The sequence below is a fragment of the Paenarthrobacter sp. MSM-2-10-13 genome (genome assembly GCF_011605365.1).
GTDB lineage: Bacteria > Actinomycetota > Actinomycetes > Actinomycetales > Micrococcaceae > Arthrobacter.
In genome coordinates this window covers 172412-403097 of sequence record NZ_JAAOXO010000001.1, presented here as the reverse complement: position 1 = coordinate 403097, position 230686 = coordinate 172412, and the positions used below count along the sequence as shown (strand labels likewise).

221 protein-coding genes, 3 tRNA genes and 1 riboswitch (2 of these 225 cut by a window edge) are annotated in these 230686 nt (G+C 61.7%); of the genes, 75 read left to right on the top strand and 149 right to left on the bottom strand.

The features are described from left to right. Positions 1-1170 carry the 5' portion of an ABC transporter substrate-binding protein gene (locus tag HAV21_RS01940; protein WP_166840115.1) on the bottom strand. The gene continues 459 nt to the left of window position 1, outside the view, so the window shows 1170 of its 1629 coding nt (coding positions 1-1170); it begins with the start codon at positions 1168-1170; the stop codon falls past the left edge of the window. A gap of 168 nt (positions 1171-1338) precedes the next feature. Further along, a complete protein-coding gene (gene mnmA / locus HAV21_RS01935; RefSeq protein ID WP_243753114.1) occupies positions 1339-2460 on the bottom strand; it encodes a tRNA 2-thiouridine(34) synthase MnmA in 1122 nt (373 codons plus the stop codon). A gap of 178 nt (positions 2461-2638) precedes the next feature. Between mnmA and HAV21_RS01930 the strand changes: the two genes are divergently transcribed. After that, positions 2639-3880: an FAD-dependent oxidoreductase gene (locus HAV21_RS01930; RefSeq protein WP_142938539.1), complete on the top strand. Its 1242-nt coding sequence runs from the start codon at positions 2639-2641 to the stop codon at positions 3878-3880. A gap of 3 nt (positions 3881-3883) precedes the next feature. Here HAV21_RS01930 and HAV21_RS01925 read toward each other — a convergent pair whose 3' ends face one another. The 4 genes from HAV21_RS01925 to HAV21_RS01910 form a co-directional block, all read right to left on the bottom strand. Continuing rightward, a complete protein-coding gene (locus HAV21_RS01925; protein ID WP_166840111.1) occupies positions 3884-5116 on the bottom strand; it encodes a cysteine desulfurase family protein in 1233 nt (410 codons plus the stop codon). Between the two features lie 26 nt (positions 5117-5142). Further along, a complete protein-coding gene (locus tag HAV21_RS01920; RefSeq protein ID WP_166840110.1) occupies positions 5143-5826 on the bottom strand; it encodes a helix-turn-helix domain-containing protein in 684 nt (227 codons plus the stop codon). A gap of 63 nt (positions 5827-5889) precedes the next feature. Continuing rightward, positions 5890-6561, bottom strand: coding sequence for a hypothetical protein (locus HAV21_RS01915; RefSeq protein WP_223940551.1), 672 nt, complete (start codon positions 6559-6561; stop codon positions 5890-5892). A gap of 147 nt (positions 6562-6708) precedes the next feature. After that, positions 6709-7635, bottom strand: coding sequence for a YegS/Rv2252/BmrU family lipid kinase (locus HAV21_RS01910; RefSeq protein ID WP_223940552.1), 927 nt, complete (start codon positions 7633-7635; stop codon positions 6709-6711). A 123-nt stretch (positions 7636-7758) separates the two neighbouring features. Between HAV21_RS01910 and HAV21_RS01905 the strand changes: the two genes are divergently transcribed. The 4 genes from HAV21_RS01905 (at position 7759) to HAV21_RS01890 (ending at position 10859) form a co-directional block, all read left to right on the top strand. Continuing rightward, positions 7759-8703 (top strand): J domain-containing protein, encoded by a 945-nt coding sequence (locus tag HAV21_RS01905; RefSeq protein WP_166840108.1) that lies wholly within the window; start codon positions 7759-7761, stop codon positions 8701-8703. A 59-nt stretch (positions 8704-8762) separates the two neighbouring features. Continuing rightward, entirely contained in the window at positions 8763-9230 is a 468-nt protein-coding gene (locus HAV21_RS01900; RefSeq protein WP_166840106.1) for a tRNA (cytidine(34)-2'-O)-methyltransferase, read from the top strand. Positions 9231-9307: 77 nt separating this feature from the next. Further along, positions 9308-10024 (top strand): ECF RNA polymerase sigma factor SigK, encoded by a 717-nt coding sequence (gene sigK / locus HAV21_RS01895; protein ID WP_142938534.1) that lies wholly within the window; start codon positions 9308-9310, stop codon positions 10022-10024. Position 10025: 1 nt separating this feature from the next. Then, positions 10026-10859 (top strand): anti-sigma factor, encoded by an 834-nt coding sequence (locus tag HAV21_RS01890; RefSeq protein ID WP_166840104.1) that lies wholly within the window; start codon positions 10026-10028, stop codon positions 10857-10859. 81 nt (positions 10860-10940) lie between these two features. Here the strand turns inward: HAV21_RS01890 and HAV21_RS01885 are convergent, their stop codons facing one another. The 6 genes from HAV21_RS01885 to HAV21_RS01860 form a co-directional block, all read right to left on the bottom strand. Then, positions 10941-12344 carry a gluconate:H+ symporter gene (locus HAV21_RS01885; RefSeq protein WP_142938532.1) on the bottom strand — a complete coding sequence of 468 codons (1404 nt, stop codon included), beginning with the start codon at positions 12342-12344 and terminating at the stop codon, positions 10941-10943. Beyond that, complete coding sequence (locus HAV21_RS01880; RefSeq protein ID WP_142938531.1) at positions 12341-12886, bottom strand: gluconokinase; 546 nt, start codon at positions 12884-12886, stop codon at positions 12341-12343. Before HAV21_RS01880 ends, HAV21_RS01885 begins: the two co-directional genes overlap by 4 nt. A 74-nt stretch (positions 12887-12960) precedes the next feature. Next, the gene (locus tag HAV21_RS01875; RefSeq protein ID WP_166840102.1) at positions 12961-13740 is read right to left on the bottom strand and encodes a PIG-L deacetylase family protein; all 780 of its coding nucleotides are present in this window, start codon (positions 13738-13740) and stop codon (positions 12961-12963) included. Positions 13741-13745: 5 nt separating this feature from the next. Next, entirely contained in the window at positions 13746-14699 is a 954-nt protein-coding gene (locus tag HAV21_RS01870) for an electron transfer flavoprotein subunit alpha/FixB family protein (protein WP_166840100.1), read from the bottom strand. Positions 14700-14713: 14 nt separating this feature from the next. Further along, complete coding sequence (locus HAV21_RS01865) at positions 14714-15517, bottom strand: electron transfer flavoprotein subunit beta/FixA family protein (RefSeq protein ID WP_142938528.1); 804 nt, start codon at positions 15515-15517, stop codon at positions 14714-14716. 277 nt (positions 15518-15794) lie between these two features. Then, the gene (locus HAV21_RS01860; RefSeq protein WP_166840098.1) at positions 15795-17417 is read right to left on the bottom strand and encodes a trypsin-like peptidase domain-containing protein; all 1623 of its coding nucleotides are present in this window, start codon (positions 17415-17417) and stop codon (positions 15795-15797) included. Between the two features lie 321 nt (positions 17418-17738). On the opposite strand from HAV21_RS01860, the gene HAV21_RS01855 reads away from it, so the two are divergent. Continuing rightward, positions 17739-19790, top strand: coding sequence for a TPM domain-containing protein (locus HAV21_RS01855; RefSeq protein ID WP_187697141.1), 2052 nt, complete (start codon positions 17739-17741; stop codon positions 19788-19790). Positions 19791-19889: 99 nt separating this feature from the next. Continuing rightward, on the top strand, positions 19890-20678 hold the full coding sequence (locus HAV21_RS01850; RefSeq protein ID WP_142938525.1) for a PspA/IM30 family protein: 789 nt from the start codon (positions 19890-19892) through the stop codon (positions 20676-20678). A 101-nt stretch (positions 20679-20779) separates the two neighbouring features. On the opposite strand, the gene HAV21_RS01845 is transcribed toward HAV21_RS01850, so the two are convergent. The 5 genes from HAV21_RS01845 to HAV21_RS01825 all read right to left on the bottom strand — a co-directional run bounded on the left by HAV21_RS01845 (position 20780) and on the right by HAV21_RS01825 (position 26531). Next, positions 20780-21595 carry a GntR family transcriptional regulator gene (locus tag HAV21_RS01845; protein ID WP_223940558.1) on the bottom strand — a complete coding sequence of 272 codons (816 nt, stop codon included), beginning with the start codon at positions 21593-21595 and terminating at the stop codon, positions 20780-20782. A gap of 107 nt (positions 21596-21702) precedes the next feature. Next, a tRNA-Met gene (locus HAV21_RS01840) sits at positions 21703-21776 on the bottom strand. A gap of 289 nt (positions 21777-22065) precedes the next feature. Continuing rightward, positions 22066-22139: transfer RNA gene (locus tag HAV21_RS01835), tRNA-Met, on the bottom strand. Positions 22140-22272: 133 nt separating this feature from the next. Then, positions 22273-25269, bottom strand: a complete 2997-nt coding sequence (locus HAV21_RS01830; RefSeq protein WP_142938524.1) for a UPF0182 family protein — start codon at positions 25267-25269, stop codon at positions 22273-22275. A 125-nt stretch (positions 25270-25394) separates the two neighbouring features. Beyond that, the gene (locus HAV21_RS01825; protein ID WP_142938523.1) at positions 25395-26531 is read right to left on the bottom strand and encodes a S16 family serine protease; all 1137 of its coding nucleotides are present in this window, start codon (positions 26529-26531) and stop codon (positions 25395-25397) included. A gap of 210 nt (positions 26532-26741) precedes the next feature. On the opposite strand from HAV21_RS01825, the gene HAV21_RS01820 reads away from it, so the two are divergent. Continuing rightward, complete coding sequence (locus HAV21_RS01820) at positions 26742-28199, top strand: zinc-dependent metalloprotease (protein ID WP_166840096.1); 1458 nt, start codon at positions 26742-26744, stop codon at positions 28197-28199. A 99-nt stretch (positions 28200-28298) separates the two neighbouring features. On the opposite strand, the gene HAV21_RS01815 is transcribed toward HAV21_RS01820, so the two are convergent. The 3 genes from HAV21_RS01815 to nudC are packed head-to-tail and all read right to left on the bottom strand — an operon-like array spanning position 28299 to position 32043. Then, positions 28299-28925, bottom strand: a complete 627-nt coding sequence (locus HAV21_RS01815) for a M48 family metallopeptidase (protein ID WP_166840094.1) — start codon at positions 28923-28925, stop codon at positions 28299-28301. Then, entirely contained in the window at positions 28925-31057 is a 2133-nt protein-coding gene (locus tag HAV21_RS01810; RefSeq protein ID WP_166840092.1) for an ATP-dependent DNA helicase UvrD2, read from the bottom strand. The genes HAV21_RS01815 and HAV21_RS01810 overlap by 1 nt, the downstream gene beginning before the upstream one ends. Continuing rightward, entirely contained in the window at positions 31054-32043 is a 990-nt protein-coding gene (gene nudC / locus HAV21_RS01805; protein WP_142938519.1) for an NAD(+) diphosphatase, read from the bottom strand. Before nudC ends, HAV21_RS01810 begins: the two co-directional genes overlap by 4 nt. Before the next feature lie 193 nt (positions 32044-32236). Between nudC and HAV21_RS01800 the strand changes: the two genes are divergently transcribed. Further along, entirely contained in the window at positions 32237-33382 is a 1146-nt protein-coding gene (locus HAV21_RS01800) for a macrolide 2'-phosphotransferase (protein ID WP_223940559.1), read from the top strand. 18 nt (positions 33383-33400) lie between these two features. Here HAV21_RS01800 and HAV21_RS01795 read toward each other — a convergent pair whose 3' ends face one another. The 3 genes from HAV21_RS01795 to HAV21_RS01785 are packed head-to-tail and all read right to left on the bottom strand — an operon-like array spanning position 33401 to position 40655. Further along, a complete protein-coding gene (locus HAV21_RS01795; RefSeq protein ID WP_166840090.1) occupies positions 33401-36904 on the bottom strand; it encodes an ATP-dependent DNA helicase in 3504 nt (1167 codons plus the stop codon). Then, entirely contained in the window at positions 36901-40242 is a 3342-nt protein-coding gene (locus HAV21_RS01790) for an ATP-dependent DNA helicase (RefSeq protein WP_166840088.1), read from the bottom strand. The genes HAV21_RS01795 and HAV21_RS01790 overlap by 4 nt, the downstream gene beginning before the upstream one ends. Then, positions 40239-40655: an MGMT family protein gene (locus tag HAV21_RS01785; protein WP_142938515.1), complete on the bottom strand. Its 417-nt coding sequence runs from the start codon at positions 40653-40655 to the stop codon at positions 40239-40241. Before HAV21_RS01785 ends, HAV21_RS01790 begins: the two co-directional genes overlap by 4 nt. Before the next feature lie 66 nt (positions 40656-40721). Between HAV21_RS01785 and HAV21_RS01780 the strand changes: the two genes are divergently transcribed. The 4 genes from HAV21_RS01780 to HAV21_RS01770 all read left to right on the top strand — a co-directional run bounded on the left by HAV21_RS01780 (position 40722) and on the right by HAV21_RS01770 (position 44249). Then, positions 40722-41432, top strand: coding sequence for a 3'-5' exonuclease (locus tag HAV21_RS01780; protein ID WP_166840086.1), 711 nt, complete (start codon positions 40722-40724; stop codon positions 41430-41432). 355 nt (positions 41433-41787) lie between these two features. Further along, positions 41788-42738, top strand: a complete 951-nt coding sequence (locus tag HAV21_RS22005) for an ABC transporter substrate-binding protein (protein ID WP_202979310.1) — start codon at positions 41788-41790, stop codon at positions 42736-42738. Positions 42739-42750: 12 nt separating this feature from the next. Then, a complete protein-coding gene (locus HAV21_RS22000) occupies positions 42751-43515 on the top strand; it encodes an amino acid ABC transporter permease (protein ID WP_202979309.1) in 765 nt (254 codons plus the stop codon). Then, entirely contained in the window at positions 43512-44249 is a 738-nt protein-coding gene (locus HAV21_RS01770) for an amino acid ABC transporter ATP-binding protein (protein ID WP_024817418.1), read from the top strand. The genes HAV21_RS22000 and HAV21_RS01770 overlap by 4 nt, the downstream gene beginning before the upstream one ends. 95 nt (positions 44250-44344) lie before the next feature. Here the strand turns inward: HAV21_RS01770 and HAV21_RS01765 are convergent, their stop codons facing one another. The 10 genes from HAV21_RS01765 to hemE all read right to left on the bottom strand — a co-directional run bounded on the left by HAV21_RS01765 (position 44345) and on the right by hemE (position 55682). Further along, positions 44345-45619 (bottom strand): glycoside hydrolase family 3 N-terminal domain-containing protein, encoded by a 1275-nt coding sequence (locus HAV21_RS01765; protein WP_166840084.1) that lies wholly within the window; start codon positions 45617-45619, stop codon positions 44345-44347. 112 nt (positions 45620-45731) lie between these two features. Continuing rightward, complete coding sequence (gene hemL / locus HAV21_RS01760; RefSeq protein WP_166840082.1) at positions 45732-47051, bottom strand: glutamate-1-semialdehyde 2,1-aminomutase; 1320 nt, start codon at positions 47049-47051, stop codon at positions 45732-45734. Positions 47052-47094: 43 nt separating this feature from the next. Further along, positions 47095-48228: an LLM class flavin-dependent oxidoreductase gene (locus HAV21_RS01755; RefSeq protein WP_208095769.1), complete on the bottom strand. Its 1134-nt coding sequence runs from the start codon at positions 48226-48228 to the stop codon at positions 47095-47097. Continuing rightward, positions 48228-49208 (bottom strand): porphobilinogen synthase, encoded by a 981-nt coding sequence (gene hemB / locus HAV21_RS01750; RefSeq protein WP_166840080.1) that lies wholly within the window; start codon positions 49206-49208, stop codon positions 48228-48230. Before hemB ends, HAV21_RS01755 begins: the two co-directional genes overlap by 1 nt. Then, positions 49205-50083, bottom strand: coding sequence for a uroporphyrinogen-III synthase (locus HAV21_RS01745; protein WP_142938510.1), 879 nt, complete (start codon positions 50081-50083; stop codon positions 49205-49207). Before HAV21_RS01745 ends, hemB begins: the two co-directional genes overlap by 4 nt. Further along, complete coding sequence (gene hemC, locus HAV21_RS01740; protein WP_166840078.1) at positions 50070-51068, bottom strand: hydroxymethylbilane synthase; 999 nt, start codon at positions 51066-51068, stop codon at positions 50070-50072. Before hemC ends, HAV21_RS01745 begins: the two co-directional genes overlap by 14 nt. Continuing rightward, positions 51065-52288 carry a ferrochelatase gene (locus tag HAV21_RS01735; RefSeq protein WP_166840076.1) on the bottom strand — a complete coding sequence of 408 codons (1224 nt, stop codon included), beginning with the start codon at positions 52286-52288 and terminating at the stop codon, positions 51065-51067. The genes hemC and HAV21_RS01735 overlap by 4 nt, the downstream gene beginning before the upstream one ends. Further along, positions 52285-52986 (bottom strand): hydrogen peroxide-dependent heme synthase, encoded by a 702-nt coding sequence (hemQ, locus tag HAV21_RS01730; RefSeq protein ID WP_142938507.1) that lies wholly within the window; start codon positions 52984-52986, stop codon positions 52285-52287. The genes HAV21_RS01735 and hemQ overlap by 4 nt, the downstream gene beginning before the upstream one ends. A gap of 87 nt (positions 52987-53073) precedes the next feature. After that, positions 53074-54561 (bottom strand): protoporphyrinogen oxidase, encoded by a 1488-nt coding sequence (hemG, locus tag HAV21_RS01725; RefSeq protein ID WP_166840074.1) that lies wholly within the window; start codon positions 54559-54561, stop codon positions 53074-53076. A 5-nt stretch (positions 54562-54566) separates the two neighbouring features. Then, positions 54567-55682: a uroporphyrinogen decarboxylase gene (gene hemE, locus HAV21_RS01720; protein ID WP_166840072.1), complete on the bottom strand. Its 1116-nt coding sequence runs from the start codon at positions 55680-55682 to the stop codon at positions 54567-54569. 158 nt (positions 55683-55840) lie between these two features. On the opposite strand from hemE, the gene HAV21_RS01715 reads away from it, so the two are divergent. Continuing rightward, positions 55841-57160: a glutamyl-tRNA reductase gene (locus HAV21_RS01715; protein WP_166840070.1), complete on the top strand. Its 1320-nt coding sequence runs from the start codon at positions 55841-55843 to the stop codon at positions 57158-57160. A gap of 14 nt (positions 57161-57174) precedes the next feature. Here the strand turns inward: HAV21_RS01715 and HAV21_RS01710 are convergent, their stop codons facing one another. Together HAV21_RS01710 and moeB are read right to left on the bottom strand one after the other, a co-directional pair. Further along, positions 57175-58164, bottom strand: coding sequence for an SDR family NAD(P)-dependent oxidoreductase (locus tag HAV21_RS01710; protein ID WP_166840068.1), 990 nt, complete (start codon positions 58162-58164; stop codon positions 57175-57177). Positions 58165-58202: 38 nt separating this feature from the next. Further along, complete coding sequence (moeB, locus tag HAV21_RS01705; protein WP_142938502.1) at positions 58203-59405, bottom strand: molybdopterin-synthase adenylyltransferase MoeB; 1203 nt, start codon at positions 59403-59405, stop codon at positions 58203-58205. A gap of 6 nt (positions 59406-59411) precedes the next feature. Here moeB and HAV21_RS01700 point away from each other — a divergent pair, with 6 nt between their 5' ends. Genes HAV21_RS01700 through HAV21_RS01690 form a run of 3 tightly spaced genes read left to right on the top strand, consistent with a single transcriptional unit; the run spans position 59412 to position 60761 of the window. After that, a complete protein-coding gene (locus tag HAV21_RS01700; protein ID WP_166840884.1) occupies positions 59412-60146 on the top strand; it encodes a TetR/AcrR family transcriptional regulator in 735 nt (244 codons plus the stop codon). A gap of 50 nt (positions 60147-60196) precedes the next feature. Further along, entirely contained in the window at positions 60197-60421 is a 225-nt protein-coding gene (locus tag HAV21_RS01695) for a DUF3107 domain-containing protein (RefSeq protein ID WP_142938500.1), read from the top strand. 37 nt (positions 60422-60458) lie between these two features. Then, positions 60459-60761, top strand: a complete 303-nt coding sequence (locus tag HAV21_RS01690; RefSeq protein WP_011775413.1) for a hypothetical protein — start codon at positions 60459-60461, stop codon at positions 60759-60761. A gap of 154 nt (positions 60762-60915) precedes the next feature. On the opposite strand, the gene HAV21_RS01685 is transcribed toward HAV21_RS01690, so the two are convergent. From HAV21_RS01685 to thiO, 3 genes are all read right to left on the bottom strand, one after another. Next, positions 60916-61716: a thiazole synthase gene (locus HAV21_RS01685; protein WP_166840067.1), complete on the bottom strand. Its 801-nt coding sequence runs from the start codon at positions 61714-61716 to the stop codon at positions 60916-60918. Between the two features lie 3 nt (positions 61717-61719). Further along, positions 61720-61956: a sulfur carrier protein ThiS gene (thiS, locus tag HAV21_RS01680; protein ID WP_011775416.1), complete on the bottom strand. Its 237-nt coding sequence runs from the start codon at positions 61954-61956 to the stop codon at positions 61720-61722. After that, positions 61953-63221: a glycine oxidase ThiO gene (thiO, locus tag HAV21_RS01675; RefSeq protein ID WP_142938498.1), complete on the bottom strand. Its 1269-nt coding sequence runs from the start codon at positions 63219-63221 to the stop codon at positions 61953-61955. The genes thiS and thiO overlap by 4 nt, the downstream gene beginning before the upstream one ends. Beyond that, positions 63214-63332, bottom strand: a riboswitch (TPP riboswitch). Its footprint overlaps the gene before it by 8 nt. A 27-nt stretch (positions 63333-63359) precedes the next feature. Here thiO and thiE point away from each other — a divergent pair. Next, on the top strand, positions 63360-64037 hold the full coding sequence (gene thiE, locus HAV21_RS01670) for a thiamine phosphate synthase (RefSeq protein WP_166840065.1): 678 nt from the start codon (positions 63360-63362) through the stop codon (positions 64035-64037). A 22-nt stretch (positions 64038-64059) separates the two neighbouring features. Here thiE and HAV21_RS01665 read toward each other — a convergent pair whose 3' ends face one another. Further along, positions 64060-64728 (bottom strand): ferritin-like fold-containing protein, encoded by a 669-nt coding sequence (locus HAV21_RS01665; RefSeq protein ID WP_166840064.1) that lies wholly within the window; start codon positions 64726-64728, stop codon positions 64060-64062. Positions 64729-64884: 156 nt separating this feature from the next. Between HAV21_RS01665 and HAV21_RS01660 the strand changes: the two genes are divergently transcribed. From HAV21_RS01660 to HAV21_RS01645, 4 genes are all read left to right on the top strand, one after another. After that, complete coding sequence (locus HAV21_RS01660) at positions 64885-65844, top strand: TM2 domain-containing protein (RefSeq protein WP_166840062.1); 960 nt, start codon at positions 64885-64887, stop codon at positions 65842-65844. Between the two features lie 115 nt (positions 65845-65959). Further along, on the top strand, positions 65960-67444 hold the full coding sequence (locus HAV21_RS01655) for an RNB domain-containing ribonuclease (protein WP_142938494.1): 1485 nt from the start codon (positions 65960-65962) through the stop codon (positions 67442-67444). A 277-nt stretch (positions 67445-67721) separates the two neighbouring features. Then, the gene (locus HAV21_RS01650) at positions 67722-69434 is read left to right on the top strand and encodes a DEAD/DEAH box helicase (RefSeq protein ID WP_142938493.1); all 1713 of its coding nucleotides are present in this window, start codon (positions 67722-67724) and stop codon (positions 69432-69434) included. Between the two features lie 8 nt (positions 69435-69442). After that, positions 69443-70357: a site-specific DNA-methyltransferase gene (locus tag HAV21_RS01645; RefSeq protein ID WP_166840061.1), complete on the top strand. Its 915-nt coding sequence runs from the start codon at positions 69443-69445 to the stop codon at positions 70355-70357. Here HAV21_RS01645 and HAV21_RS01640 read toward each other — a convergent pair. Next, the gene (locus HAV21_RS01640) at positions 70330-70938 is read right to left on the bottom strand and encodes a MarC family protein (RefSeq protein ID WP_142938491.1); all 609 of its coding nucleotides are present in this window, start codon (positions 70936-70938) and stop codon (positions 70330-70332) included. The two genes, HAV21_RS01645 and HAV21_RS01640, sit on opposite strands and share 28 nt — an antisense overlap. 31 nt (positions 70939-70969) lie before the next feature. Further along, positions 70970-71815: a PHP domain-containing protein gene (locus tag HAV21_RS01635; RefSeq protein ID WP_166840060.1), complete on the bottom strand. Its 846-nt coding sequence runs from the start codon at positions 71813-71815 to the stop codon at positions 70970-70972. Between the two features lie 80 nt (positions 71816-71895). On the opposite strand from HAV21_RS01635, the gene HAV21_RS01630 reads away from it, so the two are divergent. Then, positions 71896-73470: an aminopeptidase P family protein gene (locus tag HAV21_RS01630; RefSeq protein WP_142938489.1), complete on the top strand. Its 1575-nt coding sequence runs from the start codon at positions 71896-71898 to the stop codon at positions 73468-73470. Between the two features lie 125 nt (positions 73471-73595). On the opposite strand, the gene HAV21_RS01625 is transcribed toward HAV21_RS01630, so the two are convergent. Beyond that, positions 73596-74432, bottom strand: a complete 837-nt coding sequence (locus HAV21_RS01625) for a general stress protein (protein WP_208095763.1) — start codon at positions 74430-74432, stop codon at positions 73596-73598. Positions 74433-74508: 76 nt separating this feature from the next. Here HAV21_RS01625 and HAV21_RS01620 point away from each other — a divergent pair, with 76 nt between their 5' ends. The 3 genes from HAV21_RS01620 to HAV21_RS01610 are packed head-to-tail and all read left to right on the top strand — an operon-like array spanning position 74509 to position 77636. Further along, complete coding sequence (locus tag HAV21_RS01620) at positions 74509-75792, top strand: CBS domain-containing protein (protein WP_142938488.1); 1284 nt, start codon at positions 74509-74511, stop codon at positions 75790-75792. Then, positions 75773-76504, top strand: a complete 732-nt coding sequence (locus HAV21_RS01615) for a DUF1003 domain-containing protein (protein WP_142938487.1) — start codon at positions 75773-75775, stop codon at positions 76502-76504. Before HAV21_RS01620 ends, HAV21_RS01615 begins: the two co-directional genes overlap by 20 nt. Positions 76505-76508: 4 nt before the next feature. Beyond that, positions 76509-77636 (top strand): Mrp/NBP35 family ATP-binding protein, encoded by a 1128-nt coding sequence (locus tag HAV21_RS01610; protein WP_166840058.1) that lies wholly within the window; start codon positions 76509-76511, stop codon positions 77634-77636. A 51-nt stretch (positions 77637-77687) separates the two neighbouring features. Here the strand turns inward: HAV21_RS01610 and HAV21_RS01605 are convergent, their stop codons facing one another. The 3 genes from HAV21_RS01605 to sigE form a co-directional block, all read right to left on the bottom strand. Beyond that, positions 77688-78068 carry a Sec-independent protein translocase TatB gene (locus HAV21_RS01605; protein WP_166840057.1) on the bottom strand — a complete coding sequence of 127 codons (381 nt, stop codon included), beginning with the start codon at positions 78066-78068 and terminating at the stop codon, positions 77688-77690. A gap of 10 nt (positions 78069-78078) precedes the next feature. After that, entirely contained in the window at positions 78079-78921 is an 843-nt protein-coding gene (locus tag HAV21_RS01600) for a hypothetical protein (protein WP_243753081.1), read from the bottom strand. A gap of 112 nt (positions 78922-79033) precedes the next feature. Further along, a complete protein-coding gene (sigE, locus tag HAV21_RS01595; RefSeq protein ID WP_142938484.1) occupies positions 79034-79657 on the bottom strand; it encodes an RNA polymerase sigma factor SigE in 624 nt (207 codons plus the stop codon). A 236-nt stretch (positions 79658-79893) separates the two neighbouring features. Here sigE and HAV21_RS01590 point away from each other — a divergent pair, with 236 nt between their 5' ends. Beyond that, positions 79894-80526, top strand: coding sequence for an O-methyltransferase (locus HAV21_RS01590; protein WP_142938483.1), 633 nt, complete (start codon positions 79894-79896; stop codon positions 80524-80526). 86 nt (positions 80527-80612) lie between these two features. On the opposite strand, the gene HAV21_RS01585 is transcribed toward HAV21_RS01590, so the two are convergent. The 4 genes from HAV21_RS01585 to HAV21_RS01570 all read right to left on the bottom strand — a co-directional run bounded on the left by HAV21_RS01585 (position 80613) and on the right by HAV21_RS01570 (position 83506). Next, complete coding sequence (locus tag HAV21_RS01585; RefSeq protein ID WP_009357720.1) at positions 80613-80780, bottom strand: DUF3117 domain-containing protein; 168 nt, start codon at positions 80778-80780, stop codon at positions 80613-80615. A 226-nt stretch (positions 80781-81006) separates the two neighbouring features. Next, positions 81007-82206 (bottom strand): hypothetical protein, encoded by a 1200-nt coding sequence (locus HAV21_RS01580; protein ID WP_208095760.1) that lies wholly within the window; start codon positions 82204-82206, stop codon positions 81007-81009. A gap of 101 nt (positions 82207-82307) precedes the next feature. Further along, positions 82308-82640: a DivIVA domain-containing protein gene (locus tag HAV21_RS01575; RefSeq protein WP_166840055.1), complete on the bottom strand. Its 333-nt coding sequence runs from the start codon at positions 82638-82640 to the stop codon at positions 82308-82310. 26 nt (positions 82641-82666) lie between these two features. Next, positions 82667-83506: a TIGR00730 family Rossman fold protein gene (locus HAV21_RS01570; RefSeq protein WP_187697133.1), complete on the bottom strand. Its 840-nt coding sequence runs from the start codon at positions 83504-83506 to the stop codon at positions 82667-82669. 163 nt (positions 83507-83669) lie between these two features. Here HAV21_RS01570 and HAV21_RS01565 point away from each other — a divergent pair, with 163 nt between their 5' ends. The 4 genes from HAV21_RS01565 (at position 83670) to HAV21_RS01550 (ending at position 86949) form a co-directional block, all read left to right on the top strand. Continuing rightward, positions 83670-84425 (top strand): amino acid ABC transporter ATP-binding protein, encoded by a 756-nt coding sequence (locus HAV21_RS01565; protein ID WP_062072913.1) that lies wholly within the window; start codon positions 83670-83672, stop codon positions 84423-84425. Positions 84426-84481: 56 nt separating this feature from the next. Further along, positions 84482-85360: a glutamate ABC transporter substrate-binding protein gene (locus tag HAV21_RS01560; protein WP_142938481.1), complete on the top strand. Its 879-nt coding sequence runs from the start codon at positions 84482-84484 to the stop codon at positions 85358-85360. Between the two features lie 93 nt (positions 85361-85453). After that, entirely contained in the window at positions 85454-86104 is a 651-nt protein-coding gene (locus HAV21_RS01555; RefSeq protein ID WP_011775440.1) for an amino acid ABC transporter permease, read from the top strand. After that, entirely contained in the window at positions 86101-86949 is an 849-nt protein-coding gene (locus HAV21_RS01550) for an amino acid ABC transporter permease (protein ID WP_142938480.1), read from the top strand. The genes HAV21_RS01555 and HAV21_RS01550 overlap by 4 nt, the downstream gene beginning before the upstream one ends. A 78-nt stretch (positions 86950-87027) precedes the next feature. Here HAV21_RS01550 and dapE read toward each other — a convergent pair whose 3' ends face one another. Next, positions 87028-88152 carry a succinyl-diaminopimelate desuccinylase gene (dapE, locus tag HAV21_RS01545; RefSeq protein ID WP_166840054.1) on the bottom strand — a complete coding sequence of 375 codons (1125 nt, stop codon included), beginning with the start codon at positions 88150-88152 and terminating at the stop codon, positions 87028-87030. A gap of 85 nt (positions 88153-88237) precedes the next feature. Between dapE and dapD the strand changes: the two genes are divergently transcribed. Together dapD and HAV21_RS01535 are read left to right on the top strand one after the other, a co-directional pair. After that, complete coding sequence (gene dapD / locus HAV21_RS01540; protein ID WP_166840052.1) at positions 88238-89263, top strand: 2,3,4,5-tetrahydropyridine-2,6-dicarboxylate N-succinyltransferase; 1026 nt, start codon at positions 88238-88240, stop codon at positions 89261-89263. A 13-nt stretch (positions 89264-89276) separates the two neighbouring features. Then, complete coding sequence (locus tag HAV21_RS01535; protein ID WP_166840051.1) at positions 89277-90119, top strand: hypothetical protein; 843 nt, start codon at positions 89277-89279, stop codon at positions 90117-90119. Between the two features lie 63 nt (positions 90120-90182). Here the strand turns inward: HAV21_RS01535 and HAV21_RS01530 are convergent, their stop codons facing one another. Both HAV21_RS01530 and HAV21_RS01525 read right to left on the bottom strand, forming a co-directional pair. Further along, a complete protein-coding gene (locus HAV21_RS01530) occupies positions 90183-90794 on the bottom strand; it encodes a hypothetical protein (RefSeq protein ID WP_166840050.1) in 612 nt (203 codons plus the stop codon). A gap of 110 nt (positions 90795-90904) precedes the next feature. Then, the gene (locus HAV21_RS01525) at positions 90905-91531 is read right to left on the bottom strand and encodes a TetR family transcriptional regulator C-terminal domain-containing protein (protein WP_166840048.1); all 627 of its coding nucleotides are present in this window, start codon (positions 91529-91531) and stop codon (positions 90905-90907) included. 80 nt (positions 91532-91611) lie between these two features. Between HAV21_RS01525 and galE the strand changes: the two genes are divergently transcribed. Then, positions 91612-92652, top strand: a complete 1041-nt coding sequence (gene galE, locus HAV21_RS01520) for a UDP-glucose 4-epimerase GalE (RefSeq protein WP_166840046.1) — start codon at positions 91612-91614, stop codon at positions 92650-92652. A gap of 84 nt (positions 92653-92736) precedes the next feature. On the opposite strand, the gene HAV21_RS01515 is transcribed toward galE, so the two are convergent. The 5 genes from HAV21_RS01515 to typA form a co-directional block, all read right to left on the bottom strand. Continuing rightward, entirely contained in the window at positions 92737-94020 is a 1284-nt protein-coding gene (locus tag HAV21_RS01515; RefSeq protein ID WP_024817462.1) for a citrate synthase, read from the bottom strand. A 232-nt stretch (positions 94021-94252) separates the two neighbouring features. Beyond that, on the bottom strand, positions 94253-95401 hold the full coding sequence (gene dapC, locus HAV21_RS01510; protein ID WP_166840045.1) for a succinyldiaminopimelate transaminase: 1149 nt from the start codon (positions 95399-95401) through the stop codon (positions 94253-94255). A gap of 14 nt (positions 95402-95415) precedes the next feature. Then, the gene (gene fdxA, locus HAV21_RS01505) at positions 95416-95742 is read right to left on the bottom strand and encodes a ferredoxin (RefSeq protein ID WP_166840877.1); all 327 of its coding nucleotides are present in this window, start codon (positions 95740-95742) and stop codon (positions 95416-95418) included. 319 nt (positions 95743-96061) lie between these two features. Then, positions 96062-96493 carry a hypothetical protein gene (locus HAV21_RS01500; RefSeq protein WP_166840044.1) on the bottom strand — a complete coding sequence of 144 codons (432 nt, stop codon included), beginning with the start codon at positions 96491-96493 and terminating at the stop codon, positions 96062-96064. Positions 96494-96526: 33 nt separating this feature from the next. Continuing rightward, positions 96527-98443: a translational GTPase TypA gene (typA, locus tag HAV21_RS01495; protein WP_166840042.1), complete on the bottom strand. Its 1917-nt coding sequence runs from the start codon at positions 98441-98443 to the stop codon at positions 96527-96529. A 284-nt stretch (positions 98444-98727) separates the two neighbouring features. Between typA and HAV21_RS01490 the strand changes: the two genes are divergently transcribed. Then, positions 98728-99570, top strand: a complete 843-nt coding sequence (locus tag HAV21_RS01490) for an SGNH/GDSL hydrolase family protein (RefSeq protein ID WP_243753079.1) — start codon at positions 98728-98730, stop codon at positions 99568-99570. A gap of 173 nt (positions 99571-99743) precedes the next feature. Here the strand turns inward: HAV21_RS01490 and HAV21_RS01485 are convergent, their stop codons facing one another. The 8 genes from HAV21_RS01485 to ychF all read right to left on the bottom strand — a co-directional run bounded on the left by HAV21_RS01485 (position 99744) and on the right by ychF (position 108043). Then, positions 99744-101459 (bottom strand): ABC transporter ATP-binding protein, encoded by a 1716-nt coding sequence (locus HAV21_RS01485; protein ID WP_223940589.1) that lies wholly within the window; start codon positions 101457-101459, stop codon positions 99744-99746. Positions 101460-101470: 11 nt separating this feature from the next. Beyond that, complete coding sequence (locus HAV21_RS01480; protein WP_062072945.1) at positions 101471-102454, bottom strand: ABC transporter permease; 984 nt, start codon at positions 102452-102454, stop codon at positions 101471-101473. Continuing rightward, positions 102444-103373, bottom strand: coding sequence for an ABC transporter permease (locus HAV21_RS01475; RefSeq protein ID WP_142938468.1), 930 nt, complete (start codon positions 103371-103373; stop codon positions 102444-102446). The genes HAV21_RS01480 and HAV21_RS01475 overlap by 11 nt, the downstream gene beginning before the upstream one ends. A 209-nt stretch (positions 103374-103582) precedes the next feature. Then, positions 103583-105220 carry an ABC transporter substrate-binding protein gene (locus HAV21_RS01470; RefSeq protein WP_142938467.1) on the bottom strand — a complete coding sequence of 546 codons (1638 nt, stop codon included), beginning with the start codon at positions 105218-105220 and terminating at the stop codon, positions 103583-103585. Positions 105221-105532: 312 nt separating this feature from the next. Further along, positions 105533-105865, bottom strand: a complete 333-nt coding sequence (locus HAV21_RS01465; RefSeq protein WP_166840040.1) for a HepT-like ribonuclease domain-containing protein — start codon at positions 105863-105865, stop codon at positions 105533-105535. Then, positions 105862-106305, bottom strand: a complete 444-nt coding sequence (locus HAV21_RS01460) for an XRE family transcriptional regulator (protein ID WP_142938465.1) — start codon at positions 106303-106305, stop codon at positions 105862-105864. Before HAV21_RS01460 ends, HAV21_RS01465 begins: the two co-directional genes overlap by 4 nt. Before the next feature lie 37 nt (positions 106306-106342). Beyond that, positions 106343-106855, bottom strand: a complete 513-nt coding sequence (locus tag HAV21_RS01455; RefSeq protein WP_142938464.1) for a DUF1877 family protein — start codon at positions 106853-106855, stop codon at positions 106343-106345. Between the two features lie 102 nt (positions 106856-106957). Next, the gene (gene ychF, locus HAV21_RS01450) at positions 106958-108043 is read right to left on the bottom strand and encodes a redox-regulated ATPase YchF (protein ID WP_026546223.1); all 1086 of its coding nucleotides are present in this window, start codon (positions 108041-108043) and stop codon (positions 106958-106960) included. 111 nt (positions 108044-108154) lie between these two features. Between ychF and HAV21_RS01445 the strand changes: the two genes are divergently transcribed. After that, positions 108155-109429 (top strand): DNA recombination protein RmuC, encoded by a 1275-nt coding sequence (locus tag HAV21_RS01445; RefSeq protein WP_166840039.1) that lies wholly within the window; start codon positions 108155-108157, stop codon positions 109427-109429. Positions 109430-109518: 89 nt separating this feature from the next. Here HAV21_RS01445 and HAV21_RS01440 read toward each other — a convergent pair whose 3' ends face one another. Beyond that, positions 109519-110604 (bottom strand): 4-hydroxy-3-methylbut-2-enyl diphosphate reductase, encoded by a 1086-nt coding sequence (locus HAV21_RS01440; protein WP_142938462.1) that lies wholly within the window; start codon positions 110602-110604, stop codon positions 109519-109521. Positions 110605-110628: 24 nt separating this feature from the next. Further along, positions 110629-111492 (bottom strand): hypothetical protein, encoded by an 864-nt coding sequence (locus HAV21_RS01435; protein ID WP_166840038.1) that lies wholly within the window; start codon positions 111490-111492, stop codon positions 110629-110631. 182 nt (positions 111493-111674) lie between these two features. On the opposite strand from HAV21_RS01435, the gene xseA reads away from it, so the two are divergent. After that, positions 111675-112952 carry an exodeoxyribonuclease VII large subunit gene (xseA, locus tag HAV21_RS01430; protein ID WP_166840036.1) on the top strand — a complete coding sequence of 426 codons (1278 nt, stop codon included), beginning with the start codon at positions 111675-111677 and terminating at the stop codon, positions 112950-112952. Between the two features lie 73 nt (positions 112953-113025). Next, positions 113026-113292 carry an exodeoxyribonuclease VII small subunit gene (locus HAV21_RS01425; protein WP_166840035.1) on the top strand — a complete coding sequence of 89 codons (267 nt, stop codon included), beginning with the start codon at positions 113026-113028 and terminating at the stop codon, positions 113290-113292. Here the strand turns inward: HAV21_RS01425 and HAV21_RS01420 are convergent. From HAV21_RS01420 to HAV21_RS01380, 9 genes are all read right to left on the bottom strand, one after another. Continuing rightward, positions 113289-114143, bottom strand: a complete 855-nt coding sequence (locus HAV21_RS01420; protein WP_166840034.1) for a polyphosphate kinase 2 family protein — start codon at positions 114141-114143, stop codon at positions 113289-113291. The two genes, HAV21_RS01425 and HAV21_RS01420, sit on opposite strands and share 4 nt — an antisense overlap. A gap of 53 nt (positions 114144-114196) precedes the next feature. Beyond that, positions 114197-115417 (bottom strand): pyridoxal phosphate-dependent aminotransferase, encoded by a 1221-nt coding sequence (locus HAV21_RS01415; RefSeq protein WP_142938457.1) that lies wholly within the window; start codon positions 115415-115417, stop codon positions 114197-114199. Positions 115418-115537: 120 nt separating this feature from the next. Next, positions 115538-116494, bottom strand: a complete 957-nt coding sequence (locus HAV21_RS01410; RefSeq protein ID WP_142938456.1) for an ABC transporter substrate-binding protein — start codon at positions 116492-116494, stop codon at positions 115538-115540. Continuing rightward, complete coding sequence (locus HAV21_RS01405) at positions 116491-117234, bottom strand: ABC transporter permease subunit (RefSeq protein ID WP_166840032.1); 744 nt, start codon at positions 117232-117234, stop codon at positions 116491-116493. The genes HAV21_RS01410 and HAV21_RS01405 overlap by 4 nt, the downstream gene beginning before the upstream one ends. After that, on the bottom strand, positions 117231-117971 hold the full coding sequence (locus HAV21_RS01400; RefSeq protein ID WP_166840031.1) for an ABC transporter permease: 741 nt from the start codon (positions 117969-117971) through the stop codon (positions 117231-117233). Before HAV21_RS01400 ends, HAV21_RS01405 begins: the two co-directional genes overlap by 4 nt. Further along, a complete protein-coding gene (locus HAV21_RS01395; RefSeq protein ID WP_166840029.1) occupies positions 117971-119065 on the bottom strand; it encodes an ATP-binding cassette domain-containing protein in 1095 nt (364 codons plus the stop codon). Before HAV21_RS01395 ends, HAV21_RS01400 begins: the two co-directional genes overlap by 1 nt. A 154-nt stretch (positions 119066-119219) precedes the next feature. Beyond that, a complete protein-coding gene (gene rsgA / locus HAV21_RS01390; RefSeq protein WP_166840027.1) occupies positions 119220-120407 on the bottom strand; it encodes a ribosome small subunit-dependent GTPase A in 1188 nt (395 codons plus the stop codon). 210 nt (positions 120408-120617) lie between these two features. After that, complete coding sequence (locus tag HAV21_RS01385; protein ID WP_166840025.1) at positions 120618-121070, bottom strand: NUDIX domain-containing protein; 453 nt, start codon at positions 121068-121070, stop codon at positions 120618-120620. 29 nt (positions 121071-121099) lie between these two features. After that, positions 121100-122896, bottom strand: coding sequence for a beta-galactosidase family protein (locus HAV21_RS01380; protein ID WP_166840023.1), 1797 nt, complete (start codon positions 122894-122896; stop codon positions 121100-121102). A 50-nt stretch (positions 122897-122946) separates the two neighbouring features. Here HAV21_RS01380 and HAV21_RS01375 point away from each other — a divergent pair, with 50 nt between their 5' ends. Then, entirely contained in the window at positions 122947-123978 is a 1032-nt protein-coding gene (locus HAV21_RS01375; protein ID WP_142938449.1) for a pirin family protein, read from the top strand. Between the two features lie 63 nt (positions 123979-124041). Here HAV21_RS01375 and HAV21_RS01370 read toward each other — a convergent pair whose 3' ends face one another. Then, complete coding sequence (locus HAV21_RS01370; protein WP_166840021.1) at positions 124042-124977, bottom strand: BadF/BadG/BcrA/BcrD ATPase family protein; 936 nt, start codon at positions 124975-124977, stop codon at positions 124042-124044. A 41-nt stretch (positions 124978-125018) separates the two neighbouring features. On the opposite strand from HAV21_RS01370, the gene HAV21_RS01365 reads away from it, so the two are divergent. After that, on the top strand, positions 125019-126050 hold the full coding sequence (locus tag HAV21_RS01365; RefSeq protein ID WP_208095754.1) for a nitronate monooxygenase: 1032 nt from the start codon (positions 125019-125021) through the stop codon (positions 126048-126050). On the opposite strand, the gene HAV21_RS01360 is transcribed toward HAV21_RS01365, so the two are convergent. Continuing rightward, positions 126025-126999, bottom strand: a complete 975-nt coding sequence (locus HAV21_RS01360) for a LysR family transcriptional regulator (RefSeq protein WP_166840017.1) — start codon at positions 126997-126999, stop codon at positions 126025-126027. The genes HAV21_RS01365 and HAV21_RS01360 overlap by 26 nt on opposite strands. Positions 127000-127096: 97 nt before the next feature. Here HAV21_RS01360 and HAV21_RS01355 point away from each other — a divergent pair, with 97 nt between their 5' ends. The 3 genes from HAV21_RS01355 to HAV21_RS01345 are packed head-to-tail and all read left to right on the top strand — an operon-like array spanning position 127097 to position 129560. Next, positions 127097-128326, top strand: a complete 1230-nt coding sequence (locus HAV21_RS01355; protein WP_166840015.1) for an MFS transporter — start codon at positions 127097-127099, stop codon at positions 128324-128326. Positions 128327-128357: 31 nt separating this feature from the next. Then, positions 128358-128999: a TMEM175 family protein gene (locus HAV21_RS01350; RefSeq protein WP_166840013.1), complete on the top strand. Its 642-nt coding sequence runs from the start codon at positions 128358-128360 to the stop codon at positions 128997-128999. 54 nt (positions 129000-129053) lie between these two features. Then, on the top strand, positions 129054-129560 hold the full coding sequence (locus HAV21_RS01345) for an Lrp/AsnC family transcriptional regulator (protein ID WP_166840010.1): 507 nt from the start codon (positions 129054-129056) through the stop codon (positions 129558-129560). 3 nt (positions 129561-129563) lie between these two features. Here the strand turns inward: HAV21_RS01345 and HAV21_RS01340 are convergent, their stop codons facing one another. Next, entirely contained in the window at positions 129564-130835 is a 1272-nt protein-coding gene (locus HAV21_RS01340) for an MFS transporter (protein WP_166840008.1), read from the bottom strand. A gap of 173 nt (positions 130836-131008) precedes the next feature. Here HAV21_RS01340 and HAV21_RS01335 point away from each other — a divergent pair, with 173 nt between their 5' ends. From HAV21_RS01335 to zapE, 4 genes are all read left to right on the top strand, one after another. Further along, the gene (locus HAV21_RS01335) at positions 131009-131524 is read left to right on the top strand and encodes an Lrp/AsnC family transcriptional regulator (RefSeq protein WP_243753078.1); all 516 of its coding nucleotides are present in this window, start codon (positions 131009-131011) and stop codon (positions 131522-131524) included. A gap of 18 nt (positions 131525-131542) precedes the next feature. Further along, positions 131543-131968, top strand: coding sequence for a DUF1761 domain-containing protein (locus tag HAV21_RS01330; protein WP_166840006.1), 426 nt, complete (start codon positions 131543-131545; stop codon positions 131966-131968). Between the two features lie 10 nt (positions 131969-131978). Beyond that, the gene (gene corA / locus HAV21_RS01325) at positions 131979-132974 is read left to right on the top strand and encodes a magnesium/cobalt transporter CorA (RefSeq protein ID WP_142938440.1); all 996 of its coding nucleotides are present in this window, start codon (positions 131979-131981) and stop codon (positions 132972-132974) included. Between the two features lie 201 nt (positions 132975-133175). Next, positions 133176-133871, top strand: a complete 696-nt coding sequence (gene zapE / locus HAV21_RS01320; RefSeq protein WP_243753077.1) for an AFG1/ZapE family ATPase — start codon at positions 133176-133178, stop codon at positions 133869-133871. Positions 133872-133913: 42 nt separating this feature from the next. Here the strand turns inward: zapE and HAV21_RS01315 are convergent, their stop codons facing one another. The 7 genes from HAV21_RS01315 to arr form a co-directional block, all read right to left on the bottom strand. Further along, positions 133914-134444: a ferritin gene (locus tag HAV21_RS01315; RefSeq protein ID WP_142938439.1), complete on the bottom strand. Its 531-nt coding sequence runs from the start codon at positions 134442-134444 to the stop codon at positions 133914-133916. Between the two features lie 54 nt (positions 134445-134498). Next, entirely contained in the window at positions 134499-134870 is a 372-nt protein-coding gene (gene crcB, locus HAV21_RS01310) for a fluoride efflux transporter CrcB (protein WP_166840004.1), read from the bottom strand. After that, positions 134867-135310 (bottom strand): CrcB family protein, encoded by a 444-nt coding sequence (locus HAV21_RS01305; protein WP_166840002.1) that lies wholly within the window; start codon positions 135308-135310, stop codon positions 134867-134869. Before HAV21_RS01305 ends, crcB begins: the two co-directional genes overlap by 4 nt. Beyond that, positions 135297-135818 carry a universal stress protein gene (locus HAV21_RS01300; RefSeq protein WP_142938436.1) on the bottom strand — a complete coding sequence of 174 codons (522 nt, stop codon included), beginning with the start codon at positions 135816-135818 and terminating at the stop codon, positions 135297-135299. The genes HAV21_RS01305 and HAV21_RS01300 overlap by 14 nt, the downstream gene beginning before the upstream one ends. A 28-nt stretch (positions 135819-135846) precedes the next feature. Further along, the gene (locus HAV21_RS01295; RefSeq protein ID WP_250821118.1) at positions 135847-137550 is read right to left on the bottom strand and encodes an AarF/UbiB family protein; all 1704 of its coding nucleotides are present in this window, start codon (positions 137548-137550) and stop codon (positions 135847-135849) included. Between the two features lie 5 nt (positions 137551-137555). Further along, entirely contained in the window at positions 137556-138092 is a 537-nt protein-coding gene (locus HAV21_RS01290) for a PadR family transcriptional regulator (protein ID WP_142938434.1), read from the bottom strand. Positions 138093-138207: 115 nt separating this feature from the next. Beyond that, entirely contained in the window at positions 138208-138618 is a 411-nt protein-coding gene (gene arr / locus HAV21_RS01285) for an NAD(+)--rifampin ADP-ribosyltransferase (RefSeq protein ID WP_142938650.1), read from the bottom strand. 221 nt (positions 138619-138839) lie between these two features. Here arr and HAV21_RS01280 point away from each other — a divergent pair, with 221 nt between their 5' ends. From HAV21_RS01280 to HAV21_RS01270, 3 genes are all read left to right on the top strand, one after another. Beyond that, positions 138840-139448 carry a TasA family protein gene (locus HAV21_RS01280; RefSeq protein WP_142936802.1) on the top strand — a complete coding sequence of 203 codons (609 nt, stop codon included), beginning with the start codon at positions 138840-138842 and terminating at the stop codon, positions 139446-139448. 171 nt (positions 139449-139619) lie between these two features. After that, complete coding sequence (locus HAV21_RS01275; RefSeq protein ID WP_166840001.1) at positions 139620-140330, top strand: signal peptidase I; 711 nt, start codon at positions 139620-139622, stop codon at positions 140328-140330. After that, a complete protein-coding gene (locus HAV21_RS01270) occupies positions 140314-140724 on the top strand; it encodes an Hpt domain-containing protein (protein WP_165450178.1) in 411 nt (136 codons plus the stop codon). Before HAV21_RS01275 ends, HAV21_RS01270 begins: the two co-directional genes overlap by 17 nt. 23 nt (positions 140725-140747) lie before the next feature. On the opposite strand, the gene HAV21_RS01265 is transcribed toward HAV21_RS01270, so the two are convergent. From HAV21_RS01265 to galU, 4 genes are all read right to left on the bottom strand, one after another. Then, positions 140748-140820 (bottom strand) — tRNA-Ala (locus HAV21_RS01265). A 115-nt stretch (positions 140821-140935) separates the two neighbouring features. After that, a complete protein-coding gene (locus HAV21_RS01260) occupies positions 140936-141826 on the bottom strand; it encodes a hypothetical protein (RefSeq protein ID WP_166840873.1) in 891 nt (296 codons plus the stop codon). A 145-nt stretch (positions 141827-141971) separates the two neighbouring features. Beyond that, complete coding sequence (locus HAV21_RS01255; RefSeq protein ID WP_166840871.1) at positions 141972-142583, bottom strand: GNAT family protein; 612 nt, start codon at positions 142581-142583, stop codon at positions 141972-141974. A gap of 7 nt (positions 142584-142590) precedes the next feature. After that, a complete protein-coding gene (galU, locus tag HAV21_RS01250) occupies positions 142591-143496 on the bottom strand; it encodes a UTP--glucose-1-phosphate uridylyltransferase GalU (RefSeq protein WP_142938432.1) in 906 nt (301 codons plus the stop codon). 129 nt (positions 143497-143625) lie between these two features. Between galU and HAV21_RS01245 the strand changes: the two genes are divergently transcribed. From HAV21_RS01245 to cpaB (HAV21_RS01235), 3 genes are all read left to right on the top strand, one after another. Next, positions 143626-144240: a 5-formyltetrahydrofolate cyclo-ligase gene (locus HAV21_RS01245; RefSeq protein ID WP_142938431.1), complete on the top strand. Its 615-nt coding sequence runs from the start codon at positions 143626-143628 to the stop codon at positions 144238-144240. Between the two features lie 154 nt (positions 144241-144394). Then, positions 144395-144658: an FmdB family zinc ribbon protein gene (locus HAV21_RS01240; RefSeq protein WP_166839999.1), complete on the top strand. Its 264-nt coding sequence runs from the start codon at positions 144395-144397 to the stop codon at positions 144656-144658. Between the two features lie 64 nt (positions 144659-144722). Then, positions 144723-145532: a Flp pilus assembly protein CpaB gene (gene cpaB / locus HAV21_RS01235; protein WP_166839997.1), complete on the top strand. Its 810-nt coding sequence runs from the start codon at positions 144723-144725 to the stop codon at positions 145530-145532. A 26-nt stretch (positions 145533-145558) separates the two neighbouring features. Here the strand turns inward: cpaB (HAV21_RS01235) and HAV21_RS01230 are convergent, their stop codons facing one another. The 7 genes from HAV21_RS01230 to HAV21_RS01200 all read right to left on the bottom strand — a co-directional run bounded on the left by HAV21_RS01230 (position 145559) and on the right by HAV21_RS01200 (position 156488). After that, positions 145559-149713: a DUF4011 domain-containing protein gene (locus HAV21_RS01230; protein WP_166839995.1), complete on the bottom strand. Its 4155-nt coding sequence runs from the start codon at positions 149711-149713 to the stop codon at positions 145559-145561. 163 nt (positions 149714-149876) lie between these two features. Continuing rightward, entirely contained in the window at positions 149877-151466 is a 1590-nt protein-coding gene (gene guaA, locus HAV21_RS01225) for a glutamine-hydrolyzing GMP synthase (RefSeq protein ID WP_017200327.1), read from the bottom strand. Between the two features lie 106 nt (positions 151467-151572). Continuing rightward, positions 151573-152073: a DUF3817 domain-containing protein gene (locus tag HAV21_RS01220; protein ID WP_166839992.1), complete on the bottom strand. Its 501-nt coding sequence runs from the start codon at positions 152071-152073 to the stop codon at positions 151573-151575. Then, positions 152070-152939 carry an SURF1 family protein gene (locus HAV21_RS01215; RefSeq protein WP_166839990.1) on the bottom strand — a complete coding sequence of 290 codons (870 nt, stop codon included), beginning with the start codon at positions 152937-152939 and terminating at the stop codon, positions 152070-152072. The genes HAV21_RS01220 and HAV21_RS01215 overlap by 4 nt, the downstream gene beginning before the upstream one ends. A gap of 42 nt (positions 152940-152981) precedes the next feature. After that, positions 152982-153470 (bottom strand): PTS sugar transporter subunit IIA, encoded by a 489-nt coding sequence (locus HAV21_RS01210; protein ID WP_142938424.1) that lies wholly within the window; start codon positions 153468-153470, stop codon positions 152982-152984. Between the two features lie 47 nt (positions 153471-153517). After that, positions 153518-155272 (bottom strand): glycerol-3-phosphate dehydrogenase/oxidase, encoded by a 1755-nt coding sequence (locus HAV21_RS01205; protein ID WP_166839988.1) that lies wholly within the window; start codon positions 155270-155272, stop codon positions 153518-153520. A gap of 82 nt (positions 155273-155354) precedes the next feature. Next, positions 155355-156488, bottom strand: a complete 1134-nt coding sequence (locus tag HAV21_RS01200) for a GuaB3 family IMP dehydrogenase-related protein (protein ID WP_024817526.1) — start codon at positions 156486-156488, stop codon at positions 155355-155357. 181 nt (positions 156489-156669) lie between these two features. Here HAV21_RS01200 and HAV21_RS01195 point away from each other — a divergent pair, with 181 nt between their 5' ends. From HAV21_RS01195 to HAV21_RS01185, 3 genes are read left to right on the top strand one after another with little or no spacing between them, the layout of a single operon-like run. Then, positions 156670-157569 carry a hypothetical protein gene (locus tag HAV21_RS01195; RefSeq protein ID WP_166839986.1) on the top strand — a complete coding sequence of 300 codons (900 nt, stop codon included), beginning with the start codon at positions 156670-156672 and terminating at the stop codon, positions 157567-157569. Positions 157570-157618: 49 nt separating this feature from the next. Next, a complete protein-coding gene (locus HAV21_RS01190) occupies positions 157619-158248 on the top strand; it encodes a hypothetical protein (protein WP_142938421.1) in 630 nt (209 codons plus the stop codon). Between the two features lie 5 nt (positions 158249-158253). Beyond that, positions 158254-158904 carry a hypothetical protein gene (locus HAV21_RS01185; protein WP_166839984.1) on the top strand — a complete coding sequence of 217 codons (651 nt, stop codon included), beginning with the start codon at positions 158254-158256 and terminating at the stop codon, positions 158902-158904. A 3-nt stretch (positions 158905-158907) separates the two neighbouring features. On the opposite strand, the gene HAV21_RS01180 is transcribed toward HAV21_RS01185, so the two are convergent. The 9 genes from HAV21_RS01180 to HAV21_RS01140 all read right to left on the bottom strand — a co-directional run bounded on the left by HAV21_RS01180 (position 158908) and on the right by HAV21_RS01140 (position 172610). Further along, positions 158908-160800 carry an ABC transporter ATP-binding protein gene (locus HAV21_RS01180; RefSeq protein WP_166839981.1) on the bottom strand — a complete coding sequence of 631 codons (1893 nt, stop codon included), beginning with the start codon at positions 160798-160800 and terminating at the stop codon, positions 158908-158910. A 104-nt stretch (positions 160801-160904) separates the two neighbouring features. Then, complete coding sequence (gene guaB / locus HAV21_RS01175; RefSeq protein ID WP_142938418.1) at positions 160905-162416, bottom strand: IMP dehydrogenase; 1512 nt, start codon at positions 162414-162416, stop codon at positions 160905-160907. A 242-nt stretch (positions 162417-162658) separates the two neighbouring features. Continuing rightward, a complete protein-coding gene (locus HAV21_RS01170; RefSeq protein WP_166839979.1) occupies positions 162659-164743 on the bottom strand; it encodes an acyltransferase family protein in 2085 nt (694 codons plus the stop codon). Continuing rightward, complete coding sequence (locus HAV21_RS01165; RefSeq protein ID WP_166839977.1) at positions 164740-166803, bottom strand: acyltransferase family protein; 2064 nt, start codon at positions 166801-166803, stop codon at positions 164740-164742. Before HAV21_RS01165 ends, HAV21_RS01170 begins: the two co-directional genes overlap by 4 nt. A 216-nt stretch (positions 166804-167019) precedes the next feature. Then, entirely contained in the window at positions 167020-168117 is a 1098-nt protein-coding gene (locus tag HAV21_RS01160) for an NAD(P)-binding domain-containing protein (protein ID WP_166839975.1), read from the bottom strand. Positions 168118-168267: 150 nt separating this feature from the next. Then, the gene (locus tag HAV21_RS01155; protein WP_166839973.1) at positions 168268-169902 is read right to left on the bottom strand and encodes a response regulator transcription factor; all 1635 of its coding nucleotides are present in this window, start codon (positions 169900-169902) and stop codon (positions 168268-168270) included. Positions 169903-170064: 162 nt separating this feature from the next. Next, the gene (groL, locus tag HAV21_RS01150; RefSeq protein WP_062073085.1) at positions 170065-171678 is read right to left on the bottom strand and encodes a chaperonin GroEL; all 1614 of its coding nucleotides are present in this window, start codon (positions 171676-171678) and stop codon (positions 170065-170067) included. A gap of 84 nt (positions 171679-171762) precedes the next feature. Continuing rightward, complete coding sequence (gene groES / locus HAV21_RS01145) at positions 171763-172059, bottom strand: co-chaperone GroES (RefSeq protein WP_011775524.1); 297 nt, start codon at positions 172057-172059, stop codon at positions 171763-171765. A gap of 191 nt (positions 172060-172250) precedes the next feature. Further along, positions 172251-172610 (bottom strand): hypothetical protein, encoded by a 360-nt coding sequence (locus tag HAV21_RS01140; RefSeq protein ID WP_166839971.1) that lies wholly within the window; start codon positions 172608-172610, stop codon positions 172251-172253. Between the two features lie 67 nt (positions 172611-172677). Between HAV21_RS01140 and HAV21_RS01135 the strand changes: the two genes are divergently transcribed. Continuing rightward, positions 172678-173907 (top strand): class I SAM-dependent methyltransferase, encoded by a 1230-nt coding sequence (locus HAV21_RS01135; RefSeq protein ID WP_166839969.1) that lies wholly within the window; start codon positions 172678-172680, stop codon positions 173905-173907. A 21-nt stretch (positions 173908-173928) separates the two neighbouring features. Here HAV21_RS01135 and HAV21_RS01130 read toward each other — a convergent pair whose 3' ends face one another. From HAV21_RS01130 to HAV21_RS01120, 3 genes are read right to left on the bottom strand one after another with little or no spacing between them, the layout of a single operon-like run. Further along, the gene (locus HAV21_RS01130; RefSeq protein ID WP_166839967.1) at positions 173929-174741 is read right to left on the bottom strand and encodes a shikimate 5-dehydrogenase; all 813 of its coding nucleotides are present in this window, start codon (positions 174739-174741) and stop codon (positions 173929-173931) included. Between the two features lie 38 nt (positions 174742-174779). After that, positions 174780-174902 (bottom strand): type B 50S ribosomal protein L36, encoded by a 123-nt coding sequence (ykgO, locus tag HAV21_RS01125; RefSeq protein ID WP_011775528.1) that lies wholly within the window; start codon positions 174900-174902, stop codon positions 174780-174782. A gap of 29 nt (positions 174903-174931) precedes the next feature. Next, entirely contained in the window at positions 174932-176077 is a 1146-nt protein-coding gene (locus HAV21_RS01120) for a GTP-binding protein (protein WP_166839965.1), read from the bottom strand. 167 nt (positions 176078-176244) lie between these two features. On the opposite strand from HAV21_RS01120, the gene HAV21_RS01115 reads away from it, so the two are divergent. Then, complete coding sequence (locus tag HAV21_RS01115) at positions 176245-177396, top strand: glutamate--cysteine ligase (RefSeq protein WP_142938409.1); 1152 nt, start codon at positions 176245-176247, stop codon at positions 177394-177396. A 25-nt stretch (positions 177397-177421) separates the two neighbouring features. On the opposite strand, the gene tsaD is transcribed toward HAV21_RS01115, so the two are convergent. Genes tsaD through HAV21_RS01085 form a run of 6 tightly spaced genes read right to left on the bottom strand, consistent with a single transcriptional unit; the run spans position 177422 to position 182771 of the window. After that, on the bottom strand, positions 177422-178570 hold the full coding sequence (tsaD, locus tag HAV21_RS01110; RefSeq protein WP_166839963.1) for a tRNA (adenosine(37)-N6)-threonylcarbamoyltransferase complex transferase subunit TsaD: 1149 nt from the start codon (positions 178568-178570) through the stop codon (positions 177422-177424). Then, positions 178567-179022, bottom strand: a complete 456-nt coding sequence (gene rimI / locus HAV21_RS01105; RefSeq protein ID WP_166840869.1) for a ribosomal protein S18-alanine N-acetyltransferase — start codon at positions 179020-179022, stop codon at positions 178567-178569. The genes tsaD and rimI overlap by 4 nt, the downstream gene beginning before the upstream one ends. Positions 179023-179075: 53 nt before the next feature. Beyond that, positions 179076-179747 carry a tRNA (adenosine(37)-N6)-threonylcarbamoyltransferase complex dimerization subunit type 1 TsaB gene (gene tsaB / locus HAV21_RS01100; RefSeq protein WP_166839961.1) on the bottom strand — a complete coding sequence of 224 codons (672 nt, stop codon included), beginning with the start codon at positions 179745-179747 and terminating at the stop codon, positions 179076-179078. After that, entirely contained in the window at positions 179747-180325 is a 579-nt protein-coding gene (gene tsaE / locus HAV21_RS01095; protein ID WP_166839959.1) for a tRNA (adenosine(37)-N6)-threonylcarbamoyltransferase complex ATPase subunit type 1 TsaE, read from the bottom strand. The genes tsaB and tsaE overlap by 1 nt, the downstream gene beginning before the upstream one ends. After that, the gene (gene alr / locus HAV21_RS01090; RefSeq protein WP_166839956.1) at positions 180322-181575 is read right to left on the bottom strand and encodes an alanine racemase; all 1254 of its coding nucleotides are present in this window, start codon (positions 181573-181575) and stop codon (positions 180322-180324) included. The genes tsaE and alr overlap by 4 nt, the downstream gene beginning before the upstream one ends. Positions 181576-181631: 56 nt before the next feature. Beyond that, complete coding sequence (locus tag HAV21_RS01085; protein WP_166839955.1) at positions 181632-182771, bottom strand: carbohydrate kinase family protein; 1140 nt, start codon at positions 182769-182771, stop codon at positions 181632-181634. A gap of 19 nt (positions 182772-182790) precedes the next feature. Between HAV21_RS01085 and HAV21_RS01080 the strand changes: the two genes are divergently transcribed. Then, positions 182791-184161, top strand: a complete 1371-nt coding sequence (locus HAV21_RS01080; RefSeq protein ID WP_166839953.1) for a 6-phospho-beta-glucosidase — start codon at positions 182791-182793, stop codon at positions 184159-184161. Here HAV21_RS01080 and HAV21_RS01075 read toward each other — a convergent pair. Then, a complete protein-coding gene (locus tag HAV21_RS01075; RefSeq protein ID WP_166840867.1) occupies positions 184158-184676 on the bottom strand; it encodes a GNAT family N-acetyltransferase in 519 nt (172 codons plus the stop codon). The two genes, HAV21_RS01080 and HAV21_RS01075, sit on opposite strands and share 4 nt — an antisense overlap. Before the next feature lie 111 nt (positions 184677-184787). On the opposite strand from HAV21_RS01075, the gene mshA reads away from it, so the two are divergent. Both mshA and HAV21_RS01065 read left to right on the top strand, forming a co-directional pair. Next, entirely contained in the window at positions 184788-186032 is a 1245-nt protein-coding gene (gene mshA / locus HAV21_RS01070; RefSeq protein ID WP_142938400.1) for a D-inositol-3-phosphate glycosyltransferase, read from the top strand. Between the two features lie 98 nt (positions 186033-186130). Then, on the top strand, positions 186131-187819 hold the full coding sequence (locus HAV21_RS01065) for a formate--tetrahydrofolate ligase (RefSeq protein WP_166839952.1): 1689 nt from the start codon (positions 186131-186133) through the stop codon (positions 187817-187819). A 211-nt stretch (positions 187820-188030) separates the two neighbouring features. Here HAV21_RS01065 and HAV21_RS01060 read toward each other — a convergent pair whose 3' ends face one another. The 8 genes from HAV21_RS01060 to glmS form a co-directional block, all read right to left on the bottom strand. Then, positions 188031-189116 carry an inositol-3-phosphate synthase gene (locus HAV21_RS01060; RefSeq protein WP_090817844.1) on the bottom strand — a complete coding sequence of 362 codons (1086 nt, stop codon included), beginning with the start codon at positions 189114-189116 and terminating at the stop codon, positions 188031-188033. Between the two features lie 169 nt (positions 189117-189285). Continuing rightward, entirely contained in the window at positions 189286-190323 is a 1038-nt protein-coding gene (gene mgrA, locus HAV21_RS01055; protein WP_166839951.1) for an L-glyceraldehyde 3-phosphate reductase, read from the bottom strand. Positions 190324-190402: 79 nt separating this feature from the next. After that, positions 190403-192175: a malto-oligosyltrehalose trehalohydrolase gene (treZ, locus tag HAV21_RS01050; RefSeq protein WP_166840865.1), complete on the bottom strand. Its 1773-nt coding sequence runs from the start codon at positions 192173-192175 to the stop codon at positions 190403-190405. Positions 192176-192265: 90 nt separating this feature from the next. Next, on the bottom strand, positions 192266-194578 hold the full coding sequence (gene treY / locus HAV21_RS01045) for a malto-oligosyltrehalose synthase (protein WP_166839950.1): 2313 nt from the start codon (positions 194576-194578) through the stop codon (positions 192266-192268). After that, complete coding sequence (glgX, locus tag HAV21_RS01040) at positions 194575-196857, bottom strand: glycogen debranching protein GlgX (protein WP_166839948.1); 2283 nt, start codon at positions 196855-196857, stop codon at positions 194575-194577. The genes treY and glgX overlap by 4 nt, the downstream gene beginning before the upstream one ends. A gap of 69 nt (positions 196858-196926) precedes the next feature. Continuing rightward, positions 196927-198504 carry an NAD(P)H-hydrate dehydratase gene (locus HAV21_RS01035; protein WP_208095735.1) on the bottom strand — a complete coding sequence of 526 codons (1578 nt, stop codon included), beginning with the start codon at positions 198502-198504 and terminating at the stop codon, positions 196927-196929. 16 nt (positions 198505-198520) lie between these two features. Beyond that, positions 198521-198868 (bottom strand): holo-ACP synthase, encoded by a 348-nt coding sequence (locus HAV21_RS01030; RefSeq protein WP_011775548.1) that lies wholly within the window; start codon positions 198866-198868, stop codon positions 198521-198523. 4 nt (positions 198869-198872) lie between these two features. After that, positions 198873-200756: a glutamine--fructose-6-phosphate transaminase (isomerizing) gene (gene glmS / locus HAV21_RS01025; RefSeq protein WP_142938395.1), complete on the bottom strand. Its 1884-nt coding sequence runs from the start codon at positions 200754-200756 to the stop codon at positions 198873-198875. 139 nt (positions 200757-200895) lie between these two features. Here glmS and coaA point away from each other — a divergent pair, with 139 nt between their 5' ends. After that, complete coding sequence (gene coaA / locus HAV21_RS01020) at positions 200896-201867, top strand: type I pantothenate kinase (RefSeq protein ID WP_142938394.1); 972 nt, start codon at positions 200896-200898, stop codon at positions 201865-201867. A gap of 1 nt (position 201868) precedes the next feature. Continuing rightward, positions 201869-202738 carry a D-alanyl-D-alanine carboxypeptidase family protein gene (locus HAV21_RS01015; protein ID WP_166839947.1) on the top strand — a complete coding sequence of 290 codons (870 nt, stop codon included), beginning with the start codon at positions 201869-201871 and terminating at the stop codon, positions 202736-202738. Between the two features lie 91 nt (positions 202739-202829). Here the strand turns inward: HAV21_RS01015 and glmM are convergent, their stop codons facing one another. From glmM to rplM, 3 genes are all read right to left on the bottom strand, one after another. Further along, positions 202830-204194, bottom strand: a complete 1365-nt coding sequence (gene glmM / locus HAV21_RS01010; RefSeq protein ID WP_166839945.1) for a phosphoglucosamine mutase — start codon at positions 204192-204194, stop codon at positions 202830-202832. Positions 204195-204347: 153 nt separating this feature from the next. Next, positions 204348-204857, bottom strand: a complete 510-nt coding sequence (gene rpsI / locus HAV21_RS01005) for a 30S ribosomal protein S9 (protein ID WP_024817562.1) — start codon at positions 204855-204857, stop codon at positions 204348-204350. 39 nt (positions 204858-204896) lie between these two features. Then, the gene (gene rplM / locus HAV21_RS01000; RefSeq protein ID WP_024817563.1) at positions 204897-205340 is read right to left on the bottom strand and encodes a 50S ribosomal protein L13; all 444 of its coding nucleotides are present in this window, start codon (positions 205338-205340) and stop codon (positions 204897-204899) included. A gap of 289 nt (positions 205341-205629) precedes the next feature. Between rplM and HAV21_RS00995 the strand changes: the two genes are divergently transcribed. From HAV21_RS00995 to HAV21_RS00955, 9 genes are all read left to right on the top strand, one after another. Continuing rightward, positions 205630-206274, top strand: coding sequence for a prepilin peptidase (locus tag HAV21_RS00995; protein ID WP_166839944.1), 645 nt, complete (start codon positions 205630-205632; stop codon positions 206272-206274). 324 nt (positions 206275-206598) lie between these two features. Beyond that, complete coding sequence (locus HAV21_RS00990) at positions 206599-206796, top strand: Flp family type IVb pilin (protein ID WP_166839943.1); 198 nt, start codon at positions 206599-206601, stop codon at positions 206794-206796. A 96-nt stretch (positions 206797-206892) separates the two neighbouring features. Continuing rightward, entirely contained in the window at positions 206893-207342 is a 450-nt protein-coding gene (locus HAV21_RS00985) for a TadE family protein (RefSeq protein WP_166839941.1), read from the top strand. After that, positions 207330-208394, top strand: a complete 1065-nt coding sequence (locus HAV21_RS00980) for a TadE/TadG family type IV pilus assembly protein (protein ID WP_166839940.1) — start codon at positions 207330-207332, stop codon at positions 208392-208394. The genes HAV21_RS00985 and HAV21_RS00980 overlap by 13 nt, the downstream gene beginning before the upstream one ends. Before the next feature lie 44 nt (positions 208395-208438). After that, on the top strand, positions 208439-209185 hold the full coding sequence (gene cpaB, locus HAV21_RS00975; RefSeq protein WP_250820132.1) for a Flp pilus assembly protein CpaB: 747 nt from the start codon (positions 208439-208441) through the stop codon (positions 209183-209185). Continuing rightward, a complete protein-coding gene (locus HAV21_RS00970) occupies positions 209182-210378 on the top strand; it encodes an AAA family ATPase (protein ID WP_142938387.1) in 1197 nt (398 codons plus the stop codon). The genes cpaB (HAV21_RS00975) and HAV21_RS00970 overlap by 4 nt, the downstream gene beginning before the upstream one ends. Beyond that, positions 210375-211817, top strand: a complete 1443-nt coding sequence (locus tag HAV21_RS00965; RefSeq protein ID WP_166839939.1) for a CpaF family protein — start codon at positions 210375-210377, stop codon at positions 211815-211817. Before HAV21_RS00970 ends, HAV21_RS00965 begins: the two co-directional genes overlap by 4 nt. Next, positions 211814-212761, top strand: a complete 948-nt coding sequence (locus HAV21_RS00960) for a type II secretion system F family protein (protein WP_142938385.1) — start codon at positions 211814-211816, stop codon at positions 212759-212761. The genes HAV21_RS00965 and HAV21_RS00960 overlap by 4 nt, the downstream gene beginning before the upstream one ends. A 9-nt stretch (positions 212762-212770) precedes the next feature. Further along, the gene (locus tag HAV21_RS00955) at positions 212771-213661 is read left to right on the top strand and encodes a type II secretion system F family protein (RefSeq protein ID WP_166839937.1); all 891 of its coding nucleotides are present in this window, start codon (positions 212771-212773) and stop codon (positions 213659-213661) included. A 140-nt stretch (positions 213662-213801) separates the two neighbouring features. Here HAV21_RS00955 and truA read toward each other — a convergent pair whose 3' ends face one another. From truA to HAV21_RS00915, 8 genes are all read right to left on the bottom strand, one after another. Then, the gene (gene truA, locus HAV21_RS00950; RefSeq protein ID WP_243753076.1) at positions 213802-214692 is read right to left on the bottom strand and encodes a tRNA pseudouridine(38-40) synthase TruA; all 891 of its coding nucleotides are present in this window, start codon (positions 214690-214692) and stop codon (positions 213802-213804) included. Between the two features lie 32 nt (positions 214693-214724). Further along, entirely contained in the window at positions 214725-215285 is a 561-nt protein-coding gene (rplQ, locus tag HAV21_RS00945; RefSeq protein WP_142938383.1) for a 50S ribosomal protein L17, read from the bottom strand. A gap of 66 nt (positions 215286-215351) precedes the next feature. Then, complete coding sequence (locus tag HAV21_RS00940) at positions 215352-216362, bottom strand: DNA-directed RNA polymerase subunit alpha (protein ID WP_011775567.1); 1011 nt, start codon at positions 216360-216362, stop codon at positions 215352-215354. 149 nt (positions 216363-216511) lie between these two features. Further along, on the bottom strand, positions 216512-216913 hold the full coding sequence (gene rpsK, locus HAV21_RS00935; RefSeq protein WP_014922380.1) for a 30S ribosomal protein S11: 402 nt from the start codon (positions 216911-216913) through the stop codon (positions 216512-216514). 51 nt (positions 216914-216964) lie between these two features. Then, positions 216965-217342 carry a 30S ribosomal protein S13 gene (gene rpsM / locus HAV21_RS00930; RefSeq protein WP_011775569.1) on the bottom strand — a complete coding sequence of 126 codons (378 nt, stop codon included), beginning with the start codon at positions 217340-217342 and terminating at the stop codon, positions 216965-216967. 196 nt (positions 217343-217538) lie between these two features. Continuing rightward, a complete protein-coding gene (gene rpmJ, locus HAV21_RS00925; RefSeq protein WP_011775570.1) occupies positions 217539-217652 on the bottom strand; it encodes a 50S ribosomal protein L36 in 114 nt (37 codons plus the stop codon). 72 nt (positions 217653-217724) lie between these two features. Continuing rightward, entirely contained in the window at positions 217725-217946 is a 222-nt protein-coding gene (gene infA, locus HAV21_RS00920; protein WP_011775571.1) for a translation initiation factor IF-1, read from the bottom strand. A 195-nt stretch (positions 217947-218141) separates the two neighbouring features. Next, entirely contained in the window at positions 218142-219122 is a 981-nt protein-coding gene (locus HAV21_RS00915; RefSeq protein WP_208095729.1) for a P1 family peptidase, read from the bottom strand. Positions 219123-219364: 242 nt separating this feature from the next. Here HAV21_RS00915 and HAV21_RS00910 point away from each other — a divergent pair, with 242 nt between their 5' ends. The 3 genes from HAV21_RS00910 to HAV21_RS00900 are packed head-to-tail and all read left to right on the top strand — an operon-like array spanning position 219365 to position 222667. Next, complete coding sequence (locus HAV21_RS00910; RefSeq protein ID WP_208095726.1) at positions 219365-220351, top strand: sugar ABC transporter permease; 987 nt, start codon at positions 219365-219367, stop codon at positions 220349-220351. Continuing rightward, on the top strand, positions 220348-221268 hold the full coding sequence (locus HAV21_RS00905; RefSeq protein WP_142938381.1) for a carbohydrate ABC transporter permease: 921 nt from the start codon (positions 220348-220350) through the stop codon (positions 221266-221268). Before HAV21_RS00910 ends, HAV21_RS00905 begins: the two co-directional genes overlap by 4 nt. A gap of 52 nt (positions 221269-221320) precedes the next feature. Then, positions 221321-222667 (top strand): ABC transporter substrate-binding protein, encoded by a 1347-nt coding sequence (locus HAV21_RS00900; protein ID WP_166839933.1) that lies wholly within the window; start codon positions 221321-221323, stop codon positions 222665-222667. A 62-nt stretch (positions 222668-222729) separates the two neighbouring features. Here the strand turns inward: HAV21_RS00900 and map are convergent, their stop codons facing one another. From map to rpmC, 14 genes are all read right to left on the bottom strand, one after another. Then, a complete protein-coding gene (gene map, locus HAV21_RS00895; protein WP_166839931.1) occupies positions 222730-223557 on the bottom strand; it encodes a type I methionyl aminopeptidase in 828 nt (275 codons plus the stop codon). Between the two features lie 183 nt (positions 223558-223740). After that, positions 223741-224310, bottom strand: coding sequence for an adenylate kinase (locus HAV21_RS00890; protein WP_187697147.1), 570 nt, complete (start codon positions 224308-224310; stop codon positions 223741-223743). Positions 224311-224315: 5 nt separating this feature from the next. After that, the gene (secY, locus tag HAV21_RS00885) at positions 224316-225626 is read right to left on the bottom strand and encodes a preprotein translocase subunit SecY (RefSeq protein WP_142938377.1); all 1311 of its coding nucleotides are present in this window, start codon (positions 225624-225626) and stop codon (positions 224316-224318) included. A 185-nt stretch (positions 225627-225811) separates the two neighbouring features. Next, a complete protein-coding gene (rplO, locus tag HAV21_RS00880; protein ID WP_142938376.1) occupies positions 225812-226294 on the bottom strand; it encodes a 50S ribosomal protein L15 in 483 nt (160 codons plus the stop codon). Beyond that, positions 226294-226500, bottom strand: a complete 207-nt coding sequence (gene rpmD, locus HAV21_RS00875; protein WP_011775580.1) for a 50S ribosomal protein L30 — start codon at positions 226498-226500, stop codon at positions 226294-226296. The genes rplO and rpmD overlap by 1 nt, the downstream gene beginning before the upstream one ends. A gap of 2 nt (positions 226501-226502) precedes the next feature. Next, positions 226503-227174, bottom strand: coding sequence for a 30S ribosomal protein S5 (gene rpsE, locus HAV21_RS00870; protein ID WP_011775581.1), 672 nt, complete (start codon positions 227172-227174; stop codon positions 226503-226505). A 29-nt stretch (positions 227175-227203) separates the two neighbouring features. Next, entirely contained in the window at positions 227204-227587 is a 384-nt protein-coding gene (gene rplR / locus HAV21_RS00865; RefSeq protein ID WP_024817584.1) for a 50S ribosomal protein L18, read from the bottom strand. A 3-nt stretch (positions 227588-227590) separates the two neighbouring features. Next, positions 227591-228127, bottom strand: coding sequence for a 50S ribosomal protein L6 (gene rplF, locus HAV21_RS00860; RefSeq protein ID WP_062073167.1), 537 nt, complete (start codon positions 228125-228127; stop codon positions 227591-227593). Positions 228128-228145: 18 nt separating this feature from the next. Next, positions 228146-228544 (bottom strand): 30S ribosomal protein S8, encoded by a 399-nt coding sequence (rpsH, locus tag HAV21_RS00855; RefSeq protein WP_142938374.1) that lies wholly within the window; start codon positions 228542-228544, stop codon positions 228146-228148. Positions 228545-228622: 78 nt separating this feature from the next. After that, positions 228623-229198, bottom strand: a complete 576-nt coding sequence (rplE, locus tag HAV21_RS00850; RefSeq protein WP_142938373.1) for a 50S ribosomal protein L5 — start codon at positions 229196-229198, stop codon at positions 228623-228625. After that, on the bottom strand, positions 229198-229557 hold the full coding sequence (gene rplX, locus HAV21_RS00845) for a 50S ribosomal protein L24 (protein WP_142938372.1): 360 nt from the start codon (positions 229555-229557) through the stop codon (positions 229198-229200). The genes rplE and rplX overlap by 1 nt, the downstream gene beginning before the upstream one ends. 3 nt (positions 229558-229560) lie before the next feature. After that, the gene (rplN, locus tag HAV21_RS00840; RefSeq protein ID WP_003803789.1) at positions 229561-229929 is read right to left on the bottom strand and encodes a 50S ribosomal protein L14; all 369 of its coding nucleotides are present in this window, start codon (positions 229927-229929) and stop codon (positions 229561-229563) included. A gap of 352 nt (positions 229930-230281) precedes the next feature. Continuing rightward, positions 230282-230578 (bottom strand): 30S ribosomal protein S17, encoded by a 297-nt coding sequence (gene rpsQ / locus HAV21_RS00835; RefSeq protein WP_142938371.1) that lies wholly within the window; start codon positions 230576-230578, stop codon positions 230282-230284. Further along, positions 230575-230686, bottom strand: the 3' end of a protein-coding gene (rpmC, locus tag HAV21_RS22420) for a 50S ribosomal protein L29 (RefSeq protein WP_014922387.1). Its footprint extends 209 nt past the window's final position; the window shows 112 of its 321 coding nt (coding positions 210-321); its start codon lies off the right edge, out of view — the gene reads right to left on this strand; its stop codon occupies positions 230575-230577. Before rpmC ends, rpsQ begins: the two co-directional genes overlap by 4 nt.

Genomic DNA, 230686 nt, shown 5'->3' with positions numbered 1-230686 from the left:
GTTGTACTGCAGGTTCAGGGCAACGGGTTCGTTGATGCCGGCGTCCGTCAGGACTTTCTTGGCCTTATCCAGGCTTGGCTTTCCGTCATCGCCATAGGCGTCCTTGAAGGATTCGTTGGCGCCGAGGAATCCGCTGGGGACGTTGGAGTACAGCGGCAGGTAGGTGCCCTTGTACACCTGGTCTGCAATTGCCTGCCGGTCCACCAGGTTGGCGATCGCCTGGCGTACGGCCAGGGCCTTGGCGGGGTCCGCCCCGGTCGCTTTGGTTCCGTACGGCATAGTGTCGAAGTTGAACGTGATGTAGCGGATTTCGCCGCCCGGGCCAGTGAGGACCTTGACCTTGGAGTCCTTGCGGAGATCGTCGATGTCAGTCGCGCTGAGGCTGCGGAAGGCAACGTCAATGGCGCCCTGTTGGATTTCCAGCTTCAGGTTGGTGGGGCTGGCGTAGTACTTGATGGTGGCAGCGTCGTTGGCCGGCTTGCCAAGAACACCGTTGTAGTCCGCGAACGATTTGAAGCTGACCAATTCGTTTTTCTTGTAGCTGTCAATCGTGTACTGGCCGTAGAACGCGTTCGCCTTGATGATCTCGTCGTCGGAAAGGATCTTGTCGGCCGGGAAGACTTCATCGTCCACGATCGGCGCGGCCGGGCTGCTGAGGATCTGGCTGAATGTCTGGTCGTTGGCGTTCTTCAATTTGAACACCACCGTGGTGGCGTCTGGCGTGCTCACGCTGTCGATATTGGTCAGGAGCGAGGCTGGTCCGGCGGGGTCATTGATGGCCACCTGCCGATCGAAGGAGTGCTTTACGTCCTTGGAATCCAGAGTGTGCCCGTTGGCCCATTTGAGCCCGGACTTGAGCTTCACGGTGTATTCCGACGGCGCCGTGAAAGACGACGATTCGGCGAGGTCCGGAACGGGTTCCGCGCCGCCGGGCTTGGAATTGAGCAGGAATGAGTAGACCTGGTTCATCACCATAAATGAACCGTTGTCATAGGATCCTGCGGGGTCCAAAGACGTGACTTTGTCAGTGGTGCCGTAGGCGATGGGGCCTGCGGCGGCCGGAGCGGAAGATGAGCCGCCGCCGGAGGGTCCCGTGCATGCCGTCAGGGCGAGCGCGGAGATGCCCGCCAGCGCGATAGCGCCGTGCAGGGCCTTCTTGTTCAGTGCCATCTGGTGAACCTTCTGTTCGATGGATTCGGCGCGCCGCCGTCAGATATTTGTGACGGCGCGCACTCTTGATTCCACGATTCAACCAGACTTCGCAGGCCGCGAACCCCTCATTTTGTGATTTGAGACACAAAATTTACTTTCCAGTAGCTTTTGCTCTGAACGCCCGGACTATAGGACTTCCCGCTGAAGGGAACGGGCGGCATCTATGGTTGCCTGTCCCAGGACACGACTACCCTGATAAAGAACGACGGTCTGCCCCGGGGCAACGCCGCGCAACGGATCCGTCAACGTAACAACCAGCTGGGCGCGCTCAACGCCTGAATCATCAGCGACGGCTTCCACCCGGGCTCTCGCCGGAACGGGATCGCCATGAGCCCTCACTTGGGCATGGCAATCGAACTCGGCGCCGCTTGCTACCTCGGAAATGGGCAACCCGGCCCACGAAACCTTGATGCCGCGAATCTCGTCGATCGCCAGCAGGGCTTCCGGCCCCACAACCACCTTGTTTTCCTTGGGACGGATCTCCAGGACGAACCGAGGCTTGCCATCTGCCGCGGGCGTACCCAGCTTCAGGCCTCGTCGCTGCCCCACCGTGAAGGCGTTGGCACCTGGATGTTCACCAACCTTGGCACCGGTTTCGTCAACGATGTCCCCGGTGGTCATGTCAATTTTCTCGGCCAGCCAGCCGCGGGTGTCGCCGTCGGAGATAAAGCAGATGTCGTGGCTGTCGGGCTTGTTGGCCACGGACAAGCCCCGGCGTTCTGCCTCGGCACGTACCTCGGCCTTGGAGGGAGTGTCCGCCAGCGGGAACATGGAGTGCTTCAGTTGCTCGTGGGTCAGGACGCCCAGAACATAGCTCTGGTCCTTGGCCCAATCGGCGGCGCGGTGGAGTTCCCGGTTACCGTCAGCGTCTTCGATGACCTTGGCGTAATGTCCGGTGCACACAGCATCGAAGCCAAGGGCGATGGCCTTCTCCAGAAGTGCTGCGAACTTGATCCGCTCGTTGCACCGCATACACGGGTTCGGTGTCCTGCCAGCGGCGTACTCGTCAATGAAGTCCTGGACAACGTCTTCCTTGAAGCGCTCCGAGAAGTCCCACACGTAGTAGGGAATTCCAAGGACATCGCAAGCACGCCAGGCATCGCGGGAATCCTCGATGGTGCAACAACCCCGGCTTCCTGTGCGCAGGGTGCCGGGCATCCGCGACAACGCAAGGTGGACCCCGACGACGTCGTGTCCGGCCTCGACTGCCCGGGCTGCGGCCACAGCGGAGTCAACTCCGCCGCTCATTGCTGCAAGTACTCGCATGCTGGCTTTCTGTCTGTGGGAGTTGGAGCAACTGATCCGGCTGGGAACAGCCGGCGTGCCCATCTATTCTAGCCTGCCGTGCCACGCCTACCCTAAAACCCTTGACTGACCCCACCCGTGCTTCTAAAGTCAAAATAATTGGTTTTAGAATCGAGCTGACATGGCACACGAACACATAGTTATCGTCGGCGGCGGGCTTGCCGGCGCCACCGCAGCCAAAACCCTCCGCGCCGAAGGCTATGAAGGGCCCGTAACCTTGGTGGCCGCAGAGAACCGACCACCTTATATACGCCCTCCCCTTTCCAAGGAATTCCTCCTTGGCAAAGCTGAGGCAGATGCTGCTCTGGTGGTGCCGGATAAATGGTACGGGGAAAACGGCGTCGAGCTTCTTCTCGAAAGCCTCGCCAGCCGGATCGACCCCCGGGGGCACGCTGTGGCACTGGCCGACGGCCGAAGCCTTCACTACTCCAAGCTGCTCCTCGCCACGGGCGCCCGGCCTCGAACCATTCCGCTTCCAGGTGCGGACCTTGACGGGGTAATGACCTTCCGAACCTTCGATGACAGTGTGCAGCTTCAGAACCTCCTTAAGGACGGAGGCAAGAAGGTGGTCATGATCGGCTCCGGGTGGATCGGCATGGAACTGGCGGCAGCAGCCCGCACATATGGCAACGACGTCACACTGCTGGGGCTGGAAGACATACCGCTGAGTGCCGCCATCGGACCTGAACTTGGTGGATTCTTTCATCGGCTCCACGAAGATCAGGGCGTGACGTTCCGCCTTCCGGCAAGCGCTGCCGGAATTGAAGGACAGGACGGCAGGGCGACGGCGGTCCGCACCAATACCGGCGAAACGCTGCCCGCCGATGTGGTGATCGTTGCCGTCGGCGTGGTACCTGACACCGCACTCGGCGAAGCCGCAGGGCTTGCCATCCGCAATGGAATACTGGTGGATACCGGGCTGAGGTCCAGTGCACCGGATGTGCTGGCTGCAGGAGATGTAGCCAACGCACTCCACCCATTTACCGCCGAGCACCATCGCAGCGAACATTGGGCCAACGCGCTCAACGGCGGCAAGGTGGCTGCAAAGTCCATGATGGGCCGGGATGCCCAACTGGACGTGGTGCCGTACTTCTATACGGACCAGTTCACCGTCAGCATGGAGTACTCGGGGTTTCCCTCCTTGACCTCCGGAATCACACCGATGATCCGCGGCTCGCTTGATGACGGCAGCTTCATCGCTTTTTGGTTGAGGGAGGGGGTGGTAGTTGCCGGAATGAGCGTCAACCAGCGCCGGGTTCAGAAGCCCATCAAGGCCTTGATTTCAACCCGCACCCCTGTGAACGTCAACAAACTGACGGATCTCGGGGTGCCACTGGACGAACTGCTGCCCGATGAGCCGTAAGAGCTAGAAAGGTTCCGACGAGGCCTGCCGAGCCACCGTCGCTGCTGTTTGAATGCTGGATTCATGACCGGCCATTCCGGCCTGCCGGGCCCTTAAGCACGCCTCGGGCAGGGCTTTCAAGAGCGCGTCCACATCCGCATCGGTGGAACTGTGCCCCAGCGTAAAGCGCTGGGCGCCGCGTGCAGTATCTTCATCCAGGCCCATTGCCAGGAGGACGTGCGAAGGCCGTGGCACCCCTGCCGTGCACGCCGAACCCGTGGAGGATTCAACGCCTGCCAGGTCCAGGAGAAAGAGCAATGAGTCGCCTTCACAACCAGGGAAGGTGAAGTGGGCGTTCCCCGGCAGCCGCCCGTCCCCGGGAGCACCCCTCAGCACCGCGCCCGGCACGGAATCGTGTACTCCGTTGATAAGGCGGTCGCGCAACAAACTGAGACGTTCTTTTTCAACGGGCAGGTTTGCAGTGACAGCCTCCGCGGCTGCGGCAAAAGCGGCGATTGCGGGAGTGTCCAGTGTTCCCGAGCGCACATCGCGTTCCTGCCCGCCGCCGTGCTGCACCGGCGTCAGCTTCACGGCCCTTCCCAGGAAAAGTGCGCCGACCCCCACCGGACCACCAAGCTTGTGCCCCGAAACGGACATTGCAGAGAGTCCCGAGCCACGAAAGTCCACGGGAATCGATCCGAAAGCCTGGACGGCATCGGAGTGAACCGGGACTCCATGCGGTTTTGCCAGCTCCACAATCTCCGTCACCGGCTGGATGGTACCTACTTCATTGTTGGCCCACATCACTGTGACCAAGGCAATTGATTCGGGATCGCGTTCGATTTCCTGCCGGACGACCTCCAGCCGAACAGCGCCGTCGCTGTCTACCGGAATCCACACAACGTCAGCACCTTGATGCCTTACAAGCCATTCGACGGTATCCATGACCGCATGGTGCTCGACGGCGGAGCAAAGGATGCGTGTACGGCGCGGATTCTCGTCCCGCCTGGCCCAGAACAGACCCTTCACCGCCAGGTTGTCCGCTTCCGTCCCGCCTGAGGTGAAAATGACCTCGGATGGGTGTGCCCCGGCAGCCGCCGCCAGCGCCTCCCTGGCATCCTCCACCGCTCGCCTCGCGCGGCGGCCCGCACCGTGAAGCGACGAAGGATTACCGGTCCGCGCCAGCTCGCGCGTCATCACAGCGAGCGCTTCGGCCGACAGGGGCGTGGTTGCGGCGTGGTCAAGGTATACAGGCACCTTGTAATTCTACCGATGCCTGGCGTTCAGGATTCCTTACCAAGGGCATTGATGCGCGCACAGCAGTGTCCCGGACCATGGTCCGGATCCGGCACGATGATGCCGGCAATGAGTCCGGAGGCCGCAGCAGCACCGCTGAGGAACGCGCCGTTCATTGCGCACACCACTTCCGTGTGGTCCCGCGACAAGCGATGGAACGGACAGTTGAGCAGGCGGTATCCCCCGGCAGCGTCCGGCGAGGGGTCGTATCCGAGTTCCGAGAGTGCACCCAGGAAATGGCCAGGGCGTCCAACCTCGCGCCCTGCAGCTGCAGCGACATCGCGCATCGCTTCCAGCGCCGGCACACCGTCGGCCTGAGAGCGCGTGATCGCCGCGGCCATGAGGTGACCGGCGAGGTCGTAGTGCCGCTCAGGAACAGAGACGCCCACCTCGTCCATGACGGGCCTGTAGAGCTTTGATGGCCGCCCCGACCCAGGCCCTGTCTTCTCAGGGGATTTCCTGAACTCAACCCGCAAGAGCCCTTCGCGGACCAAACGGTCCAAATGGAAGGAAGCCGAACTGCGGGGCAGCTCGAGTGCCAAGGCCGCCCCATCCCGGCTGACGGCCTCCCCTGCACTCAGAACGTACTCATATAGCCTGCGGCGGTTTTCATCGCCCAAGGCAGCAACAGCAGTGATTTTCCGGATCCACGGGAGTTCGGACGTGCCCATACACCAAAGATATATCTAAAAATAAGAATCGTTGCTTTAGCGGAATAGCCAAGAAAGGCAGGGTCAGGACGGCGGTACCACAACGAGCTGGGCCACAGTTTCCGCACGGGCGGCGCTCAACGTTGCGTCGTCCGGGCACGACAGGGAAACATAGACGGAGGACGCGGGGGCGCTGAACAACCTGGCCAGGACCAAGGCAGGCTTACCGCCGGATGCGGCCGAAGACTCCAGGCTCAGGAACTCCACGCTACGCTGTGGTTTATCGGATCCTTCTCCCCAACGCAAAGTCGCCGGCTTCAGGCCGTCCAGCGCACCAACGTTGAGGTAGGTGAACAATTCCTTGGTTGAGGCGACGTCGTCAGCGGCCACCACCAGCGGGCCCTGATTCACGCTCACGCGGACTGCGAGGGTGCAACCGTCAGCCTTCTTGTATCTGCTTTCGCCCTGCAGGCCGGAGTGCACCACCGACCAACCGGGAACCTCCTCCAACCGTGTGGAAACTGTCACGGGCTCCCCCGCAGCCAACGTGCTCCCTGCCGCAAGCGGCAAGTCCTTCGCAGCCACCGCGGCCGCGTCGTGTCCTGGAGTGATGGTGGGCGTCGCCAGCGTGGAGACCGACGGCGACGACTTAGGCGCAGTAGGGTCAGGGACGTTGACGCTGCAGCCTGCCAGCAGGACACCGGCGGTTCCGAGGGCAGCCAAGCCGGCCAGTCGTCGTCGAACGTTGCTCGCCACTATGTCTCCTTGCCGTGCGCTCTGGAATATGGTGTGGGGACCGCGCCGATCGACCCGCCTGCCACCGCGATCGAGTCTAGCTGCCCGTCGCAGCGAGGCTGCGTCAGTACGGAAGCGCGCTTGAGGACTCACTCATAGACGGACGCACTAGGCGAGAACCCGCAAACCAGCAGGAACCACCTCCACCTCCACCGGCAATGGGCCGATTCGTTCCCCGTCCGCATATGCCACCACCCCGTCAGCCTCCAAGCGCACTTTCCGGACGCGCATGATCTCCACGGCAGGATGGTTGGTGTGCTTTCCGGCGAAAACCTTGGGAAACACGCCCAGGAAACGGAGCCTGGACAGGGGCTTGACCACAAACATGTCCAACCACCCGTCATCGGGCACCGCCTCAGGGGTGATCTTCATGCCCCCGCCAATGAACTGTCCGTTGGCCACTGAAATGAGCAGGGCAGGCTGGCTCCACAACACGCCATCGGCAGTCACGGTGTAGGTGATCCGGCGAAAAGAGCCCAGCTCCCGGAGCATAGCAAGGTTGTAGCGGCTCCTGCCGCGTGGCCAGCTCCACGAATTGGCGCGCTCGTTGACGGCTGCATCGAATCCGGCGGACAGGACGCCTGCGAAGTAGGTGGTCTCACCACCAGCGGTGACCCTTCCGGCGTCGATCCTCCGTCCGCCGGTCTCCAACGCAAGCAGTAGCCGACGGCACGCGGCCGCGGTGTCGTTCAACGGTAAAGCCAACAGCCGCGCCACATCATTGCCTGTCCCGGCGGGAACGATGCCGAGAGGGAAGTCCAGCCCCACGAGCGCGTTGACGCCAAGGTGGACCATGCCATCGCCGCCCACCACTACCAACGCCTCCACCCCGGTTTCCAGCGTCCGGTCCACCGATCTGCGCAAAGCGTCATAGTTCTCCGCTTCAAGTACGACGACGTCCCATCCGGCGGCGCGGATGTACTCTGCGGCTTGGTGCCCGGCACTGCGCCGACGACCAAAAGATGCCTCAGGATTAATGGCAACAGCGATCTTCATCGGCGCGATGGATGGGTTCTTCGCTGCCGGAGGATTCACAGCCTGAATTATGCCAGCGGGAACCACACGCCACGTTACCGACGTTCACAGAGTGGCTGGATAAACTTGCCAGTACCGCACCTCTCCAGAGGCGCGACCACCATCATAGAGAAGGGCCCGTGCTTGGCCGAGGGCAGCAGTTCGCACTATCAGGTTCTCCGCATTTCCGTCACCGCTACGGACAAGGAGATCAAAGTGGCCTACCGCAAGGCTGCCCGGAAAGCCCACCCCGATCACGGCGGAGAAGCGGAGATGTTCCGGCGGGTGACCCTCGCATACGAAACTCTCATAGATCCCCAACGCAGGGCCGACTACGACCGAAGGTACGGCCGCGGTGCCTCCGATGTGAGCCAGCCTCGGGCGGGCGACTACACAGGCGCTGCGGCACCGGGGCCCTTCGCGACTGCAAACCACAAACGACCCCAGGCCCAGCGCAACACTGCCGGCGATCCTGCAGTCTATGTTCCCCCCTTTGATGATCCCAACGAGGTTCCGCTCATCCCAGCGGCGGAAGCGGCCCAACAGGTTCACGGCCTCCCCCGCAAACGAGGCATCTTTGGCGCCGAAGCCCGCATCCAACGCGAAATGCGCACGGTCCAGCTCATCAGCCGGCAAGTCCTGCCCGCCATACCCGCAGCCAGGCTCATCAATGGGTTGCGCTCGCCGTCGGACAACAACCACATCGACCACGCCGTCCTGTCCGGCTACAGATTGGCACTGATAGGTTCCATGCTGCTGCCCAAAGGGGCATACGCCTGGGACGGCCATTCGCTGCGCCATGGTGGTCGTTCGGTGGCTCCTCCACAGCTCGGCCATATCGTCCGGCATATGCAGGACCTCTTTCCGGAGCTCAATGTCACCGGATGGGTGGTCCTTCACAGTCCTGACGGAAATCTTCACGAACCTGTCATTGACCAATATGGCAAGGGACAATCGAGCAACACAGCTGTGGAGGTAGCCAACGCGGCGGGGCTGGTAAGGGGGCTGAAGCAGTTCCTCAGCTCCGGGCCGGCGCCGAACACCGTAGTCGTGCCGGTCCTGGCCAGGCTGATTCGCGGAATGCACTAGTCACAGCGGTGCCGTCTCTGGACGCGGCCCTAGCCGCACGGGCTGACTAAGATGGGACGGTGTTCCGCATCCTCTTCCATACTCCAGAAATCCCGGGCAATACGGGCAACGCCATCCGTTTGGCCGCCATTACGGGGGCCGAGCTTCACTTGGTGGAGCCACTCGGCTTTGATTTTTCCGACGCCAAGTTGCGTCGTGCCGGTCTCGATTACCACGATATGGCCGTAGTTACTGTCCACAAAGACATCGACGCCGCCTGGGCTGCCCTCACCCCGGAACGGGTTTTCGCTTACACCTCCGACGGCGAGACCTCCTATACGGACATCAGCTACCGCGAAGGTGACGTCCTGATGTTCGGGCCCGAATCCGTGGGCTTGCCGGACTGGCTCAAGCAGGATCCACACGTAACCGCTCGTGTCCGCCTTCCCATGAAGCCTTCTCTGCGTTCGCTCAACCTGGCCAACGCTGCTTCAATCGCCGTGTTTGAAGCCTGGCGGCAGAACGGATTTGCCGGCGCCAAGATGTAGCCCATCCAACGGCGTCCCGGCACCGAATACCTTGTGCAGGACAATTCCTGCCTTGGACATTCGTTGAGGGAGCCTACGTGAGCGCGTTGCAGACCAGGGTGATGACGGCAAGTCAGAGCACCGCCGCGCCGCCGACGCGACCCCATGATGCTGCCGCTTTCAAACGGGACGACATATGCTGGACCGTGATGGACATCCCCAACAATCCCGGCCCCCCGGTCTTCGAAGCTACAGGCTCTTCGACTGATCTGAATTCGCAGCTTGCCCTCTTGCTCGAACTCGTGGCAGCAGGCGACCAGCAGGCATTCGCCGAGCTCTATCGCCTCACCTCCAGGCGTGTCTTCGGCATGGCCAGGCGCGTCCTGATAGACCCTGACCTCAGCGAGGACGCAACCCAGGAGGTTTATCTCCAGGTCTGGCAGGGAGCTGCAAAGTTTGACCGCGCTGCAGGGACACCGCTGGCCTGGCTCATGACTATCGCACATCGGCGCGCCATTGACCGTGTCCGCGCCGTGCAAGCGGCAACTGACCGGGAAGCCAAGTACGGCGCAGCGAGCCAGGACCCGGACCGGGACCTGGTAACCGAGGAAGCCGACACCAACTTGGAAGCTGAAGCTGTCAGCCGATGCCTCGGTACCCTGACGGACACGCAGCGAGAATCCGTCAGGCTCGCGTACTACGGCGGGCTGACGTATCGGGAAGTCGCCGAGCATCTCGGTGCCGCAGTCCCCACCATCAAGTCCCGCATCCGTGATGGACTACTGCGCCTGAAGACGTGCCTGGGGGTGGGTTGAAATGAGTGAAAACACCAGTGGAGGCTTTATCCGCAGAATGTTTGCCAACGACATCGCTACAGACCTCGCCGAGGGCCGTGTCCTCGAACTCGCCGAACTCTACGCCCTGGACGCCGTGAGTGACGACGAACGGGCCATGATTGACCATTACATCAAGGACGCCCCCGAACGTCCTGAATTCCTGGAGCGGGTACGCGAAACCCGCGAGACCCTTGCCGTGAGTTTTGCCCCGGAGGAAGAACCGCCTGCAGGTCTCTTCGACGATATCCTGGAGCGCATCACCAAGGATGCCGCCGCCCAGCCCGTCGCAGAGCCGGTGGCTCCCTCAGTGGAAAGCCCCGCCGTCGATGACCTCGCTGCCGCCAGGATGAGGCGCGAAGAACGCACGCGCGTTGGTGGCGCACGCCGGTGGATCGTGGGCGCCGCCGCCGCAGCGGTCATCGCACTCGGTGGCATTGGGGTGGGCGCCTACGTCTCTGCACAAAATGACCCGGTGAACCAAGTACTCCAGGCCCAGGACGTCCAGAAGAAGTCTGCACCGGTTCCCGGCGGTGGTACCGCCACCATTTCCGCATCGTCGGCCAAGGATTCCTTTGTGGTGCTCATGGATGGCGTTTCGCCCGCACCGGAGGGCAAGGTCTACCAGTTGTGGACTCTCCCCAAGGACGGCTCTGCTCCTGTACCGCAGGGCACCATGGATGCTGAGACACTCTCCAAACCGGCGATAGTGAAGGGCTTGTCCTCAGCGTCGTCCGTGGCCATCACGGTGGAACCCACGGGCGGCTCCAGCGCCCCCACCACGGATCCGGTGCTGGTGGTCGGGCTCAGCGCCTGACTCTTGACGTTCCAACGCCCGACGGCGGCCGCCCCACCCAGGGGACGGCCGCCGTCGGGCATTTAGCAGTTGCTTCCGCAGCTACAACACGAGCGATAAAAGCATGACGAAGCCGAAGGCCACCACGGAGATCAACGTCTCCATGACAGACCATGTCTTGAAGGTCTGCCCCACGGTAAGTCCGAACAACTCCTTGACCAACCAGAATCCAGCGTCGTTGACGTGGGACAGGAACAAGGAACCCGCACCTATGGCAAGTGCCAACAAAGCCGCGTGCGTGGGGCTCAGGCTGCTGGCAAGGGGTGCCACGATGCCGGCGGCCGTAACAGTGGCCACCGTTGCCGAGCCCGTGGCCAGTCGGAGCGCCACAGCCACGATGAAGCCCAGCACCAGAACTGACATGTTGGTGCCCTCGGCCCACTTCTTGACGGAGTCACCTACCCCGGCACCGATCAGGGTCTGCTTGAAACCGCCGCCCGCGCCAACAATGAGGAGGATCCCCGCAATGGGTCCAAGGCTTTCACCCAGCTTGGCTGTGATCTTGCTGCCGGTGAACCCAACAGCGTATCCGAACGTCACCATGGCCAGAAGCACAGCCAACGTCATGGCCACCAAGGGCTGACCCACGAAGTCGAAGAAGGTCCGGAGGGCTGGTGCCGTCTCCGGGTCCGGCCAGATAATTCCACCCACGGCCTTCAACAGCATGAGGACCACAGGGAAAATGATGGTCAGCAAAGTCACCAGGAACGAGGGCTGGCGTTTGACCGCGCTGAGGTCCACTGCATGCTGCGTGTCGATCCCGCCGGCCACGGCGGGCGCGTCGACGGGTACCCAGCGGGCAGCAAGCCTGGAGAACAGCGGGCCGCAGATAATCACCGTGGGAATGGCCACAAGAATGCCAAGTGCCAACGTTGTGCCAAGTTCGGCTTTGACTGCGCTGATCGCAATCAATGGCCCCGGGTGCGGCGGCACCAGCCCGTGAAGCACGGACAGGCCGGCCAGCGCCGGGATCGCGATGCGCATCAGCTTCATCTTGGAGCGCTGCGTTACCAGGACGATCACCGGAAGGAGCAGGACGAGCCCAATTTCGAAGAACATGGGCAGGCCGATGATCACGGCCACCAAGGTCATCATCCAGACGAGCTTGTTCCCGCTGGCCTTGGCCAACAGGGTATCCACCACCCGGTTTGCGCCACCGGAATCGGCCAGCAATTTACCAAGCATTGCCCCGAGCGCAATGAGTAAGCCGACTTCCTTAAGGACACCCCCCACACCGTCCTCGAAGTTGGAGATGACCTTGCCAAGCTCGACGCCGGACGCCAGGCCCACAAAGGCCGAGCCCAGAACCAGCGCCAGGAACGGGTGAAGTTTGAGCTTTGCGATCAGCACCACAATCAGTGCAATGCCCAGTGCAGCCACCACAAGGAGTTGCGTGTCGTGGGCCGTCCATTCCTGTATCTGCGTCGCTGTATCGAGGACTTTCACGAGGCGGTCGCTTCGGTACCGGCACCTACAGGCCGGAGACCGAGCCGTTCAATAACTTCGTCGGCTTCCTCTGCGGGGGACGCGGAAACACACAAGGAAATGTAGTTCTCGTCCCGGGTGGGTTCCTCAAGTGCGTCGAACTGCGATTCCAAGAGCGACGGCGGCATGAAGTGGCCATGCCTGGAGGCCAGGCGGTCGGAGATCTTGTCCTTGCTCCCCTGCAGGAAGACGAAAACAACGTTGTCGCCGCGGAGCACGTCGCGGTACTTCTTTTTGAGTGCCGAGCACGTAATGATTGCCGGTGTTCCGGCATCCGCGCGCTCACGGATCCAGTCCGAGATGATGCTCAGCCAGGGCCACCGGTCCTCATCGCTCAGAGCCAGCCCCGACTGCATCTTGGCCACGTTGGCCTCCGGGTGCAGGTCGTCGCCTTCGGCAAGATCCCATCCAAGCTTCCCGGCGAGAACGCCGGCCACCGTCGACTTGCCGGAACCGGAGACTCCCATAATCACCAGTACGGGTTGTTGCGCAGTCTTCGCCATCAAAGTCTGCCTTCCTCGAATAAATATGATTTAACCGAGATCAAGCATATGACACGGGTTACACCACAGCAACGTCAGAAGCCGGCGATCGTAGTGGAACCGTTGACTGGGACAACGTGGAAATACTCTGCGCTGGCTCCTTCGGGCAGCCCGGCCCGCTCGCCATTGCCGAGCATCATGGACCTCACCACACGCTCCATGCCCTCGATATCGGGGTGCTGGCTCGCATGAATCCTGATGGCGTCAAGCTTGGCGTCGACATGATCCGAAACATCCACAGAGTGGTTCTCCCTGGCCTCCGGGCTGGAGATGAACCACAGCCACGGTAGCTTGTAGGCCTTTAGTCCGGCCGCATCCAGTTCCGGGTAAGCGAACGGATTCTCCACTGCCGGATAGACTGCCCGGGTCACGGCTTCCCCCGCTGCAAGGTGGTCCGGGTGGCTCTTCTGGAGCCGGTCCCAGTTCCTTTCGGGGTGCATGGTCAACACGATGTCCGGCCGGACTTCCCGGATCAGCTTCACCACCTGCTTGATGACGTCATGTGTCGGCTCCAGATACCCGTCCCGTTCGTGAAGATAGTGGATATCCGTAACGCCCACCAGAGCAGCAGCACGCTTCTGCTCCTCAGCCCGCAGTTCGATGATCCGTTCGCGGTCCACGGGATCGAAGCCTCCGGCATCGCCGTCGGTCATGATGCAATAGCTGACCTCGACGCCGGCAGCCGTCCAGGCCGCGATGGTCCCGGCCGCGCCAAAATCGATATCGTCGGGATGGGCAGTAAAACAAAGCACCCGCTCAACGCGCTCCGTGGAGGCATCGAACGGGCTCTTTGCTGACGTGATGTCAGTGGTCAAAGGGATCAGCCTTTCCGCTTCTTGATCTCTGCGGTGGCCTGCGGAAGGACCTTGAAGAGGTCACCGATGATGCCGTAATCGGCAATCTCAAACACCGGCGATTCCGCGTCCTTGTTGATGGCCACAATGACCTTGGAAGTCTGCATTCCAGCTTTCTGCTGGATTGCACCTGAAATACCGGCTGAAATGTACAGCTGCGGAGACACCGTGACACCGGTCTGGCCAACCTGCGCATCATGGCCAATCCATCCCGCATCAGTAGCGGCGCGGGAAGCACCTACAGCAGCGCCAAGGGCGTCGGCAAGCTCTTCGAGCGGGCCGAAGTCACCATCTACGCCACGGCCGCCGGCAACCACGATCCTCGCTTCGCTCAGATCAGGCCGCCCGCTGACGGGCTTCTCGGTGCGGGCTGCGATGCGTGCGGAGTTCGCCAAGCCATGAGCGGGAACCTCAACAGTGGCAGTTGCCGGTGCAGCGGCGGCACCGGCAGGAACAGGTTCCACGTTGTTGGCCTTGACCGAAAGGACGGTCACAGGAGTAGTAGCTTTCGCCGTGGTGTTGTAAGAGCCCGCCAAGACGGACTTGTGCGCAGTGCCGTCAGCGTCAACACCCACGACGTCGGTAATGACGCCGGCACTGAGCTTAATGCCCAGCCTGCCCGCAATCTCCTTGCCCTCAGGCGAGTTGTCCACGAGGACTGCTGTGGCGCCGGATGCTGCTACAGCAGCGGCAAGGTAGGCGGCCTTCGGGCCCACCAAGTAGTTGTCGAGGTCGTCCACCGACGGCTGGTAAACCGTCGTGGCACCGTAGGCACCCAAACTGGCGGCGACGTCGTCGTTCAACTCCCCGGTGAACGCGACGGCGGTCTCCCCCAGCGAGCGGGCGATGGTCAGGAGCTCCAGGCTGCTCTTCTTGAGAGCTGATCCCGGGTTGTCAATGAAAACAAGTGCATTTGCCATAGTTCGAGTCCCCTTTAGAGCAGCTTCTGTGCGGCTAGGAAGTCCACCAGCTTGATGCCGGCGTCGCCGTCGTCGGTAATGATGGTTCCTGCTGTCCGCGGCGGGCGGGCCTCTGCGGACTCCACCACTGTCCAGGAGCCAGCCGAGCCCACCTGTGAAGCGTCCACGCCAATGTCAGCAAGTGACAGGGAGGCGATCTTCTTCTTCTTGGCCGCCAGGATGCCCTTGAAGTTGGGGTAACGGGGCTCGTTGATCTGGTCCGTGACGGAAACAACGGCCGGGAGCTCCGCCTCAACGGTTTCCGAGAAGGCGCCGGCGTCACGGCGGGCGCTGACCCGGCCACCCGTAACCTCAAGGCTGGAAGCGAACGTGACCTGCGGGAACTGCAAGCGCTCGGCAAGTTGGGCCGGGATGAGCGAAGTCTCGCCATCGGTGGAAGCCATGCCCGTCAGGACCAGGTCCACCGGGCGGCCATCGGCCGAGATGTGGCGAATAGCAGCGGCAAGCGCCAGCGAAGTGGCAGCCGCATCCGAACCAGCCAAAGCGTCGTCGCTGAGGTGCACGCCGGAATACGCGCCAATCTGTAGGGACTTCTTCACAGCATTGACCGCACCGGACGGGCCCATGCTCAAAGCAATGACCTCATTCCCGGCCTTCGGTCCGCCGCGTTCCTCCGCCAATTGGAGCGCTGCCTCGAGGGCGTACTCGTCCAATTCAGACAAGATGCTCTCATCACGGTCGGTCGTGTTGCCAGGTCCGGTGATGTGCCGGTCAAACTGGGCGTCCGGGACGTGCTTGACCAGAACGACAATCTTCAATGTCTCTTCCACTGTCTTCGAAGCAGCCTTCCATGCTTGTGGACGGCCAAACGCAGCAGCGTGGCCGTGAATAACCCAGCGCGTGGGCTCGTCCTAGCTAAGCATATTGCCCGCAGAAAACCACTCCCAGCGTTAAGCCCTGTTTCAGCTACGCGCGATGCTCTTGTGCTGCAGCGTGCGGTGCCGGGACACCCACAAACGGCGGGCGGCACCGCCAAGGTGCCGTCCGCCGTCGTGGGTTGCTCCTGCCTCCCGCTGGGCCGCCTACTGCTGAGCGCTACTGCTGAGCGGCGTCGAGGGTGACCTCAACCTCTTGTGTCTGTCCCCCGCGCTGAATGGTTACCTTGACCTTGGCACCGGCAGGTTGCTCCCGAACCGCCGCAGTCAGCTGGTTGGGATCGCTCACGGCGTAGTCGCCGAACTTGGTCACCACATCGCCAACCTTGAGTCCTGCCTTCGCAGCAGCAGAACCCGAGGTCACCGACGCAACCTCAGCACCCACCGAGAAGCCTGAATCGCTGCCCGAGGACGACTTCGAACGAACTGACACACCGAACTGCCCGTGGCTGGCTTTACCGGTTTCGATGATCTCCTGCGCCACGCGCTTGGCGTGGTTGATGGGAACACTGAAACCGACGCCGATGTTACCGCTGGACGATTCGGACGTTCCACTGCCCGCCGAAGCGATGGCCACGTTGACGCCGATTACTTCACCCTTGCTGTTCACGAGCGCGCCCCCGGAGTTGCCGGGGTTGATGGCAGCATCAGTCTGGATGACGTTGATGGCAATCGAGCCCTCGTTGGCTGTGCTCTGGCTCTGGCCACCATTTGGCGGCGCGAACTGGAAGCCTTCGTCTCCGCCCTGGCTCTCATCCGGCGTGCCTTCCGGCACAGCAGAGGACGCCACGCTGATGGTTCGGTTGAGCGTGGACACGATGCCATCGGTCACCGTGCCGGTAAGACCCAACGGTGAACCGATGGCGACGGCGGTGTCCCCCACATTGATCTTGGAAGAGTCACCAAGCGTTGCCGGGACGAGGCCAGAGGCATCGCTTACCTTGATGACTGCAAGGTCGGACAAAGGGTCAGTGCCAACCACAGTGGCCTTGAGGACCTTGCCATCGCTGGTGCGGACCTCAATTGCGGCGTTTGCGGTGGCGCCATCGAGCGTGACGACGTGGGTGTTGGTGAGGATGTGGCCCTGGTCATCCAAAATGATGCCGGAACCAGTACCGCCCTCATTTCCGCTGGTCGCCTTGATGGTCACCACGCTGGGCGAAGCCTTGGCGGCCGCAGCGGTAATGACGTTGACGTCATCTTTGTTATTCACGATAACGGTGCTGGATTGTCCGCCGGTTGAAGCAGCCGGGGCGGGGTTATCCCACAGAGCGTTACTGCCCGCCACCACGCCGCCACCGATCAGACCCGCTGCCAGCATGCTAGCTACAAGGGTGCCGACGCCGAAAGCCGGCTTGCGCTTGGTGCTGACGGAAGAGTGCCCTGGGGTGTGCTGCATCCCTGGACTGTTGTGCCCCTGCTGTTCCTGGAAACCTTGCTGGTTGTGGAACTGGGAAGCGGCATTGTGTCCCGGATTCGAGCCCCCGTAGAACGGCTGGTGCTGCGGGTAGCTTGGGCGATGAGACGGGTCATGCTGCTGGTAAGACTGATTGTGCGGCTGCGGAGCGCCGTAGTACTGCGGCTGCTGCGGAGCGGCGGGAGGCTGGAAGGCAGGCAGCGGAGTAGTGGGCTGCGCCGGGTTTTCGGTCCCCGCCTCCTGCCGGGAAGTCCACGCGGGCTGCTGCGGAGTGGTGCCGGCATCGCCCTGCTCCCCCGTGCTGTCCCGCGGCTCCGACGGCTCGCGGTTCTCTGGTGCAGTGCCCTGCGCTGGGTTCTCCGTCATGGGTCTTCCTTTCATCCTCGTCTTCAACCACTATGTACCCAATAACTGGAACAAAAGCGGACGTTCGCTGGGAGCTTGCTGAAAGGAAGTCGTCGCTGGTAGCCGCCCCCTCAAGAAGACCCTCAACGGCTCACCAATCCAGCTCTCTCCTATATTTCGCTGGTGGCATATTCAACCCTGTGGACGGGTTCGGGGGTGCACCATAGAATCAAGAGGAATTGCCACAGCGACCTGCGGCTTTACACCATGCGTGGGGGCGCTGAGCATTCTGTGACGATTGGTACGCCTTGTTCCAGTCGCAGACGTGCTGAAGGGTTGCACATGCGGTCAATAGTTAAACGCGTACTCGCCGTAATCGGCCTGGCTGGAATGTTGGCCCTACCGGCCACTTCCGCTTGGGCTGCAGATCCGGTGACCATTCCGTCCGGCCAGAACATTGTGGATGACGCCAATCTTCTGGGTAGCCGTAAGGGCGAAGTTCAGGAAGCGATCCAAAAGACGCTCAAGGACCACAAATACAACTTGTATGTGGTCACTGTGGACTCCTTCACGAATCCCTCCGAACCCCCCGCCTGGGCGGAGGCCGTAGCCAAGAACAAGGGCATGGGTAAGGCAGACGCGATCCTGGCAATTGCCGCTTCCGGCCAGTACACCTTCGTACTGAATTCCGGAAGTTCCATCCGCTCCAAGCAGTCCGCCATTACGCAAAATGCCGTGACAGCCAATCTGGCAGGCGGCAAGAAAGACTTCGCACAGGCGGCCATCGACACAGCGGCTGCCATCGGGGACGCTGCCGGCGGCGGTAGCGGTACCGTTCCGAGCGGAAACGCAGGTGTCGGTGTCCTTGTCGGCGTAGGCGTCGTAGCGGCCGGCGGTGCAGGCACGTATCTGTACCTCCGTAACCGACGCAAGAAGGGCAGCACCAAGGCGGTCAGCGCCAGCTATGGACCACAAGGTGAACAGCTTGACCCCTTGGCGGGCCTGACCATTCCGGAACTGCGCCAGAAGAGCGGCTCACTGTTGATCGAGGCGGACGACGCCATCAAGTCCAGCGAGCAGGAACTGGGCTTCGCCCAGGCTCAGTATGGTGATTCCGCAATTGGTAACTTCACCAAAGCCCTGGAAGAAGCGAAGGGTCACATGACGGAGTCGTTCAAGCTGCAGCAGCAGCTGGATGACCACATTCCTGACACTGAAGAGCAGCAGCGTAGTTGGCTCGGCGAGATCATTCGCCGCTCAGAAGCCGCATTGGCTTCGCTGCGAGATCAGAAGGCTGACTTCGACTCTCTGCGCGAGCTTGAAAAGAACGCTCCTCAAGCCTTGGCAGCGGTAACGGCCGGAGCCAGGGAAGCCGACGCCAAGATCGCCAGCGCGGAACAGTCGCTTGAAGGTTTGCGCGCCAAATATGCCGAATCTGCTTTGACCCAGGTCTCCGACAACATCTTGCAGGCCAAGGAGCGGCTCGCGTTCGTACAGAACGCTGCAACTGCTGCCCAGGAGAAGCTGGCAAGCGGCGAAAACAGCCTCGCTGCTGTTGCGGTACGCGCCGCAGAAGAGAGCCTGCACCAAACCAACGTGTTGATCGATGCCATCTCCAAGACGGCCGGCAGCCTGGATGAGGCCCGGGCTTCCCTGGAAGGCGCTGTGGCAGAAACCAGCCAGGACCTCGCACAGGCGCGGGCAATGATCCAGTCCGGTGCACACCCTGAACTGGCCGGTCCAGTGGCCGGGGTGGAAGCGGCCTTGGCACAGGTAAAAACCGAAATTCAGGGCGGAAAGATCGACCCCATCGCGACGCTTAGCCGTTTGGAGTCTGCTCATCAGGCGCTCGATCAGTCCTTGTCCGGCGTCCGCGATCAGCAGGAGCAAGCCCGCCGGGCCCAGGCCTCGCTTCAGCAAACCATCATGGCGGCGCAGGCACAGATCAGCGCTACGTCCGACTACATCACTGCACGTCGCGGGGGCGTGGGCACAGAGGCCCGGACAAGGTTGGCCGAGGCCCAGCGCAACCTTGACTATGCACTCTCCATCTCACGCAATGATCCAGTCACCGCACTTACCTACGCCCAGCAGGCACACTCGCTCGCGGCGCAGGCTGCACAACTCGCCCAGTCCGACGTCGATCAGTTCGGTTACGCCGATCAGGGCTACGGCCGCGGTGGGATGTTCGGCGGAGGCGGCGGAGGCGGCGGCCTTGGCGGTGCCATCCTTGGCGGTATCCTCATCAACTCCATCCTGAACGGCGGCGGAGGCGGCTGGGGAGGCGGCAACGACGGCGGAGGCGGCGGCGGATTCTTCGGCGGCGACTCCGGCGGCGGAGGCGACTTCGGCGGCGGCGGCGACTTTGGCGGCGGAGACTCCGGCAGCTTCTAGCCAGACAAACTAGGCGGGGTCAACGCCCCGTATAGAAGCGTTACAACAACTGATCACTGATTTCCAGTGGCACCACTGAGCAGGACGAAAGGCAACACCATGGTTAAGCAGTCCATTTTCGGTCGGATCTCACAGCTCGCCAAGGCGAACATCAACGCCTTGCTGGACCAGGCTGAGGACCCGCAGAAGATGCTGGACCAGATGGTCCGCGACTACACGAACAACATTGCCGAGGCCGAATCAGCCGTGGCCCAGACCATCGGCAATCTCCGGATGCTGCAGGCGGACTACAACGAAGACGTCAAGAACGCACAGGACTGGGGCAATAAGGCTCTAGCAGCGTCCCGCAAGGCCGACGAGTACCGTGCCGCCGGTGATCCCGTAGACGCACAGAAGTTTGACAACCTTGCCAAGGTGGCAATCCAGCGCCAGATGACTGCCGAGTCCGAGGCAAAGGCAGCTGAGCCGAGCATCGCCTCCCAGACCGAAGTAGTGGACAAGCTCAAAACCGGGCTTGACCAGATGAAGAACAAGCTGAACCAGCTCACCGCAAAGCGCAACGAACTCGTGGCACGCTCTAAGACCGCCGCCGCACAATCCCAGGTGCACGACGCACTCAAGAGCATCGACATCATGGATCCCACCAGCGAGGTAGGTCGCTTCGAAGAGAAGATCCGTCGCGAAGAGGCCAAGGTCCTGGGCCAGCAGGAACTCGCCAGCTCCAGCCTTGACGCCCAGTTCAACCAGCTCGAAGACCTCGGAGAGCAGACTGAGATCGAAGCCCGCCTTGCGGCCCTGAAATCGGGCGGTGCCAAGCCCGCCATTGGCGCAGGCGCCCCCGCATCAACCGGAGCAACTGTGGACGAAGCCGACTTCGACAAACTCTAAGAAGAAGTTGGGCTCCAGCTACCGATCGGTCAAGCTGCCCAGAGACTGAAACCAGAACCGGGCCGGATCCTGAAGTGGATCCGGCCCGGTTTTTTCATGCACTACATCTGGTCCGTCAAGGGACCTAGCGTGTCTTGGCCGGGGCTGACGTCGGTTGCCACCTCGGCGCGGATTTCGAATCCCTTGGGATGAAAGTAGGTCACCGTACACTCGAGGACCTCCCCATGCGCGCCCAACGTCGTTCGTTCCAAGCGCGGGACCATAGGGAACCCACGGACGTTCAAAGCGTCTGCCAAATGCTCAGGCGGGGCATGCATGGTAACGGTAATTTCAGCCCGGTGGAGGGGCTTCAACGTTCTGTCCTGAATGACCTGATAAATGGAGTTCCGTTCGGCGTCCGCCAAGCTGATATGGCGCCCGATGTGGGAGGGAATGAAAATCTCCGCAATGGCATAAGGCCACCCAGCGCTTGAGTAGGAACGCCGGATCACCAAAACCAGATTGTCGTCAGACACCAGCTTGGCTGGCACTGATTGGTCCTTCTCCATCCACTTATACTCGATGAGTCCCTTGACCGTCTTCATGCCGGCCGCCGTGAACGTCTCCATGAACGGCGCCAGGCGGTTCAGCATCTTGACGGGACGCTGGGCCATCACGAACGTTCCCTTGCCCTGCCTTCGAACCAACAAACCCTTCACAACCAGGGTTTCCAGCGCTTTCCGGACCGTGGTCCGGCTAATGCCGTAGGCGTCCATCAGAGTCTCTTCCGTGGGGATCCGTGATCCTGGCTCCAGCCGGCTGACGTGATCCGTCAAAACGTCAGCCACCTGCTGATACACGGCCACCGGGCCATCCCTCTGAAGAACTTCCCGCTGAAGGCCAAATCCATAGTCGTCGTTGACCATTGAGCGTCCCATCTATTTCATACCTCAGCGAATCCGGTTTGATGCTAGCACTCGCATCCCGACGAACAGTTAAACAAAAGATCCGGATCAGTAATAACTGATCCGGATCTTTTCTCCAGTTGCGGGGACAGGATTTGAACCTGTGACCTCTGGGTTATGAGCCCAGCGAGCTACCGAACTGCTCCACCCCGCGTCGCAAGAACAACTCTACCGCACCCCTCAAGGTGCTTCTGACCATATGGCCCCTAAGGTGCCGCAGATCACTCCCCCGCACCCTAAAGCCCCACACAATAGCTGCCGCAGCACCCCGGCCAGAGGGATGTGAGAGGGGATCCAGCCCAACCCGTCGGGATGTGAGAGAGGATCCAGCCCAACCCGTCGGGATGTGAGAGAGCGATGGGCCTGAGGGGGCGCCCATCGCGGGGGTGAGGGCACAACAAAAGGTCCGGATCAGTAATTACTGATCCGGACCTTTTCTCCAGTTGCGGGGACAGGATTTGAACCTGTGACCTCTGGGTTATGAGCCCAGCGAGCTACCGAACTGCTCCACCCCGCGTCGCAAGAACAACATTACCGGCCGGTGAATGAGAGACCAAATCCTGGCGACGTGATCTGCATCTCCCCCTACGCGAAAGGCCGGCACCCGCCCCCGAAGGGAACAGGCACCGGCCTTTCAGCTGCCTACAGGACTAGCTGCTCGGCGTAGGTGCGGGCGTCGCGCTGGGAGTAGCCCCCGGCGTCGCCGTTGGAGCTGGAGTGGCGTCCAAACGGGCCTGAGCGTCAATCGCCTTCTTTAGCGCGTCAGACAATTTGGTCTGCTGAGCACCGTAGCCGGCGAAGTCTCCCTTAGCCAATGCTGCCTGGCCGTCCTGGATGGCCTTGTTGGCCTCGTCCAGGGCCGCCTTGAGTTCTGCCTTGGCATCGGTGGGACCAGCCGGCGGCGTCGTAGTGCCGGGCGGCGCTGTCGGTGTCTGGCCATTGTTGGCGACATCCCCGGCAGAAGCGCCGGAGTCTCCGCCAAACAACTGGTTCAGTGCTTCGTCAAGGGTGGGCGCGAAGCCGATCTTGTCACCGAAGGCAACCAGCACACGCTGCAATGTGGGGTAGGACGTCTCGCCGGTGGACTTCAGGTAGACGGGTTGTACGTAGAGCAAACCGCCACCCACGGGAAGGGTCAACAGGTTGCCGTTAAGTACATCCGATGCACCCTGCCGCAGGAGGTTCAACGCCTGGGACACCGTGGGATCGGAGTTGAACTTGTTCTGGGCCTGGCCGGGACCGGGCACCTGGGTGTCGGTTGGCAACTCGAGGAGCCTTAGCTTTCCGTAGCTATCGGCTTTGACTCCCTTCTCGTTTCCGGCATCAGAGTCAGCTGCAAGGAATCCATACAAGATGTTCCTCGCACTGCCGTTGACAGTCTGCGGAATGAACGATGACGTCAGCTGGAAGGCCGGCTTCTCCTGGTCAGGCATCTGCAGGGACATGTAGAACGGCGGCTGCTTGACGGCCTCGGAAACGGTGGGATCGTTCGGCACGCTCCAAGCATCGTTGTTCTGATAGAAGCTGTCCGGATCCGTCACGTGGTAGCGGCCCAGAAGTTCACGCTGAACCTTGAAGAGATCTTCGGGGTAGCGAACGTGGCTCATGAGGTCGCCGGACATTTCCGAGTACGGCTTAATGACTGTGGGAAAGACCTTCTGCCAAGCCTTCAGGATGGGGTCCTGATCATCCCACGCATAGAGGTTCACCGAACCGTCGTACGCATCCACGGTGGCCTTGACCGAGTTCCGGATGTAGTTCACCGAGCTGTTCGGCAAGGCTACTGTGCGCCCTGCGCTGGTTTGGGAATCGGCCGTGGCGTTCTGCAATTGTTGGGGCTGTGAGTACGGGAAGTACTGACTGGTGGTGTAACCATCCACAATCCACTTGACGCGGCCGTCCACCACCGCCGGGTAGGCGTTGCCGTCCACGGTCAGGTACGGGGCGAGCTTCTCAACGCGTTCGCGCGGATTGCGTTCGTAGAGGATCTGGGATTCCGCGTTCACGCCGTCCGAGAGCAGGAGGTCGGAAGATTGGAACTTGATGGAGTAGAGAATCCTGTTCAGCCAGTTGCCTACGTTCGGTCCACCGTTACCGCTGAAGGTGTACTGGGTCTCCCCGCCGCCTTCGCGGCCCGCCGGCCGGTCCTGCTCGCGGTTGGGGGCACCATCCGGCGCTCCCACAATGGAGTATTCAGGTGAGTTCTCACCGAAGTAGATGCGGGGCTCGTAAGAAGTATCGTTACCGAGAACGCCAGTGGACGGAATCCCCGACTGCAGGAACTCCGGCTTGCCATCGGCGGTGAACTTGTTGCCCTTGGCTGCCACCACACCGTAGCCGTGGGTGTAGACGATGTGCCTGTTGACCCACGTCTGCTGGTTGGCGCTGAGGCCGTCCGGGTTCAGTTCACGAACCGCAATAACGGTGTCCTGGACCTTACCGTCAACCATGTATCGGTCGACATTCAGGGTCTGCGGGAACTGGTAGTACGGACGATACTGCTCCAGCTGAGCGAATGCGGAGGAAATCAGGTTCGGGTCAAGGAGACGGATGTTGGCAGTGGTTTGGGCATCCGCGGCCAAGGCACCGGTGGTGGCGGTGGTAGTGGCGTTATAGGCGGAGACATCGATCTTGTCCAGACCATAAGCAGCGCGCGTCATCTTGATATTTCGATCAATGAACTCCTTTTCCAAGGTGTTCTCCGACGGACGTACCTGGAACTGCTGGATAACCCACGGGTAAACGCCACCGGCCAGTATGGCCGTGATAACCAACATCGCAGTACCGATGACTGGCAGGCGCCAGCGACCAATGATTGCAGCAATGATGAACAGGATGGCAACGAGGCCCGCGGCCACGGCAAGGATCGCCTTGGTAGGTACAACAGCATTAACATCCGTGTAGAGGGCCCCGGCCCAGCGGCCTGAGTTGCTCTGGACAGTCGTGTACCTGTCAAGCCAGAAGTTGATACCAAGCAGGACAAGGAAGAGAGCGCCCGTGACGGCGATGTGAATCTGCGCTGCACGGCTGGTGAAGATACCGCGTTCCATGAGGCGGATGCTGCCGTAAAGGTAATGGGTCAGGATGCCTGCGATGCCGGCGACAACCGCGATGCTGATCAGGAATCCTGTGACAAAACCAAGGAACGGCAGCGTCATCAGGTAGAAGCTGATGTCCATGTTGAACAACGGGTCGTTCTGACCGAAAGGTTCCTGGTTGAAGAACAACAGTGCCTTCTGCCATTGGCTAGCGGCCGCACTGCCGGCAAAGAGCCCGAACAGGATAGGGAGGCCGATCATGACAACCCGGCGAACAGGCTCGAGCTGCGCCTGGTAGCGGTTGAGGTTGTCCCGGGCCTCAGCATCCGGAGCATAGACGGGCCTGGAACGGTAGGCGATCCTGATGGCAAAGAAAACAGCGGCAAACATCATGGCGAAGCCAATGATGAATGTGATGATCCTGGCGAGGTTTTCGCGGAGATAAACTTCGAAGAAGCCAAGCTGCTGGTACCAGAGGACGTCAGTCCACACATTGGCGAAGAAAATGAACCCGACGACGGCCACGGCCACGACAATGAGCGTCGGCGTCAGGGCACCTCGTCTCAGCGGTGATCTTCCGGGCGGGTTGGAGCTGGCGGGACGGGACAAACTCTGTACCTCATTGGTGTCAGTGAACAGTCGGTGTGCGCGTGCTGACAATCTCTACCGCTGGGAGGTGGCAGAGGCCGTCATCTATGCCACGAGTGGCAGTGGAGCTAAGTTCCACCGTCAGTCTAGTTGTTTGTGCAGGTGGGGAGGCTCCCCGTGTCCTGGCCGGCTCCGAGGCGCTCCACGGCGGAGGTGGCGTCTGCAAGGGTTTCCACTTTTACAACCTGAAGCCCGTCCGGTACGTGGCCTACGACGTCGGCACAATTGGAAGCCGGAGCGAGGAACATGGTTGCGCCTTTTTGGCGGGCACCGATCATCTTCTGGGCAATGCCACCGATAGGTCCCACCGCACCATCGGCTGTGATGGTTCCCGTGCCAGCGACGTGTTTGCCGCCCGTGAGATCCCCCGGCGTGAGGTTGTCCACTATTCCCAGAGCAAACATCAAACCTGCGCTGGGTCCGCCGACGTTGTCCAGGGAAATGCTGACATCGAACGGGAAGGTGAAGTCGCTGGCGAGCAGCACACCCAGAACGTAACGGTCAGCCTGGTTCCTGGTAGGAGTTATGGTTTCCGAAACTGCCATACCCTTCCGGTCCAGGCCCACAACGACCGGCGATCCTGCACCTGCGGCCAGTTCTGCTTGGACCACGCTCATGGACGTAATCGCTTTGCCATTGATGGAAACAAGCCGATCACCTTCCTGGATCTTTCCAGCTGACGGCGAAGGATCAGACAGTCCCGCGACGTTGAGCCGTTGCTCAAACGGGATTTCGAGTTCACGCAATGCTGCGGCCACTGCGTTCTCCTGCGATGTTTCCATCGCAATTTCGCCTTGCTGCACCGTCTGTTCGGCCGTGGTGCCCTTGGGATAGATGAGTTCCTCCGGATATATGGCTTTGGAGGGATCCACCCAGGCCCGGAAGACGTCGAAGATGGTTGCCGGGGTTTTCGGACCACCCGTCATGACAACAGTGGTCAGGTCAAGGTTGCCATTCGCCGGAAAGGACTCGCGACCGGAAATACTGATCACAGGTTTGTCGCCGTCCTTGCCCAGAGTATTGAAAGTGGGACCGGCTGACTCAATGACATACGGGACAGGCAACGCTGCCGCACCGATGCCAAGCCCCAGCGCGACAAGCCCGGAGATCACCATGATCATGTACCGGCCATCCCGGGGAGGCGACGTAGGCACGGAGGTGGAATCGGCGTCGGGCGTCTGACGCGGGTCCAATGAGCCCTCGGGGCTGGGCGAAGTAAGCATTGAGGCCTCTCTATGCCGGCATTGCGTGACCGGATCCATGGTTCCTGCCGCCAAAGGCAGCGGCGGCACATACCAAACATCAACACTACGCGGTCTGACGTTGCAGGGCTGCTTTGCCTACAGCGAACGGGACCTCCTCCGGGCAGACAGCCTTCCGGCCGCGCGGTACGGTGAAAGAGATCACCAGCCAGTTCGACGATCGGCGGCACCATGACTTCCAACCCCAATAATCCGTCCAACGACGACGAAACCCCCAAGGATCCGCTGGCAGAAATGCTCCAGAACCTGATGGGTGGCCAGGGCATGGGAAACATCGATCCCGCTGAGCTGGCTAAGGCCGCTGGCTTGCCCAACGATCCCCACCTCCTACAGCAGATGTTCGCCCAGGTCCAGGCAATGATGAGCTCCACCTCCGATGGCCCCGTGAACTGGCAACTCGCCCACGAAAATGCACGCCGCGTGGCCGCCGCCGGTAGCGATCCCTCGGTCAACGCCCAACAGGCCAGAGAGATTGACGAAGCCCTCAGGCTTGCAGAGCTTTGGCTGGACCCCGTTACTGATCTCTCGGCAACCGGCCTGATCGGGCGGGCCTGGTCAAGGGCCGAATGGGTTGAAGCGACCCTGGGCACATGGAAGCGCCTGACAGAGCCGGTGGCCAACAGCATCGCCAACGCCCTTTCCAGTGCACTCACTCAACAAATGCCCGAAGAGATGAAGTCCATGATGGGCGGGGCCTCATCCATGCTGCAGAACATGGGCGGAGCCATTTTCGGCATGCAACTGGGACAAGCCATCGGCGCACTTTCAGCGGAAGTTGTCAGTTCCACTGACATTGGAGTCCCCTTGGCAGACCTCGAAATGGCCCTGTTGCCTGCCAACGTCGCAAAATTCGGGGAAGGACTGAGCCTTCCGGAGAACGACGTCCGACTTTTCCTTGCCGTACGCGAGGCCGCCCACGCACGCTTGTTCGTCCAGGTTCCTTGGTTGCGAGGTCACTTGCTTGGAGCCATCGAGGCCTACGCCCGCGGTATTCACATAGATATGTCCCGCATCGAAGACCTCGCCCGGGACCTTGACCCGAGCAACCCCGAAGGAATTCAGGAAGCTCTGTCCCAGGGAGTCTTCACACCTGAACGCACGCCGGTCCAAACGGCAGCACTGGAGAAGCTGGAAACAGCGCTTGCCCTGGTGGAAGGCTGGGTGGACGAGCTCACAGCGGAAGCCACTGACAAGGTACTGCCGTCCGCTACTGCACTGCGCGAAACGGTGCGGCGCCGCCGCGCCACCGGCGGACCGGCCGAGCACGCGTTCTCGTCCCTCGTCGGTTTGGAACTTCGGCCCCGCAGGCTCCGTGAAGCGGCAACGCTGTGGGCGACCTTGAAGGAAGAGCGAGGCATCGCCGGCCGTGACGCGATCTGGCACCACCCGGATCTCCTGCCCACCGGCGAGGACCTCGACGACCCGAAGGGGTTCTCCGAACGTAGGCGCCTTGCCGAGGCAAGTGACAGCGAAGTTGATGACGCCCTGCAGAAGCTTTTGAGCGGCGGCTACGAAACCTCCGACGCCGATCAAGCTGAAGCTTCAGACTCAAAGGGCACTTCCACGGAGACCGGGTCCGGGCAAGAGTCGGAATCGGATGACTCCGACCCCGAGGCACCCACCAAGTAGGCTCCACTCTTAGAAATAAAAAGTGCAACGGCCGCCATATCCATGGCGGCCGCTGCTCGGTTAAGGCACCGTCATCGGGTAAATTCCGTCACACAGCGCTTAGTCAGTCACGTCCCCAGCTGGTTCGTCGGAGTTTTCAGAGCCTGGCTCTTCCGGGAGTCCCCGGGATGTAGCAAAGGCAACGCCTTCCAGGAAGGCCTTTGCCCGATGAGTCTCAGGGTATGCCTCGACTAGTCTCCAAAACTCGGCGTTGTGGCCCGCCACCAGCAAGTGCGCGAGCTCATGGACCAGGACGTAGTCGATGACCCATTGCGGCATTCGCTGGAGCTTGTTCGACAACCTGATAGTGCCGTCCGCAGGAGTAGCCGAACCCCAACGGGAGTTCTGATTGGAGACCCAGCGAACCGACGTAGGAACCGCACGCCCGCCGAGGTACGTCCGAGAAAGGTGCTCCGCATGATTGGCGAGGGCTTGATCAGTGGCGGGACGGCGCCTGCCAGCACCTTTTTGCCGTTCTCCCTGTTTCTTCAGCTTGGCTAGCATTCGCTGGACCCACTCATGTTCCTGGGACTTGGTGAAGCTGGCTGGGATTGCGATCACGGCGTTGCCGTCTTCCCAAAAGGCAGCAACAGTTCGACGGCGTCTGGCTGATCGACGCACGACCACCGGAGCGCCGTCGTCCGTGGTGCGCGAAACACCGGCACCGGGGGCGGGTGGACGCGTCATCAGAGTTCCGAACTCTCAGCAAGTACGGCCAGAACAGCTTCGCCGTAGCGTTCAAGCTTGGATGGGCCAATTCCAGCCAGGCCAGCCAGTTCCTCCAACGATGAAGGCTTGGCCTCCGCGATGGCCGTGAGTGTGGCGTCCGTGAAAACAACATATGCCGGAACGTCGGCCGTCTGGGCTTCGTCCCTGCGCCACTGCCTCAGCGCATCGAACGTTTGTTCCTCATATGTGGGCGGGCACTGGTTACATCGACCCACCTTGCGTTCGGCTCCACTTGCCAGCATGCTTCCGCATACCTTGCATGACGCCGGTGCGGCAGCTTTCCGTCGGGTGGGACCTGTTTTGCTGCGCGCGTTTGCGGAAGCCACGGAATTGGGGCGAAGTCCGTCGAGGAAACGGGACGGCTTGCGGTTGGCCCGACCGCCCGGTGTTCGGGCCGTGGACCATGAGAGATTCAGGTGCTCTCGCGCCCGGGTTATGCCGACATAGAGCAACCTTCGCTCTTCGTCCACATCCTCGGGGGCGTCGGCAAAGGAAATAGGCATGAGGCCTTCGCTGAGGCCCACCAGGAACACTGCATCCCATTCCAGGCCCTTGGCGGCGTGAAGGGAAGCCAGAGTTACACCTTGAACGGTCGGGGCGTGTTGCGCGACCGATCGCTCCTGGAGTTCGTTCACGAACTCACCCAGGGTGAAGGACTCTCCGCGGCTAACAGCTAGCTCATCAGCCAATGCGACCAAAGCTGCCAGGGATTCCCACCTTTCGCGCAGTGCTCCCCCGTTGTGTGGAGCGGCCTCTGTATACCCGAGTGACGCGACGATGTCACGAACGATTTGGCCTAGTGCTTCCTGGGGCCCTTCTGCCACGGCACGGGTTGCCGCCCGCAACTGGAGGATCGCATCACGGACTTCCTTCCGCGCAAAGAACCGTTCCCCTCCCCGGAGCTGGTAGCCGATACCAGCCGAGGCAAGTGCTTGCTCGTACGCTTCGGACTGGCCGTTGGTGCGGAACAGAATGGCAATCTCGCTGGCCTTGACCCCGGTGCTGAGCAGTTCCTGGATTCTGCCTGCGACTACCGCGGCCTCTGCCTCGTCATCCGGGCACTCCATGAAGCGTGGCTCCGGACCGGACGGCCGTTGGGCGACGAGCTTGAGGGGCGAGGCCCACGCGGCATCGGCAACGGGTCCGCCGCTACGGCGGGATCCCAGGAGATCGTTGGCCAACTTCACCACTTGCGGGGTCGAGCGATAATCGCGAATGAGCTTCACGACCGTTGCCTCGGGGAACTGCGATTTGAAACCCAGAAGGTGCTTGGGGGAAGCTCCGGTAAAGGAATAGATGGTCTGGCTGGCATCGCCCACCACACACAACTCGTTCCGACCACCGAGCCACAAATCCAGGAGCCGCTGTTGCAGCGGCGAAACGTCCTGGTACTCGTCCACTACGAAGTGGCGGTATTGTTCCCGGACTGTTGCCGCCACTTTGGGGTCCTCCTGAAGGATCCCCACGGTGATGAGCAGGACGTCTTCGAAGTCGATGACGTTTCGATCGGTTTTGATGTCCTCATAAGCTTGGAAAACCCTGGAGACCGCGGTGAGATCGAAGCCTCCCGGAGTTCCACGTCCTTGGGCATTCTCCAGATAGTTGGCCGGGGTAAGCATGGACACTTTGGCCCACTCGATCTCGGCCGCCAGATCCCTGATGGATGCCCGATCAGTGCTCAGGCGCAGCCTGCGGGAAGCTTCGGCAATCATGTTGGCTTTGTGGTCCAGCAGGCTGGGCAAAGTGCCACCGATTGCCTGCGGCCAAAAGAACTGCAACTGCCTCAGCGCGGCGGCGTGGAAGGTGCGGGCTTGCACGTTTGCAACGCCGAGATCGCGGAGCCTGCTGCGCATCTCGGCCGCGGCCCTGGCAGTAAATGTGACGGCCAAAAGCCTCTGCGGACTGTACACACCGGAGTGAACCCCGTAGGCAATTCGATGGGTAATGGCGCGAGTTTTACCCGTGCCTGCTCCTGCCAGGACGCACATGGGTCCCGTCAGCGTACTGGCTACTTCGCGCTGCTCGTCGTCCAAGCCGCCGAGGATGCGATCCTCAAGTGAGACACCGCCGTCAAAGATTCCTTCAGTCACGGCTGGAGGTCTTCGATGACGCCGCCATACCAATGCTCAATCAGTGAACGTGCTATGGACAAGCGCGTTGAGATGGTGATTTCACCGCTCAGCACGGCCTCCTGCAATTCCTCGCGGCTGAACCACCGGGCACGGGTGACCTCGACGCCATCGGGCCGCGCCACGGTGTCGTCCGTCGTGGCCGTGAACCCCAACATAAGGGAGGCAGGGAAAGGCCAGGACTGAGAACCGAGGTACTGGCAGGCGGTCACACGGACGCCGACTTCTTCCCCTATCTCTCTCACGACGGCTTGCTCAAGCGACTCGCCGGGCTCAACGAATCCAGCGAGCGTTGAGTAATTCCTGGCGTCAAGGGGCCCGCCTCCACCGAGAAGGAGCCGGCCATCGGGGCCCACCACCGTGACAATGATGGCCGGATCAGTCCGCGGATAGTGCTCTGAGTTGTCCTTGGGACACCGCCGAACCCAGCCGCCTGCCTCGATTTCCGTGGGCGTCCCGCACTGCGGGCAATGCGTGTGGGTTGCATGCCAGTTGGAGATTGCACTGGCCTCAATGAACAGAGCGGTGTCGTTCGCGTCCAGACGCGCCGCGACATCCCGGAAGCCTGCCCATTCCGTACCCAGCGGGACCGTAACGGTTCCCGGCGCTGGCGGTTCCGCAACAGTGAACAGCACAACCGACGTGCCTTCGGGCAATGAGGACGACGTCAAGGTGGTGCCCAGGTAGATGGCAGAAACAGCACCGCCGCCCGAGGCGGTGAGAGCGTTATAGAGCGGCGCGGCGTCCCCGAACCAGAGACCGTCACCAGACACCAAAGCTTTGCGCTGCGAAATGACCATGGCCTTCGCCGAGCCGGAGGCAACAAGCTCCTCAACCATTCCCGGTTTCATACGGATGCCCGAGCCGCGATCCACCATGGCGGGGCGGATGGGAAGGACAGTCTCCATCAGGTGATTGGCAAGCGCCGGCGACTCCGTATAACTCATGTATCTACCGTACTGACTCACACCGACAAAAAACATTTGGAAGGCCCCCCGCTGTGGACACCTGTCTGTGATGTTGCCCGATGGGGTGTCAATACCGGGATTTGCTTCGTATTTCCTGCGCATTTCCTGCGGATCTGAAGACTCGCCGCACCACATCATGGCCACAGGCCGCACTCAATCTACCGTGGAGAACGTGAGAAGAACACCGCTCGAACTGGCCGCCATAGCAACCGCGGCGGTGCCCGGCCTGGCGCCGACGGCCGCAGCATACTCCCCCGACGATGACGCTGACTTCGACTCAGCGTTGCTGCTCGATGCGGAGGGTAAACGCTGGCGGGTTCGTTCACCGCGCCATCCGGAGGCAAGCACGCGGCTTGAAACCGAGTTCATGGTGCTGCGCGCCTTCGCGCCGGCAATCCGTGCCGAACTTCCCTTTCACGTGCCCACCATTGCCGGCACAGTCCGGCAAGGTGCCCTGACGACGTTCGTTTACACGCACTTGCAAGGCTCAATGCTCTCGATCGAAGAACTTTCAGCCGGCAGCCCCGCCCTGGCACGGGAAGTGGGCACAGCTCTGGCGGCTATTCACGACCTTCCATTGACTTTGGTCATCAACGCGGATCTTCCCAGCTACTCGGCAAATGAGTTCCGGCAACGAAAACTCAATGAGCTGGACCAGGCAGCAACCACCGGCAAGATACCGGCCACACTGTTGCGTCGGTGGGAGCATGCCCTTGAAGACGTCGCCCTTTGGCGATTCAATCCCTCAGTAGTCCATGGGGACCTTCACGAGGACAACCTCATGGTGCAGGACGACACCGTGACAGCGCTGACGGGGTGGACAGACCTGCGGATCGGTGATCCCGCGGATGATTTCGCCTGGCTGGTGGCGTCCAACGAAGCATCATTTGTTGAGGCGGTCCTGAACGACTACACCCAGGCCCGACGGGACGTCCCTGACGCCCACCTTCTCCGCCGGGCGGCGCTGCTGGCCGAGTTTGCCCTCGCCCAGTATTTAGTCAAGGCCATGGCGGCTGGGCACCAGAGCATGACGGCCGAGGCAGAATCCATGCTGCAGACACTCGCCGACGACATTGATGAGCAGATGCGCCGCGATGAAGAAGCTGCGCTAGCCGCTGAGAATGAAGCCGCCATGCTGAGGGCTTCAGATTCCCCGGCGGGCGTTCCCGCTGTCAGTGTCGCGGCGATTCCGGATGCAGGCGAGTCGGAAAGCTCCCAGAACGGAGACAGCGGCACTACCCCAAAGTATGACGAGACCTCGACTGCCGCGATCAGCGTGGTCAGCGTAACGCCGCTTCGCGCGGCCGAACGTTCCTGAATTCCGGGCTTCGGTCATTCAGCTGCCGCTCTTCAACGCCCTCGCGACTATCAGCTCCAACTCCTCGGCACTGCCAAGATCGTGTGGGCGTACGACGGCGTCATCCGCAACGTAGTAGAAGGCAGCGCTGACGTCCTCCAGGGGAACGTCCTTGAGTCGAGCCCATGCGAGCCGGTAAACAGCCAGCTGCACCGCGCGGGTTGCCAGTTGTATACCTGCCGGGCGTCGTCCGGTCTTCCAGTCAATGAGCTGCCAACGGCCGTCGGCATCACGGAACACGGCATCGATGCGCCCGCGTACTACGACGTCGCCAATCCGGGTTTCCACAGGTACTTCGACGAAAGCGGGAGCCCTTTGGGCCCACTCGGACTTCTTGAACGCCGCCACCATGTCATCCAGCCCGTAGGCCTGATCAATATGGGAGTCCGAACCCGGCGCTTCATCAAGGTCCAACATGCCCGTTGTCCCGAAGTACTCCTCCACCCAGGCATGAAAGGCCGTACCTTTGCGGGCCGAAATGCCCGGTTCACGGGGCACCGGCCTGCGAAGCTGGTGCAAGACGGCCGCCGGGTCAGCCCCCAAATCTACGAAAAGTGAAGCGGAGATATGGCTGGGCAAGTGGACATCCTGAACGGTTTTCAGCTGGCGCTGGCGATCCAGCAGGAGTTCTGCCTCCTGTGCCCACTTCCCGGCCGCACCGGTTAGGTCGCCTGAAGGATCCTTGCCGGGTTCCTCCATGTATCGACGAACCATGGCCGCAGCCTGATCCATGGCCAGCCTTCTGCCTGGGGTAAGCCTCAGGCGGGCACCGGTCCGTGGGTCCGAAGGCCCCTCCAAGGGGTCATAGGGAAATTGGGCTACCTCGAGCACTGCGGTCAAGGGGCTTTCCTCGGGCAAGGCCTCCTCGGCTACCGATTGGGGATGGACCACAGCACTGCCCTGCGAATGAGTGACACTGGCGCCCTCTGCCGTTGCAGCCATTCCGGCAAGCGGTGCGAGTTCGGAAAGGAAGGAGGACATTCCGGCCATTCCCGATCGAGAGCCGTTCCAAGCAGCACTGGAGGCCCACAAGACAAATTTGGCACGGGTGTAGGCAACATACGCGAGCCTCCTCTCCTCTGCCTCGCCGTGATGCTGGACCTCGGATTTGAAGTCCTTCTCGGCGTCCAACCATCCTTTTTGGTCAGGCTGCTCCAGGTCCCATTGGGGAAGGTCAGCACGATCGCCCCGCAATGGCCACGGCAAGGCCGCGGCGCCGGTGCTCCACCTCGAATCCCTGCTGCTGGGAAAAGAACCAGCATTGAGTCCAGGGACAAAAACCACGTCCCATTCCAGGCCCTTGGAGGCATGGACAGTCAACAATTGCACCGCCTCCCGGTTGGTCTCAGCGGGGGCCACATCCAAGCCGCCTTCCTCTGAGGCCGCGGCTTCAAGCCACGACAAGAACGCCAGCAGATCAATACGCTGTGAAGTCTGCAGGAACCCTGCTGCTGCATCCTGGAATGCATCCAGGTTGCGGCGTGCTTGGTGAATACTGATTCCTGGTTTGGCGGCAACCTCAATGTCCAGCAGCATGGCACGTTCCACCTCTCCAAGGAGTGTGGTGAGGTCGTCTCCGATGTAGCTCCTGAGCGAGCGGAGCTCCGAGGCAAGGCTGGTCAGTCGATCCAGGGCGGCAGGGCTCAGGCTCCGCCCATGCCCTGAAGTCCAGTCCGGCCGGGGGAGGAAATCAAGGGCCTCCACGAGGCTTGCGGCATCGGTGATATCGCTTTCAACCACGACTGCTGCGGGTTCTTCGTTGTCTTCGAAAGTGTCATGGCGGGCTTCCGGGGTCGACCGGCGACGGGCCAGGAAGCGGGACCAGTCGCTGAACGCCATCAAATCTGCCGGACCAATCCGCCATCGTGCCCCGGCCAACAACCTCATCAGAGCATCGGAACGTCCCGGATCGGCGAGGACCCGCAACGTCGCCACCAGGTCCACGATCTCCGGTGTGTCCAGCAAGCCGCCAAGTCCAACGATCTCGTAGGGAATGCCCTGGAGTTCGAACTCCCGGCGGAGGCACTCCATCTGCGCCCGCCGGCGACACAGGACCGCCATGGTGGGCTTGACGGGGGTGCCGTCCTTCTCCTCCTCGAAAACAGTTCTTTGATAGCGACGGACATCGCGGGCTATGACGGCGGCCTCGTCCTCATCCGTGCCGAAGCGACCGATCACTACACTCCCATCCACCGCTGCAGGGCTGGGTACCAAAGCGGGGACTGAGACATTACCGGCTTTCTTCCTGTCCCCTGCCGGACCCTCCGATGCTGCCGCCCTGTTCAAGGGCGCTGCGATGGTGTTGGCGGCTTCGAGGATGTTTCTGCCGTTCCGCCAGGCAGTGGTCAGATAAGAGGTGGGTGCAATGGAGAAGGAACCATCGCTTCCGGAGGGGTCCAAGCGCTGCACGGGAAACTCCTGCACAAAGTGGAAGAGCTGCCCTGCAGAAGCGCCGCGGAACCCATAGATCGACTGGTTGGGGTCTCCCACCGCGGTAACTGCGTGACCCTGGCCGAAAAGGCGTGAAAAGAGGACAAGCTGTGCGTGGGAGGTGTCCTGGAACTCGTCCAGGAGCACCACCTTGTAGCGGGCACGTTCAGTGGTTGCAGCGAGCGGAATGTCACTGGCGATACGCGCTGCCAGCGCCACGAGGTCGCCGAAATCGAGGACCCCGCGTTGACGTTTGGCCTCCTGATAGCGAACCACCATGTCGGCAACGCTGGCTCGGGTCCGGAGCATAGCCGCGAGGTCTCCCGCGGCCTGGCTGGGATTCTTCTTGGCCCCGGCCACATAAGGAAGCTGCTCAAAGGTCTCAACGCGTTCCAGAACCCACTCGCGCACCTCCCCGGGGTCCTGAAGGTGCTCCGCGCACTCTCCGGCCAGCTGGATGACTGCATTTACGAGGGTGGACTTTGCGGCGGTGAAGTGTTCGTAGTCGCCGTCGTACGCCTCCACCACTTCGCTGGCCAATTGCCAGGACTGTGCACCGCCAAGCAAGACGACGTCCCGTTCGATGCCCAACCGCAGGCCGTAGTCCGACACAATGCCGCTTGCGTAGGAATGGTAAGTGGACACTTTGGGTTCGAGCTCGTCAGCACCGACGAGCCCCTCCGGGAAGCCAATGCTGCCGTCGTCCTCCGCCGCGATCCGCTGGAGTGTGGCCAGCTTGGACCGAATCCGGCTCGCCAGCTCGCCAGCAGCTTTCCGGGTGAACGTTACCCCCAGAACCTCTTCCGGACGCACCCAGCCGTTGGCCACCAGCCACACCACACGGTCGGCCATGGTGGCCGTCTTGCCGGAACCTGCTCCAGCGATCACCAGGCGGGGTGAGAGGGGCGAGGCAATAATCGCCGCTTGCTCGGGTGTCGGGTGGTTCTTCTCGCCAAGGATACCGGCCAGTTCGGAAGGCGAAAATCTGGGCGCGGGGACTGCCTCTACACCCAGGGGGCTGGAGGCGAAGCCGTCCAGGAGCTCGGTTGTCATTCGGTGACCTGCTTTCCTCGGGCGCACAACGGGCAAATGTCGGGCAGACGGCATCCATGGCCGCCATGCCCTGACTTGCCGGGGTCGTGCCGTGCATCGAACGTTGACCCTGCCATGAGCGTGGCCGCCTCGTTGACCAGGCTCTCTGCCCAGTTCTCTGCCGGATCCAATGGATCCTGCTGCTGCACTCCGGGGCTCTTTGTTTTGGTCCCAAGCTGGGCCAACACGGCGCCACCGGGAGCGAAGCCTGTTCCTGCCCCGGTATCAGTGAGCCCCTGTCCCGTTGCAGCGTCCTGGAAAGCACCTTTGAGGACCGCAGCCTGGTAGGCACCTAGCTGCGGGTGCCGGGCAACCTCGGCCTTGCCGGGTTGCCGTTTGCCGGTCTTGAGGTCCACAATCACAAGCCTGCCCTCCGAATCTATTTCGAGGCGATCCACCTGGCCGCGTAATACCGCATGACGTACGGCCACCTCTTCAAGAGCTTCAGGACCACTGACGCCAACGGCATCAACCGTGACATCAGGAAGCTGAACTTCAAAGTCGTGCTCTACTGCCAGCAAGCTTCGTCCGTCGTTGCGCATGATGAGCACATACTGGGCCAACTTCCGGACCATGAGTTCCGCCCGCTGGAAATCAAGTTTCCCCTCCCAGTTATCCTTCATGCCCAAGCTTGGCCAACGGCGGACGAGTTCGGCGACGTACTCGGCTCCCGAGGCCTCGGGAAGCTCCTGCGCAATGGCGTGGACCAACGTGCCCAGACTGCGTGCGAAGTCGGTGGCCGCTTCCCCGCCGGCTGCTTGGACAAACCAGTCCAACGGGGATTTGTGGACAGCTTCCACTTTGGACGGCGAGACGGAGACCGTACTGCCAGCCGGCACGACGGCTGCCTGGGAACTCAGTGGCGCCAAACCCCACCACGTGTCCGGGTGCGCCCCCGGAACCGGCGGGTCCGTAGTGGCGAGCCTGGCCAATATCCGTGCCGCCTCGTGCGCGGAACGGGATTCCCCGGGTGCTTCGTCTTCTGCCTGGGCATGCTGCCTCAGTTCCGCAACGAGTGCCCTTAAGGTCATGGGACGGTCAACAGCTGTATAACCGCGTTTGTACTCACCGGATGCGAGCGGGGCCACGTAGTCCAGGAAGGCAGAAGGCTGTTCGTCCTCGGAAGACACTGCAGTGCAAATCAACACTTCACGGGCTCGCGACACGGCTGTTGAGAAGCTCCTGAGTTCGTCGTAGCGGATATCCCGGAGCCTGCTGAGGGGTCCACGCCGGAGGGCGTAGTCCACTCCATGCTCCACGGCATCGGCGTAGACGGTGCTGCCCAGCAGCTCTCCACGGAGGCGCGTGTTGGGCCACACTCCTTCCTGGAGGCCTGCAACGATTACCACCGGCCATTCCCGGCCCGCCGCACTCGCCGGAGTCATGATCTCCACGCATGCCTCCAGCTGTGCCCGTGCGGCAAGGGTGTCCATGGGCAGTTCCTGGTTCAGCAGGTAGTCGAGGAATTGCTCTGGACCGGAACCGGGCAGCTGGTCGACAAAGCGCTCGGCTGTGTGGAACAGAGCCATCATGGCGTCGAGGTCCCGATCTGCGCGCGCCCCCGCGTTGCCCCCTTCAAGTGCCATCTCCGACCAACGCGATGACAACCCCGTTGCGTGCCATAAGGCCCACAGAACAGATTCCGCGTTGGCGCCCGGCTCGGCGGCAGCAGTGGTACCGGCCGCGATCATACGGGCGAGCCTGCGGGCAGAGCTGCCTTCAATTCCCAGCGATGCCAGTGCCCCCGGTTGGAGCAAGGCTTCGACCAACAGAGCGTCGCTGGAGCGGCCGCCGCCTCCTAAAAGCTCCTCGCGGCGTAGGGATTGCCGCAGCCTCCGCAATTCGATGGCAGTGGCGCCTCCGATCCGCGATGTCAGGAGGGATACTGCAGTTTCCGGTGTGAGTTTTGCCGGGTCCAGAACAACGGCAAAAGCCTCCAGCAGCGGGCGGACAGCGACTTCGTCACGGACAGCTGAGTCCGCGACGGGAACGCGCACCGGGATTCCTTGGCCGCTCAGATACCGCTGCAACTGAGAGATCTGTCCGCCGTTCCGCACGATCACTGCGATGTCGCTGAACTCCCGCGATTCCCGCAGTTGCGCTTCAAGGATGCGCTGCGCGACGTACCGGAGCTCGTGGACTGCGGACGGCAGCACGTGCCCTTCTACGCGACCATCGCCGACGGTCGCCTCACGTGGGCTTTCCGGATGTTGAGGTTGTTCCATCTGTCTGGCCAGCTGACCACCGGAACGCTGCGAGATGCGGGCCGCTACCCGCATCCACGCCTCGGCTACTTCCGGCGTATGCCGGTGGGTCGCCGATAAGGGTCGTTCCAGGACGGATTGCTGGGTGCCGCCCAGCAGCGATGGCAACTCTGAAACCAAGTCCGGGCGTGCGCCGCGGAAACCTTGCACTACCGTGTCCGGTGAGTAGGTGACCACCACATCCTTGCCTTCTCCAATGTCGGCAAGGAGTTCGAATACTGCCGGATTTGATTCCTGGGCGTCGTCCACGAGGATGAGTTGGAGGCGTTGCCTCTCGGCGGCGAGGAACTCCGGCGAGTCTTGGAAAATTTGCCGTGCCGTGGTGATGATCCCGGCGGGGTCAAACGCCTCCGGCATGCGGAGGTCCAGGACGTCCCGGTACTCGCTGTACAGCTGGGCCGCCGCCATCCAATCAGGGCGTCCGCACTCGTAGGCAAGCCCCACCAAGTCCTCCGCGGTGCGCCCCGATTCGATGATGCGGTCGAATAGCTGCCTGATCTCGTGACGGAAACCGCGGGTAGGAAGTGCTGCTGCGAGGTCCTCCGGCCAAGGCAGATGGAAGCCGGGACGGGAGTGGCCTTCCAGCAGTTCCTTGATGATGAGGTCCTGTTCAGGGCCTGACAGAAGCTTCGGTGGCCGCGACAGCGGCAGGATGCCTTCAGCCTTTGCCCGCCGGATGACGTCGAAAGCGTACGACGCCCAGGTGCGTGCCGGCGTCGTACTGAGGCTGCGGTCCAGGCGCCCTGTGAAGGTGTCGCGCAAGGCAGCGGCGGCGTGGCGCCCGGGAGCGAGAACGAGAATCTGTTCCGGGTCCAGGCCGTCTTCACGAACACGGCGGACTGCCGATTCCACCAGCACCGTTGACTTGCCCGTCCCAGGCCCGCCGGGCACCAGGACGGGGCCGCTCCCCTGCGGGAGGGAAACGACTGCACGTTGATCCGGGGACAAAACGGGTGCCGCGTAGTGGGTCTCACGCGGCGGGAGCAGGCGGAGGGCTGCCGGTGCTTGGCGGGTTTTGGCAGGAGTGGCGGTCACACAGTCATTTCATCATCGGGCACCGACAATTTATGGAGTTGACGCTCCAACTGGTCAGAGATCACATCAAGTTGATCGAAGTCGCCATCCGAAGGCGCCCAGCGTGCTGCTGTCAGGTCGACCCTCCAACGGCCTTCCCCCGTCCTCAGGAATGCCTCGTACGCGCCATGAAGCGGGGTCGATTCCTGCAGGTAATGTTTCAACGCGTCAACCTCGTGACCGGGAGGCGCCTCCCCGCTGGCCCTGAGCACGCGCCACCAGGCCACAGAGCTACCGTAATGGCTCATGACTGCGCCCACCTGCCGCGGTCCGCCAGCACCCAGGAGCTCCGCGACGTCACCATAGGAGACCGCCGAGCCTGACGGAACAAGGTCTACAACGGCCAGAACCGCCGTCACATACTCCATCCGCATGTGTTCAGCGTAACGGCAGGAGTGTCGTGCCCAAAGAGTGTCGGACCCAGCCGGTAGCTTGAAGGCATGAGTTCCTGGAATACCCTCTCCCGTGCCGCATTCGACCTCGAGACCACCGGGAAAAACTCGCGGTCAGCGCGGATCGTCACCGCTTCCATCACAGTAGTGGATGCTCACGGGGAGCTCATCGCAGAGCACGAGTGGTTGGCAGATCCAGGGGTGGAGATCCCGCTCGAAGCAAGTGAGGTGCACGGAATATCCACGGAGAAGGCCCGCGCCGAAGGCCGCCCGGCAGCAGAAGTCACACGCGAAGTCGCCGGGGTGCTCCAAGGACTGTTCGACGACGGCACTCCCGTCATTGCTTTCAACGCCAGTTACGATTTCACCGTGTTGGCGGCAGAGTCTGCCCGCTACGGTGTTCCCCAACTGAGCCGTTTCCCCGTGCTGGATCCTTATGTCATGAACAAGCAAGTGGACCGCTACCGCAAGGGAAAGCGCACCCTCACCGCTTTGTGCGAGGAATACGGCGTGGACCTGACAAACGCCCATACCTCCGCGGCGGATGCGCTGGCTACGCTCCGCGTTTTGGATGCCATGGCCGGCAAGTTTCCCAAGCTGCAGATGCCGGCGTCCACACTGCATCAGCTGCAAGTAGACTGGGCGGCGTCCCAGGCTGCTGATTTCCAGCAATACTTGCGGCGGAGCAAGCCCACCGCCGTGATCGAGGGTGAGTGGCCGGTGCTGCCGCCTGAGGACGCCAGCCGGGGCGGCTTCTAAAACAGGAAGCACGGCAGGTAGAACAGGAAGCACGCCAGGCATTACTTTTTGCGACGCATGTCACAGCGAATTCGGGAACCTAAAAGGTGGGACTGGCCGCGCGGAGATTCCAGACGAGGCCTCGAACCCGGAATAGTCCAGAGTCCATCGGGCACCTGATGGGAACTTTGTTCGGTTAATTCGATTGCTGGCATTCACTTCTTCGATTCACCGCGGGCTAGTGGGCTGGTGACATAATTAAGTTTGGCGGGTTGAAGTCTGCTAGGGCAGCCAACCTTTGTTCTGCTGCTTTTCTGCTGCCGCATTCCCCGCCCACCGCGAAACGTCTCCGTTACCCGATGAAAGTGATTTCTTCATGAAATTCAAAGCCCCTAAGTGGCTGTCTGTTGCCCCCGTGGCCGCAGCCCTGGTGATTTCCCTGGCAGCATGCGGTGGAGGAACCTCCGAGCCCAGCGGCTCCCCCACCGATGCGCTGGCTGGCAGCGACCAGAAATCGCTCGATACCTTCACCACCGCCGATGTGACGCCTCTGGACAAGATCGACAAGACCAAGCTGGGCCTGATCACCGACGGCACCCTGCGCGTAGGCACCCTCTCAGACGCCCCGCCGAACATCTTCATCGATCCTTCCGGTAAGTTCACCGGCTACGACAATGAGCTCCTGCGGGCCATCGGCGACAAGCTGGGCCTCAAGGTGGAGTTTGCATCCACCGACTTCTCGGCGCTCCTGTCCCAGGTGGGCAACAAGCAGTTCGACGTCGGATCCTCCTCCATCTCCACCACGGACGCCCGCCGCAAGACGGTCGGCTTCACCAACGGCTACGACTTCGGCTACATGGCTATCGTGACCAAGAACGACTCCAAGGTCACCGGCTTCGCCGACGTCAAGGAAGGCCTGCGCATCGGCGTCGTCCAGGGCACCGTCCAGGACGACTACATGACGAACACGCTCAAGATTGAGCCAGTCCGTTTCCCTGACTACAACACGGTCTACGGCAACGTGAAAAACGGCCAGATCGACGCGTGGGTTGCTCCTTCCCAGCAGGCCGAAGGCCAGGTCAAGGAAGGCGATAACACCAAGATCGCCGAGAAGGTTGTCAACACCCAAAACTTCACTGCATACGCCGTGAACAAGGACAACCAACCGCTGATCGACGCTTTGAACTCCGGCTTGGATGCTGTCATTGCCGACGGCACCTGGGCCAAGCTCACGGCCGAGTGGTACAAGGACCGTCCGACTGCTGCCGAGCAGACCCCCCAGGGCTGGAAGCCGGGCAGCAAGGCCGTCCAGCTCCCCGCCAAGTAACCAGGGCGTTCCATGGATATCCTCAATCAACTAGCCGAGACCTTCTTTGACTGGGAGGCAATGGGCGAAGTCATCCCCAAGATGTTCGCCGTCGGCCTTCCAAATACCATCGTCCTGGCTGTCGTCTCGGGCATCATCGGGACTGCTCTCGGGATGCTGCTCGCCCTGATGGGGATTTCCCGGAACGCAGCGGCACGGTGGATAGCCCGCATCTACACGGACATCCTCCGCGGGCTTCCACCGGTGCTGACCATCCTGGTGATCGGGTTCGGTTTCGGCCCCATCATTCGCGAACTCACGGGTTCAACCAGCCCGTACCCCATGGCCATCGCGGCACTGTCCTTGATGTCGGGCGCTTACATCGGTGAGATCTTCCGTTCAGGCATCCAGAGCGTGGACAAGGGACAACTCGAAGCGACCCGAGCCCTCGGGTTCAGCTACGGCTCGTCCATGCGCCTAGTGGTGGTGCCTCAGGGCATCCGCCGCGTTCTGCCCGCCCTGGTGAACCAGTTCATCGCACTGATCAAGGAATCCTCGCTGGTGTTCATGCTCGGTCTTCTGGCCACGGAGCGTGAAATCTTCCAGATCGGCAAGGACGCAGCCGCCAACAGCGGCAACCTGTCCCCCTACGTGGCCGCTGCCATCTTCTATCTGGCGCTGACCATTCCACTCACGCACTTTGTGAACTGGATAGACGCCCGCATGCGCTCCGGCCGGCCGGAGAAGAAGGAACCGGACGAGGCAGCAGCCGTGGTAGGAAAGGGAGCCCAGGCATGAGCGAATTTGCATCAGGCACACTGACAGCCAAGAACATCCATTTGTCCTTTGGCAGCAACCACGTACTGCGCGGCATTGACCTGCATGTTGAGAAGGGCACCACGGCCTCGGTGATCGGCCCGTCCGGCTCGGGCAAGTCCACGCTCCTGCGCGTCATGAACCGGCTGATCGAACCGGACCAAGGCGACATCCTCCTGGACGGACGTTCGGTCCTCAAGGACAATCCGGACGAATTGCGCCGCCGTATTGGCATGGTGTTCCAGCAGTTCAACCTGTTCCCCCACAAGACTGTGGCAGAGAACATCTCCCTAGCCCTGCGTAAGCTCCGTGGCATGTCCAAGGAGCAGGCACGCGACGAAGCCCTGGCCCAATTGGACCTGGTGGGTTTGAAGCACAAGGCTGACTCGCGTCCGGCAAACCTCTCCGGTGGCCAGCAGCAGCGCGTAGCCATAGCGCGCGCCTTGGCCATGAAGCCCGAGGTGATGTTCTTCGACGAAGCCACTTCCGCACTGGACCCGGAACTCGTCAAGGGCGTCCTTGCCCTCATGACCGACCTGGCCCAAGGAGGCATGACCATGGTGGTGGTGACCCACGAAATGGGCTTCTCCCGTAATGTCTCCGACGTGGTGACCTTCATGGACGCCGGCGTTGTGGTTGAATCCGGTCCTCCGGAGCAGCTGTTCACCAACCCGCAAACGGAACGCCTTCAGGGCTTCCTTTCGGACGTCCTCTAAGGACCTCTTCACAACAGGACACGCACCACGTACAAAGAACCCCGCTTTCACATGGAAGGCGGGGTTCTTTGTTCCTGATCCCTGACGTGGAGCCGCTATTGACCGGCCTTGACTTGCAACACAGTAAGCGCGGCGGCGTCCACCTTGGCCCGGAAGGCCGGATCTGACGTGGCCTTTTGCACTACAGCTTGGTGCATCGCCGGAATGCTGGTGGGATCGGCACACACCAACATGGTTCCGCCTGCGCCGAAAAAGTTCAGGGCCCGATCAGCATCTGACCAGGCTTCCAATTGCGCAGCACTGCAGAGGTCGTCAGAAAGGACAATCCCTGTGAAACCTGCGTCAGCACGCAGCATGGCGTCCATGATCGTCGCTGAGAACGGTGCGATGTTTGCGGGGTCGATCTTGTCGTAGTAGGCGTTGGAGACCATGACCCACTTGGTACCCGATGCGATGGCGGTGTGGAACGGCTCCAGCGCGGGATCGTCCCTTGTGGTGGTGGTGTCACGGACATTTTTGCTGACGTCCGTATTGGGAACCACCCTGCCCAGGCCCGGGAAGTGTTTGACCACCGGAGCAACCCCGGCGTCTTTCATGCCGTCGGCAAAAGCGTTGCCCAGCAGCGAGACGTTGCCGGGGTCATAGCCGTACTCCCGCTGGAAATGGCCGATGGGGGCATTTGAGGGTGCAAATTCCGGGCTGGTCACTGTATCCAGGACCGGTGCGAGGTTCACGTTGACCCCTACTCTGCGAAGTTCCTTTCCCCACGTGGCGGCATCCGCCCGGAGCTTGGCCGCCCCGGAAGATGCTTGGACCAGGGCAGTAGGAATCGTGGAGAAGCCCGGGCCGGAGAGCACCTGAACGTATCCGCCTTCTTGGTCGGTAGCAACAAAAAGAGGCAGCCCGCCCGTTGTGGCAGCAGAGACAGTGCCCGTCAAGGCAGACACCACGGCAGCCGTCGGAGCAGTTCCGGCCTTGCTGCGCCCGCTGAGATAAACGTTTCCGGCATGGTACTTGGTCAGTGCTTCCATGGTTCCGGGTTCGGCGCCGGTGGCTTTAGAGGCCACCATGAACAGTTGTCCCACGCGCTGCTCAAGGCTGAGCGCGGCGAGTTGTTTCTCTACAGATGACGGGGTGCTAGGCGCCGCGGAGGGAGGCGGGGAAGTAACAGCAGACGGCGTGGTTGACGCCGGCGGGGATGAGGGTGCCGGTGTGGTTGTCGGCGAGGAAGGAGAAACAGACGGCGTCCCCTCCGCCGTGGCTTGGCCGGAGTTGGATGGGCCACTGGAACAACCCGAGGCCGTCGCCAGGAGTACACCGGCGGTGGCGATGCTGACACTAATCGATGCAATGGACGGGAACTTGCGCATGGTAAACCGTGAATTCGTTGGGGGTGGGTTTCCACCTACGAGCCTACCCCGGGACAAACAACGATGCCCCGGCCACATGCTTCGAGCATCTGGCCGGGGCATCACTAAAAAACTAAGCCGTAGCGCCCGCTGCAGCCTTTGTCGCCGCCGGAAGGGCGTCGATAATCCGGTTCATCGCTGCGTCGTCGTGAGCGGCGGAAAGGAACCAGGCTTCGAAGACCGACGGCGGAAGGTAGACGCCTGAGTCCAGCATGGAGTGGAAGAACGGGGCATAGCGGAAGCTTTCCTGCCGCTGCGCGTCGTCGTAGTTGTGTACGCCATGGGCGGAGGTCCCAAACGCCACGGAGAACAGATTGCCCGCCCGCTGGATCGAGTGGTCCACCCCTCCTGCATCAAGGGCAGAGGAAAGCGCTGCGGAGAGTTCCAGCGAGCGGCCATCAACGTGGGCGTAGACCTCAGGAGTTGCGTGGGTCAGAGTTGCCACTCCTGCAGCCATGGCCACGGGGTTTCCGGACAGGGTTCCGGCCTGGTACACGGGACCGACGGGAGCAAGGTAGTCCATCACGTCGGCACGGCCGCCGAGTGCCGCCGTCGGCATTCCACCACCAATGACCTTACCGAAGGTGAGCAGGTCCGGAGCCCAGCCTTCCTGGCGGCCGGTCAAGCCCCAGTAGCCGGCGTACCCGGTACGGAAGCCGGTGAGGACTTCGTCCACGATCAGGAGCGCACCGTGCTCCTTGGTGATGCGGGACAAGCCTGCGTTGAAGCCCTCACCCGGAGTGACGACGCCCATGTTGGCCGGTGCCGCTTCGGTGATGACGGCAGCAATGTTATTGCCGTGCGCAGCGAAGGCAGCCTCGACGGCGGCGAGATCGTTATACGGCAGAACCAGGGTTTCAGCGGCAGTGGCCTCCGTAACGCCGGCAGAGCCGGGCAAAGCCAACGTTGCCACGCCGGATCCTGCCGCTGCCAACAGCCCGTCCAAGTGGCCGTGGTAGCACCCGGCAAACTTGATGATCAAGTTGCGGCCGGTGAAACCGCGGGCCAAACGAACGGCCGTCATGGTGGCTTCGGTTCCAGTGGATACCATCCGCAGGCGTTCAACAGCGGACACCCGGTCCTTGACAATTTCAGCGAGGTTGGCTTCGTCCGGTGTGGAAGCTCCGAAAGAAAGGCCACGATCCACAGCTGCGTGAACGGCATCAAGCACGGCGGGGTGGGCGTGTCCCAACAACGCAGGCCCCCAGGAGCAGACGAGGTCCACGTATTCCTTGCCGTCCGCGTCCGTCAGGTAGGCGCCCTTGGCCGAGACCATGAACTTCGGGGTACCGCCCACTGAACCGAAGGCCCGCACCGGCGAATTCACGCCGCCGGGCATCAGGGACCGGGCACGGTCGTAAAGTTGATCGGACACGGGGGTATTTGAGGTCATGGTTCCTATTCTTTCAGTGATTTCAGCTTGGCCGGGCGCAGTCTTATGCGGCGTCGGCCAGCAGCTCGGTGACCCGCGGGGCCACCTCGGTGCCGTAGAGCTCAATGCAGCGCATCATTGACTGATGCGGCAACGTTCCATTGCTGTATTTGAGGTCGAATCGGTCCACACCGAGATTCCTCTTGAGAAGAGCGATTTTCTGCGCCACGGTTTCCGGGGAACCAACATAGAGGGCACCCTCAGGGCCGCACATGGCGTCGAACTCGCCACGGTTCCCTGGCCCCCACCCACGCTCGGCACCGATCCTGTTGCGCTGCTCCAGCCAATGCGGGAACAGCTCCTCGCGGGCGGCCTCGTCCGTGTCCGCGATGAATCCTGGTGAGTGCGTGGCAATCTGGCGCATGGGATGGCCGTACTTTGCCATCGCCTCACGGTACAGGTTGACCAGCGGTGCGAAGCGTCGGGGCTCTCCCCCAATAATGGCGAAAATGATGGGGTAGCCGTATTCGGCGCAGCGCAGCACGGACTCCGGTGTGCCACCCACACCAATCCAGGCCGGCAGGAGGTGATGCTGGAGTTGGGGGTATACCTGCAACCCATTGACGTTGGGCCGCGTGCGCCCCGCCCAATGAACGGGTTTCTGGGCGCGTACTTTGTCGAACAGCTCCAGTTTTTCTTCGAAGAGGACTTCGTAGTCTGCCAAGTCCAAGCCAAACAGCGGGAATGACTCCACGAACGAACCCCTGCCGAGCATGACCTCGGCCCTGCCATTGGACAAGGCATCAACCGTGGCGAAACGTTGGAAGACGCGGATGGGATCATCTGAGCTGAGCACGGTAACAGCGGACCCCAAGCGGATCCGTGATGTCACGGCGGCCGCCGCAGCAAGGAAGACCTCAGGCACGGACACAGCGAAATCGCGGCGGTGGTGCTCCCCCACGCCAAAGGCATGGATTCCGACGGCGTCAGCCAGTTTCGCTTCCTGCAGCAGCTCCCGCAGGACAAGCGCATGCTCCTTGGGGTTTCCGTCAGCATCCACACCGGCGTCGCCGAAGGTGTTCAGGCCGAGCAGGATCTGGTTGGCCGCCACTGGCGCAGCGGGATCGGAAGGCACGGCGGTCCGGGACGGTGCCGTGGGATCCAGGTGAACAGCGGATTCTGCAGGGAGAGAAGACATCAGGACTCCTTCAACCAGCCTGCCAGTTCGGAGGCCCAGTAGGTCAATACGGTATCGGCTCCAGCACGCTTGATGCCGAGGACAGATTCAGTAATGGCGCCCCGCCTGTCGATCCAGCCGTTGGCGGCGGCCGCTTCGATCATGGCGTATTCGCCTGAGATTTGGTAGGCCGAAACAGGCACCGGACTCATTGCAGCCACATCAGCGAGAATGTCCAGGTAGCTCATGGCGGGCTTGACCATCACCATGTCGGCGCCTTCTTCGAGGTCGAGTTCCACCTCCAGGATGGCTTCCCGGCGGTTGGCTGCGTCCATCTGGTAAGTACGGCGATCACCCTTGAGTTGGGAATCCACGGCCTCACGGAACGGGCCGTAGAACGCTGAGGCGTATTTAGCTGCGTAGGCAAGGATTGCTGTGTTTTTGTGTCCGGATTCCTCCAGTGCTTGACGGATGACCGCGATCTGGCCGTCCATCATTCCCGAGGGCCCCAGCACGTGGGCGCCCGCGTCGGCCTGGGCAACTGCCATCTGACCGTAGATCTCCAGCGTGGCGTCGTTATCCACGTAGCCCTCGGAATCGAGGACGCCGCAGTGGCCGTGGTCGGTGAACTCGTCGAGGCAAACATCGCCCATGATCACCAGGTCATCGCCCACCTCGGCTTTGACGTCGCGGATGGCCTTGTTCAAGACGCCATCCGGGTCCAGTGCAGCGGTGCCTTGCGCATCGCGTTCGGCGGGCACACCGAACAGCATGATGCCTCCTACGCCCAACTCCACGGCTTCGGCTGCGGCCCGTTTGAGGGACTCTGTGGTGTGTTGGACGACTCCCGGCATGGAACTGATGGGACTCGGCTCGGTGAGGCCTTCCCGGATGAACGCCGGGAGGATCAGGTCCGCGGGCGCCAGGCGGTTTTCGGCGGTGAGCCTGCGCATGGCGGGAGTGGTGCGCAAGCGGCGGGGACGATGGTTCGGAAAGCTCATGACGATTTCCCTTCGTTGGCGAAAACAGATTCCAAGGCGGCCACAATGCCGTCCGGGGTTGGTTCTTTGGCGGTGGCTGCCACGGTGAGGCCTATCCGGGAGGCCTCTGCCGCCGTCGGCCGTCCAATGGCGATCAGCCGGCACCTGCCCAAGGGCATCAATGTTGCAGCGATACGGCGCGTCGCGCTGGGAGAAGCAGCCACCACAGCGTCCACGGTTCCGGCATCCAGTGCTGCCCGCGCGTCTTCCGGAACAAGTGTTGCCGGATCGTCAGTGAAGGACGTCCCGACGCCGGACGGGAGTACCGCTGTCAGGCGGAGTTCGGCACGGGCAGGGTAGTCAACCGTGCGGTAGGCGACCACGGACGTCACGTCCGCACCGCTTGCCGCCAGGCCGTCGCGCAGGCTGGCCGCCGCAATATCGGCTTGGGGCAGGAACACGCGTACGCGGGACGCTTCCCACACAGCAAGGAGGCCGTCCGCCGATTGGACATCCTCAGGCGCCAGAGCAACGGCGAGGCCTACGGATTCGAGAACCTGATGGGACGAAGAGCCAATGGTGGCCACCTTTGTTCCCGATGGAACAAGATCCGCGAGTGCCATCCCGCGCTGGGCAGCCTTCTCCATGAGAACCCGGACGGTGGTGATACTGCTGATCACCAGCCAGTCAAAGTCGCCGGCCGCCAACTTGTCCAAGGCCGCATCAAGGGAAGCCTGGTCCCCTGCCCTCTCAAAATCGATGAGCGGAAGCACCAAGGGCTCGGCCCCCAACTCACTCAGCAGCGCCGCCAAAGGGCGTGCACGGTCGGCGCTCCTGGTGATCAGGACACGCCGGCCGGTCAGCCCATTTACTTCATACGGCTCAGGACGCGGCAAGGTCCGCGATCTCCGCGGCGCCGGCAGCGAGCAAGAGCTCAGCCACTTCGATGCCGAGCAACGTGGCTCCGACTTCCGTTAGACCGTCCGTGGCTTTCTTTTCGCGGACTGTCTTGGTGCCGTCCACGGCGCAGACCACTGCTTCAAGGTGCAGCATGCTGCCCTTCCGGAAGGCGTAAGCCCCCACGGGAGCAGCACAACCGGCTTCGAGCCGGGCCAGAACGGCACGCTCGGCCGTAACGGCGAGGCGGGTGTCGTCGTCGTTCAAAGCGGCAAGGGCCTGGGCCAGCACCGAGTTTGATCCCTCGGTGGAACCGCCCAGTGGCGGAGCGTCATCCGTCCGGCATTCGATGGCCAACGCTCCCTGCCCGGGGGCCGGCAGCATGACGTCGGATTCGAAGAATTCGCTGACGGTGTCCAACCGATCCATGCGTTCCAAGCCCGCTGCGGCCAACACCACAGCGTCAAGATCGCAGGTCTTGCCGGGGACAACAACATCGGTCACATTTCCCGGCAAACCAGGGACACGGCCGAGGCGGGTATCCACGTTCCCACGGATGTCGAGCACCTCAATGTCCGGACGTGCAGCCCGGAGTTGCGCGGCCCGCCGTGGTGAGCCTGTACCGACTTTGGCGCCGCCCGGCAGTTCGGCGAGCGTCATGCCATCGCGGGCACAGAGTACGTCGCGGACATCCACCCGTTTGGGTGTTGCCGCGATGCTCAGGCCAAGTGCGGCGCCCGTGGGCAGGTCCTTGAGGGAGTGCACGGCAACGTCACAGGTCTCAGCGAGAAGTGCGTCCCGAAGGGCCGCGACGAACACGCCTGTGCCGCCCATCTGGGCAAGGGACCCGGTTTTGACGTCGCCCTCGGTCTTGATGTGCACGAGTTCCACAGGGAAGCCGCCAACGGCAGCCAACCGGTCCGCAGTTTGCTGCGTCTGCGTCAGGGCGAGCTTGCTCGCCCTGGTGCCGATGCGTACGGTCACTTGGCAGCCTCCGGAGCGGGGTACGCGTCGTGCCCGATGCCCACTGTGGTACCAACTTCTGAAATGACGGGCTTCGCTCCGCGGAAGTTTTCGCAGCAGTTGGGACGGCAGACGTCGTACCAAGCACCCAGGTCCGTCACGTGGGGGCGCTCGGCGATGTTGTTCTCCACCGTGCGTTCGCAGATCAGGTCTACCAGGCCGGACACGAAAGCTGCGTGCGTACCCGGGGTGGGGACACGGGTTGCTTCGATGCCGAGGTCCTTGCAGGTTTCCAGAGCCTCGGTGTCCAGGTCCCAGGCAACTTCCATGTGATCGCTGACGAAGCCTAGGGGAACAATGACGACGCCGCGGACCCCTTCAGGGGCGATTTCCTCGAGATGGTCGTTGATGTCCGGCTCAAGCCACGGGATGTGCGGGGCGCCGGAACGGGACTGGTACACCAGGTCCCAGGCAACATTGGGTGCCACAACATCCATGATGGCCTTGGCGTTGGCCAAGTGCTGGGCAGCATAAGCCGAGCCTTCCGCGAATTCGCGGGGCTCGTCCTCGGACCTTCCAGCGGCCTCGGCATCCCGGGTGGGGATCGAGTGCGTAGCAAACAGGACGCGGATCTTTGAGTCCGGGTCAGTCTCGCCGGCTGCGACGAGCTTGCCGCGGATCTCCTCCAAGCCCGCAGATGTACCCTCCAGGAAGGGCTGGACTACGCCGGGGTGGTCGAAGTACTGGCGGATCTTGTCCACCTGGAGCTTGCCATCCAACCCGGTTTCCGTCAGGGCAACGCCGATGTCCTCGCGGTACTGGCGGCAGCTTGAGTAACAGGAGTAGATGCTAGTGGTAAGCATCAGGAGCCTGCGGTGTCCGGCGTCGTAAGCGTCCTGCAGGACGGGCGCAATGTAGGGATCCCAGTTGCGGTTGCCCCACAGCACGGGAAGGTCAATGCCGCGCTGTGCCAATTCGGCCTCGATGGCAGCCTTCAGTTCACGGTTCTGCTGGTTGATGGGGCTAATGCCGCCAAAAGCGCGGTAGTGGTGGGAGACCTCTTCGAGACGTTCATCCGGAATGCCGCGACCGCGGGTGACATTGCGGAGGAAGGGAATGACGTCGTCCTGGCCTTCGGGCCCGCCGAAGGACGCGAGCAGCACGGCGTCGTAATTTTTGGGTTCCTGGCGGCCGCGCTCGGTGACTTCGTTGACGGCCGTGGAAACGACTGGAGTGCTCATGCAAGGACCTCGGCAATCTCGGCAGCGGACACGCGGCGGCCGGTGTAGAACGGGATTTCTTCACGGACGTGGTTGCGGGCCTCGCTGTCCCGCAGATGGCGCATCAGGTCCACAAGGTCCACCAGTTCCGGTGCCTCGAGTCCGAGGATCCATTCCCAGTCACCCAACGCGAACGAGGAGACGGTGTTGGAGATGACCTGCGGGAATTCCCTGCCCAGCAGACCGTGTTCGCGGAGCATGGCGCCGCGTTCCTCGGCCGGGAGGATATACCACTCGTAAGAGCGGACGAAGGGGTACACGCACAGCCAGGTGCTGGGCTCCACGCCACGAGCGTAGGCCGGAATGTGGCTCTTGGAGAACTCCGCTTCGCGGTGCACGCCCATGGCGGACCATACGATCTCGGTGCCGGCAAAGAGTTTGCTGCGCCGGATGGAGCGGACCGCGGACTGCAGGTCTTCGGGCTTGGCCCCATGGAGCCACACCATGATGTCGGCGTCGGAGCGCATAGCGGAGACGTCGTAGCTGCCGCGAACGGTGACTCCGCCTTCGGCAAGCTTCTCTACCAGGGCCTCGTACTCCTGGGCTGCGTCGCCGCTGCGCAGGACATCGGCCGAGCGCTTGAAGACAGTCCAGAGCGTGAAGAACTGCTCTTCGGTATCAGCAGTTTTAGTGACAGATTCGGCAGAAGTGTGGCTCATGGTTCAAGTTTGCCCCGTGCCAGCCGCTAAGTCGAAACGGATTAGTTCTACAAGGCGTAGAAGTGACGCAAATCACCATTCTGGTGATCAGCCTGCATGCACCCGGGCCACTTGCGCACGAGTGTCGGCCACTACTGCAGCAAGGCCGTTCCCGGCCAACCAGCCGCCCACCACGGTAAGGCGGTTGGCAGACGCGCACGCCTGACGAACCTCCGCCACGCGCTGTTTATGACCGACGGCGGCGAACGGCAGGGCGCCAGCCCAGCGCACCACATCCCAATCCACGATGTCCGCCTTGGATACCGGAACCGTCAGCAGCGCGGAAGCATCTGCCACGGCGGCGGTAAGGAGCGACTCATCGTCCATGACAACGTCCGCGCCGCCGCCTGCCACTTCACGCCGACCATAGGACAGGCGCAGGACGTGGGTGCCCGGACCGGCTTCGTCAGCCAACCAATCCCACTTCGCCGTTGCATGGGTGAGGGCCTTGGCCTTGATCCCCGGGGTTTCGGGTGCAACCAGGATTCCGGTCCCCCTGGGCCTGCCATCAAGTTGCGGCAGGTCCACCACCAAGGTCACCAGGCTTACCAGGGGTCCTGGAGCCGGACGGAGGCCGGACAGCACAGGCAAGGACTTCTCCAGCAACCTGACGGCGGCCGGGCCGTCAAGCGCAACCACCAGGCGGCCGGCGTCGTAGGTGGAACTTTCAGCGGTGACCCGCCAACCCTCTTCAGTTTTCACAACGTCCTCGGCACGCCGACCGGCGAGCAACTGAACCCCCCGCTCCTGCAGGTCAGCGACGAGGGCGTCCACCAGAGTGTTCATTCCACCCTTCAGGCCGGCCACGGCGGAACCCGCTTTTGCCGTTCCGGACGACGCCCCGGAGGATGAAGACGGGGCGTCCTTGGCCCCTTTGCGTTGAGCTGCGACAGCAGCAGCAAGTGAGCCATGAGAGCGGATTCCGGCGCGCAGGCCCGGGGCCACCATATCCACGTCCAAAAGGGCAGGGTCAGCGGAATGAACGCCGCCTACCACCGGCGAAACAAGCCGCTCCAGAACCCTTTTGCCCATACGGGTACCAACCAGAGCGGCAACACTGGTGACCTCCGCGGACGTACCGACAGATGCCGGGAGCCAGCGGTCAAACGAGGCTCTGATGGCTCCGAGGAGACCCAGGGATCGTCGAACCTCAGGGTCCCAGGGATTCGCGGGAATACCGAGTACTCCGGTTTTGGGAAGCTCCTGCGGGCCGTCCGGAAGCTGCACCCAGGCACCTCCGGGATGGGGAGCAACTATATGGTCCGCCAGGCCCAACTCACGCGCGAGGTCGGCGACGGCCGTGGACCGTGTGGCAAACGACTCCGCCCCGCTGTCCAGACGCAGCCCGGCAACAACATGGCTTCCCACGCAGCCTCCCCATGCGGTGGTCGCCTCGAGGACAGTAACCGCTGACCCGGCCGCGGCAAGCTCCCGCGCAGCGATCAGGCCTGAGATGCCGCCGCCAACTACCACGGCAGTTGGCCGTGCAGCTGCTGGTATCGGCTCCGACGTGGACGTCGCATGCCCCGCGCGCATAGCGCCTACTCCGCAGGGATGGAGTGGATGAGCTCCACAACGCGCGTCAGAACGGTGGGGTCTGTTTCGGGAGGAACTCCATGACCAAGGTTCAGCACATGGCCCGGGGCGTGGGAACCAGCAGCGATGACCTCCCGGACGTGGGCTTCAAGGACCTCCCACGGGGCGGACAGAAGAGCGGGGTCGATGTTGCCTTGAAGCGGCACAGTTCCACCCAGGCGTCGGTTGGCTTCGTCCAAGGGCAGCCTGTAGTCCACACCTATGACGTCTACGCCGACGTCGCGCATGGCAACCAGAAGCTCGGAAGTGCCGGTTCCAAAGTGGATCAACGGCGCCCCGAGTCCACGGACGTGGTCCAGCGCCCGGGTGGATGCCGGCGCCACGTACTTGGTGTAGTCAGCCAGGCCAAGGGATCCGGCCCAGGAATCGAAGAGCTGCGCCGCCGAAGCGCCTGCCTCAAGTTGGGCCTGAAGGAACATTCCGGAGGTATCGGCAGCCCAGTTGGCCAGCGCCGCCCACGTCTCGGGATCGGCGTGCATCATGGTTCGGGGCCCGAGGTGATCACGGGAGGGCTTCCCTTCAACCATGTAGGCGGCCAGGGTGAATGGCGCACCGGCGAAGCCGATCAGCGGGGTCTTTCCGAGTTCGGCAACCGTCAGGCGGACGGCTTCGCGGATCGGCTCGAGGGCTTCCCACGTCAGGGTGGGAAGGGCGGCCACATCAGCTGCCGTTCGCACCGGCTTGTCCAACACGGGTCCTACGCCGGGGACGATGTCCACTCCCACGCCGGCGAGCTTCAACGGAATAACGATGTCCGAGAAGAAGATGGCGGCGTCAACGTCGTGGCGGCGAACCGGCTGCAGGGTGATCTCGGCGGCCAGTTCAGGCCGCAGGCAAGAGTCCAGCATGGCAACGCCTTGGCGGACCTTCAGATACTCAGGCAGGGAACGACCCGCCTGGCGCATGAACCATACAGGCCTGCGGGACGGCGTGCCACCGCGGTAGGCAGTGATCAACGGCGAGTCCGAGGTACGGCCGTCGTTGAGCGGGTGGTTGGCGCCGAGGGTTCCCGCCGGGGCGTTGGAAGCCGTACTGTTGGATGCTGCCGCGCTAGAAGTCATGCCTTCGATTGTGCCGAAAATCCGGGGCAAAAGATAACGACAAGCTGTCACGTCGCGCCCGGCCCGGGCCGTTGTGTCGGGGATCACTGGCCTTCGTGGGGATCACCACGGTGCTGCATTGTTCTACCGGGCTACGAAAAAGCTATGATTGGGGTGCTGTGGTTCTTTTCTCATTGGTGGCTACACACGCCGACATCGACCTCGAAACTGTCGCTCAGTTGAGCAACGGTTCCTCTGAGCTTGCCTCGGCAGCCCTGACAGACTCCTCCCTGGTTTCCGGAGCCGTTGTCCTGGCCACGTGCAACCGCTACGAAATTTACGGAGAAACAGCCAACGGAGCTGACCTTGAGGCGGCTCGTTCGGCCCTTGTCTCCCAGATCAGCGAACTCAGCGGCCTCAACGAGCAACTCGTCTCACGCTCCTTCGCCACAAACACCGGTCCGGACGTCACACGGCACCTGTTCGCTGTGAGCGCCGGCCTGGATTCAGCCGTGGTAGGTGAGCGCGAGATCGCAGGCCAGGTTCGCCGGGCGCTGATCACAGCACAGCAGGAAGGCACCGCCAGCTCCGGCCTTGTGCGCTTGTTCCAGGCGGCCTCCAAAACGGCCAAGGATGTCGGCGCGCAGACAGCCCTCGGCTCGCGCGGGCTCTCGATCGTTTCCGTCGCATTGGACCTTGCCACCGACCTCGCCGAAAACGACGATTGGTCCCGCAAAAAGGTTGTGGTCTTCGGAACCGGGGCCTACGCCGGCGCAACCATGTCGCTTCTGCGGGAGCGCGGCTGCACAGACGTCTCCGTTTACTCTTCTTCCGGCCGCGCCGAAGGCTTTGTAGCCACCCGCGGCGGAACAGCGCTCGACGCCGACACTCTTCCCGCTGCTGTTGCCGCAGCTGACGTCATGATTGGCTGCAGCGGCTCTGACAACAGAGTGGAGGCCGCCGATCTTGCCCGCGTCCGGGCCCACTCGGGCAAACCCTTGATCGCTATCGACCTCGCCCTCACCCACGACTTCGACCCCGCAGTGGGCGAACTCGATGGCGTTGAGCTCCTGACGCTTGAATCCGTACGGCTGGCTGCGCCTCAGGAGCAGGCAGAGTCACTTTCCCAGGCCAGCGCAATAGTCAACGGCGCCGCCACCACTTTCGAGTCCGAACGCGAAGCCCGCTCCGTGGACACTGCCATTGTGGCGCTGCGCCGCCACACCATGAACGTCCTTGACGCGGAAATGGAAAAAGTCCGGGCACGGCATGGTTGCACCGCCGCCGCCGAAGAGGTTGAGTTCGCCCTTCGCCGGATGGTCAAGCAGCTCCTGCACATTCCCACGGTCAGGGCACGCGAACTGGCAGCCAACGGCCAACAGGAAGAGTATGTTGCCGCTCTGGAAGCCCTCTACGGCATCGAAGTGGAGAAGCCCCAAGCCGCCCCGGCCGCGGAGTGCCCGGTGGATCACGGGCAACTCCGCTCCGAAAGCGCCTGAGGCCACCTCGCCACTTACGCGAAAGCGTTGATACCTGTCAGCTCGGCGGACAGGTCCCACAGTTTCCCTGCTTCTGCTTTGTCGATAGCGTGCGCGTCCACACCTTGGTAGCGGGCGAGGGGTGAATCTTTGTCGGTGGGATTGGCGATGTCGCAGTCCTCGCAGTAAACCCCGCCTTTGCCTGCCAAAGCCGGTGACGTCGCCGCCCAAACCGAGGTTGCTGCGCCCTGTTCCGGCGTCTTGAATCCTTCCCGGAGATTTCCCTCGCCGTCCATCCAGCCTGCGGCCACCATCTCTTCCTTGGGCAAATGCCGTTGCAGCTCAGTCATGATGCCCCCTGGATGCACCGCGAAAGACCGCACGCCGAATTCCCGTCCCCGCCGGTCAAGTTCCACGGCAAAAAGTGAATTGGCCGTCTTGGCCTGACCATAGGCCCGCCATTTGTCGTAGCCGGTAGCGAAATTGATGTCCTCGAACCGGATCGGGGACAGCTTGTGGCCGGTGGAGGATAAGGAAACTACGCGGGCGTTGCCGGATGCCGACAGGGCAGGCCAGAGAGCGTTGACCAGAGTGAAGTGCCCCAGGTGGTTGGTGGCGAACTGGGCTTCCCAGCCCGGTCCCACGCGTTCTTCCGGGCTTGCCATGATGGCCGCGTTGTTGATGAGGATGTCCAACGAACCGTGCCCGGCCATGTATCGCTGGGCGAATGCTTTAACGCTGTCCTGGTCTGCCAGGTCCATCTCTTCCACCGTGACCGTGTCACCGAGACCGGCGCCAGCCAGCACCTCCTTCGCGTGTTGGGTCCTGCGAGCCGGGACTGTGACTTCCGCGCCGGCTGAAACCAGCGCCCGAACTGTCTCCAGGCCGAGCCCGGAGTATCCGCCGGTAACGATAGCCGCCTTTCCGGCGAGGTCGATTCCATCGATGACCTCCCGGGCGGTGGAACCGTGCCCAAAACCGGAACCAAGAGGGTGTTGCAGGGTCTCTGCCAGATCTTCGCTCATGGTTGAGCTTTACAGACAAAGGCCTGAACGGGCAACGATCAGTAAATGGGCTTCTCCGGTTCCACATCGCGCACCCAGGCGAGAATACCGCCGTCGAGATGGCTGACGCGCGTGTAGCCGGCCTTTTGCGCCGCTTCAAGGACAGCAGCCGATCGAGTCCCGGCCTTGCAGTGGAACACGATGTCCCTGTCCTGCGGCAGCTCCACCCACGCTTCGCCGGAGAGTATGCGGCCCTGCGGAATCAGGATAGAGCCGTCGATGCTCACGATGCTGTGCTCGCCCGACTCGCGGACATCCACGAGTTCGAAGTCCCGCTCCCCCAACTCCCGTTCGGCAAGCATTGCGGCCAGGTCTTTGGCGGAAACAGTGTGCTCCTGGTCCGTGGCCGCCGGCGGCGTTACTCCACAGAAGGCCTCGTAGTCGGTCAATTCCGTAATGGGTTCGGCTTCCGGATCCTTTGAGACCTTGATCTCGCGCCAGTTTCCGCCCAAAGCATCAAAAAGTGCCACCCGGCCCAGCAATGAACGCCCGACGCCGGTAATCAGCTTCACGGCCTCGGTGACCATGAGCGATCCAACCGCTGCGCAGAGCATGCCGAACACGCCACCCTCGCCACAGGACGGCACCGAGCCGGCGGGAGGCGCTTCCGGGTAGAGATCCCTGTACGTGGGCCCGTGGTCGGCCCAGAAGACGCTCACCTGGCCGTCAAAGCGGAAGATGGATCCCCAGACATAGGGCTTGCCGAGGATGGCAGCGGCGTCGTTCACCAGATACCGCGTTGCAAAGTTGTCAGCGCCGTCCAGGATGAGGTCATACTGCGCAAACAGATCCAGCGCATTGGAAGCGTCAAGGCGGACATTGTGCAGGACAACGTTGACCAAGGGGTTGAGTTCTGCGATGGCGTCACGTGCGGATTCGACCTTGGGCGTACCCACGTCCTTCACACCATGGATGACCTGCCGCTGCAGGTTGCTAAGGTCCACCGCGTCATCGTCCAGTATGCCCAGGGTGCCCACTCCGGCGGCGGCCAGGTACAGCAGTGCGGGGGAACCAAGGCCACCGGCGCCTATGACCAGGACTTTGGCGTTCTTGAGCCTGCGTTGGCCCAGGGCGCCAATTTCAGGAATGATGAGATGCCGGGAATACCGCTCCACCTCGGCCGGCGTAAGTTCGGCGGCCGGTTCAACGAGGGGCGGGAGGACAGCGGGCGCAGTAGCGTGGGCAGCAACAATTGAGGCCATACCCCAATCTATGCCTGCAGATGCCGCCCGGTCATATTACCCCCCGGTAGAGTAGTCATAACTGCGAAGGAAAGGCGGCAGACTGTGGCTGACGGCACACGGGCAAACGATGGGGCACCGGCCAGGCAGGAACGGGCAGGTACAACGCGTTCACCAAGGTTGCCGCGGGACGAGCGCCGCGCACAGTTGCTGAACGCGGCGCTGGAAGTATTCGTTGCCAACGGCTTCCACGGGGCAGCCATGGACGAAATCGCGGAGGCCGCCCACGTGAGCAAACCAGTGCTCTATCAGCACTTCCCCTCCAAGCGCGAGCTTTACATGGCGCTCCTGGACAGCCACCTTGCAACACTGACGCAACTGATGCTCAACGCCTTGAACTCCACCACGGATAACAAGGAACGCGTCAAGGCCGTCATGCGCGCTTACTACAGGTTCATTGCCGACGACGACCAAGCCCATCGCCTGGTGTTCGAATCGGACCTGATCAATGATGCCGATGTCAGTTCGCGTTTGGAGACTTTCAACAAAACGTTCGCGGACGCCGTGGCCCGTGTTATTGCCGAGGACACCAAGCTGCCCCCTCTGGAAGCGCAGCTTCTTGGCCGTGGTTTGGCCGGAATGGCTCAGGTCAGCGCCAGATATTGGCTCGAAACGGACGGAAACCTGGACCTCGATGTGGCCAGCGATCTGATCTATCGTTTAGCTTGGCGCGGAATCAGTCGATTCCCCAAAGAGTCCTAGGCTACAAATAGAGGACTGACTTAACACTTGATTGGCTTGGAGGCCTTGCTGTGGAAGTAAAGATCGGCATTCAGAACGTTGGCCGTGAGATCGTGCTCGAATCCTCCCTGGATGCCGACGCCGTCGCCAAGATTGTGGCTGAGGCCGTGACCAAAGGCTCCGAGCTTCGCCTCACTGATGACAAGGGCCGACAGGTCATTGTTCCCGGCAACGTGCTGGGCTACGTGGAAATCGGCGCCGAGGAAACCCGGCGCGTCGGCTTCGGCGCTCTCTAGGGTCTTCCTACGTCTCGTCGTCCGCTAAGGAGTTTTCATGCTTTCTCTCGTCGTGGTGGTTCTGGCCACCATTGCCACTGGTTTCATTGTGTGGGCCAACGACAAGCGGCACGGCAAGTACGGGATCGCGCTGCCGGCCGGTGTCTCAGCAGCTGTGGGCACCCTGAGTTGGATCGCGTTCATCAGCGCCGGATTGGGCTACCAGCCTGGCGCAACGTGGATTCCGTGGGTCCTACCTATTGTGCTCGGCACTGCCGCGGCGGTTGCCGTGGTGCTCTTTCTCGGCCGGACCAGGACCCAGCACGATACTGCGGCCCTCACCAAGGCGCTGCGGCTTTAGAACCTTAAACAGTAGTGACCGTCACCCACTGGTGGCGGTCACTACTGTTTAAGCCCCGGCACGACTTAAGCCCCCGCACGACGCCGCGTGTGCGCCGAGGTTGTCGTTCTGAAATGCGTCGCCGAGCCCGGCTGCCACATTCCGAGGGTGCGGATCAGAGGAACTCTGCCCGGCCTTCCATCGCCGAGGACGCGAGCGCGTGCTCCCGCCGGGGAATCCGGCCTGCCTGCAGCGCCAGCCTACCGGCGATGACAGCGTGCTTGAAGGCCTCCCCCATCTGCACCGGGTTCTGGGCCCGGGTTACAGCGGTGGCCAGCAGGACGGCGTCACAGCCCAGCTCCATGGCCAACGCGGCATCGGAGGCGGTTCCGATTCCCGCGTCGAGGACCACGGGTACGGAGGCCCGGGACACGATGAGTTCAATGTTGTGTGGGTTCAGGATGCCGAGGCCGGTTCCAATGGGTGATCCCAAGGGCATGACGGCGGTGGCACCCAGGTTCTCGAGCCTGAGCGCGAGCACGGGATCGTCATTTGTGTAGGCGAAAACCTTGAAGCCCCGGTTCACCAGTTGTTCCGTTGCATCCACCAGTTCCACGGCGTCGGGCAGGAGCGTGTGTTCGTCGGCGATGACTTCCAACTTCACCCAATCTGTCTCCAGCGCTTCGCGGGCCAGTTCAGCGGTCATCACGGCGTCCTTGGCAGTAAAGCAGCCCGCAGTGTTGGGAAGTACCCGGATGTTGTGGTCCACCAGGAGCTGGAACAGCGATCCCGTTTCGGCGGGTGAGTAGCGCCGCATGGCTACGGTGGTGAGCTCGGTCCCCGAAGCCAGGAGCGCTGATCCCAGGCCATCAAGGCTCGGCGCGCCTCCGGTGCCCATGATGAGTCGGGAACCGAATTCCACGCCGTCGATCGCCAGCACATCAGTGGTTCGACCGTCAATGTTTGCTGTTGTCATGGTTCAGCCTCCTTGGACTGCTGTTACGAGTTCGAGTTCGTCTCCGTCGGCCAGCGCCGTCACGGCCCATTGGCTGCGGGGCACCACCTCGGAGTTACGTGCGACCGCGACTCCCAGCTTGCCGCCGTCGGCCGCTTGACCGCGAGGGTCCAAGGCGCGGCCCGTGATCGCTGTGACCAGAGTGCTGACGGATGCGTCATCGGAGACTGCGTGATCGGTTCCGTTGAGTTTGATGTTCATGCTGTTTCCTTGGTGGGAGCGTGTGCTGCTGGTGTGAGTACTTGGGGAACTGAAGCGTTGCCCGCGAAGCGATCAGGCAGGAACGGAGCCCATCGAGGGTCCTTGGATCCGTTGATGAGTTCGCCCACGATCCTGGCGGCTACGGGAGTCAGGAGTACACCGTGGCGGAAGAATCCTGTAGCGATCACCAAGCCGTCAATGTCGCCGTGGGGACCGCTGACCCGTCCAAGCAGGGGGGCGTTGTCCGGAGTGCCGGGGCGGGCGCGGGCAGTTGCTTCAAGGAGTTCCAGTTCCGCCACTGCGGGGACCAGAGTTTGGGCATCCCTCAGCAGTTGATAGACGCCGCCGGCCGAGACTGCGTTGGAAGTCGCTGACAACCGGTCTTCGCGTTGCGTCGCTCCGATCACCACGGTTCCGTCGTCCCGGGGAACGATGTAAACCGGAACGCCTCGAACCATCCCCCGAACAGTGGACGTCACCAAGGGCCGGAGCTTTTCGGGGACGCGAAGCCGGAGGATGTCGCCATAGACCGGCCGCACTGGAAGGGTCAGTCCCTCAGGGAGCCCCGACACGTGGGATGCCCCCAGCCCGTTGGCCACCACAGTCTCCGCGGCAAGGACCACGACTCCGGATTCGAGTTCCACTCCGGTGACCCGCCCGCCATCTCGCAGCACACCGCGCGCCGGGGAAAGAACGGCGAATCCGTCATCGGCCCCGGGCACCCAGGAGGCGTCGTCAGGCGAATGGTTAGCCAATCCAGCCAGGATGCAGGCGGCGAGCTTTCGCGGATCCACTTGGTGGTCGGCGGGAATGTCGAAAGCGCAGGAAATCTGCGGGCTAAGGAGCGGCTCGCGGTTCCTCGCGTCCCGCAGGGCAAGAGGTTCGACTCCCAAGCCAGCTGCGAGCTGTACGTTCCTGAGGTCTGCGAGCGCCCTGCGGTCGGCTGCGTCGGCACCCACGGCGAGGGTGGGCGTCGTGCGGTATCCGCTGCCCGCTCCCCCCAAGTGCAGTCTGTCCACGAAGGAGGGCCACAGCCGGGAAGACTCAATCATCAATTCCAGGAGGTCTTCCTCCTGGTAATGCAGTTCGCTGACGGGTGCAAGCATTCCGGCGGCGGCGAACGTTGCGCCCGAGGCCGGGGCGGGGTCGATCAGCACCACTGAACGGCCCAGCCGCCTGGCTTCGTGGGCGATGCCCAGGCCTATGATGCCGCCGCCAATGACGGCCACGTCTGCCTGGATGGGGGTATGGCGGGGATCTGCCATTGGTTTCCTTCCCTACGCCGGTACTAGCCGGATCAGGTCAAGCGGTCGGCGCTGAAGCCCTCTCAGCCGGACAGTCATATGACGAATGTCGCGGCTCCCGCAGTACGTGCCCAGTTTAGAGGAACTACTCTGGTTTCCATGACCCAGCCTGACGCCCTCGCCTCTGCCCGCCTCTATTTGTGCACTGATGCCCGTCAACGGCAGGGCGATTTTGAAGACTTTGTGGACGCCGCTTTCGCCGGTGGTGTGGACATCATCCAGCTCCGCGACAAGACGCTGGAAGCTGCCGAGGAGCTTGAAATGTTGGCCGTTTTGCGGAGCGTCGCACAACGGCACGGACGGCTGTGGGCTGTCAACGACCGGGCCGATGTTGCCAGTATTTCCGGGGCTCCCGTGTTCCACATCGGTCAGAAGGACCTGCCTCTGACGGCCGCCCGCACACTCCTGCCGAATGTCACCGGCATCGGTCTTTCCACCCACACACCGGAACAAATCGACGCGGCAATTGCTACCGCCCAAGGTCCCTTGGGACTGGACTACTTCTGTGTGGGTCCGGTCTGGGCAACGCCCACCAAACCCGGGCGCGCGGCTGTGGGTCCGGGCTTGGTCACATATGCCGCAGAGGCACAGAAACGTGCAGGCGACGTGAAGACACTTCCATGGTTCGCCATTGGCGGCATCGACCACAGCAACGTTGAACAGGTGGTCGCCGCGGGGGCCAGCCGCATCGTCGTCGTGCGCGCCATCACGGAGGCAACAGACCCGACGGCGGCAGCGAAGTCGCTGCTGCAGGCGTTGGACACCGTTGAGCCCTAGCCGGTCCTGAGCTGGCCGGCGTCTACGCTGTCAGGCCAAGGCCCGTCATCCGGCGGGAATGCTTCCCGGCGAGTTCCGTCGTCAGCCGTTTCACCTCAGCACGCGAGTCCCCTCCGCTTCTCAGCGTTGGGCCCAGCCGCGGGTGCTCCATGCCGACGCGTTGCGCCTGCGTCAAGGCCTCTCCCACCAGGCGGCGGCCCCACAGTGCAAGGCGCGATGCCAGGCGTGGGTCATCACTCAGGGCCCTCCTCAGCAGAACCCGAAGGACTTCAGTGGCTTGATCGGGGGAAGCCACCCGTTCAACAAAATGCTGCGTTTGTGGGTCAAGGAACATCGCGACAGCCCTGTAGAAGTCCGACGACACAGTGTCGATCACATAGGCCTTCATGACGGATTCGAACCAGTCTCCCGGTTTGGTGCGCTCGTGGAAATGGTCGAAGGAACGCTGGAACGGCAGCATCGCATGTTCGGGGTCGACCCCCATCTCCACCAATCGATCGCTGAGGAGCGCGAAGTTGCCGTAGGCACCCACAGCGATCTTCGCCAGCACTGACCTGTCATGAAGGGTGGGAGCATAACGGGAGTCCAGCGAGAGCCGTCCGAAAGCAGACAGCTCGCCATAGGCCATGGCTCCAAGCAACTCCGCTGAGAGTTCCCTGGCAGAGGCTGCGGCGTCCGGGGATATGCCCATGAACCCAGCCTATCCCTGGCCGGGCATGAGATTCCCGGGGTTTGCGTTCTGCTTCCGGCATCGTTCCTACTAGGCTGGCTCGACGTGAGTTGACTGCCATGTGCCCTGCATACCGCCCGTCCTCCTCCTCGCACCCACTTCACTGAAGGAATTTCCATGAGTCACCCGAGTTACCCGCCCACGCCCCAAAACGATGCCGGATCAGGAGTTCCGCAGGTCCCGGCCGCGCCTTATGCTTACGGCGGCCAGTTCCAAGGTGGAGCACAGCCTGGCTACCAACCCGGACCGGCTTCAGGCCCTTATGGAACTACGGGCGGGGCGGTTCCGGCCAAGTCCTTCATGACCACCTGGATTTTGGCGCTGCTTCTGGGTGGCTTGGGTGTGGACCGCTTCTATCTGGGCAAGATTGGTACCGGAATCGCGAAGCTGCTCACTGCCGGCGGCTTCGGCATCTGGTCCGTTGTGGACCTCATCATCACCTTGACAGGAAACGCCCGGGACAAAGAGGGCAGGCCGCTGGCAGGCTACCTGGAGAACAAGAAGAAGGCGTGGATCATCACCATCGTCGTCTGGTTCGCTGGTGTGATCGTGGGAATTGTGTCCACTGTGCTGTCTTTCACCCTCTTCGCCGCTGCAGTCCAGCAGGGACGAACCACACCTGCTGCACCGCTCCCTTCCGCCAGTCAAGGGCCCCTGGTGCCCTCGCCTGGCACTGCCAACGAGGCGAACTCCTTCACCGTGGATGTTGATGACAGCACCAAGGTAAAGGTGGGCGTGGTCGATTCTCTTTACACCAACGAAATCCCCTCGATGTCGTACATGAAACCCGCCAACGGGGGGTTCCTCGTGGTGGAGGTGTCCTGGGAGACACTGACGGGGACAAGCTTCGCTTCCTCAACGAACTTCCAGGCCTTCGACGCTGACGGAAAAGAAGGTGAGTTGCTGTTCCTCACTGAGGACCTGGGCAGCCTGCCGATGGGGAGCGTCGCCACGGGGGAGGTCAAACAGGGAGTGATCGCGTTCGACATCAAGAACGGCCCCACCAAGATCGTGGTCACTGATGTCTATGGCGATGAGGCCGCAACCTTCACGCTGACACCTCCGGCCGGTCAATAACCCACCCGGACAGGCTTACGCGCTCAAAGAAGGAACCCGCCGTCCCTCATGGACGGCGGGTTCCTTCGCTAGCGCGTCCAAGACTATCGGCCCATTTCGGGCTAACCTGATTTTCGTGTCACATCATCGGATAGCACCCAACGTCGACGACTCATCGGACCAGCTCGCCGCGGCCCTTGCCGCTCTCAGGACAGAGCTGGAACTCCCCGGTGAATACCCTGCAGACGCTGTGGAAGAAGCACAGCAGGCCGTAGACGCCCTCGAGCTTCCGGAACAGGACCTGCGGGACATAGCGTTTGTGACTATCGATCCGGCGACATCCACCGACCTGGACCAGGCCCTGTTCATCGACCGCACCGGTAACGGTTACACGGTCCTCTACGCAATCGCCGATGTTCCGTCTTTCGTGGCTCCGGGTGGGGCGTTGGACGCAGAAACGCGTCAACGCGGACAAACCTTCTACGCTCCTGACGGGCGGATCCCGTTGCATCCGGAAGTTATCAGCGAGAACGCCGGCAGCCTGCTTGCCAACCAGGATTGCAGTGCTTTCGTGTGGCGTTTTGACTTGGATGCCAAAGCCGAAGTTCAGACGGTCACCGTTGCCCGGGCTGCCGTGCGCAGCAGGGCCAAACTGAGCTACAAGGGCGCTCAACAGCAACTCGACGACGGTACGGCCCCACCCGTTCTGCAGCTCCTCAAAGAAGTAGGGCTCAAACGCGTTGAGCTGGAGCGGCAACGTGGGGGCGCAAGCCTGAACATGCCGGAACAGGAAATAGTTCAAGCCACCGACGGCGGCGGGTACAGGATCGTCGCTGCGCCGTCGCTGCCGGTTGAGGACTGGAACGCGCAGATATCCCTCATGACCGGTATGGCCGCAGCTCAGATGATGCTTGATGGCAAAGTGGGGATACTGCGCACCATGCCGGCACCTGACGATCGATCCCTGCTCCATTTCAAGCGCCAGACTTCTGCACTCGGAAAGCCCTGGGACGGCCAAGTATCCTATGGCGAATATTTGCGGACCTTGGACGCATCCGATCCCAAACAGTTGGCCATCCTGCACTCTGCCGGCATGTTGTTCAGGGGCGCCGGTTACACACCCTTTGACGGTGAGGTGCCCGCGGAGGTCATCCAAGCAGCCATCGGGGCTCCGTATGCGCACACCACCGCACCCCTGCGGCGGCTCATCGATCGCTTTGTCTTGGTGATCTGCGAAGCACTCAGCAACAACCACGACATCCCGCAATGGGCCCGGGAAGCACTCCCCTCGCTGCCGGAGATCATGGCCTCCTCAGACCAATTGGCCGGACGCCTTGAGCGCGCCGCACTGGACACCGTGGAAGCAGCCTTGGTGGCCAATCACATCGGCCAGGAATTCGACGCCGTCGTCATTTCCGGATCCAAACCCTCCAACGGATCCAGCTCAAAGAACGGCAACGGCAGCAGCAACGGCAACGGGCCCTTCGGCGTCATACAGATAGCAGACCCCGCGGTTACCGCCCGGTGTGACGGAGAAATGGAGTCCGGAACCACAGTCCGGGTGCGGTTGCTCAAGGCCGACATTGCCAGCCGGGAAATCAGGTTCGAGCTGCTGCCCTGACCGGCGTTCATGCGGCGATCCGGGCTTTCCGGCCCTCAGAGGATAGACTGGGCGTGTAGTAATGGATGCCCGGTCGTTGATTCAGTTAATTTTTGAACTCAACAAGCCCGCCCCTACGCGATCTTGAGATGTACCAACTGGTCACCAGTGCCAGTACTTAGATAGCCCGCGATCGGCTTCCACTGGATTTGCTTGCGCGCCCGTTCGTGCTCCGGTACGGCTCTACCGCCCCGTTGAGCATGCAGCGCCAATGCCTAAATGAATAAGGAAACTCCCTGTGAGTGAATTGCATACCCACGAAGTCCTGACGGACTCCACCGGAACCGAATCCATCGAACCCGAGGAAACGATCATCTCGGATGAGACGCCCCACGAGATCGAAGAGAAGTCGTTCGCTGATTTCAACGTCCGCGCCGACATCGTTGAGTCTTTGGCCGACGCCGGAATCACACACCCGTTCCCGATCCAGGCCATGACCCTGCCGGTCGCCTTGAGCGGCCACGACATCATCGGCCAAGCCAAAACCGGTACCGGAAAAACGCTGGGCTTCGGCATCCCCGCCCTCCAGCGCGTCGCCGGGAGGGATGATGCAGGATACGCCAAGCTCGCTGTCCCGGGCGCACCGCAGGCCCTGGTCATCGTCCCCACGCGTGAGCTTGCCGTGCAGGTAGCCAACGACCTCCAGGCCGCGTCACGCAAGCGCAACGCCCGCATCGCCACCATCTACGGCGGCCGTGCCTACGAACCCCAGATTGATGCCCTGCAGAAGGGCGTGGAAATCGTTGTCGGCACCCCCGGCCGGTTGATCGACCTTTACAAGCAAAAGCACCTCAGCCTCAAGAACGTCAAAATGGTCATCCTTGACGAGGCCGACGAAATGCTGGACCTTGGCTTCCTCCCGGACGTGGAAACCCTGATTGCCGGCACCCCCGCAGTCCGCCAGACCCTCCTCTTCTCGGCAACCATGCCCGGCCCCGTCATCGCGATGGCTCGCCGTTACATGACGCAGCCCACCCATATCCGGGCAGCCGACCCCAATGATGAAGGCCTGACCAAGCGCGACATCCGCCAGCTCATCTACCGCGCGCACAGCATGGACAAGACCGAGGTTGTGGCCCGCATCCTGCAGGCCCGCGGACGTGGCCGAACCATCATCTTCACCAAGACCAAGCGCACCGCCGCAAAGGTTGCCGAGGAACTCGTGGACCGCGGCTTCGCGGCTGCAGCCATTCACGGCGACCTCGGCCAAGGCGCCCGTGAACAGGCCCTCCGCGCGTTCCGCAACAACAAGGTTGACGTCCTGGTGGCCACCGACGTCGCAGCCCGCGGCATCGACGTCGATGACGTTACCCACGTCATCAACTACCAGTGCGTGGAGGACGAAAAGATCTACCTGCACCGCGTTGGACGTACGGGCCGCGCCGGCAACAAGGGCACCGCCGTCACGTTTGTTGACTGGGACGACATGCCTCGCTGGGGCCTGATCAACAAAGCCCTCGGACTTAGTGTTCCCGAGCCCGTTGAAACCTACTCCTCATCGCCGCACCTGTACACGGATCTGGACATTCCCGAGGGCACCAAGGGTCGTCTGCCGCGCAACAAGCGCGTCCTCGCCGGCGTTGACGCCGAAGTCCTCGAGGACCTCGGCGAAACCGGCAAGAAGAATGCACGCTCCGGCGGCTCAGGCCGCGATGGCGGACGTGACGGCAAGCGCGACGGCGGTCGTGATGGCGGTCGTGGACGCTCCGGTAGGTCCGGCGACGCCGAGTCCAGCGGATCCAAGGGCGAGGGTGGCCGCAACCGTACGCGCCGCCGTCGTACCTCTGATGGTGAGACAGCCCCCGCTGCCGGTGCATCGGAAACCCGCACTGCCACCGCAGACAACGCAGAAAAGCCGGCCCGCACGCGCCGGACCCGCACGCGCCGCCGCAACGGCGAAGTGGTTTCCGGTGAGACCGCAGCTGCCCAGTCCGGTAGCACCGAGGCCTAAAAACCTCAATGACTGAATCTGTTTGGGCGCCGGACGGCGGCAACTTGGTGGTGCACGCGGACAACGCGGAATTCCTCCCTACGCTGCCGGACGGCGCCTTCACACTCATCTACGTGGACCCGCCCTTCAACACGGGCCGGGTCCAACGCCGCCAGGAAACCCGCATGGTCCGCAACGCGGACGGCGACGGCGACCGCGTCGGCTTCAAAGGCCGCTCTTACGACACCATCAAGGGCGCCCTGCACAGCTACGACGACGCCTTCAGCGACTACTGGTCCTTCCTGGAGCCCAAGCTCGTGGAGGCTTGGCGGCTGCTGGCCGACGACGGCACCCTGTATCTGCATTTGGATTACCGGGAAGTCCACTACGCCAAGGTGATGCTGGACTCCATCTTCGGCCGGGAATGCTTCCTTAACGAGATCATCTGGGCCTACGATTACGGCGCCCGCGCCAAGAACCGCTGGCCCACCAAGCACGACAACATTCTGGTGTACGTCAAGAACCCCACCAAGTATCACTTCGACAACGCCGAAGTGGACCGGGAACCGTACATGGCACCTGGCCTGGTCACCCCCGCCAAACGTGAGCTCGGCAAGCTGCCCACGGATGTCTGGTGGCACACCATCGTCTCGCCTACCGGCCGCGAGAAGACCGGTTACCCCACCCAAAAGCCCGAGGGCCTGGTACGCAGGATTGTCTCCGCATCAAGCCGTGAGGGCGATTGGTGCCTCGATTTCTTCGCTGGTTCAGGGACCCTCGGAGCTGTGGCAGCCAAGTTGGGCCGCAACTTTGTGTGCGTCGACCAGAACGAGCAAGCCATCGACGTCATGCGGAAAAGGCTGGGCAACAAGGCAGACTTCCGCCACATTGGGGCCCTGCCGGACACGGGCCTGGATCAGGCAGCACCCTTCACGAAGGCCTGAACGGCGTCCGCGATCATCTGCACGGCAATGGCTGAGAGCAGCAGGCCGGCGATCCGCGTCACCAGCTCCACACCGTTTTCACCGAGGACCCGCTGAACGACGCCCGCGAAGCGCATCGCCAGGTACAACGAGCCAAGCACCACAGCGATGCCCAGACCCACCGCCAGATACTCCGCGAGCTGGCTGGACTGCTGCACGAACACCATGACGGCAACAATCGCGCCCGGCCCGGCCATGAGCGGTGTGCCCAGCGGCACGAACGCCACGTTCTTGTACTTGGCGGCGTTTTCCTCGCCGCTGGTGGAGCCTGTGAGCAGCTGCAGCGCGATCAGCACCAGGAGCAGGCCACCGGCACCCTGCAACGCCGCCAGCGAGATGTGCATGTAGTTGAGAATCGACTGGCCGAAGATCGCGAACACCACGATCACACCTGTGGCCACCAAGAGGGCTTGGAACGCGGAACGATTCCGGTCCTTGGCGGACATTTGGGCCGTCAAGGACATGAATATCGGGACTGTACCCGGCGGATCCATGATCACGAACAACGTGATGATCACGGAGGCCAGCAGCTGCAGGTCCATCAGCGGACTCCTCTCACAGAATGCCCGGGCATCACCGGATGACCGTGCTGCCCGTTGCCAGCTCCTCGATCCTGGACAAGACCTCGGGCGGGGTGGTGTTCTCGCCCAAGAGATTGGGTTTTCCTGCCCCGTGATAGTCGGAAGATCCTGTCATGAGCAAGCCGTGTTCGACCGCCAGGCCACGGAGGAAAGCGCGGCCCTCCTCCGGGTTGTCCCGGTGTTCAACCTCAAGTCCCAACATTCCGGCATCAATCATGTCCCGGTAAGTGCGCTCCCCCACGATCCGTCCTCTCGATGAAGCCACCGGATGGGCGAAGACGGGCACGCCGCCAGCCGCGCGGACAAGCTCGACGGCGAAAGCCGGGTTGGGCGCATAGTGCTGCACGAAATACCGCGAGTGGGAGGTGAGGATGGAAGTGAACGCTTCCGTTCGATCCGCCACCACGCCGGCGGCCACCAAAGCATCGGCAATGTGGGGGCGGCCCACCGTGGCACCGGGTGCAACATGGTGGATCACGTCGTCCCAGGTCAATGGATAATCCTCGGACAGCAAAGTGACCATATGCTCGGCACGGGTGAGCCGGGCATCCTTGGACTTGGTAATTTCCTCCAGCAGGCCGGCATGGGCGGGGTCGTGGAGGTAACTGAGCAAGTGGACGCTGATTCCCTGCTCCGTACGGCAGGAGATCTCCATCCCGGGTACGAATGCAATGCCATGCTCCCGTGCGGCGGCAGCGGCAGGCTCCCAGCCATCTGTGGAATCGTGGTCTGTCAGGGCCACGGCATCCAGACCGGCCGAGACGGCGGAAATGATCACCCCGGCCGGTGTCTCGGTTCCATCGGAAACATTCGAGTGCGCATGCAGGTCTATCCTCACTTTCCCAGCCTATGGGATGCGGGCCCGCTTGGCGGGTTGCGCCGTTGGCCTCCTCACCTAACTGGTGGGACGATGTAACGGTGAACGATGCCGAAAACACCCAGAACTCGTCCTCCCAGCCACTGCAGGAGCGTGTCAACAACCGCTCGCAAAGGCCCACGTCAGATGCCTTCAAGGCATTCATGGCCAGCAATTGGGCGCCCGCCCCGCAGGTGACCCCTGCGCGTGACGCCGTTGCAGACCACGCCGCACGCCGGCGTCGTACTATTTCCGAACAGTTCAAAGGCGAACGTCTAGTCATCCCGGCCGGTCCGCTGAAGGTCCGATCCAACGACTGCGACTACCGCTTCCGCCCCCACTCCGGGTTCGCCCACCTCACGGGGCTGGGGCTGGACCACGAGCCCGACGCCGTACTGATCCTCGAGCCCGTAGCCGAAGGAAAGGGCGACGACGGCGGTCACCACACTGCCACGCTCTACTTCCGCCCGTTGGCCGGCCGGGATACCGAACAGTTCTACGCTGACTCGCGCGCCGGCGAGTTCTGGATAGGTGCGCGCCCCACACTGGCCGAATTCGAAGCCCGTCTCGGCCTTCCCACGGCCCACATCTCCGAGCTCGAAATGGCGATCACCAAGAATGTTGGCGCCCCGGAAATCGGCGGCATCTCCATTCGGCTGGTCCGCAAAACAGACGAGAACATTGACGCCCTAGTGGACACCGCCCGGTACAACACGGCCAAGGACCCCGAGAACCTTGACCTCGGCGAACTGGACGCCTTGGATGAGAAGCTCAGCGAAGCACTGTCCGAACTGCGCCTGATCAAGGACGACTGGGAAATCGAGCAGATGAAGATTGCCGTGGCTGCAACGGTGGAAGGCTTCGCTGACGTAGTCCGCGCACTCCCCCGCGCGTTGACCCATCAGCGCGGCGAGCGGGTAGTCGAAGGCGCCTTCTTTGCCCGAGCCCGCGAGGAAGGCAATGAACTCGGCTACGACACCATTGCAGCGTCAGGCAACAACGCCACGGTGCTGCACTGGAACCGCAACTCCGGTACCGTCAACGCCGGCGAACTCCTGCTCCTGGACGCCGGAGTGGAGGCCGACTCCCTCTACACAGCTGACATCACCCGCACGCTTCCGGCCACCGGCACCTTCACCGACGTCCAGCGGAAGGTGTATGAAGCTGTACTCGACGCCGCAGACGCCGGCTTCGCGGCCGCACAACCGGGCGTGAAGTTCCGGGACATCCACACGGCGGCAACTACGGTCCTGGCCGAACGCCTGGCTGAATGGGGCCTGCTGCCCGTCTCCGTCGAGGAAGCAATCTCCCCCGAGGGCCAACAGCATCGTCGCTGGATGCCTCACGGCACCAGCCACCACCTGGGACTCGACGTCCACGACTGTGCGCAGGCAAAACGTGAGCTCTACCTTGATGGCATCCTCACCGAGGGCATGGTCTTCACGATCGAACCTGGCCTGTACTTCAAGAACGAAGACCTCGCCATCCCCGAGGAGTACCGCGGGATCGGCGTCCGCATCGAGGACGACATCCTCATGACCTCCGACGGACCCGTCAACCTCAGCGCCGCGCTGCCGCGCAAGGCCGACGACGTCGAGTCCTGGATGGCAGGCATCTACCAGGAAGCCCAGGGCTAACCAGGCCTCTGGAATAACCCAGGGACTCAACAGAACAAAAGGGAAGGCCACCGGGGATCCGGTGGCCTTCCCTTCTGTACTGACGAAAATCTGTACTGAGGAAAATTGTTGTCCTGCGGAGGCGTCTACTGCTTGGAAGAATCCTCGGAGCTGGACTGCTGTGAATCTTCCTGCGGCGCGTTTTGTTCATGATTCCGTGCAGGAGCCTGTCCGTCGCTTACCCGAACACCGTATTGCGGACGTCCGTCCGGGAGGTCGGGGTACCGGACAGCTGCCGGCGCGGGGGCTGGCGCCGGCTGGTTCGCCGGGGCTGCGTTCTGTCCCTCCGGGGCACTTGAGCCACTTCGCTCAGGGGCGCGCTGGCCATAGGGATCATTCCACGTGGTGGGCCGCTCAGGCGCCTGACCGGGCTGCTGGAAGGGTGCGCTTGGCTGGTTGTAGCCGCTGGCCTGCGGCGTAGCAGCCTGGGACGGGTTCATCGGCAGCTGATGGAGCAGTCGGCGGGCCTCCTGGGCTGCCTCCACTGCGACAATGACGTCGTAATTAGTGGCCACCACCTGGCTGGTGGAGGTGAAGTCACGCTTTCCGCGTTGCGTGGCATAAGTGACGATGCCGAACAGCATGAAGAAAGCGGCACCCATCAGAACTGAGGTGATGATAGAGAACGGACCCCCGGCGGGAGTGAAGAAGGACAGCATGACGCCGACGAACAGGCCGAACCACATGCCGCTGAGGGCACCGGACAGTGCCACCCTCGGGTAACTCAGGCGGCCGGTCACCCGCTCCACCATTTTGAGGTCATTGCCCACGATCGACACCAGCTGAACAGGGAACTGCTGATCCGCCAAGTAGTCCACCGCCTTCTGGGCGTCCAAATACGAGGTGTACGAGCCTACGGTGTCCCCTTGGGGGACGCTGCGGGACTCCTCAACGGCTTTGGGACCACCAAAAATGTTTGACATAGCCCCATTGTGTCTCATGGACATGTGTAGCGGCTGGAATTCAGCTAAAAGAGAGCAGACTCGGTAGCCTGTAAATATGAGCACACATCCCTCACGCGTCTTTGTCGCGCGCTTGCTCGGCTTGGACGTCTTCGACCCCCTGGGCGATCGTCTTGGCCGGTTGCGCGACGTCGTGGTGCTCTCCCGCGGCACCCGTGGCGCTCCCCATGTGGTGGGCATCGTGGTTGAAGTTCCGGGCAAGAAGCGGGTCTTCGTTCCCATGACGCGGATTACGTCCATCGACCAGACGCAAATTATCTGCACCGGACTGGTGAACTTGCGGCGCTTCGAGCAGCGCGGTGCCGAAACTCTGGTGGTGGCTGAGATGTTCGACCGCCGCGTGACGCTGGCCGATGGCAGTGGAGACGCAACGATCGAGGACATCGCCATGGACCAGCACAGGTCCAAGGACTGGTTTGTCAGCAAGCTGTTCGTCCGTCGTGGACACTCCCTGTCGCCCTTCGGCAGACTCCGCCGCAACGAGACACTGATCATCGACTGGGCCGACGCCCAGACCGGCGGCCACAACGAGCCACAGGCCGCAACGCAGTTCGTTGCCACTCACGAAGACCTTAAACCTGCCGACTTTGCTGAAGCCCTGCAGGAAATGAGCGACAAGAGGCGTTTTGAAGTAGCCAGCGAGCTTCAGGATGAGCGCCTCGCCGATGTCCTCCAGGAACTCCCGGAAGATGACCAGGTGGAGATCCTCTCCGCACTTGATGTGGAACGTGCCGCCGACGTCCTCGAAGAGATGGATCCTGACGACGCCGCCGACCTCCTGGCCGAGCTTCCGTCCGCCCAGGCGGAAGAGCTGCTTCAACTCATGGAACCCCAGGAAGCCGAGGACGTCCGCCGCCTCCTCGAGTACGACGAAGACACCGCCGGTGGCCTCATGACTCCTGTCCCGGTCATCCTGCCTCCGGAAGCCACGGTGGCCGAAGCCCTTGCCCACGTCCGGCGTGAAGAACTCTCGCCCGCGCTGGCGTCATCCATCTTCATTGCCCGTCCGCCCCTGGAAACCCCCACCGGACGTTTCCTGGGCGTGGTGCATATACAGCAGCTCCTGCGTTTCCCTCCGCCGGAACCGCTGGGCAACCTCGTCGATAAAAACCTTGAGCCGCTCTCGGACCAAGCCCACATCTCCGAAGTGGCCCGGACCTTGGCGACGTACAACCTGAATTCACTTCCAGTCGTGGACGACGACGGCCGCCTTGTGGGGGCGGTGACTGTTGATGACGTGCTGGATCACCTGTTGCCGGATGACTGGCGCGCCCACGAGGACGACGCCCCTATAAGGAAACTTGGAGGCCGCATTGGCTGATAACAACGCCACCCGATCCACCAAGTCCACGGGACGCTCAAGCAGCAGCCTCGACACGCCCCTGAGCGGACGTCAACGCATCCTGCCCAAGTTCTCGCCGAACCCGGACGCTTTTGGAAACGCTACGGAGGGTTTCGCCCGGTTCATGGGCACGCCTACGTTCCTGGTTTACATGACGGTGTTCTGTGTGTTCTGGCTTGCGTGGAACTCCTTCGCTCCCACGGACTGGCAGTTCGACCGCATGGAGCTGGGCTTCACCCTGCTGACGCTGATGCTTTCGCTGCAGGCCTCCTACGCCGCGCCGCTCCTGCTGCTGGCCCAAAACCGGCAGGACGACCGCGACCGCGTCTCGCTCCAGCAGGACCGCCAGCGGGCCGAACGCAATCTCTCCGACACCGAGTACCTGACACGGGAATTGGCCTCGCTCCGCATTGCCTTGCGTGAAGTGGCCACCCGTGACTATGTCCGGACCGAACTCCGAAGCCTGCTTGAAGACATCATTGATGCCCAAGAGGAACTTCGCGAGGGCGATGCCGCCGCTGACGGCACTGAATCACCCGGCGAGAGGGTCAAGGAGAAGCTGAAGGACAAGCGGGACAAATCGCGCGGGCCCCGCACCCAGCAGATTCCCCGAGTCCGCGCCCCTCGGGCCGCAGGTCCGCAGCATTCAACCACCAAACCATCGCCTGAAAACCCTGAAAGCCGAGCCTGACCATATGAGCATCGCATCGGTCGAGGCACTGAATGCTGCCTTGGCAACCGTCATTGATCCCGAGCTACGGCGCCCCATTACCGAACTTGGCATGGTGGAATCGGTATCGGCCAATGATGACGGCACCGTGCATGTGGCTGTTCTGCTGACCATCGCCGGGTGCCCCCTGCGGGAAACAATTACCAAGGACGCTACAGACGCCCTCCTCCACGTGGAAGGCGTCACCGGTGTAGACGTGGAGCTGAAGGTCATGACCCAGGCCCAGCGGGAAGCCCTCAAGGAACAGCTCCGCGGACCAGCCGGACAACGCGGCATACCCTTCACTAAACCCGGTTCCCTGACCAAGGTGTACGCCGTGGCCAGCGGAAAAGGCGGTGTAGGCAAATCCTCTGTCACTGTTAATCTGGCCTGCGCACTGGCCGCCCAAGGCCTCCGTGTGGGCATCGTGGACGCCGACGTGCACGGCTTTTCCGTGCCCGGGCTGATGGGGATCACCCAAAAACCCACGCAGGTGGACGACATGATCCTTCCGCCTGTGGCCTACGGCGTCAAGGTCATTTCCATTGGCATGTTCGTTGACGGCAACCAGCCAGTGGCATGGCGCGGCCCCATGCTGCACAGGGCCCTTGAACAATTCCTGACCGATGTCTACTTCGGCGACCTCGATGCCCTCTTCCTGGATCTGCCTCCCGGCACGGGGGACATCGCCATCTCCGTGGCGCAGCTTTTACCCAACGCAGAGATTCTGGTAGTGACCACCCCGCAGGCAGCTGCCGCTGATGTGGCCGAACGAGCCGGCACCATCGCCACCCAGACCGGACAGAAGGTGGCCGGCATTATCGAGAACATGTCCTACCTGGAAATGCCCGACGGCGCACGCATGGAGTTGTTCGGAAGTGGAGGCGGTGCAATCCTCGCTGAGCGTTTGAGCACTGCTGTGGGAACCGACGTGCCACTCCTCGGTCAGATTCCGCTGGATATCCGGTTACGGGAGGGCGGCGACGCCGGGAAACCCGTTGTTTTGGCGGCACCTGAGACGGCTGCCGCGAAAGCGCTGGAGGGTATTGCTGCCTCTTTGGCCACGCGGCCCCGCGGGCTGTCCGGCATGCCGTTGGGGATCCAGCCCCGCTAAGTCACGAGGCCTGGGCCGACGGACCTCGGCAGAGCTTGCTTCTAGTTCGGCTCAGGTCGCTTCGGAATCGAAGGGGGCGGCTTCGCCCTCGGCCAGCCGCTCAATGACCCGCACCGGGGTCTTGGGTTTAACGTCTACGGCAGCGGCAGCAGCGGGCGCTCCGGCACTGACAGGTTTGTCGTCATCAAGAAGAGCATCCTTGATGATGCGCCGGGGATCATACTGGCGGGGATCGTATTTCTTCCAGTCGACTTCATCGATGTCGATGCCGACTTCCTCTTTGATCTGCTCGCGGGCGCCGGATGCCATCCGACGCACTTCCTTAACCAGGTTGGCCAGCTTTTGAGTGTATTCGGGCAAACGGCTGGGACCGATGACGAGTACGCCGATAATCAGAAGAAGTATGAACTCCGGGCCATTGATTCCAAGCACGTAACGAAGATTACCTTGTCTCTGGTGCCGCTCCTAAACCGGCAGGACGGAGTAGGGTTTGCACGCCTCGCAGCACCCTTTTGTACCACGGCTCCTGTTCTTCCGGTGCAGGAGCCATGGACATGGACTCCCCCGCGCGGACGATTTCAGGGACAGCATCGTCCGCAGTGTCCGCCGGAAGGTCGGAGGCGTAACTGATAACGGCTGCAGGCATGGTGTAGACAGCTTTCCATGGGGTTCCCTGCGTGAGTGAGAGTTGCGCGGATGTAGATTGCCCCGGTTCTCGGTTCGCAGGCAAGTGTTCCTCCACGATGGTGGCAAAGTGACCGTTGTTTTCCAGCCGGATCTCTACAGCAGGGTTGCCATTGTGCTTGGTTGCTTGGGCGGATACAACGTGGAAGCCCATTGCTGACAGCTCAGGGCACGCCCAACCTTCTGCCCGAAGTGAATCCAACTGGTCAGGGCTCAAACTGACGGTGCTCCCGGCTCGGAACGCAGGTCCCACCATGGCATCGCCGGGGCTGCCCGTCCAGGCACCGGCAAACCCGCTGGCGCTGCTTGTTCCCGCGAGGACTTGCGGCTCGGCATCGCCGGCGATCACGTAGGCAGACACAGCCAGTGCACCCGCACTGACCATCAGGGTGCCCGCAGCAATGCCTGCCATACGAAGGCCCGGGAAACGACGGTACGAATTTCGCAGCGGCGGGAAGTGCGGCGTTGAGCCAGCCGGTCCAGGATCGTTCGCCAGGCGTTCCGTGTGCTGGATCAGTCGCGCGGCAAGGTCCTGGCTGGCTTCAGGTACGGCCGCGCCACGAAGGCGCTCAATGTACTGCCGTTCGCGGCGGAGGGCCATGCGGCATTCAGCGCAGTGCTGCAGGTGTTCCGTGCTGCGAGTATGGCGCAGCGAAGCCAAGGTGCGCCGGGGCGGGGCTCCCGGACGAAGGGGACGTCGAGGCATCGACAACCTAAAGAATGCTGGCGATGCGGGGCATCTTCAACCGCGGCTTGCGCGCCTCTGCCGGGCGGGGATCGCGGTGGGCCAGTTTCTCCCGGAGCATGGTCCGCCCGCGGTGGATTCGGGACCTGACAGTTCCCAGTTTCACACCGAGCGCCTCGGCGACTTCATCATAGGAAAGACCTTCAAGATCACACAGCACCACGGCGGCGCGGAAGTCCGGCGGGAGTTCTTCCAAAGCGCGCTGGACGTCGAGGTCAAGGTTATTGTGCTCGAAGCTCTGCTCAGGTCCGGGTTCACGGCCCGGCAAACGGGATTCGGCATCTTCGGCGAGCGCATCGAAGCGGATCCTGCTCCTGCGCCGTGCCCCGTCCAGGAACAGATTGGTGGTGATGCGGTGCAACCAGCCATCCAAGGTTCCGGGTTTGAAGTTTTCCAGGGAACGGAACACCCTGACAAAAACTTCCTGGGTGAGGTCTTCGGCGTCGTACTTGTTGCCGGTCAGGCGATAGGCGAGGCGATATACCTTGGCGGAGTGGTTTGACACCACTTCCTCCCAGCTGGGCATGACCCAGTCAGTAACGGCCTCCAGGCTTTCCGCTGTTTGGACTGGCGCAGCATGCGATGCCGGCATCGTCCACTCCCCTCAAACTGTGGTTCACCGAACTTTCGGTGCCGCCCACCTCATGGATGACCGGAGCATTATCATCCCAAGTTTGTCTGGGAATTTCCTGACTGGACGGCGATTTCTCCGCAAGGCTGAAAACGGCCATGGACACAGCCCCAGGGAGCATCCCTTCAGCGGGTTTACCCGTGCGGACACAGTAGTCTTGGTACAAACACCCCTTCCCGCGGAAAGCGAACCCCTTCATGAGTGCCGACAAGTCAAGCAGCTGGTCCTACGCAGAAGATCTGCCGGCTGAGGATGACGTGTTGTTGCGCGCCCGTGAGCGGTCCTTTGAGCTGGGTGTTACCCCCATCAGCCCCGGTGTGGGTGCGGTGCTGACAGTGCTTGCCGCGGCGTCCAAAGCGCAGACAGTGGTGGAAGTTGGCTCCGGGGCAGGAGTGTCCGGGGTTTGCCTGCTGCGTGGCCTCAGCCCCCATGCCGTGCTGACCACCATCGATGTGGACGTCGAGCATTTGAAGGCCGCCAGGGAAGCATTCCTTGAGTCCGGTAGCCCTGCCAACCGTACCCGCACCATTTCAGGCCGCGCGGCGGATGTGTTGCCACGACTGACCGACTCCGCGTACGACCTCGTGTTCATCGATGCCGACAAGCCCAACTTCCCCAAATACGTGGAACAGGCAATCCGCCTCCTGAAATCAGGCGGCACCCTGGTGATCAACGATGCTTTGGACAAGGACCGCGTCGCCAACCCGGCAGCGCGTGAGGCAACCACGGTGGTTCTGCGTCAGATTGTGAAGGCCATCCGCGACGACGACCGGTTGGCGTCGGCGATGCTGCCGACGGGCGACGGCCTTCTGGTGGCCGTCAAGAAGTAGGGTGCCTGCCAGCATCAGGGAAAGCAGGTTAAACAAAAGCAGGGCCCCGGTTTTCCGGGCCCTGCTTTGTAAATCTATCCAAATGCCTATTCAGTAACGCCTACGAGGCATTCCTTGAGGTTGGCCGCTTCCGCAGCGTTGAGTTCGACAACGAGTCGTCCTCCGCCTTCGAGCGGCACACGCATGATCAAGCTGCGTCCCTCTTTGGTAACTTCCATAGGGCCGTCGCCGGTACGTGGTTTCATAGCCGCCATTAGGAAAATCCCCTCCATTTGTCCCAAGTCACGCCAACCCGGCCGGGCTGGTTCCGCGTCGCAATTGCAGCCGGCGGCACCGCTTGGGAGGCCGCCTTGGCCGGGCACTTTTCGGTGCTTTGTCCTTGCTCTTGGTCCATTATCCCGTAATTACCTGTCCGTAGCGAATCAAACGCGCATTTGTCCGGACTTTGTACATACTCCGCCGGCGCGGCAAACGTCCACGTCAGGGCGGATAGTCCCCGCCGCCGGGGAGCGGAGCCCACGCCCACAGCCACACCACCCAGACGATCTGGAGGAGGACGAACATCACCACGACCGTCCCCCGGTACGCTTTGGATTTGGAGAGCAACGCCACCGCCAAGGCCAGCGGAAAAAGCGGCAGCAGCATTCTGAAGGTACTGGTCTGGGGGTGAAGGAAGACCAGGAGGTAGCCCATGTAACAAGCGCACCAAAGCCGCAACACGGTTCCCAACGCCCTGACCGGCCTGGATATCATGACCAGCACGAAAAGCGCCGTGAAGACGAACGGGGCCATCACGCCCAACACAGGACCGAACAGCATCCGACCCGTGTCGAACCACGGCTTGAAAGGCACAAGATCGTGCCCCCGCCACGCTGTTTCCGTGCGTGTGTAGGCAGTGAGTTCACCGGTGGTTGCCCAGGCAATGGCTGGCCACGCGAGAGCTCCAATGCCCGCCGCAAGCACCATCGCCCCCAGCGAGAGCAAGCTGCGCACCGACGTCGCGTCGTCACCGCCTGACGCGGGGGCTGACAGCGTCCCCGAAGGCCTGAAGCGCTGCCACAGACGCCAGAGCAACAGCAATCCCACCATGGCGGCAAACGGGACTCCCGTGGGCCTGGAAAGACACATGAGAAGCACTACCGGAATTGCCGCCAGATATCGGCCGCGGACCACCAGCAACAACGAGCCGGACAACAGCAGCAGGTTTAAGGACTCGGCATACGGGACCTGAAGGATTGGGGACACCGGAAAAGTGGAAACGAAGACGACGCCCCACAGCGCCGCGCGCTTACCTGCGAACTCGCGGAAGAGCTTGTAAATCACCAAAGCGGCGCCCACACCCGCCACCATGGCGATGATGGTGAGCGCCGGGAGGGTTCCTATCCCGGTGGCTGCCGCGAGACCCCGGGCCAGGAAGGGAAAGAGTGCATAGAACGCCCATGCGTTTTGCTGAACGACGCCGTTCGCGTCCACGGGCAGGACCGAGGGATAGCCCTTATCAGCCGCTTCCTGATACCAGCGTCCATCCCAGATAGTGATGAAGTTCCAGTAATCCGGAGCGGGCGGGAACCACGGGTTGGTTCCTTGGTGAATGGCTGCCGCCATGAAGATGCAGGCACTGACCAGCCGGGCCACCACAAATATCAAGGTAACCTGCAGCCACCAAGGCCATCCGGCCATTCCGGCGACGGCAGCTGATAGACCCAAGGACAGCCGGTCCGCGGGTCCCCGCGCCCCTTGCGTCTTTGAGCCAGGGGGCTGCGAGGCTGGAGTCCGCGAGCTCACTGCCGGGTCCGGCCGGTTTCGCCGTCCTCGCCACGACGCTGAACCAGCGCGCCCAACCGTTGGATCTCGCGATCCTTGGCCTGCAACTGGTCCCTGAGCTCGTCGAGGACCTGGTCCACCTGATCCATCCGATAGCCACGGAGGCCAAGCGCAAAACGGAGGGAATCGACGTCGACGGGCTTGGCGTCCTCCGGCAGCAGGACAGCGGGCAGGTTGGGAACGGGTTGCTCCAGTCCCGATCCAAGAGAGCGCCCCTTGACGATTCCGGCACCGAGATACAACGCAGCGCCGACGAGGACTATCGCGAGAAACACCAGGAAAAAGCTCACAGGTCCATCGTGCCAGAAACGAAGGTCTACTCCGGGCGCTGGTCTCCGTTGGGAGTCGGAGGCAACGGCGCGCCATGTAGGACGCGGTGCACGGCGTCGGCGGGGTCATCCACCAACTGGATCAGGTCAAGGTCCTTCTCCGAAACCATGCCCTCTGCCACCAAGGTCTCCCGGATCCACTCGATCATGGGACCCCAGAACCGCACTCCCAGAAGAACAATGGGGAAGGAAGTGACCTTACGTGTTTGCACCAGCACCATGGCTTCGAACAATTCATCGAGAGTCCCTAGTCCTCCGGGAAGCACCACGAAGCCTTGCGCGTACTTGACGAACATGGTTTTGCGGGCGAAGAAGTAGCGGAAATTGATGCCCAAATCCACCCATTGGTTGAGCCCCTGCTCGAAGGGAAGTTCGATGCCCAGGCCAACGGAAACGCCATTGCCCTCCACAGCGCCCTTATTGGCAGCTTCCATGGATCCCGGGCCACCGCCGGTAATCACGGCCACGCCGGCTTCAGCAAGCTTGCGGCCCACATCCACGGCCATCTCGTAGTACTCGGATCCGGGTTTGGTCCGCGCGGAGCCAAACACACTAACGGCAGGACCCAGATCAGCCAAGGCTCCGAAGCCCTCTACGAACTCACTCTGGATTCGCAGGACACGCCACGGATCGGTGTGGATGAACTGCCCGGCACCGCTGGTATCCAGCAAATGCTGGTCCGACATTCCCGTGTCAGCCTGTTTGCGCCGAAGCTCAAGGGAGCCTTTGTGCTTGGCGGGGGCGACCTCCGAAGGGAGGGGCACATGGGTGCCCGTGACGCGGCCGTTGGCATCCGGACGGGGAACGTGGTGCTGGCTCATGCTCATTGCCCAAGGCTAGCGCGGATGACGGCGCGCTCCGTGGCAGCGACCCGCATCTTGCATTGCAGTCTGGTATATCGCTGTGGGGCAGGTTTCTGTTCAGTCACGATCTTCAGGAAGTTGCCGTGACCGTGGTCATATTTGCTTCTTTGTTCGCTAGATTCGTCGTATGACTACTCAAGCGTCCGGCGATGCCCTCGTCTCCCTGAACGGCGTCAATAAGCACTACGGTCAATTGCATGTCCTCAAAGACATCAACCTTCAGGTTAAGAAGGGTGAAGTGGTGGTGGTTATCGGACCATCCGGATCCGGTAAATCCACTCTCTGCCGTGCGATCAACCGCTTGGAAACAATCGACGACGGCGACATCGCCATCGACGGGAAGAAGCTTCCCGAAGAAGGCAAGGACCTCGCGCACCTGCGTGCCGACGTCGGCATGGTCTTCCAGTCCTTCAACCTGTTCGCCCACAAGACGATTCTTGAGAACGTCACGCTGGGTCCCATCAAGGTGAAGAAAGTGGCCAAGGGTACGGCCGACAAGGAAGCCATGGCCCTCCTGGAACGCGTAGGCGTTGGCCACCAAGCCCCGAAGCTTCCCGCCCAGCTCTCAGGCGGCCAGCAGCAACGTGTGGCCATTGCCCGCGCTCTTGCCATGAAGCCTAAGGTCATGCTGTTCGACGAACCTACGTCGGCACTGGACCCCGAGATGATCAACGAAGTGTTGGACGTCATGATCCAGCTGGCCAAGGAAGGCATGACCATGATCGTGGTCACCCACGAGATGGGCTTCGCCCGCAAGGCTGCCGACCGCGTGGTGTTCATGGCTGACGGCCAGATCGTCGAGGACGCCACCCCCGAGGAATTCTTCACCAACCCGAAGAGCACCCGCGCAAAGGACTTCTTGTCCAAGCTCTTGACCCACTAGCTCCTTACCGCCAGCACCCCCGGCCGTAAGGCGGCCACCCATATGAAAGGAACACCATGAAGTCTCTTATTACCCGGAGGAAGTCACTCCTGGTGGCCGCATCGGCTGCGCTTGCTCTCTCGCTGAGCGCTTGCGGCGGCGGCAGCACCACAACTACTCCCCCGGTTGCTTCGGCAAGCTTCGAAGCCGGCACCACCATGGAGAAGCTCAACAAGGCCGGGACCATAAAGATCGGAACCAAATTCGATCAGCCGTTGTTCGGCCAGAAGGGCCTTGATGGCAAGCCTGTCGGTTTCGACGTTGAAATGGGCAAGGCAATCGCCGCAAAACTGGGCATCGCCGCGGACAAGATCGAGTGGGTAGAGACGGTCTCCCAAAACCGCGAGTCGTTCATCGAGCAGGGTCGCGTGGACCTCGTTATCGCCACGTACACCATCAACGATGCCCGTAAGGAAAAGGTCTCCTTCGCCGGACCGTACTACGAAGCTGGCCAGGCTCTGCTGGTGAATAAGGACGACAACTCCATCACCAAGCCTGAAGATGTTGCCGGCAAGAAGGTCTGCTCCGTTACGGGTTCCACCCCGGCCAAGACCATCGCCGAGAAGTACAACGCAGAGGTAGTCCCCGCGGCCACCTACACCGCTTGCCTGGAACCGCTGCGCAACAAGCAGGTCGTCGCGGTCACCACTGACAACGTGATCCTTGCCGGCTATGTGGACAAGGAACCGGATGCTTTCAAGCTCGCCTCGGATGAAACCTTCACCAAGGAGCCTTACGGCATCGGTCTGAAGAAGGATGACACTGTCTTCCGCAACTGGATCAACGATCAGCTTGAGGGCTTCGCCAAGGACGATACCTACAAGAAGGCTTGGGAAGCCACAGCAGGCAAGGTCATCAAGACCGCACCTGAACTTCCTACGATCAACCGCTACTAGTCGGGACCCGTCAACTGCCGCCGCCCCCTCCGGGCGGCGGCAGTTGACGAATCCAGGACCCTGTTCCCTGATTAGCTGCAGCCAAAGGAAGCCATGGACGCCGTCATAGCAAGCCTCCCCGAATACTGGGACGGATTTCTCCGAACCCTGTATCTCTCCGTAATTTCAGGAATCATTGCCCTCATTGTCGGCACACTCCTGGCGGCCATGAGGGTTTCCCCCGTGGCAGCACTTCGCGGTTTCAGCATGTTCTATGTTGAAGTGGCGCGTAACACCCCGTTGACCATCATTTTCTTTTTCGCCGCCATTGTTTTGCCCCGATTGGGCGTCAAGTTCGAACAATTCGAAGTTGCTGCCATCATCGCGTTGAGCAGCTACACGGCCGCCTTCATCGCCGAAGCGGTCCGTTCCGGTGTCAACAGCGTGCCTGTGGGCCAGGCAGAAGCTGCCCGCAGCGTCGGCATGACCTTCACCCAGGTCCTCGGCTTCATCGTCCTCCCCCAAGCCGTGCGGACCGTCATACCCCCGTTGATCAACATCCTGATTGCCTTGGTCAAAAACTCCTCGGTGGCCGGCGCATTCTTCGTCCTGGAGCTTTTCGGTTACGGCCGGCAGCTCTCCAACGACTACGGCAACCAGGTCCTCTGGATCCTCCTCGGGGTGGCGTTCTTCTACCTCTTGATCACAGTTCCCTTGGGACTCCTGGCGCACTTTGTTGAACGAAAGGTGGCGATTGCCCGATGACATCGGTCCTTTACGACGTCCCCGGGCCCAAGGCCCGCCTCTATTCGCTCATCGGCTCTGCCGCCGGCGTTCTGATCATTCTTGGCATCCTGGCTATCGCTGTCATAACGCTGGCGCAGCAGGGTATCTTCGATGCCGACCGCTGGGAGATTTTCTACGGCCCCATGGCGCCGGACGTCTGGAACCTGATCGGCCAGGGCATCGTTTCCACCCTGACCGCTGCTGCCGTTGCAGCCGTGATCGCGTTCCCCCTGGGTATCGCGCTCTGCCTCCTGCGCATCTCCCTGATTCCCTGGGTCCGTATACCAACGCAGGTAGTGCTGGAGTTCCTCCGCGGCATGCCTGTGGTGCTCATGATGTTGTTCGTCCTGCTGGTTTTCGCCACGGGACAGTTCCAAGCCGTTGTTGTTGGCCTGGTTCTCTACAACGCCGCTATCTTCGCTGAAATTCTCCGTGCCGGCATCCAGTCCCTCCCCAAGGGACAACGCGAGGCTGGTTTGGCCATTGGCCTCCGCAGCTTCCAGTCACGGATGTCCATCGAATTCCCGCAGGCTGTGCGCCGCATGCTTCCCTCATTGGTTGCCCAGTTGGTCGTTCTGCTCAAGGACACCTCGCTGGGCTACATCGTCGGTTACGAGGAACTGCTCCGGAAGATCCAGATCATGGCCGACTTCCTGGGCCCGGACTTCCTGTTCCCGGCGTTCTTTGTGGGCGCGGCCATCTACATCCTGATCAACCTGACAGTGTCGCGGATTGCCATCTGGATTGAACGCCGCGGTTCCAAAAAAACCGCTGGCGGCACGGCCAAGGCGACCGCAGCCGGAGCGGTTCCCACCGCCAAGTAGTTCTCTGGCAAGCAAACGGCGGGTCCGGTTCCAATGGAACCGGACCCGCCGTTTTTGATTTCTTGAACGTGCTCGGGACTACGGCGCCAGCCACGTCCTCAGTGCACGGAGGCACTCACGGATGGCATCGGCGTCGACGTGCTCGTTGTCCTTGTGCGCCAGCAAAGGATCGCCGGGGCCGAAGTTCACCGCCGGGATGCCCAGTTCACTGAAACGCGCGACGTCGGTCCATCCGTATTTGGGTTTGGGCTCGGCACCCACTGCGGCGACGAAGGACGCGGCGGCGGGGTGACTAAGTCCGGGCCTCGCGCCGGCAGCAGCGTCTGTACGGACGACGTCGAATCCTTCCAGAAGCTCCCTGACGGTGGCCTCTGCCTGGTCCGGATTCTTGTCCGGAGCGAAACGGTAGTTGATCTCCACCACGCAGCGGTCCGGGATGACGTTCCCTGCCGTGCCCCCGTTGATTTTCACGGCGTTCAGGCTTTCGCGGTAATCCAGGCCGTCCACGTTGATGGTCTGTGGCTCGTAAGCGGCGAGCCGCGCCAGGATGGGTGCCGCGGCGTGGATCGCGTTGACGCCCATCCAGGCACGCGCAGAGTGGGCTGTTTCGCCGATAGTGGTGGCCTCGAAACGGCTGGTTCCGTTGCAACCACCTTCCACCGTGCCGTGGGTTGGCTCCAACAAGATTGCGAAGTCACCCTTCAGCAGATCTCCGTGGTTCCGAACCAACCTGCCGAGTCCGCTCTTGACCGCTTCCACCTCTTCATGGTCATAAAAGACGAAGGTGACGTCCTTGTCCGGCTGCCTACCGTCGTCGAAGAGTGTTGCCGCAAGCGCCAGCTGCACCGCCACGCCGCCCTTCATATCCGTGGTGCCGCGGCCATACAGCACGCCTTCACCAGGAACGCCGGACTCCCAGGTGGCCGGAACTGTACCCAAGGAGCCCTCAACCGTGGGCAGGGGCACGGTGTCCAGGTGTCCGGCCAGGATGACACGCTCCGAGCGGCCGAGTTCGGTCCGTGCAATGATGGCGTCGCCGTCCCGGATCACGGTATAGGCAGGAATGGCGCGCAAAGCTGCTTCGACGGCGTCGGCGAGTTCGGTCTCGTTGCCGGAAACGCTGTTGAAGTCGATGATCGCAGCCGTCAGCAAGGCAACGTCCTGGCGCAGGTCAAGGAGGGCGGGGGCAGGGTTCAAAGTCACGCGTCCAGCCTAATGCCCGCAAATGCGACTTCTGTGGTGTGAGACAGGTTTTAACCGACCTCCGCCTGCTGGATAGACTTGGCGCATGACTGAAACTGCTTCCTCTGCTGTGCCCGCAACCGCGCCCGCCAACCCCCGATCGGCTTATGGCTTCGGCCTCGCCACCATCGCCACCTCGGCTTCCGGGGAAGCAACCGTGCTGGACGTTTGGTACCCGGCACCCGCACTTGGCGTTGCGGCCGAAACCCTCCGTGACGTTGAGAATGCCGACCCCGCGCTCACTGCACTGGCCAACGACGGCAAGGATGCCGATCGCGGGACGGAGCAGAAAGTGGTCTTCGCGCAGATCGACCTCGACGCCGCCCCGGCAGACACTGCCGATGCTTACCTGCGTTTGCACCTCCTCTCCCACCGCCTGGTCAAACCGAACAGCATCAATCTGGACGGCGTCTTCGGCAAGCTGCCCAACGTGGTGTGGACCAACTTCGGCCCCGCCGCCGTTGACGGCTTCGAGTTGACCCGCGCACGCCTTCGCAAGCGCGGCAACGTTGTGGTGTACGGCGTGGATAAGTTCCCGCGGATGGTTGACTACGTGGTTCCCACGGGTGTGCGCATTGCCGACGCCGACCGCGTCCGCTTGGGTGCCCACCTCGCCGAGGGCACCACTGTGATGCACGAAGGCTTCGTGAACTTCAACGCCGGCACCCTGGGCACCTCCATGGTGGAAGGCCGCATCTCTGCTGGCGTTGTCGCCGGCGACGGTACAGACGTTGGCGGCGGAGCATCCATCATGGGCACGCTCTCCGGTGGCGGCAAGGAAAAGATCGCACTGGGCGAGCGCGTCCTGCTCGGTGCCAACTCCGGCGTAGGCATCAGCATTGGTGACGACTCCGTGGTGGAGGCCGGACTCTACGTCACCGCCGGTACCCGTGTCCGCGTTCCGGGCCCCAAAGACGAAAACGGCGAGGACACCACCAAGATCATCAAAGCCGTGGAACTCTCCGGCGTTCCCAACCTGCTCTTCCGCCGCAACTCCACCACCGGCGGCGTGGAAGTACTTCCCCGCAAGGGCCAAACGGTGGAGCTGAACGAGGCTCTCCACGCCAATTAGCAGGAGAGAATCAATGCGCCGGTTCCGCCGCGCCATAGTTGCGGTGCTGGCTTTGGCCCTCGTAGCAGGTGCCATTTACGCGATAGTTGCAGTGCTGCAGCGCTCCGAGACACTTGTCACGGAGCGCTGCCTCGCCATGGTCGGTCCCGAAAGCCACGAGCTCGCCACGGATCAGACAGCCAATGCTTCACTCATCTCCGCAATCTCCGTCCAGCGAGGGCTTCCACCACGGGCAGCAACCATTGCCCTGGCCACAGCCATGCAGGAATCCAGGCTGCGGAACATCAACTACGGCGATGACGCCGGCCCGGACTCCCGTGGACTGTTCCAGCAAAGGCCCTCGCAGGGATGGGGAACCGAAGAACAGGTCATGGACCCCGTCTACGCATCGAACGCGTTCTATGACGGCTTGGTTAAGGTCCCAGGCTACGAATCCATGGAGATCACCCAGGCCGCCCAAGCGGTCCAACGTTCAGCCTTCCCCCGCGCTTATGCCCAGCACGAAGGCATGGGCAGGGCCTTCGCTTCTGCTCTCACCGGTCACTCCGAGGCTGCACTGAACTGCGAACTGCGCATGCCCGAGGCGGCTGGTGACCCTGCCGCCGTCGTTGATGAACTCACGACGGCGTTCGGCACCCAAGCGGCCACCGTACAGGGCCGCTCGGTGCAGCTGGACATCGATGGAACACTGGCCTGGGCTGTGGCCCATTGGGCAGTGGCCAACGCCAAGACGCTGTCCATTACCCAGGTGGACGTTGCTGGCCAGACGTGGAACCGGGAGAAACGGGACGGCTGGCAACCTTCTGCCGCCCCACCTGAGATGGTCACCATCACGGTCTCCGCCCCCGCCACCTGAGTTTTTGTACAGCTCCCGCCCTTATACGCGCGTCTTAAGGGCAGGAGGTGTACAAAAAATCGCTCAGGCGAGAATCTCCACCACAGGTTGGACGTAGCTGCGGAAGACATCCGGCTCGGAGAGCAGTTGGTGGCTCATGATCATGGTGTTGGGTTCCAAATACCAGGCACGGGCTTCATTGAGCGGCAACTCAATAATGGTGAGTTCGAAGTCATGGGAATTGCGGCCAACTTCAAGAAGCCTGTCCTCCACCATTTCGCTCAGCACCTGTGTCATCCCGTTGGCTTCACGGGTGGCCTCAAGGTTGGCATACTCATCGATCCTGTCGGTGGCCCACCCCAAGGCAGAGCCAAAATGAGCTTGCAGAACGCGTTGAAGGGCCGGTGAGTTGCCAAAAGCCTTGAAGCTGGGCGGCGAGAGCTCCGGGGCCGGATGGGGATAGGACTTCACCAGACTCTCCCACCAAGCCTCCCACTCGGTCTTCAGTGCAGGGAGGCCACCCACATCAGAGGTGAGGTGTTTATGGTCTGCATGCCGGACTTTTGGTGTTGCGTGCGAGAGTATGGGTTTTCCGGCGCCATCAAGTCCCGCTACGTCGCGCAAGTACAGGGCGATGAGCATCGGCCCCGACGTATCCATAGTGATGCGCCATCCCGGGCCGCCTGACTCGTGCATGCGAATTCCTCCCTTTGGCAGGTCCCCGACACGTTCCAGTCTATTCCCGATGACTCCGCACGGTAATGGCGTCATCCGCCTCTTATGGGGCTCGGCCGACGCAATGACGCTTAGCGGCTGGATGGCGCGGCCCTGAGGGACCGCAGGTGAGCCGTGAGGACGTCGCTGCACATCTCTGCGGTCATCCACTCGGGCTGCAGCAATGCGTGCATGCACAAGCCGTCCATGGTGGCAAGGAGCCTCTCCGCCTCAGTCACAAGGGTTTGCCGGGCGTCAGCTTCACCGGGGTTAAGGATCAGGACGAGGCGACCGACGACGGCGGCCACGGTGCGGTGGCTGCGCTCGGCTTCAGCGGCCAGGACCGGCCTGATCCGGGCAGCCTGCCGGAACGCCATCCATACACAAGCGTCTACCGCCAGTTCCTCGTCCAACGGCAGGAACTGGCCGAGGAGATTTAGCACGGCGTCGTGTTGTTCGGCGCTGTCCGGCGACGCATCCTCGACCGATGCAAGTGCCGCTTCAAGGCGGCCTACGATGCGATCGATCACTGCCCCGAAGGAGAAGACCAAGAGCTCATCGCTGCTTGCGAAGTAGTGGCGCACCGAACCAACAGCCAGTTCTGCTTCGTCAGCCACTTCCCTCAGTGATGCCCGTTCCAAGCCATCGCTGGCAATGATCCGGAAGACGGCTTGGACAACTTCATGGCGCCGGGCTTCGGCATCTACAATTTTGGGCACTAATTGTTTTTAGCACGAACGTGCTTCAACACCGCTCAACAGAGAGCGGCGTGGCTCCAATTTCCGATAGCGTAGGAACCATGAAAATTCTTGTCACGGGTGGCACCGGCTACATCGGTTCCCACACCGTTTTGTCCCTCCAGGAAGCCGGCCACGACGTCGTTGTGCTCGACAACCTCGTGAACTCCAGCGAGGAATCCCTCCGCCGCGTTTCCGAGCTCACCGGCAAGACCGCCGCCTTCCACAAGGTTGACCTGGTAGATGAGCCCGCAGTTGAGGCGGTCTTCGACCAGCACCAGATCGACGCCGTGATCCACTTCGCTGGCCTGAAGGCCGTAGGCGAGTCCGTCCAGGAACCCCTCGCCTACTACTACAACAACATTGTGGGCACCCTTAACCTGCTCCGAGCCATGGACAAGCACAACGTCCGCTCCATCGTCTTCAGCTCCTCCGCCACGGTCTATGGTGAGCACAACCCCATCCCGTACATCGAGAAGATGGAAATCGGCGCCAACAACCCGTACGGCCGCACCAAAGAGCAGATCGAGGACATCCTCTCTGACCTTGGCAACGCGGACGACCGCTGGCATATCGCACTGCTGCGCTATTTCAACCCCGTGGGAGCACACCCGTCCGGCCGCATTGGCGAGGACCCCCAGGGCATCCCCAACAACCTTGTCCCCTTCATCGCGCAGGTAGCCGTGGGACGCCGCGAGAAGCTCATGGTCTTCGGCGGAGACTACGACACCCCCGATGGCACAGCCCAGCGCGACTACATCCACGTGGTTGACCTGGCCGATGGGCACGTAGCAGCCCTGAACTACATCGCTGAGCGTGCCGGCGTCCGCCGCTGGAACCTTGGCTCGGGCCGCGGTTCCTCCGTCCTGGAGGTCCTGCGGTCCTTCGAGAAGGCCGTGGGCCAGCCCATCCCCTACGAGATCACCGGCCGCCGGGCCGGCGATCTCCCCGCTTTCTGGGCGGACGCTTCCTCCGCCCTTGCAGACCTCGGTTGGTCCACCACCAAGACGGTGGACCAGATGTGCGAGGACCACTGGCGCTGGCAGAAGAACAACCCCTACGGCTACAACTCTGCTCAGCCTGCAGCGGCGAACAACGCCTAGTCTGCAAGCACCGCAACCAACGACGGCGGCCGCTCACCTCGCGCGAGGTGAGCGGCCGCCGTCGTTATTAACGCTGCTGCCGTGTCAGTTGGCCGGATAGTTGCGCTCCGGCTCCCCTGTGTAGAGCTGCCGCGGACGGCCGATCTTCGTCTGGGGATCGTTGATCATTTCGCGCCACTGGGCAATCCAGCCCGGGAGGCGTCCAATGGCGAACAGTACGGTGAACATCTTCTCCGGGAAGCCCATGGCCTTGTAGATGAGGCCGGTGTAGAAGTCGACGTTCGGGTACAGCTTGCGCTGGATGAAGTAGTCGTCAGCCAGGGCCTTCTCTTCCAAGCGCATGGCGATGTCCAGCAGTTCGTCGTTGCCGCCGAGCTTGCCCAGAACTTCGTGTGCCGTTGCCTTAATGATCTTGGCGCGGGGATCGTAGTTCTTGTAGACACGGTGTCCGAAGCCCATGAGGCGGACGCCGTCTTCCTTGTTCTTGACCTTCTCCATGTAGTCCTCGGGCTTGATGCCGTCGGCCTGGATCTGGCGGAGCATCTTCAGCACGGCCTCGTTGGCGCCACCGTGTGCGGGGCCGAAGAGGGCGTTGATGCCGGCGGACACCGACGCGAAGAGGTTGGCGTTGGACGAGCCCACAAGACGCACGGTGGACGTGGAACAGTTCTGCTCGTGGTCTGCGTGCAGGATAAGCAGGAGGTCCAGTGCCTTGACCACTACCGGATCCATCTCATACTGCTCGGCCGGAAGACCGAAGCTCAGGCGCAGGAAGTTCTCCACCAGGTTCATGGAGTTATCCGGGTAGAGCATCGGCTGGCCGATGGACTTCTTGTGCGCGTAGGCAGCAATGACCGGCAACTTGGCCATCAGGCGGATGGTGGAAACTTCCACGTGCTCCGCGTTGAAGGGATCCAGCGAGTCCTGGTAGAACGTGGACAGCGCAGAAACAGCCGAGGAGAGCACCGGCATGGGGTGGGCGTCACGCGGGAACCCGCCGAAGAAGCCCTTGAGCTCTTCGTGCAGGAGTGTGTGGCGGCGGATCTTCTGATCGAACTCTTCCAATTCCGTAGGAGTGGGAAGGTTGCCGTAGATCAGCAGGTAGGAAACTTCGAGGAAGCTCGAGTGCTGCGCGAGCTGCTCAATGGGGTAACCGCGGTAGCGCAGGATGCCTGCGTCACCGTCGATGTAGGTGATGGCCGAGGTAGTGGCCGCTGTGTTCATGAAGCCGGGGTCATAGGCAACGGCGCCCGTCTGCTTCAGCAGCTTGGAAACGTCGTAGCCTTCGTTTCCTTCTACAACCTTGATGCGCGGCAGTTCGAGTTCGCCGCCGGCATGGCGCAGTGTCGCGCTGGTGGTCTCAGTCATGGAGTCCCCTTCATGAGGCCTCAGGGCCTCTATCGAACGCTTGTCCAACCACCTTCTGGTGCCGCCGCCTTCGGCCCTACTGTTGCAGGGCTCCAACGGCCGAAGTGCATTCTTAGAGAAGGCCACCATTGATAGTCAGTTAAAAAGCTACCGCCAGTAACCCTACGGAACTAATCCGTACCGTCCGGTTACTGGCGGAATGACGCTATTAGTGGCGCAAGTCACAGCATTGTTATGAGGCTGTGGCAAGCCGTTCAACTGCGGCATCGATTCGTTCGTCACTGCCGGTGAGGGCCACCCGGATGAATCCGTTACCGGCGTCTCCATAGAAAACGCCCGGGCCCACCACAATGCCGAGGTCAGCGAATCGAGCCACGGTGTCCCACGTGGCTTCTCCGGCCGTGGACCACAGATAGAGCCCGGCCTTGGATTCGTGGATGGTCAGCCCGAACTTCTCCAGCGCAGGCACAATCCTCTCGCGGCGTCCGCGGTACAGATCCTTTTGGGCCAGCACGTGGTTGGCATCGCCCAGTGCAACGCGCATGGCTTCCTGCACGGGGTAGGGAACAATCATGCCCGCATGCTTACGGCTGTTCACCAGGTTGGCCATAATGGCCGAATCCCCGGCAACGAAGGCTGCCCTGTATCCGGCAAGGTTGGATTGCTTGCTCAGCGAGTACACGCACAGCAGGCCGTCCGTGGAGCCGCCGGTGACGCGGGGATCCAGGATGCTGGGCACAGCTTCTCCCCCGCGTTGGGCATCCCATTCGCCCCAACCCAGCTCGGCGTAGCATTCATCCGAAGCCACCACCGCGCCGAGCTCGCGGGCCTGGCCCACGATCCGCTGCAGTGACTCAACATCACGGACGCTACCTGTGGGATTGCCGGGCGAGTTGATCCAGATCAAACGAACCTTCGCGCGGGTGGCTGCATCAAGTTCGTCGAGGTCATCCGCAGCAACCGCCGTGGCACCTGCAAGTGAGGCGCCGATATCGTACGTCGGGTAGGCAACGGTAGGCCTAACAACAACATCGCCGGCGCTCAAACCGAGCAGGAACGGCAGCCAGGCCACGAGCTCCTTGGAGCCGACGGTTGGCATGACGTCCTTGGGGTCCAGCCCCGGCACACCGCGGCGGCTGGCGAACCAGTCCACTACGGCTTGGCGCAGGGCCTCGGTGCCGTGCACCGTGGGGTAGCCATGGGCGTCCGAGGCCGCAGCAAGGGCCTCACGGATGAGTCCGGGAGTGGGGTCCACCGGCGTGCCGATGGAAAGATTCACTGCGCCACCGGGGTGTTTAGCGGCTGTGGCAACATACGGCGCCATAGCCTCCCACGGGTAGTCAGGCAGGTTCAGGCCGAAAGCCGGCGCCGCGGAAATCAAGGAAACAACCGCCCTTAGTGGTCTTGGTTCTGCGGGGGCAGTGCAGCGATATACGGGTGGTCCTTGCCCGTGTTTCCGATCTTGGCGGCTCCGCCGGGGGAACCCAGGTCATCAAAGAACTCAACGTTGGCCTTGTAGTAGCCGGCCCATTCTTCCGGGGTGTCATCCTCGTAGTAAATGGCCTCAACAGGGCACACAGGTTCACAAGCACCACAGTCGACACATTCATCGGGGTGGATATAGAGGGAACGCTCACCTTCGTAAATGCAGTCGACAGGGCACTCTTCAATACATGCCTTGTCCTTGACATCCACACACGGCTGCGCGATTACGTACGTCACGTCCCAGACCTCTCCACGGTTTGTCCCGGCGATGGCCGGGGTAACACTGCCGGCATCATGCCGGGCACTCAACTTCCGAGCCTATTATCCAACAGTGCGCTAACGCCAACCTAGCCCGCGTCTTAGTATGAAACGGTGACTCCCCCGAATGTGCCGCCCCAACAGTTCCTCCTCAACGCAGAGCCAGGAATCCGGGTAGTGGTCCGGTACAGGATCGAGGACGGTTTGACGGACGCACTCGGCTATCTGGTAGGAACCACCGAAGGCGCCTGTACAGTCCGGACCCGCACGTCCGACGTCGACATTCCGCTGGCAATGGTTATCGCCGCGAAAGAGGTTCCACCTCCGCCGCCGCGCCGGCAATCCGTGCGCGCCGCGTCCGACTGACGGGCAGCCGACTGATGACCACAAGCATGATTAACGTCACTCCGCCGATGCCGAACACCCAGACGTTCCCCACGGCGTCGCCCGGAATCAACTGCTTGGCCGGACCGGCTGAGGACAGGATTCCGACGACGGCGTAGCTCACCACGCCTGCCACCGCCGCCGGTACCACCGAGCGGCACCAGGCAGCGAGCCACAACTGTACGGACGCCACGAGCAGCAGAGCTGCGGCCACGCCCCATGGGAGCTCAACGCCGGACCACAGTACGGTCTGCCGATGGAGCGCTGTTCCGGCGAGGGCAACAAAAAGAGCCGCCGGCACGGCCGCAGCAATGCTGCGTGCCATACCGGCGGCTCTCTTCTTCATTCAGCTGTTCCTGACTGCGTCAGAAAGTCCAGGCTAGGACTTGGCGCGGGCGCGGTTGGCCTTGGCGCGCTCGTTCGAGTCCAGGATGACCTTGCGGATCCGGATGGATTCCGGGGTGACCTCAACGCATTCGTCCTCACGGGCGAATTCCAGGGACTCTTCGAGGGTCAGGTCGCGCGGCGGCGTCAGGTTCTCGAAGGTGTCGGAGGAAGCCGCACGCATGTTGGTGAGCTTCTTTTCCTTGGTGATGTTCACGTCCATGTCATCAGCGCGGGAGTTCTCTCCCACGATCATGCCTTCGTAGACCTCGGAGGTGGGCTTCACGAAGAAGGAACCGCGTTCCTGCAGGTTGATCATGGCGAACGGCGTAACAACACCGGCACGGTCGGCGATCATGGAACCGTTGGTACGGTACTCGATCGGGCCGGCCCACGGCTCGTAGCCTTCGGAAATGGAGGCAGCAATGCCGGCGCCGCGGGTGTCCGTGAGGAACCGGGTGCGGAAGCCGATCAGGCCACGTGCAGGAACGATGAACTCCATGCGGCACCAGCCGGTACCGTGGTTGGCCATGTTGGTCATGCGGCCCTTGCGGGCAGCCATGAGCTGGGTGACGGCGCCGAGGTATTCTTCGGGCACGTCGATGGTCATGTGTTCCATCGGCTCGTGGAGCTTGCCGTCGATGGTCTTGGTAACAACCTGCGGCTTGCCCACGGTCAGTTCGAAGCCTTCACGGCGCATCTGCTCAACCAGGATGGCCAGCGCGAGCTCGCCACGGCCCTGAACTTCCCAGGCGTCGGGACGCTCGGTGGGGAGAACCTTGATGGAGACGTTACCGATCAGTTCCTTGTCCAGGCGATCCTTCACCTGGCGGGCCGTAACCTTGGCGCCCTTGACCTTGCCGGCCAACGGCGAGGTGTTGATACCGATGGTCATGGAGATCGCGGGATCATCCACGGTGATCAGCGGCAGCGGCTGCGGGTTCTCGGCATCCGTCAAGGTTTCACCGATGGTGATCTCCTCGATACCGGCAACGGCAACGATTTCACCCGGGCCGGCGGACTCGGCCGGAACACGAGTCAGAGCCTTGGTGGCCAGCAGTTCGGTGATCTTGACGTTCTTGAGCTCACCGTTTGCGCGCGCCCAGGCCACGGTCTGGCCCTTGCGGAGCGTGCCGTTGTAGATGCGGAGCAGGGCGAGGCGACCAAGGAACGGCGATGCGTCCAGGTTGGTCACGTGTGCCTGCAGCACGCCGTCCGGGTTGTACGTGGGAGCGGGGATGTGCTCGATGATGGTCTTGAAGAGCGGCTCGAGGTCCTCGTTCTCCGGAGCGGAACCGTTATCCGGCTGCTCCAGGGAAGCGCGGCCAACCTTGGCGGCAGCGTAAACGACGGGGACTTCGAGGACCTTGTCCAGGTCCAGGTCCGGAACTTCGTCAGCGAGGTCGGAAGCGAGGCCGAGGAGCAGGTCCATCGACTCGTGGACAACTTCGTCGATGCGGGCATCGGGACGGTCCGTCTTGTTGACCAGGAGGATCACTGGCAGGTGTGCGGCAAGGGCCTTACGCAGCACGAAGCGGGTCTGGGGCAGGGGACCCTCAGAGGAGTCGACCAGCAGGACGACGCCGTCAACCATGGACAGGCCGCGCTCTACCTCGCCACCGAAGTCGGCGTGGCCGGGGGTGTCAATGACGTTGATGGTGATGGTCTCGCCGTTGGACGACGGGCCGTTGTAGGCAACCGTGGTGTTCTTGGCGAGGATGGTGATGCCCTTTTCGCGCTCCAGGTCACCGGAGTCCATGACACGGTCCTCAACCTCACCATGGGAAGCGAAGGAGTTGGTCTGCTTGAGCATGGCGTCGACCAGCGTGGTCTTGCCGTGGTCAACGTGTGCGACGATCGCGACGTTGCGCAGATCGCTCCGCGACGCAGTGTTGGTGATGGTTTCAGACATGCGTTAATGACTCGTTTCAGTGGTGAAGTCAGCTGTTTGTATCCGCGCGCATACCTGATCGACTTGATCGGAACACACAGCGAAAAGACCCCGGGACACAGGGCACCTGCATCCAGTCTAAACGCAGTTGCATTTATGAGCCTAAAAAGCAAGCCATTCACCCCCCGAATGTGGCACTGCTCACACTCCCGCGTTGTGACGTAAACGCAAGTCAAGATGCTGGATTTTCGCGGTCGCGTGCAGCATGATTGGCTCCAGAACCAGTGCCACGTGGAGAACAATAGATGCGACAAGCTCCGGCCGCGTTCCGCATGCTCGCACCACTGATCGCCTCCGGCGTTCTCCTGGTGGGCTGCGGATCAAACCCAGCGCCAATCACCGCCCCCTCTGGATCAGTCGCGCCCGTGCCCGCGCAGACAGCGGCCGCCGATAAACCGCTACGAGTGGCCCCTGCCCCCAGTTCCCTCAACCTACCGGTGGGCTCGCTGTACAAGAACCCGGCGAATAACCGCAGCGAGCTGGTCCTGGCGGACGTTCGCCACACCGCTGTACTCATCGGCGATTCCCAATCCATGCCGAAGGATTCATGGCCGCAGCAAGGAATTGCTGCGATGGGCTACAAACTGCACGTCGTGGGCATGGGCGGCACAGGATACGTAGCAACCAACGGGAAAACCGGCAACTACATCGATGCGTTGCAACGCGGAGACTGGGTGTTGCCCTTTGGCGATCCACCGTTGATCGTGATCCAGGGTGGCGGCAATGACGCCACCCAACGCGCCACGGACGCGCAGATCACCAGCAATGCCGAGCGGCTCCTCGCTGCCCTCAAGAAGCGCTACCCGGGAACCACCTTCGCCATGATTGGAACCCTGGCCAGAGGCGTGAGCAATGGCGGCGGACGCCGTACGGAAATTGACGCCCTCTTGGGACGTATCGCGGCCAAGCACGCCATCCCGTTCGTCAGTGCAGGCGACTGGCTCACCCGCTACGACGCGATCGCGGATCTCCAGGATGGCGTGCACCTGAAGCCTGCCGGGCACGCGAAACTGGGCGCAGCATTGGCTCGCGAATTCGCGGCCCTTGGCCTCACGGCCCGCCCGGATACCGCCCCGCCGGCGAAGTAGCCCGCGCCGTCGTCAACCCGAGCGTTGTGAGGCCCGCTTTGCATGCTTTGTGAGCGCCTTGGCATGCAGAGCGGGCCCCGCAACAGGTGCCTTAAACGGCAAGAGCCGGTGGTTCCCTTCGCAGGGAACCACCGGCTCTGTTGCGTTACGGCGAAGAGAACGTACGACGCCGGTCAGGCCACCTCTGGCGGCAAGAGCAGCGAACCACCCGGAATGGCGTCCAGGAGTGCCTGGGTGTATGCCTCTCGAGGGTTGTCGAAGACATCATCCGTGCTGCCGGTCTCCACGAGCTTGCCCTTCTGCATGACACAGACGTGATCGGCAATTTGCCGGACCACGGCGAGGTCGTGGGTGATGAACAGGTACGTCAGGCCGAGGTTGTCCTGAAGATCAGCCAGCAGGTTCAGCACCTGTGCTTGGACAAGCACGTCCAATGCTGAGACCGCTTCATCGCAGATGATGACTTCAGGGTCCAAAGCCAAGGCTCGTGCAATGGCAATACGTTGCCGCTGGCCACCCGAGAGCTCGTTGGGGTACCGGCGCATGGTGGACTGCGGCAGGGCCACCTGGTCCAACAGCTCACGGACCTTCTTCTCACGACTGGCCTTGTTGCCGATCTTGTGTGTTCTCAACGGTTCTTCAATGGTGCGGAAGATGTTGTACATGGGATCGAGGGAACCGTAGGGATCCTGGAAGATCGGCTGGACCCGGCGACGGAACTTAAACAGGTCCTTGCTGCTGAGCGTCGACGTATCCACGCCGTCAAAGATGATCTTTCCCGACGTCGGTTCCAACAGGTTGAGAACCATTTGCGCCACAGTCGACTTGCCGGATCCGGACTCGCCAACAATGGCCGTAGTGGTTCCGCGCTTAACGGCAAAGGAAACAGAGTCGACTGCAGTGAAGTCCGTGGACTTGCCAATGCCGCCACGAAGTTTGAAGACCTTCGTCAAGTCCTCAACTTTCAGAACCTCCTCCGGCAGGGCTGCCTCGACGACCACCGGTTCTGCAGGAGCCAGCAGCTCCTCAGATTCGATCCCCTGCTCCTTAGCCACTTGGATACGACGTGAAGCCAGCGACGGCGCCGAAGCGACCAGTCGCTTCGTGTAGGGGTGCCGTGGGTTGCGGAGTAGCTCCAGCGAAGGCCCGGACTCCACAACCTGGCCCTTGTACATGACAACCACCTTGTCCGCACGCTCGGCGGCGAGGCCGAGATCGTGGGTGATGAGAAGCACGGCTGTACCCAGCTCGGACGTCATCTTGTCCAAGTGATCCAGAATCTGCCGCTGTACCGTAACGTCAAGTGCCGACGTCGGCTCATCCGCGATCAGCAGGCGCGGCTGGCATGAAAGTCCGATGGCAATGAGCGCACGCTGACGCATGCCTCCGGAGAACTCATGCGGGTACTGCTTGGCTCTGCGCGAAGCGTCGGGCAAGCCTGCCTCGGAGAGGACCTTGGCGACGTCCTCGGGCCCTGAGGGGAGCCCGTTCGCTTTCAAAGTCTCCTTGACCTGGAATCCGATTTTCCACACGGGGTTCAGGTTGGACATGGGGTCCTGAGGAACCATGCCAATGGAATTGCCGCGGAGCTCGATCATGCGCTTCTCGCTCGCGTGGGCAATGTCCTCGCCGTCAAAGAAAATTTCTCCGCCGGCCACCCGGCCATTTCCGGGAAGTAGTCCAATGGCAGCCAGGGCTGAGGTTGATTTTCCTGAGCCCGACTCCCCCACGATTGCGACAGTCTCGCCGGGCATGACCGTCAGATGAGCGTTCCTTACTGCGTTGACCTCACCATTACTGGTGGTGAAGTTGATTGCAAGGTTTCTGATCTCCAGCAGCGGACGCTCAGAGCCGGCGACTTCTTCCTTGATGTGAACTGAAGAGTTCATGGCTTCGCCTTTCATCGTTTACGCGCCTTGGGGTCCAGCGCATCCCTCAGGGCGTCGCCCAGCATGATGAAGCTCAAGACTGTGATGGATAGAGCTATTGCCGGGTAAAGCAAGGGCATCGGATTGGATCGCAAGGATGCCTGTGCGGCCTGAATATCATTGCCCCACGACATGACACTCGGTGGCAACCCGATTCCAAGGAAGGAAAGGGTCGACTCGGCAACGATAAAGGTGCCGAGGGAGATGGTTGCCACGACGATGATCGGAGCCAGCGAGTTCGGCAGCACATGGCGCAGCAGCGAACGGAAACGCGAAACACCAAGGGATCGCGCGGCCACCACGAAGTCAGCATTTCTGACCTCGATCACTGCGCCTCGGGTGATGCGGGCAATCTGCGGCCACCCGAAGACGATAAGAATCAACACCAGCGTCCATACCGTACGGTTCGCACGGAAAACGGGGAGCTGCATCATCACGATTGCGCCAAGGATCAGCGGCAGTGCGAAGAAAATATCCGTCAGGCGGGCCAGCAGTGCATCCGCCCAACCGCCGTAGTATCCGGCGAGAGCACCAACGATGCCCCCGAACAGGACGACGCCGATGGTCGTGAACAGGCCGACGGTCACCGACGATCGGGTACCGAAAATGACGCGAGCGTAAACGTCGCAGCCCTGTTGCGTGAAGCCAAGAGGGTGACCCGATGCAGGTCCGCCGTCTGAGTTGGACAGCTGGCAGGCTTCGTTGGAGGGATCAATTTGAGAGAACAAACCCGGGAAGAGGGAAACCACTACTACGGCCAGGATCATGATGGCCGAGATGATGAACAATGGCTGCTTGCGCAGGTTCTTCCATGCCTCACCCCAAAGGCTGGAGGGAGCGCTGTCTTCCTTGACCTTGTCGGTTGCCTGCAGCGGCGTTTCGTCAAGATCGGCAACGAAGTGCTCAATGTGTCGCCGGGTGGTGTCCTGCCCGGTCAGGTTACTTTCAGGCGTCATAGCGGATCCTCGGGTCAAGCCAGGCGTAAAGGAGGTCAACAAGCAAGTTGGAGAGGCAGTAGATCAACACCAACACCGTGACAATGGAGACCACCGTGGGTCCCTCACCCGACAGGACGGCCCGATAAAGCCTGTTGCCTACGCCGGGAACGTTGAAGATACCTTCTGTGACAATCGCTCCTCCCATCAGGGTGCCAAGGTCTGCGCCCAGGAACGTCACCACTGGAATAAGCGAGTTACGCAAAATGTGGACGTTGACCACCCTGAAACGGGACAACCCCTTTGCCGTGGCTGTCCGGACGTAGTCGGCATTCATGTTCTCGATGACGCTGGTCCGGGTCAAACGGAGAACGTAAGCGAACGACGCGAGGCCAAGAACGATTGCAGGCAGGATCAAGTCCTGCACTGTCGCGGCCGCACTGACAGTTGGTTTAGCCCACCCCAGCTGCACACCGATGAAGAATTGAAGAATGAAGCCGAGCACGAAGATCGGGATACCGATGACAATTAGCGAGGCGATCAGGACGGTGCCGTCGAAGAGCTTTCCCTTGCGAAGACCGGCGATGAGGCCGAAGGCGATGCCGAAGACCGCTTCAAAAATCAGAGCCATCACGGCAAGCCGGGCTGTGACTGGGAAGACCTCGCCGAGGACGGCGGCAATGGGCCGGCCGGAGAAGTCCTGGCCAAGGTCGAAGGTGAAGATGCTCTTGAGGTACAGCAAATACTGGATGAAGAAAGGCTGGTCCAGATTGTACTGAGCCCGTAGTTTCGCAGCAACCGCTTCGTTAACCGGTTTATCACCGAACAAGGCGGCAATGGGGTCGCCGGGAAGGCTGAAAACCAGGAAGTACACCAGCAGTGTGGCCCCCAGGAAAACTGGAATCAGCTGGAGGAATCGTTTGAGGATGTATGTGGCCATCAGCGCATCACACCCCGATCAGCAGGCACCCTGTCCAGGGGTGCAGCGGAGTTGTTCATCAAAGAACCTTTTCGTCTGATGTGCAAACGTTCCCTGCCGGGGCAAGTAGGCCTGCACAAGGACGCCCAACCGTAGTTGGGCGTCATTGATTTGCAACGTGATACGGCGGCGGACATGCTCAGCTGAGCACCCCCGCCGCCGTTTCGCGGTTACTTGCCAGTGATGTTGTAGTACAGCGGAACGCCGTCCCAGCCGTAGTCAACATTGGAGACGCCAGTGCTCCAGCCACCCTGTGAAACCTGGTACCACAGCGGGATGGCGGGGAGATCCTGCAGAAGGATTTCCTGTGCCTTGTTCATTGCCTTGTTACCTTCGGCAACGGAAGGTGCGGAGAGTCCGTCAGAGATAGCCTTGTCAAAGGTGGGGTTCTCATAGCGGGCATCGTTCGAGCCAGCGCCGGTCTTGTAGATCGGGCCGAGGAAGTTGTACAGCGACGGGTAGTCTGCCTGCCAGCCTGCGCGGATGGCGCCAGTGAGCTTGCCGGTGGTTGCAAGATCGCGTGCTTCCTTAAACGTTGCGAAGGGAAGTCCCTCGGCCTTGATGCCGAGGTTGTTCTTCAGCTGGTTGGTGAGAGCCTCAACCCAAGCCTTGTGGCCGCCCTTGTCAGCGTTGTACGCAATGGTGAAGGCCGTGTTCGGGTCCCACTTCTGGATTGCATCTGCCTTGGCCCAGAGGTCCTTGGCCTTGGTGGCGTCGAACTTCAGGTTATCCGAGCCCGGGATGCTGTCGCTGTAACCGTCGAGGACGGGAGCAGTGAAGTCCTTGGCCGGCTGGCGGCCACCGCTGAAGATCACCTTGGTGATCTCTTCACGGTTGATGGCCATGGAGATAGCCTGGCGACGGAGCTTGCCCGCTTCGCCGCTCCATTCCGGAAGGTACTCCGGGATGGCAATGGTCTGGTTGCCTGCGTACGGCTTCTCAATGAAGCGATCGCCCAGGTCAGTCTTGAAGTTCTTGAGCGCGCTGGTGGGGATGACCTGCAGGATATCCAGGTTGTTGGACAGCAGGTCCTGGTATGCAGCGTCGTCATTCTGGAAGATCTTGAACGTCACGCCGCCGTTCTTTGCCTTGCGGGGACCGTTGTAGTCGGGGTTCGGGACGAGCTGGATCTGCACGTTGTGCTGCCAACCGTTTTCGGCCATCTTGTACGGGCCGTTGCCCACAGGCTTTTCGCCGTAGGTCTTGGGGTCGGCAAGTGCCGCGGCGGGAACCGGCATGAACGCCGTGTAGCCGAGACGGAGCGGCCAGTCAGACTCGGGCTGCTTGAGTTCAACGGTGAAGGTGGTGTCATCCACAACCTTCAGGCCGGACAGCGTGTCCACCGTGGAGCCCTCTGCGCTGGCTTCGTCGTAACCCTTGATGCTCTCAAAGAAAGTGGCGCTCAATTGCGCGTTCTTTGCTGCTGCACCGTAGTTCCAGGAGTCCACAAACGTCTTCGCCGTGATGGCGTCACCATTGGTGAATTTCTGGTCCTTCTTGATCTTGATGGTGAAGTTCTGCGCGTCGGGCGCCTCAATGGACTCCGCCAACTCGTTTACCGGCTTGCCGGAAGGGTCATAGCTGACCAGGCCGGAGAAGATCAGCGTTGCGATCTTGCCGCCGCCCACTTCGTTGATGTCTGCCGGCATGAGCGGGCGCTGCGGCTCTGAGCCGTCGGCGATGATGACCTTGTTCGGATCACCCGCGGATGAACCGGAGTCGTTGCTACTGCCGCCACCGCAACCGGTAGCTGCGAGGGCGATGATCGCCGCTACGCCTAGAGCTTTGGAAGTGCGCGAGAAACGCATTCCGCCTCCTATGAGTCGTGGAGTTGAGCAGGGAAAATTCGTGATTTCCCCCAGGCACAGGCACAGTTTCCTACTGTGACGTTGCCTACATGTGAGTGTAAGCCTACCCACATTGTGTCCGGATGATGGGACATGCTGGCCAAACTGTAACCGTTCCGCAACCTACACATGCCTAAATTGACGCGGATTTCAAGTCAAACGTTACCCGGTGGTAGCATACGCTGTCTGACAGCAGGACAGGGCGGTTTTCAGACGAAAAAGGAGCCCGGTCCGCGCTGAACATACAGTGGATCGAGGCTCCTGATAGAGGAACTAGTTGATCGATCGGATAAGGTGCTCTATCGTCGGTAAGTCAGCGTCGAGGGTGTCCCAGACCGCGTCGTAGTCTGTCCCCTCATAGTGATGCGCGAGCCGATCCCGCATTCGCTTGATCAGAGACCACGGAACTTCGGGGTACCGATCGGTCGTCTCGATGCTCAAGCGAGCGACATTTTCTCCGATTTTGATGATCAACGACTCCGCCGCCAAGCCCGGCACATTGTCAGCGTCGCCGACGTACCAGGCACGGCCGCGCTTGACGAGGGCAGCCCCGACGCCACACAAACGGACGATCTCTCTGAGTGCGGCTGCGTCCCTTTGATTCATAGGGCGACCGCGGTGGTCAGGATTTCGTGATCTTCCCGCAAGCCGCCATCGGTGACGACGTCAACTTCTACCCCCAACAATTCACTTGCTTCGGCGGCAAACGCCGCGACAGTCAATAACCCGACGCCGGGTGATCGTGTGACCAGGATGTCCAGATCGCTTCCTGGGCGATCGAGTCCGCGGGCCACAGAACCGAAGACGCGAACATTGCTGAAACCATAGCGCAGTGCCAGCTGAAGCAATTCCTGGCCCCGCGATGCAAGGACTTCATGCGGCAAAGGGCGCGCTGCTGCACGAAGACGGTCCAACATCACCGGGGATGCCGTGCGCCGACCAGCTTCGTAAGCAGCAATGTTTGGCTGGGCCACCCCAGAGCGCCGAGCCAACTCGCCCTGGCTGATGCCAGCAGCCTCACGGACTTCCCTCACCGCGTTTCCCATGCAGCCATGATATCGCGTGATATGTCGTCGCTGGCTTTTAGCCAATCAGGTAGACCAGCCCGCGACCGACGGCCGCCAGATCCGTGACGAAAACCCGGGCCTGTTGGAGATAGCCAACACCGTACGGGACATTCGAGTCCCTCTCGGTCGGCAAGTACTCCTGCAGCCAGTCGCCGAACTCCGAGTCAGATACATCGTGCAGATCCTCGGCAATGGCCACCACGTCGGACGGAGGAAGGACGCGCACCCATGATTCCCACCCGTCATGATGCATGGTCACTGCACCTTCAAACATGCGAAACGCAGGCCTTGCTTCGCCTCCGGCCCTTGAGGGCGCGGAGAAGGCCTGCAAGTAGCGCCATGCTTTGTCCAGGTAGAGCATGTCGCACTCCGGTACGGCTTGTTCGAAGGTGGCGATCTCAAACCCGTCGGCAGCTTTGAGACCCCAAGCGTCAGCAATTGGGTCTGTCGATAAAAAGCGTCTCGGATCGGCGAGGACTAAGTCCGTGACGTCAGCGTCGAAGGCATATGCGTAGTATCTGATTCCCATTTGCCAAGTATGGCCACTGGCTGACCTCGGAAGGCCCGGCCAGTGGCCATATGTGGATAACGCATGGTCTGCGAGCGGACCAAGGATTTTTTGGCTGTGGACCTACACGTTGAAGCGGAACTCCACCACGTCGCCGTCGGCCATCACGTACTCTTTGCCTTCAATACGGACCTTGCCTCGGGACTTGGCCTCAGCCATGGAACCGGCGTCGATGAGATCGTCGAAGGAAACAACTTCAGCTTTGATGAAGCCGCGCTGGAAGTCGGAGTGGATCACGCCAGCGGCCTGAGGCGCAGTGTCGCCTTGGCGAATGGTCCATGCACGGGTTTCCTTGGGACCGGCTGTGAGGTAGGTCTGCAAGCCAAGGGTGTGGAACCCAACGCGGGCCAACTGGTCCAGGCCGGATTCGCTCTGGCCGTTCATTTCCAGCATTTCGCGGGCTTCTTCCTCGTCCAGTTCAACGAGGTCGGATTCGAGCTTGGCATCAAGGAACACCGCATCAGCAGGGGCCACCAAAGCACGCAGCTCATCCTGCTTTTCCTGGTCACCAAGGATGCCTTCATCGGCATTGAAGACGTAGATGAAGGGCTTGGCAGTCAAAAGCCCGAGCTCCTTGAGGTGCTCCATCTCCAGCTTGTCGCTCTTGATCGAGGAGAAGATGGTGTCGCCGCGTTCCAGGACTGCCTGGGCTGCCTTGATGGCGGCCAGTTCAGCTGCTTCGCGCTTTTTGATCTTGACTTCTTTTTCGATACGCGGGATGGCGTTTTCGATGGTCTGAAGATCAGCAAGGATCAGCTCGGTGTTGATGGTTTCCATGTCGGAGCGCGGATCAACCTTGCCATCGACGTGGATGACATCCGGGTCATCAAAAACACGAACCACCTGCGCGATGGCCTCCGCTTCGCGGATGTTGGCCAGGAATTTGTTCCCCAGGCCTTCGCCTTCCGAGGCACCCTTCACGATGCCTGCGATGTCCACGAAGGACACCGGAGCGGGCAGCAACTTCTGCGAACCGAAGATCTCCGCCAGCTTCGCCAGACGCGGATCGGGAAGGTTCACCACGCCGACGTTGGGTTCAATCGTTGCGAACGGATAGTTCGCAGCGAGCACCTGGTTACGAGTCAGTGCATTGAAAAGAGTTGATTTGCCGACGTTGGGCAGTCCGACGATGCCAATAGTAAGAGCCACGAGCATTGATTCTACCCGTTGGAACCACGTCCGGGGTTGTCACCACCCGCAAACCGGGCCCACGCGTACAGCCTCGCTAAAACTGTCGTACCCCTGTGACAGGGTTGCCACATGGATGGATTTGGATTGGTATTGGCCCTGCTCATGCTGCTGATTGGCGCCGCGGTTGGGCTTGCGGCCGGCTATATTGTCTTCCGACGCCGGGGCGCTGGGCTGGAGGAGGACTTTGATGCCGTTTCGTCACGGCTTTCGGAAGTGACGGCACAGCTGGCAGCCGCCGACGCCGAGCGGCGGCTTTTGTTCACACAGAACCGGGAGTTGAGCGCAGCAAGGAACTCCGACGGCAGTGTTTTGCGCGCGCTCGCTCCCGTGGCCGAAAAGCTCACAGCGGTGCAGCAACAGGTATCGCTGCTCGAGCGGGACAGGGTGGAGCAGTACGGCCAACTGGCCCAGCAATTGCAGGATGCGCGTTCATCCGACGAACAGCTCTTGCGGTCAACGCACGCCTTGGCCTCAGCACTCCGTTCCAACAGTGCACGCGGCCAGTGGGGCGAGGTTCAGCTCCGCAGAGTGGTGGAGGCCTCTGGAATGCTCAAGCACGTGGACTTCCATGAGCAGGTTCATTCGGGCCGTAACGACAACACGCTGCGGCCGGACCTGGTGGTTCAGCTTCCTGGTGGTAAGCAGCTGGTAGTAGATGCCAAGGTGCCCTTGGCTTCCTACCTCGCTGCGCAGGAACAACTCCACGGAGACGGATCCTTCGGTGAGTCGGTAGGTCCTGCCATCAGCCATGACTCCAAGACGCTGCTGGCACAGCATGCAAAGGCTCTCAAGGCCCACATCGACGCCTTGGCGGCCAAGAAGTACTGGGATATTCCTGGGAACTCCCCCGAGCTGGTGATCTGCTTCCTTCCGGCAGAGTCCATTCTGGCGTCAGCCCTTGAGGCCGATCCCGCCCTGCTGGAACACGCCTTGTCCAGGAACGTGGTCCTGGCGTCGCCAGGCACCTTGCTGGCAGTCCTCAAGTCTGTGGCGTTTACGTGGCGACAGGACGTCCTCACCGATAGCGCCCACGAACTGTTTGAGCTCGCAAAGCAGCTCTACGAACGCATGGGTACTCTCGGTGAGAATGTCAGCAAGCTGGGCAGCTCGTTGAAGACCTCTGTGGATCGCTACAACGCCATGGTGGGCACACTGGAGGCACGGGTGCTCCCTACAGCGCGCAAGCTCAACACCATTGACGATGCTGGCCTCGCCGCGCCGGTGTCCGTTGAGGTTGTCCCCCGCGCGTTGGCAGCCCCGGAACTGCTGGCCGTGGACACCCATGGGCATCAGGACGCAGCCCACGACCAGGACGACCGCCAGGACCGGGAGTCGGCCGCCTAAGAGATCGGCCGCTTAACGGAACTGGCCCGCAGTGAAGGCTTTCCCGAAGGAAGGCAACCACTGCGGGCAAGTTGTCTAGCGGCTATTTGCTAGGACGTTGTGCGGTTTCCGCGACCACCAAGGGCGCGTGTGACGTCGCCGGCCTTTTTCAAGGTGGCCCGCAGTTCCTTGGGAAGCGAGAAAAGCAGGTCTTCCTCTGCTGTCACCACTTCCTGGACCTCACCGTAACCGTAGTCAGCCAGAAGCCGCAGAACATCCTTGACGAGCACTTCAGGAACGGAAGCGCCGGAAGTCACGCCCACGGTGGCAACGCCCTCGAACCAGGACTCGTCCACTTCATTGGCAAAATCCACGCGGTACGAGCTCTTGGCACCATATTCCAGCGCTACTTCAACCAAGCGCACGGAGTTGGACGAGTTGGCCGAACCAACAACGATCACGAGGTCAGCCTGCGGGGCGATCTTCTTGATAGCCACCTGCCGGTTGGTGGTGGCATAGCAAATGTCATCGCTGGGCGGATCCTGCAGGGTGGGGAAACGGTCCTTGAGGAGGCGAACGGTTTCCATGGTTTCGTCCACGCTGAGCGTGGTCTGAGAAAGCCAGATGGTTTTCTCAGGGTCACGGACGGTGACCTTGTCCACTTCATGGGGCCCGTTAATGATCTGGATATGCTCCGGGGCTTCGCCGGCTGTTCCTTCGACTTCCTCGTGGCCTTCGTGGCCAATGAGCAGGATGTCGTAATCTTCCTTGGCAAAGCGCACAGCTTCCTTGTGCACTTTGGTGACCAGAGGGCAGGTTGCATCGATGGTGCGCAATCCGCGATCCTCGGCTGACTGCACCACTGCAGGTGAGACGCCGTGTGCGGAGAAGATGACCAGTGCGCCTTCGGGGACCTCGTCGGTTTCCTCAACGAAGATGGCGCCTTGCTCCTCCAGGGAGCTAACAACGTGCACGTTGTGGACGATCTGCTTGCGTACGTAGACGGGAGGCCCGTAGTGCTCCAAAGCCTTTTCCACAGCAATGACAGCCCGGTCCACGCCGGCGCAATAACCTCGAGGGGCCGCCAACAGGACCTTCTTGGGACCCGTGACGGGCGCCGCTGCCTGGACCTCTTCCGGAGAACGGCGTCTGCGGGGCACCGTGGGCATAGGAATGGAAACTGCTGTGCTGGTCATTCCTCCATGCTACCGGCCCGGCCTTTACCCGGGGGCCGAACGTGACCGTCGTCGCCCTGACACGAAGGATCCTATGACGCCTGCCACAAACAATGCACCGGATGTCACCGCTGCGATCAGGATCCATTGCCCGAAGCTTGTCTTTGCCGCCGTGAGGAACTCTTGTTTGAAAAGCTCAGCCACACCGTTTGCGCTGGACAGGTTACCCACTACTCCTCCGGCCAGGTCCGCGCCCGCGGTCCAGAGCGCAGCCAGCACCAGGCCGCCAAGCCCAACGAAGACCAGCACCAGGGAACGCCTCCGTGCAACCACAAGAGCCAGCAATAAGGAAATGAGAGCGCCGAGTGCGGCCACCCACCATAGGGGCGCAAACGCAGCCACCCGCTCCACCAGTTGGCGGTGGGAGGGCTCCCCCAGAGACACAAGGCTTTCCGCTGGAACATCAATCCGGATCCGGGTGGCCTCGGCGAAATGATCGCGAATGAGTCTGACCATGGGGCTGATATCAAGGACCAGCGCAGAGGTGGTGGCTGCTTCCTCTGATTGGTTCGCCGCGCCGAAGTTCAACCTGTGGCTGTTGCGCACTGTCTCTTCCCACGCCCGGGGGTAGTCGCTCCACGATTGCATTCCAGACGCAGCGCTGCGGAGTGCGTCAGCAGCCAACGATTGGATGGGCCCTGGGAGATCCACGGATGACTCGAAGGTTCCAACTGCGGCAGCGGCCAGTTTGCTTTGGAATTCCGGATCATTGCCCAGTGCACCTGCCATCCGGACAAAGCCCTCTTCTTTGACGATGTTCTGGTCAACCCACGCGGTAGGAACGGCGACGGCTGTGAGGAGTAAAGCGAGGATCACTCCCAATGCTGAAACAAAACTACGCAAGGTCATCCTCGGGGTTCGGGGGCTATGCCACCATCCTAGGTGTGTCCACATAGCAGAAAAAATGTCGGAGGCCTCGCCCAAGCTATGGATAGAGTTGGAAGGCCGGTTGGCACCACAGCCGCACCCCTGAGCGAGGACAATGACAATGCAGGTACAAACACGGCGCTTGAACCAGGCATGGACCACCCATGTCCGCTGAATCAACGCCGGAATCGACGCTGCCTGGGACCGCTGCTGAGACCAGCCCGGACAATCCTTGGCCCCTGCAGTTGCTCTCCCGCAAGCTCAAGGCACACATAGAGCGGGCGCCGGCTGCGTGGATTGAGGGTCAGGTCATCGAACTGAACCGCAGGGGCGGTAACGCTTTTCTGACCTTGCGTGATGTGGACGCGGAGATTTCACTCCCTGCATCTGTGTGGTCAACGGTGCTTGACCGCCAGAAGATACCCCTGGAACGTGGCTCCCGCGTGGTTGCCTTGGTGAAAGCGGACTTCTGGGTGAAGACAGGGCGCCTGAACATGTCTGTGAAGGACATCCGTCCGGTAGGCCTCGGCGATCTGCTGGCAAGAATTGAACGGCTGCGCCAGGCGCTGGCGGCCGAGGGCCTGTTCGCTGACTCCCGGAAGCGGAAGCTTCCTCTTCTCCCCCACCGCATCGGCCTCATTACCGGCAGGGATTCCGATGCCAAGAAGGACGTCATGCGCAACGCTGCTTTGCGTTGGCCGGCGGTGGAGTTTGACGTCCGCGAAGTGGCTGTCCAGGGCAACACCGCCGTTTCACAGATCATAGCCGCCTTGAAGAAACTGGATGCCGACCCGCACGTGGATGTGATTGTCCTCGCTCGCGGCGGCGGCGCTTTGGAAGATCTCCTGCCTTTCAGCAATGAGGACCTCATCCGTGCCGTGTCTGCGGCCACTACACCGGTTGTTAGTGCGATCGGCCATGAAGCCGACCGTCCTATCCTGGACGACGTCGCGGACCTCCGGGCGTCAACACCCACTGATGCGGCCAAACGAATCGTTCCGGATGTGGCCGAGGAACTGGCCATGGTCCGGCAGGCCAGGGACCATCTTCGCCGGAGCATCGGCCGCATGGTGGACCGGGAGACTGATCGGCTCCACGCATTGAGGTCCCGCCCAGTCCTGGCGACCCCCTCTTCGATGGTGGATGCCCGTTCCGAGGACATCCACCGCCTCCAGCGACGAACTCATTCAGCGGTCAGCACCGCGATTCTCCGGGCCTTGGACCAGGTCCACCACCTCCGTGCGCAGGTTCGCGCCTTGTCACCCCAGAAGACGCTGGACCGAGGCTACGCCGTCGTTCAGCTCATTGGCCAGGACCAAGCTGGTCACCACGTGGTCAGCAGCCCCGAAGAAGCTCCGGACGGAACACCACTGAGCGTTCGGGTAGCTGAGGGACGATTCAGTGCTGTCTCGGCTGGATCAGGTCAGCTTATGGAACGCTGACAACCCTCCCAGCACCCACCTCTCACCCGAACTTGATTCGCCGGTTACACCGTCACCACCACGAAGGACCACCATGACTGAGAACAACCAGACAGCACCTACCCCGGAATCCCTTGACGGACTTAGCTATGAGGAAGCCCGCGAACAACTTGTGGCGGTGGTGGGACGCCTGGAGGCAGGCGGAGCCAGTTTGGAAGAATCGCTGGCTCTCTGGGAACGCGGCGAGGCATTGGCCAAGCGCTGCGAGGACTGGCTTGAAGGAGCCCGTCAGCGCCTGGCAACCGCCCGCGATGCAAGCAACGACGGCGGCACTTCGGCACCCGGCAACCGGACCGTTTAGGACTCCTCCACGAGGGCGCGTTCCTCGGCGACGTCAAAGTCAGCCTTGGGCCAGTCCAGCTGCAGCCCACCGAGGGCATCCAACAGGAGTTGCTGCACTGCGATGCGCGCGTACCACTTCCTGTTGGCCGGCACCACGTGCCAGGGAGCAATCTCCGTGGAGGTCTTCTCGAAGGCAACGCGATAGGCGTCCATGTAGTCGTCCCAGAATGCACGCTCCGCGAGGTCACCGCGGCTGTACTTCCAATGTTTGGTGGGATCGTCCAGCCTGGCAATGAGGCGTTTCTTCTGCTCGTCCTTGCTGATGTTGAGCATGACCTTCACCACGGTGGTTCCCTGCTCGTTAAGGCGAGCCTCGAAGTCATTGATCGCGGCATACCTGCGTTCCAGCTCGGGAGCGTCAGCCCAGCCGTGGACGCGGTGGATCAGGACGTCTTCGTAGTGTGACCTGTCGAAGACCCCCACCATCCCGGCGTCGGGAACCCGCTTTTCGATCCTCCACAGGAAGTCGTGCGCCTTTTCCTCGTCAGTTGGGGCTTTGAATGCGTACACTTGAACGCCTTGCACATCCATGGCCCCCACCACGTGGCTGACGATGCCGCCCTTGCCCGCAGTGTCCATGGCTTGGAGTATCAGCAGGAGCCGTTTTTGGCTGCCGGCCCTACCAACGGCAAAGAGCTTCTCCTGCAGCTCCGCCAGCTGCGCGTCCTGCGCCCCCAGCAGTTCTGTGCCATCCGCTTTCGCGCCTGTGTAGCCGGGGGTGGATTCAGGATCCACTTCTGCCAGCGAGAACCCCGAACCCACCCTGAGGGCTTCGGCCGGACTTGTGGCGAACTCAACTGCTGCAGCCATCGGCATGCCTTTCTGCCCTGCCGCGCCTCCGTGGCGCGGCTATGGACCTCAGGCTAGTTGCCCGGGTACCTCGACAGGAAGTCCGCCATGCGGCCAATCGCTTCTTCAATGTCCTTGACGTTGGGCAAGGTCACCATTCGGAAGTGGTCCGGTCGAACCCAGTTGAAGGCACGTCCGTGGGAAACCAGGATTTTTTGTTCCTTCAGCAAATCGAGGACGAACTTCTCGTCATCCCGAATGTGGAAGACCTCCGGGTCCAACTTCGGGAACAAATAGAGGGCACCTCGAGCCTGCTGGGTGCTGACGCCGGGAATCTCGTTCAAGAGGTCGTAGGCCTTATTGCGCTGCTCCAGGAGCCTGCCGCCGGGCAGGATGAGGTCGTTGATGCTTTGGTAGCCCCCCAGCGCAGTTTGGATGGCGTGCTGTGCAGGAACATTGGCGCACAACCGCATGTTGGCCAGCAGGTTGATGCCCTCAAGATAGTCCGCAGCATCCTTCTTGGGACCGGAAATGGCCATCCATCCGGCGCGGTAACCGCACACACGGTAGGCCTTGGACAATCCACTGAACGTCAGGCACAGGACGTCGTCCCCGGTGAGCCCGGCGAGATTCACATGGACGGCGTCTTCGTAGAGAATCTTCTCGTAGATCTCATCAGCGAAGAGAACCAGTCCATGTTTCTCCGCCAAAGCCACGATCTTCTTGAGGGTCTCCTCCGGGTAGACGGCTCCGGTGGGGTTGTTGGGGTTGATCACCACAATGCCCTTGGTCCGCGGCGTGATCTTGGATTCCATATCCTCAAGATCGGGTTGCCATCCGGAATCTTCGTCGCAGAGGTAGTGCACGGGACGGCCCCCGGCAAGGGCCACCGAGGCGGTCCACAGCGGGTAATCCGGAGTGGGAATCAGCACTTCGTCGCCGTCGTCCAGGAGCGCCATGAGGGACATGGTGATGAGCTCACTGACCCCGTTGCCGAGGTAGATATCGTCAACGTGGATGTTCTGGATGCCACGCGTTTGGTAGTACTGCGAGACCGCGGTCCGGGCAGAGAAAATGCCACGGGAGTCGCTGTAGCCCTGGGCATTAGGCAAGTGCCGGATCATGTCCACCAAAATGGCGTCGGGCGCTTCAAAACCAAAAGGTGCCGGGTTTCCGATGTTCAGTTTGAGGATCCGATGACCCTCTGCTTCCATTTGCTGGGCGGCCTGAAGAATCGGTCCACGGATGTCGTAAAGGACATTATGAAGCTTGGTGGACTGCTTGAAATTCGCCATCCCTCAAATATGCCATACGGGTGATGGAGTTTAGCTGAGACTTAACTCACAGAAACGACGACGGCGGTGACGGTCCCGCGCGGGCCCGTCACCGCCGTCGTACGCGGTTTTGTTCAGGTGTTACTTGACGATTCCCTTGTCCTTCAGCCAGGCTGCGGCTGCGTCCTTGGGGGCCTGCTTCTGGTCGCCACTGACTGCGCGGTTCAGGTTGATCAGGTCCTCGGTGGTGAGGATCTTGGAGACGTTGTTGAGTGCTTCCTTGGCCTTGTCCGTCATCTTGGCTTCCTTGACCAACGGCAGGACCTGCTGGGCCTTGAAGTTGTTCTTCGGATCCTCCAGGACCACAAGGTCATTATCTGCGATGGACGGAGTGGTGGTGTAAATGTCCGCCACCTGGACCTTGTCTTCGAGGAGGGCCTGGAGCGTCAGATTGCCGCCACCGTCATTGAAAGGCTGCAAACCCTTGAGCTCACAACCGTAGTTGGCCTTCAGTCCCGGGAAGCCGTAGGCGCGGGTCTCGAAAGTGGCCGGTGCAGCCATGGTGAAGTCCTTGCACACCTTCGCCAGGTCCTCGATGGACTTCAGCTGGTACTTCTCGGCGGTGGCCTTGGTGACAACCATGGCGTCCTTGGACTCGGCCTTGGCCGGCTCCAGGACTGCAAGGCCTTCCGGAAGCTTGCCTGGGAGTGCCTTGTAAACGTCGTCGGCGGAGACCTCGGTAGCTTCCGTGTCCACATAGGACAGGAGGTTGCCGGAGTAGTCCGGGACGAGGTCTATGGAGCCGTCCTGGACCGCCTTGAAGTAGATCTCGCGCGAACCGATATTCGGCTTGGACGTTGCCGTCAGACCAGCAGCGTTGAGGGCACCCACATAGATCTCTGCGACAACCTGGCTCTCCGGGAAGTCAGCGGAGCCAACCACCAACGAGCCGCCTTCGGCGGAGCCACTGGCTGCGGAGGTGGACGGGGTGGCCAAGGGGCTGCCGCCGCACGCGCTCAAAGCGAGGGCCACGCCCAGTCCAGCGGCGAGGCCGCCGAGACCACGGCGCGTCAGGGTCATGGGGACGGGGTTTTTCATGGTGTACCTCCTTGAACGGCAGCCTCGGCGGGAGCCGCGGCTGTGAGATCGTCGGCTGCCTTCTGGCGGCCGCGAGAGTCGAGGGTGAGTCCTGGCGAAATAACGAGCCGTTGCACTCCGGCGAGGACCAGGTCCACGGCAATGGCCAGCCCCGCTATGAGCAGGGAACCACCGAGCATCCTGGGGAAATCCTGCAGGACCAGGCCATCGAATAGATACCGGCCCAGCCCGCCCAACGGTAGGTAGGCAACCACGGAGACTGTGGCAATGACCTGCAGAACGGCGGTGCGAATACCGCCGAACATCACCTGCAACCCGTTGGGTACTTCCACCCGAAACAGGATCTGAAGTTCGGTCATCCCCATGGCCCGGGCGGCGTCCACCACAGTGGCGTCAACGCTGGAAATGCCGGCATAGGTCCCGGCCAGCAGCGGCGGCACAGTGAGAATGACAAGCGCCCACACAGGAGGCATCAGGCCACTACCGGCCAGCAACGCAAAAAGGACCAGCAACCCGAGCGTGGGGAGAGCACGCAAAGCGCCCGCCACGGCAACCGCAACTACGCGGCCACGGCCGGTGTGCCCAATATAGAGGCCGATGGGTATGGCGATCGCAGCGGCGATAACCAGGACCAACGCGCTGTACTGCAGGTGCTCCAGCAAGCGGGTGGGGATTCCCCCGCTACCGGTCCAGTTTTTGGGGTTGGTCAGCCAGGCGATGGTTTCGGCAAAGATGTTCATGCAGACGCTCCCGGATCCGGGCGTACTGCCGCGACGGGCTTGGCAGCCCCGGTCTTGGGCTCAGTTACCAGGGCGTTGGTGTCCGGACGCGGCGACTTTCCACCAGCTGCCCGGGTCCATGGGGTCAACAGCCGCTCCAAGACCACCAGCACTGCATCCATCAACAGCGCCAGCACCAGGATGGCGATGATGCCCACCACCACTTCGGTAATGAAGGTGCGCTGCAAGCCATCCGTGAAAAGGACCCCCAGGTTGCCCACCCCCAGCAGTGCCGCCACGCTCACCAGGGAGATATTGCTGACCGAAACCACACGGAGACCTGCGAACAGCACTGGCAGGGACAGGGGAAGGTCCACCTGGAAGAAGCGTGCCAAGGGTTTGAAACCCATGGCCACCGCAGCGTTCCGGAGGTCGTCGTCAACGGAGTCGAAGGCATCCATCGCAGCACGCACCAGCAGGGCCACCGCATAGATTGTCAGCGCCACCACCACATTCAGGGGATCCAGGATCCGCGTGCCCAGGATGGTGGGAAGAATAATGAACAGGGCCAGTGATGGAATGGTGTAGAGCAGCGACGTCGCAGTGGCCACTACTGACCTGAGCGTGCTGTTACGTCTGGCCAACTGGGCCAGGGGAACCGAAATCAGCAGGCCAAGGATCATGGGGATGACGGCCAGGACAATGTGCTGACCGGCCAGCCCCAGGACCATGCCACTGTTGGCAAGGAACCACTCCATCAGGTGGCATCCTCCCTGTGGTGGCGGACTTCTTCGATCAGTGCCAGGACTTCCGGGGCCTTCAGGACTCCGGCCACCCGGCCGTCGTCGTCTACCGCAACGCCAAGGCCGGACGGCGACGACAACGCCGCGTCCAGCGCCCGCCGCAAAGTGTCTCCCTTGCGAAAGAGTGACCCTCCGGGGATCAGTCCGGCGCCGTCGCGCGGCGAGGACCAGCCCAGTGGCCTCGAAGCGTCATCGACCACCAATGCCCACTCCCCCGATTGGCGTCCCGCGTGGTGGCCGTCGGAGGGACTCACCATGGTCACCGGGTGCAAGGTCACGGCATCTGCGGCGTTGAAGGCCAAGTGCCGGAAACCGCGGTCACGTCCCACGAAGGAGGCAACGAAGTCGTTGGCGGGTGCGCGCAGAATCTCTTCCGGCGCCGAGTACTGTGCGAGCTTTCCCCCGACGGCGAAAACAGCCACTTTGTCGCCAAGAACGGTTGCCTCGTCGATGTCGTGGGTGACGAACACGATGGTCTTGGCCAGCTCCCGCTGAAGTCGGAGAAGTTCCTGCTGAAGTTCGTCACGGACCACAGGATCCACGGCACTGAAGGGCTCGTCCATCAGCAGTACCGGCGGATCAGCAGCGAGCGCCCGGGCAACCCCCACACGCTGCTGCTGACCACCCGAAAGTTGCGACGGATACCGTTTGCCCAGAACGGAAGCCAACCCGACGACGTCGAGCAGTTCCGCAGCGCGTTTCCTCGCCGCCGCTTTGGGAACGCCGTTGAGCCGCGGAACCGTAGCGATGTTGTCCAGCACGGAACGGTGCGGCAGCAGGCCTGATGACTGCATCACGTAACCCATGGAACGACGAAGCTGGGCTGCGGGAACCCGCGAGACATCTTCCCCGGCAACGGTGATGGTTCCGCTGGTGGGCTCCACCATCCGGTTGATCATGCGCAGGGAGGTTGTCTTGCCGCAGCCCGAGGGGCCGACGAACACAGTAATAGCGCCCTTGTCGATGGACATGGTGAGGGCATCCACCGCCGGTTGCCCGCCTTGGTATTGCTTGGTGACGCTCTTGAACTCAATCATGGCTTCGGCCATACCCGGGCTTACCTATCTGTGGAGGAGAACATCGGTAGAGCCTGATGATCATATGCACTCTTATTACTTGGCTGCAAAGCAATCTTCACCCAGCGTAGCCAGCACCACCGACGATGTCAGCGCCGCCACGAGTTCCGTAATGAATCGGCAATGTTCAGCGTTTCCGTCGTTTGCCGCCTTTTCCGGCCCGCTCCTCAGCTTGATCGTGCCTGTACCGCTCAGCGGCGCGCTGGCCCCGGTCAGCCGACATCACCTTCTGGTGCCATTCACGCTGGTAGGCGCGGCGTGCGGCCGCATCGTGTTTTCTGGCCAAGGCTGCCAATTCGCGTTGCAGCTTGAGGTAACTGGCCCAACGCCGGTGATCAAGGGTTTCCTCCGCGAGCGCCTCCTGAACCGCACATCCCGGCTCTGCTTGATGCGCGCAGTCCGTAAAGCGGCATTTGGAGAAAAGTTCCTCCAGATCGCCGAACATTTCCTCCATGCCCTCATCGGCGTCGAAGAGCCCGAAGCCACGGACTCCCGGGGTATCCATGAGTACGGCGCCACCGGCTAGAGGCACCAGCTCCCGCGAGGTGGTGGTGTGCTTGCCTTTGCCGTCACCGGCTCGGACGGAACCTGTCTGTTGGATGTCACGCCCGGCGAGGGCGTTAATGAGTGTTGACTTACCGGCGCCGGAAGGACCCAGTAATACCAACGTGGCACCTTGGGGTATGTGCTGCATCAGTTCCTCCAGGCCTTCGCCGTGCTCCGCGGAGGTAGTGACAACGTCCACGCCGGCGGCCTGCAGGATAACCTCCCCTACAACGTCGTCCGCAAGGTGGGCGAGGTCTGCTTTGGTGATGACCACCAGCGGCGTGGCACCGGAATCCCATGCCGCCACCAGCGTCCGCTCGAGCCGGTTATGTGTCAGCGGACGATCCACGGGGACCACAACGGCAACAATGTCAATGTTGCTGCCCAGGATCTGTTCCTCCGAGGATGCCTCAAAGGCACGCTTACGGCTTAGAGCGGAATGGCGGGGCAGGACCTCGACGACTGCCGCCTCACCGGCGTTGTTGTGGCCGAGCCAGACCCAGTCCCCTGTGGCCGGCACAAGGCCGTGGTGTGGATACGGCAGATGCAGGAGGCCTTCTGCCGAGGCTACAAGGACCCGGTTCCGATCCAAGCGGACTACGCGGCCGGGGACGGCCGTTTCCTGGCCGTCCGGAGCGACATGGGCTCGGAAAAGGTCCGCGGTTTTCTCGGTGAACCCGAATTGCACGGGTCCTGGTAACTGCTGAATGCCTGGCAACTGCTGGATGGAACTAAATGAAGGGTTGCTTGAAGAAGCGTAAGTGTTCAATGAAATGCCTCTGCTGAGGCCCGGCCGCCTACTTGTGGCAGGCTGACGCCGGGACAGGAATGGTGGGCTGATGACGGCGCGCCGCAACTGAGTGCGGGGCGCGCAAGATCGCTGCAATCATCAAATCCACCTCCTCGGCATCCGCGCCGGCAACTGGTGAGCCGGCAACGATGTATAGCGTAGCCAAGGCGAAGTGCTCTTGGCTAGGCTTTAGCTCAGTTTTCCGTTGGCAGGACGCTCCCGGTGTAGGCGGAGTGCTGTATCCACCAAGGAGACGCGGTTGAGTTTCTGTACGTCCTCCAGCGGGATCCATGCTGCGTGGGTGGTGCTGCCATCCACTTCGTGTGTCAGTTCGCCGCCCACGACTGTGGCCTCGTAGACCAGCCTGAGGGCTTGAAAATCCTTCACCGAACCGTCGGGGCGGATCTCGCCCGGCCAGTGTCCGACGTCGATACCCAGCATTCGTTCAATCCTGGCTTCGTATCCGGTTTCCTCAAAGACCTCACGACTGCAACCATCCACAGGATGTTCTGCCAGATCCAAGCCGCCGCCCGGCAATGTCCAACCTTCTTTGCCGTCCTGCTTCCAATACGCCAGCAGGATCTTCCCTTCATGGATCATCACGGCGTAAGCGGCTGGGCGGGTATCGAACTGCAGGGTCATGGTGTCAGCATAAATCCTTGCGTCGAACGCTAGGGAAGTTCGGCGGCCTCGATGGGGCTTGCTTCTTCGGAACCAAGGTCCGGCGCCTCACGAAGTTCGACGACGGTCCCCGGCTTCACGAGTTCAAGCACCTTGATGCTGTTGCGGCCTTCTTTTAGCAACGGAGCGGGTGCGTAGAGGGTCACCTGTGGGCCCTTCTCCCAGTACCTGCCCAGCAGGAACCCGTTGAGCCAAACGAAGCCCTTCCCGGAATCCGGCAATGCGATATAGGTGTCGGCCGGCTCGTCCACCTCGAAGTCGGCTCCTGCCAAGCTTTCAAGGTCTTCAAGCTTCCAGTCGGCGAGCGCCACGGGGGTCTGTGTCCAGTGGAAGGTGTAGCGCTGGTTGACCAGAACGCCGCCCAGAATTCCTTTGCCGTGACCCGTCAGGGGGCCGTAATTGATGCGGCCCAGGTTCTCTACGAGGATCTCCAGCTTGGCGGCGACGCCTGTGCCCGTAACGGCGAGACCCTCCGCTCCTGTGACGTCATCAAGGACCCCGGCGAAGGTGCCGTCCACCCACACGTAGGCACGGTCGTTAAGCCCTGTGATCTTCAACCGGCTCTCTGTGGGAGCATCGGCGCGCCCGGGAAGGATGGCTTCGGAGGCGTAGAGGACCATGCCGGTGTCGAGTCCCAGCTGCTCGAAGCCCAGTGGCTTGACACTGGTTATCGGCGTTCCGGCGGAGCGCGCCAACTCCAACAGGTCCAGGCCATCGCTCAGAGGCAAGGACTGGGCGGGCAGTACGGGAGCGTCAGCCAGCAATTCAGCGGGCAGCTCGGGCAGCTCTTCGATTCCCTGGGCGCGGAAGAACTCTTTGCGGAAGGCATGGAACTTGGCCGTCAGTGCGCCGTTCTCTGCGATGGGCGCGTCCGAGTCGTAGCTGGTGACCGTCGGCTGCAGCATGGTGCCATCGTGGTTACTTCCGGAGCTGAGGCCGAAGTTGGTCCCGCCATGGGCCATGTAGACGCAGATCGATCCGCCAAGGTCCAGCATCTTGCGCGCTTCAACAGCAGCTTCATCGGCATCCCGGCGGTGATGGTGTTCACCCCAGTGATCGAACCAGCCTCCCCAGAACTCCACGTTGAAGAAGGGTTCGCCGGGCCGGCGTCGCTGCCATGTGGCCATCGCTTCGTCGCCCCGGCTTCCCAGCGTCGCCGTCGCCCAGGTGCCTTCCACCGCGCCGCCGTCGAGGAAGTAGTCCGTGCCGCCGTCGGCGGTGAAAAGGAGCTCAGTGATGCCGCGGTCCTCCAGTGCGCGCCGGTTCCAGCGAATGTACTCGTGGTCATCGCCGTAGCTGCCGTACTCATTCTCGATTTGTACCGCCACCACCGGGCCACCCGCGGACGCCTGCCGTGAGGCGACGATGGGAAGCAAGTGATCGAACCATTCCTCGATGGCAGCGGTAAAGACCGGGTCCATGCAGCGCAGGCCGATGCCGGGGATGCCGGTCAGCCAGGCGGGGAAGCCGCCGTTGTCCCATTCGGCGCAGATATAGGGGCCGGGGCGGACGATGACATCCAGCCCTTCCTCGGCGGCGAGGTCGATGAACCGGCCCAGGTCTCGCCAGTCGCTAAAGTCGGGCGCCTCATCGCGCTTAGGCTGGTGGAAGTTCCAAGCAACGTACGTGTCCACCGTGTTGGCGCCCATCGCTTTGAGCCGACGCAACCGGTCCTGCCACAGGGCCGGGTGAACACGGAAGTAGTGGATGGCTCCGGCGAGGATGCGATACGGTTCACCCGAACGGTAAAGGACAGCGTCACGGTAGCTCAGGAGGGCGTTGTTCACGTGCAACAGATTAGCTCAATTTCCAACATTTATGCACAGGCGATGATCACATGACCAATCTTGATACTTCCCCCGCCCAAGAAGTCTGCCCCGCGGCTCCGGAAGGTCAAGGTCCCTGCGTTCAGCTGTGGCCCGAGCGCGAGGTTCCTTTGGGTGGAGTGCGCGCCATGAACGTGATGCGGACACTGCCCCAGCGGGGACTGCCCACCGTAGGTGCGTGGTGCTTCCTGGACAGCTTCGGTCCGGATCGGGTGGCCATGAGCGTACTCCCCCACCCGCACTGCGGGCTTCAAACCGTCACCTGGCCCATGGAAGGCTCGGTCCGGCACCGCGACAGCGTGGGTAGCGATGTTGTAGTCCAGCCCGGTGAGCTGAACATCATGACAGCAGGCCATGGCATCTCCCACTCCGAGTTCTCTGTCCTTACAGCCGGACCCCAGGGCGGCTCCGCTGCGTTGGTGGAAGAAATTCCCATGTCCCGCGGACTCCAACTGTGGGTGGCGCTACCGGACGAGCACCGGCACCGGGCGCCGTCCTTTGAACAAGTGAAGAATCTGCCGGTGGCAGTGGGCGATGGGTTCAGGGCCACCGTTATGGTGGGAGAGTTTGCCGGTCACCGTTCCCCCGCCACCATGTTCAGCCCCATAGTTGGAGCGGACATCACCGGAACAGGCTCCCTTGAACTGCCGTTACGGCCGGACTTCGAGCACGCAGTGTTGGTCCTTGACGGCCACCTCTTGATCGATGGTGAGGACATTGAAGCGGGCCCCCTGGCCTACCTGGGAGCCGGAAGGTCCAGCCTTTTTGTGGAAGCGCAGCCGGACACCCGCTTCATGCTCCTCGGCGGCGAACCGTTCGGTGAAGACCTGCTCATGTGGTGGAACTTTGTAGGCAGGACGCACGAAGAAGTGGAGAAGGCCCGTGAGGAATGGGAAGCCGAAGGGCTGCTCGACGACGATGCTGCCGCCAGCTCACGCTTCGGTTTCGTTCCCGGCCATGGCCCTGACGCAGGTCCGGAAGCCGGCCGCATTCCGGCCCCGCCCCTGCCGGGTGTAAAGCTGCGTCCACGAACCCGCGGCTGAGATTTTGTACAGCTAATGCCCTAAAGAGGCCCCTTTGAGGTCATTAGGTGTACAAAAACTTCGCTAGGGTCGCTGCTCCGCTACAAGCCGCGGGACACCAAACACGGGGTCCTGCTGGAGGATGCGCACATCAGTGATACCGCCCTCGGCCAGCTTGGCCTTGAATGCTTCCTGAAGCCGGGGGACGTTCATGCCGAGTCCGCTGCCGAGAATCACCGGACCGTCGAGGCCGAGTTGACGGACGGCTTGTTCGGCAAGGTCAGCCAGGTCACCACCCGCCTGATCCACCAATGCCCGGCAGGTTTCATCACCGGCGTCGGCGGTTTCCACCACCAACCGGGCCTGCTGCGCCCAATAGCGACGGCCCGTATCCGGGGAGTGGAACAATGCGATCAGCTTGCCCGGCTCGTCCACACCGACGGATTCCAACAATGCCCGGCTAAGCCGATCAGGCTCCAGGCCCTGGTTCATCCGGCGCAGGCTGTGGCGCACCGCTTCGCGCCCCAGCCAGTAACCACTTCCTTCGTCGCCCAGGAGGTAGCCCCAGCCGCCCGCGCGAGCTTCCTCGCCGGCTTCGTTCCTGCCCCACGCGGCTGATCCGGTGCCGGCGATGACTGCCACGCCCGTGCTCGCTCCCCCTGCTGCCAGCAACAGGCGCGAATCGTGCACCACAGTGATGCGCGCGCCCGGCGCATGCGGTGCAATCAGATCAGCCAGCGCCTGGGCGTCTTGGTCGGTATCGATACCGCCGGCACCGGCGTACACCTGATCGACATGGCCGCCACCGATCTTCCCGAACAGCTCAGCCAGGTTGGCTGCGGCTTGCTCCCGGCTGACGTTCTGGACGTTGGAACTGCCTGCATTCTCATCACGGACCGGCGTACCGTTTTCGAACCGAACGCCGCGGGTCTTTGTGCCGCCAATGTCGAGCCCTATGACGGTGCCGCTCACGGCTTCCGGGCGGGCGTGGGAATGCTGGCCAGAGTCAGGATTGTTCACCGTGAAAGACTAGCTTGGAGCGTCCGGAGGAGAAACCGCACATGTCCGAATCGTTGTTTGGAACACCGTTTATTGCAGCTCCCATGGCTGGGGGAACGTCCACACCGGCGTTGGTGAAGGCAGTTCATGAGGGTGGTGGGCTGGGTTTCATCGCAGCCGGATACAAGAGCCCCGAAGCCATGACGGCCGAAATCGCTGCCACGCGGGCCCTCAACGTTCCGTTTGGCATGAATGTGTTCGTACCGGATGCAAGTCAGCTCCCTCCAACTCCTCAAGCCCAGGCAAGCCTGGAGGCGTACCGTGCCGCATTGGAAACCGAGGCAGCCCGCTACGGTGTATCGATTCCGCCCCTTCGGCTCAATGACGACGACTCATGGCAGGACAAGATCGACGCCCTGCTGGCCGACCCGGTGGAGTTTGTAAGCTTCGCGTTTGGCCTCCCGGGAAAGCCGGTGGTCCGGGCCCTGCAAAAAGCCGGCAGCCGGGTCATCTCCAGTGTCACCAGTGTGGAGGAAGCTCTAGCTGCGGCAGAGGAAGGCCCTGATGCCATCGCCGTGCAACATAGCTCCGCGGGGGGACACGCGGCAGCCTTTCTGCCTGGCGGCCGGGAACCATTAGCCCGTACGACGGCGGAACTGGTCGCCCAGGTGCGTGCCGCCGTCGGGCTTCCGCTCATTGCGGCAGGCGCCATCATGGACAGTTCCGCGCTGCGTGAAGTGCTGGCAGCGGGTGCGGAGGCCGCGCAGGTGGGTACCGCTTTGGTGCGCACCGAGGAGAGCGGTGCACGGAAGCCGCATAAGGACGCGCTGGGCGATCCGGCATTTACGGAGACGGCAATGACGCGGGCTTTCACGGGACGATGGGCCCGTTCCCTGGTTAACGACTTCGTCCGGGACCACCGGGACGCGCCGGAAGGCTATCCCGCGATCCACCATCTCACCAGCCCTGTCCGGAGTGCAGCATCTGCTGCCGGAGATCCTCATCGCCTCAACCTATGGGCCGGGACCGGCTGGCAGCAGGCCAGAGGAGGATCCGCGACGGACGTGTTCAGGGAGTTCCTGAACGGGCTCTGACGAGTTCGGCGAGCAACTCCCCGCCCTCATTGACCACGAGTTCGCGGAACAGCTTGACGGCGTCCGGCTCAAAGCTTCGCTCCCGCCAGGCAAGACCAATCTGCCGGAAGGCCAGGTCCGATTCGATGGCTACTTCCACGAGCCCGAGTTCGGCCTTCGGAAGGAACTGCCCTGTCCCGGCCCCGGGGCCTGCCGGGGGCAGGATGCTGAACCCCAGCCCGGCGGAGACCAGGCCACGGGCCGAGGTGGACTCCTGGACTTCAAAGGCAATCCGCGGACGAAAGCCGGCTTCCCGCAGCAGCGCCTCCCCAAGCGCCCGCAGGCCCACTCCCTCGGGCAGGGTGATGTAGGGATCGTGCCGGAGCTCGGAGAGGTGCACGCTGCTCCGCTCCGCCAAGGGATGCCTGTAGTGAAGGACGGCCCGCAACGGTTCGCGGTACAGCGGCATGGCACGAACGCCCCGCCCCTCCGGTGCAATAGGCGCCGTGAGGGCGAAATCCATGTCCCCGCTGGCCAGCTGCGTCAGGCAGTCGTCGCGGGGACCCTGCCAGAGTTCGAAGACCGTATGCGGGTACCGGCTGCGGAAGGCACTGATGAGAAGGGGCAGCGTCGCTTCGCCAAAGGTGTGCTGGAAGGAGACCCCTATGCGCCCGCGCACCACGTCCGATTCGTGCCGTACCTTGTCCAGCCCCGACTGAAAATCCTGGAGTGCTGCCTCAATGTAGGGCAGCAAGGTCCTGGCTGCTGACGTAAGCCGGATCCCCCTGCCGTCCCGGATGAGCAGATCCACGCCGACTATGGCGCTGGCCCGTGCCACAGCCCGGCTGACCGTTGACTGGGGCACGCCGAGGATCTCCGCCGTTTCAGTCATGTGTTCCGTACGTCCCAGTTCAGCCAGGACGGGCAACAGGGGCAGAAGCTGGACGAGTTGTTGATGATTCGGCTCCACAGCATTCCTTTGCCATTCACGATTGATGCGTCAATGCATTGATCCTAGTAGACCTATGCATTGGAACGGGGAGTGTGCTCCCTCCTAATCTGGCCCAGTGAGCAAAACAACCTCGGTGACCAGCACCGTAGCCTGGGACGGGCATGCGAAGGGATCCCGCGGTTACAGCCGCGTATTGGCCGCGTTGGCCCTCGCCGGCGTTGCGACCTTCGCCCAGTTGTATTCCACCCAGGCCGTGCTTCCCCTCATGGCGGCTGAGCTGCAGATCACGGCCGCCGAAGCCGCCTTGAGCATTTCCCTCGCCACCGTAGGCCTGGCCGCCACCGTGCTTCCGTGGTCATTCCTGGCCGACAGGATTGGGCGGGTCCGCGCCATGACCTTGGGAATCGCCACCGCCACGCTTTTGGGTCTGCTGGTGCCGCTGGCCCCCACAGTGCCTGTGTTGCTGGGACTGCGCACCTTGGAAGGCATGGCCTTGGGCGGCATCCCCGCAATCGCCATCGCGTATCTCAACGAGGAAGTCACCAAGATCCACACGGCGCTGGCAGCCGGCACCTACGTTGCCGGAACTACACTCGGAGGACTGGCCGGGCGCCTGGTGGCCGGGCCCGTTGGAGAACTATGGGGATGGCGCGCCGCAGCCCTGGCGGTATCCCTGTTGGCCACGGTCTCAGCTGTCCTGTTCCTGGTGCTTGTTCCGAAGCAACGCAGGTTCAGCCCCGCCCCTGCTTTGGGATTTCGCGGAGCTCTCCGGACCCTGGGTGGGCACTCAAGCAATCCCAAGCTGCTGTCCCTCTACTTGCAGGCGTTCCTGCTCATGGGTGGCTTCGTGGCCGTCTATAACTACCTTGGCTTCCGTTTGCACGCAGAACCCTTTGGGCTTCCTGCCACCGTTGTGAGCCTCATTTTCCTGGCGTACTTGTCCGGGACGGTCAGTTCGCGCTGGGCAGCGGGCCTGACCACCAGGTTTGGACGGCGGAACGTCCTGGTGGCAGGTATCGCCATTATGTCGGCAGGTTTGGCCATGACGTTGGTGGATAACCTGGCAGCCACCTTGGTGGGGCTGGTGATCTTCACCGGCGGTTTCTTCGCCGCCCATAGCGTGGGTTCAGGGTGGACCGGGGCCATCGCCACAACAGGCAGGGCGCAAGCAGCGTCCTTATACAACCTGTCCTATTACCTGGGTTCCAGCGTCATTGGCTGGGCGGGCGGTCTTGCCTTTCAGGCGTTTGGCTGGCCGGCTCTGGCATTGAGCGTGATCGCACTGTCATGCACGACGGCGGCAGTCACCTTGATAGTTCACCGCCCACCGCGCCACTCCCGCTGATTCAAGGCGGTCTGCCCCTACAATCGGAGGCATGACACAGGTCACGAAAAGCCGGGAGCTGTCGTCGCCGGAACGTTTGCAGGCCTTTACGGATGCCGTGGTGGCGATTGCTTTGACGTTGTTGATCTTGCCGCTCATGGAAAGCGTGGGAGAACTTGCTGACCACGACGGTACGACCGCTGAGTGGTTGGCTGCGGAACAGTATGCTTTGCTCGGCTTTGCCCTTAGTTTCATCCTCATCGCCGTTTTTTGGGTTCACCACCACAAGATCTTCCACAGCGTCAAGCGTGTGGACGCGGGCTTGCTGTGGTTGACGGTTGGATGGATGTTCACCATTGTGGTGATGCCCGTAGCGACGTCACTATCCACCCAGATGGAGTCTGATTGGGCACAGCCACTGGTCTATATAGGAACCTTATTCGCCACCAGCCTGATGCTTCTTATGGCCCGCATCTACCTCCGGTCCCACCCTGACCTCCACCAGATGTCTGACGACGACGCTGTTATGGGCATTCGAGCCAGTTTCATCGTTTCCGGGCTCTTCCTGGCGGCCCTGGTCCTGTCCGTCGTTATCCCCGGCGCGGGAAATTGGCCCCTGCTGTTGATGCTCCTGAGCGAGCCGCTCCAACGCTTGGACCGGCGACGTGGCGCCCGCTCGTCCCTGAAACGATAGTCACCTGAAGAATTGACGGCCTAAGATGAATGAAAGGCAATTTCAGGAGGATCCGTGAGCAACCCCACGAAGAATGTTCGGTCAAGCCCGAGCAGCGCAGAGCCGCTGGACGCGATCGACGAACGGATTCTCGCAGCGTTGGTAGACGACGCCCGCATCTCCAATAAGCAATTGGCTGAACTTGTGGGGATCGCCCCGTCCACGGCCCTGATGCGCACCAGGGCGCTCTCCGAACGCGGAATCATTGAAGGCTTCGAAGCAGTCTTGAGCCTGCCGGCCATCGGCCGCTCTGTTCAGGCCCTCATCGCTGTACGCCTGCGCGCCCATGACCGTGACCAGATTGACCGCTTCACGGCGAGGGTCCCCAAGCTCCCGGCGGTCATTTCCACGTTCCACACCACCGGCTCAGTGGACTATCTCCTCCACATAGCCGTCGCCAACACAGATGACCTCCGCAACTGGCTCCTGGACAACCTCGCCACTGATCCCGTGGTCGGCCACACCGAAACCACCATGGTCTTCCAGCACATTCCCGGCAATCGCGGACCGCTACCCGAATAAACCTCAGGAACCCGAAGAACCTCGAAGAGACAGGGCGCTACGGCGAGACACTGAACTCCGCAGGGACACTGCCGCGAGGATCATGGCCGCCACGCCGCACAGAGCAGTGAAAACTACGACGGCGGTCTGCAGGCCGAGTGCGGTGACTGCCAGTCCCAGCCCAATCACCGGAACAGCACTGCCCAGGTAGGTGATGACGTAGACGGTGCTGATCACCTGGGCGTGACGCGCTGCTTCGACCTTTCCGGCCACCTCGTTGAAAACCTGCCGGAAGGCAATCCCTTGGCCTACCCCGGCAGTTATGCTGGCAGCCACCAGCAGCCAAGGGCTGGACCACGCCGCCGCGGCTCCCACCAGAACCACCGAGACCCCCAGCACGCCAAGGGACACAGGAACAACCAAGCTTCCACGGGCACCCAGCAGCTGGCTCAGGGCCGAGGCACCCAAAGTGACACCGGCAAGCAGCCCGATCAGGGGCCTTGAATCGGCGTGGACCACGCTGGCGAAGTATCCGGGTGCCAACGAAAGGCAGAACCCGAATACCGCGAAGCTGAGGAACCCCGTTGCCGCAGCCATCCAGAACGCTCCGCGGGCATCCCGGGAGATGGACGGCTTCCGGGGAGCCAGGACCTTGAGGGGTTTGGGGCCTTCCGCCGGAGCGATCGCAGGCCTGGCCTTCAGGAGCCACAGGGGAATGAGGGCAGCAATCAACACCGCCGAATGGACGTAGTACGGGGTGCGGGTGGGGTCCGGCAAGAGCGACAAGAGGCCACCGATGGCGGGGCCTGCCGCTACACCTCCGGCTGAGGACAGCAGTGTAAAACGGGAGGCCCAGTCAGGTCGCTGGGGAAGCAGTTCGCGCAGCGCCGCGGAGCTGGCTCCCGTAGCAAGTCCCACGGCCACGCCCTGCAGCGCCCTGCCAAGGCACAACCAGACCAGCGAGTCCGCATTGGCGAAGATGATCCCGCCTGCCAAACCGACAAGGACAGCCAGGACCAGCGCCGCCCTCCGCCCTATGTGGTCTGACCAGTGGCCGGCCACCATGAGGACGGCTACCAGGGCAAGGACGTAGCTCGAAAAAGCGACAGTGACGCCCAGCGATGACATTCCGAGCCTGGCTTGGAGCAAGGGATACAAGGGCGTAGCGAGGTTGGCGCCAACCAGCAGCGTAAAGATCACAACCCCGGCCAGGACCAGCCTGGCGGTGGTGGAGGCGTCCCATCCCCAGCGTGCGGCTGTGGCCGGGCGCATGCGGAGTTCGCTCAAGACAGTCATTTCATTGCCTTCGGGCTCGGTAGCCGGGCTGTTGATCTCCTTGTGGGAAGCGCAGTCCGGCTAAGTATTGATGGCAACAGAATGCAATGGCACTGACCTCGAAGAGCTATGGAGATGCAAGAATTGAGCAAAATACTCAAAGTACTGCGAGCCAAATGAGCTGGAGTGAACATTTGAACACCCTTGACCCCATGGACCTGAAGATCCTCTTGGAACTCATCAAGGATCCACGCATCCAGATCGCCGAGTTGAGCGAGGAACTGGGCATAGCGCGTAACACTGCTCAAAGCCGGGTCAAGCGCCTTCTCCGGTCCGGGGTGCTTCATGCAGCCGGACGGGAAGTAGACCTCGAAAAGGTGGGGTACGACGTCGTCGCCTTTGTGACCATTGAAGTCACCCACCGGGAACTCGACGGCGTTATTGGCGCCTTGCGCCTGATCCCCCAAGTGTTGGAGGTCCACGAAATTTCCGGTCGCGGCGACCTGTGGTGCCGGGTGGTGGCAACGGACACCCACAACCTGCAGTCTGCATTGCGCTCGGTGCTTCGCACTAAGGGAGTCATCAGAACCGAAACGGTGCTTGCTCTGCACACCCACATCCCGTACCGCACGGAGCCATTGATCGGCAGGATGGCGGCAACGCCAACACGGCCCCGGCAAGAGGGCCGGAGCGCCGGCTCGGAGGGCTAACGGACTAGGCTTTTAGGCATGGATTGGCTCTCACACATTTCCCAGATCAACTGGCTCGCCGTACTACTGGCTTTCGTTTCATCCATGGTGATCGGCTTTGTCTGGTACATGCCGGCCGTTCTGGGCCGCAGGTGGATGCAGGCAATCGGCAAGACCGAAGACGACCTCAAGAACATCGAAGGCGGAGCGGGCATCTGGGTTCCCATGATGGTGGCAGCGGCCGTGACCAGCATTCTCCTGGCCGTCCTCATCAGCGCCCTGGATCTCAATACTTTCGTTGCCGGCGGTTTCTTCGCCCTCATCCTTGCCTTGGTATTCCGTGCCGGGGGCCATGTCATTCACAACGGGTTCGCTGGCCGCCCCACCGCAGTAACCGTCATTGATTCCGGCCACGACCTCCTGGCAATGACCATTGCGGGCGCCATCATCGGTGCCATGCAGTAGCGTTCAACCAGTGACCATTATCGACAACGCCGTATATGTAGACGGCGTGCGCACTGCCACCCCTCATAACCTTGAACAGACGTTTGAGACGCTCTCCGAACATGGGGGCATGGCTTGGATTGGGCTGTACCGTCCTACCAAGGATGAGATGGCCGCCGTCGCTCACGAGTTCGGGCTTCACCACCTCGCCGTGGAAGACGCCGTCTCGGCGCACCAACGGCCCAAGCTGGAGCGCTACGACCACAACCTGTTCACCGTCCTACGGCCGGCCCGGTACCTGGACGAAACCGAGACGGTGGAATTCGGCGAGCTCCATGTCTTCACCGGACCAAACTTTGTGGTGACCATCCGCCATGCCGAAACCGGTGGCGTGGCTCGAGTGCGCAAACGGCTTGAGGAGCGCCCCGATCTCCTTCGCCATGGCCCCGAGGCTGTGCTGTACGCCCTCCTGGACCAAGTGGTGGATGATTACGCTCCCGTGGTCGCAGGCCTGGAAAACGACATCGACGAGATCGAAGACCAGCTCTTCAGCGGCGACAGCGCTGTTTCACGTCGTATCTATGAGCTGGCCCGTGAAGTGATCCAGTTCCAGCGTGCCATCCACCCCCTGCCGGACATGATGGTGCTCCTGGAAAAGGGCTTCGAAAAGTACGGCGTTGACATCGAGCTCCAGCGCTCCCTCCGTGATGTGGAGGACCACGTCCAACGGGTGATCTCAAGGGCCAACTCGTTCAGGGACCTCCTCCAGAATGCGCTCACCCTTGATGGGACGCTAACGGCCAACCGCCAAAACGAGGCAAGCGCCGCCCAAAACGAGCAGGTCAAGAAGATCTCATCCTGGGCGGCCATCTTGTTTGCGCCGTCCTTCGTAGCCGGCGTCTACGGAATGAACTTCGACCATATGCCCGAACTCCACTGGGACTTCGGTTATCCCCTGGCGGTAGGGCTGATGTTTGGCGCAGCCCTCCTCATGTACGCCATCTTCAAACGCAAAGGTTGGCTGTGACGCCTTCCTTGGGACGTCCTCAAAGTCAACGCGACATTGCCAGGACTTTACTCGAGGGCATGGCACACGACGCCGGGCAGTCCGGTTTTGCCTTTGAACCCAGCCAGCGGCAAGCAGCTGAGCGGTTGGCGACCTTTGGCGCCCAGGTGACAGGCCGCCGTCGGGCGCTTCCCCGAAAGCCGCCACGAAGCTTCCCGACTCTTGCGGACCGCCGCGCAGCGTCGCGTCTCCCTTGTGGTGACATCAAACTACGCCCCGGACGATTTGCTGCCCAATCCCCTATGGCATGACCATTTCCTGCCCACCATTGAAGCCATCAAGGACATGATGGACGTGGTGGAGATCAACGGCAGCACGGACTTTCGGCGCTATCCAGCCACTGGAACCCGCCCTGCCAGGGAGACCGGGGCATTTCGATCCGGACGCATCATCTCCCCCGGTACGCGCGGACAATTGGGCCGCCTCGGACTTTTCCGGCCGCCGCAAGCCCGGGGACGTGTTGTGCAGCCGACAACCCAGCCGATAGTGGTCAAGAACTCCGACCCGGACCTTCTGTGGGTTGGTTTTGCGGAACTGTGCGGTGGCTTGACCTCGACGTCGGACTTTCTGGTCCTGGCCGCAACATTCAGGACGTGGGTCATCGACGACGTCCCTTCGCCAGCGGTAGGTGACGCTGCGTCCGCGCCGGCCTGGCAGCGCTTCAGCAACGTGGTGGATGTGCTCTACGACCAGGACATCACCCTTTTCCTGATCGGCACCGGCCCCCTCGACTGGGACATCGAGGCAAGCGGGAACGCTCTACCCGTGGACCTCGCGCGCATCGCCAGCCGGTTATCCCTGCTGAGCCGATCCCATCCCGACCAGGCCTTGGAACGCGAAGAGGCCGCCGGGAGCTAAGGTTCCAACGGCCTCCTGAAGTTAATACCCCGAGGCTGGCAGCTAAATGACGCCGCCGGCCGCGGATGGAGCGCTGGCGTCGTGACCGCCGTCGCCAACGGTTTCGCGGGCTACATAATTCTCGATGTCGAAGAGGTTCTCGGCGCGCTCGGTGATGTTCAGCAGCGTGGTCATCGAGGCAACTTCCTCAACCTGCTCCTTCAGGAACCACAGCATGAACTGCTCACCCAAGGCATCGCCCTCTGAACGGGCAACACGGAACATCTCCTCGATGTTGCGGGTGACTTCCTTTTCCTGCTCCAAGGCGAGCGCAATGGGCTCCTTGGCGTTGGCGAAGTTATTGCGAACCGGGGCGATGCCCGGAATCTCCACGTGGACGTTGCGGTCCAGCATGTACTGGACCATCATCATGGCGTGGTTGCGCTCTTCCAAGGACTGGCGATAAAAGTGGCGGGCCAACTGTGGCAAGTCTTCGCCATCAAAATACACAGCCACGGCGATGTATTGCTGGGAGGCCGCAAACTCATTGGCAACCTGGGCGGACAACAGCTCATTGAAAGTCTTCTTAGCCATGGCTCGATCCTACAGCCGGGGCATGACACTTTTATTGGTGAGGTTGGCCACTACTCAAGGCAGCAGAAGGCTGATCCCAACACCGGCCGCAGCAGAGATAACGCTCGCCACCATGGATCCCAATCCATTGATGAGCGCCAAACCCACCCTTCCACTCTGTACCAGTCTGATGGTCTCCAGACTCGCCGTGCTGAAGGTCGTGTACCCGCCCAGGAAGCCCGTCCCCAGTATTAGCAACAGGGACTCCGGCGCCTGGCCCCGCATTACCAGTCCGGCAAGGAACCCGAGAGCAAACGAGCCCGTGACATTTATCAGGATGGTTCCCCAGGGAAGTGCAGTCCTGAGGCGCTGGCGGATCAATCCGTCCACCATAAACCTGACCGCTGCACCGACTCCGCCAGCAAGGGCGAGAAGTATCACCGTCACGGCACACGCCCGGTAACGCGACGGTGATGCCAGGCACCCAACCAGATGCCGGCAGTAGTGGCAGCGGCCCCGCCGAACAAGCTCGCTGCGAGGTACCCGGCAGCCTCCGGGGCCGCATCCGCTCTGAATAAGTGGATGGCATCCAAAGCCAGTGTGCTGTACGTCGTAAACGCGCCCAGGAACCCCGTACCCAAGGCGAGGCGCAGAACCCGGCGGCTGCCGACGTCGGGCCCCCTGCGCGAGAGTCCTTCCAGCAGGGCCCCCAGGGCCAAGGCACCTGAGAGGTTGATGACCAAGGTAGGCAGCGGCCAGGCATCCGGCGCTGGGATCACCAGTCCAAGGCTGTACCGGGCGAGCGTTCCGAACACGCCGCCTGCCGCCACGATGCCGATGAAACCCCAGTGAAGGTGAACTGGCTTGCTTGCCTCAGTCCTCGTCATCGTCGTCCGGGACCCGGGGGTTCACGGGCACCACAAGGACCGGCACGTCCTGCCGATGAAACAGATGCCGGGCCACGGAACCAGCCGTCAGTTCCTTGATCGCGGCCGTCAGCTTATGCTCACGGGTGCCCACCACAATCATGGAGGCGCCGATGCTCCTGGCCTCGCGGGCCAAGGCGTGCGCTGGTTCCCCTGCAAGCGGGACAATGGACCACTCAACGTCTTGATCAGCCAAGAGTTGGGCAATGGTGGTCGCTAGTGATTCCGGGATCCCTTGGGCTCCATCAACGGTATCGGGGTCGATGGGCGCTGCCGGCCCTCCGGTGGTCCCATCGACTGGATACACCGTGACGTCGGCATACGCGCAAACAAGTGGCAGGCCCGCACGGGCGGCAAACCGTGCTGCCTGCTCCAGGACTGCGGGCTGCTGCCCGGGCATCACGCCTACCAGGATGGGTCCGGACATCTTGCCGGAGGCCTCGGGATGGGGTGTAGGGGTCTCAGTCACAGCGCAATTCTACGACGACGGAGATTGCTCACAGATTGCCGCGGCCGGGCCACAGACCATAGAGCAGCGGAACCGCCGACGCGATCATCACCACGTTGCCAAGTACGAGGTCGTCAGCTCTCATCACCGATCCAGCCACCAGGAGGGCTGCAAAGATCACGGCAGCTACTGCTCGCCGCGCCAGGATAATAAGCCGGGACATTTGTCGTTCCAGACGGCGGTTGGATACTTGGAGTGTTCCGTCTTCGAACCGGGTAACCAGCCCATCCAGCCGTTTCGGCAATCGCAAGGCGACCGCCGCGGCCTCGAATGCCTGCCCTGCGACGTCAGTTACCAGATTGCCGCGCTCATCCCGCAGCAGTTGCGCAGCGTATGGTTCCACCGAGTCCCACAAGTTGAACCGGGCATCCAGCGAACTACATACACCCGACGTCAGTGACATGGCGCGGATGATGAGCAGGAAATTCTCCGGCAGCTGAAACGGAAGCGACCTGATGACGCTGCCGAACTCCGTCCCAAAATCTCGAAATTCCCGTGGGTCCACTTCTCGAAGTTCGGCAAAGCCCATGCCGCCAAAGCGTGCGAAGAGCTGCGTCATGGCCCGCTCCAGCTCGGCCGTGTCAGCCGAAGGCATGAGAACGCCAACATCGCTGATGGCAGCCACGAGCCCCCTTCCATCCCGCGAAGCAGCCGCAATCAGGAGCTTGCGCAATCCGCTTCTGGTCTTCGCAGGAACCTCCCCCATCATGCCGAAGTCGATGAACGTCAGCTTCCATGGATGTTCCACTGACCCGGAATCGGGTGTGACAAAGATGTTGCCGGGGTGTGGATCGGCGTGAAAGAAGCCCTTGGTGAACAATTGGTCAAACATCACTGACGCGAAAACGGGGGCAACCTCCGCCGGGTCAATCCCCGCCATACGAAGCGACTCTGCGTCCGTGATCTTGATGGCTGTGACGTCTTCCAGGGTGAGCACCCGGCGTGTAGTCCGTTCCCAAACCACCCCCGGCACGGTCACCCTGCCATCGGCGGCGAAATCAGCTGCAAAGCGCTCTGAATTTGCGGCCTCATTAAGGTAATCGATCTCCTCAAGGCTGGTCTGCGCAAACTCCTTGATCAGAGCAGGAACATCGGCGCGGTTTGAGACGAGGCGGATGCGGCTAAGCCAGCCTCCCACCCGTCGCAGAGCGGCAAGATCGACGTCCACGATCTTGTCGATGCCCGGCCTTTGTACCTTGAAAACCACGCTGCTTAGGCCAGTATCCTCGGCATTGCCCGCGAGCAGCTTCGCCCGGTGCGCCTGCCCCAAGGATGCCGCGGCTATGGGCGACTCCTCTATCGAAGCGAACACTGATTCCAAGGGCGCCCCCAGCTCCGCCTCGGCAAGGGCCCTGATGGCGGGGAAGGGAACCGGCGGCACTTCGTCCTGAAGGCCCTCCAGTTCAGCCGTAATCTCAGGCGGTAGAACATCCAGCCGGGAGGACATGAACTGGCCTACCTTGATCATTAGCCCACCAAGCTCCACGGCGAGGCCATGGAATCGCCGGGCAAAGCGTTGCATCCTCCGCGAACGGCTGCGTTCAGTCAGTTTTCGCAGGCCCACACGAGGAAGGAACAGCTCAAACCACCAGGTCACCAGCAAATGCCATGCAGCAAACCTGAGGATTCGACGATAGCGGGCACGGGCTTCCCCGGCCATGGGATCTGTCCGGTCGCGTCGAAGCGACGTCACTCCCTTCAGTCCCGGGCGAGGATCGAATACAGCCGACGACGAGCCTCTTCCAGCACCGTCACGGCCTCTTGCACCTGTTTGGGGGTTCCTGTCCGCCCTACTTGCGCAGCAGCCTGGGCAAGCTCTACCCCCGCTTTGGGCAATGCCGCGAAACCTGAGGTGCTGCCTGTGGATTCCCAAGGCGCTGCCGTTTCGGCGCTTGCGACATCTTCGCGGCCCGCCTCAGTGAGGGAGTATATTTTGCGGCCATTGGATTCCTCAGTGCTGACGAAACCCTCATCTGCCAGCAGTTGCAAGGTGGGGTACACCGAGCCGGCGCTTGGCTTCCAGCTTCCGCCACTGCGCTCTTCGATTTCACGGATGATCTGATAACCGTGCATGGGTCGTTCAGCGAGGAGGGCCAGAATGGCTGTCCTCAACTCACCCCGTCCAGCACGGGTTCCGGAGCGCTTTTCAAACCGCGACCTGAACTCCTCCACGGCCTGCCACATGCCGTCAAGGTTGTTACCCATAAATCCGCTTGCAGGGAATGAATTGTGCATCAAGCTCACCTCGGTTGGTCGTGAACGATACTGAACGATACTTAACGATATACATGCTGGATGCGCGAAACAATGGCTGCCTGGCAGGCTAACGCACCCTTCGTGTTCGTCATCCTTAGTTGATGATTTCGCCGCGTTCGTCCGCAACGATCGCCGCCAGTCGTACCCGCCACTCCTGCAGCGCCTCAGGAGTTAGGCGAGTCCACCCGTCAACTTCACCGATAACTTTGAGGGGGGCGCTGCTGCGATAAGACCGGGTGGGGTTGCCAGGAAATTTCTTGTCCGTCACATTCGGGTCGTCCTCGAAAGCTCCGGTTGGCTCAACGGCATAGACGCGCGGTTCGCCATCGCCGGCAGCGAGCTCGGCAGCCAGCCCCGCGCCATCCCGAAGAGCTGTGAAGTAGATGTGATTCATCACGACTTCAGGACGATAGTTGGATCTGAAGCCGGGACTCAGGAGATCGCCCGTCGTGAGGTCGGCCTTCGTCCCGTGATAAAAGGGACCCTCGTCAAGCGGTTGATTCATCAGCGGTTGACTCACACCTACAGCCTACTTCCAGGGGCAAAAGGATCGGAGTTCCAGTCTGGACCCGTGCGGGAGTCTTGAGGTTTTCCTGAGGAAGTGTTGCGGGTATGCAGGATTTGTTCTTGATCCGGGCCCGGCACAGTAGTTCTTGTCAGCCACACAGGCTGGAAACGAACGGCCGGCCGGTCTCACGGTGGCCTCCCGAAAGGAAACTGATTCCCATGGCCATCAGCCTCAAGACCACCTCCGGCAAGATCCTCGCTTCCGTCGCACTGGTCGGCACCGCAGCCGCCGTCGCCGGCATGGGCACCTACGGCGCGTTCACCTCTTCGACCTCCGCCTCCCAAGCCGTCACCGCAGGAACGGTCACCATCGCCCTGGGCGCACCCGGCCCCGCGAACACCCTCAACGTCCCGGTCGCTGGACTGCTGCCCGGCGACAAGGTCGAAAAACTCGTCACCCTGGCCAACACCGGCAACTCGGACCTGAACAACGTCACCCTCACCACCAACGCCGGCACCACCGCATCCCTGCTCACCACGGACGTGACCAACGGCCTGCAGCTGACCATCGAAAACTGCTCCGTGGCCTGGACCGGCGCCGCAGCCCCCTACAACTGCACCGGGACCAAGACCACCGTCCTGGCCTCCGGACCGGTCATCGCAGCGAACAAGGTCCTGAACAACCTCACCTCGCTGACCTCGGCCAAGACCGACAACCTCAAAGTCACCACCGCGTTCCCCACCACCGCGAACAACGACTTCCAAGGCGCCACCTCCACCATCGCCTTCGCCTTCACCGGCACCCAACGCACCGAAACCACCAAGTAGAGCCAGAGGGAGCCAAAGGCTCCCACCCAAGGCCCCGGGGGCCGGCCCGTTTGCCCTTCAGGCCGGTCCCCGGTCCATATCCTGAGCAAGTCTTGAGGGCATTGCACACCAACCCTTGAGCCTGTCCAGAGACACTAAAAGCACAACGAACACCTGAAGGGAACGCCAGGCATGAGCGCACTGAGCACCATCTCCACCCCCGCCGTCCACGGCCGGCGTTCAGCCGCAAAGTCCGTAACCGCCGCCGAGACCGCCGCTGTGAAGCAGCCCGCAGCGGCCCCTACAACTGCTGCCAGCGCCGCTGGCACTTCGGGCCGGTTCCGTCGGATTGCCGGCAATGTGGTCAAGGGCATCGGCGTGGGCATGCTGATCCTAGGCGCGTTGGTGTTCCTGTTCCTGGCGATCGGGCCACGGATCCTGGGCTACCAAACCTCCACCATGCTCACCGGTTCCATGGCCCCGCTGATCAACCCGGGCGACGTCGTGGTCACCGTCCCCACCCCCACCACCGACGTCAAAGTAGGCGACATCATCACCTACCACATCCCCGTCGAAGACCAGCGCGTGGAAACCCACCGCATCACCGAGATCACCACCACCGCCGACGGCGGCATCGCAGTCCAGACCAAAGGCGACGCCAACAACGGCATCGACCCCTGGATCGCCACCCTCCAAGGCAAAACCGTGGACAAGCACGTAGCCACCATCCCCTACGTTGGCAACGCCATCCGGGCCCTACGTGAACCCATCGTCATGAACACCCTCATGTACGGCGCACCCGCCATCCTCGTCATCGGAATGCTGGCCTCCATCTGGACCAAAAACCCGGACAACACAGCCCCGCAAGCCACAGTAGGAGCCGGGGATGAAAGCGCCGCGTAGCGCTGCCGCCGGCGACTGGGACTTGAGCCGAATCCAGTCACTCGCCGACGAGCTTGGAAACCCGAGGCCGGCATTGCGGTTCTTGGCAAAGTACCTTTCAATGCTCCCCCAACGGGTGGAAAGGATCGTTCATGCTGTGGATGAGGGCGACGCATCAGAGACCACAACGGCACTCCTCAGCCTGAAGATCAGTTCAGCCATGGTGGGCGCCTTGGAAACAGAGCACCAGTGCCGGGCGATGGAATCAATGATCCGTGAAAATCATTTCGACGACGCCGCCCAAGCACTTCCGGCGCTGAGGCAAACAACGGACCGCTGCCTTGCATCACGGTCCAACCTCATTCGCGCAGCGCATGTTTCGCTCAGCCGGCATGGTGGATACTTCCGCACTTGAACAATTGAGTGCAATAAGATCTGTGGAGCTAAGGAGATTCGAACTCCTGACCTCTTCGATGCGAACGAAGCGCTCTACCAACTGAGCTATAGCCCCTGGACCGAGAGCCTCAACTGCCCGGCCAGTGTCCCTAGGCTACAAACTTTCCCTGCGCTTTTCCAACCACCACACGAACGTCTCCTGGCCTTGCACCTGTGGTCGATTCCAGGACTTAGGCGCGGCGACGCTGCAGGACATCGTCCAAGTTGCTCAGGGCGCTGTGGTTCTTAGCAGTGGCCACTACAGCAACTGCTGCCTCGGCCTGCTCAACGTTCTGCTTCAGCACGGGCTTGCCAACGGGCTTCGGTGCCTCGGGCAGGTCCAAGGGCTCTGGAGCTGGTCGCTGTGCTTTAGCAGCGGCCACGTACGTTGGCTTGGGGACCTCAACCGGCTGCCAGCTGGCCCCTTTGGAGTCGTTGGCAACTTGAGCGGATTTATCGCCTGCGGCAACTGCCACAGCAAGCGCTGCCTCGCGCAATTCCTTGGCTGACAATCGTGCAGCTTCACGGCTAGAGGCTTCGGCGTCGAAAACTGTGGTTTCCTTAGCTGCGACAAGCGGCTCTTTGGGCAAGTACCGCGCAGGCGTGGGGATGGGTGAGGCCTGAGCCGCACGGCGAGCCCGCCGTTCACGAAGGTCCCGCAAGGCGAGCTTACGCAAGGTCACGACAGCCAGCACAGCTCCAATGAGGGAAACCAGCGGCAACCACACAGAACCGATGCCGAGAATTCTGAGAACTCCTGACACCGCGGCCGTAACTAACAGGGCCAGGCCTGCCAAGGCGAGCGTGAGCCGGGCGTAACGGATAGTGAACGGCGTAGGGGGCGCCTTCCGGAGCGAGGACTCCGCCGCTGGGGAGTCCTGGGGCGACGCCGGTGCTTTGCTGTGCATGGTCTCCATCGGTTTCTCCTGCTGAGGTGCCAAAGTCAGTACCACCCCTGCCTGCGTTTCGTCTGGTTCGTCATCAAGAGCCTCTGCTGGAACAGTGGACGTTTGGACTTGTTGGCGCCTGTTCCGCAAAACATAGGGCGCCACCCAGACCATCCACAGCGCGACAGTGACCACGAGTATCACTGAGCTGCTGAGAGGGAAGTCCACATTCAAAACCGTAGAAGCAAATCGCCGGGTGCGGCGGCATTGCGGCCGGTGTGTCGTGGGCGAGTCCGCAAATGACTGGAGATATGAGCGAAAAGGCCGATGACCTGCCCGTTTATCCTCTCAGCCACCTGCGCAGGAGTCCTTCCGGCACCTCCTCGGCCGTCAACGCAAAAGAGCGGTGATCAGCCCATTCGCCGTTGATGTGCAGGTAGCGTTCCCGGTAACCTTCATCGCGGAATCCGAGCTTCTCCACAACCCTCAAACTCGGAGAGTTCCCTGGACGGATGTTGATTTCCATGCGGTGCAAGCCCAGCACCCGGAAGCAGTGGTCGGTTGCCATGGCAACCGCCGTTGGAGCGATGCCGCGCCCGGCCCGGTCTTTATCAACCCAGTATCCAAGGGTGGCCATCATGGCCGATCCCCACACGATGGATGAGACCGTCAACTGGCCGACGATTTGCGGCTCGCGAAAACCGGCCGTTCTCTCAACTATGAGAAACGGCAAAGCGGTTGACTGACGGGCCTGCTCATTCAAGGACCCCACCATTTGACGGTAGCTGGGCAGGCGCCCACCCGGAGCCGGGTTGGACGCCTCCCACGGCGCCAGCCACTCGCTGTTCCGCGAACGGACTTCGGACCATTCCCGCTTGTCGCGGTATCGGATGGGCCGGAGCAGCAGGTCTCCGCTTTCCAGCGTTACCGGCCAGATCGCAGAGCCATACATCATTTGTCTATTTGGGAAGTGTGGCGGTGAAGTTGGGCAGCCACTCGCGAAGCTCAGGACCGAGGTCTTCGCGTTCGCAGGCAAGCTCGATGCAGGCCTTGAGGTAGCTGAGCTTGTCGCCGGTGTCGTAACGACGGCCACGGAACACAACGCCGTAGACGCCGTAACCTTCACCTTCGCCGGCAGCAAGCACCTCAAGGGCATCGGTCAACTGGATTTCTCCGCCGCGACCGGGAGCCGTCTTCTCCAAGACGTCGAACACGGCCGGGTGCAGCACGTAACGTCCAATCACGGCAAGGTTGGAGGGCGCCTCTTCCGGAGAAGGCTTTTCGACGAGTTGCTTGATGCGCACGTAGCCATCTTCACCGTTGTCCTCAACATCGGCGCAACCATAGGCGCTGATCTTGGAAGGCTCTACCTCGATGAGTGCAACAACGGAACCACCGGTCTTCTGCTGAACAGCAATCATTTCGCTCAGCAGGTCTTCACGGGCATCGATCAGGTCATCGCCGAGCAGAACGGCGAAGGGCTCGTAGCCAACGTGCTGCTTTGCACGAAGGACAGCATGACCGAGGCCGTTAGGGTCGCCCTGGCGGACGTAGTGGATATCACCGAGGTTGGTGGCGGACTGAATGGCTTCAAGCTTGGCGGTGTCGCCCTTTTCAGCAAGCGTGGCCTCAAGAGCCGGCACACGGTCAAAGTGGTCTTCGAGTGCCCGCTTGCTGCGCCCTGTAATCATCAGGACGTCATGCAGGCCCACCTTGACCGCTTCTTCGACGACATACTGGATGGCAGGCTTGTCCACCACGGGCAGCATTTCCTTTGGCATCGCCTTGGTGGCGGGCAGGAAGCGGGTGCCAAGGCCTGCTGCGGGAATGACGGCCTTGCGGACAGCGTTGTTTTCTAGAGTCACCGGACTAATGTAACGGACGGAACACACCAACGGCTAAACCCCTCGCCGCGTCGTTAGCACATTTGGTTTTCCGCAGTGGATAACCTCTGCAGCTCAACCGGCGCGCGACAACCACCCGAACGGACAGAGATGGCATCGAAGGAAGACATTCGCAGCAGTCGGCGGCTGCACAGGCGGGCCCTCAGTCCTGAACACCTGGCTCGCGCTGGAGAGTCCCTTGCACAGCATGGCACGGCCTGGGCGGCCAAGGTCTCCCCCGGCGCTTCCTCGACCTTTGCCGTGTACCTGGGCGTCGCTTTCGAGCCGCCCACCATCCCTTTGATCACAGCCCTGCACAAGGCCGGGCACCGGGTGCTACTGCCCGTCTGCGAGCCGGGGCGGCTTTTGAGCTGGGTGTATTGGACACCTGACACTGCATTTGTCCGGTCCACCTTTGCGCCGATAGACGAGCCGGAGGGTGAGCGGCTGGAGAGCTCGGTAGTTGCCGGTACCGCGGGGATCTTCATGCCCGCGACGGCGGTGGACCGGGACGGCAACCGGATCGGCCAGGGAGGCGGCTATTACGACAGGCTCCTCCAGGGCCTGGATGCTTCCGGCGGCAGGCCGCCCACCATCGCCGTAGTGTTCGACGACGATTTGTTACCTTCGGGGTCCATTCCCGCCGAGGCCTTTGATCGCCCCGTGCGTCAAGTGCTGACACCGTCCGGAGTGGTTGAACTCGGCGACGACGCCGAGCAGCGCTGATGGTGGCCGGCTTATCAAGTGAGGCCGGAACTACCGCGGGTACGCCCTGCGGCGACCGATGATAGAATTAGCACTCAGGCCCTGTGACTGCTAAGGCGGACTATCTCCACCGACGCTGCCCAGGACCTGAACTTTGTCCTAAAGGAGGAACTCAGTGCCCACATACGCATACGCTTGCAAAGACTGTGACCATGCCTTCGACATCGTCCAGTCCTTCTCTGACAGCTCCTTGACGGAGTGCCCCGAATGCAAAGGCGCCCTGCGGAAGAAGTTCAACAGCGTAGGCGTCGTTTTCAAGGGCTCCGGATTTTACCGGACTGATTCCCGGGATGCCAAGGGCAGCACTGTTTCAGCGGCGCCTGCTGCCTCTACACCCGCGCCTTCAGCAGCACCGGCAACTGCAGCGGCAAGCAGCTAACTGGTTTTCCACATAGGGCAACCGGGCGCTGTTTGCGGCCCGGGAAGCTGGCTAGCGTGGCGGCATGCCACATATGTCACGCAGCGCCCTCCTCGCCCGTGCTGAACGCTCATCGCGAGCCGCCGGTACTTGGCCGCCCATCAGCCCTTCGCGCTCCCTGCAACCGCATTCCCGCTCCCGGACCAGTTCACGGTTCAACCGCGGTCGTCCACGAGGGCGCTCAGGTCAGCGCGGGCGCCGGACGGGATTTGGTTCCTGGATTGCACGTAACCGCCGCTTGGCAGTAGCGCTGCTGTTATGCGTGGCTGCCGGCATCGCAGTCCAGGAACTCACCCCTGCGTCTGAGCAACAGGTGAGCGTCCTCGTGGCAGCCCGGGACCTTCCAACGGGGACCCACCTCACCGCAGCGGACTTCACCACTGTTGAGGTACCACCCAATCTCGCGATCAGCGGAGCTTTGGACAGCGTCGGCGCCCTTGTTGGCCGCCAACTCGCGTCCCCTCTGGGTAAGGGACAGATCCCTTCGGAGACGAGTCTGCTGGGACCCGGCCTTCTGACAGGCGCACCCGTGGGATCGGCAGCTGTCCCCCTCCGGATGGCCGATCCTTCGTCCATCCAGCTACTCTCCCCCGGTCAGCTGGTATCAGTGGTCCTCACGGCAGCGGGGTCCTATGACGAATCACAGCAAAGTCAAGTCCTCGCAGGACCTGTACCCGTACTCTGGACGTCAGCCCAGGGCGGCAAGCCCGGTGAATGGCTGGGTACAGGTGACACGGACGGTCTGGTGGTGGTGGCGGCTGATCCTCAACAAGCAGAAAAGCTTGCCGGCGCATCAACGCAAGGCAAGCTTTTCTTTGTTTTGGTTAGCCCCTAGCGGGCTAATCAATGATCATTGTCCGCTCAGCCCCAGTGCGGGGGTTTCTGTTCCTTGAGCCACTGCTCATGGTCGTAGTTGGAGTCGTCGCCCCACCGCCGGGGATCATCCTCAGCGGCCTTGGTGGGCAGAATCCCGCTCGGGCCGGTCTTGGCTGCCGGGGACTTCGGTTCCCCGGCCGCCTCCGTAGGACCAGCGGTGTTCTCGCCGGTTTCCTCAGTAGCGCGGTCCTCGCCGCCTGTTTCCTGATCCATCAGTGGTGCTTCTTTCGAATTCTCAGCTTCTTGAACGTCGTGTTGAGGTTCTTCACCCTCAGCATGCTCAACGGAATCTCCGGCCAACAGAGGCTGGTCAGTTACCGAGGTCAATTCTTCCCCAGGGGCGTGAAGGAAACCACTGTGGGTGGAGGCAGACTGTGCAAGGTGATTCTCGAGGCCCAAGTAGGAGCCTATCCGGTCCGCGCAGGACGAAGGATCGGTGAAGACCTCGATCGTCCAGAGCGACATATAGCGCCATCCCATGCGCTCCAACAGTTGCGGCCGCAGGCGGCTCCGTTCACGGACGCTCATCCGCCGGTAGCGTTCAGTACCATCGGATTCGATGGCAACGGGGGTGGGGATTTCAGCACCATCCCGGCCAATGGTGTGGACGGGGTCCGCAGCCGCCGCTATATCCAGCACGCCGTCGTAGAGATGCCATACCCTGGCTCCGCGGGCGCGCAAACGGTCGCCCAGATCGGCCACCAACGGATCTTCACCTAAAGCCTGCTCACTGGCGACAGCGCGGGAGGCGGGCGTTCCGAGGTTGCTGTTGCCGGAGAGCTCCCGGTCCAGGAGTTCATAGAAGTCCACAGCACCATGGGCCAGGCGATCAAGGTCGAGATCCTCGGGCCGGAAGCACGTCAGGACGTGCATGGAGCGCCGGGCACGTGTCATTGCCAGGGCGAAACGGTTACGCCCGCCCTCGGCGGACAACGGACCGAAGGAATGGAGCGCACGGCCATGCGGTGTGCGGCCATAGCCCAGTGAGAAGATCACATGGTCGCGTACAAGGCCCTGTGCGCGCTCAAGGTCCACCACACGGAAAGACTCGGGGCCGGCTCCGAAGAAGCTGGACAGCAGGGGGTGGTTGGGCAATTGCAGCCTGATGGCTTCGCCAATCCTGGCAGCATGGCGCAGGCTCGCCGTCACCACGGCGAGTGATGTACGGGGCCGGAGCCTTGCGTGTTCGAACACAAGATCCACAACGCGGTTGACCTCCGCGGTGACGGACTCAACGCCCTCATGGTCCGCCCCGGGCAGCCCGGTGCCGTCCGGTATGTACTCTACGTGGATCGAACGGTCCAAGCCGGTGACCGAGTTGCCGTCGGGCAAACGACGCAGGCCACCGTCGTAATAGTTTTTGCTCAACTGGAGGATCAGGTCCTCGTCCACCGCACGGTAGACCCAGTTCAGCTGCCAGGTGGGAAGGACCCTGGCCAATGCCTTGAAGGCACTGTCCACATTCTCGTGGCTGGCTACCCCGGCCACAGGCGGCTCCACGGCGACGCTGAACGTGCGCGCATGGGCAATTTTCGCGTCGCCGAAGGCAACTACCTGGCGTGCCCGGGCGATGGCCGGGAGAACAGCCTGCAATGAAGTGGATTCGGCGTCGATGATCACCACGGCATCGAATTTTTGCTCGGCCGGGAGCACCCCGGTGAGCAAGTAAGGACTGACGGACCATACCGGCACCAGCAGGGGTACCAGGTCAGGGGCCTGGGCGCTCAGGGCGGGCAGCGTCACCCGGCCATCCTTCAACAGGGCGCGGAGTAGCTCCGCCTGCCTGGGATGTTCAAGGAGACCCTGACGCCATTTCTGGGCCAGCTGCCAACGGAGGCGAGCGGCGCCACTGGCAATGTGGGCTTGGTCCGCAAGGCGGTATTCAGCTTCGAGGCGGCGCAGTGAATCGCCGTCGGACATGGCGAGGTAATCATCACCGCTGATCATCGCCTCCAGCGCGGACTGCCACCAAGCCAGATCCAGTTCGGCGGCTACAGAAGACGCCGGGACTTCCCGGGCAGCAAGATCCGCCAGCAGTTCACCGAGCCCGTGCTCGCGCATTTCCTCGATAAGGAGCGTCCGCTCAGGAAGCGTCTCCAACGTGGCTGTGTCTGCAACGAGCCGCTCCAACCGTTCCATGAGTTGGGCATACCGCGTCCCGTGCAGGGCTCCACCATCGGAGGTGTACTTGAGCGCATCACCCAGGCGGCGCAGCTCGCCATCGAGTTCCCGGTAGAGTGCACCGAGATCGGCAAGGCCGGAAGGAACAGCCGGGTGCCGCTGGGTTGTTGCATACCCTGCCCACAGAGCACGCTGCTCCTGGACCAGCACCAAGGAGCTGTGAAGGTCCGCAATGTGAACACCGGGCCGCACGTATTCCTTAGCTACCCGACGCAGGCGGGAGCGCTGCATTGAGGGCATCTCAAGGTTGCGCTCACGGCGCCAGGCAGAGGTGGCAGTGGCGGAGATGAGATCGTGCACCGGCCGGTCAAAGATATCCGGGGTGAACTTATCCAGGCTCTCGCGTACGGCAATGAGCAGTTCCAGCTGAGCGCCCCATTCGGTGAAAGTTTCACCTAGGCGAATCTCGGCGTGATCGGAAAGCTGCTTCATGCGATCCCGCAGGACCGGAAGTTTCTCCTCGGCCGAGCGGGCAAGCTGCTGTGCTTCCTCGGTCTCCTTGCGGGTCACCAAACGGGCGCCATACCAGGGGCTCGAAGTGGAGGACCGGCTGAAGCTGCCAAGCTCGGCAGCCCGATGCAATCGGCCAGCGAGCTCTTCACGGTCCTTGATATTGTCCAGGACGCTTCGCTTCAAGCGCACCGTAGTGGAGGGTGCAGGGTGAATTGAGGTCAATTCGGCAAGTGACTGCATTGCCTGGTACGGCGAGCAACCCCACCGCTCACGGACGTTATGCAGGGAGGCTACATGGTCCATCAGTGCATGACGGTGGCTGGTAAGTGTCTGGTGAAGGTTGCCCAGCTGTGGTTCAAGCGCTTTCTCATTGCGCATGATGGCTCTGACCAACTGGCCTTTGAGTTGCTGAGGAGTGGTTCCATTACCGGGCCGAAAGAGCATCGACTCCAGGCCCAGGGATTCAAGGTGGCCGGAAAGTCCTGCAAGGCTGGTCTGCCTGTCCCCCACCACCAGAACGGACTTGCCTTCGCTGACCAACGCACCTATTGCGTTGATTGCTGTTTGCGTTTGGCCGCTTCCTGGCGGGGTGCTGACAACAAGTGAGTCCCCGGCACGAACGGCATCAACTACATACTGCTGATCCGTATCAGCATCGAGCAGGAGAAGCTCATCGGCCGGATCCCGAAGGTCCAGGCTTGGGAACCGGCCTGCCTTGATCGGCTCTGGTTCAATGTCTCCGCCGTTGGCGGCAGTCGAGAGTGCTGCAACCGTGGGGTTGTTCATGTTGATCCATGGATCATCCAGGTTGCCGGAGAGATCAGCCAGCGTAGTGACCAGCAGGTTAAACTCCACCTCTGCGCCATGAATCGGCTGAATCAGCGTGGTTAACCGATCCAGGACAGGCTGGGGATCGAGCCGCGCAGTGTTGTAGGCCATGCGCGCTACAGCGTTAACGTCAAAGACGATGCCATGAACTGTCTTCAGATGGCGCACCAGGGCAGGGTTCATTCGCGCCTGTTCGGTGAGCTGAAGCTCAAAGTCGTCCTCGCCAGGCCTGACCGTGAGGACGATGGAAGTAAGCATCACGGGGGCAGAAACGCGTTGGGGCTTGCCGCCGACGGCAGAGGTCCATACGACGGTCCCGGCGGACAAGTACCCGGCCTCGATGCCGCGGTCGTTGCTGAGCTCGAAGATCTTGGACCGGATGTTGCGGGCCGCCCTGGCTGCTACCAGGTACTGTTGACGATCCCTGATGAGCGTGGAAAGCCGTGTTCGTCGGCCTGCAAGCAACTGCGCCAGCCCGGACGGGTGGGCGTTGCTGAGATCGATGGCGCCTTCAGGCGTCTTGACGAAGCGCAGCATGGTGTCGGCCCCGGTGACGGGTTTGAGACCAGACAGCCATTTGCGGAGCTCTTCGGAGCCCTCTTCCTGGCCTTGACCTACTGACACGACTTCTGCCTTCTTTTCTGTACTAGCTTTAGACGCCTTGGACCATACCGGCATACTTTCGAGGGTAGCGGGAATCCGCGGACAGCTCGCTCCGCAACGCTGTTCCACTGCGAAATTCGCCGTCATTTCACAGCCGAGGGCAATGAGTGGGGCAAAGAAGCATCCCGGCTTCAAGCAAAGTGGCCGGCCTCCCAGAGGAAGCCGGCCACTCAATGTGCTATTCCCACTCGATGGTTCCCGGTGGCTTGCTGGTGACGTCCAGCACCACGCGGTTGACTCCATCCACCTCGTTGGTAATTCTGTTGGAGATCCGGGCAAGCAGGTCATACGGCAACCGTGACCAGTCTGCCGTCATGGCGTCCTCGGAAGATACCGGACGCAACACAATCGGGTGACCGTAGGTGCGGCCATCGCCTTGGACACCAACGCTGCGAACATCAGCCAGGAGAACTACCGGCATCTGCCAGACGTCGTTATCCAAGCCTGCGGCCGTGAGTTCCGCACGTGCAATGGCATCAGCCTTCCGCAGCAGATCCAGGCGCTCCTTGGTCACTTCACCCACAATGCGGATTCCCAAGCCGGGGCCCGGGAACGGCTGGCGGCCGACGATCTCCTGCGGCAGGCCAAGCTGTGCACCCACAGCGCGGACTTCGTCCTTGAACAGGGCACGCAGCGGCTCAACGAGTTCGAACTGAAGATCTTCGGGGAGTCCGCCCACGTTGTGGTGGCTCTTGATGTTTGCAGCACCTTCGCCTCCGCCTGATTCCACGACGTCCGGGTAAAGCGTTCCTTGGACGAGGAACTTGATCTTTTCACCCTCGGCAGCGGCCTGGGCAATGATGGCCCGTTCCGCTTCTTCGAAGGCACGAATGAACTCGCGGCCAATGATCTTGCGCTTGGTCTCAGGATCGCTGACGCCTGCCAATGCCGACTGGAAGCGTTCCTGCTCGTTGGCAACGTAAAGGTTGACGCCGGTGGCGGCCACGAAGTCGCGTTCAACCTGCTCGGCTTCGCCTTCACGCAGAAGGCCATGGTCAACGAAGACACACGTCAGCTGGTCACCAACAGCGCGCTGGACCAGAGCAGCGGCTACGGCGGAATCGACGCCGCCGGAAAGGCCACAGATAACCTTGGAGTCCCCGATCTGCTGGCGGATCCGGTCCACCTGCTCTTCGAGGATGTTGCCCGTTGTCCAGTTGGGGCTCAAGCCCGCGCCCTTGAACAGGAAGTTTTCCAGGACGTGCTGTCCAAGAACGGAGTGCTTCACTTCCGGGTGCCACTGCACACCGTAGAGGCGCTTCTCATCATTGGCGAAGGCAGCCACCGGAGCTCCGGCCGTAGTTGCCAGCACCTCGAAGCCCTCCGGAGCCTCATGAACGGAGTCTCCGTGGCTCATCCATGTGTTCTGGGAGGACGGGACGCCGTCGAGGATGGAGCGTGCATCACCCACAAGAAGGGCTTCGGTAGCTCCGTATTCCCGCAAACCAGTCTGGGCCACCTTGCCGCCCAAGGCATTTGCCATGGCCTGGAATCCGTAGCAGATGCCGAATACCGGAACGCCGGCCTCGAAGAGGTCGGCACCCACGAAGGGCGCGCCCTCCGCGTAAACACTGGAGGGCCCTCCGGAGAGAATGATGGCTGCCGGGTTCTTGGCCAGAAGCTGCTCGGTGGTGAAGGTATGCGGAACAATTTCCGAATACACATTCGCTTCGCGGACGCGGCGGGCAATCAGCTGCGCGTACTGGGCACCGTAGTCAACAACCAGCACCGGCTTCTGGGAAGTTTGGGGTGCGGTGGGAGTAGTCACCAGACAAGACTACTTTGCCGAGCCGTCCCGGTGCACGTTGGCAGAGGCGTCAGAGGACCAAAACGGCCCCGCCGTTAGGCATCTCACACCGGGACGCCGTGAGGTGCTAGTAGCGCTTGGACGCCTGCGGATTGGCTGCGAGTTCCGCTTCAACCTGCGCGTGGAATTTCTTCTCCACGATGAAGGACAGCAAGGGGATGACTCCACCAAGTGCCAAAAGGATCATTTTGGAGAACGGCCAGCGCATGAGCGACCACAAGCGGAAGTTGGAGACCAGGTAAACCACGTACATCCAACCGTGCACAATCAGAATCGAGGTGGAAATGTTGAAGCCGCCAATGACGCCCTTGGGTTCGGATTCAGCGAAACCGAAGCCAAACGGCTGGCCCGTCACTGCGTTCGTGCCGCCCGCGAAGAGCGAGACGCCAAAGCCGTAACGGGCAATCAATTCAGCGCACAGCAGGAGAAGCATGGCACCCGTGAGGTAGGCCATGACCTTGTAGAACTTCAACGCCGAACGAATTTGCGCTTCCGTCCCGCCGAAACGCCGCTTCCTGGGCTTGGGTCCGGACTGTTCGGGCTGGATAGCCGGTTTTGGCTCAATCATTGCTGCACCTTTTGTTCTGGCTCTGGGTTTGTAGGTTCTGTAGTTGCCTCGGGGTGGCCTGCCTGGTCCAAGTCGTCATCGGCGAATTCGTCGTCGAATTCGTCCTCTTCCAAGTCCCGCCGGTAGTCGTCCTTCACCAGGCGCCACCAGATGAAGATCGAGAAACCGGCAAAGACAACCCATTCCACCGCATAGAAGAGGTTCAGCCAGTTGACCTGCTCCGCAGGAGGCTGGGGAGGAATGTTCAGTGCCTTGACGTCATCTCCGAGGGGAATTTGCGCGCCTCCGGCCACCTCCGTGGTAGCTGCGATAAAGCCCTGGTAGCTGGAAACTTCCCATTTATTGATGAGTTCCGCCGTTGAGACTGCGGACGCGCGGTCCGGGCCGGCGTCGACGTTTGGAAGCGGCGCTTCGGACGGGATGAGGCGGCCCGTCACGGTGATGGTTCCCGACGGCGGCGGGCCGGCTTGGGCGGCATCCGCCACCCACCCGCGGGCTACCGGAATCCACGTCTTGGGTGAGGCACCAGCGCCCTTGAGCGTGGGGGCGTCATTGACGGCAAAGGCGGAGACGATCCAGAAGCCCTTTTGGTTGTTGTAGAGGCGGCCTTCAACCAGGACCTGCTTGCTGGGATCGTAGGTACCCGTGGCCGTGACCATCTGGTCCGAAACCGAGCCGGGAAAGAACTGGCCCGGTTGGAGGACGTCCACCAGGGGTTTCACTTCTTCGATGCTGGACGGTGCCGGGGGCTCATGCTGGGCGGACCGGCTGAGCTGCCATTGGCTGAGCAGCACAAACACCCCGGACAACAGAAGCGCAAAGATCAGTCCTGCGATCCAGCGGGGTTTCAACGCGGTTTTCAACACCCCTTAACCGTACTTCGTCCGGCTGTAGAACAACGAAACGCCCTAGTGGTCGAAGAACACCAGGCTGGAGTTGATGAGCTCGGAGATGACTTCGGGGTCATGCGCCCGCCGGAGGGACTCGCGGAAGGACTCTTTGGACAGGGAGCGGGCCAGCGTGGCCAGAACCTCGAGGTGGTCGGAGAAGGAACTGGCAGGCGTGGCGATCAGGAGGATCAGGGTTGCCGGACCGTCGGTGGCTCCGAAGTCCAAGGCATGGCCAAATTTGGTTACCCCTACGGCTATGGAGATCCTGTCCACGAATTCGCTGCGGGCATGCGGCAGACCGATGCCGCCCGGAAGGCCGGTGGCAAGCTGGTGCTCCCGTGAATGTACTTGCTCCAGGAAGCCCTCAAGGTTGGTAATCCTGCCGGCTGCATAGAGCCTGTGAGCCAGTTGCGCCGCGGCATCGATCTTGTCTTGGGCAACAAGTTCAAGAATGACCGTATCCGGGGTTGTCAGTTCCGCATCGTACCGGTCAAGTGGTTCAGCCAAGTTGTGTTCCCTCCGTGTGGCCTGCAGGCCTCAATTCCTTGAGCTGGTCAGCGGAGGGGAACGATGTCATCCACTCCCATGCGCGCAGCATCGGCCGATTCGTCGTCGGGTTGCTGCTGACTAAGCCGTTCAGCTTCCACTCGCGCCAGGTAGTGCTTGATTTCGCTTTCGCGCTGAGTCTCGCTCCAGCCAAGGATTTCTCCCATCAGCTTAGCTACTACGGGCGCGGCAGACACACCCCGGTCCCATGCTTCGATGGAGATGCGGGTGCGGCGGGTCAAGACGTCGTCAACGTGCCGTGCGCCCTCATGGGTTGCTGCATAGACGACTTCGGCAGCCAAGTAGTCATCCGCACCGGGAAGAGGCTCCCCCAATTCGGGTCGGGCGGCGATGATTTCCAGAACTTCGGGGGTCATGGAGCCAAAACGGTTGAGCAGGTGCTCCACCCGCGCCACATGCACTCCCGCCTGTTCCGCCAACCTGCCGCGCCGGTTCCATGCGGCTTTGAATCCCTCGGCGCCGAGCAGCGGAATGGTTTCGGTGCAGCTGGATGGAACACGTTCATCCATGGCCCTTGTTGCCTCGTCCACGGCATCTTTGGCCATGACCCGGTAGGTTGTGTATTTCCCCCCGGCTACCACCACGAGTCCGGGCACTGGATGCGCCACTACGTGCTCGCGGGACAACTTGGCGGTGGAGTCATTGTCCCCGGCCAGCAACGGGCGGAGGCCTGCGTAAACGCCTTCCACGTCCTCACGGGTCAGCGGGCGCTTGAGGACCTTGTTGACATGTTCCAGCACATAATCGATGTCCTTGCTGGAAGCTGCCGGGTGGGCTTTGTCCAGCGTCCAATCCGTATCAGTAGTGCCGATAATCCAGTGCCGACCCCAAGGGATCACAAAGAGCACTGATTTCTCCGTGCGAAGAATCAGCCCGACGGTGGACTGGAACCGGTCGCGCGGCACCACAAGGTGGATTCCCTTGGACGCGCGGACCTTGAGCTGGCCACGGTCGGTCACCATAGCCTGCGTTTCGTCAGTCCAGACGCCAGTGGCGTTGACCACTTGCTTGGCCCGTATCTCGAAGACGCTACCGTCCTCCTGGTTTTCCACCTTGGCCCCAACAACGCGTTCCCCTTCACGGAGGAAGTCCACCACACGTACGCGATTCGCTGCGTGGGCTCCATAGTGTGCCGCGGTCCTTACGACGTTGACCACCAGACGCGCATCGTCTACCTGTGCGTCGTAATAGCGGATGGAACCTACGAAGGCATCTTCCTTGAGGCTGGGAGCCGCGCGGAGGGTTCCACGCCGGAACAGGTGCTTATGCATGGGGACGCCCCGGCTGTTGCCGGACGTCAAACCCAGAGTGTCATAGAGCATAATCCCAGCACCCACATACGGGCGCTCCCAGATACGGCGGGTCAGTGGGTACAGAAAAGGTACTGGGCGCACCAGGTGCGGTGCGATGCGCTGTATCAGCAGCCCCCGCTCTTGGAGCGCTTCCTGGACGAGGCCAAAATCCAGCATCTCCAAATACCGCAGTCCGCCGTGAATGAGCTTTGAGGATCGGGACGACGTACCGGACGACCAGTCCCTTGCCTCCACGATGCCTACGGTGAGGCCACGCGTCACGGCATCCAAAGCCGCACCGGCGCCCACCACACCGCCCCCGACAATCAGGATGTCGAGCTCTTTGCCCGCCTGGGCGGTGGACTTTAAGACTTCGATTGATGCGGCGCGGGATTCCGGGCTTAGTGCTCCCGGTGAATTCACCTGTGGACCGCCTGCGACATTGCTCATCGGACCCCTCCTCAAACGCAACAGCTTGGTAGTCCCCTACCCTACTTGCTGCTCGCCGCCTTGGGCAGGGGCTCCCGGAGGCTTAGCCGAGATACGGCGAGACGACGACGTCCACCCGCTGGAACTCTTTCAGGTCCGAGTAGCCGGTGGTCGCCATCGAGCGGCGCAGGGCGCCAATCAGGTTGGACGTTCCATCGGTATGGTGGCCTGGTCCGAACAGGACCTCCTCAAGCGGGCCCACGGTGCCCACGTTGACGCGGTCACCACGCGGAGACTCGAGGTGGTGGGCTTCCGGACCCCAGTGCCAGCCACGGCCAGGGGCCTCTTCGGCGCGGGCAAGGGCGCTTCCGAGCATTACGGCATCCGCACCCATGGCGATTGCCTTGACGATGTCGCCGGAGCTGCCCATGCCGCCGTCGGCAATGACGTGGACGTACCGTCCGCCGGACTCGTCCATGTAATCGCGGCGGGCGGCAGCGACGTCGGAGATAGCGGAAGCCATGGGTGAATGTATACCCAACGCACGGCGGGTGGTGCTTGTGGCGCCGCCTCCAAATCCGACCAGGACGCCGGCAGCACCTGTTCGCATCAAGTGAAGGGCAGGGGTATATCCGGCTGCACCGCCAACGATGACGGGAACATCCAGTTCGTAGATGAACTGCTTGAGGTTGAGCGGTTCGTGGTTCTTGGAGACATGCTCGGCTGAGACGGTGGTGCCACGAATAACAAAGATGTCGACGCCGGCAGCCACCACAGTCTTGTAGTGCTCCTGGGTGCGCTGCGGCGTGAGGGAACCGGCTACGGTCACGCCCGCGGCGCGGATCTCAGCCAGGCGGGAGCTGATGAGTTCCGGCTGCACGGGAGCCTGGTACAAGTCCTGCATGCGCCGGGTGACGGCTGGGCTACTGGTCTCGTCCGCCAGGGCGGCGATCTCGTCGAGCACCTTCTGCGGGTCTTCGTAGCGGGTCCACAGTCCTTCAAGGTCCAGGACACCCAGCCCGCCCAAGCGCCCCAAGGCGATGGCGGACTCAGGTGACATCACCGAGTCCATGGGCGCGGCGATGACGGGCATGTCGAACTTGTAGGCGTCGATCTGCCACGAAACCGAGACGTCCTTCGGATCACGCGTCCGTCGGTTGGGAACGATCGCGATGTCATCCAGGGAGTAGGCACGACGCCCACGCTTGCCACGGCCAATCTCAATCTCATAAGTCACGGCTCTTACTTTACTGGACCCCTCCCGGAACCCCGATTCGAGGAATCAAGTGTGTCCCCGGCAACGGGAGCATCCCCGCGCGTGCCGGGCAGCTTTCCACATGGGCAGGGCTGCCCATGGCAGAGGCCCGGACGCATCCGATAGCCTGCGAAACCATACGCACATCTTGCAAGGGGGAACCATGGCGCCTGGGTTATACGGAGCCGACATTGAACAGCTCAACTCGCTATCCCAACAAATGGGACAAGCGGGAAGCCGGCTCCAGAACCAGGAACTCCAGGTCAATGGCCTGATCTCGGGCGTTGCGTGGAAGGGAGCCGACGGCGAGCGCTTTCGCCGCGAATGGAGCAGCACCCTGCGGCCTATGTTGCACAGGGCCTCCCGTTCCTTGGATGACGCCTCCAGAATGCTGCGCGCCCAGGCTGATGAACAGCAAAAGGCCAGCACCCAGGGCGGGTCCTCCAGCGGAGGGTCTACGGAGGCCAACAGCCCGCAGGCTCCCGGCGGCACTGTCAACGACGACACCGCGACCACTGGGTGGGAGGGGCTGTTGGGCGTCACCGGCAGCCAGGGTTGGTGGGCCGGCAACGCCCTCGTCACCGCCAGCGGTTTGGCGACGGACTCAATTCTTACCCAGATGGCCAAGGGCGGGTTGGTCACGGAACTGACCCGGTGGCCTTGGCTCAGTGCCCAGTACGGCCAGGCGGCAGGCGCCGGGTATGTCAGGGGCACCCAACTGCTCAACGGCAGTTCAATGCTCGGGCGGTTGTCGGGGGCCTTGGGCTTTGTCACCGGCGGAATTCAGGTCTACCAGGGTATCCAGACGGGTCATCCCGGAATGGCGGTGGACGGCGGAATCTCCGCCGCGTTGGCCGTGGGTAGCTTTTTTCCGGTGGTTGGCCCTGCCTGCGCCATCGCTGGCATCGCCTGGGGTGGCTTAGGCCTCCTGGCGACGAACATGGGCTACGACTCCGCGTCCTCCATGATCGCTGATGGCGCAGAACATGTCTGGGAAGGAGCACAGGACGCCGCCGGAGCAATAGCCGACGGCGCAAAGAAGGTCTGGGGATGGCTTACATGATCGCGCCACTTCCTACACTGGACAGAGCAACCCATAACAGAAGGCAGAAATGACCACCCAGACAGAAGAAACCCAGGCATTGCTCATCACCGAACACGAGCTCATCGCCCTCATTGCGCTGGCCGGCACCGACGGCGCACTGAAATGCCAGACCCTCTTCCGCCTCGATCACGCCGCCGGGTCGCCGCTGGAACAGGCCGGTGTTGCCACGCTGTTGGAACGTGGGTTGATGAAGATCGAAAACGACGCACTCCTGCCGGTTGGGCCAGCCGCCACCGTTACGGCTGTCCTGGCGGATGCCACGGCATGGCTGGAAACAGCCCTGGTCACCCCGGCCTCGGAACACGTTTCCTTCATGTTCGGCGCCGAGCAGGGTGCCCTGTTGCTCAATCTGAGCAAGTACGGCGTTCACGAGCTGCACCCCATTACGGGCTCCGAAGGTATGGTCACCACCGCAGTGCAGATGGCTGACTATTACCTGAATCAGGCGCCGGACGGCTTTCCCGCGGCCGCAACTACCCGCCGGCACTTCAACGACGGAACCTCCCGAGCGGTGCACGTCAAAGCTGAGGCCGACGGTTCCCTGTCAATCGCTGCGGGCGAAGGCGAAAATCTCGACTCTACGGCCCTAACGCGTGATCAACTCGACGCACGGGTCCGCGCAGGCTTGGAGCGATAGCCCCGGTGAGCTACCAGTCAGGTCCTGCACCGCTTTACCACTCAGACCGTTCCCTTGACTATTGGCTTTCCCCGGAGCTCTCGGACATCACCCCGACGAATGCGCGTTCCCGCCTGCGTGAGCTCGCCAGCGCCCGAGGAGCTTACATGGGCGCGTGGGCTGCGGGAATCGGAGTGGGCGGGTTCCTTGTCCTCCTGGGTGTAGTCCTAGCTGTTCGGCTCGGCACCCCGGTAACGCTGGCTGCCCTCGGCATTCCCGGCGCAGCCCTCGCCGTCCTGTGCGGAATCTACTTCGCGCGGGTTAGGAACCGGTTGCCACGGACAGACCGGGCGCTGGTCAATCGTGGTCCTGGAAACCTGCGCGGTGCATTCTCTTTTGTGGCGTTCGTCCTGCTCGTCTTCACGGGACTGTTTGCTTTCACGGCCAAACCGTCCACCTGGCAGGATCCTGCCGCGCTGCTAACGCTGGTTACGGTTCTTGCCTTCATGGTGTCGCTCCTGGTGGTTGGGATCATCGTCCCGGCCACCATCGCGGGCCGTTCGAGGGAGTCGCTTCGCCGCAAGGCTGCAACTGATCCCCACTTCCGGGCGCTTCTGGAGCAGGACCTCGCCACGTGGCGTGATCCCTACGGCAACGCAGGATACGGCCCGCTCTAAGCCTCAGGGTGTGTTCTGAGTGCTCTCATCCACGGAGAGCTGAGATTCGAACATCCGGAAATAGCGGCCCCGCAACGCTACGAGTTCCTTGTGTGTCCCTTGCTCAGCAACGCGCCCGTCCTCCAGCATGTACACGATGTCCGCCTTCTCGATGGTGGCCAAGCGGTGGCTGATGGCAATGATGGTGCTGCTCCGGTCCGCGAAGAGCCTGGTGAAGATGCGGTGCTCCGCCAGGGCATCAATGGCAGATGTGGGCTCGTCCATGACCATGAACGAGGCATCCCGGTAGAAGTTACGGGCCATCGCCAGCCTCTGCCATTGGCCACCTGAAAGCCCGCTTCCCTTCCGTCCCCTGGGGTCCTCCATCCAGTTACTGACGTGGTTCTCCAGACCGTTGGGCAACTTGTTGATGAACTCCATGGCTTCGGCGTCCGAGGCCGCCCGCCGGATGCGGGTGTCGTCACGGGGCTGGTCAACATCTCCCAGATAGATGTTCTCCGCAGCGGTAGCGAATTCGTATTTCAGGAACTCCTGGCTCAGAACCGCGAGGTGCCGGTGCCAGCTGGTGACGTCAATCGTGGTGAGGTCCACGCCGTCCAGAAGGACCTGGCCGGAATCGGGCCGGTATAAACCAGCCAGGATGCGGATCAGCGTGGACTTGCCGGCACCGTTCTCCCCCACAATGGCGATGTGCTGGCCGGCCTTGATGGTCATGGATATGCCCTTGATGACCTCAATGTCGCTCCCGGTGTAACTGAACCGGATGTCCCGCAGTTCCACCATGGTTGGCGACTTCGGGAGCGGTTCCTCTTGTCCGCTGGGAACGGGAAGTGCCATGAAAAGCTCGTAGTCTTTGAGGTTGGCCAGGTCCTCATCAATGGAACTCAGCGACGAGACGAGGCTGTTGGCCGTGGACAGGGCACGGCTCACAATCTGCTGCACGTAAAGGAATTGCCCCACCGGCTGCGCCCTCGCGATGATCTGCCCCACCACCCAAATCAAGGACACAACCTCGGCTCCGTATTGAAGGGCATCAGCAGCCAGCTGCTTGGGGATGTAGCGCTTTTGGAAATCAAGGCGCCTGCGTTCGTCAGCGTCGCGAAGCCTCGACCTCAGGTCCATGAGATACCCAACGATCCCGTAAAGCCGCATCTCTGCGATGTGCTGGGGCCGGAGGAGGTTCTGTTCGATCATGCGGCGTTGCCGCCGCGAATCCACCTGCGTATTCCAGTGCGCGATCTGCTCGCGGGACAGTTTGAACTGCAGGTAGACGCTGGGCACGATGGCAACCAGCACAATGACCGCGATCCACCAGCTGACAAGCAACAAAGCACCAATGGCCAGGACCACTGAGACGAACTGGGTGAAAATGGCTGCGATACGGTCCAGCACACGGGCGTAAGAATCGGAGAACCTTTTGGCGCGGTCGTAAAGATCCACTGTTTCTTTGTCGTCATAGCGCCAGAACTCCAACGCCAGAAAACGCTGGTACATCATGTCCCCCACGATCGCACCGACTTTGAAGCTCATCAGCTGCTGGATGTACCGGTCCACGCTGTTGAAGGCTCCCCAGAACAAGCCCAGCGCCGCCGTGATGATGACGTACAGGATGGCCCGTGGACCGGCGTCGGGGTCTCCCGCATAACCTGCTGCCAGCGCGGTGGTGGTGAGGGCCGCGAAATACGTGGTGACCAGCGGAAGGGTGGCCGAAATCAAGGACCCTGCCACCTTCATGATGACCGCACCAGGTGAGGCTTTGAAACTCACCTTGAGGACCTGCCCGACGGCGCGTGCATAAGGACGCAGGGCCAACTTGCGGGGCGGCGTCTTGCCCGGTGGGAAGGCATTTAGCCTGATCGACTCCGGGTGCCGCGGTTGCGCGGGCTTTTCTGACATGTGCCCAGCCTATTCTTCGGGACCGACAATTCTGCCGCGTCATGTTAAACAGTTGTTCCCCGTGGAAACTTCCACGGGGAACAACTGTTGATGCAGGTGATGGATCAGCGGGAACCGTAGTTGGGTGCCTCAACAGTCATCTGGATGTCATGCGGGTGGGACTCTTTGAGTCCTGCCGGGGTGATACGGACGAACTTGCCGCGTGCTTTCAGTTCCGGGATGGTGGGGGCGCCGGTGTAGAACATGGTCTGGCGGAGGCCACCAACCAGCTGGTAAGCAACCGAAGCCAGCGGACCACGGTAGGCCACACGGCCCTCGATGCCTTCCGGGATGAGCTTGTCGTCGCCGGAAACGTCCGCTTGGAAGTAGCGGTCCTTGGAGTAGGAGGTGTTCTTGCCGCGGGACTGCATGGCTCCCAGCGAACCCATGCCGCGGTAGCTCTTAAACTGCTTGCCGTTGACAAAAATCAGGTCACCCGGGGATTCCTCGCAACCGGCCAGAAGCGAGCCCAGCATGACGGTGTCTGCGCCGGCAACCAGCGCTTTGCCAATGTCGCCCGAGTACTGGAGGCCGCCGTCGGCGATCAGCGGAACTCCTGCCGGGATCGCGGCCTTGGCAGATTCGTAGATAGCGGTGATCTGCGGCACGCCAACACCGGCAACAACGCGGGTGGTGCAGATGGATCCGGGACCCACGCCCACCTTGATGCCGTCAGCGCCGGCGTCGATGAGTGCCTGGGCACCTTCCCGGGTGGCAGCCTGGCCGCCGATGATGTCCACGTGCGCAGCAATGGGATCGGACTTCAGGCGGCGGATCATGTCCAGCACGCCCTGGGAGTGTCCGTTGGCTGTATCAACGAACAGTGCGTCCACGCCGGCGTCGATGAGCTTCATGGCGCGTTCCCAGCCGTCACCGAAGAAGCCGATTGCGGCACCCACGCGGAGGCGGCCTTCGTCATCCTTGGTGGCCAACGGGTACTGTTCGGCCTTGGTGAAGTCCTTGGTGGTGATGAGGCCCATCAGGCGGCCTTGCTCGTCAACCAGCGGGAGCTTCTCGATCTTGTTGGTGGCCAGCTTGTGCGAGGCTTCTTCACGGCTGATGCCCACATGACCGGTGATGAGGGGCATCTTGGTCATGGCGTCGCTGACGCTACGCAGCGGAAATTCCGATTCCGGGATGAAGCGGGTATCGCGGTTGGTGACAATGCCCAGGAGGCGTCCGTCCGTGTCCACCACGGGAAGGCCGGACACGCGGTAGCGGGAACACAGCTCGTCCAGTTCCTGCAGCGTTGCCTGCGGGCCAATGGTCAGCGGGTTGGTGATCATGCCGGATTCACTGCGCTTGACGCGGTCAACGTGCTCGGCCTGGTCATCGATGGAAAGGTTGCGGTGAACCACGCCCAAACCACCTTGGCGGGCCATGGCAATGGCCATGCGCGACTCGGTCACCGTGTCCATTGCTGCTGAAAGCAAGGGCGTCTGGACGGAGATGCGCCTGGAAATGCGTGACGAGGTGTCTGCGTCGGACGGGATGACGTCCGTGTGGCCGGGCAGCAACAGGACGTCGTCGTAGGTCAGGCCAACAAAGCCAAAGGGATCGTGTTCGGGCTGGGTCATGAGTGTGCGCCTCTTACCTGGGTTTCCGGGGGCTTAACTGGTAGGGGTTGCAACTGATGACCAGCCCGTCATTACGGGACTGGCCTGTGCATGAGGTACCTGTGCAGAAGTTGCCTGCGCAGAAGGTATTGGATAAATACTAGAACCTCCGCGCCTATCGCCATATTCCGCGACGCCCGACTGTGAGCAATCGCACTGGCGGCAGGCCGGCGTCGTGCGTTTAAAACCGCCGGACAGCGAACCTAGCTGGCGGACCAGCCGGTAGCGGCGAGCAGCCGCTCCTCAAACATTGGAATCATGGTCTGCACGTAGGTCTTGGAAAGATGGTTGTCGTCCTTGTAGACGTAGACGTTCCCCACAACAGCCGGGCATGTCCCTTGCTCGCAGATGAAGTCGCTCATGTCCATGAGATGGAGCCCTTCAACCTTGCCGACGTAGTCATCCAAGGGTGAGGAAGCCGCCAAGGATTCTTCAAGCGGAACGTTGCAGTCGGGAGAATCCTTGCCCTTTTTTTGGACGCACTCAGGCATGTTAAAGCTGAATCGCGGGTTGTCCCGGACACCCACCACATCAATTCCCAGGTCCGTGAACGGCTTGATGCCTTCAAGGTAACCGGGGACTTCGGTCTCGAAAGGCGCGTCAACGTGCGTCAGCGATGCCACCGTAAACACGGCGTCGGGTTTGTGTTCCAGAACGTAGGCAGAACTCGCCTTATTGAAGTCGTTACAGAACTCCGGGCGTTCCGGCGATTGCGCGCCAAACCGGCACCCACCCTTGAGCAGCGTGACCACTTCCCAGCCGTGCTGCTTGGCAATCGGGCCAAGTGCGGCCATGTACTGCTGGGAGTGGGAATCACCCAACACCACAATTCGTTTGGTGACTACCTCGGGTTCCTCATTCTGCAGGCATCCCTCCAACACGGGGTCGGTGGGCACATTGTCCCCTGTGCACGCGCCGTCTACGTTGGCCCATTCGTCCTTCATGGCCGCCGGCGCCGGGATGATCAGGGCTTCTTCGCTCGGCTTACCTGCGTAATCCGGGGCCAGCGCTGCCGCGCCGGGCGTCAGTTCGTGAGGCTGATCGGCAATCGCTGCCGCTTCCGCGGTGATGGCGCTTTGCCAGGCGGTGACAGGTAGCGCCAGCAGCGCACCGCAGGCAGCAATCACGACGGCGGCCCGCCAGGACCGCACGTCCGGCCACTTCCAGCTGCGCAAGGGAAGTTCGACGAACCTCGTGGTGGCTACCGCGAGGAGAAGGGAAACCGCCATGATTCCCAAGCCCTGGAGGAGGCTCGGCTGCTTGGTGCCGGAGGCCAGGAGGAAGAACACCAACACCGGCCAGTGCCACAGGTACAGGGCGTACGAGTTGTCCCCCAGCACCACCAGCGGGCGCGAACTCAGGAGACGGTCTGCGCCAAAGCGGCTTCCGCTGTGGCCGGCGACGATCACGGCCGCGGCTGCAAGGGTTGGCCAGAGAGCCACAAAACCCGGGAAGGAACGATCCACGGGGAGCACCAGCCCGCACGCTAGCATCGCAGCAATACCGGCCCAGCCCAGGACGACACGGAGCCGGCGTCCCGGTTTCAGATAGGGAATCGCCAAGGCAAGCAGGGAACCCAGGGCGAACTCCCACAGACGGGCACGGGTATCAAAGTACGCGTATGCCTGGTTGGTGGCGGTCTGCTCCACGGAGAACACGAGCGATGCCAGAAAGACCGCACCGAAGGTGATGAACAGCAGTTGCCTGTGGCCCACGGCCTTCCGCTGCGGGAACAGCCTGGCCAGCAGCGGCTGGGCAAGGCCGACCCCGGCGAAAATCAAAGGCCACAGAATAAACACCTGGCCTTGGACGGATAACGACCAAAAATGTTGGAGCGGGCTGGCGTCCACGTGCTGCTGGGCGTAGTAGTCAACCGCGAAAGCGGCAAGCTGCCAGTTTTGGCGATACATCAGCGATGCCCACGCCTCGGTGAGGACATCCGGCCACCTGCTTTGCGGGATCAATGCCCAGGTGCCGACGAGGATCGCCAGCAGGACAACGACGACAGCGGGCAGCAGACGCTTGAACACGTGCAGCCAGTGCCGCACAAGCCTTAGTGGCGTGCGACTTTCGAGCTTGCGTGTGAAGGACAATGTCAGAAGGAAAGCCGAAATCAGCAGGAAGACGTCCACGCCGCCGGAAACCTTACCGAGCCAGATATGGTAAGCCGCAACCATCAGCACAGCCAGTGCACGCAGCCCCTGGACTTCGGGCCGGAAGCCTGGTTTGGCCCGGGTCGCGGGCTTTTCTGCGGGAGTGGCCGGTGCGGCGGCCTTCTTCTCCATCATCGCTGCCACCCTGTCGCGGTAAACCACCTTTCATCCAACATGCCTGCCATGCTCTTGACGTAGGTTTTGGTCAGGTGGTTGTCATCCAGGTAGACGAACGTATTACCGATGATCGGCGGGCAATAGAGTCCTTGGCACATCAGGTCGGACATATCCAGCAAGGAAAGGTTCTGGTACTTGCCAGTCACCGCATCAAAGGGGCTGGGTTCGGCCAGGACGTCAGCTTTGAGCGGGCGGCAATCCGGGCTGTCCACCCCCTTGGAAAGGGTGCAATCCGTCAGGCTGTAGGTAAACCGCGGATTGTCACGCACCGCCACTACATGGATGCCCAGCCCCGTGACCTCGGGAATGAGATCCTCGAATCCGTGTGTCAGTCTTTCATCGGGCAAGGAGGAAACAGCCGCCGTACCCACCATGAAAAGGGCGTCCGGCGCATGTTCCCGGATATGGCTGCGCACTTCACTGTTGAACTTGTTGCAGCCCGGCTCGGACTCGGGATCTTCAGTCATAAAGGGACACGCCCCGTACAGCAAGGAGTAGAGGCGCCAATGGTGCTGCTCCGCCAGCACTTCCATGGCAGCAAGCCATTGCTGGGAGTGGGAGTTGCCTACAACAAGGACCGTCTTGGTGGCATCATCTCCCACGCCGTTCTGCTTGCAGTTGTCCTGCAGCAGCTGTGATTCGGGTTTCGTGTCACCGGAGCATCCGTTGGGCAGATTGGCCCAGTCACGCCCAATCCTTTCAGCGGTGGGTTGAGTGAGCGCATTCGGAGCCGCTTCATTGACGTAGCCGGGCAGGAGGGCCTTCGCGCCGGGGTTATCAAAGACCATCCGCGCCTCCGCAGCTTGCTGGTCCAGGTCCAGGCGGTATTGGAATGCCATCAGGGGTGCGGACACCACGGCCAGGCAGGCCACGATCGCGATGACCGAGCGGCGCCTCTTTACCTCGGGCCATTTCCATTCGCGGAACGGCTTCTCCACGAATTTGGTGGTGAGGAAAGCCAGGATGAGCGACAACGCCACGATTGCCGTGCCGGACAGCCAGCCAGCGTGATCCTTTCCGCTCCAGGCCAAAGCAATCACCAGGATGGGCCAGTGCCAGAGGTAGAGCGCATACGAATTGTCACCGAGCCGTACCAGGAATTTGGAACTCAGTATCCGGTCCACACCGAAACGGCTTCCGGTCTGTCCGGCCGCAATAACGGCCACCGCAGCCAGTGTTGGCCACAATGCGACGAATCCGGGGAAGGCCGTTTGTACTTGCAGCAGGATGCCGCACGTGAGCATCGCCACCACACCAACCCAGCCCATGACAATACGGACAGGTTTGGAAAAGTTCAGGGCGGGAAGAATCAACGCCACCAACGTGCCCAGGGCGAACTCCCACAAACGGGCAAAGGTATCGAAGTATGCCACTGCCTGATTGCTGGCCGTGAAAATGATGGAGTAGACAAACGAGACCAGGAAGATGATGGCAAAGACGTACACCAACGTGGCCCGGTATCGCAGGGCGAAGCGTCGGCACACCAGCGCTGCAGTGGCGAAAATGACGGGCCACAGAATGAATACCTGACCCTGGATGGACAGCGACCAGAAGTGCTGCACAGGGCTGGCCATGCTGTGGTCAGTGGCGTAATAGTCCACGGCCAGATCCTGCAGCAGCCGGTTTTCGAAGTAGAACAGCGACGCCCAGGTTTGCTGGACAATCTCGAACCATCGCGTGGCCGGCAGGAAAATAAAGGTTGCTGCCAGAGTTGACACAAGAACCACGACCACGGCGGGTAGCAGCCGTCTGAACAAGTGCAGCCAGTGCCGCACGAGGTCCATGGGACGGCCTTGTTTGTACCGGCCCGTGAACTGGAGAGTCATAAGGAATGCGGAGATCAAAAGGAAGACATCAACGCCGCCGGAGACCCTGCCGATCCAGATGTGGTAGCTCACCACCATAAGGACAGCCAAGGACCGAAGGCCTTGGATTTCGGGTCGGAATTTGGATTTCGCAACGGGTCCGGAAGCCCGCCTACCGTGGTGGGCAGGGGCTGGAATCGTTGGCGTCGTCACGGTAGGCAGTTCCTCAAAGCTGTGGCACAAAGCATCAATATTACGCGTTTTCAGTCACGCAACCCATGTGGGAGAGTGTTCCCGGCCGCCATTCGATGCCCCATCAGCACAGGTCCAGCCATACATTCTGCCACCCAAACCTGTGCGTGACCTGTGCTGATACTCCTGGCGCTCCTCAACCTTGACGCCCGGCACAACCCACTACGACGTGAGCTATTACACGTTGACGAGGCCGCTGGAACGCGGCGCCGTGACCCGCCCGGCGAGGTATCGGGCGTCCCGGCAGGCACCGGGCAGCGTTGCCGAGGCTGCCGCGAACAGGAACTCCTGGCCAAGGAAGTACAGGCCCGGGACGCTGTCTGCCACTCCCCTGGTCTGCTGCGGTTCCCCGTGACTGTCGAATGCCGGCAGGTTCACCCATGAGTAATCCTCGTGATAGCCAGTGCACCATATGACGTTCGCGGCCTCCACCTGCGTCCCATCTTCCAGTACCGGGAGTCCGTCCTGCACACCAGCCAACCTGGGATGGAGGCGGACACCGGCAGCGGCCAGGTCCTTGCTCTTGGTGCGGATCAGCGGGGCCGCCATGGATTTGAACTTGGGAGCCGCTTTTCGTCCCATGGGGGTATTGAGGTTGAGCACGTAAAGGCCCAGGAAGCGGACTACCGGCAGGGCAAAACGCGCAGCTGCACGGCCATGCCGCATAGGCATCTCGGCGCTGGGCTTGCCAGCAAGAAGTGTGGGCCGGGAGCGGGCAACTTCAAGGGCAATCTCCGCACCGGAATTGCCCAGGCCCACCACCAGGACAGGGCCTTCCTTTAACTGACCGGGGTTTTTGTAATCCTGAGAGTGCAGCTGAAGGATGCTCCGATCCAGTTCGCCCGCGAAGGCAGGAACTTTGGGGATACGGTGACCACCTGTGGCGATGACCACATTCCTGCTTCTCCATTCGCGGTCTCCCGACCGGAGCACGAAAGCCTCACCCTCAGAGCTGATGTCCTCCACGCGTACGCCGGCAACGTAAGGCAATTCAAAGCGGCGCACATAGTCTTCCAAGTAGTCAGCCAGCTGATCCTTGGTGGGAAATGCCAAGGGGTCGCCGGGGAAAGGTGCGCCGGGAAGGCCGTCATACTTGGCCGGAGTGAAGAGGCGCAAGGAGTCCCAGCGTTGACGCCAAGCATCCCCTGGTTTCTGGTGCTGGTCCAGGATGAGGAAGTTCCTGCCCTGCCTTGCCAACCAGTACCCGAGCGCGAGCCCGGACTGGCCGCCACCCACAATGACGGTGTCAACTTCTGGATTGTGGTGAACGGACATCATCGTCTCCTATCTCGCTTGCAGTGGATCACTGATCTTTGCTGTGACCTGATAGGAGCCACGCTATGAGCGCGGCGCCTGGGTCCGCATCGGTCAAGTGAGCCACTCATTTCCAGCGGGATGGGTATTTCTGACCACTCGCAGTGGTTTTCAGCGAATCAGGCCGTGCTCAAAGGCGTAGCCGGTCGCGGCCGCTCTGGACGGCACCGCGAGTTTGGAAAGAATGTTGCTCACATGCCTGGCCACTGTCTTTTCACTGAGGTAAAGCTCCCGGGCGATGGTTCGGTTGGAGTGCCCACCGGCCACCAGCCGGAGCACTTCCACCTCGCGGTCAGTCAGCGGTGAGCTGCCTTTGTTCTTCTCGCCGGTGAGTTCCAGGACCTCTGCTACTGCCGGCATCGCCCCAAGATCTGCCAACTCGGCTTTGGCAGCCTCGAACTCCATGGCGGCAGAATCGGGATCGCCCAACAGGGCACACGCACGCGCCGCAAGTACCCTGCACCGGGCGGCCTGATAGGGAGCTTCGAGGCTGTACCAGATCCGCCACGCCCTTCTCGCCTCACGAAGCGCGGCCTGGGGCTCGGCTTCGACCAACAGCACCTGGGCAGCGGCATAGGCAACCAGGGCCATCTCCAATGGACGGCTGCCCTGCTGAAGAGGCTCGGACAGTTCGTCCAGCGCGAGCCTGGCAGCAGCCGCGTCGCCAGCGGCAAGTTCAACCTCGACGACGGCAGGCAGCAAGCGACGTCGATTGGCTGGGTCGGCCCCTGCCATCGCCCGCCGCATGGTGGCCTGTGCCTGGGCCGTTTTGTGCTCGGCCAGCTCAAGCAGCGCGATGCCGGGAACAGGTTCGAATCCGGTCCCGGCAGCTATGGCGTAGGCTTTCCCCGCTTCCTCCAGGAAACCTTGCAGGCGAAGTACTTCGCCCTGTTGATACCAGGATCCAAACGTGGCATCCGGGTCGCCCTTCCGCACCCTGCCTTCGGCGGCCCGCGCCACCGACAGGGCCTCTTCCCACGCTCCGTGAAGTATCAACAGTTCGGCACGGTAAGCCTGGCATTGTCCACTGAACATCACCATGTCCGGGCGATCCCCGCACCAGCGTTCCAAGGCCGCAGTCCACTCGTGGGCGCGGCGCACATCGTTGGAAAGACGACAACTGCCCAAGACTGCACAGTAGATGATCCCTGCGGGGATGGGAGAGACCTCACCTGAGGTGACAGAGACCATCACTTCATCCAAAAGCTGCAAACCTTCTTCCACGTGCCCGAGGGAAACGCGGGTGGTGCCGACACCGAGCCGGCCCAAGGCCTGGAGGTCTTTGTCGTGGAAGGAGGTTCCCAGCTCCAAGGCTTTGGCGAACAGACCGTGTCCAGCTGCCGGGGCTCCACTGCGCAACAAACCGAGGGCCGCTGGAATCATGAGGTATCCCTCGGCTGCACAGGGACCTGACATACCTTCCAGCACGTGCTTGGCACGGGACAACCACCCGTTTCCACGGGCCGGCTCTCCCATGTCCATCAGGAACATAACAAGCCAGGCCGCACACCTCGCGGCGCTGTCAGTGTCTCCCATGGTCAGGAATTCGTCATGCGCCCGGGTCAGGTACTCAATGCTTTGGCTATTCAAGCCAAGCAGCATCGCCACAGATGCCGCCAATTCGATGTCCTGCGGAGGGAGTCCGCCCTCTGAATCGGCGCGGGTGAGGCACTCAAGCGCATCGCGCCAACGGCGCTCGTGGAAGGCCGAGCGTCCCAAATCCAAGTCTGTGTCCGGAACTGTCATGGCTCACCTTGCGACCGGGAACAGACCGAATGACGCACCCAAGCCGCCCTAGTAGCGTCAGGTTACCGCCGCCGTCGTACGCTCACAATAGCCGCCCCGCGGAAAGCCGCAGACAACAGAAGCCCCGGTCAACGTGACCGGGGCTTCTGTTAAACCAGGCCGTTAGTGCTGGTGGCCTGCGTGTGCGTCTTCTTCCTCAGCCGGCTTTTCGGCAACCAGGGTCTCGGTGGTGAGAACCAGAGCAGCGATGGAAGCGGCGTTGCGGAGAGCCGAACGGGTGACCTTCACGGGGTCGATCACGCCAGCGGCGATCAGGTCCTCGTACTCGCCGGACTTGGCGTTGAAGCCGTGGTTTGCTTCCAGCTCGGAAACCTTGGCAACAACAACGAAGCCGTCGAAGCCAGCGTTCTGGGCGATCCAGCGCAGCGGCTGGACCAGGGCGCGGCGGACGATGCCCACAGCAGCTGCTGCGTCACCCTCCAGCGCCTTGACGGCCGGGGACTCGTCCAGTGCCTTGAGGGCGTGGATGAGAGCGGAACCGCCACCGGAAACGATGCCTTCTTCGAGGGCTGCACGCGTGGAGGAAACAGCGTCCTCGATGCGGTGCTTCTTTTCCTTCAGCTCAACCTCGGTGGCTGCGCCAACCTTGATCACGCCGATGCCGCCGGCCAGCTTGGCCAGGCGTTCCTGCAGCTTTTCCTTGTCCCAGTCGGAGTCCGTCCGGGTAAGCTCGGCGCGCAGCTGTGCAACGCGGTCAGCGACGTCCTCAGCCGTACCGGCACCATCAACAATGGTGGTGTTGTCCTTGGTGACTGTGATGCGGCGTGCGGTACCGAGTACCTCGAGGCCAACGGTGTCCAGGCTCAGGCCAAGGTCCGGGGAAACAACCTGGGCGCCCGTCAGCGTGGCGATGTCCTGGAGCATGGCCTTGCGGCGGTCGCCGAAGCCCGGAGCCTTGACGGCAACAACGTTGAGCGTGCCGCGGATGCGGTTGACGATCAGCGTGGACAGGGCTTCGCCTTCAATGTCTTCAGCAATGATGAAGAGCGGCTTGTTTGCCTGCAGGGCCTTCTCCAGCAGCGGCAGGAAGTCCTGCAGCGAGGAAATCTTGCCCTGGTTGATCAGGATGAGGGCGTCCTCGAGGACGGCTTCCTGGCGCTCAGCGTCGGTGACGAAGTACGGGGACAGGTAGCCCTTGTCGAACTGCATGCCCTCGGTGAGGACCAGTTCGGTCTGGGTGGTGGAGGATTCTTCAATGGTGATGACACCATCCTTGCCAACCTTGCCGAACGCTTCGGCCAGCAGTTCGCCAACCTCGTCGCTCTGCGCGGAGATGGCTGCAACGCTGGCAACCTGGGTGCCTTCAACTTCGCGGGCATTCTCCAGGAGACGGGCTGCGACTGCTTCAACGGAAACCTCGATGCCGCGCTTGATCTCGCCAGGAGCGGCGCCGGCAGCAACGTTGCGCAGGCCTTCCTTGACCAGGGCCTGTGCCAGCACGGTGGCCGTGGTGGTGCCGTCGCCGGCAACATCGTTGGTCTTGGTGGCTACTTCCTTGGCCAGCTGTGCGCCAAGGTTCTCGTAGGGGTCATCAAGCTCAACTTCACGGGCGATGGTTACGCCATCGTTGGTGATGGTGGGTGCGCCCCACTTCTTGTCCAGCACGACGTTGCGGCCGCGCGGACCAAGCGTCACCTTGACAGTGTTGGCGAGCTTGTCGATACCGGCCTCAAGAGACCGGCGGGCAGCATCGTTAAAAGCAAGCTGCTTTGCCATGGTTGTGTCCTTTCAAGACAGAAAACCCGCACCGCTGGCGGCTGGAATCATTCCAACTCGACGGCGGTGCGGGGCTCCGGGAAGTTACTTTACGACGATCGCAAGGACGTCGCGGGCGGACAGAACGAGGTACTCGTTGCCGCCGGTCTTGACTTCGGTTCCACCGTACTTGGAGTAGATGACGACGTCGCCAACAGCTACGTCAACCGGTACGCGGTTTCCGTTGTCATCGAAGCGGCCGGGGCCGATTGCAACAACTTCGCCTTCCTGCGGCTTCTCCTGTGCGGAGTCCGGAATGACCAGGCCGGAAGCCGTGGTCTGCTCTGCTTCGAGCGGGCGAACAACAATACGATCCTCAAGAGGCTTAATCGAGACCGACACTCGGACTCTCCTTTTCATGAGCTGATTCATGGACTAAGAACTAGGGTGCCTGGGCGTTCAACCGTCGTCGCGGTGCCGGAGAACGCTTGGCGTAGTTAGCACCCTCCGGGGGAGAGTGCTAACAAGACTCTATGTAAGCGTTAGCACTCGGTCAAGGTGAGTGCCAGCATTTCGTCATGGGTGAACGTCCCTTACCTGCCCGTCAGGTCGTCCAGATCGTAGTCTTCGCCGCCGTCATCCTCATCCAGCGGAGCATTGCCGCGGTTCAGGTACAGCACCACGGCGGCGGCTATAGCCACGATGCCGGAGATCACCAGCGTGATAATTCCACCGGTCCGGGCGCCGCTGTAAAGTTCGCGGATGCCCTGCGCTTCATCGGTGGCGTCATTGACGCTCTTGCCGGCCACCGAGTAAGTAGCCGCATTGAAGGAATCCAACGCGAAGATAATGATCAGCAGGCCGATGCAGACCACCGCGATCACGACCCCCGCTATCAGGGCGGGGCGCGCAATCTTCGTCAGGGAGGGGTGCGGTGCTGCGTTGTCTTCCATGAAAACAACCCTATCCGGCTGATTCGCCGGTCACGCTGTCAAGCGCCGCGCCGTTAGGCTTGATCCCATGCCTCACGCACCGCAGGAACAGATCGCACCCTTGCTGACTACTGAAGGATGGGAACTTCTTGCCTCACTGGGACCCTATCGGGAGGCCGATTCCTTCAGCGTCAACGCAGACCTCCGCAAAGCGGGTCACTCCCCGGAGCTGGTAGCTGCGGTCCTCACGCAATCCAGGCTGCGGACGCGCGCAGAGGCAAAGTTCGGCGAGTTTGCCCGGCAGATGCTCTTTACCCAAGCCGGCTTGGAGCAGGCAACGCGATTGAACGTCGCAGCCCGTCACGCCGAGCGCTTCGCGAAGGCCGGCATCTCGCACGTTGCAGACCTGGGCTGCGGCCTTGGCGCCGACTCCATGGCGATGGCGTCAATGGACATTTCCGTGACCGCAGTTGAGATGGATGAAACCACCGCCGCCTGCGCCACCATCAATCTCATGCCCTTCCCGCATGCCACCGTGGTGCACTCCGACGCAACAACCGTGGAATTGGACGGGGTGGACGGCGTATGGCTGGATCCCGCCCGGCGAACCACGTCCACCTCCGGAACCAAACGGATCTGGGACCCTGAAGCCTTCTCTCCCCCGTTGTCCTTCGTGGAACGCCTGGCGGCTACCGGCCGCGCCATCGGCGTCAAGATGGGTCCCGGCATCCCGCATGAGTCCGTGCCTTCAGGCTGCGAAGCCCAGTGGGTTTCGGTAGGCGGCGACGTCACCGAAGTGACCCTGTGGTTCAACGCAGTGTCCCGCCCCGGCGTGCGTCGCGCCGCGCTGGTGATTGGCGGCCAAGGCGCCGCTGAGATCACCAGCGGCGCGGATTTCGACGGCGGCCCGGTAGCCGCCGTCGGGCCTGTAGAAGGTTTCCTCTACGAACCCGATGGTGCGGTGATCCGCGCAGGACTGGTGGCCGACGTCGCCGAACGGCTGGGCGGGCACCTGGTGGACGAGCACATTGCCTACATCTGCGCGCCTGCGCTGCACGACACTCCCTTCGCCCGTGCCTACAAGGTTCTTGAGGTGATGCCCTATAACGTCAAGGCCCTCAAGGCTTGGGTCAAGGCCAACGGGATCACTGTGCTGGACATCAAGAAGCGCGGCACGGCAGTCACTCCCGAGGAACTCCGGAAGCAGTTGCTGCCCGCCAAACCGGATAAGTCCCTTGGGACGAAAACAGCCACCCTGGTCCTCACCAGGATCGGCGAGGAGAGAGTGGCTGTTGTGGTGGAACCGGTGACGGCCTAGAGCGTCAGCGGCACCCGGCAGTCAGCGGCGTGAAAACTCCGAGGCTTCGCGGACCTGCTCAGGGCTAGGGCGCACGCCGGTGTACAGGACAAACTGTTCCTCGGCTTGGATGGCAATAACTTCAGCGCCCGTGATCACCTTCTTGTCCGCCTTCCGGGCAGCACTGATAAGTGGCGTCTCGGACGGCAAAGCCACGACGTCAAACACTACTTGCGCCGCGGCAATCGTGGCGTCGTCGAAGGACTGCGCTGTTTCGTCCGCACCTGCCATTCCCAACGGCGTGACGTTGATGATGAGATCAGCTGTGGAGCCGTTGACGTCATCCTGCCAAGCGAAGCCGTAAAGATCTGCTAATGCACGGCCGGTGTCCTCGTTGCGGGCCACGATGGTGACGGCGGTGAACCCGGCTTCCCGAAGTGCTGCGGCTACGGCCTTGGCCATACCGCCCGCACCGCGGAGGAGCACGCTGTGGCTGCTGGGAACCTGGTGGTCCTTCAACAGCCGGGCAATGGCGATGTAGTCCGTGTTGTAGGCAGTCAGCACGCCATTGTCGTTGACGATGGTGTTCACCGAATCAATGGCCTTGGCCGACGGGTCCATCACGTCAACCAACGGGATGACGGCTTCCTTGTACGGCATGGAAACCGCGGCGCCCCGGATGGGGAGGCCGCGGATGCCAGCCACTGCAAGGGTGATGTCCGCAGGGGCGAATGCTTTGTAGACAAAGTTCAGGCCGAGCAGATCGTACAAATAATTGTGGAACCGGGTGCCGATATTGCTGGGCCGGGCCGCAAGCGAAATGCACAGGGACATGTCTTTGTTCAGGATTGGCATTCCCCCATTAAACACGCCCCCTTATCACCGACGTGCGGTTAGCCCTGCCGCGCCTTCATCCGCGGATTGTTCTTGTTGATGACGAAGGTACGCCCGCGCCTGCGCACAATCTGGGCGCCGGGGATCTTCTTGAGGGCACGCAGCGAATTCCTGACCTTCATGGTGTTTCTCCTTTGGTTGGGTGGTTGGTTTAAAGGGCGTCGCTGAGTTCCAGGGGGTCGTCCCACACGCCGAAATCCTGCTGCATTTCAGCTTGGGTGAGTTGGCAACCGTCCAGGAGCCCGCGAAATTCCCGGGCGTCGATGTCCTCCGAAAGGCCGGTGATCGCCAGCACAGTTCCACGGTCGCCGCGGCTGGGATGCCAGTCCAGGACAGAGTCGACGTCGGCACCCGCCTTTCCGGGGTGCGCCTGGCCAGGTTCGGCCGAGTCCGCCAGCCATTTCCCGGTACTTTCGAGCCAGACCCTAGGCCCAATACCTTGGACGGCGATCCTTGTTTTCGGCGCTGATGCGATCCAGAGGCGGCCTCGCAGCCAGTGCGTTCCGGCGGCCAGTTGGGGCAGGGCTTCGCGGAAGCGTCCCGGATGCAGCGGCCGACCCACTTTGTGGAGCACCGTCCGGTAGGACCCACCCCCGTCGCTGACGGGCACACGCACGACGCCGGGACGGTTGCGTGCCGCCGCTTCAGCGTCGTCGAAGCATCCCGGCCTGTAGGCGTCAGCGGCGCCAATGACCCCTGCGTGGGACGCCAACTGGCCAAGCAACTGGACACCCAACTGCCACTGCGAAGTGCCTTCGCGAGGTTCGCCGCCCAGCACCGCACCCAGGCCGGGGTACACCATCACCGTATCCACCTGCCCGAACTCGCCGATCAGGAATTCTCCGCTGGTTCGTTCATCTGTGGGCATGGACGTAAACCCGGACTCGAACAGCGTGTGACGGTCCCAAATGTGGTCATCCAGTTCCCCAGGGTCCAAAGCCAGTACGGCGTTGTCTATCACCGCAGGGCGGCTCAGGCCACGCCGAAGCTCGCCAACGGCCATGCCGGCTGCAACGCCGGGCGGGAGGCCCAGCACTACATGGTCGAAACCGCAGGAGGCGAGACGTTCCGCCGTCGGGACTACATCCAATCTGACAGTGCAGCTGAGGCAACCATGCTCCAGAACTGTGGTTTCGCGCTCGAACAACTGGCCGTTCCGGTATACCCGCCGCAGGACCATCGAGCCATCAAGGAGATCGTGAAGGACCACCACGGAATTGGCGTGGGTTTGGCCGAGCCGGGCAGCGGCGGACTCGCGGCATTGGGTGTCCAAGGAACTGACAACTGTGAGATGCATGCAGCGATTCTATTGAGAAGCATTCTCAATAGCAAATGACGGGACTTTCCCCCTCGCAAGACCACAGCAGAAACCTGCGTTCCAGCTGCATTAGACTTGTTCCGACCGCTGGCGGCCCCACAGCGGGGAACCGTGTCCGGCTGAGACAAGACAAATGAGGGGACTACGTGCAGATTGATTTTGCGCCATCCAGGCAATCGACACTGGGTGTGGAATGGGAGTTGGCGCTCGTCAATGCACGCACCGGGGAACTGGTATCAGTGGCCAACGACGTCCTCAAAGGCGTCGCCGCGAACCACCCCGACCTCAACGAGGACGACGAACACCCCCATATCAAGCGCGAACTGCTCCTCAATACGGTGGAACTGGTCACCGGGATCTGCGAAACAGTCAAAGACGCCAAGGAAGACCTCAGCCGCTCCCTGGCCGCCGTGCGTGAAGTCACCGATCCCATGGGCGTGGAAGTCTTCTGCGCAGGCAGCCACCCCTTCAGCCCTCCCCTGCTCCAGCCCGTCACGGACAAGGAGCGTTATGCCAAGCTCATTGAGCGGACCCAATGGTGGGGACGCCAAATGGTGATCTACGGTGTTCACGTCCACGTGGGCATCGACCGCAAGGAAAAGGTCCTTCCCATCCTGGACGGGCTGGTCAACTACTTCCCGCACTTCCAAGCCCTGTCCGCCTCAAGCCCTTACTGGGCCGGAGAAGAGACCGGCTACGCCTCCCAGCGTGCGCTCATGTTCCAGCAGCTTCCCACCGCAGGCCTCCCCTTCCAATTCGACACGTGGGAGGCGTACGAGTCCTATGTCCAGGACATGTTCACCACCGGCGTCATCGATGCGACCTCAGAAATCCGCTGGGACATCCGCCCGGTGGCCAACCTTGGGACCATCGAGATGCGCATCTGCGACGGGCTGGCCACTCTTGAAGAAGTAGGAGCCATTGCCGCGCTGACCCAATGCCTGGTGGACGAGTTCTCCTCCATCCTTGATGCAGGCGGCAGCATCCCCACCATGCCGCCCTGGCATGTGCAGGAGAACAAATGGCGGGCCGCGCGTTACGGCATGGAAGCCATCATCATCCTCGACGCCGAAGGCAACGAGCAGCTTGTCACAGAGCACCTCACGGAAACCGTCGCGCGGCTTGAGCCCGTGGCAGCAAAGCTCGGCTGCTCCGAAGAATTGGCAGACGTCCTGAAGATCATTGAGCGTGGGGCAAGCTACCAGCGCCAGCGCCGCGTCGCCGCCGAACACAACGGTGACCTGCAGGCAGTGGTCATGGACCTCGTGCACCAAATGCGCAAAGGACCTGACGCCTAGTTCCCTGTTTGCCTGAGTCTGAAGCTCAGGCGGGCACTGACACCGTGGTCACCGGCATGGAGGAATCCGGCGCGAAGGAGACTCCGCTGGGGCCGATGCCGGCCATGATCAGCTGGGCACCGAGCGCCGCAACCATGGCGCCGTTATCCGTGCACAGGTCCAGCGGCGGGACATGGAGCTTGATTCCGGCGGAAGTACACCGCTGCCCGGTCAGTTCCCGAAGCCGAGAGTTCGCTGCTACTCCCCCACCAAGCAAGACGTCCGTGATGCCATGCTCTTTGCAGGCCAGGACTGCTTTGGAACTGATGACGTCCACCACGGCTTCCTGGAACGCTGCGGCAATGTCCGCCACGGGGACTTCTTCGCCACGGGCTTCGAACTGCTCAACGCACCGGGCCACCGCTGTTTTCAGGCCGCTGAAAGACCAGTCATAGCGGTGCGGGCCCTTTTCCTCCGCACTACCCATGTACTTGGGCTGCGTCAGGCCGCGAGGGAAGCGGATGGATTTGGGGTTACCTTGACGCGCCAATTTGTCGATGGCCGGGCCACCGGGATACCCGAGGCCAAGGATGCGGGCCACTTTGTCGTAGGCTTCGCCGGCGGCGTCGTCAATGGTTGAACCGAGAAGCTCGACGTCGTCCGTGATGCTGCGGATGCGCAGGATTTCCGTATGCCCGCCCGAGACCAGGAGGGCTCCGAGGTTCTCCGGCAGCTTGCCGGCTCCCAAGCCGGCGGCAGCACCGGCGTCGTTCTTTCCCTCAGTTCCTTGACGTCCGTTCAGGAGTCCCACGCCCACATGCGCCACCAGATGGTTGATGGCGTACAGCGGTTTTCCCGTGGCCACAGCCAGCGCCTTGGCAGCACAGACGCCTACCATGAGCGCACCTGCCAAGCCGGGACCGGATGTCACGGCAATGGCATCAATCTCGTCCAAGGTGACACCGGCTTCATGCAGCGACTCCTGCAAAGTGGGCACAAAAGCGTCCAGGTGCGCGCGCGACGCGATCTCCGGGATGACACCGCCGAAGCGGACATGCTCATCCATGGACGAGGACACGGTGTTGGTCAAGAGGGTGGTCCCCCGCACGATCCCCACGCCGGTCTCATCGCAGGAAGACTCGATGCCCAGCACCAACGGCTGCTGCTGTGACTGTTCCGGATACTGCCCGCTCACGCCGTGGCTCCTTCGTGGGACTGTGGTTTGTTCAGTTCAAGACGCATGATCAGGGCGTCCGTGCCGTCCCGGTAATAGCGGGGACGCACGTGGATCTGCTCAAAGCCGAACCGCAAGTACAGCTGCTGGGCGCGGGGGTTGTCCGCCCGGACTTCCAGCAGGACGTCTGCCGCACGGCGGCGACGCGCTTCATCAATCAGTTCAGTCAGGACAGCCGAACCGATGCCCTTGCCCTCGAATTCAGGCACGACGGCGATCGTCTGGACGTCCGCGATCGGCTCAATACACATCAACCCGGCGTAGGCCACGATCTCCCCGGAAACCTCCGCCACCACATAGCGCCGGGTCTCCGGCTGGGCCAATTCGTCGAAGAACATCTGCAACGGCCAGGCATCCACGGGGAACAACCGGCGCTCCAACGTCTCCACTGCCGGGATATCAGCCTCGGTCATGTCCCGCAGGGAAAGACCGGCGAGTTCCAGCTTGGGTGAGAATTTCCTTTCGGTCACAGCGCACGCTTCCTGGGTCCAGGCACCTGGGCATCGGATTCGCGCAGATACAACGGTGTAGAGTCCAGCAAGGTCTGACCGGCCGTGAGCTTTGCCAAAGCGAACTGCCCCAGCGAGGTCGCGTCCGGCTGGGTCTGAGCGAAATCAACGTCCGCAGTGAGGACATCGGCGTACAAACCTGCACCCGCCCCAAACACCGGCAAGTCCGGGAGCTCGGAGGCGAAACCCACATGAGGGCCGTCCACGAGTTCCGGAAGCTGTCCGTCAGCCAGCACATAACGGGCCCAATAAACCTCTTTGCGTCGGGCGTCGGTAGCCACAAGGAACTCGGGTGTGGAGGCCGTTGACTCCGCAACTTCCAAGGCAATGGCGTCCAGGCTCATCAGCCCATACAACGGCTTGTTCCATACGTAGGCGAGGGTGCGGGCCGTCGCAATGCCCGAACGGAGCCCGGTGAACGGGCCGGGTCCCACACCCGTGACGATCGCGTCAATGTCAGCGCCGGTGACACCGGCACCGGCCAAAAGCTTTGCGATCCCGGGAGCAAGGACTTCGGCGTGGCTGCGGGTATCCTCCGTGGCGAAAGATTCCACCACGGACTCCATGGCATCGTCCGAAATCAGCGCCGCACTGGCAACCGCTGACGTATCAATGGCCAGGATCAGCATTAGAGGCCTTTCACAGGTGATGTAGTTTCAAGGACCTGCGGCGCTTCGGCCCAGCGGGGACCGAATCCGCGGAAAACAATGGTGCGGGGCTCGTCGTCGTCATCGGTGTCGAAGTCCATAACGTCCCCGTCCGTAGTGGGCGCAGCGGCTGCCCCGCCAACGGACCGGTGCAGGTCAACCTCCAGACGGCTGTCCGAGAGATGCTCCACCCGGTCCCTGCCCCACTCCACCACGGTGACCGCTGTATCCATGGTGTTCTCAAGATCGATGTCGTCGATCTCCGCTGTCGAGTCCAGCCGGTAAGCATCAACATGGACCAGGTCCGGACCACCGGGCCTGGGGCCATCCGGGAGATTTGGGTGGATCCGTACCAGGACAAACGTTGGCGAAATGATGCCTGCACGCACCCCCAGGCCTTCGCCAAGTCCCTGGGTGAACGTGGTCTTGCCCGCACCCAGCTCGCCTGTCAGGACCAGGAGATCCCCGGCCTCAAGCACCTCGCCCACAGCCGCTGCGAGCGCGTGTGTCTGTTCCGCCGTCGTGACTGTGAGCGTGCGCTCCCACTGGGCGTCGCTCACAGCGTTGCCGTTCCAGCTGCGTCATTGAGGGCCGCTGGTGACTCCGGCGTGGCGGGCATTTCGTTGACGTAGCTGCGAGGGACCCGGGGGCTGATGCGCGTCACGATTTCGTAGTTGTTGGTTCCTGCTGCGGCCGCCCAATCATCGGCGGTGGGGCCACCGTCTGCTCCATTACCAAACATGACAGCCTCGGCACCCTTGAGGCCTGTCGCCTCCTCCGGGGACAGAGGTCCGAGGTCGATGACCATCTGGTCCATGGCGATCCTGCCAACAACCGGATACGTCGTGCCGTTTACCCGTACAGGACCCCCGGTGGCGACCCTGGGGACGCCGTCCGCATAGCCCAGCGGCACCAGGCCCAGCGTGCTTTCCTCGCTGGTCCGGTAATTGAGTCCGTAAGAGACGCCTTGGCCTTCGGGTACCTTTTTGCAGTTGGACAGGAGAGTCCGGACAGTCATGGCGGGATGCAGGCCCAATTCGGCAGATGTGGCCCCATCGAAGGGCGAGAGTCCGTACACACCGAGGCCTACGCGGACAAGGTCGAAGTGAGAGTCGGGTCGGGACAAAGCCGCCGGCGTGTTGGCTATATGCCGGACCTCGGTGTCAACGCCGGCGTCCTCGGCCATGGCGATTGCCTCGCGGAAGACGGCCAGTTGATGGTCCGTTTCTGGGCGTTGCGGCTCGTCTGCAACGGCCAGGTGCGAGAAGATACCCACAACCCGCAGGAGGCCCTGATCCTGGTAGTCCATGGCCTGTCCCAACAGCTGGTCCCAATCCGCAATGGTGCAGCCATTCCGGCCCAGTCCCGTGTCCACTTTGAGATGCACCCGCGCGGGTCGCTCCTGTTCCCGCGCTGCGGCGACTACCGCTTCGAGCTCCCAACCGGAGATCCCGACGTCGATGCCGGCGGCGACTGCCGCTTGGAAGTTGCTTTCGCGGGTGTGCAACCAGGCGAGGAGCGGGGCCTCGACTCCGGCGGCGCGCAAGGCGAGCGCCTCGGAAATGTGGGCGACACCCAGCCAGGCAGCTCCGGCGTCGAGGGCTGCCCGCGCCACCTGCACGGCACCGTGCCCATAGGCGTCCGCCTTCACCACAGCCATCACAGCGGCCGGGGAGGCAATGCCCACGAACTGACGAACGTTGTGCCGCACGGCGTCCAGATCGATCACGGCGGAGCGCTCCAGGACCGCTGACTTTGCTATGGAGGTCTTCGCGCCGATCCCGATTTCTGCAGCTGCTTCGTAAGTCACCCTAGAGATTCTAGTGCTGTCAGTGAACTCGGGTTAACTGCGGAGCCCGGCCATGGCTACTGCGCGTCAGACAGATGCGCGATGGTGGCCCGGGCTCGTCGTTGGGCTTCGGCCGGGATGTCCTTCACGATCGGTTCCAGGAAGGCGAAGCGCCGCAGCCATTGACTGGACTGACGCTCCTTCCGCGCGTTCGCCCGTTGCCACCAATCCGCGATGTCTCCCCATCCCGGTGCAGCCAGTGAGCCCCCCACTTCCTGGACCGCCAGGGAAGCGCAAAGGTTCGCGAACCGGAGCCGGTCCCCCAGCCTCCACCCTGCCAGGCACCCCACAATGAAGGCCGCCCCGAAACAGTCCCCGGCGCCGGTGGGATCTGAGGCTGATACGGGCAGGGACGGCACCCACTCCTCTTCCCCGGTTTCGGAGTCCACTGCCACGGCGCCTTGGGGGCCGAGGGTTACCACTGCCACTGGGACGCGGTCAGCCAGCGAATACAAGGCCGCCCACGGGTCGGTTTTGCCGGTGAACGCCATCGCTTCAGGGGCATTAGGCAAGAAGGCGTAGAAGTTAGCCAGCTGGTCCAGGCGACGCTCGGACCACTTCCCCGTAGGATCCCAGCCCACCACGCCAAAGAGCTTGGTGCCTGCATCCTTCGCGGCCAGCATCCACGGCTCCAGTTCCTCGCCTAAATCTGCGACGGCGGCGAGTGCCTTGGGTGGTTTTCCGATCAATTCCGAGGAACTGATCGGGGCGGGGTGGCCGTGTGTCACCATGGACCGGTCCTGATTCACGCACATGGATACCGTCACTGGAGAATGCCAGCCCGAAACCCGCAGCGAGAGTGAGAGGTCAACGTGCTCCTGGCTTTCCAGGATCTGCCAGTTGTAATCGCCGTATCCGTCGTCTCCGAAGGTTGCCGCGAGGTTGGTGCGCAAGCCAAGCCGTGCGGCAGCAATGGCCTGGTTGGCTACGCCCCCGGGGCAGCTGCCCATACCTTCGCTCCACACCTCCGTGCCGGGTTCGGGTGCGTGCGGAAGGCCGGTGAAAATGATGTCCTGGAAAACCGTTCCTGTCAGGAGGAGATCGCACTGGTGGTCCCCGTCCGACCGGACGGTAGCCAAGGGGTCGTATCGTCGCTGGGGCATAGCGTCCATGCACGGCAGACTACGCTGCACGTGCTGGGCTGCATAGACTTGCATGCCTGCATAGACTCGGACCATGCGGCTCATGATCGCCGGTGGCGGCGGATTCCGGGTTCCCCTCGTGTACCGGGCTTTGTGCGAGGGACCTTTCGCAGGTTTGGTGGACGGGCTTGTTCTCTTTGACGTGGATGAGTTACGGCTCGCTGCCATTGAGGCGGTGCTTCGCGACATGCCCACGGGCGGTTCCGGGCCCGTCGTCGTTGTCTCCACGGATCTTGGGCAGGCACTCACCGGCACGGACATGGTGTTCGCGGCGATCCGACCCGGTGGTACCGCGGGGAGGATCGCGGACGAACAGATTCCCCTGAGGTTGGGGTTGCTGGGCCAGGAGACCACCGGCGCCGGCGGCATCTCCTATGCGCTGCGCTCCATCCCTCGGATGCTGGAACTCGCTGAGGCCATGCGGGAGTATTGCCCCGATGCGTGGCTCATCAACTTCACCAATCCGGCCGGCATGGTTACCGAGGCTTTGGTGCCGGTTTTGGGTAACCGGGTGATCGGCATCTGCGATTCCGCCGGAGGATTGGTCCAGCGTGCTGCCCGCGCCGCCGGGGCCCCCCTTGCTGAAGGGCACCTCGACGGCGTGGGCTACTTCGGGCTGAACCACCTCGGCTGGCTTTACCGGCTGGCACCCGCTGGACGGGACCTCTTACCGGATCTGCTGTCCGATCACGGTGCACTTGAAACCATGGAGGAGGGCCGCTTGTTCGGGCAGCACACCCTCCTGCTCCTTGGCTGCCTGCCCAACGAATACCTTTACTACTACTACCAAACGTCGCAGGCCACCCAGGCCATTGGACAGCAGCAGCAAACCCGCGGGGCGTCCATCCACGGCCAGCAACAGTTGCTGTACCCGTCGCTTCTCCATGCTTCACAGCCATACCGGCTCTGGGATGACGCCCGGCGCTCCCGGGAGGAAGGTTACCTGGCAGAAGCGAGGACCCACGGGGAACAGCGGGACGAGTCCGATCTCGCAGGAGGCGGATACGAACGTGTAGCGCTTTCGGCAATGCGTGCGCTGTCCGGCGGCGGTAGGGCGCAGTTGATCCTCAATGTGCCCAACTCGCCGGTGTCTCCCACTGGGCCCGCTGCCGAGGCGGCGGTGCCCGGACTGCCTGGGGACGCCGTCGTCGAGGTTCCCTGCGAGGTAACGCCCGACGGCGCGTTGCCGCTGGCCCAGGACCGGCCGGACGGGCAGTTCCTCACCCTGATGCAGCACATCAAGGAGGTGGAGCGGCTGACAATCCGCGCCGTGGTGTCCGGCGAGCGCGAGGCAGCTGTGGAAGCCTTTGCAGCACATCCCCTGGTAGGTTCGCTCGGCTTGGGCCGGCAACTGCTTGACGGTTACGAGGCCGCTTTTCCTGAATTAACCCAGCTGTGGGCTTAAAGCTTTCGGTACATCACGTGCAAGCCCACGTAGCCGATTTCAGGGTGGTTGAAGGCTTCAGGCACCGTAGCAAGAATCTTGAAACCCATGGACTGCCACAACCACACGGCACGCACATTGCTCTCCACCACGGCGTTGTACTGCATGGAACGGAAGCCTGCCGCTTTCGCTTCGCTCAGTGAGTAGGCGCACAGGGCCCTGGCAATACCTTGACCCGAGTTGTTGGCCCCCACCATGTATCCGGCGTTGGCAACATGGCTTCCACCACCGGCTTGATTGGCGTGGAACTCCCCTGTTCCCAGGACCTCGCCGCTGCCCTGGCGCACAGCAACGAAGGTCTGGCCGGGAGCTTCCTTCACCCATTTGCTCCTGGCCACTTCTTCTGTGGTGTCGCGATCCCATGTGAAGGTCTCGCCCTCGCGGATCACCGGCTGCAGGATCGACCACATTCCGGGCCAGTCCTCAGGTGTTGCTTTACGGATGTCAAAGGATTGTTCTTGGCTCACAGCGGCCACGCTAGCAGTCTTGTCCACATAGCGGAGCTTGCCCGGCTGAGGACTCAACGGCAGGAGTAATGTTTTCTGCAGCGCAACGTTGAATTTGCTGTGATCGTGAGGAGGTCCCGGATGCCGTTGATCCGTCGTGTGGCCTTTCTGTCCCTCCATACCTCCCCCATGGAGCAGCCCGGCGCGGGAGATGCCGGCGGAATGAACGTTTACGTGCGCGCCTTGGCCATGGCACTTGCGGAGTCCGGGGTGGAGGTGGAAATCTTCACGCGATCCACCAAAGCCGGCCAGCCCGCCGTCGAGCACCCTGGCCCCGGCGTCTGCGTACACAACGTCATGGCAGGACCACGCCGCAAACTGCCCAAGGAAGAACTGCCGGCACTTCTGCACCACATGGTCGAGGAAATCGACAAAATCCGCCACCAACAGCTCCACGGCCGCTACGACGCCATCCACTCCCACTACTGGGTTTCAGGCGTGGCAGGGCTCGAGCTCTCAGAACTCTGGGGCGTCCCCCTCATCCACACCATGCACACCATGGCCAAGGTCAAAAATCTTGTCCTGGAATCCGGTGAACGGCCTGAGCCGCGGCGCCGGGAAGACGGAGAGCAACGCATTGTGGACGGCGCTTCGAGGCTGGTTGCCAATACTCCTGCCGAAGCGGAGGAATTGGTTTCACACTACGGGGCGGATCCTGACCGGATAGATGTAGCCCCGCCGGGAGTGGACCTCAAGGTGTTCACGCCCTCGTTCCGGCGAAAATCGCGTTCATTGCGGGGCGTCAGGCCGGACAGCTTCCACATCCTCTTTGCCGGCAGGATCCAGCGGCTCAAAGGTCCCCAGGTATTCGTCAAGGCGGCCGGCATACTCCGAAAACGCCGGCCGGACATTGATTTGGAAATGACCATACTGGGCTCTCTGAGCGGGGCGAAGGACTTCAACCTCCAGCACATTATTGAAGACGCTGGACTCTCCGACGTCGTTACTCACCGGCCGCCTGTTGTGGCACCGGAGCTGGCCAGCTGGTTCCGGTCAGCAGATGTGGTGGTGATGCCCTCCTTCAGCGAGTCCTTCGGTTTGGTGGCGTTGGAAGCACAGGCGTGCGGTACACCTGTGGTGGCCACCAATGTTGGTGGTCTCTCCCGCGCCATCTCCGACGGGCGAACGGGCATCCTGGTAAACGGACACGATCCTTCCGATTGGGCAGACGCCCTAGAAGATCTTTACGACGACGTCCAGACCCGCGAGGACATGGGCCGGCTCGCTGCCACCTACGCCGAGTCCTTCGGATGGCAACGCACCGCCGCCATCACGTTGGAAAGCTACCGTGAGGCTGTGGGCGGACTCTTGGTCCCGCGGCGCTGAGTCTCCGCCGGTATCTGCACCGGGGCTGATAGATTGTCGCGCACAGCGTAAACCCCCGGCAGCAGCATCCCCGCTGCGGGCAGAACCGAAGGACAAAGATGTCTGAAAACAAGGTCATGAGTGATCTTGAGATTGCCCACCACGCCACCATGCTTTCCATTGAAGAGGTGGCCGAACGCGCCGGCATTCCCGTGGATGCACTTGAGCTGTACGGGCCTTACAAGGCCAAGATCAACACGGCCAAACTGGTACTGCCTCAGGGCAAGGCCCCCGGCAAGGTAGTGCTCGTCTCCGCCATGTCCCCCACTCCTGCCGGTGAAGGCAAGTCGACCACCACAGTGGGACTCGCTGATTCCCTGGCCCGCGCAGGCCACAACGTGATGATCGCCCTGCGTGAGCCCTCTCTCGGTCCGATTCTGGGCATGAAAGGTGGAGCCACGGGCGGCGGTTACTCCCAGGTGTTGCCCATGGACGACATCAACCTGCACTTCACGGGCGACTTCCACGCCATCACCTCGGCAAACAACGCCCTCATGGCCTTGGTGGACAACCACATTTTCCAGGGCAACCACCTCGGCATCGATCCACGCCGCATGACGTTCAAACGCGTGCTGGACATGAACGACCGCGCTTTGCGCGAAGTGATCATCGGACTCGGCGGCCCCATGCAGGGAGTGCCCAGGCAAGACGGCTTCGACATCACCGTGGCCTCGGAAATCATGGCGGTCTTCTGTCTCGCCTCAGACCTTGACGATCTTCGGGACCGGCTGGGACGCATCACCTTCGGGTACACCTACGACCGCGCACCCGTCACGGTGTCGGACCTCGGTGTGGAGGGCGCTCTCACCATGCTCTTGAAGGATGCCATCAAGCCCAACCTCGTCCAAACCATCGCAGGGACGCCCGCTTTGGTCCACGGCGGCCCCTTCGCAAACATCGCCCACGGGTGCAATTCGTTGATCGCCACCCGCACCGCCATGCAGCTTGCCGACGTCGTGGTCACCGAAGCAGGCTTCGGCGCGGACCTTGGTGCGGAGAAGTACATGGACATCAAGGCGCGCATCGCCGACGTGGCGCCATCCGCCGTCGTAGTAGTAGCCACCATCCGCGCCCTCAAAATGCAGGGCGGAGTTGCCAAGGAGAACCTCAGCGAGCCAAACATCGAAGCCGTGGCGGCCGGCGTCGAGAATTTGAAAAGGCACGTGGGAAACGTGGCCAAGTTCGGTATTTCCCCCGTTGTGTCCATCAACAAATTCGGAACGGACAGTCCGGAGGAACTTCAGTGGCTCCTTGCCTGGTGCGCCGCGGAAGGCGTTCAGGCGGCGGTTGCCGATGTTTGGGGGCGCGGTGGCGGAGGCGACGGTGGTGATGAGCTCGCCGCCAAGGTGGCAGCCGCACTGGATGTGCCAACCGACTTCCACCACCTCTACCCGCTGGAACTCAGTGTTGAGGACAAGATCCGGACGATCACGCAGGAGATCTACGGGGCCGACGGTGTGGAATTCTCTGTGCCGGCAATCAAACGTCTCGCCGAGATCGAGAAGAACGGCTGGTCAGAGCTCCCCGTGTGTATGGCCAAGACACAATACTCCTTCACCGACGATGCGTCCCGGCTGGGTGCGCCCAAAGGATTCCGCGTGCACGTTCGCGATCTGATTCCCAAGACCGGTGCTGGATTCATCGTTGCGCTGACCGGTGCGGTGATGACCATGCCCGGCCTTCCCAAGGAACCGGCCGCCATGCGCATGGACGTGGATGCCGACGGCAACCCTACCGGCCTCTTCTAACCCTCTCTCACATCCCAAGCCCTACACCCCAACCCTCTCTCACTTCCTTGAGGAAAGGGATAGAGCGTTGCGCTCAGAGGCCAAGGATCGGATAGAGCGTTGCGCCCAGAGGGCAGGGATCTGATAGAGCGTTGGGTACGGCAAACGCCCCCGTATCGGAAGACGAGGGCGTTTGGCGTCGCGCGGTTTGGCGCTTGGTAAGGCGGGGTGTTTAGCGTTCGATGTCGCCGCGGATGAAGGCTTCAACCTTGTCGCGGGCGATGTCGTCGTTGAACTGCTCCGGCGGCGACTTCATGAAGTAGCTGGATGCGGAGAGCAGCGGGCCGCCGATTCCGCGGTCCAGGCCGATCTTCGCAGCGCGGATGGCGTCAATGATCACACCGGCAGAGTTCGGGGAGTCCCACACTTCGAGCTTGTATTCGAGCGAAACAGGGGCGTCTCCGAAGTTACGGCCTTCAAGGCGGACGAAGGCCCACTTGCGGTCATCGAGCCAGGCAACGTAGTCGGACGGTCCGATGTGGACGTCGTCGGCGTGCAGCTCAGCCTCAACGTTGGAGGTGACGGCCTGGGTCTTGGAGATCTTCTTGGACTCGAGGCGATCGCGCTCAAGCATGTTCTTGAAGTCCATGTTGCCGCCAACGTTCAGCTGGTACGTGCGGTCCAGGGTGACGCCGCGGTCTTCGAACAGCTTGGCCATGACACGGTGGGTGATGGTGGCACCGATCTGGCTCTTGATGTCGTCGCCCACAATCGGGACGCCGGCTTCGGTGAACTTGTCAGCCCACTCCTTGGTCCCGGCGATGAAAACGGGCAACGCGTTGACAAAGGCCACGCCTGCGTCGATGGCGCACTGGGCGTAGAACTTGGCGGCCTGGTCCGAACCGACGGGCAGGTAGCAGACCATAACGTCTGCTTTGGCTTCGCGGAGCGCGGCAACGATGTCTACAGCTTCTTCCGGAGCCTCCACGATCGTCTCGCGGTAGTACTTGCCCAGACCATCGAGGGTGTGACCGCGCTGGACAGTCACGCCTGTTGCGGGAACGTCGGCGATCTTGATGGTGTTGTTTTCGCTGGCACCGATGGCGTCAGCGAGGTCGAGCCCAACCTTCTTGCTATCGACATCGAAAGCAGCAACGAAGTGAACGTCGTTGACGTGGTACTGGCCGAACTCGACGTGCATCAGACCCGGGATCGTGGCCTTGGGGTCAGCGTCGCGATAGTACTGAACACCTTGGACCAGCGATGCGGCGCAGTTGCCTACGCCGACAATGGCAACACGAATCGGATGTGAAGACACGGAACTCCTTTTTGAGAACTAACCTCAGGTGCCAGGCGCATCCCTGACTGAGTCCAGGGCACGGCTGAGTGGCACGGCGCCATTCGGCGCACACTTGCATTGTAACCAACACAGCGGAAGCCGGTTTTGTTCCCTCCCGGCCTCCGCTGTTTATGTCAGTTGTTGAAGGCTACTTCTGAGCCCAAAGGTTGATGTCCGATTCCACAGCAAATTCGTCAATGGCCGTGAGCTCTTCGCTGGTGAACCCCAGGTTGTTGATCGCGCTGAGCGTGTCCTCAAGCTGGGCAACGCTGGAAGCACCAATCAGGGCTGAGGTCACCGGCGAACCCTTGGGCTGATCACGCAGGATCCACGCGATGGCCATCTGGGCAAGGGTCTGCCCACGCCCTTCGGCTATGGCGTTCAAGCCCCGCACGCGGTCGAGTTTGTCTTCAGTGAGTGCAGATTCGGACAGGAACCGTTCTTTGGCGGCCCGCGAATCGGCGGGCACACCGTTGAGGTAGCGGTTGGTGAGCATCCCCTGCGCCAGCGGCGAGAAGGCGATGGAACCGGCGCCCACCTGGTCCAAGGCCTCGTACAGGTTGGGTGAGCCGTTCTCCGTCCACCGGTTCAGCATGGAGTAGCTGGGCTGGTGGATGAGAAGAGGAGTGCCGAGTTCCTTGAGGATCCGGGCGGCTTCGATCGTCTGTTCCGGCGTGTAGGAAGAGATTCCCGCGTACAGTGCCTTACCGGACCGGACTGCATAGTCCAAAGCGCCCATGGTTTCTTCCAATGGCGTTTCAGGATCGGGGCGGTGGCTGTAGAAGATGTCCACGTACTCCAGGCCCATGCGCTCCAGCGACTGGTCCAGGCTGGAGATCAGGTATTTGCGGGATCCCCACTCGCCATACGGGCCGGGCCACATGTAGTAACCGGCTTTGGTGGAGATGACCAGTTCGTCACGGTACGGCTTGAAGTCGTCCTTGAGGTGACGGCCGAAGTTTGTCTCTGCCGAGCCATCCGGCGGACCGTAGTTGTTGGCGAGGTCAAAGTGGTTGACACCGAGATCGAACGCACGGCGCAGGATGGCGCGTTGTTCGTCGAATCGTTTGTCATCGCCGAAGTTGTGCCAGAGGCCCAACGAGATGGCGGGGAGTTTGAGTCCGCTGCGTCCGACGCGGCGGTAGGGCATGGTTTCGTAGCGGTTTTCCGCGGCCGAATAAGTCATACGTACCATCCTGCCACTGCAGAAACAGTGGTGACGGCGCCGTCCGCTATGTGGGCGCCGTCACCTCAATTTCTGTGGCTTACTGGACGCGCACGACGGCGGCGCTACCGCCGGGAAGGGTCAGCGTCCCGTCGTTCAGGGCTGCTTCGTCGTCGGTAGCCAGCAACACGGAGCCATTCAATGGCGTGCCCAGTGCTTCGTCCCCGAAGTTGCAGACTACCCGGATGGGGCCGCGGGAGAACTGGAGCCAGTGTTCGTCGTCGTCAAACTCAACGTGTGTCTCGCCGAAGCCGCCGTCCACCAATTCCGGAGTGTTGCGGCGCAGCTGTGCCAAATCCTTGTACAGCTGCAGCAAGCGTGCGTGCTCACCTTCGCCGGCTTCGTCCCACTTGAGTTTGGAGCGCTGGAACGTCTGAGGATCCTGCGGGTCAGGAACAACCGCCGGGTCCCATCCCATACGTTCGAATTCCTTGATTCGACCTTCTGCTGTAGCTTTGCCGAGCTCAGGTTCCGGGTGGGAGGTGAAGAACTGCCATGGAGTGGAGGCAGCAAATTCCTCACCCATGAACAGCATGGGCGTGAAGGGGGATGTCATGGTCAGCACAGCACCGATGGCCAGCTTTCCGTACGACGACGACGCAGTGAGGCGGTCCCCGGTGGCCCTGTTCCCGATTTGGTCGTGGTTCTGCAGGCAGACCACAAGCGCGGAAGGGTGGGCCATATCGCGGCGGATCGGGCGGCCGTGGTGCCTGCCCCGGAAGCTGGAGTAGCTGCCGTCGTGGAGGAATCCATGTTCCAGGACCTTGGCCAACACTGCGAGCGAGTCAAAGTCCGCGTAGTAGCCGGTGGATTCCCCGCTGAGGTTGACGTGGACGGCGTGATGGAAGTCGTCGCTCCACTGGCCTTCCAAGCCGTAGCCGTTGTCTTGCCGCGGGTAGATGAGCCGCGGGTTGTTCAAATCCGATTCCGCAATCAGCGTCCTGGGGATTCCGGTGGCTGCCTCCACCTCGTCTCCCAGCGCGCCGAATTCCTCAAGGATGTGCACGGCACGCTCATCACGCAACGCGTGCACGGCATCGAGGCGGAGTCCGTCCACGTGGTAATCCCGGAGCCACATCTCTGCGTTCTCCAGGATGTATCGACGAACATCGTCCGAGCCGGGGCCGTCAAGGTTCACGGAGTCACCCCAGGTGTTGCCCTCCCCCGATTTCAGGTAGGGGCCGAACTTGGGCAGGTAGTTGCCGCTTGGACCGAGGTGGTTGTAGACGACGTCCTGAATAACGCCCAAGCCCGCGGCATGCGCTGCATCCACAAAGCGTTGGTAGGCGGCGGGGCCACCATACGGCTGGTGCACGGCGTACCAAAGGACGCCGTCATAACCCCAGTTGTGAACACCATTGAATCCGTTGACCGGGAGTAGCTCTACGAAGTCGACGCCAAGGTCCACCAAATACTTCAGTTTCTCGGCTGCGGCATCCAGCGTGCCTTCCGCGGTGAAGGTGCCGAGGTGTAGCTCATAGATGACCGAACCCTTGAGGCTCCGGCCTTTCCATTCGCTGTCCTTCCACTCATGGGCGGAAGGATCGAAGGTCGCTGACAGACCATGGACCCCGTCCGGCTGCCTCCGCGAGCGCGGATCGGGAAACGGTCCCTCGCCGTCCACGATGTAGCCGTACCGCACGTCGTCGCCATCCTGGGCCACTGCGTCAGCAGGCGCCCGCCACCAACCGGCTGCGGCGCCGTCGTGATGCTTCTCCATGGAGTACTCGTGGCCTCCGGCGAGCAACTGGACCGAATCCGCATTCGGAGCCCAGACGTCGTAAAGATTCTTTCCAGCAGCGTGCTCCAGCATCATGCTCCCCTGTACGTGTTTCAAGCGTGCTTTGCAATGACGGTGTTGACGGTGCGATCACCGCTATTCGGTGATCGCACCGTCCGGAAATCAGTCCGTAGGGACCAACAAAGCCACCGGGTAATGCTCCAGCAAGGTGGCCAGAGGGACGGCGCCTGCCCCGTAGCTGACCCCGGTGAGTTCGTCCCGGCAGGCCACCGTCAATTCAATGGCCGTGTCCCGCCAGCCGCCTTCACTGGCCAGCCGCTTGGGCAGGCGGGTGGCAACGGTGAGAGCTCCACGATGTTCGGCTCCCCGGTCGAAGGCCACCACGTGTCCCGCAGCGGCGCCTTGGGCAGCCACCGGGAGGTAGCCGGCGAACAGTTCCGGCCTGTCGCGCCGTAGCCTCAGGGCACGCGAGGTCACCAGCAGTTTGGCGGCTTCATCGGTGAATGCGGGCTTGGCGCCGCCGTCCAACTCTTCCAGGGCTGCGATCCGAGCCTTGAAGTCCACGGGACGCCGGTTGTCGGGGTCGGTCAGCGAACCGTCCCTGAATTCAGTGCCTTGGTAGACGTCCGGAACGCCGGGCATGGTCAGCTGGATCAACTTGGCGGACAACGAGTTGGATGTTCCATACGGTTCGAGCTCGTTGACGAAGTTCGTCAGGGCGGCTGCAACCTCCGGAACATCGAAGACGGCGTCGACGGCGGCCGCCAACTGGCGTTCGAAATCCTGGTTGGGATCGGTCCAGTTGGTGGAATTGCCGGCTTCCCGTGCCGCTTTCAAGGCGTAGGACTGCAACCGTTGGCGATCTGCCGGCCACGCGCCTGCGATGGATTGCCAGACCAAGGCCGAGAGGGGCCCATCGGGGATGGGCGCGAGCTCATGGACGATTCCGAGGAAGAGCTCCCATTCCGGTACGGCCTCGGAGATCACCGAGATCCTGGCCCTCGCATCCTCGCTCCGTTTGGTGTCGTGGGTGCTCAGCGTTGTCATGGACAGCGGCAAGAGCTGCTGCCTCCGGGCCATGCGTTCGTGGAAGACATTGCCGGGAATGGAGAACTCCGTGGGATCCGCACCCACTTCCGTCAGTGACCCTAGACGGGTGTACCGGAAAAATGCGGTGTCCTCCACACCCTTGGCCATCACCATGCCGGACGTCTGTTGGAAACGCCGGGCCAGCAGGCTGGACTCATCCAGCAAGAGCGGCTGAAGCCCGCTAAGGACAGCGGCCAGGTCAGGGCGCTGCTTGGCGGCGTTCTCCACGGACTCGATCAGCGTTTTCCCACCATAGGGCAGATACGTCCTGTAGATGGGGAAACAGCAGATGACTTCAGCCAAGGCATCGGCTACCTTCGCGAACGGCAGCTCCAAGGATTCAGGCACAAGGCGGGCCAGCCTCAGGACTTCCGATCGCAGGATGCCGTCGGCGATCCGGCGCTTGGTCGCATGGATCATGGAGTGGTAGTCCGCGGGAGCATCTGCATTCCGGAGTCGGGCATCGAGGGAGTTCAGGTACTCCTCAGCCGCCGGGTCCACGAAAAGGCGGTCGACGTCGGCCAAGGCGTCGTATCCCGTGGTCCCTTCGCACTCGAAGGTATCCGGCAATTGCTCCCCAGGTTCCAGGATCTTCTCCACCAGAAGGTAGGAGCCACCAGTAGCTTCGCGCAGCCTCGCGAGGTAGCCCTCGGGGTCGGCCAGTCCATCGGGGTGGTCGATCCTCAGCCCGTCCACCAGTCCTTCACGGAACCAGCGGACGATCTCTGCGTGAGACTCGTCAAAGACCCATGGAACTTCGACACGTAAGCCGGCCAAGGTGTTCACTGCGAAGAAGCGGCGGTAGTTCAGATCGGCGTCGGCGCGGCGCCAGCCAACCAACTCGTAGTGCTGCCGTTCGTGGACCTCACGCGGGTTGTCCCCGGCCGTGTACGTCCCCTCTGCCAAGGGGAAACTGTGATCGTAGTAACGCAGTTCGTCGTCCACGATTTTCAGTTCGTCAAGGTCGTCATCACTTCCCAGGACCGGGATGCGGATCTTCCCCCCGCCAAAGTCCCAGTCGACGTCGAAAGCCTCGGCGTACTTTGAACCCTGGCCTTCTTTCAGGAGCTGCCACCACCAGGCGTTTTGCTTCGGCGAAGCGACGCCCATGTGATTGGGGACGATGTCGGCAAGAACGCCCAGGCCCTTGTCTTTGGCAGCCCGGGACAATGCGGCTAGTCCTTCGGAGCCTCCGCGGGAGGGGTCGACGGTGGAGGGATCGGTCACGTCATAGCCGTGATCGGAACCCTTTTCCGCTGTCAGGATGGGTGAAACGTAGACCCAATCAATTCCCAGGGATTGCAGGTATCCGGTGAGCTCAGCTGCGTCCTGCAACGTGAAGCTCGGGCGAATCTGGAGACGATACGTTGAGACAGGCGTCCTCATGCTTCCGTTTCCTTTGTTTCACTCTCGCCGTCATTGCCCTCGGGCGCAGAACTCTTGTAATCGAAAGGCAAGGACGTCACTGCCGGAGCGGTCATGGATGCCGTCTCTGGAGTGCTCGTCTGCGTCAGGGCAGCGAGGGAAGCTGCCACCGAGTGATCGGGTTCAATTTCCGGGGTGCTGTGGGCACGGAGTACCACCAGCGACTTGCCGCCTACCATCAGGATCTGGTCCGGCTTGACCACGCCCGCTTCGGCGCCTTCCCCGGCGGTGTCGATCATGACGTCCCAGGCCGGCGCGTACTCGTCGGAAGGAATCCGGAAGCCTACCTCGTCCTGGTCCGCGTTGAAGTACAAGAGGAAGTTGACGTCCGTGATGCGTCGGCCCTGGGTGTCCAGGCCGTGGATGCCATCGCCGTTGAGGAACACACCAACGGAGCGCCCCAAAGCTTCGTCCCAGTCGGACGGAGACATGGTGCTGGCGTCGGCATCGAGCCATACGATGTCCGGGAGCCGTTCGCCTTCACCACGAAGCACGGGACGGCCATCGAAGAAGCGGCTGCGGCGCAGGCTGGGGTGTTTGGCACGGAGCGCGCTGACCGCGGCAGTGAACTCGATCAGCGGCTGGTCCACGTTCTCCCAGTTGATCCAGGTGAGTTCGGAATCCTGGCAGTAACCGTTGTTGTTGCCGTTTTGCGTCCTGCCCAGTTCGTCGCCGTGCAGCAGCATGGGGACGCCCTGGGACAGGAACAGCGAGGCAATGAAGTTACGCTGCTGGCGGGCCCTGAGGCCAAGGACGGTGGGATCGTCCGTGGGTCCTTCTGCGCCGCAGTTCCAGGAACGGTTGTGGGACTCGCCGTCGTTGTTGTCTTCGCCGTTGGCCTCATTGTGTTTCTCGTTGTAGGACACAAGGTCGGCCAGCGTGAAGCCATCGTGCGCGGTGACGAAGTTAATGGACGCCACGGGTCGACGGCCAGAGTGCTCGTAGAGGTCCGCCGATCCGGTCAGACGTGAAGCGAACTCGCCAAGGGTGGAAGGTTCGCCGCGCCAGAAGTCACGGACCGTGTCGCGGTATTGGCCGTTCCATTCTGTCCACTGAGGCGGGAAGTTGCCCACTTGGTACCCACCGGGCCCAACGTCCCACGGCTCAGCGATGAGCTTCACCTGGGAGACTACCGGGTCCTGCTGGATGAGTTCGAAGAAGGTGGAGAGTTTGTCCACGTCGTAGAACTCACGTGCCAGCGTTGAGGCGAGGTCGAATCGGAATCCGTCCACGTGCATCTCGGTCACCCAGTAGCGCAGGGAGTCCATGAGCAGTTGGAGGGAGTGGGGGCTGCGGACGTTAAGCGAGTTGCCCGTGCCGGTGTAATCCATGTAGTACTTCTGGTCGTCTTCCACCAGGCGGTAGTACGCGGAGTTGTCGATGCCCTTGAAGGACAGTGTGGGTCCGAGGTGGTTTCCCTCGGCTGTGTGGTTGTACACGACATCGAGGATGACCTCGATGCCAGCCGTATGCAGCGCCCGCACCATGGCTTTGAAGTCCTGGACCTGCTGTCCAGTGTCTCCCTTGGAGCTGTAGCTGTTGTGGGGTGCGAAGAACCCGATGGTGTTATAGCCCCAGTAGTTGTTCAGGCCCTTGTCCTGCAGAATGCCGTCGTTGACGAACTGGTGCACCGGCATGAGTTCGATCGCCGTGATGCCCAGCTTCTGCAGGTGGGAAATAACCGCCGGATGCGCGACGCCGGCGTAGGTGCCGCGCTGCTCTTCGGGCACCTCGGGGTGCATCTGGGTAAGGCCCTTGACGTGTGCCTCATAGATCACGGACTTGTGATACGGAATGCGCAGGAGTTTGTCGCCGTCCCAGTCAAAGAAGGGGTTGATGACAACGCCCAGCATCATGTGCGGCGCAGAGTCCTCATCATTTCGCGAATCTGGGTCACCCATGTTGTATGAGAACAGGGACGGGTCCCAGTCAATCTGCCGGTGGATGGCCTTCGCGTAAGGATCCAGCAGCAGCTTATTGGGGTTGAAGCGTTGGCCGGCGTCAGGGTCGTAGGGACCGTGCACCCTGTAGCCGTACTTTTGCCCCGGTTGGACCTGCGGCAGATAACAGTGCCAAACGTAACCATCTACTTCGGTAACTTCTACGCGGACTTCCCCGCCGTCGTCGTCGAAGAGACACAATTCCACTTTTTCGGCCTTCTCGCTAAACAGCGCGAAGTTGGTGCCGGTGCCGTCAAACGTGGCACCTAGCGGATAAGCCGATCCAGGCCAGACTTCCATGCGTTCTCCTCTTGATGATGCGAACAACTGTTGCAAGCCTACTCAAGCCCCCAGACACCGACAGCAACCTTAGGGTATTGTTCGGTCGTATTCCGCGTTGAGCGAACCAATGACGCGCGGAACCGCATTCATGACGGCCGAAGCTGTAATGGGACCTTCGTCAAAATGAGCGGATGCAAGGGCTCCGGCTCGCCCGTGGACGCTGGCAGCAACGGCTGCCAGAGCAGCCCAGCGGTCGGCGGGATCCAAGCCCAACGCGGCATATGCGCCGTCGTCGTGCCGTACCATCTCCGCAGACTGTGCCAGCAAGGCTCCCAGCACGCCCGCCAAGACATCGCCGCTGCCCGCGGTTGCCATCCACGCGGTGCCTTCGGATTGACTGAAAACAACGCCCGACGGCGACGCCACCAGTGTGGAGGCACCCTTCAGGAGCACTGTGGCGCCGGTTCGTTGGGCGGCCTGCCGCACATAATGCAGGGTACGGGATTCGACGTCGTCGCGGGATACCTCTATTTCGCCAGTCGAAGGAAGCGAGTTCAACAACGCAGCCAGCTCTCCGGCGTGAGGTGTCAGGATCCAGTGGGCCGGGCAGCGTTCCGGCAGGAGGCTCAAAGCTCCGGCATCTACAACCACGGGCAAATCGTTGGAGAGGGCCGACGCACCGGCGTCCCTTGCCCGTTGCAGCTGCTCCTCGCCGTCCACCCCGGATCCCAGCAGCCACGCTTGGACGCGGCCGGGGTTGTCGGCCTCCCAAAGGGCTTCCGGGGTTCGCGCGAGCACCAGCTGCGCCGCGTCCCGGGGCCCGTTGTAGCGCACCATTCCCGCCCCCGAGAGGGCGGCAGCGTGGACACTCAGGACAGCAGCTCCGGCAAAGCGCGCGGAACCGGCGACTACGCCCAACACGCCCCGCGAATATTTGTGGGCGCGCCGGCCAGGATGGGGCAGCAAGGATCCAAGGTCCGAGGCAGTGAGGCGTCGAAGCTCAGGGCGGTAGCATTCCAAAGAATTCTCAATGCCGATGGGGATCAGCTCCACGCGCCCGGCACACCCTTCACCCGGGTCAGTCATCAGCCCGGCCTTGATACCGCCAAACGTCACGGTCACGTCCGCACCAAGCACCGGCCAATGCACTTCGCCGGTGTTGGCGTCCAGTCCACTGGGAAGGTCGCAGGCCACTACCAACCGTGGACGCAACTCTTGAAGCGAAGCCACCAGTTCGGCAGAGGCGTCCCGCAGCCCACCGCGCGCACCGGTCCCGAGCAGGGCATCAATAATGACGTCATGGCCCGCGCACAGGACGGCCAGCTCTTCCGCGTTAGCGGCTTCCAACGTCACAACAGTTCCGCCGGCGGCGACTAAAGCAGCCAGCGCCTCTGGGTGTACTTCAGCGGCGGCGAGCACCGCCGTCGTTCGGACACCGCGGCGGGCAAGGAAAGCTGCAGCGAACATGCCGTCGCCACCGTTATTGCCCTTCCCAACCAGCACTGCAACACTCGCCCCTGCAAGCTTCCGCTTGTTATTGACCTCGCGAGCCACAACGTGGGCCAACCCGTAGGCGGCCCGTCGCATGAGAACAGCGCCCTCACCGGAGTCCAGGAGCGGTTTTTCCGCATCCCTGATCTGTTGTCCGGTGAAGGCGCTGATCATTGCTTGTGAAGTCCCTTTAGCCCTCGGCGAGGACAGTAGCCGTAGCTATGCCGCCGTCGTGGCTCATGGACAAGTGCCAGCGCTTGACGCCCTTGGCCTCGGCAACGGCAAGCACCGTTCCCTTGACCTGGACGGTGGGTCCATTCTCATCGAGGCCGATCCAGCAATCCTGCCAGTTCATGCCTGCCGGAGCGCCCAGCACCTTGGCAACAGCTTCCTTGGCCGCGAAACGCGCCGCCAGGGACCGGGTGTTCAGTTCCCGCTCGGCAGGAACAAACAGACGGTCCCGGAGTCCCGGTGTCCGTTCCAACTGCCGACCAAACCGCTCGATGTCTACGACGTCCACGCCGATGCCAACAATCATGGCACTACTCTACGGTGACGCTCTTGGCGAGGTTACGCGGCTGATCGACGTCGTAACCCTTGGCACCGGCCAGTTCAGCAGCAAAGATCTGCAGCGGAACCGTGGTGAGCAGCGGCATCAGCAGGGTGGGGGTTTCGGGTACGTAGAAGACGTGCTCTGCGTAATCCTTGACCGATTCGTCGCCCTCTTCAGCGATGACCAGGGTCCGGGCACCACGTGCACGGACTTCCTGGATGTTGCTGACAACCTTCGAGTGCAGCGAGTCGCGGCCACGCGGGGACGGAACCACCACGAAGACCGGCTGGCCGTCGTCGATCAAAGCGATAGGACCGTGCTTGAGCTCGCCGGCGGCAAAGCCTTCAGCGTGGATGTATGCGATTTCCTTGAGCTTCAGCGCGCCTTCAAGGGCTACCGGATAGCCAACGTGGCGGCCCAGGAACAAGACGGATTTCTCGTCCTTCATGCTGCGGGCAAGCTCACGCAGCGGCCCTGCGTTGTCCAGGATTTTCTGGATCTTGGCGGGGATCTTGTTCAGGTCCGCCAGGACATCCTTGATTTGGCCGGAGAAGATGTTGCCCCGCAACTGGGCCAGGTACAGGCCAAGCAGGTAGGCAGCAGTGATCTGCGCCAGGAACGCCTTGGTGGAAGCAACAGCGATTTCGGGGCCTGCGTGCGTGTAAAGCACAGCATCGGATTCACGCGGGATGGTGGAACCGTTGGTGTTGCAGATGGAGATCGTCTTGGCGCCCTGTTCGCGGGCGTAACGGACAGCCATCAGCGTGTCCATGGTTTCGCCCGACTGGCTGATGGAAACCACCAGGGTGTTGGAGTCAACAATGGGATCGCGGTAGCGGAACTCATGCGCGAGCTCCACCTCGGTGGGAATGCGGCACCAGTTTTCAATGGCGTACTTGGCTACCAGACCAGCGTAGGCCGCGGTACCGCAGGCCAAAACGATGATCTTGTCCACCTGCTTGAGGAGCTCAGGGTCGATGCGGACTTCGTCCAGGGTGAGCTTGCCGTTGAGGTCCGAGCGGCCCAGGAGGGTCTGCGCTACGGCGTCCGGCTGGTCGTTGATTTCCTTCTCCATGAAGGAGCTGAAACCACCCTTTTCGGCGGAAGCCGGGTCCCAGTCAACGTGGTATTCCTTGCCCTCGGCAGGAGCGCCGAAGAAGTCGGTGATCTCCACGGAGTCCGCGGTGATGGTGACGATCTGGTCCTGACCCAGTTCGACGGCACGGCGGGTGTAGTCGATGAAGCCGGAGACGTCGGAGCCGAGGAAGTTCTCGCCGTCGCCCAGGCCCACTACAAGCGGGGAGTTACGGCGGGCGGCCACGACGACGTCGGGCTGGTCAGCGTGGACGGCGAGAAGAGTGAAAGCGCCCTCGAGTCGCTGGCAGGCCAGGCGCATTGCCTCGGTGAGGTTGCCGCCGTCGCCGTTGAGCTGGGTGCGGAAAATGTCGCCGATAAGTGCGGCAGCAACTTCGGTGTCCGTTTCCGACTCGAAGGTGACGCCCTTGCCCAGCAGTTCCTGCTTGAGCTCGGCGAAGTTCTCAATGATCCCGTTGTGAATGACCGCCAGCTTGCCACCGTCGGAGAGGTGCGGGTGCGCGTTACGGTCCGTGGGTCCGCCGTGCGTTGCCCAACGGGTATGGCCGATGCCGGTCAGGGACTCAGGAACCGGGCTTGCTTCCAGTTCTGCGATCAAGTTGCTCAGCTTGCCGGACTTCTTACGGGAAGAGATGCTCCCGTCAGCCACTACTGCGACGCCTGCGGAGTCATAGCCGCGGTATTCCAGACGGCGCAGCCCTTCCACCACAACGTCAAGAGCGCTGTATCCAGCTGCCTTGCGAGACGAATTGCCAACATAGCCTACGATTCCACACATGGGTACTAGCCTAACGGCTAGTGCAAACAACTGATGTGGGACATCCTCCCTCCTTATGTTCATTGACGGGGTTCCAACCCTCACAATTCGCCTGCCCTTCGTCGCGCATTTCCTGATCCGCTCCGCGGAGGGCAGAATCATGAGCGTGACTTTGCAACGCACCGAAGCTAATGGCGACGGCGCTTCCCCCTTTGTAGAGCTGGACCGTCAAACGTGGTCCAGGCTTGCAGCGCAGATGGAGCAGCCCCTCAACGAAGAGGACGTCTTCCGTCTCCGCGGCCTCGGCGACCCCCTGGACATGAAAGAAGTCAGGGAGGTTTACCTCCCTCTCTCCCGCCTCCTTCACCTGTACGTGGAGGCCTCACACCAACTCCACGCAGCCACCACGACGTTCCTGGGTGAGCAAACCCAACGCACGCCGTTCGTGATCGGGGTGGCCGGGTCCGTTGCCGTTGGCAAGTCCACCATTGCCCGTGTGCTCCGGGAAATGCTCCGGCGCTGGCCCGGAACGCCCAACGTGGAACTCATCACCACAGATGGCTTCCTTTATCCTTTGGCTGAGCTGAAGCGCCGGCACCTGCTGGAGCGGAAAGGTTTCCCGGAGTCCTACGACCGCCGTGGACTTCTTCGTTTCGTTTCTGAAGTCAAAGGCGGCGCCGAGGAAGTCCGCGCGCCTTGGTACTCCCACGTCACCTATGACATCGTGCCGGGAAAGGAAGTCGTAGTGCGGCGCCCCGACGTCTTGATTGTCGAGGGACTGAACGTCCTGGCCCCGGCCCGCCCTCGGATGGACGGCAAGCAGGGACTGGCCGTCAGCGACTTCTTCGACTTCTCCATCTATGTGGATGCCAAGACCTCCTACATTGAAGAGTGGTACGTGGACCGCTTCCGGAAATTGCGGACCACGGCATTCGCCCAGCCCGAGTCCTACTTTCACCGCTACGCCACACTGTCGGACGAGGACGCCGAGTCAACGGCACGGGGCATATGGAAACGCATCAACGAGCCGAACCTCGAGGAAAATGTGCTGCCCACCCGCGGACGTGCACAATTGGTACTCACCAAGGACGCAGACCACTCGATCCGCCGCATGCTGCTGAGAAAGGTCTAGGGTGCCCAACAATTCCCAACCGCTGCCTAGCCGGCGGATCTTCGCCAGCCTCCTGACCGCCGGCGCGGGAATGGCAGCATTGGCGGCCTGCACGCCTGAGGACGCCGCCCCATCCCCCGTCGCGGCCAACGCCGCCAGCGAGGCCCCTTCGTTACCCACACCGTCCTCCGTGGGCACCCCCAGCGCCGCAGCAAGCGAGCCTGCACCCGTTGAATCAGCCCCCAGCGCGACTCCCTCCAATACAGCCCCCTCGCACGCCGTTGCCCCGCAGCACTCCCTCACGGATCCAACGAGTCCCTGGGTAGTGGTGAACAAGCACCGGCCCTTGGTTCCCCAGGACTTCGTTCCGGCAGACTTGGTGCAGCCAGGCGTACGGCTCGCCGTCAGCGGCGAAGCGGCCCTGCTTAACAGCACGACGGCGACTGCCGCTGAAAAGATGTTCGGGGCCGCAGCCACGGAGGGCGTCATCATGACGCTGGCCTCCGGATACCGTTCGTATTCCACCCAGGTTGCTACCTACAACGGCTACGTCGCCAGCACCGGCCAGGCCGCCGCCGACCGCGCTTCCGCCCGCCCGGGGCACTCCGAGCATCAAACGGGCTGGTCCTTTGACATCGGCGACGGTGCGGGAGCCTGCAGCTTCCAACCATGCTTCGCCGAGCAACCCGCTGCCATCTGGGCCAAAGCCAACGCCCACAAGTTTGGATTCGTGGTCCGCTATCCGTGGATGTTCCACGACACCACAGGGTACTTTTACGAGTCCTGGCATCTGCGGTACATCGGGGTGGAGGCAGCTACGGACATGACCGCCCGCGGCATCGCAACCCTGGAAGAGTATTTCGGGCTTGAAGCAGCTCCGGACTACTTCTAATCCTTAGTAACTGAGGCTCTCATCTTTAAACACCGAGGCCCGCACCCCTGCTCCGACTCAAGCTGGGGTACGGGCCTCAAAATGTGGTCTCCTAGACTGCCATTTCGCTGGGAGCGCCCAAACGATCCTTGACGACGGCAGCGAGCCCCTTGCAGACACGCTCGGCCGTTTCCATGTCAGCGGCTTCCACCATCACACGCACCAACGCCTCGGTCCCTGAGGGCCTGAGGAGCACACGTCCGGTCTCACCCAGTTCAAGCTCCGCCGCGGCAACAGCCTCGGCAACGCCCTCGTCAGTGGCAGCCCGGGCTTTATCAACGCCCTTGACGTTGATCATGAGCTGCGGCAGCTTGGTCATGGCGCTGGACAGGTCCTTGAGGCTGCGTCCGGTCAAGGCAACCTGGGCTGCAAGCTGCAGACCGGTCAGGACGCCGTCACCTGTGGTGGCGAAGTCGGAGAAGATCACATGGCCGGACTGTTCACCACCAAGGTTGTATCCGCCGTCTCGCATTGCCTCCAATACGTAACGGTCACCAACACCAGTCTCGCGGATGGCGATACCCGCATCGCGCAGGGCGATCTTCAGGCCGAGGTTACTCATGACTGTGGCCACGAGGATGTTGTCCTTGAGCTTTCCTGCATCCTTGAGCGCCAGTGCCAGAATCGCCATGATCTGGTCGCCGTCCACTTCGTTGCCTTCATGGTCGACGGCCAGGCAGCGGTCAGCGTCACCGTCGTGGGCTACGCCAAGGTCCGCGCCATGCTTGACCACGGCCTCCTTGAGCGGGCCCAGGTGCGTGGATCCAACGCCTTCATTAATGTTCAAGCCGTCCGGCTCTGCGCCGATGACCACCACGTCGGCACCAGCATCCTTGAAGACCTGGGGCGAACAGCCGCTAGCTGCACCATGGGCGCAGTCCAGAACTACCTTCAAGCCTTCCAAGCGCTTGGGAAGCGTGCCAAGCAGGTGCACAATGTACCGGTCTTCGGCGTCTGAGAACCTCTGGATGCGTCCGACGTCGGCTCCCACCGGGCGCTGCGGCTCTTTGCCCAGCTGAGCCTCGATGGCGTCCTCAACATCGTCCGGAAGCTTCTGGCCGCCGCGGGCGAAGAACTTAATTCCGTTGTCCGGCGCAGGGTTATGCGACGCCGAGAGCATGACTCCAAAGTCGGCGTCGAGATCCGCCACGAGGTAAGCCGCGGCAGGGGTGGGGAGCACGCCGGCGTCGTAGACGTCGATGCCGGAACTGGACAGCCCGGCTTCGACGGCAGCGGCGAGGAACTCGCCGCTGGCTCTGGGATCCCTTGCGACGACGGCGCGCGGCCGCTTGCCATCGGTAGAGCGTTCATGGCCGAGTACGACGGCGGCTGCTTGCGCGAGCTGCATAGCCAGTTCGGCGGTGAGCAATCCGTTCGCGAGACCGCGGACGCCATCTGTTCCAAATAATCTAGACATCGGGTCAAGTTTAGACGACGACAGGACAGCCCTGGTTCAAGCGGCCGCCAGAAGGTCATGTGCGGCGCCTTCCTTGACTCCGCTGCCTGGTATCTGAAACGGCGAAAGCCCGCCCCGCCGAAACGGCGGAACGGGCTTTCGAGCAAGCGTAGATTAACGCTTGGAGTACTGCTGAGCCTTGCGGGCCTTCTTGAGACCAGCCTTCTTGCGCTCGATGACGCGTGCGTCACGGCTCAAGTAACCGGCCTTCTTGAGGGTGGCGCGGTTGTTGTCGACGTCGATCTCGTTCAGCGAGCGAGCAACGCCAAGGCGCAGTGCGCCGGCCTGGCCGGAGATGCCACCACCGTGGATACGGGCGATGACGTCGTAGGCGCCTTCGAGATCAAGGATCTTGAAGGGCTCGTTGACATCCTGCTGGTGCAGTTTGTTCGGGAAGTAGTTGTCCAGCGTGCGGCCGTTGATGGTCCACTTGCCGGAGCCAGGCACAACGCGAACGCGTGCAACGGCTTCCTTGCGGCGGCCAACAGCTGCGCCGGCAACGGTCAGTGCCGGGCGCTCCTTCTTGGGAGCATCTTCGGCAGCGTTGCTGCTTTCAGAGGTGTAGCTGGTGAGGGTTTCCTCGGCCTCGACGGCTTCGGCGGTCAGTTCTTCGTTCTGAGCCACGGTTCTCCTTGTAATAAAAAGTTTAGTTGGTGGCCAGGACTACTGGGCGACCTGGGTGATTTCGAAAGTCTTCGGCTGCTGTGCAGCGTGGGGGTGCTCAGCGCCACGGTAGACCTTGAGCTTGCCCAACTGCTGTGCAGCGAGGGAGTTCTTGGGGAGCATGCCCTTGATGGCCTTCTCAACAGCGCGAACCGGGTTGGATTCCAACAGCTCGGCGTAGTTGACGGAGGTCAGGCCGCCCGGGTAACCGGAGTGGCGGTATGCGCGCTTCTGCTCCAGCTTGGCGCCGGTGAGGGCTACCTTTTCAGCGTTGATGATGATGACGAAGTCGCCCATGTCCATGTGGGACGCAAAGGTCGGCTTGTGCTTTCCGCGCAGCAGTGTTGCGGTCTGGCTGGCAAGACGACCAAGGACAACGTCGGTGGCGTCAATGACGTGCCACTGGCGGTTGATATCGCCGGGCTTCGGGGTGTACGTACGCACGGTTTTGCCTCGTTCTTGTTCTGGCGTTCATGTTTTAGGCGACACGCAATAAGGCGTGTACCTATCTATGTATGCGCTACCGGAGCAGAGGTGAGGGCTCTATGTACCAGTTATCCCAAGATCTCGAAAATGCCTAGGGAGTTAGCGATCCTGCAACTGGATCCCCCGCAAGGCATGTGTCATCGAGATAGGACACGCACAACGACTCTAAACAATACCGTCATGAGGGCGTCCGGGTCAAAATGGGGTAACCGCCCTTGGGGGCCATGCGCTGATTGAGGGAGAACAGATGCCCAACGGACCCGGCTTCGCACTCCTTCTTGCGCTCCTTGGTTTGCTGCTGAGCCCTGTTGCCGAGCTTCTGATTGCCCGCGCGCTGCCGCGACTCGGCGGCCTCCCTGTAGCTAAGGTCCGGATCACGACGGCGGCCGTCACCGCGCTGCTGTTTGGCTTGCTTGCGTGGCGGCTCGGTTTCTCTCCGGAGTTGCCGGCATTCCTTTTATTGGCATCACTTGGCGTGCAACTTTCACGGATCGATTTCACTCTCCATTTGCTGCCCAACCGCCTTGTATTGCTGTTGCTCGGTGGGGGCTTAGTGCTGTTTTCCACATCCGCAGCTCTCGCGCCGGGCTGGCCGGACCTCTTCCGCGCCCTCGCCGGCGGGGCGATGATGTTCGCCGGCTACGTCATTCTCAAACTTATTTCGCCAAGAAGCCTCGGAATGGGCGATGTGAAGCTCGCAGCGCCCCTGGGTTTGTACTTGGGCTACTTGGGTTGGCAGCAAGTACTCATTGGCGGGCTACTGGGATTCGTGGTGGGCGGGTTGCTGACGGTGCTGATGTTACGCCTGAGATCCGCCGAAAAGCCCGCAGAAACAGCCCATGGACCCGCAATGCTCATTGCGGCGCTTGGCGTAGTTCTGTTCATGAATTAGCCCGGGGTTAGTACGTCCTTACCCAGGCTTCAGCGTGCCTGGAATACATAAGGCTCCTTTGTAAAGCAAGTAGTTTCCGCCCGTCCGGGCAACGAAACTGAGTACTTTCTGCTTGCTGGCACATCCGGCAAGTAATAGGCGCCCGGATAAATCGAGTACGGCTACGCATTGTGACTTCAGCGGCCCAGGGTGAATTCTTATCTCATCGAATTACGAACAGCTAAAGGCTCCACAGACGCAGTTCACTATTCGGGCGAATTTAGATAATTTGCCGCCCTGCTATTCAAGATTCACTGCCACATTAATTCTGGGAAGGATATTCCAATGTCATCTCTTATGGTTTCCGTTATCTCGTTCATCGCCGGCGTCAAGGATCGCTTCACCTCCGAGGAGAAGGGTGCGACGGCTGTTGAATACGGTCTGCTCGTGGCACTCATCGCCGCAATCATCGTTGGCACTGTTCTCACGCTGGGCCAAGACGTTCTCAAAGGCTTCAAGACCGTCGCTGACACCCTGCCGTAACCCATACCTGCCGGCTTCGCTATCGATCCCGGGCCGGCTGCCCCGATGCATTCATCGGCTGCAGCCGGCCCGGATTCGTTTTCTCTGGGAGTAGCTATGAGATCCAACGATAAGAAGAGGAAAAAGCTCCGCACACGGAAGCCCTCCACATCCAAGAACCAGTCCGGTGCCGTTGCGGTTGAATTTGCATTGGTGTTGCCCATATTCCTCGTCCTGGTACTCGGAATTTTTGAGTTCGGCCGCGCATTCAACATCCAGATTTCCTTGTCTGAAGCCGCCCGGGAAGCCGCCCGATATGCAGCCATTCACCAGTCGGACTCCACCTACACCGTGGGCGATGCGCAGGCGGCCGGTGTGGCTGCGGCACCGTCGGTGGACCTCGACCCCGGCGACATTGCCATTACGTCAACCGGAACCACCCCTTGCAACGTAGAGGTCAACATCTCCTACAGCACGCCGTGGATGACCGGATTCCCGGGCCTCGTGCCTGGAATGCCAGCTGAACTGAACATCTCAGGGACAGGAGTCATGCGATGCGGCGGCTGAAGCACGGTGATCCCGAACGCGGTGCTGTTGCTCCCATGACGGCCATGCTGATGGTGGCGCTGCTGGGAATGACCGCCTTCGCCGTGGACGTGGCCATGATGTACTCCGAGCATGCTCAACTGCAGAATGGCGCCGACTCGTCGGCAATAGGCATCGCCCAGGCTTGCGCCAAGAGTGCAGGCTCTGCGGACTGCGTGTCGCCCGCATCCACAGCTACCACCTTGGCAGGACTGAATGCCCTGGACGGTGTCAGCAATGCGCCGGTGGCAACGGTGAATCTGGCCACCGGAACCGTTGATGTCACTACCCAATCCCGCAACGTATCCGGTGACAATCATTTCAGCTTGGTGTTCGCTCGGGCACTGGGTGTCCAGACGGCGGATATCAAAGCCACCGCCCAAGCCAAATTCGGTGGCTTTTCCGCAACGGATGCACTACCGCTGACTTTCTCGCAATGTGAAGCGGACCCGGGTTTCACTAAAGGCCTTCAGTTCTTCCCGGTCCACGGGACCAAGTTGTCCGACGACCCGGATTACGCGTGTAAGCATCAGTCCTCCTCGGGCTTCGAGTTGCCGGGTGGGTTCGGATGGCTGAAACATCCGGGCACAACGTGCTCAATCCACATCGACGTCGATTCTCCGTGGGTCGAAGCAAATGAGGGCAACGACTTCGATTCCACATGCAGCTCGGCCTTCGCATCCTGGGAGGCCAAGCTCAAAGCCGGCAAGCCTGTGGAACTCCTGATTCCCATTTTTGAAACTGCCTGCCCGGTGAAGAAGGGTACGGGAACCAACCCCTGCGCTTCTTCTCCGTATAAGAAATCCTTCAAGATCGAGGCCTTTGCCCAGATCTCACTCCGAGGATGGCATCTGACAGGCGGCGGACCGACCTACATGACTTCCGATGCCTCGGCGCTCCAGAAGTCCCTGGGCCTCAAGAACAGCGATACCGGCCTGTTCGGCACCTTCATCAAGAAAGTAAGTCTGACGGAAGCCGCAACTCTGGGCGGCCCCACCACGTACGGCGCCTTGGGCGTCCAACTCACCGAGTAGTAACCAATCTGGGAGAAAACTCCATTGCATTAAGGAGAATCAAAGTGAAAACTCGCCTACTGGGAGGCATAGTCGCAGTAGTGCTGGCAATAGTCGGCACGCTGTTACTGGTCACATACGTTCAAGCAGCAGACGCGCGGGCTCAAAAGGACCTCCAGCCCGTCGATGTTCTCGTTATTCAAAGTCAGGTTCCAGAGGGAGCCGATCTTCAGCAGATCAGGTCTGCTGTAAAACTGGCTTCGCTACCTGCGGCTTCGGTGCCCAATGGCGCCCTCAAGAGCCTCTCCGGCATGGAAGGCAAAGTCGCCGGGGCAGAACTCATGCCGGGTGAAGCGCTGCTGGGAAACCGTCTGGTGGACCCCAACAGCCTGGCGGCTCCGGGATCAGTCCCCGTTCCAGACGGACTTCAAGAAGTTTCAGTTCAATTGGACGCCCAGCGTGTGGTTGGCGGGCGATTGACTGCCGGCGACACCGTCGGCGTCATGGTACTGCTTGGCCAGCCCGGGCAGGCCGAATCTGAGGCATCAGCGCAGCTCGTCTTCCACAAGGTTCTTGTGACCAGCGTTCAGCGGGCCACCTCGAGAAATACCAACACGGCGCAGGCAAGCTCCGAGCAGGCCAATACCCAGCTGCCGGAAGGTTCCTTCATAGTGACCCTGGCCCGTAGCGATGTAGACGCTACCAAGATTGTTTATGGCGCCAAGTACGGGGACATCTGGCTGACCAAAGAACCCGCAGAAGCACAGGAAAGCGCACGCGTCACCATCAAGAAGGCAGAGGTACTCCAATGAGCCGCTTCCTAGTCATCACAGCTGACGTTGAGTTTGAAAAGCGCGTCCGGCACGCTGCGTCCGGTCTGCACGGCGACGTGCAGTCCATCATTGCCGACTACTTGCCACAGGGCCCGGACGACGTCCTACGCGTGTTGTCCGGACAACTTCTGGAAGTCCTGGTGCTGGGCCCCGGACTGCAAGCAGACGACGCCATCCGTTTGGCAAGCCTGTTCGACCTCCAGTATCCCGAGATCAGCGTCGTACTCGCGTCGACGGATGCGGCCGAGATCGCGCTGCCAGCCATGCGTGCAGGAATCCGTGACTTGTTGGAGCCATCTGCAGATGCAGTGGCCATTCGAGCACTGTTGGAGCGTGCCAGCCTCGCAGCTGCCGGGCGACGCAGGGGCTTGGGTGCCCAAGTGGACGCAGGTCCACAGGGAGGCCGGATCATCGCCGTTATGTCTCCCAAGGGTGGCGTGGGCAAAACAACTATCTCAACCAACCTGGCCATTGGCTTGGGGCGTACCGCGCCCATGAAGGTAGTCATAGCCGACCTGGACCTCCAATTCGGCGACGTCGCATCCGGTCTGCTCATAGACCCTGAACGGACCATCGCGGATGCCGTCACTGGCGCGGCAGTCCAAGACAGCATGGTGCTGAAGTCATACCTTTCAGCCCATCCCGCTGGCATCTACGCACTCTGCGCGCCGCGCAACCCATCTCAAATCGAACAGATCTCCGCAGAACAAGTGGGGCATCTCCTTGAACAGTTGGCCAAGGAATTCGATTACGTGATTGTGGATACGGCCCCCGGTCTCGGTGAACATGTCCTGGCGACTCTGGAACGTGCCTCCGACGTCGTCTGGGTATGCGGAATGGACATCCCCAGCATCAGGGGGCTCCGGAACGGCTTGGAGATTTTGGACGAGATTGGGTTGGTCCCGGAACAGCGCCATGTTGTCCTGAACTTCGCGGACAAGCGGAGCGGGCTCACCTTGGTGGATGTGGAAGCCACCATCGGTTGCCCGGTGGATGTCACGTTGCCCCGGTCCCGCTCACTCCCCTACTCAACCAACAGAGGCATCCCCGTACTCCAAGATGGAGCGAAGGATGTCACCCTTCGGGGCCTCCGCCAGCTTGTGGAGCGGTTCAAGCCCGGATGGGAAGAACGGCCACACAAGCAGTTGCATCGAAGGGCGGTAGTCAAGTGAACCTCGCAAAACGCCTTCAAACGGTCCGTGGACTTGAAGTTGAGACACCTGGAACATCAACGCCGGGAGATCCGTGGGCCGGACCGGCAACGCAAGCCCCGGATTATCTCGCCGATTCGCCGGGGTCCGGAGGAGCCACCGAGGACTCCAGCCAGGCCTTGTCTGCGGTCAAGGAACGTACCAGCAGCGCCTTGTTTGACCGCATGGGCTCCCGGATCTCGGATACCACACTCGATGAAGCCGAGCTGCACCGCTATGTCAAGGAGGAACTCCGCGCCGTCATCGACGATGACGATATCCCCCTGACGTCCTCGGAAAGGCAACGGCTGGTTCAGGAAATCGCTGACGACGTGCTTGGCCTGGGGCCACTACAGCGTTTCCTTGACGACAAGGACGTCACGGAAATCATGGTGAACGGCGCAGATAAGGTCTACGTGGAAATTGCAGGAAAACTCCATTTGACCAACGTTCATTTCTCGTCCGAAGAGCACCTGCGCAGAATCATTGAGCGGATCGTCTCAAAGGTTGGCCGCCGCATCGACGAGTCCTCACCTCTTGTGGACGCGCGGCTTTCGGATGGGTCCCGTGTCAACGCGATTATTCCGCCGCTGGCCGTCAATGGATCGTCGCTCACTATCCGTAAGTTTGGGCGCGTCCCTCTAACGGCCCAGAATCTCATCCAGTTGGGAACTACGAGCCCCGAGATCACGGAACTCCTTCATGCATGCGTACAGGCCCGGCTGAACATCATCGTCTCCGGCGGTACTGGAACGGGAAAGACAACTCTCCTTAATGTCCTTTCGTCCTTCCTGCCCTCCGATGAGCGCATCGTCACCATCGAAGACGCAGTGGAGTTGCAACTCCAGCAATCACATGTGGTTCGTTTGGAAAGCCGCCCCAGCAACATCGAAGGCAAGGGCGAAATCGCCATCCGGGACCTGGTTCGCAATTCGCTGCGCATGCGCCCGGACAGGATCGTGGTGGGCGAGGTTCGTGGCGGCGAAGCCTTGGACATGCTTCAGGCAATGAACACCGGCCATGATGGATCCATCTCCACTGTTCACGCGAATTCGCCACGGGACGCCATTGCACGCCTCGAGACGTTGGTGCTTATGGCTGGAATGGATTTGCCCCTCAGGGCAATCCGCGAGCAGATCTCGTCCGCCGTGAACCTGGTGGTTCAGATCTCTCGGCTGCGCGATGGAACCCGCCGAATCACCCACGTGACAGAAGTCCAGGGCATGGAAGGTGACGTTGTTACCTTGCAGGATGCTTTCACGTTCGACTACTCGGCAGGCATGGACGCCAACGGGAGGTTCCTTGGGAAGCCCGTTCCTACAGGGGTGCGGCCACGGTTCGTGGACCACTTCGCGGACCTTGGAATCTACTTGTCGCCGGCGGTCTTTGGCAGCGTGCACACTGGCGGTGGTCAGCGATGACCGCCACCAACCCGCTCCTGCTCATAGCCGGCGTGCTTCTCGGATTCTCCGCTCTGGCGATCGGGCTGTTCCTCATCCCCAGGTCGAGGAACTCAACGATTGCGTTGTCCCGGCGCCGTCCGGACTCGGGCCCACAGGAATCCGTCCTGACCCGAGTGACGAATTCCGCTGTGGCCATGGTGGATGGTTCGGTTTCTGCAAGCCGGGCTTCAGGAACCAGGATTTTGCTTGAACAGGCCGGCTCGCGGATGAGACCAGCGGACTACGTTCTTTTGGTCATCTGCGCCACGTTCACTGGCGCCGTTCTAGGCTTCATCCTTGGCGGCGTCTTGGTGGCGATTCTCTTCGGAATCATCGTGCCCATCGGCGCACGCATGGTTCTGAGCATTATGACCTCCCGACGCAGGGCCCAGTTCGAGGCTCAACTGGGTGACACGTTGCAAATGCTGTCCGGCAGCATGCGGGCCGGCCACAGCTTGCTCCGGGCGGTGGATGCTGTTGCCCAAGAGGCCCAGTCACCTACCAAGGAAGAATTTGCCAGGATCGTGGGAGAAGTTCGCCTGGGTCGCGACTTGCGTGACGCCCTCTTGGACGCGGCCTCGCGTCTCCATAGCGAGGACTTCCTCTGGGCGACGCAGGCCATCGAAATTCATCGCGAAGTGGGCGGCGACTTGGCTGAAGTCCTGGACCATGTGGCCGAGACGATCCGTGAACGGTCCCAAATCAAGGGGCAAGTCAGGGCACTCAGCGCTGAAGGTCGTATGTCCGCCTATGTGCTCATAGCGCTGCCGACTGGCATGTTCCTGTACCTCAGCCTTGCGAACGGGACGTACATCCAGCCGTTGTTCACCCATCCCCTGGGTTGGATCATGCTGGTGGCCGCAATAGTCCTTTTGGGGTTGGGCACCTTCTGGCTCAGCCGCGTGGTCAAGATCAAGTTTTAGGGAGTGATCATGAACGTTATTGCATGGGCGTCCGTCGCCCTGATCGTCATCCCCATCGCTTTCATGGCGTGGGCCTTCATTTCAGTTGATCGTGCCGGCCTGGCGACTGTTCGAGCCAACTTGAGCCGAAGCGCCGGGATGGCAACGGAGCTGGGAGCACAGTCATCATCATTCAACCTCCAACGCCTCGGAGCAAGGCTCACCCCCAAGGGCTACACCATCTGGTTGGACAAGCTGCTGGCCAAATTGGGCCGACCAGCGGGAATGCCCCTTGGGCGCCTTCTCATCCTCAAGCCGGCGTTGGCCCTGGCAGCAGGGCTCGTGGGCCTGTTGTTCTTTCTACGGGCGCCATCCGGCCCGGGCTTCGTGCTTTATCTGGCAGCGGTCTCGTTGGTGTATTTCATTCCGGACCTGCTCATCCACGGCCGGGCAGCCGAGCGGCAGAAGGCCATCCAGACGGAGCTTCCCAACACCCTGGACCAGATGCTGATCTCCGTGGAAGCCGGTCTTGGTTTTGAAGGTGCCATGGCAAGGGCCGGACAAAACGGTTCGGGACCGCTCGCTATGGAAATGCTCCGTACGCTGCAGGACATGCAGGCAGGAAGAAGCCGCAAGGAGGCCTACATTGCCCTGGCCGAACGTGTTGACGTTCACGACCTGCGGGCATTCGTTGGGGCCATAGTCCAGGCAGACACCTACGGGATCGCGATCGCCAACGTCCTTCGTACACAAGCCAAGCAAATGCGTATCAAGCGTCGGCAGAGGGCAGAAGAGCAGGCCATGAAGCTGCCGGTAAAGGTTCTCTTCCCCCTGATGTTTTGCATCCTACCGGTGCTCTTCATCGTCATCATGGGTCCGGCCGTCATCAACGTAATGACTAACCTTGCCGGAACGTTCTAGGGCTCTGGTGTTCTTGCCCTAAAGACCGGCACTTCGCGGATCCCAGACCACGGAGTGCCACAACGGCCCCCTTCCGGTACCCAGAGCCGGGAGGGGGTCCCCCAACGCCCGGATGAGTTCCGTAGTCACGGACAGAAGAGCTACTCGCGCCGTGCCCGCGTCAGCTCGGCCCGCGCCAGCAACTCACTATCGGACGGGTAGGCGACTTCCTCCAGCACCAGGGGATGTGGAGCAGCGAGCACAGATTTGGCGTCGCGTTGACGTTCCAGAAGACGCGAGTGCAGCCAACCCGGAGTTTCCAAGCCTTCCCCCAAGCGGAGCGCAGAACCTACCAAGGACCGCACCATGTTGTGACAGAACGCGTCGGCCTGGACGGTGGCAACTATGACACCGTCGCTTCCACGGTCGAACGAGAATTGCTGCAGCTCACGAATGGTGGTGGCTCCCTCGCGGGGTTTGCAGTAAGAGCGGAAGTCCTGAAGGCCCAGCAGAGAATGCGCACCGTGATTCATGAGCTCAACATCCAAAGGCGTTTTATGCCACAAAGTGATTCCCCGCAGCACAGGGTCCCAGCGACCCGGACCATCGGCAATCCGGTAGCTGTACCTGCGCCACAACGCTGAGAAGCGGGCGTCGAAACCTTCCGGCGCCAGACCGGCGTCGTGCACTTCAATGGACCCCGTCAGATCGCCGAGAATGCGGCTCAAAGCGCCGCGGAGTCGACGCAAAAGCGCGACGGCGGGATCGAGTTCGTGCCCACGCGGCAGTGACAGCCACTCGGCTTCCGTCAGGTCCAGGTGAACAACTTGACCCCGGGCATGGACGCCGGCGTCGGTCCTGCCAGCAACCGTCACGCGAATCGGGCGTTGCAGGATGAGCGCCAAAGCTTCTTCAAGGGATCCTTGAACGGTGTGAAGACCGGGCTGCACGGCCCACCCGTTGAAAGGGCCGCCGTCGTAGGAAAGATCAAGCCGGACACGCAAAAACCCGCCGCCCCCCATAACGGGGGCAGCGGGTTTTCGTTCGTTCATAGACTTAAGTCTACTGTGAAGAATTCAGTGAATTACTTCTTGTCCTCAGCGGCCGGAGCCTCTTCGGTTTCAGCAGCTTCGGTCTCAGCAGCTTCTGCCTCAGCGGCCGGAGCCTCTTCGGTTTCAGCAGCTTCGGTCTCTACAACCTCTTCTTCAGCAGCCGGAGCTTCGGCGGCCGGAGCAGCCTTGGCAGCAGCGTTGGTTGCTTCAGCAACTACAGCTTGCTTGGGTGAAACCGGCTCGAGAACGAGCTCGATGACAGCCATGGGAGCGTTGTCGCCCTTGCGGTTGCCGATCTTGGTGATGCGGGTGTAGCCACCATCGCGGTTAGCAACGGCGCCGGCGATGTCGGTGAACAGCTCGTGGACAACGCCCTTGTCGCTGATCAGGCCGAGAACGCGGCGGCGGGAAGCGAGGTCGCCACGCTTGGCGAAGGTGACCAGACGCTCTGCGTACGGCTTAAGACGCTTGGCCTTGGTGACCGTGGTGGTGATGCGCTTGTGCTCAAAGAGAGCAGCTGCCAGGTTCGCGAGCATCAGGCGCTCGTGAGCCGGGCCGCCTCCGAGGCGCGGACCCTTAGTGGGGGTAGGCATAGTTATTTCTCCTGTTATGTAAGCCGTTCAGGTCCATCGCTGGACCCGGCGGCCAAGATCTGCTGTTTAGAGCTCGTCGTCGCTGAACGCGGCGTCGTCCTCTTCGATGGCTGCGGCGCGGGCTGCGAGATCGAAACCGGGAGGGGAGTCCTTGAGGGACAGACCCAGTTCCACGAGCTTTGCCTTGACCTCGTCAATGGACTTCGCACCGAAGTTACGAATGTCCATCAGGTCAGCCTCGGAGCGGGCAACGAGTTCACCCACGGTGTGGATGCCCTCACGCTTGAGGCAGTTGTAGGAACGGACGGTGAGGTCCAGATCCTCGATCGGCAGAGCCATGTCCGCTGCCAGGGCAGCGTCCGTCGGCGACGGGCCAATCTCGATACCTTCAGCTGCGGTGTTCAGCTCACGAGCCAGACCGAACAGTTCCACCAAGGTGGTGCCTGCGGAAGCAACAGCATCGCGAGGGGCGATAGCCTGCTTGGTCTCGACGTCGACAATGAGCTTGTCGAAGTCGGTGCGCTGCTCAACACGGGTAGCTTCCACGCGGAAAGTTACCTTCATGACCGGCGAGTAGATCGAGTCAACCGGAATACGGCCGATCTCGGAGTCGCCGGACTTGTTCTGAGCTGCCGAAACGTAGCCACGGCCGCGCTCGATGGTCAGTTCGAGTTCGAACTTGCCCTTCGAGTTCAGAGTGGCAATGTGCAGATCCGGGTTGTGGAATTCGACGCCGGCCGGCGGAGCGATGTCCGCGGCGGTGACGACTCCGGGGCCCTGCTTGCGCAGGTAAGCAACAACCGGCTCATCGTGCTCGGAGGAAACCGAAAGGTTCTTGATGTTCAGGATGATCTCGGTGACATCTTCCTTGACACCCGGAACCGTGGTGAACTCGTGCAGCACGCCATCGATCCGGATGCTGGTTACAGCGGCACCGGGGATGGAGGAGAGCAGGGTACGGCGGAGGGAGTTTCCGAGGGTGTAGCCGAAGCCCGGCTCCAGCGGTTCAATGATGAAACGGGAGCGGTTCTCGGATACAACTTCTTCAGACAGGGTGGGGCGCTGTGCAATGAGCACTTAGGTTTCCTTTCGGCGAGCATCCGCTATATGACGCAACACAGGTGGTGGAAATCGGCTTCGGTTTCCAGCCTGACCAGCCGGGCCATGCTGATGGATGATCGAAACCATCCATAGCAGGCCCGGCCGGTCAGGCGGGGAAGACCTAATTAGACGCGGCGGCGCTTCGGCGGGCGGCAACCGTTGTGGGCGCTGGGGGTGACGTCCTGGATGGAGCCAACCTCGAGGCCAGCGGCCTGAAGCGAACGGATTGCGGTTTCGCGTCCGGATCCCGGGCCCTTGACGAATACGTCAACCTTGCGCAGACCGTGCTCCTGAGCGCGCTTTGCAGCAGCTTCAGCAGCCATCTGGGCAGCGAACGGGGTGGACTTACGGGAGCCCTTGAAGCCAACCTCACCGGCGGAAGCCCATGAGATTACAGCACCGTTCGGGTCCGTGATGGACACGATGGTGTTGTTAAAGGTGCTCTTGATGTGCGCCTGGCCAAGCGCAATATTCTTCTTATCCTTGCGACGCGGCTTACGAACCGCTCCACGAGTCTTCGGGGGCATTGTTTCTCCTACAGAAAGTTATCGGGGGAAAACCGGATCAATCCCGAGGGATTAACGTCCGGCCTTCTTCTTGCCGGCGACGGTGCGCTTGGGGCCCTTGCGGGTACGAGCGTTGGTCTTCGTACGCTGTCCGCGTACGGGCAGGCCCTTGCGGTGGCGCAGGCCTTCGTAGCTGCCGATCTCTACCTTGCGGCGGATGTCAGCGGCTACCTCGCGGCGAAGGTCACCCTCAACCTTGTAGTTGCCTTCAATGTAGTCACGCAGCTGGACCAGCTCGGCGTCAGTCAGGTCCTTGACGCGAACGTCAGCGCTGATGCCGGTGGCAGCCAGGGTTTCGTGTGCACGGGTCTTGCCCACGCCGTAGATGTAAGTAAGCGCAATTTCCAACCGCTTTTCGCGGGGAATGTCTACGCCAGCGAGACGAGCCATAGTGGCAGTACTCCTTGAATAAACCGGAGGTCGTAGGCAGTACACCCACACGTTCAGTGTGGCCCCAGCCTCCGACCGGGGGTTCGCTGACCAGGCTCTGTAATGCAGTCCTGGCACAGCTTGTGCTGCCTTTATTTACTTGCGTGGGCTAGCAGCCCAGGTTTGTCCTTGCGGACGCAGATTCCCGTGAGGGGAATTAGCCCTGGCGCTGCTTGTGGCGCGGGTTCTCGCAGATCACCATGACCCGGCCGTTACGGCGGATCACTTTGCACTTGTCGCAGATCTGCTTGACGCTCGGCTTGACCTTCATGGCGTTCCTTTGCGTGTTTTGCAGTTGATCTGCTGGAGCGGCTTAGGCACTATTGCCTTGCCGCCCAGCAATTTACTTGTAGCGGTAGACGATACGACCACGTGTGAGGTCGTATGGGCTCAGCTCCACCACTACCCGGTCCTCGGGGAGGATTCGAATGTAGTGCTGTCGCATCTTCCCAGAGATGTGTGCGAGAACGACGTGCTTATTGGTGAGCTCAACACGAAACATCGCATTGGGCAGCGCCTCAGTCACAACGCCCTCGATCTCAATGACCCCGTCCTTCTTGGCCATATCCTCCGCTAACTGTTGTTTGCCGCCGTCCTTCAGTTAGGCACCGAAGATCCAGCGGACGTTTTTTGTTTGCTTGGCTCTCTTGGAACCACGACACTAAAAAGGGCGTGGCTGCACAGACAACCAACAAATAACTCTACGCCAATGAAGCCGGAAAGTTAAATCCGTCAATGGTAGCGCACCTGTCTCCAGTCGTCACTCCCCCGCTGGCCGATAGGCCGGGAAGTCGCCCGCCGCCGTCGAGACGGCTTGCGCTGCAAGGACACCATCCAGAATGGCTAGTCGAACGGCTTCCGCCGCCGCACTTTGGAGTGTTATCAAGGACGCCTGCCGCGCCTGTTCAGTACTGCGGTCAAGCACGACGGCGCCGGTCGCCACAGCGAACACGGTATCGCCGTCCGCGAGGGTATGGGACGGATCCAAAGCACGCGCAAGCCCGGCATGCCCGGAAGAAGCAGTCCGCTTGCACTCGGCAACATCCAAGACAGCATTTGTGGCGATCACCACGAGCGTGGTGTTGAGTCCCTGCTGTTCCGCTTGCGGGTCTGCGACCCTCTGCGCACTCGGTCGTTCCTCCCTTAGACGCGCGCTGCCGGGTCCCAGACCCACCGGCGATCCCAGGGCGTTGACTATTGCGATGGCCCCCACTACCACGCCGTCGTCGAGTTCGATCGAGGACGTCCCCACGCCGCCTTTGTACTGGCCGCGGGCAATAGCGGCGCCAGTCCCGGCACCAACGTTTCCGCGCTCGACGGCGGCATGGTCGCCTGAGGCGAAGGCTGCGGCGGCTGCCTGGTAGCCCATGTCGGCATCAGGTCGTGCCTTCACGTCGCCGCCCCTACCAAGGTCGAAGATGGCGGCCGCCGGCACAATGGGCACCACGGTCCCGGGAACAGCGAAACCCCGCCCCTGTTCTTCACACCACAACTGAGCACCCGTCGCCGAGACCAACCCGAACGCACTGCCCCCGGTCAACACCACAGCGTCCACAGTGGAAACCAACGTGGTGGGATCCAGCGCATCGGTCTCATGAGTCCCGGGCCCACCACCGCGCACGTCCACAGACCCCACGGTCCCCGGCGGAGGAAGCACCACAGTAACCCCGGACAACCACCCCTCCCCCACCCTCTGCACATGCCCAACCCGTATGCCGGCAACATCGGTGATCGAATTCATGGCTCCATTCTCCACTGGTGAGCCAACTGGCGGCCCAAGGCGCGGCAACAAGTGGGAGCCGGGCCTCAAATACGAACAGGCGAGTAACGCTGAGTAAACGGGTTAGGAAGTGTAAGCCAACTATCGCTGCGGCTCCCCATTTTGGTCCGAACGGAGTCTGTGGGTGTGGTGAGCTAGGCCTGTCTTCGCCGCCCCGGTCCGGGAGCTGGCGCCCCACATTAGCCCGAAACCGTTAGTGACTCATGACTACCCGACAGATTCACAGCAGCAGTGCTGCGCCTGCAGACAAGCCGGCCGAGCCTCCGGTTCCGCCCCTCACAGCAGCCAAGCCCAGACAGGTTAGGAAGCGCTGGTCCGGCCGAGACCGCCGGGATTTCCTGGTGTTCCTGGCCATGGCCTTGCCGAACTTGGTGTTGATCGGCACGTTCACTTATTGGCCGCTGATCAACAACATCTACTACTCCACGTTGGATTGGACCCTCGGCTCGGCCTCGGCCACGGTGGTGGGCTTACAGAACTACGTCACGTTCTTCACCGGTGAGGACGCGTCAAAGGTCCTTGGGACTACAGCGATTTTCACGCTGGTGACGGTTGGCGGTTCCATGATCCTGGGCTTGTTGGTTGCCCTTGCTTTGAACTCCAAGGTCCGCGGCACCACGTTCGCCCGTTCTGCCGTGTTCGCGCCTTATGTGCTGTCCGGTGTGGGTGTTGGCCTGGTGTGGCTGTTCATTTTCGATCCCGGCTACGGCGTACTTGCTTGGCTCCTCCGGGGCCTGGGACAGCAGAGCCCACAGTGGATCAACGATCCCCAGCTGTCCTTGGTGATGGTGATCATTGTGTACGTCTGGAAGAACCTGGGCTACTGCGCCGTGGTCTACTTGGCCGGCCTGAAGTCCCTTCCACGCGACGTCATGGAAGCTGCGGCACTGGATGGAGCCAATGGCGCACGCAGGTTCCTCAATATTTCCTTGCCGCTGCTGTCCCCCACCACGTTCTTCCTGTTGATTACCACCATGCTCAGCTCGTTGCAGGCGTTCGACCTCATCCGCATCATGACGCCGCTGGGCAATGGCACCAGCACACTGATCTACGAGGCATACCTGCAGGCGTTCGGGGCCTACAACAGGGCAGGCTATTCGGCCGCGATATCGGTGATTCTTTTCGCCATCCTGCTGATCATTACTGTTCTTCAACTGCGGTTCGTTGAGCGAAAGGTCCACTATTCATGAGCGCGCCTTCACCCGCCGTCGTCGTTGATTCCTTACAGGAGAGCATGCAGGAGAAGGCGCCGCATGAGCCGCCGCGACCATTCTCCAAAGCCAACCTCATCCGGACCATGGCAACCGGATACGTGCCCTTGATCATCGCCACGCTGGTGGTGTTCCTGCCGCTGATGTGGATGTTGCTGAGCTCGTTCAAGCAACCGGGCGAGATCGTTACCACGGACCTCAGAATCCTTCCGGAGTCTGTGAACCTGGAGAACTACGCCACGGCGATGACTACGGTTCCGTTCGCGCAGTTCTTCGCCAACAGCCTCATCGTCACCGTGGTTGGCGCGTCCATCAAGGTCATCCTGGCCATTCTGACGGCTTACGCGCTGGTGTTCGTTCGTTTCCCGTTCAAGAACGTAATCTTCGTGCTGATTCTGGTGGCACTCATGGTGCCCGCGCAGGTGTCCATCCTGCCCAATTACATCCTCATAGCGGGCATGGGCGGCAAGAACACCCTGTGGGGCATCATCCTTCCGGGCCTGGGGACGGCGTTTGGCACGTTCCTGCTGCGCCAACACTTCCTGACGTTACCGCCGTCGATTCTCGAAGCAGCTGAAATCGACGGTGCGGGCCATTGGCGGCGGTTGTGGCAGATCATCGTCCCGGTGTCGGTTCCATCTATTGCGACGGTGGCTTTGGTGACCGTGGTCAGTGAATGGAACGACTACATCTGGCCCCTCATCATCACGGACCGTCCCGAAACCATGACATTGCCAGTGGGGCTGACGTTGCTGCAGAACTCGGAGGGCAACGGCGCCGGATGGGGAATTCTCATGGCGGGAGCCGTTTTGGTGATCGTTCCCATCTTGCTGGTATTCGCAGCGCTCCAGCGATACATCGTTGCCGGGCTGACCCAAGGCAGTGTCACCGGCTGATTTTCTCCAACCGCACCATTCGCATCGAAGTAAATTATTGAGAGGAAGCACCATGCGCACCAACCTTGACCGCCGACATTTCCTGGGCCTAGCAGGCCTCGGCGCCGGAGCTGCGGCCCTTGCCGCATGCGGCGGACCGTCGACGGCGGGCACGGCAGACGCCGTCGACACCGCAACGATCGATTTCAGTGGCATAAAGCCCGCCGCCTCCATCGATTTCTGGACCAACCACCCCGGCAAGTCGCAGGACGTGGAAAAGGCGATCATTGAAAAGTTCCACGCCAAGTACCCGGACATCAAGGTGAACCTGGTGACAGCGGGCGCCAACTACGAAGAAATAGCCCAGAAGTTCCAGACGTCCCAGGCAGCCAAGACGGGCCTTCCCGGGTTGGTGGTCCTCTCGGATGTGTGGTGGTTCCGCTACTTCTCCAACGGCAGCATCATTCCCATCGATGGCTTGGTGAAGCAGCTGGACATCAAGATGGACGACTTCCAAAAGTCGCTGGTGGACGACTACAAATACGACGACAAGCAGTGGGCGCTCCCCTACGGCCGCTCCACGCCCTTGTTCTACTACAACAAGGACCACTTCAAGGCAGCGGGGCTTCCGGATCGGGCCCCGGCCACGTGGCAGGAGTTTGCCGAGTGGGCGCCCAAGCTCAAGGCCACATCAGGTGCGCAGTACGCCTACATCTACCCGGCCCTGGCTGGCTACGCGGGCTGGACGTTGCAGAACAACCTGTGGGGCTGGGGCGGAAGCTGGTCAAAGGACTGGGACGTCACCTGCGATTCTCCCCAGTCCGTGGCTGCACTGCAGTGGGCGCAGGACACCATCTACAAGGACGGTTGGGCCGGGGTCTCGTCCAAGGAAGCAGCCGATGACTTCGCCGCAGGTATCACCTCGTCCACCATTTCCTCTACCGGCTCACTGCTCGGCGTCCTGAAAGCAGCCAAGTTCAACGTGGGCGTCGGATTCCTTCCCGGCGGCCCGGAGGCACCCAGCGGCGTATGCCCCACCGGCGGCGCTGGGCTGGGCATCCCGAGCGGCATCAGCAAGGAAGAGCAGCTTGCCGCCGCGACGTTCCTGAAGTTCATGACCGAGCCGGAGAACACTGCGGCGTTCTCGGCCGCCACCGGTTACATGCCTACCAGGCTCTCAGCTGACATGTCCGCGGTCCTGGCAGCAACACCGCAAATCAAGACCGCCATGGACCAGCTTGCAGCCACCAAGGTCCAGGACAATGCCCGCGTGTTCCTGCCGGGAGCGGACCAGGAGATGGCCAAGGCTGCGGCCAAGATCCTGACGCAGCAGGGCGATGTCCAGGCAACCATGACCGAGCTGAAGAAGACACTCGAGGGTATCTACACTAAGGACGTGAAGCCCAAGCTGAAGGCGTAACTGCTTTTCATCACTGCGAAAAGAGCTGGGCTACTGACGTAGCCCAGCTCTTTTTTGCGGTGTTACGGGATGGGGACGGGCACCACGCCGAGTGGCGCCAACTGCTCGGCTCCCCCATCCGGGGCCGAAAGAACCCAGATGCCTTTTTCATGCACAGCCACGGAATGCTCCCACTGGCAGGAACGCTTGCCGTCCGTGGTGACCACGGTCCAGTCGTCGTCGAGGGTCGCGGTCTCGATGTCACCACGAACCAGCATGGGTTCGATGGCCAGGCACAGGCCGGGCCGGATCTTGGGGCCGCGGTGGCCGGTCCGATAATTCAAAACGTCCGGGGCCATGTGCATTTCCGAGCCGATGCCGTGGCCCACATAGTCCTCCAGGATGCCCAAGGGCTTGCCCGGGACGGACGATACGTAATCATCAATTGCGTTTCCGATGTCCCCGACAAACTTGCCTGTGGCCAAGGCTGCGATACCGCGCCACATAGCTGCCTCGGTGACATCAGAGAGTCTCTGGTCTTCAGGATCTGCGTTACCGACGATCACCGTCCTGGCGGAGTCGGAATGCCAACCGTCAACTATGCATCCGCCGTCAATGGAGATGATGTCGCCGTCGTTGAGCACCTTGCCGCCAGGGATTCCATGGACCACTTCTTCATTGACAGAGGTGCAAATGGTGGCCGGAAAGCCGTGATACCCGAGGAAGTTCGACTTTGCGCCGGCATCGTTGAGGACCGCGGCGAAGACGTCGTCCAGGTCCTTGGTGATGACCCCAGGCTTGGCCGCCGCAACGGCAGCATCCAGTGCCCGGCTCAGGACGAGACCGGCCTGGTGCATGGTGCGCATCTGCTCGTTGGTTTTGTATTCAATGCGGGGCTGACCGAACGCCATGATCTCCTCTGGAAGGTTTGCTGTAGAGGCCGATCAGGCCCCATGCTTCAACCATTTTCCCGTACCGGGGTTCGTGGCCGAAATTGGAATGCAGGGTGAAAAGAAAGGAGGGTGTGTCCCGCACGCACTGTACGGGACACACCCTCACTCCACCACCGTTTTACCGGCTTCGTGGAGAACACACTAAACGGTCTTGGCCGCCTCGATCGCTGTCAGCACGCGGTCGGTAACTTCATCGATACCACCGATGCCATCTACCTGCGTGAGGATGCCACGCTCGGCGTACTTAGCCACAACTGCCTCGGTCTGCTCATGGTAGAGATCCAGGCGGTGACGGATTACGGCTTCGTTGTCGTCCGAGCGGCCCGTTTCCTTGGCACGGCCAAGAAGACGGGTCACCAGTTCTTCGTCGTCAGCGGTCAGCTGGAGCACGACGTCGAGCTCCTGCTCACCCTCAGCGAGGATCTGGTCTAGGTAGTCCACCTGCGCTGTGGTGCGCGGGTATCCGTCCAGCAGGAAACCGTTCTCCACATCGCTTTGGCTCAGGCGATCGCGAACCATGTCGTTCGTGACGCTGTCCGGAACAAAGTCGCCGGCGTCCATGTACTTCTTGGCTTCGATGCCCAAAGGGGTCTCGCCCTTGACGTTGGCACGGAAGATGTCGCCGGTGGAGATGGCGACTACGCCGAGGCGCTCCGAAATTCGCTCAGCCTGCGTACCCTTACCCGAACCGGGAGGTCCAATGATCAGCATTCTCGTCATCGCAAAAGCCCTTCGTAGTGACGTTGTTGTAGCTGCGCATCAATCTGCTTGACGGTCTCCAGGCCAACACCCACCATGATCAGAATTGACGTGCCACCGAACGGGAAGTTCTGGTTGGCGTTGATCAGGACGAGCGCAACCAGCGGAATCAACGCCACGAAGCCCAGGTAAAGGGCTCCAGGCAAGGTGATCCTGGAAAGCACGTACTGCAGGTAATCCGCGGTCGGTTTACCCGCCCGGATGCCCGGAATAAACCCGCCGTACTTCTTCATGTTGTCCGACACTTCTTCAGGGTTGAAGGTGATGGCAACGTAGAAGTAGGTGAAGAACACAATCATGGCGAAATACAGTGCCATGTAGATGGGGTGGTCGCCACGGGTGAGGTTGTTATTGATCCACTCAACCCACGGGGCCATCTGCTCCCCCGGCGCGGGCTGGTTGAACTGCGAAATCAGCCCGGGCAGGTACAGCATGGAGGAAGCGAAGATGACAGGCACGACGCCGGCCATGTTCACTTTGATGGGAATGTAGGTGCTGGTGCCGCCCACGGTGCGGCGTCCGATCATGCGCTTGGCGTATTGAACGGGAACGCGGCGCTGGGACTGCTCCACGAAGACCACCAGGGCCACCGTGAGCAGGCCTACAGCCAGCACGGTGAAGAACGTTCCCGGGCCCTTGGATTCCCAGATGGAGCCCAGCGAGCCGGGGAAGCTTGCAGCGATAGAGGTGAAGATCAGCAACGACATACCGTTACCCACACCCTTTTCGGTGACCAACTCGCCCATCCACATGATGAGGCCGGTGCCGGCCGTCAACGTGATGATGATCAGGATGGTGGTCATGATGCTCTCATCAGGAATGATGGGCAGGTTACACCCTGGGAGCAACTGGCCGGATCGAGCCAGCGACACCAACGTAGTGGCGTTCAGCAGGCCCAATGCGATGGTGAGGTACCGGGTGTACTGCGTCAACTTTGACTGACCGGAGGCGCCCTCTTCGTAAAGCTGCTGGAACCGGGGAATGACCACCCGGAGCAACTGCACGATGATGCTCGCCGTGATGTAGGGCATGATGCCCAAGGCAAACACTGAAACCTGCAGCAACGCGCCGCCGCTGAACAAGTTCACCAGCTGGTAGATGCCCTGCGAGGTGTCACCGGTGTTCAAGCATTGCTGGACATTCTGGTAGTTCACACCAGGCGAGGGGATGAAAGCTCCCAAGCGGAAGATTGTGATGATTCCCAGCGTGAACAACAACTTGCGTCGCAAATCAGGCGTCCGAAACGCCCGGCCGAATGCGCTTAGCAAGCGTCCTCCTGAGTAGAAAGTACAAGGATGTGGATGGGATCAATGAAACCCAACAACCGAGTCTAACCGCTTGGGACGCCGTCGGAATAATCGAGAGTCCACAACCACGCAAAAAATCCCGGTATACAGGGCCGAAGCCCCGCATACCGGGATCCTTTTACAACGGGCATTTGCCCAACTGGCTCTTAGAGAGCAGTGGTGCTTCCGCCTGCTGCAGCAATCTTTTCCGCAGCGCTAGAAGAGAATGCGTGGGCGGTGACGTCAACCTTGACGGTGATGTCGCCGGTGCCCAGCACCTTGACGGGCTGGTTCTTGCGAACGGCACCCTTCTCAACCAGGGACTCTACGGTGACAGTGCCACCTTCCGGGAACAGCTCGTTGAGCTTCTCCAGGTTCACAACCTGGAACTCAACCCGGAACGGGTTCTTGAAGCCGCGCAGCTTCGGCAGGCGCATGTGCAGCGGCAACTGGCCGCCGGCAAAGCCAGCCTTCACCTGGTAGCGGGCCTTCGTACCCTTGGTTCCGCGACCAGCGGTCTTACCCTTGGAGCCTTCACCACGACCAACACGGGTCTTGGCGGTCTTGGCACCCGGGGCGGGGCGCAGGTGGTGGACCTTCAGAGCGTGCTGCTTCTCAGCAGTCTCCTCGGCGGTCTTGTTCTCTGCCATTACTTCGCCTCCTCTACATTCACGAGGTGCGGAACCGTGTTCAGCATGCCCACGGTCACGGCGTCAGCGTTGCGGACAACGGTGTGTCCGATGCGCTTCAGGCCGAGGGACCGAAGGGTAGCCTTCTGGTTCTGCTTGGCGCCAATGACGCCCTTGATCTGGGTGATCTCCAACTTGGCGTCGGAGGGAGTCAGGTTCTTAGCCATGACTAAACACCTGCCTTCTGGTTCTGGAGCGCGCGCACCAGAGCAGCAGGAGCAACCTCGTCCAGCGGCAGGCCACGGCGGGCAGCCACGGAAGCGGGCTCTTCGAGCTGCTTCAGAGCGGCAACAGTCGCGTGAACGATGTTGATCGCGTTTGAGGAACCGAGCGACTTGGAGAGGATGTCGTGGATACCCACGCACTCCAGTACCGCGCGGACCGGACCACCGGCGATAACACCGGTACCGGCGGAAGCCGGACGCAGCAGGACTACACCTGCAGCGGCCTCACCCTGCACACGGTGCGGGATGGTGCTGCCAACGCGGGGAACGCGGAAGAAGGACTTCTTAGCCTCTTCAACGCCCTTTGCGATAGCCGCGGGAACTTCCTTGGCCTTGCCGTAGCCGACGCCGACCATACCGTTGCCGTCACCGACGACGACGAGCGCGGTGAAGCTGAAGCGACGACCACCCTTGACGACCTTGGCAACGCGGTTGATGGTGACAACGCGCTCTACGAACTGGCTCTTCTCAGCCTCACGACCGCCGTCGCGGCCACCACGGCCACCACGGTCGCCGCGGCCTTGGCCACGGTCGCCGCGCTCGCCACGACGTCCGCCGCGGCGGTCGTCGGTAGCGGGTGCGGTCTCAGTTGCTTCAGCAGCTACAGCTTCAGTCACCTGAACGTCCTTTTCGTTATTTTCAACGGTCACAGTGCCAGCCCACCTTCGCGAGCACCGTCAGCGACGGCGGCGATACGGCCGTGGTACTTGTTACCGCCACGGTCGAAGACAACAGCTTCGACGCCTGCAGCCTTGGCACGCTCGGCAACGAGCTCGCCAACGCGCTTGGCCTTGGCAGTCTTGTCACCGTCGAATGCACGGAGGTCCGCCTCCAAAGTGGAAGCGAAAGCCACGGTTACACCCTTGCTGTCATCGACAACCTGGACGAACATGTGACGTGCAGAGCGGTTAACAACCATACGAGGACGTACGGCCGTACCTGTGATGCGCTTGCGGATACGAAGCTGGCGACGGCTGCGTGCAGCCGACTTGCTCTTGTTCGTACGCTTCTTGTTAATTGCGATGGCCATGGTTTACTTACCAGCCTTTCCGACCTTGCGGCGGATGACTTCGCCGGCGTAACGGACACCCTTGCCCTTGTAGGGGTCAGGCTTGCGCAGCTTGCGAATGTTGGCAGCAACCTCGCCGACCTGCTGCTTGTTGATACCCGCAACAGAGAGCTTGGTCGGACCCTCTACTACGAAGGTGATGCCTTCGGGCGCAGAGACGCTAACCGGGTGGCTGTAGCCCAGAGCGAACTCCAGGTCAGAACCCTTGGCCTGAACGCGGTAACCAGTACCAACGATTTCAAGCTTCTTCTCGTAGCCCTCGGTAACGCCCTGGATCATGTTTGCGATCAGGGTGCGGGTCAAGCCGTGCAGCGAACGCGAGTTGCGCTCGTCGTTCGGGCGGGTGACCGTGAGAGTGTTTTCTTCCTGGGTAACCTCGATCGGGCTGGCCACAGTGTGGCTCAGCTCGCCTTTGGCACCTTTGACGCTGATGACGGAGCCATCGAGCTTGACCTCAACTCCGGCAGGAACGGTGATGGGGAGACGTCCAATACGTGACATTATTCTCTTCCTTTCCCGTTACCAGACGTACGCGAGGACTTCGCCGCCCACGCCCTTCTTGCCGGCCTGCTTGTCAGTCAGGAGGCCGGAAGAGGTGGACAGGATAGCGATACCCAGGCCACCCAGCACGTGCGGCAGGTTGGTGGACTTCGCGTAAACGCGGAGACCCGGCTTGGAGATGCGGCGGACACCAGCGATTGAACGCTCGCGGTTGGGACCGAACTTGAGGTCGATGGTCAGCTTCTTGCCAACCTCTGCTTCCTCTTCCTTCCAGCCGGCAATGTAGCCCTCGGCCTTAAGGATGTCGGCAACGCGTGCCTTCAGTTTGCTGTACGGCATGGACACGGTGTCGTGGTATGCCGAGTTTGCATTGCGCAGACGCGTAAGCATGTCTGCGACAGGATCTGTCATAGTCATTTGGGCTATAGCCCTTCCTCGTACCGGTTTCCGCTGCGCTTGCCCTCATGAGCAAACGCGGACGGACCTGTCACGTAGTTAGTTTTCGGTTTTGAACGGGAAACCAAGCGCCTTGAGCAGCGCGCGGCCTTCGTCGTCGGTCTTGGCAGTGGTCACAACCGTGATGTCCATGCCGCGAACGCGGTCAATGGAATCCTGGTCGATTTCGTGGAACATAACCTGCTCGGTCAGACCGAAGGTGTAGTTGCCGTTGCCATCAAACTGCTTGCCGTTGAGGCCGCGGAAGTCACGGATACGCGGCAGGGCCAGCGAAACCAGACGGTCCACGAATTCCCACATGCGGTCGCCACGCAGGGTAGCGTGTGCACCAATGGGCATGCCTTCGCGCAGCTTGAACTGTGCGATCGACTTACGGGCCTTGGTTACCTGCGGCTTCTGGCCGGTGATCAGGGTGAGGTCGCGGACAGCGCCGTCGATCAGCTTGGAGTCCTTGGCGGCATCTCCAACACCCATGTTCACAACAACCTTCACCAGACGGGGAACCTGGTTCACGTTCGCGTAGTTGAATTCGTCCTGCAGGGACTTCTTGATGTCCTCTGCATACTTGGTCTTCAGACGCGGAACGATCTTGTTTGCAGACAGTGTCTCGCTCATTAGATGTCCTTCCCGGAGGCCTTGGACACGCGGATACGGACAGTCTTTGAACGACCATCCTTCTCAACGGTGTCGAGACGGAAACCAACACGGGTCGGCTTCTTGGTCGACGGGTCAACCAAAGCAACGTTGGAAACGTGGATCGGGGCCTCAACGACCTCGATGCCACCGGTCTTGGTGCCGCGCTGCGACTGACCGACCTTGGTGTGCTTGGTGACGCGGTTGATGCCCTCTACCAACACGCGGTTGGTGTCCGGGAATACGCGCAGGACTTTGCCCTGCTTGCCGCGGTCTCCGCCACGTTCCTGCTTGGCGCCGGTGATGACCTGAACGAGGTCACCCTTCTTGATTTTAGCCATGGACTAAAGCACCTCCGGGGCCAGCGAAACGATCTTCATGAACTTCTTGTCGCGAAGTTCACGACCAACCGGGCCGAAGATACGGGTACCGCGGGGGTCACCGTCGTTCTTCAGGATCACAGCTGCGTTTTCGTCAAACTTGATGTAGGAACCATCCGCACGGCGGCGTTCCTTCTTGGTACGAACGATGACAGCCTTGACGACGTCACCCTTCTTTACGTTGCCGCCAGGGATAGCGTCCTTGACGGTTGCGACGATGACGTCGCCAATGCCTGCGTAGCGACGGCCAGATCCACCGAGAACGCGAATGGTAAGGATTTCCTTAGCACCCGTGTTGTCGGCGACCTTCAGTCGCGACTCCTGCTGAATCAATTTTTACTCCTTGCGTCGCGCCGGTTCTCAGACCGAAATCATGCATACGGAATGAGCCTTGCGGAACGGTTGATCGGGGTGTCCCTTGACCCGTCTGGATTTTGCCAGGACGGGCCTAAACGCCCGTGCCACAAGCATCAGCTTCCCTTGCAGAAAACTCTGCGCGGGGCAGTATGCAGCAGCACGATTGTTTACGAGGTAGTTGACGGCCCACTAATGGCGCCATACAAACTCAATATCCTAGCACGTTTATGCACTCGAAACCAACGGGCCTGAAACGCGGAAAGACCCGCATTCCCCAGGGAATACGGGTCCTTCCAGTCAACCCTGCCGGGCAAGCCCGGCGTTGGATTTACTTGGCCTTTTCGAGGATCTCCACCAGACGCCACCGCTTGGTAGCGGACAGCGGGCGGGTCTCAGAGATGAGAACGAGGTCGCCGATGCCGGCGGTGTTCTCTTCGTCATGAGCCTTGACCTTCGAGGTGCGGCGAATAACCTTGCCGTACAGAGCGTGCTTTACGCGGTCTTCAACCTGAACAACGATGGTCTTTTCCATCTTGTCAGAGACAACGTAGCCGCGACGCGTCTTACGGTAACCGCGCTGTTCAGCGCTGGCTGCTGCTTCCGTCACAGTTTCCTTCTCGCTCACTTGGCGTCCTCTCCAGCTTCAACCTCGGCCTTTTCAGCCTTGGCAGCCTTCTTGGACTTCTTTTCTTCCTTGGCTTCCACAACCGGTGCGGCAACCTCGGCACGAATG

Coding starts and splice junctions, on each gene's coding strand:
- mnmA (WP_243753114.1), bottom strand. CDS start 2,460: ATGAGCGGCGGAGTTGACTCCGCTGTGGCCGCAGCCCGGGCAGTCGAG.
- HAV21_RS01930 (WP_142938539.1), top strand. CDS start 2,639: ATGGCACACGAACACATAGTTATCGTCGGCGGCGGGCTTGCCGGCGCC.
- HAV21_RS01920 (WP_166840110.1), bottom strand. CDS start 5,826: ATGGGCACGTCCGAACTCCCGTGGATCCGGAAAATCACTGCTGTTGCT.
- HAV21_RS01890 (WP_166840104.1), top strand. CDS start 10,026: ATGAGTGAAAACACCAGTGGAGGCTTTATCCGCAGAATGTTTGCCAAC.
- HAV21_RS01880 (WP_142938531.1), bottom strand. CDS start 12,886: ATGGCGAAGACTGCGCAACAACCCGTACTGGTGATTATGGGAGTCTCC.
- HAV21_RS01870 (WP_166840100.1), bottom strand. CDS start 14,699: ATGGCAAATGCACTTGTTTTCATTGACAACCCGGGATCAGCTCTCAAG.
- HAV21_RS01860 (WP_166840098.1), bottom strand. CDS start 17,417: ATGACGGAGAACCCAGCGCAGGGCACTGCACCAGAGAACCGCGAGCCG.
- HAV21_RS01855 (WP_187697141.1), top strand. CDS start 17,739: ATGCGGTCAATAGTTAAACGCGTACTCGCCGTAATCGGCCTGGCTGGA.
- HAV21_RS01850 (WP_142938525.1), top strand. CDS start 19,890: ATGGTTAAGCAGTCCATTTTCGGTCGGATCTCACAGCTCGCCAAGGCG.
- HAV21_RS01845 (WP_223940558.1), bottom strand. CDS start 21,595: ATGGGACGCTCAATGGTCAACGACGACTATGGATTTGGCCTTCAGCGG.
- HAV21_RS01825 (WP_142938523.1), bottom strand. CDS start 26,531: ATGCTTACTTCGCCCAGCCCCGAGGGCTCATTGGACCCGCGTCAGACG.
- HAV21_RS01820 (WP_166840096.1), top strand. CDS start 26,742: ATGACTTCCAACCCCAATAATCCGTCCAACGACGACGAAACCCCCAAG.
- HAV21_RS01815 (WP_166840094.1), bottom strand. CDS start 28,925: ATGACGCGTCCACCCGCCCCCGGTGCCGGTGTTTCGCGCACCACGGAC.
- nudC (WP_142938519.1), bottom strand. CDS start 32,043: ATGAGTTATACGGAGTCGCCGGCGCTTGCCAATCACCTGATGGAGACT.
- HAV21_RS01795 (WP_166840090.1), bottom strand. CDS start 36,904: ATGACAACCGAGCTCCTGGACGGCTTCGCCTCCAGCCCCCTGGGTGTA.
- HAV21_RS01785 (WP_142938515.1), bottom strand. CDS start 40,655: ATGCGGATGGAGTATGTGACGGCGGTTCTGGCCGTTGTAGACCTTGTT.
- HAV21_RS01780 (WP_166840086.1), top strand. CDS start 40,722: ATGAGTTCCTGGAATACCCTCTCCCGTGCCGCATTCGACCTCGAGACC.
- HAV21_RS22005 (WP_202979310.1), top strand. CDS start 41,788: ATGAAATTCAAAGCCCCTAAGTGGCTGTCTGTTGCCCCCGTGGCCGCA.
- HAV21_RS22000 (WP_202979309.1), top strand. CDS start 42,751: ATGGATATCCTCAATCAACTAGCCGAGACCTTCTTTGACTGGGAGGCA.
- HAV21_RS01770 (WP_024817418.1), top strand. CDS start 43,512: ATGAGCGAATTTGCATCAGGCACACTGACAGCCAAGAACATCCATTTG.
- HAV21_RS01765 (WP_166840084.1), bottom strand. CDS start 45,619: ATGCGCAAGTTCCCGTCCATTGCATCGATTAGTGTCAGCATCGCCACC.
- hemL (WP_166840082.1), bottom strand. CDS start 47,051: ATGACCTCAAATACCCCCGTGTCCGATCAACTTTACGACCGTGCCCGG.
- HAV21_RS01755 (WP_208095769.1), bottom strand. CDS start 48,228: ATGTCTTCTCTCCCTGCAGAATCCGCTGTTCACCTGGATCCCACGGCA.
- hemB (WP_166840080.1), bottom strand. CDS start 49,208: ATGAGCTTTCCGAACCATCGTCCCCGCCGCTTGCGCACCACTCCCGCC.
- HAV21_RS01735 (WP_166840076.1), bottom strand. CDS start 52,288: ATGAGCACTCCAGTCGTTTCCACGGCCGTCAACGAAGTCACCGAGCGC.
- hemQ (WP_142938507.1), bottom strand. CDS start 52,986: ATGAGCCACACTTCTGCCGAATCTGTCACTAAAACTGCTGATACCGAA.
- hemG (WP_166840074.1), bottom strand. CDS start 54,561: ATGCGCGCGGGGCATGCGACGTCCACGTCGGAGCCGATACCAGCAGCT.
- hemE (WP_166840072.1), bottom strand. CDS start 55,682: ATGACTTCTAGCGCGGCAGCATCCAACAGTACGGCTTCCAACGCCCCG.
- HAV21_RS01710 (WP_166840068.1), bottom strand. CDS start 58,164: ATGAGCGAAGATCTGGCAGAGACCCTGCAACACCCTCTTGGTTCCGGT.
- moeB (WP_142938502.1), bottom strand. CDS start 59,405: ATGGCCTCAATTGTTGCTGCCCACGCTACTGCGCCCGCTGTCCTCCCG.
- HAV21_RS01690 (WP_011775413.1), top strand. CDS start 60,459: ATGCTTTCTCTCGTCGTGGTGGTTCTGGCCACCATTGCCACTGGTTTC.
- HAV21_RS01685 (WP_166840067.1), bottom strand. CDS start 61,716: ATGACAACAGCAAACATTGACGGTCGAACCACTGATGTGCTGGCGATC.
- thiS (WP_011775416.1), bottom strand. CDS start 61,956: ATGAACATCAAACTCAACGGAACCGATCACGCAGTCTCCGATGACGCA.
- thiO (WP_142938498.1), bottom strand. CDS start 63,221: ATGGCAGATCCCCGCCATACCCCCATCCAGGCAGACGTGGCCGTCATT.
- thiE (WP_166840065.1), top strand. CDS start 63,360: ATGACCCAGCCTGACGCCCTCGCCTCTGCCCGCCTCTATTTGTGCACT.
- HAV21_RS01665 (WP_166840064.1), bottom strand. CDS start 64,728: ATGGGCATATCCCCGGACGCCGCAGCCTCTGCCAGGGAACTCTCAGCG.
- HAV21_RS01660 (WP_166840062.1), top strand. CDS start 64,885: ATGAGTCACCCGAGTTACCCGCCCACGCCCCAAAACGATGCCGGATCA.
- HAV21_RS01645 (WP_166840061.1), top strand. CDS start 69,443: ATGACTGAATCTGTTTGGGCGCCGGACGGCGGCAACTTGGTGGTGCAC.
- HAV21_RS01640 (WP_142938491.1), bottom strand. CDS start 70,938: ATGGACCTGCAGCTGCTGGCCTCCGTGATCATCACGTTGTTCGTGATC.
- HAV21_RS01625 (WP_208095763.1), bottom strand. CDS start 74,432: ATGTCAAACATTTTTGGTGGTCCCAAAGCCGTTGAGGAGTCCCGCAGC.
- HAV21_RS01620 (WP_142938488.1), top strand. CDS start 74,509: ATGAGCACACATCCCTCACGCGTCTTTGTCGCGCGCTTGCTCGGCTTG.
- HAV21_RS01610 (WP_166840058.1), top strand. CDS start 76,509: ATGAGCATCGCATCGGTCGAGGCACTGAATGCTGCCTTGGCAACCGTC.
- HAV21_RS01600 (WP_243753081.1), bottom strand. CDS start 78,921: ATGGCCCTCCGCCGCGAACGGCAGTACATTGAGCGCCTTCGTGGCGCG.
- sigE (WP_142938484.1), bottom strand. CDS start 79,657: ATGCCGGCATCGCATGCTGCGCCAGTCCAAACAGCGGAAAGCCTGGAG.
- HAV21_RS01590 (WP_142938483.1), top strand. CDS start 79,894: ATGAGTGCCGACAAGTCAAGCAGCTGGTCCTACGCAGAAGATCTGCCG.
- HAV21_RS01585 (WP_009357720.1), bottom strand. CDS start 80,780: ATGGCGGCTATGAAACCACGTACCGGCGACGGCCCTATGGAAGTTACC.
- HAV21_RS01580 (WP_208095760.1), bottom strand. CDS start 82,206: ATGGCCGGATGGCCTTGGTGGCTGCAGGTTACCTTGATATTTGTGGTG.
- HAV21_RS01570 (WP_187697133.1), bottom strand. CDS start 83,506: ATGAGCATGAGCCAGCACCACGTTCCCCGTCCGGATGCCAACGGCCGC.
- HAV21_RS01565 (WP_062072913.1), top strand. CDS start 83,670: ATGACTACTCAAGCGTCCGGCGATGCCCTCGTCTCCCTGAACGGCGTC.
- HAV21_RS01560 (WP_142938481.1), top strand. CDS start 84,482: ATGAAGTCTCTTATTACCCGGAGGAAGTCACTCCTGGTGGCCGCATCG.
- HAV21_RS01555 (WP_011775440.1), top strand. CDS start 85,454: ATGGACGCCGTCATAGCAAGCCTCCCCGAATACTGGGACGGATTTCTC.
- HAV21_RS01550 (WP_142938480.1), top strand. CDS start 86,101: ATGACATCGGTCCTTTACGACGTCCCCGGGCCCAAGGCCCGCCTCTAT.
- dapD (WP_166840052.1), top strand. CDS start 88,238: ATGACTGAAACTGCTTCCTCTGCTGTGCCCGCAACCGCGCCCGCCAAC.
- HAV21_RS01535 (WP_166840051.1), top strand. CDS start 89,277: ATGCGCCGGTTCCGCCGCGCCATAGTTGCGGTGCTGGCTTTGGCCCTC.
- HAV21_RS01530 (WP_166840050.1), bottom strand. CDS start 90,794: ATGCACGAGTCAGGCGGCCCGGGATGGCGCATCACTATGGATACGTCG.
- galE (WP_166840046.1), top strand. CDS start 91,612: ATGAAAATTCTTGTCACGGGTGGCACCGGCTACATCGGTTCCCACACC.
- HAV21_RS01515 (WP_024817462.1), bottom strand. CDS start 94,020: ATGACTGAGACCACCAGCGCGACACTGCGCCATGCCGGCGGCGAACTC.
- HAV21_RS01500 (WP_166840044.1), bottom strand. CDS start 96,493: ATGAAGAAGAGAGCCGCCGGTATGGCACGCAGCATTGCTGCGGCCGTG.
- typA (WP_166840042.1), bottom strand. CDS start 98,443: ATGTCTGAAACCATCACCAACACTGCGTCGCGGAGCGATCTGCGCAAC.
- HAV21_RS01490 (WP_243753079.1), top strand. CDS start 98,728: ATGCGACAAGCTCCGGCCGCGTTCCGCATGCTCGCACCACTGATCGCC.
- HAV21_RS01485 (WP_223940589.1), bottom strand. CDS start 101,459: ATGAACTCTTCAGTTCACATCAAGGAAGAAGTCGCCGGCTCTGAGCGT.
- HAV21_RS01480 (WP_062072945.1), bottom strand. CDS start 102,454: ATGACGCCTGAAAGTAACCTGACCGGGCAGGACACCACCCGGCGACAC.
- HAV21_RS01475 (WP_142938468.1), bottom strand. CDS start 103,373: ATGGCCACATACATCCTCAAACGATTCCTCCAGCTGATTCCAGTTTTC.
- HAV21_RS01470 (WP_142938467.1), bottom strand. CDS start 105,220: ATGCGTTTCTCGCGCACTTCCAAAGCTCTAGGCGTAGCGGCGATCATC.
- HAV21_RS01465 (WP_166840040.1), bottom strand. CDS start 105,865: ATGAATCAAAGGGACGCAGCCGCACTCAGAGAGATCGTCCGTTTGTGT.
- HAV21_RS01460 (WP_142938465.1), bottom strand. CDS start 106,305: ATGGGAAACGCGGTGAGGGAAGTCCGTGAGGCTGCTGGCATCAGCCAG.
- HAV21_RS01455 (WP_142938464.1), bottom strand. CDS start 106,855: ATGGGAATCAGATACTACGCATATGCCTTCGACGCTGACGTCACGGAC.
- HAV21_RS01445 (WP_166840039.1), top strand. CDS start 108,155: ATGGATGGATTTGGATTGGTATTGGCCCTGCTCATGCTGCTGATTGGC.
- HAV21_RS01440 (WP_142938462.1), bottom strand. CDS start 110,604: ATGACCAGCACAGCAGTTTCCATTCCTATGCCCACGGTGCCCCGCAGA.
- HAV21_RS01435 (WP_166840038.1), bottom strand. CDS start 111,492: ATGACCTTGCGTAGTTTTGTTTCAGCATTGGGAGTGATCCTCGCTTTA.
- xseA (WP_166840036.1), top strand. CDS start 111,675: ATGTCCGCTGAATCAACGCCGGAATCGACGCTGCCTGGGACCGCTGCT.
- HAV21_RS01425 (WP_166840035.1), top strand. CDS start 113,026: ATGACTGAGAACAACCAGACAGCACCTACCCCGGAATCCCTTGACGGA.
- HAV21_RS01420 (WP_166840034.1), bottom strand. CDS start 114,143: ATGGCTGCAGCAGTTGAGTTCGCCACAAGTCCGGCCGAAGCCCTCAGG.
- HAV21_RS01415 (WP_142938457.1), bottom strand. CDS start 115,417: ATGGCGAATTTCAAGCAGTCCACCAAGCTTCATAATGTCCTTTACGAC.
- HAV21_RS01410 (WP_142938456.1), bottom strand. CDS start 116,494: ATGAAAAACCCCGTCCCCATGACCCTGACGCGCCGTGGTCTCGGCGGC.
- HAV21_RS01405 (WP_166840032.1), bottom strand. CDS start 117,234: ATGAACATCTTTGCCGAAACCATCGCCTGGCTGACCAACCCCAAAAAC.
- HAV21_RS01400 (WP_166840031.1), bottom strand. CDS start 117,971: ATGGAGTGGTTCCTTGCCAACAGTGGCATGGTCCTGGGGCTGGCCGGT.
- HAV21_RS01395 (WP_166840029.1), bottom strand. CDS start 119,065: ATGGCCGAAGCCATGATTGAGTTCAAGAGCGTCACCAAGCAATACCAA.
- HAV21_RS01385 (WP_166840025.1), bottom strand. CDS start 121,070: ATGACCCTGCAGTTCGATACCCGCCCAGCCGCTTACGCCGTGATGATC.
- HAV21_RS01375 (WP_142938449.1), top strand. CDS start 122,947: ATGACCAATCTTGATACTTCCCCCGCCCAAGAAGTCTGCCCCGCGGCT.
- HAV21_RS01365 (WP_208095754.1), top strand. CDS start 125,019: ATGTCCGAATCGTTGTTTGGAACACCGTTTATTGCAGCTCCCATGGCT.
- HAV21_RS01350 (WP_166840013.1), top strand. CDS start 128,358: ATGACACAGGTCACGAAAAGCCGGGAGCTGTCGTCGCCGGAACGTTTG.
- HAV21_RS01340 (WP_166840008.1), bottom strand. CDS start 130,835: ATGACTGTCTTGAGCGAACTCCGCATGCGCCCGGCCACAGCCGCACGC.
- HAV21_RS01330 (WP_166840006.1), top strand. CDS start 131,543: ATGGATTGGCTCTCACACATTTCCCAGATCAACTGGCTCGCCGTACTA.
- HAV21_RS01315 (WP_142938439.1), bottom strand. CDS start 134,444: ATGGCTAAGAAGACTTTCAATGAGCTGTTGTCCGCCCAGGTTGCCAAT.
- HAV21_RS01305 (WP_166840002.1), bottom strand. CDS start 135,310: ATGACGAGGACTGAGGCAAGCAAGCCAGTTCACCTTCACTGGGGTTTC.
- HAV21_RS01290 (WP_142938434.1), bottom strand. CDS start 138,092: ATGCACAATTCATTCCCTGCAAGCGGATTTATGGGTAACAACCTTGAC.
- arr (WP_142938650.1), bottom strand. CDS start 138,618: ATGAATCAACCGCTTGACGAGGGTCCCTTTTATCACGGGACGAAGGCC.
- HAV21_RS01280 (WP_142936802.1), top strand. CDS start 138,840: ATGGCCATCAGCCTCAAGACCACCTCCGGCAAGATCCTCGCTTCCGTC.
- HAV21_RS01275 (WP_166840001.1), top strand. CDS start 139,620: ATGAGCGCACTGAGCACCATCTCCACCCCCGCCGTCCACGGCCGGCGT.
- HAV21_RS01270 (WP_165450178.1), top strand. CDS start 140,314: ATGAAAGCGCCGCGTAGCGCTGCCGCCGGCGACTGGGACTTGAGCCGA.
- HAV21_RS01255 (WP_166840871.1), bottom strand. CDS start 142,583: ATGTATGGCTCTGCGATCTGGCCGGTAACGCTGGAAAGCGGAGACCTG.
- HAV21_RS01245 (WP_142938431.1), top strand. CDS start 143,626: ATGGCATCGAAGGAAGACATTCGCAGCAGTCGGCGGCTGCACAGGCGG.
- cpaB (WP_166839997.1), top strand. CDS start 144,723: ATGCCACATATGTCACGCAGCGCCCTCCTCGCCCGTGCTGAACGCTCA.
- HAV21_RS01230 (WP_166839995.1), bottom strand. CDS start 149,713: ATGCCGGTATGGTCCAAGGCGTCTAAAGCTAGTACAGAAAAGAAGGCA.
- HAV21_RS01220 (WP_166839992.1), bottom strand. CDS start 152,073: ATGATTGAGCCAAAACCGGCTATCCAGCCCGAACAGTCCGGACCCAAG.
- HAV21_RS01205 (WP_166839988.1), bottom strand. CDS start 155,272: ATGAGCAATGTCGCAGGCGGTCCACAGGTGAATTCACCGGGAGCACTA.
- HAV21_RS01195 (WP_166839986.1), top strand. CDS start 156,670: ATGGCGCCTGGGTTATACGGAGCCGACATTGAACAGCTCAACTCGCTA.
- HAV21_RS01190 (WP_142938421.1), top strand. CDS start 157,619: ATGACCACCCAGACAGAAGAAACCCAGGCATTGCTCATCACCGAACAC.
- HAV21_RS01180 (WP_166839981.1), bottom strand. CDS start 160,800: ATGTCAGAAAAGCCCGCGCAACCGCGGCACCCGGAGTCGATCAGGCTA.
- guaB (WP_142938418.1), bottom strand. CDS start 162,416: ATGACCCAGCCCGAACACGATCCCTTTGGCTTTGTTGGCCTGACCTAC.
- HAV21_RS01170 (WP_166839979.1), bottom strand. CDS start 164,743: ATGATGGAGAAGAAGGCCGCCGCACCGGCCACTCCCGCAGAAAAGCCC.
- HAV21_RS01160 (WP_166839975.1), bottom strand. CDS start 168,117: ATGTCCGTTCACCACAATCCAGAAGTTGACACCGTCATTGTGGGTGGC.
- HAV21_RS01155 (WP_166839973.1), bottom strand. CDS start 169,902: ATGACAGTTCCGGACACAGACTTGGATTTGGGACGCTCGGCCTTCCAC.
- groL (WP_062073085.1), bottom strand. CDS start 171,678: ATGGCAAAGCAGCTTGCTTTTAACGATGCTGCCCGCCGGTCTCTTGAG.
- HAV21_RS01140 (WP_166839971.1), bottom strand. CDS start 172,610: ATGGAAGACAACGCAGCACCGCACCCCTCCCTGACGAAGATTGCGCGC.
- HAV21_RS01135 (WP_166839969.1), top strand. CDS start 172,678: ATGCCTCACGCACCGCAGGAACAGATCGCACCCTTGCTGACTACTGAA.
- HAV21_RS01130 (WP_166839967.1), bottom strand. CDS start 174,741: ATGCCAATCCTGAACAAAGACATGTCCCTGTGCATTTCGCTTGCGGCC.
- ykgO (WP_011775528.1), bottom strand. CDS start 174,902: ATGAAGGTCAGGAATTCGCTGCGTGCCCTCAAGAAGATCCCCGGCGCC.
- HAV21_RS01120 (WP_166839965.1), bottom strand. CDS start 176,077: ATGCATCTCACAGTTGTCAGTTCCTTGGACACCCAATGCCGCGAGTCC.
- rimI (WP_166840869.1), bottom strand. CDS start 179,022: ATGACCGAGGCTGATATCCCGGCAGTGGAGACGTTGGAGCGCCGGTTG.
- tsaB (WP_166839961.1), bottom strand. CDS start 179,747: ATGCTGATCCTGGCCATTGATACGTCAGCGGTTGCCAGTGCGGCGCTG.
- HAV21_RS01085 (WP_166839955.1), bottom strand. CDS start 182,771: ATGCAAGTCTATGCAGCCCAGCACGTGCAGCGTAGTCTGCCGTGCATG.
- HAV21_RS01080 (WP_166839953.1), top strand. CDS start 182,791: ATGCGGCTCATGATCGCCGGTGGCGGCGGATTCCGGGTTCCCCTCGTG.
- mshA (WP_142938400.1), top strand. CDS start 184,788: ATGCCGTTGATCCGTCGTGTGGCCTTTCTGTCCCTCCATACCTCCCCC.
- HAV21_RS01065 (WP_166839952.1), top strand. CDS start 186,131: ATGTCTGAAAACAAGGTCATGAGTGATCTTGAGATTGCCCACCACGCC.
- mgrA (WP_166839951.1), bottom strand. CDS start 190,323: ATGACTTATTCGGCCGCGGAAAACCGCTACGAAACCATGCCCTACCGC.
- treZ (WP_166840865.1), bottom strand. CDS start 192,175: ATGCTGGAGCACGCTGCTGGAAAGAATCTTTACGACGTCTGGGCTCCG.
- treY (WP_166839950.1), bottom strand. CDS start 194,578: ATGAGGACGCCTGTCTCAACGTATCGTCTCCAGATTCGCCCGAGCTTC.
- glgX (WP_166839948.1), bottom strand. CDS start 196,857: ATGGAAGTCTGGCCTGGATCGGCTTATCCGCTAGGTGCCACGTTTGAC.
- HAV21_RS01035 (WP_208095735.1), bottom strand. CDS start 198,504: ATGATCAGCGCCTTCACCGGACAACAGATCAGGGATGCGGAAAAACCG.
- HAV21_RS01030 (WP_011775548.1), bottom strand. CDS start 198,868: ATGATTGTTGGCATCGGCGTGGACGTCGTAGACATCGAGCGGTTTGGT.
- glmS (WP_142938395.1), bottom strand. CDS start 200,756: ATGTGTGGAATCGTAGGCTATGTTGGCAATTCGTCTCGCAAGGCAGCT.
- coaA (WP_142938394.1), top strand. CDS start 200,896: ATGAGCGTGACTTTGCAACGCACCGAAGCTAATGGCGACGGCGCTTCC.
- glmM (WP_166839945.1), bottom strand. CDS start 204,194: ATGTCTAGATTATTTGGAACAGATGGCGTCCGCGGTCTCGCGAACGGA.
- HAV21_RS00995 (WP_166839944.1), top strand. CDS start 205,630: ATGCCCAACGGACCCGGCTTCGCACTCCTTCTTGCGCTCCTTGGTTTG.
- HAV21_RS00990 (WP_166839943.1), top strand. CDS start 206,599: ATGTCATCTCTTATGGTTTCCGTTATCTCGTTCATCGCCGGCGTCAAG.
- HAV21_RS00985 (WP_166839941.1), top strand. CDS start 206,893: ATGAGATCCAACGATAAGAAGAGGAAAAAGCTCCGCACACGGAAGCCC.
- HAV21_RS00980 (WP_166839940.1), top strand. CDS start 207,330: ATGCGGCGGCTGAAGCACGGTGATCCCGAACGCGGTGCTGTTGCTCCC.
- HAV21_RS00970 (WP_142938387.1), top strand. CDS start 209,182: ATGAGCCGCTTCCTAGTCATCACAGCTGACGTTGAGTTTGAAAAGCGC.
- HAV21_RS00960 (WP_142938385.1), top strand. CDS start 211,814: ATGACCGCCACCAACCCGCTCCTGCTCATAGCCGGCGTGCTTCTCGGA.
- HAV21_RS00955 (WP_166839937.1), top strand. CDS start 212,771: ATGAACGTTATTGCATGGGCGTCCGTCGCCCTGATCGTCATCCCCATC.
- truA (WP_243753076.1), bottom strand. CDS start 214,692: ATGAACGAACGAAAACCCGCTGCCCCCGTTATGGGGGGCGGCGGGTTT.
- rplQ (WP_142938383.1), bottom strand. CDS start 215,285: ATGCCTACCCCCACTAAGGGTCCGCGCCTCGGAGGCGGCCCGGCTCAC.
- rpsK (WP_014922380.1), bottom strand. CDS start 216,913: ATGCCCCCGAAGACTCGTGGAGCGGTTCGTAAGCCGCGTCGCAAGGAT.
- rpsM (WP_011775569.1), bottom strand. CDS start 217,342: ATGGCTCGTCTCGCTGGCGTAGACATTCCCCGCGAAAAGCGGTTGGAA.
- rpmJ (WP_011775570.1), bottom strand. CDS start 217,652: ATGAAGGTCAAGCCGAGCGTCAAGCAGATCTGCGACAAGTGCAAAGTG.
- infA (WP_011775571.1), bottom strand. CDS start 217,946: ATGGCCAAGAAGGACGGGGTCATTGAGATCGAGGGCGTTGTGACTGAG.
- HAV21_RS00915 (WP_208095729.1), bottom strand. CDS start 219,122: ATGAATTCGATCACCGATGTTGCCGGCATACGGGTTGGGCATGTGCAG.
- HAV21_RS00910 (WP_208095726.1), top strand. CDS start 219,365: ATGACTACCCGACAGATTCACAGCAGCAGTGCTGCGCCTGCAGACAAG.
- HAV21_RS00905 (WP_142938381.1), top strand. CDS start 220,348: ATGAGCGCGCCTTCACCCGCCGTCGTCGTTGATTCCTTACAGGAGAGC.
- HAV21_RS00900 (WP_166839933.1), top strand. CDS start 221,321: ATGCGCACCAACCTTGACCGCCGACATTTCCTGGGCCTAGCAGGCCTC.
- map (WP_166839931.1), bottom strand. CDS start 223,557: ATGGCGTTCGGTCAGCCCCGCATTGAATACAAAACCAACGAGCAGATG.
- HAV21_RS00890 (WP_187697147.1), bottom strand. CDS start 224,310: ATGCTGATCATTGGACCTCCCGGTTCGGGTAAGGGTACGCAGGCTGAG.
- rplO (WP_142938376.1), bottom strand. CDS start 226,294: ATGGCAGAGAACAAGACCGCCGAGGAGACTGCTGAGAAGCAGCACGCT.
- rpmD (WP_011775580.1), bottom strand. CDS start 226,500: ATGGCTAAGAACCTGACTCCCTCCGACGCCAAGTTGGAGATCACCCAG.
- rplR (WP_024817584.1), bottom strand. CDS start 227,587: ATGGCCATCGCAATTAACAAGAAGCGTACGAACAAGAGCAAGTCGGCT.
- rplF (WP_062073167.1), bottom strand. CDS start 228,127: ATGTCACGTATTGGACGTCTCCCCATCACCGTTCCTGCCGGAGTTGAG.
- rpsH (WP_142938374.1), bottom strand. CDS start 228,544: ATGACTATGACAGATCCTGTCGCAGACATGCTTACGCGTCTGCGCAAT.
- rplE (WP_142938373.1), bottom strand. CDS start 229,198: ATGAGCGAGACACTGTCTGCAAACAAGATCGTTCCGCGTCTGAAGACC.
- rplX (WP_142938372.1), bottom strand. CDS start 229,557: ATGGCTAAAATCAAGAAGGGTGACCTCGTTCAGGTCATCACCGGCGCC.